This is a genomic window from Marinococcus halotolerans DSM 16375 (genome assembly GCF_000420725.1).
Classification (GTDB): Bacteria; Bacillota; Bacilli; order Bacillales; family Marinococcaceae; genus Marinococcus; species Marinococcus halotolerans.
In genome coordinates, this window is the sequence record NZ_ATVM01000002.1 from 57,672 (window position 1) to 246,960 (window position 189,289).

Below are 189,289 nucleotides of genomic sequence, written 5' to 3' on the forward strand. Positions count from 1 at the left end.
GGAATTATTATCAATCCACAGAAACACCGGAAAATGAAGAATTTGTTTCTTCCTTCAAAGAAACTTATGGTGAGGATCGGGTTATCGGAGATCCAATCGAAGCAGGTTACTTTATGGTTCATTTATGGGCAAAGGCTGTCGAAAAAGCAGGAACGACTGATGTGGATGCAGTAAAAGAAGCAGCTGATGGAATTACTTACGATGCTCCAGGAGGCACGGTGGAAATCGATGGGGAGAATCAACACGTAGCGAAAACTGTACGTATTGGTGAAGTTCAAAGTGATGGTCAGTTTGAAGAAGTGTGGAATTCTGGAGAACCTGTTGAACCAGATCCTTACTTGAAAGAATATGATTGGGCAGAAGGGATAAGTGAAGATTTAACGGATGAATAAAAAATAAGGAGGAACTATAGTGGAGGGAATTATAGCTCAAATTTTTAATGGTATTAGTTTAGGTTCCATTCTTTTATTAATAGCTCTCGGACTTGCAATTACGTTTGGTTTAATGAATGTCATAAATATGGCGCACGGCGAGCTGATCATGATAGGCGCTTATACTACTTATGTAGTTCAGACGATTTTTATTAATTATTTTCCGGAAGGACTTTTTGATTGGTATTTCTTATTTGCTATTCCGGCAGCTTTTATACTGGCTGCATTAATTGGGTTAGTGATGGAAGTTACAGTTATTCGTTTTTTGTATGGCCGTCCACTCGACAGCTTATTGGCTACTTTTGGTATCAGCCTTGTGCTACAGCAATTGGCACGGTCAATATTTGGGGCTCCCAACGTCGGGGTGCAAAGCCCGGAGCTGCTTTCTGGAGCAGTTGAAATTTTTTCGATGTCATTTCCGATTTCCCGGATATTTATTTTAATTCTGGTCGCTCTTTGTGTTGGCTTTATGTTTTATTACTTTTATAAAACCGGCAATGGCCGCCGTATACGGGCGGTAATGCAAAATCGTGATATGGCAGCAAGTCTTGGAATCTCAACCAGGAAAGTTGATGCAAGTACTTTTGCTATCGGAGCCGGATTTGCTGGAGTAGCAGGTATGGCTCTAACTCTTATTGGCCCTATTGGTCCTACACTTGGAACAGCTTATATCATTGATGCTTTCATGGTGGTTGTTGTAGGAGGAGTTGGCATGCTTCTCGGCACTGTAGCTGGGGCGTTGGGTATTGGAGTATTTAATACAATTTTCGAATACTTTACTGATGCTTCTATGGGGCGCGTGTTGATATTTGTTCTTATCATTCTCTTTTTACAATGGAAACCAAACGGTTTGTTTAGTATTAATACACGAAAATTGGATTAGTAAGCGGAGGGAGCGAGAAGAGTGGCAATATCTATTCTAAATAAATTGAGAACAAAAAAGGGGCTATTCTATTTATTAGCTCTACTGCTGGCTTTGTTGCCTTTAATGATGAGCAATTTTTATATTAATTTGCTGGGTCAATTTTTGGCATTTGCTATTTTGGTCATTGGGTTAGACCTGCTTTGGGGTTATACAGGAGTATTAAGTTTAGGTCACGGTATCTTTTTTGGTTTCGGAGCTTACGTTATGGCTATTTATGTGACTATTGAATCGTCTAATGGTGCAGTGCCAGATTTTATGCTTTGGAGCGGAATGTCAGAGCTTCCATGGATGTGGGTCATGCTTTCGAATCCATTTGCCGCTATTGCTTTAGCGATAATCGCTCCCATGATACTGGCATTTATCTTAGGTTTTTTCACATTTCGTAACCGTATTAAAGGCGTTTATTTCACGATTCTCACTCAGGCTTTAGTGCTTGTTACTGTAACCTTAATAGTTAGTCAGCAAAAATTCACCGGCGGGACAGATGGTTTAACTAATTTAAGCACTATTTTTGGATTTTCACTTTCTGATCCTCGCACTCAAACAGTAATTTATTTTATAACACTCGCTTTATTAGTTGGAATTTTCTTATTTTGCTACCGTTTAGTGAATAGCCGTTTTGGAAAAGTGCTTGTAGCTATTCGGGACGGGGAAAATAGATTGCGTTTTTCTGGATACAATACCTCCTATTATAAGATACTGGTATTTACAATATCAGCTGGTATAGCAGGGCTGGCTGGAATGATGTATGTATTGCAGATAGGCATAATATCACCTTCTATGATTGACATTATCCCTTCCATTGAAATGGCACTTTGGGTAGCACTTGGAGGCAGGGCTACTTTATTAGGACCGGTACTCGGAGCTATTTTAGTTAATACAGGAACTACATATTTCAGTGAAAATTACCCTGATTTATGGAATTACTTTATCGGTCTTGTATTCATTATAGTAATCGTATTTCTCCCTGGTGGTTTAATGTCCTTAGGTGAAAAAATTTCGAAAAAATGGAGGAATTTTAATGCAAAGCGAACAAATACAGGCACATTCCCAGAAAAAAATTCTTAACTGTAAAGATATTATCGTTAAATTTGGAGAATTCACTGCACTAAACAAGTTTTCTTTTCATATAGACCGAAAAGAAATACATTTTTTAATAGGACCGAATGGAGCAGGAAAAACTACTTTTTTAGACGTATTATGCGGTCTTACAAAAATAACTAAAGGAAAAGCAGTTTTCGATAATGACTATGACCTTAACGGAAAACCCGAATTTGAAATAGCAAGAATGGGAATTGGAAGAAAATTTCAGGCGCCGACTATATTTCCATATTTAACGGTGCAGGAGAACCTGGAGATAGCGATGAAACAAAATAAAAAGGTTTTTTCAATACTGAAAGCAAAAATGACAAAAAAGGAAAAAGAAAAACTCGACAAACAAATGGAAACGATCGGACTAACAAAACAAAAAACTTTAATTGCGGGGAATCTGTCGCATGGGCAGAAGCAATGGCTCGAAATCGGAATGGTCATGATGCAGGAACCTGAACTACTTCTTTTAGATGAGCCTATTGCTGGGATGACTGAAGAAGAGGAAGAAAAAACAGGAAAGTTACTGCAGGAGTTAAAGAAGCAATGCACGATAATCGTTGTTGAACATGACATGGACTTTGTAAGTAAGTATGCCGAAAGAGTTACAGTAATGCATGAGGGGGCCTTACTAAGCGAAGGTTCCATGGAGGAAGTGCAAAATAACGACAAAGTTAAAGAAGTCTATTTAGGCAGCAAGGGAGCTGTGTAATATTGCTACAATTGAAGGATGTAGAATCAGGCTACGATGAAAGCATGGTCTTACGGGATGTATCAATAAAAGTAAAGCAAAATCAAGTAATATGTATTTTAGGAAGAAATGGAGTAGGGAAGTCTACGCTTATTAAGACAATTATGGGCGTGTTGAAAGTTCAGGGTGGTACAATCGCTTTTGAGGATAAAGAGCTCACGAAAGCGAGTGCCACTATACGCTCTAAAGCTGGGATAGGTTATGTACCCCAGGGGAGAGAGATTTTCACTACTCTTACTGTTTACGAAAATCTATTACTTGGATTCGAGTCAAACCCTAATAAAAATAAAGAAATAATAAATAAAGTGTATAAATATTTTCCGGTTTTGCAAGAAATGAAAAACAGAAATGGGGGAGATTTAAGCGGTGGCCAGCAGCAGCAGTTAGCAATTGGACGGGCGTTAATTGCCGAACCGAAACTTCTTCTATTAGACGAGCCGGCGGAAGGTATACAACCAAATATTGTAGAGGATATTCAAAACGTAATTTTAGATTTAAAGAATGAAACGAAAACCTCTATGGTTTTGGTAGAGCAGGATCTGGGGTTTGCTAAGGCAGTTGGTGATTATTTTTATGTAATAGATCGTGGAACGGTGGTATTCGAGGGATCTGAACTAATAGACGAAAAAGTAGAAAAACATTTAAGCATTTAATATAAAAAACTAGAGTTAGCTTCAGACGAATGACATTTCATTCCGTCTGAAGTTTTTTATCATAAAAGCAGCAAAAAAGAGCACCGTTCAGTGCTCCTGTTAACCAATTTTTGTGTATGGATAAACGTCACGTATACGCCGGTAGTGGTATTCGCCTGCAGAATCAGAGGCCATCAGGCCGCGGAAAATATGCTCGGGTACGCCGCGGTAGTCATAGACGAGGCCGTCGGTGAATTCAATACGGAGAAGCTCACTGAAGGGATCGTAGCCGGCCTGTGCTAAATGGCTCGAATGAATGCGGTACATATCCATAGTTTTGGGCTCCTTTCGGAGGGTGATGAAGAAAACTCCCGGCTGCGGGCTTTGCTTACAGCGTTTTAATATCGGAGGATTCAAAATCATTCAGGCGGAACATGCAGTAGGCGAGGGTGAGAAATTCCGGAGTTGTCACGCAGGAATCCTGATTTTTATTGACATAGACTGACACCTTCCAGCCTGAGTTTTTAAACGTAATCGTAGCAACGGTTACTTTTTCGCACCGGACGATCAGCTGCTCGTGGCGGTTCTGGTAGATTTCAAGCTGTTCATTGTCAATGTGGCCCTTTACATGAAAACGAAAGTAAGGGAAAAATATTTGGTCGCGCAGCTCAATTTCATCTGCCCCGCTGCATGGCTGAAACATATAATGATAGCGGAGACGCCGGTGCATCTTACCTTTTTTCACACCCATGGCCATCCTTGTTTGGCCGTGAGTATCTTTAAACCGGTACGCGTCTCCGGTACGCATATGGTCTGTGTTAACGTCGATGGTTTTGGCGTCGGCACGCTCAAGCAGGCCGACCGTTTCCCCTCCGTGGTTGTAGACTGAAACTGAATTGTGGGAGGAAAAGAAAAGTATATCGTTAAAGATCCACTCCTGATTCTGCATAGATGCTGTCCCCCCTTTATGGTTCGCGCGGCATGCGCTAAACCACCCCGCTGTTTATCTATGTATGTGTACGCCTTCAAAAAGGGTATCGTTTCACTTATCGTTGTCATTATTTCCCGTTTTTGCCTTTAGGCAAACCCTGGGGAAAGAAGGAACGGCTGGAAAGCATCTAAAAAATTGTGCGATACTAAAGAAAAAGGAGGTCAAAAAATGAAGGCGGTAACCGAAGCATGGACCCGGGCATTAAAAGCACGGGAGGAGGACGCAGCCGTTCTCACGAACCCGGCTGATATTTACTATGCGAGTGGCTTTTACACAGACCCGCATGAACGGCTGTTGATGCTTATTCTTTTTCAGGAGGGAGAGCCGGTGCTTGTCTGTCCGGAAATGGAAAGGGCGCTGGTGGAAACAAGCGGATGGCACGGGAGCATTGTTACCTACACCGATAGTGAAGACCCGTGGGACATTGTGAAAAAAGCACTTCACACACAGATGCCGAACCCATTCCGGATTGCGGTGCAAAAAACCTATTTATCCGTTGCCCGGTTTGAAAGGCTGCAGCACATCTATCCGGGAGTCCGCTATACAGACTTTGAGCGGGTGATTGTGCAGAGTCGCCAGGTGAAATCGCCGGAGGAGCTGACGCAAATCCAGCACGCAGTCGATATTGCTGAACGGGCGCTTGAAATCGTCGCAGGCGGGCTCCAGGAAGGAGTGACCGAGCGGCAGGTTGTTCATCAGCTGGAAGAGGCGATGAAGCAGGAAGGAGCAGACGGGGCGGCTTTTGGTACAATCGTCCTGTTTGGAGAAAAAAGCGCTTATCCACACGGCGTGCCGTCAGAAGCACAGCTGCAAAAGGGCGACCTGATTCTGGTGGATCTCGGCGCACGGTACGGACGCTTCTGCTCGGATATGACGCGTACCTGGATATTTGGCGGAGCGGATAAAATTGCGCTGGAACGCCTCGAGCTCGTATCAGAAGCGAAAGCAGAAGCGATAAAGGCGTGCCGGGACGGCAGGCGCATCGGGGATGTGGACAAAGCCGCCCGGGACGTGCTGACAGAAGCCGGCTATGGTGATCATTTTATTACCCGTGTTGGTCATGGTCTCGGCATGGATGTGCACGAAGCACCGTCGATTCACGGCGGCAACAACAACCTGCTGGAAGCCGGGATGGTGCTCACCATTGAACCGGGCATTTATATTGAAGGCTGGGGCGGCATCCGCCTGGAGGACGATGTGGTTGTCAGCAGGCAGGGCGGGGAAATCATGAACCGTCTGGAAACGCTTTTAAGCAAATAGGAGCTGTCATACAAGAAGGGCCTGGACGCATATTGCGCCCAGGCCCTTTTCGTTGTTTACGTACGGCTGTACGTATCGATAAAAGCAGTCAGGGAACGGAATGTCTGCCGGGCGGCAGGCTTATCCATTTGAAACTGGTATTCGTGTTCAACCGGTGTTTCATCCTTGTCGTAAAAGATGTCCCGAACGGGCACGCGGCGGCTTAATAGGGCAGCGAGCCGGCGTCCCTGGGTGTCGAAGGAGTTTTTATTGCCGTCTGTAATAAATGTCGGGGCGAATTTTTCCGGCGGGCGCTGCAGCATCGATATTTCCGTAAGTGCCGGGGTGTCCTCCCAATTGTACGTGCCGATGTATGCCCATCCGATACGCTTGAACAGGAAGCGGTTGAACCACCCGAGCGGTGCGCCGGCGATCTGGCGAAGGTCATACGGACCGCAGAAGAGCAGCACGCCCTTAATATAAAGCGGATCAATATGCCGTCTTACCGGCACCCACGGGGAGTACCCCTCGTTCAGCTGGATGGCCGCATACTGGGAGACAATCTGTGCGCCGGCCGAGTCCCCGGCGAAAAAAATATTCGTCAGATCAATGCCGTAGTCCCCGGCGTGCCGTTTAATATAGCGGTACGCTTCATCGAGCTGGATTAATGGCGCCGGATAAGCGGCGGACGGGGCGAGTTCGTAATTAATGTTAATCACATTGTAGCCGGAGGCAGCCAGGTAGGTGGCGTATTTGGAAGCATCCTGCTTATCGCCTCCGACGTAAGCGCCGCCGTGCATCCAAAAAATGACCGGCGTTTTTTCTTCTTTTTTTGTCGTTAAAATAATATCGAGCCGTCCGTTACGGTATTGGGATTCGTAGTCAATATCCTGGTACTGGACCGTTTGTTCGGCTGCTTCGGCAAAGTCGGGAGCTTCAGTTTCAAGCCCACCCTTAAAGGCCTGTCTAACATACCAGGCGGCCGGTCGCGGTGAAAAGAACGCATAGGCAGCAGCTGCAGCGATCAGCCCGCAGGCGCCAAGGCCTGTCTGTTTGACTAGTTTGTGCATAAACATCTTCTCCTTGTATAAGTTTTGTAAACGTTAACTTCTACGTACGTTACTGTATTCCCTTCTCAGGAAAAATTTAGACATTTTATTATTCAAAAGAACGTTTGAATAAAAGAGTGAAAGTGGTATAATATAGTCAAAAGAAGGTTTGAATATAAAAGATAAAGAAACAGGGAGGAGAAACTATGTCACATGAAGGGCACAGCCATGATCACGGCACCACAAATCAAACGGCCCTGAAGTGGTCATTTATTTTAATTACCGTTTTTATGGTCGTCGAAGTAATCGGCGGCCTGTGGACGAACAGTCTGGCGCTGCTTTCTGACGCTGGGCATATGCTGAGTGATTCAGCGGCGCTCGGCCTCAGCTTTGCAGCTATATGGTATGGCAAGCGCAGCGCCAACTCATCGAAAACTTACGGCTACCGCCGGTTTGAGGTGCTGGCGGCGTTTATTAACGGTCTCGCGCTGATGGTGATTGCCGTGTATATTACGTATGAAGGCATTCAGCGTTTAATGGATCCGCCGTCTGTAATCAGTACGGGGATGCTCATCGTGGCCACCATCGGCCTGATCGTAAATATTGTTGTGGCCCGCATTCTTCACAGCGGGGACAATCATGATAATTTAAACGTCCGGAGTGCCTTTCTGCATGTGCTTGGCGACCTGCTCGGCTCGGTAGGCGCCATCGCAGCTGCGATTTTAATCATGCTGTTTGGCTGGAGCCTGGCTGACCCGATCGCCAGCATGATCGTTGCGGTGCTTGTTTTTATCAGTGGTCTGCGGGTGCTGCGGGATTCGGTGCACGTACTTATGGAAGGTGCGCCGGAAGGAATCGATACGAAGCAGATCAAAGAACAGCTGATGACCGTCGATCATGTCAAAGATGTTCACGACCTTCACGTCTGGTCGATTACGTCAGACTTCCCAGCTCTCAGCTGCCACCTGGTTGTTAAAGAAGATACGAGCCAGCAGGAGGCGCTGAAAAACGCCAATGAGCTGCTGCACAGGGAGTACGGCATCCACCATACGACTATCCAGATTGACATGGAGAACCGCGATATCTGCGAAGACACGATCTGTAACTAAAAAAGCCGCCCGGGTGAAGGGCGGCGGTGCATGACCCGGCCGTTACCGAACGGTCGGTTTCTTTTATTTAAAGGCACGCTTAAGCGCATGGATGATTGTAGTCCACGCCTCGAGTGCGGTTTCTTCATTGCCCATATGCGTAAATCCGTGGCTGGTCGCAGAAAATGGATAATGCTGCACCGGAACGCCGGCTTTTTCCAGGCGGTTCACGTACTGGGTTGCTTCTCTTGCGAGCGAATCGTATTCAGCGGTAATGACAAGCGCCGGGGGCAGGCCTTCGAGATGTTCGGCATACAACGGCGAGGCGTAAGGGTGACGGGCGTCCTGGGGTGTCTGCAGGTAGCTGTCGTTAAAAATCTGCGCAATGTACGGCGGGATGGCGGTCGAATACGCCGGTTTTTCATAGGGATCCGTCTGCAGGTCGAGTACGGGGTAGTCAAGAATCTGCAGCTTTGGGAGCCTGTGGCCGGTATCGCGCAGCATCATGCTCGCGGTGGCGGCAAGATTGCCTCCGGCGCTGTGGCCGCCGAGCACGTAGTTATCCATCTGCAGTGAAAGGCGTCCGGCTTGCGCGGTCAGCCATTCAACAATCTCAAACACCTCAAGCACCGGAGCCGGGAAGCGGGTCTTTGGTGCGAGGTGGTAGTCTACGTTTACCACCACACAAGCCGCTTCGGCGGCAATGTATCTGCACCAGCCCTGGTCTTCACCGGAGCTGCCCATCACAAATCCGCCTCCGTGCAGGTTGATATACACCGGAAGCTTTTTGGAAACGTCCGCGATCGGATAATAAATATGTACCGGCGTAGCTCCAGGGGTTGTTTCGACCAGGTAGGAGAAGGTGCTGACCGAATCCGCCGGCGGTGGGGTAATATACGACTGGGACTGCTGGCTGACACGTTTTTGAAAAGAGCGCAGCATTGCTGCCTGCGTAGACGTTTTCCATTTGGCCATAAGTAACTGCTTCCTTTCCTGAAAAGTATTAAAAATCATATTCCTGTTTTTAGGCAGAAATAAACAAGACACGCCTGCATAAGGCGTGCCCCGCTTTAAATTTCTTTTTCGCGCTGATATCCAAAGGCTTCAACAAGCAGCCAGATGCCGGTGAGGATGTGCATAAACATACCGACAACCGGGATATAGGCGACGACTGACGTAATGATGCCGAGAATGTTGCCGCTTTTCTTTTGCTTATCATAAATAGACGCAATAAGAGCGATAATATGGACGACAAGCATAATCTGCAGCGGCAGGTACCCTGTGCCGACAATAATGAGCCCGCCGATAATCGGGATACCGAGAAACAGTTCAATCCCGCCGGTGACCCATTTGAGTATCCGGGACGTTTCCATGAATGGTTGCCTCCTTTTGATGTGCGTATACCACTATACGTCCTTTCCCTGTAAAAGGTTTCGTTACGCATATAAACGCAAAAGGGCTGATTGCTATGGAGAATAAAAAATCAATGTTAAGATAAAAGAGTATATTATTATGTACCAATTTCCCCGTTTGATGCAGACGTGTGCTGCATTCTTCCGTATCAATTCCTGACGCGCTGTGAAGCAGCGTATGAGCTTTCCCTAATAAGACACCGTAAAACTATAAAACATAACGCATGCAAAGGCATGCGTCATGAAAGGAACGAAACATATTGGATTTTTTGGAAGCAAACGATGGAGTCGTTCTGCTTGTCGGTTTACTGCTGGTGGCCGGCATTGTTGTGGCTAAATTTTCGAACCGGCTCGGGCTGCCGGCTCTGGTGCTGTTTATTCTGATCGGCATGCTGATCGGAAGCGATGGCCTGGAAATCGTTTATTTTGATAATGCCGAAATAGCCCAGCTGGTCGGTATATTTGCCCTAGTGATTATCCTGTTTGAGGGCGGCCTGCAGACAAAATGGTCAACGGTGCGCCGGGTGGCGGTGCCGTCCATTTCGCTTGCGACCGCGGGCGTAGTGATCACCTCCTTGTGTGTTGGGGGCACGGCGTACCTGCTGCTCGACTTTACCTGGTATGAAGCGCTGCTTCTCGGGTCCATTGTCGGTTCCACTGACGCGGCAGCCGTGTTTGCTGCCCTGAAGGAGAGAAATATTAAAGCCAAGCTCGGGGCAACACTTGAAGCCGAGTCGGGAACGAACGACCCGATGGCCGTTTTTTTAACAATATCCTTTATTGAACTCCTTACAAATGCGGATGCCAACATCTGGATGCTCATTCCGTCATTTTTCTGGCAGATCGGCGCCGGTATTATTTTCGGTCTGCTGTTCGGCCGCTTCGCTTCGTTTGCGATTAACCATATCGGCCTTGAATCAAGTGGTCTGTACCCGATCTTTTCAGTAGCCTTTGCGCTTCTGGCCTACAGCGTGACGGCGGCCGTTGGAGCGAGCGGGTTTTTGGCAGTATACATAGCTGCGCTTGTAATCGGCAACTCGGAGCTGACGTTTCGCTACTCGATCTTTCAGTTTAATGAAGGCTTCGCCTGGATGAGTCAGATTCTGATGTTTATTATTCTTGGTCTGCTTGCTTTTCCGGGCCAGGTGTTTACGGCAGATGTGATGCTTGCCGGTATTGCGCTGTCCTTTGTCCTGATGTTTGTCGCACGGCCGCTTGCCGTCTTTATATCTACGGCATTTCTCGGCTATACGATAAAAGAACGGACGTTTTTATCCTGGGCAGGCCTGCGCGGAGCGGTGCCGATCGTCCTCGCAACGTTTCCGGTGGTTGCCGGTCTCGACAATGCCCAGCTGATTTTTAACCTCGTGTTTTTTATTGTGCTGACATCCGCGCTCATTCAGGGCTCGAGCATTTCCTACGTGGCGAAGCTTCTGCATCTGGTCGGGCCGAAAAAAGAAATACCGTACCACTCCATCGAGCTCGTCAGCATGGGCTCGGCCAACGCAGAAATGGTACAGTTTGAAGCGAGCGAGGAATCGGCGATTGTCGGTAAACAGCTGTATGAAATCAACTTTCCAAATGATGCAACTGTAAGCGCCATGGTGCGGAATAATGAACTCGTAACGCCGGGCGGAAATACCGAGATTCAGGAAGGGGACTTTCTGTACATTCTCGTTTCCAGACAGCAAAAGGACGATCTGCGGCGGCTGTTGAACCGCAAAAAGCACCCTGAGCCTAAGACGAGCCCTTAATAGATCGCTGCCTTCCAGATGGAGGGCAGCTTTTTTGTGAGGGAAGCGTTTGCACGAAATTTATTGATACAGCAAGCTTTCATTCGTTTTCATTCCTGCTGATTTGTATTAAGATAGAACACGTGCAGCTTCAGGAAAATAATGAAAGAACCGAGGCGAGACGGATGTCTATTATTGATATAATTACGCCGGTGTTTATGATGGCCGTGATGGTGGTCATCGGCCTTGTCACCTCTAAAATGATTGACGTTTCGGTGGAAACGCGCCGTTTTATCTCCTTTGTGGCTATTAATTTCGCGCTTCCGGCCGTGGTGGTATACAGTATTTTTCAGCTGGATTTCAACAGCTCCACCTGGGCGTCGTTTGCGATGATTTATGCATGTGCGCTCGGGCTCACATGGACCGGGATGGCTCTTGGCTATTCGATTGGGCGCTCGTTTCATTATACAGATATGGAGGCCCGCCAGCTTGCGATTGTATCGGGATGCGGCAATACCGGCTTTATCGGTATTCCGCTGATTACCATTTTGTTTGGCACCGAAGCAGGGTCGTATGCGGCGGTGTATGATGCCGGAACCATGACGAGCGTGTTCACGATTGGTATTCTGCTGTTGAAGCCGGGGCGTTTTTCGTTCCGGCAGCTGACGGCGATTTTAAATACGCCGTTTTTGACGCTTGTCTGTTCGGTGGGGCTGGCCTCCGCCGGTGTTATGCTTCCGATGATTTTTCTCGAAACGATAAATACCATTTCGGGACTGGCTGCCCCGCTTGCGATGATTCTGATCGGGCTTTTGATTCCGACGATCACGTCTGCGAACTGGAAAATGGTGAAAACCGGGTACAAGCGGTTTATGGGCACAGCCGTACTGGTGAAGGTGTTTACCGTCCCGACGGCGGCCTGCCTCCTGGTATGGCTGCTTCCGATTCCTGAGCTTCTCGGTAAAATTATTATCGTGCAGGCGTCGATGCCAACCTTTACGCTTGCTACCGTGTTATTTGAACGCTACATTCACGGCGGCTCCAAGCAGCTCGGTATCGTAGCGCTGATTGCAACAACGGTCATCAGCCTTCTGCTGCTGCCGCTTACCGTGTTTATCGCCCAGCAGGTGGCCTGATTAAATCTGAATAACGCACAAAAACACCGGAGCCGCTCCGGTGTTTTTGTATGAAGGCTATTCGTCTTTTTTAATGGCGCGACCCTGAAGGTCGTATTCGCGGTAGCCGGTGTTGGCTTTAAATAGTACCTTGTCGTAACGTCCGGATTCCGCTTCTTTGGAAACAAGCGTACCGATCCAGCCGCCAAGAAAGCCGAGCGGTACAGATACGATCGCCGGGTTGGTGAGCGGAAAGATTGCCTGGGCGGCAATGAATGCGCTGCCGTCAGGGTTCATGACGTTCGGGCTGATAATTACCAGGCCGACTGAGCTGATCAGACCAACTGCAATCGCGGTAATCGCTCCGTTTGTATTAAAGCGTCTCCAGTAAATCGTGTAAACGATAACCGGCAGGTTCGCACTGGCGGCTACACAGAAGGCGAGTGCCACGAGAAAGGCAACGTTTAAGTTCTGCGCGAAAATCGCAAGTGCAATGGAAAGCACAGCCACTGTCAGAGAAGCAGTACGGGCTGCGACTACCTCCTGACGCTCGGTCACCTTCCCTTTTTTAACAATCTGGCCGTACAGGTCGTGGGCAAAGGCACTGGCGCCGGAAAGAACGAGGCCTGCCACAACGGCGAGAATCGTCGCGAAGGCTACGGCACAGACAAAGGAGAACAGCAGATCGCCGCCGAGAGCCTGAGCGAGAAGCGGTGCAGCCATGTTTCCGGCCGGGTTGGCAGCGATAATGTCGGAGCGGCCGACAAAAATTGCAGCGCCAAAGCCTAAGCAGACAGTTAGAATATAAAAGATACCAACGATCCATGTAGCCGTAACAACGGAGCTCCGGGCCGTTTTTGCATCTTTAACAGTGAAAAAGCGCATCAGAATATGTGGAAGGCCGGCTGTACCAAGTACAAGTGCAATCATGAGGGACAAGGAGTCAAGCGGCAGTTTATCCTGCTGTCCCGGATTCAGGAAATTGGTTCCTGCGGGCGTCGCCTGGCCTGCTTCCCGGAACATGGCAATGACGTTAAAGTTAAACTGCCACAGCACCATGATGGAAATAATCAGTGTACCAATCATAAGTAGTACAGCTTTTGTGATCTGCACCCAGCTGGTGGCAGTCATGCCGCCAAACAGCACGTAGGTTGTCATCATAATACCTACCAGAATAACGGCCCAGATGTAAGGAATGCCAAACAGAAGTTGAATGAGAGCTCCTGCGCCGACGAGCTGGGCAATCATATAAAAAATAACGATGGTAATGGTACTGAAGGCTGCTGCCCCGCGGATTTTTTTCGCGTCGAAGCGGGCGTTCAGCATGTCAGCAAGCGTGTACTGGCCGAGGTTACGAAGCGGTTCAGCGACCACAAACATAACGACCAGGTAAGCTACTAAGTAACCGATGCTGAAAAGAAAACCGTCAAAGCCGTATAAGGCAATGGCGCCGGCGATCCCGAGAAAGGAAGCGGCCGATAAGTAGTCCCCTGAAATGGCGAGGCCGTTCTGCCAGCCGGTCAGTCCGCCGCCGGCCGTATAGAAGTCACTGGCCGAGCTGGTTTTTTTCGCTGAAAAGTACGTAATAACAAGGGTGAGACTGACGATTATTAGAAATAGTGTGATGACCGTTGCATTCATGAATGATCCCCCTTAGCTTTGCGTTCTTCTTCCTCGATGATAGCTTCGGCGTCTTTATCGAATTTAGCGGATTTACGTACGTAAAGAATACAGAGTGTCCAGGTCATGGCAAACTGTGCGAAGGCGAGAATCCATGCCCAGGTGATTGGCCCGATGGCCGAGTTGTTCAGCACGTCCGATGTAAGAATTAAAACCGGAAGAGCCAGGTAAAATAGCAGGAAGAACACCGTTAAGGGTGCGATAAATTTTTTCTTTTTTGACATGAGGTTTTTAAATGCAGGGTTTTCCACGGCTTCGGAATATTTCACCCCGCCGCCGGAGGTAAAGGTTTCGTTAGTTGCATCGGACTCTTTTTTGACAGCCATAGTTTATTCCTCCTTTTTCAAATAAAATTCAGTCAGCGTAAGTAAGATAAAAGTATCGACAGCAACGACATGCAGCAGAAAGGAAGGAGACAAATTAAACTTATAATATGAAAGCGCTTCCGTCAATCGGAAATGTCAGAAAAAATCCAAAATTGTTGCATAACAGTACCTTAGAAACTTAAATTAGTACAAAACTCCTAGTTAATAATTCCGGAGGTAAAAAATCTTTCATGAAAATAGGCTAAGACCGCGTTATTCGTTATAATAAATCATGAACGAAAGGACGGGGTTAATGTGTGGGAAAAACAGTTTGAGAGTGAAAAATGGATCAAACAGCAAATCGCCCAGTTGTACAACAGTGTGAACCAGGAGATGTATGATGTGGGGGTGAAAACGTTAAAGGTAGAGCTGTTACAGCACAAGTGTATTATTTTTGCGGAGCACAAAAGAGTGCCTGCGCTGCGGGCACTCGAACAGCGCAATGAGGCTTTGACCGGCCAGGTGGATGCGGCGTTGGTGGACGAATTTAAGAAACGCCTGCATCATCTGCTGATACAGGAGCTGGATCTGCCGGTACGTACTGTGCTGAAGGATTTTGATCCTGTATCGGGGGCAGCGGCGACCGTTATTTACTTGGAAGAAAAAACGCGTTAGATTATATGACATCTTTCCTTACAGGCAGCCTGGATATAAGTAAAATAAATACAAATAGTTAAGAAGAAGACCTGCTGTAGACCGGCAGCTCTTCTCTTTCCATCCAGACGGAAGCTTGATTCTTGTTAGACGAGGATGAAGAGGCCGGAGAAACGCAGGAGCAGACGCCTGTGCCTTTCTCCGGCTTTTTTTATAAAAGGAGCGAGATGCATGGACCATCTGCATGATATTATTCCGCAGCTTACTGCAGACGAAAAACAAATAATGGCGACGATTACGAATGTGGAAGGATCGGCGTACCGGAAGGAAGGCACAACCATGCTGCTAAAGGCAGATGGGGTTTCCGTCGGCATGCTGAGTTCCGGCTGTCTTGAAGGGGACCTCCATCACCGGATTGAAGACGTGCATGCTGAAGGTGCGCAGCTGGTTTCGTATGACATGCGGGGCTACGAAGAGCTTTCCTGGGGAGAAGGTACAGGCTGCAACGGAGTGATTGAAGTGCTGCTTGAACCGGTAAGGGAAGCACTGGCCGCCTCTATGCGCCGGATGCAAGAGGCCGTAAACCAGGGAGAAACAGTGCTGAGGTGGGCGACGACCACAGAGAGCGGGTGGTTCATCTGCGGCAGGGCACCGGATGGACAGACAGCGCAGCTGGCCGGGCAGGCAGCCACCATGAAGCGCGGAAGCGGCTGTTCTTCCATTTCAGACAGCCGGAATGAAAAGATATTTGTCCAGACGATCCGCCCGAGGCCAAGACTGTTTGTTTTCGGCGCCGGAGCGGATGCGCGTCCGCTCATACAAATGGCGGCGCGCTGCCGATACGACGTTACGGCTCTTGACTGGCGCCCGGCGGCCCTGGAAGCCGTAAAAAACGAGGTGCCGGAGGCCGGCAGGGTACTTGGATTTCCCCATGAATGGTGGGCAGAAACAGCTTTTCGCCCCGGAGACATGGCGGTGATTATGACTCATCATTTTGAAAGGGACAGGGAGGCGCTGACGCATCTTTTGCAGCAGCCAATGGCATATATCGGTGTACTCGGTTCAAAGACGAGAACGAAACGCCTGCTGCAGACAGAGACGCTGCCGGAGATGGTTACAACCCCGATTGGTTTGTCCATTGGAGCAGAAGGGCCTGAAGAAATTGCGGTAAGCGTGGTCAGCCAGCTGATAGCTCTTCAAAATACCGCAGCAACTAAAGAGGTGATGGCATGAAAACGGCAGTGATTTATTTAGCAGCAGGAAAAAGCTCCCGCATGGGCCACAATAAACTCGAAAAACCCTGGAGAAATACGACGCTCGGAAGCAGTGCGCTGCAGCAGGTGCTAAAGAGCAGCGCCGAGGAAGTTATTATCGTGACGAATCAGTCTGTATGGATAGATAACAGAATATTCGAACAAAACAAGCGGACGGTACGTCTGGCGGCCAGTCCGCAGGCAGTGAAAGGGCAGGCGTATTCCCTCCGTACTGGAGTGAACGAAGCGGTTCGTATCGGTGCGGAAGCGGTCCTCGTCGTACTTGCCGACCAGCCTGGCCTGACAGCAGAAACAATCGACCGGTTAATAGCCCAGGCCCGGACCCAGGCGTGCGATTTCGCAGGCATGTGGACCGGTCACCATTACCAGCCGCCTATGCTGTTTAAAGAACAGATGTTTGCTGCGCTGCAGATGGTGGAGGGCGACCGCGGGGCTGCTTCTATTCTGCGGACGGAGCACGCCTGGACAGGAAGCCCGTACACAGGCTTTCGGCAGGTCGAACAGCTGGACGTTGACACCGAGGAGGAGTACAGATGGATGCTGCACAGACAACAGTAACACCGGTGGTATGGATACCGGAAACGGTTCAGGAAGCCTTTGCTCTGTATCAGGAATTTCTCCCTGACGCGGAATGGATTGCCGGAGGTACATGGCGGCAGGTCGAACGGGAAAAGGGAAAAGCATTCGCCGGCAACGTGATTGTCCTTGAGCGTATCTTCGGACTTGCGTCTCTGCAGGAAGAAGAAAAGTACGTGCGCGTCGGTGCCTGTATGACACTCGAACAGTTAATACAGGAGGCGGTTATTTCCCGGGAAATACTGGGGGAGGCGATGCGGCGGATTGCTGCTCCGGCTGTGCGCACGCGAGGTACCATCGGCGGCAACATTATGTACGGACACGGAGACACCCTGCCGGCACTGATTGCGCTGCAGGCGGAGCTTGAAATCTGGAACGGGGAGTCATATGACCGTATTCCGGTGGAAGAAGCAGCTTCCTATGATGGGGTGTTTCTATTAACGGCTGTGCTGCTGCCAAAAACGCTGGAAGCCGGGCCGGAGGAAGTACATTTTTTTGAAAAAATCGGCCGCCGGGAAGCATTCACTGCCTCGCTCCTTGCCGTGAGCGGCTGCTTCTGCAGGCAGGGAGACGGAAGCGTGAGGGCGAGGCTTGCGTTAGTAGGCGGAAAAGATGCCCCGCTGCGGCTTCGTCAGGCAGAAGCATGTGTGGCAGAACCCGGGTGGACTCCGGAAGCGTTCTTTGAGGCGTTTGCAGCTGATTATCAGCCGGAAGACGAACCATTTTCTTCGGGAAACTACCGCCTGCAGGCGGCCGCCCACTTATTTTTGTCCCACCTGTGGCTCGACGATAAGGCAGAAAAGGGAGGCGTGCATAAAGCATGAAACAGCCAGAATATCAGCGCCGGCCGGACGCTGCACCGAAAGTGACCGGGGCCTTAAAATATTTAACCGACCGCTTTGAAGAAAATATGCTGATCGGGAAAGTACTTCGAAGCGAGTATCCGCATGCCCGTATTAAAAAAATCGATACGTCAGCGGCAGAAGCGCTTCCGGGCATTCATGCGGTGCTGACCCATCACGACGTACCCGGATTAAACCGCTTTGGCATCGTTACACCGGACCAGCCCGTGTTTTGTGAAGACAGAGTACGCTATACAGGGGATGCAGTAGCCGCAGTGGCAGCAGAATCAGCTGAAGCGGCGGATCAGGCGCTGGCCGCTGTAATAGTGGAATACGAGCCGCTGCCTGTGCTTGATTCGGTCGAGAAAGCACTGGATCCCGAAGCGGAGCTGTTGCACGAAGCCGGGAACATCCTGCATGAAGCTTATTATACACGCGGGAATCTGCAGGAGGGCTTTGCGGGATGCACCAGTATTGTCGAAGAAACGTATCAGCTCCCCCGTCAGATGCACGGCTACATGGAAACAGAAGGCGGGGTGGTGGTCCCGGAAAAAGACGGAGGCATTTCCGTATACATGGCCACCCAGCACGGATTCAAAGACCGTTTTCAGCTGTCGAGAATTCTGGACGCCCCGGAAGAGAAAATACGCATCATCTCGAGCCCGATTGGAGGCTCGTTTGGCGGCAAGGATGAGCTGAACCTGCAGCCGTACGGAGCGCTGCTGGCACTAAAAGCAGGCCTTCCGGTCCGTGTGCATAACACCCGGGAAGAGTCGGTGCGGGCAGGATTGAAGCGCCATCCGATGGCAATTACGATGCGGACGGGCGCTGATGAAAACGGGCGTGTCCTTGCACATGAAACGACGATTTATGCGGATACCGGGGCTTACGCGACGCTTGGCCCGGCGATTCTGGAATTTGCTGTCGAGCATGCGAGCGGGCTGTATCCGATCCCAAACATTGCGACTACCGGTGTTTCCGTCTTCACAAATAACGGAGTGGCCGGAGAGTTCCGTGGATTTGGTGGCAATCAGGTAACGTTTGCGCTTGAGGGGCAGATGGACCGGCTGGCTGAAAGGCTGGGAATGGAAGGAGCAGAGCTGCGCGCCAAAAATATGAGAAAGCCTTCAGATGCCGGGCCGCTCGGCCAGGAAATTGCTCCGACGGATGGTGGACGGATGATACTTGAAGACGTCACCGCCTGGCAGCAGCTGCCGCTGAGTAATGCGGGAGAAACTCCGTGGGTGAAAAACGGCCGGGGAGGCGCGGTCTCCATGCACGGAGGAGGTCTTGGCTACGGCCGGCTGGATCCCTCCGGCGGGCGGCTTGCCCTCACGAAGGAAGGAAAGCTTGAGGCCGCTTTTGGGTTTGAAGAATGCGGGCAGGGCATTGCAGCTGTAATTGAAACGGTGATGAAAGACACATTTTCCTGCCATGAAGAGGATATTGAAATTACGATCGGTGATACCAACAAAGTGCCGGTTTCTGGTTCAACCACCGCTTCACGCGGCACAGGTATGGTCTGGACAGCAGTGGAAAATATGAAGGACTCCTTTCGCAGACAGCTGCTGGCTGAAGCATCGAGAGTAACCGCGACGGCCGCAGCAGATTTATACCTGGGGGCAGGCGGTGTTCATAAAATAGGGACAGAGCCTTCGCTCTTTTTAAGCTACAAGGCGCTGGCGGAATATGTGCAGGAGGGCGATATTGAAACGCACACGGCATTTGATTTTCCGGTCACGCCGGATGAAATTGACTCGGGTCATTATTTGTATTCCTTCGGCGGTGTGAGTGCAGAGGTAGAGGTAAACCTGTTAACCGGCACCGTGCGGGTACTTGATTTGAAACAGTCTGTATCCGCCGGTCCTGTTATGTATCCGCAGGGGTACAGAGGACAGATTGAAGGCGGCGGCATTATGGCGCTCGGGTACACATTGATGGAGGACGCCGTAATGGACGAAGGGCGCTACCAGACGGAAAATTTCGATACGTACCTGATGCCGGGAGTAAAGGACCTTCCGGATAATGTGACGGTAAAGCCGCGTGAAGAAGTGATGGAAGGGGACATTCACGGACCAAGGGGCGTCGGGGAAATAGGGACAATTGCAGTGGCACCGGCGATTGCGGAAGCTATTTATCAGGCAATTGGAGCCCGTCCACATAAGCTTCCTGTTTCAAGAGAATGGGTACTACAACAGATTCAGCAAAGGGGGCTTCTGCCTTGGAACAAACCAGAAAAGATTCCCGGGGGATAGAACGCCGGCAGGGCAAATACGCGTGCACCTTCCATGTTAATGGAGAAGAGGTGAGTATCGAGGCTTCCCCCATGGACCGGGTCGTCGATCTTTTAAGAGACCGGATGCATGAAACAGGAACGAAGATTTCCTGTGGCATCGGCCGGTGCGGGGCATGTTCGATCTGGTTGGACGGCCGGCTCACAAGCTCGTGTCTGCTGCTTGCCTATCAGGTGGAAGGCAAGGAAGTAACAACGATCGAGGGCATAGGTACAGAAGAACGCTGCAGTATAGTACAGGAAGCATTTATGAACGAAGGAGGCTTTCAGTGCGGCTACTGTACGCCGGGCATGATCATGGCCACAGAGTCGCTGCTCAGGCATACGCCGGACCCGGATGATGAACAGATCCGGGAAGGGCTGTCCGGAAACATCTGCAGATGTACCGGCTACAGTGGTATTATCCGGGCGGTGAGGGCAGCCTCCGTCAATCTTCAGTAATCAGCAGGTCCGGGCATTCAGCCCGGGCTTTTTTGTTTCTGCAGAGACAGAAAAACCATACAAAAAGCCGGCGCTCTCAAGCATGCCGGCTTCCCCCTGTTATATGTCTATTTATGTTACTTTCCGGAGTGGTACGACGGTTTTGTACCTGCGTGATACGGTATCATACGCCTGCAGAAGTCTTCGCATCACTTCCACTTTCTTCTCCGAGTCGACGCCTTGATCCAGAATCGTACGGGATAACTCCATGAAGCTCTGATGCGGATCATCAGAAGATTCAAGCAATTCTACATAAAGCGTCTCATTTTTCTCCGACACTGTCATTCGCCCCCTTAACACTTTTTACACCATTGTCGAAAGGAAAAGTTCGTTACATCTACCGTACCACGATACAAATTTGGAAGAAATGCTAAATAAGTAACAATTCTAATTACAGATACTGTTCCTGAGAGAATTCCAGTTTGCTAAAAAGAACAGCAAACACATTACAAATTTGCAATTTGCAATAAAATACATGCTTTAAATGCTTTAGTATCAACACTTCACTGATTTAGAAGAAAATAGAAAGAGGTAACGATAAAAGCGGGGGCCGGGAGCCATGTCCCGCTTTCAAGAATAAAGACCTATCTTTTGTCGATCCGTATGAAAAGCATATGGACGTGTAGATAAAAGGTGAAAATACTGATATATAAGTGATTGTAATCTATCGTAATAAGGATATCGCTAGGAAAGCATTAAATATGCATTTAAAAGGACTATTTACCTGTTTTTACCTTCTTTTTTATCAGAAAAATCGATTGTTGTAGTTTATTTGTCCGCTTTTGACCGGGAAATAAGCAATTTAGTTAAATTGTGCAAAAAATTTACAAATATTAGTGCTTTAGAAGAGGGAGCTATAAAAGAATAACTCTGAAAGCAGATTCTTCAACGAAAGGATTCATATGAAAGGTATATACAGTTATAATTAGTAATTGAAACATATGAAAATATATAAAGAGTTAATTTCATCTTAACAGGTTTTTTCGCTTCCCAACCAGAATAACGCGTGCTAAAATAATTTTTGTGTGAAATTTTGGCGGGGAAGGGGGAGAAATAATGGAATACATCTCGATGGCTTCATTAGCCTGGTTTATGGGGTTTTTTCCACTGTTTGAAATTTATATTGCAGTACCTGTAGTGATGGGGGCAGGGTTTGACCCTGTATCAGCTGTGCTGTGGGCAGCCGTAGGAAACTTTATGGCGGTGCCGACCGTGACACTTTTTTACCGGCAGATGGAGAGAATCAGCTTTTTCTCCAACTGGATGGAAAAACTGGCTGCTAACCGGTTCCGGAGTAAAATAGAGCAGTACGGAGGCTGGGTTATCCTACTCCTGACGCCGATTGCGGGTGTATGGGCCATTTCTGTGATTGCTAAAGCCATCGGCATGTCAAAGCGGACATTGTTTCTCTCCACCGGTACGAGTATTCTAATTTACGGTATTGCTATTGCCGGATCAATGCAGCTTGGACTCGGCTGGTTTTAATATGTAACGGCAGAAAAAAGCCGGCAGCGCGCAATGATGCGGCTGCCGGCTTTTTTATAGTTAAATCATTTCTTCACGGCGGTGTTTGTTCCCGCGCCGGTTAATCTGCCAAATCCGGTACAGGTTGGTAACGACCACTTTTATAAGGGCGTACGCTGGTATCGCGAGAATGAGCCCAAGCAGGCCGAACATACTGCTTGCAAACAGCAGGACGAAAATGACGGTGACGGGGTGTACCTTCAGCACCCGTCCCATGACCTGTGGAGAGATCAGGTTGGATTCAAACTGCTGGATTACCACGACGCCGATAATAACCAACAGTGCGGTTACCGGGGACTGGAATAACCCGACCACTACGGCAGGTATAGTGCCGATGAACGGTCCGACGAACGGTACAAGATTCGTCAGCATGCAGATGATGCCGAGAATGAGCACGTAATCCAGACCGATAATCCAGAAAAGGATCATGGAAAGAATACCTACAATAAAGCTGACGGTAATTTGTCCCTGAATATAATTGGCAAGGGCGCGGTCCATGTCCTGTAAAATTTTGTGTACCTCCGGACGGTGGTCGCGGTCCACGAATTTCAGCATAAAACCAGGAAGCTTGTGGCCTTCGCGCAGAATATAGAAAAGCACAAAGGGAATAACAAACAGGATAACAAAGAAGCTGACAATGGCGCTGCCGATCGAAACAATCGTGGAGACAAGAGAATCGGTAATCGTGCTGGCCGAATTCTGGAGCTGGGAGCCAATGGAGTCCATGGAAATGTTATTTCCCTGCATAATCGGCTGTATAGCCGGATGGTTCTGGTTGTTCATGATAAAGGACTGTACCTGTTCAAAGTACCTTGGAATCTGATTGATCAGCTGATTAAACTGGCTGGCAATAATCGGACCGACCAGGTTTACAATCAGAACTATGATGCCAACAAGCACACCGTACAATAGCAGAATAGACAATGAACGGGGTATGTACTTGGAGAGAAGGGTCACAAACGGCCGGAACAAATAGCTTAAGATGCCCGAAATAATAATTGGTGCAGCAAGTGTTCCTACTAATACGAATAATGGCTGAAAAATATATTCTACCTGCCGGGCCATAAAAGCAATAGCTAAGACGACTAAAATGCCTAAACAGACACGAAACCATTTGTATTGATACATGTTTTACAATCACCACTCTTTTCTTAAATAGGGAATAGACGAAAATCAAGACGTTTGTACACGTTCCCTTCATTATACAGCCGGAAACGTAAAACTGGTTCATGATTTTTCAAAAACCTATGAAAACATAAAAAAACGCCCGTCCCGGAGGGGAACAGGCGCTGGAGGCTGTTTTACTGAGTGGCAGAAAGCTCTTTTAATTCTGGAGTGAGGACTTCTTCAGTATCGGGGTTAAAGAAGTGGCAGCGGTCCATGTTGAAGAAAAGATCAAGCTTATCACCGGCATGGATGCTGCTGTTCGCATCTACCCGGGCGATGACCTGCTTGCCGTTAACGCTCGTGTAAAGAATCGATTCGGCGCCGTTCATTTCAGAAACTTCGATATCAAGATTCAGTTTATTCTTCGAGGAAGTAGTTCCACCCATTACATGGTGGATGTCTTCCGGACGAATGCCGAAGGTTACTTTTTCATTTTCAAAGCCCTGATCGCGGAGAATTTGCATTTTGCTCTCCGGAATATCGAGCTTGTGTTCTCCAAGTTCAAGGGTCGTGCCGTTAATTTGTCCTTCCAGGAAGTTCATCGCAGGGGAACCAATGAAACCGCCTACAAAAACGTTCGCAGGGTGGTCGTATACTTCTTTAGGGGAGCCGACCTGCTGCACGACGCCGTCTTTCATAATAACGATACGGGTCGCCATCGTCATAGCCTCTGTCTGGTCGTGTGTTACATAAACAGTTGTACTGTTTAAGCGGCGGTGAAGCTTAATGATTTCTGTACGCATCTGCACACGCAGCTTCGCATCCAGGTTGGAAAGCGGCTCATCCATCAGGAAGACTTTAGGGTCACGGACAATGGCACGGCCAAGAGCAACACGCTGACGCTGACCACCGGAGAGTGCTTTTGGTTTACGGTCAAGGTAGTCTGTCAGTCCGAGAATATCGGCTGCGTTTTTCACACGCTGATCAATATCCTCTTTTTTGAACTTACGGAGCTTTAAGCCAAAGGCCATATTGTTGTATACGTTCATGTGCGGATACAGAGCGTAGTTCTGGAAAACCATCGCAATATCGCGGTCTTTTGGAGAGACATCGTTGACACGCTCATCTCCGATATATAAATCGCCACCCGTAATATCCTCGAGCCCGGCAATCATGCGGAGGGTAGTCGATTTCCCGCAACCGGAAGGGCCGACGAAAACGATAAATTCCTTATCCTCGACATCAAGATTAAAGTCATCTACTGCAGTAACGTCACCATCGTATGTTTTTGTAATGTGATTCATGCGGATACCAGCCATAATAAGTTCGCTCCTTTTGAAGAAGGTTTATGTGATCTGTTGTTTATATTAAAGAAAACGCTTTCAGATTAATATAGACAACCTGAACAAAGTTAACAAACGAAAGATTGTGCAACGTGAATAGAAAAGCGAAGGAGCCTTGGCCAACCGCGACAGGTACTTCCCAGACGTGCAGGGCAGCCTGCTGCCCGAAGTCGGCTGGAAAGTAACCCCGAGCGGTTAGGCTCCGAAGCTGGACAGAAAGAAAAGCGAAGGAAGCCGTTCAGAAAGAAAAGCGAAGGTTATTAAGGTTGTTCGACTAAAATCGCTACATCCTGTAGCAACGTCGAACTGACCCGCGTCGTGCGGGCCCGATGTTCGATTAAACCCGCTACGTCCTGTAGCAACATCGAACTGACCGGCCTCCTGCCAGCCTTAGCTACGCAAAAACCCGCCTTCGGAGTGAATGACCTGGCCGACGATCCAGTCCGACTCGTCCGACAGCAGAAAGGCGATTGCTTTGGCGGCGTCTTCCGGCTGTCCAATCCGGCCTTTACTGAATTTTTTTGACAGCTCTTTTTCCATGGCCGGGTCCATCCATCCAGTGTTGGTCGGGCCTGGGTTCACGGCGTTAACGTTGATATCATAAGGGGCGAGCTCGGCGGCCAGCGATTCGGTAAATGCCCGAACCGCTGCTTTCGTAGATACATAGGCGATTTCATTTACCATCGGTCCGAGATCCTGCCCGGAGGTCAAGTTTACAATTTTTCCGCTGATGCCAAAATCAATCCAACGCTGGGCGATCTTTGTGGTAAGCAGAAAAGGGGTACGCATATTAACGTAATAATGTTCATCAAGTGCTTCCCCGTTTAAACGTTCATAGCTGTCGTTGGCTGAATAGGCAGCGTTATTGACGAGCGCGGTCGGAAACAGCGGCAGTTCGTTCAGCTGATCGATGAGTTCATCCGCCGCGCCCGGATTTGAGAAATCGGCTTCGATATAATAAATTTCGATGCCTTGATTTTCGAGGTGGAGTTTAAATTCTGCGGCCCAGTCGATGTCAGAGCCCCAGGTAGTGAAAATAATATTCTCCCCACGCTCAGCAAGCAGACGGCATACGGCAGCACCGATTCCCTGGTCATGGCTTACTCCGGTTACTAGTGTTGTCATGGTATCGTCCTCCTTGAGCTTCTCTTCTTTTAAATATGAAGGAAAGGCGCCAACAAAGTAAACTAAAAACTAGTTTGCAGAAGAGGTTTTTTCTGCTAAAATAATAAAAAATGTTTGTGATCACAGATCACAAAGGAGCGAGTGCTGTGAATCAACCATCTTTGCACGTCTCAACGTTGCGTACAGAAGTATACAAGCTGCTGAAGCAGCAGATCATCCAGGGAGAGCGGCGGCCCGGGGAGAAGGTGACGATCCGGCAGATTGCCCAGGATTTCGGGGTGAGTACGATGCCGGTCCGGGAAGCGATTACGACGCTGAAAACAGAAGGGTTTCTGTTTGAAGAAAAGCGGAGTGTCTATGTGAGCCGCCTGTCTGCCAGTGAAGTCCGTGAGCTGTTTGCCATCCGTAATAAGCTCGAAGAACTGGCGGTGGCCTGGGCCTTTGAACAGATGAATGAAGAGAGTCTGCACAGGCTGAAGGAGCGAATCGCAGAGATGGACCGGTACGCTTTAGAACCGATGGAGTGGCGCAGACAGAATCGTTTGTTTCACCAGATCTGGTACGAGGCCTCCCGTTCCGAACCACTGGTAAAATCGCTTGAATACGTATGGAGCCGGATTGAAGCGTACATGAACATCTATACAAACATTGATTCAGACGTGCATTCGATCCATATGTCCCAAAAAGAACACAAGCAGATGCTTGCTCTGCTGCAGGAGAATAAACGCGAAGAACTGCTTCGGCTGAACGGAGAGCACGCAGAAAAAACGGCTGAAGCCATCATTCAGGCTATTTCCGAGGAGGATTCGATAAATGAATAGACAGGAAGCGTTTATGAATAAAAAACTGCGGCTTGAACCTACGATGAGCGGAAGTCTTTCGGGGTATACATTTGCAGTAAAAGACGTGTTCGCGATCCATGGCGAAAAAACATCTGCCGGGCACCCGGAATGGCTTCGAACGCACCCGGAAAACACGGCCACTGCACCGGCGATTGAACGACTGCTCCGAAGCGGGGCTGCGCTGGCTGGAACGACTATAAGTGATGAATTAATGTACAGCCTGCACGGTGATAACGTACATTACGGTATGCCGGTTAATCCGGCCGACCCGGAAGCAATACCGGGCGGTTCCTCGAGCGGCTCGGCTTCAGCGGCAGCGGCCGGCAGTGTCGATTTTGCCCTGGGCACCGATACAGGCGGATCGGTGCGCGTCCCCTCGTCCTACTGCGGCCTGTACGGCATACGCCCGACACACGGAGCCGTATCGCTTGAAGGCGTCGTTCCGCTCGCTCCAAGCTTTGATACCGTTGGATGGATGAGCAGAGACCCAGAGATTTTAAAGCAGGTAGGAGAGGCGCTGCTGCCGGCAGGAGAGGAAGCGGCGCCGTACCGGACGATCTGGTGGGAGGAGGAGTCGTGGGCCGATTATGCCGATGAACACAAGCAGACGCTTGGAAAAGTATTTTCCGCCGTGCAGGCGCAGGCAGAAACACTAAATGAAAACAGGCTGGCTGAAGATTCGCTCGCAGAATGGGCTGAAGTCTTCCGGCTGCATCAGGCGGTGGAAATTGGGGAAATGCACCGAGAATGGATCCGGGAGCACAACCCGTCGTTTGGGCCCGGTGTCCGGGACCGGTTTGCATTTGCTGCTGACACCCGGCGGGAGAACTACCCTCATATATTTGAAAAACGAAAGCAATTGCAGGACGAGGTGGAGCAAAGACTTGGAAGGGACACGGTGATGGTTATTCCGACTGTGCCCGGGCCGGCCCCGAAAATTCAAGCCGGAGAAGACGAGATCCAGGCGGTGCGGAAGCGTACGATGCAGCTGACCTGTATTGCGGGTATCGGCGGGCTGCCGCAGGTGACCATTCCAGTGGAAAGACCGGGGGAAGCCCCGATCTCAATTTCGATTATTGCAGGCCGGCACGATGACCGCCGGCTGCTGGCCTTTGTCCAGGATGTCGTCCGTCATCTTCAAAACAATGGTTTATAAAAGGAGCGATTGTCATGATTTCATTTGATCCGCACCATCACCCCTATGCGTCCTACCGCGCGCCAACGTACGGTAAAAAAGGCATGGTGGCCACCTCACAGCCGCTTGCTTCCCAGGTAGGTCTCGACATTTTAAAAAAAGGAGGCAATGCTGTGGATGCAGCCGTCGCTGTAGCAGCAAGCCTGACTGTACTCGAGCCGACATCCAACGGCATTGGCGGGGACGCTTTTGCACTCGTCTGGATGGACGGTGAGCTCCGCGGCCTGAATGCCAGCGGCTATGCTCCGGAGGAGCTTTCCATTGATGGGCTGTATAAGGACGGCTATGACGAGATGCCAAAACGGGGGCCGGTGCCAATTACCGTACCTGGTGCGCCGGCTGCATGGGCAGAACTGTCGCGTGCTTTCGGGAAGCTTCCATTTTCCGAATTGATCGCTCCGGCTGTGGCTTACGCTGAGGAAGGCTATCCGGTAGCTTCGACGCTCGCCACGCTGTGGGCATCTGCCTTTGAGACGCTGGAAAAAGAGCTCAATCCGACAGTGTTTGCCGACTGGAGCCGGGTGTTCGCTCCGGAAGGCCGCACACCGGCAGCAGGAGAGCTGTGGAGCTCCAGGGAGCACGCAGAGACGTTAAAAGAAATTGCTGACACAAAGGCGGAATCCTTTTACCGCGGGGACCTGGCGAAAAACATAGACGCCTACATGAAGGAGCAGGGCGGCTATCTGCGTTCCAAGGATCTGGCGCTGTACAAGCCGGAATGGGTAAAGCCGATCTCGGTGCATTACAAAGGCTATGACGTATGGGAGATTCCGCCGAACGGACAGGGAATTGTGGCTTTAATGGCGCTGAACATATTAAAGGGATACGATTTTCAGGAGCGCGACAGCATCAGCACGCTTCATCATCAGATGGAGGCGATGAAGCTTGCGTTTGTGGACGGGGAGAAATACGTCGCCCAGTCGGATGCCATGACCCGGAGCACTGAAGAGCTGCTCTCCGAGACTTACGGAGAGGCCCGGCGTGGTGAAATTGGAAACGAAGCGAAGGTGCCGGAAGCAGGGGACCCAAGCAGCGGAGGCACAGTGTATCTTGCCACTGCTGACGGGGAAGGCAATATGGTGTCGTTTATCCAAAGCAATTACATGGGCTTCGGCTCAGGAATGGTCGTGCCGGAGACCGGGATTGCCCTGCATAACCGGGCGCACAATTTTTCCATGGATGAAAAGCACGCCAATGGGCTGATGCCTGGAAAGCGGCCGTATCATACGATCATTCCCGGCTTTTTGACCAGGGGGAACGACCCTGTCGGACCGTTCGGGGTGATGGGGGAATTCATGCAGCCCCAGGGCCACATGCAGATGATTATGAATACCATTGATTTCGGTCTTCACCCGCAGGCCGCCCTGGATGCACCGCGGTGGCAGTGGAAGCGGGATACTCTGATTACGGTGGAGCCCGACTTCTCCAGGGCAGCCGCTCAGGCGCTGAGCCGGAAAGGACACACGGTAAAAATAGAAACAGAGTCTTCGAGCTTTGGCCGGGGACAGATTATATGGAGAGATCCGGAAACCGGAGTGCTCTGCGGGGGCAGTGAGTCCCGCACAGACGGCAACGTAGCTGCCTGGTAATAAAAAGAGAAGAGGTGGAAGTGATGCAGTGGAAAATTTTTCTGGCCTTCTTCCGGGTTGGCATTTTTGGCTACGGGGGAGGCCCGGCGTCGATTCCGCTTGTGCAAAAAGAAGTGGTGGAGCACTATAACTGGATGAGCGACGAGGAGTTCGGCGATACACTCGCGATTGCCAACACGCTGCCCGGGCCGATCGTCACCAAGCTTGCCGGCTATATCGGCTACAGCCGCGGCGGCGTTCTTGGGGCGCTGAACGGGGTGACGGCAATCATCGCCCCGACGGCATTGTTAATGATTTTGTTTTTCAGCATTTTATCCCAGTACCGGGACGCTTCGTGGGTGAGCGGACTTGCAAACGGAGTGCTGCCCGTAGTGACAGTGCTGATGGGGGTGCTGACCTGGGGATTTATTAAAAAATCCGGCGGCGACCTGGGCTGGACAAAGACGATTGCATTTATTATCGGAGCCGCTGTGGTGCTCGGCGTACTCGGCGTGCACCCCGCGATCGTCATTGCCGTGCTTCTGATTGCAGCACTGGTGCAGAAGGACCCCCCTAAACGAGAGGAGGACGCCTCCACGTGATTTACTTAGAGGTTTTTATGGCATTTTTTATACCGGGTATTCTCGGCTACGGCGGCGGCCCGGCCTCCATTCCGCTTATCCAGCACGAAGTCGTGAACCGGTATGAATGGATGAGCATGAGTGAATTCAGTGAAGTGCTTGCCATCAGCAACGCCCTGCCCGGGCCGATTGCCACAAAAATGGCCGGCTACATCGGATATGAAGTCGCCGGCTGGCCGGGGCTCGCTGCCGGTCTGTTTGCAACCGTCGCCCCGTCGTTAATTTTAATGATCGTACTTATGGGCTTTTTATACAAATACCGGCACTCCCCAAAGGTAAAACGGCTCACAGCCTACGTACGTCCGGTCATCGGGGTGCTGCTCGGCATATTAACGCTGCAGTTTTTTACCAACGCCTGGGAGGGCGCGGGCGGCTGGCAGACAGCTGGCATGCTCGTGGCAAGCTACCTGCTGCTTGAAAAAACGAAGCTGCATCCGGCGCTGGTCATTGTTCTTGCGATCATCTACGGCATTTTGTTTTTAGGATGACGGCTCTGGAGGAAGCACAGCCTGCATGGATAATAAAAACCCCTGAAAATAACTGTCTGTCCGGGTGATGCTCCATCCGGCCCGTTCAATGTGCGAACGGGTGGGACGGTCGAGATGGCAGCCGTCGCAAAAATGCTTCCATACCGGGGTTATACTTTGCTGAAGCCGGGCAGCCCCGGGTTGTGGCATCTGGACATGCTCGAGAAAATAAGCGGCAGCACCGGGTTTACATACCCGTTTTAATTCCTGCAGCACCTGGATTTGGTCCTCTACAGAACAGAGCACGATCGTACAGACAAGGCTGTCAAAGGTGTTGTCTTCAAAGGGCAGACGTTCAGCTGAAGCGCCGAGCGTGCGGATAGGAACCTGCGCGTGCAGCTGCGCTGGCAGAGACAGCAGACGCATTCGGTCATTTGGCTCGATGGCCGTTACCTTTGTGGCTGCCCGGTAGTAAGGGAAATTTGCGCCGGGGCCGGAGCCGATCTCGAGAACTTGGCCGGAAAGAGGTGGAATATGTTTTTGCCGGAGTGCATAAAGAAACTGTTTTTCCACGGGCTGCATGATCGGAGTATATAATAGAGGAAAGATGTTCATCGTACCGCCGCCAATCTTTGTTTTCTTATAGTATAACAAAACCACCCTCTGCCTGGCAGAAGGTGGTTTTCTGTATTTAAGAGGAGTGAAGGGAAGCATTCGGATGGGACACAATGCAGGTGACATTGCCATCGATCGTAAAGTCGGTCACGTGATTTGGTACGAGAAAATGGTCGCCCTTTTGGATTGGCGCACTGTCGGTCAGATTATCGACAGTGCCGCTGCCCTCAATGACGCTGCAGAGCAGAAACGGTGCTTCGCATGTGAACGAAGCGGTGCCGTGCACCTCCCATTTGTAGACGGAAAAGTAGTCTTCCTCCACAAAGGTAGTGACTTCTGCCTCGCCGTCGGACTCTACGGAAGGTTCCACCTTCGCATCCTCATGGGGGAAATGAGTCACGTCAAGGGCCTGCTGCAGATGAAGCTCCCGCTTGTTCCCTTCATTATCGGTCCGGTCGTAATCATAGACGCGGTAGGTGACGTCCGAGTTCTGCTGGGTTTCTAAAATGAGCACACTTTCGCCAATGGCGTGCATCGTACCGCTCGGCACGTAAACAAAATCACCGGGTTTTACCGGTACTCTTCGTAAAAAAGCGTCCCATTCGCCGGCAGCAATAAGCTCTGTAGCCTCTGACCGGCTGTCGGCGTTGTGCCCGAGGACGAGCTCTGCGTCTTCATCGCAGTCAATCACGTACCAGCATTCAGTCTTGCCGTATTCCCCATTTTCGTTCGCAGCGGCGTACTGGTTGTCCGGATGCACCTGTACCGAAAGATCCCTGGCTGCGTCGAGAATTTTTGTTAAAAGTGGAAAGCGGTCGCCTTTTAACGATCCGAACCACTCCCGTTTGTCCTGCCAGAGGTCCATGAGCGTTTTGCCTGCGTAGGAGCCGTTTGCTACGACGCTTGAGCCATTCTGGTGGGCGGCAAATACCCAGGCTTCCCCGGTTGATGCCGACGGGATATCGTAATGAAAATGAGTATGTAGTTTATTTCCACCCCAGATACGTTCCTGAAAGATTGGTTGAAAAAAGATAAATTGATCCATGTTCAGCCTCCGTTTATAGTGTGTCTCCTATTTAATATGACAAAGAGCAGAATGCTTTGCAATTCCTGCAAGAATGTTTATGAAAATCCGTACGTAAATTTTTCCGGCTTCAGCGGAAATACGACCGGCAGACCACCCTATTATAGGATATAGTAAAGGTATAGAAAACGGGAAGGAACAGGGCATGGTTGTAGTATCGCGAACTTCCATAAAGCATGTCTGCACTTTTTTATTGGCCAGCTCCGAATGTTACCGGCCGTGGTCCGTTCAAGATTCAGCCCGTTTGCGACTTCGTCTCAAGCCAGGCTGAATTTCGAGCCGTCCCAGCCGGTAATCAAACATTCTACGCTTTTCTTTTAAAAAATTTTCTTTTGACATTTTGCTGACACACAAACCACTTATAGTAATAAATGTAGAGGCCGCCACGGCTTATAACACTCCCGCGCCGCACCATGATCAACTTCTTAGAAAGCGGAGTGAAAGCCGGCTTCTGATACAGTTGCCACGTAAACGGCATCGAATCATCGTTTTCTTCCGCCCTGTATTTGCTGCATTGTCGAAAGGGAAAGTGTAACAAATAACTGGCACCTATGAAGAAAAGATGAGGATATGCAGCTTACTGGTTCCAGGACCTTAAATATGTTGACCCCCCTAGAACAACGATTGATCGTCCTGTAACTGCAGATGAAGCCGAAAAGCCATGTGGATACGATGGCCCTATGCAAACAATCCAATTGTGTTTTAGCTGGGTATTAATGCTCGGCTTAAGAGCTGCACTCACTCGGGTAGTGCACTCTTCATGGAATTACCCCCTAGATTCATATAGCTGTACGCCCTCGTTCCCCCGCGAGGGTCTTTTTTTTGTACCAGACCACAGGGAAACCCGTTTGTTCCTGGGCAACGTTGATTTATAATGAAAGTACATAGAGAAAGGAGAGAGCATCTATGAGCTCGATTCTTGTAATTGAAGACGAAACATCAATCAGTCAGGTGCTTCGGGCCTATCTGCAGAAGGCGGGCTTTGAAGTGACTCAAATATATGAAGGAAACGAAGCCGTGGAGACGTTCGACCGCGGAGCGTTTGATTTAGCCTTAATTGATGTCATGCTCCCGGGCCGGGACGGCTGGGCGGTGCTTGAACATATCCGGAACACGAGCGACTGCCCGTGTATAATGCTGACCGCCCTCGGGGACGTGGACTACCGTTTAAAAGGGTTCGACGGCGGGGCGGACGACTACATCCCAAAGCCGTTCGAAGGCGATGAAGTGGTGGCCCGTGTTCAGGCTGTGCTCCGGCGGAGCGGTAAAACTGTCTCTGCATCAGAAGAGGAACAGTACCTTAAACGGTTTGGAAGCCTGGTTATTGATGAAAAGGCCTACGCTGTAACGCTGAACGGTCTGCAGCTTGATCTGACACCGCGGGATCTGTCGCTGCTTATTTTTCTGAGCAATCACCCGAATCAGTTTTTTGACCGGGAGCAGTTAATTTCCCACGTGTGGGGCATCGATTACGAGGGTAGCGACCGGGCAGTGGACCTGGCCATCAAGCGGATCCGCCGGTCACTGAAAAACTGGCCGGTGGAAGAAGGAGAGATCAGGACGCTCCGGGGAGTGGGGTATCAGCTCAGTGTTAAAGAGGAATAAAGATAAAAAAGTTTCGCTGCTCCGTTACTGGACGACACGCTATTTTATTACGCTGTGCATCGGTTTAATTATCGTTGGCCTGATTTCATTTTTCTGGCTCCGTTCCTATAATCTTGAACGCGGACTGAACGTTACATCTTTTCTAGCGGATGAAATTTCGGATGATTTATCCGGCACAGAAGATAATTCGATTGGCTTAAACGCAGATCTTGCTTCATACGTGCGTGAGCGCCAGCAGGCATTTGATATTGAAACAGAGCCGCTTGTATACGTCGTGGATAATAATGGAAACATTGTATCCAATTCTTTATTCGGAAATTCGCTCTACCAGGATCCCGTCGTATTTCCGGATTCCTTTCTCGAGTCCGGACCGCAGACGGTTAAGGTGCAGCAGGGAAATCTGGAGCAGTACCTGGTTAAGTCACGTATACAGGGTGATGACGGGTCATTTGAAGGATGGGTGGTGATCGTCCAGCCGGCTGATTCACTGGTAAGAGTCGGCGGCCAGTACCAATTGGTCGGCATTCTGCTGGTGAGTTTGGCTGTACTGGGGTGGCTCACGATTTACATTTTATCCAAACGAATGCTCCGGCCGATCAAGCAAATTGCCGAAGCCTTTCAGCGTGTGAAGGAAGAAAAGTACGCCATTCATATTGATACCGAGGCGAAGGAGCGGGAGGTTGATGAGCTGGTTACCGGCTTTAATGATATGACCACAAGACTCGGACAGCTTGAAAGCATGCGGACCGAGCTGCTTGCCGGGGTCACCCACGAGTTAAAAACTCCGGTTACTTCTATCAGCGGGATGGTGCAGGCGGTCAAAGATGATGTAGTGACCGGCGATGAGGCGAAGGAATTTTTGAGCGTAACGCTGGCTGAAACAGGCAGAATGCGGAACATGATTGCGGATCTGCTTGAATTTAACACCTTCTCCTCCCAGGGCGTCCCGACAGACATGCAGCCATTGACGCTGGAGTCGCTGCTGAATGAGGTCATCCATCAATGGTCGATTTCTAATGATACGGACCGGCTGGATATTCAAAAGCTGTACGGTGAAAAAACGCACGCGGTTTATACCGACCCGATGCGCTTCCAGCAGATTATGGTAAACCTTTTGAATAATGCGAACCAGGCGATGAATAAGGAAGGGACGCTGATTATACGGTGTCGTGAAACAGAGAATCACATGGTGGCAATTGAAGTAATAGACAGCGGCATGGGTATTGACGAGGAGGAACAGCTGCTTGTATTTGAACGTTTCTACCGGGGAGAAAATAAAAAGTACAGCGTGCACGGCCTCGGTCTCGGCCTGCCGTTCAGTAAACTAATCGCCCAGGGGCTTGGTGGTGACCTGTATCTGCAGTCAAGCCGCCCGGAAGAAACAGTATTTGTATTTGAACTGCCGCAGGACGTGCCGGGCGAGGAGACCAATCGTGAAAAACAAACAGATGTAATGTAAAACCCTATGCCTGACTTCTTCCTGACATGTTTCACTTATAAGATGAAGTGAGAATTCACTCTATGTATAAAAAAGAGGTCGAACTGATGAAAAAATGGATGTATGCCATCATTACCGCCTGTATACTGTCGAGTGTGGTCCTGCCGGCCAATGTATCCGCGCAAAAAAGCGCTTCGGGCATAGAGCGGATGGGGACGGATATCCGGGAAAATGATTTAATGAAAAAGGCAGAGCGTTACGGTATCGTCACTCAAGATAAAGATGAACAGGCCTTAATTGATGAAGTGCTTCTGGCGGAATGGAAGAAAAAAGCAGCCGCTTACGGGGTGGACGTTACCGAAGAGGTGTCGCAGATGATGGCGGACGTGCGAATAAAAGAAATTATGCATGCCGCCAAAGTGCTTGGCGTTGATGCTTCAGGGAAAGATACCGAGGATATACTTGAAGAAATTTTAAACAACTATGCCGCTGAAGCTGAAGCAGAGGGACTGTATCCGTTTGAACAGGAGTTTTAAATGTAAAAAGCAGCGTTCTCCCAAAGGAGGACGCTGCTTTAATGCGGTTACGGAGTGTACGTCGGTTCAAACGTCGGCAGCTTTAACAAATTGTCTGTCGTTGACTGATCCGGATGGGTCCGAAGATAGGCAGGGGTGTTTGGATCTTCCGGGTGAACCGTGTCCACGCGGACTTTATCCCCGCCGTCTACACGGTAATAGTAATCCTTGCCTTCATCAATACTTGCGATCGCTTTTTCAATTGTTTCCTCGGTACCGTCCACCAGCTGTATATGCGTAATGTGCTCTTCCTTTTCCCGGCTGCCGCCTATATGAACGGCAGTAATTTGATAATCCATGAAAAGCCTCCTTTACTTATTCGTATACTATGCGTGTTTCCCGAAATATAAATTTTTAATCCGGGGTTTCTGTCTCAGAGCTTTGTTTACTAATGAAAAAAGACCAGGAGAGCTAGAAGCTCTCCTGGTCCTTAAAAAATATTTATGATAGCTGCCGGTTTTCCTGAAAATATGAATCAATTACTTCAAGTTCATCGTAAGGCACATGCTGATCGTTGATCACCTGATATCCGCCGAACCCAAGGCCGGTAATCACGATAAGGTCATCGTTCTCCGCAAGCGAGAGAGCCTTATGAATACCGTCCTCCCGGTGTTTTCTTTTATATATATTCTCTGCTTCGGGGTTATGAAAACCGGAAGCAACATCATCGACGATCCGCTGGCGGTTATACGGGCCGGGGTGATCGACAGAAACAATGATATGATCTGCTTTCCCGTCCACCGCTGCAGCCATTTTCGGGCGTTTGGCCGGATCCCGGAGACCGATTCCGGTAATCATGAGGATAAGCCTTTTATGCGGCAGGCTTTTAACTGTCTCCACGACAAGCTCCAGGGCGTCAGGCGTATGCGCGTAATCGAGGATAATCTGCTTTCCCGGATAATCGGAGACAATCTGAAAACGCCCTTCGGCCCCCTGAATACCTGGAAGAGAGCACAGAATTTCGGATACCGTGTAGCCGACAGCAAGACACGAACCCACCGCTGCCAGAGTGTTGGAGATATTATATTCACCAAATACCGGAGCTCTGGCTAAGTAGGAGCGTCCCTGTACAGTGAGCAGAAAGCTCGAGCCGCCTGCATCCGTACGGATGTTGCTCGCCATAATATCTGCGGAGCGGCGGATGCCGTATGTCCAGACCGGGCCGCCGAACATGTTTAAAATGTCCTGGGCCATGCCGTCATCATCAAGATTCACTACTGCCTGGCGCGACTGCTGAAATAATTTTAATTTTGCCCGTTTATAGTTTTCCATCGTTCCGTGAAACTCCATATGCTCAGATACGAGATTAGTGTGAACGCCCACCTCGAATTCGAGACCGTGCAGCCGTTTTAAATCGATAGCAATAGAAGTCGCCTCCATTGCTACTGTGCGTGTGCCTTCTTCATAAAATGAGGCAAAAATATCATGCAGGTCTGCCGCTTCCGGCGTAGTGGGGGTGGTGGGCTTAAACGGATGCTTATTATTTTGGGACCATACTCCAGCTGTTCCTATAATGCCCGCAGGCTCTCCTAAATTGTTCAGCATTGACCGTATATAAGCCGTAACGGTAGTTTTTCCATTAGTACCTGTTACGCCGAAAAGGTTCATTTTTTTGTGAATGTGGTGGTGCAGATGCGCCGCATAGTCAGCCATCGCTGTTTTGCTGTCCTCCACGAGAACGAATGTGACGGCTGGAAATGAAGCAGCATAGTGAGTGAGTGTATCGCGGTCGCTTCCTACGATGGTGGATGCGCCGTTATGGACAGCATCCGGAATAAACGTATGGCCATCGATATTTTTGCCCGGTATCGAGACAAAGCAGCCGTTTTCCTGGATTTTCCGGGAATCATAAGTGACATGAGTGATTGTCGATTCAGCTGGGCCGAAAACATCCTGAAAAGGCAGAGAAGTATTTTTTTCCCAGTTCCATTTCATCTATTTTTTTCTCTCCTTTCTGCTTGTAGTCACAACTACCGGGGCAGGAAGTATGTGTGATACCCCATTCCCTATCAAATGGATAATTAATCCTTGTTTCCTAAATACATGTTTTTTAAAAAGTGTATAAACTCCTAAAGAAAGGGCATACGTGCTACAATGCAGGCAGAATGATAGTGATAAGGAGAAAAAACATGAGAATATATACGATCGATGCTTTTACGAACGAGGTTTTTTACGGTAATCCGGCAGGCGTATGCCTGCTTGAAGAAACGGAGCAGAAGTCTGAGGCCTGGATGCAGCAGACAGCTGCAGAAATGAACCTTTCAGAGACTGCGTTTTTGGTTAAAAAGGGAGATGGCGAATACGGCATACGCTGGTTTACCCCGTCCGCTGAAGTGGATTTATGCGGTCATGCGACACTTGCCTCCGCGCACGTGCTGTGGGAAGAGAAGGAAGTGGCCGAAACGCAGAGGATTACGTTTCAAAGCGCGGGCGGGCCTTTGGCTGCTTTTCTAAAAGAAGGATCTATTTGGCTTGATTTTCCATCGGAGCCGCCGGAGCCTGCGCCTTTAAATGAAGAACTTCTAGAGGCGCTTGGAGTGGAGACGCCTGCCGTGGAGCAGAACCGGATGGACGTTGTTGTAGAGGTCGATTCCGAGGAGGCGCTTCGAAATATCGTACCGGATATGGAAGCATTAGCAGAGCATACAACACGCGGATGCATAGTTACGTCTTTATCGGAAGAGGAAGGAATCGACTTTGTGTCACGCTGCTTCTTTCCAGCCATTGGAGTGGATGAGGATCCGGTGACGGGCTCGGCGCACTGTGCCCTCGGCCCGTATTGGGCAAAACGGATGGCAAAGCAGCGCTTCACGGCCAAACAGGCGAGTAAACGAGAAGGGATTGTGGAGGTGGAAATGCACCGAAGCCGCTGTCACATCGGAGGACGTGCAGTAACTGTTATGAAGGGCGAGTGGCTGGCCTGATAGTGTCTAAAGAGAACCGAATCCAGAAATAAAAGCGGACGCCTGTTGACCGGGCGTCCGCTTTTATTTGGGCTTCGAAGATGATATGCCTTCCCATCGTTCAGCTTCCTCCATATGAATGCCAAACTGGTCGAGCGTGCGGTAGGCAATATGGTCGACAAGTTCATTGATATCCGCCGGCTGATTGTAAAAGGCAGGCATCGGAGGAGCAATGGTTACACCGAGCCTGGAAAGGGCGAGCATGTTTTCCAGGTGGATGGTGTTAAGAGGCGTTTCCCGCGTCATCAACAGCAGGTGCTTGCGCTCTTTTAAAACGACGTCCGCAGCGCGGGCAATAAGGTTATCCGCAAAGCCGTGACGGATGGAGGCGGTCGTTTTCATGCTGCACGGAGCGATAATCATGCCTTCGGTACGAAAGGAGCCGCTGGATATGCGGGCGGCCTGATCCTTCGAGGAATACGAAACGTCAGCCAGTGCCTCCACCTGGGAGGTGGTGTACGAAGTTTCAAGCGGAATAGTAGCCTTTGCCCAGGAGGATAAAATCAGATGGGTTTCGATGTCGGTAGATTTTAATATTTCGAGCAGACGAATGCCAAAAATGGCGCCCGTTGCGCCGGTTATACCAATAATTAATTTCAAAAAAGAACCTCCTTCATACAGGCCGTCGGAAGACCCTGTTCGCTCGTTTGATTGTATCATGAGTTAAAGTGGATACGCATGAAGAAGGTATTCGGGTCAGGAGCTGCAGCGTCTTTCGATTGCTTCCTTTAAACCATTAATGTCAGAAAATATACGTTTCATATGGAATAAATCACCTATTTTTAGTAATGATGCACAGAGAAAATAATAAATTTGTGTGATGATAAACAATGATCCGGTGCATGTATCTCCGATAAAATAAAATTAATCATTAAACGAATGAATAAATAAAGAAGTCATGAATTGTTCGTTTTTTATTTAGGAGGGAACTATTATGCAGGCACGGCAGGATCTGAGGCCAATTACTAATGAAAAAGAAAGAATCCTCGGCCCGAAAGCTTACGTGGCGATGTGGTGGGGTGATACCATCATGATCGGTACATTCATGCTCGGTTCGAGTCTGATTCCGCCGTTTGGCGACCTGAACCTTTACCAGGCAGGCGCGGCACTGCTTCTTGCCAATATTATGGCTGCTCTGTTGTTTTCATTAAATGGATATGTAGGGTGGAAGCACGGGATTCCGATGGTGGTCCAGCTTCGTTCGTCCTTTGGCCCGATCGGCTCAAGAATCCCCGCCCTTTTGCGCAGTATACCGGCTTTGTTCTGGTTCGGGATCCAGACGTGGCTCGGGGCGCAGGCGTTGAATCAGATTGCCTCGGGCTTTATAGGCTTTGAAAACGTATGGGTGTGGTTTTTCGGCTTTCAGGCGCTGCAGATTTTCCTTTCGGCTAAAGGCATTGAATCCATCAAATGGGTCGAAATTGTCGGCTCTGTAATTATAATGGGCGGTATCATCTACTTAATTTTCCTGTTCTTAACAACGTTTGGATTTGAAGTGCAGGCAGCCGCAAATGTGGACGGCTCCTGGGGCATTCCGCTCTGGCTGGCAATGACCGTTCTGGTGGGACAGTTTGCCGCTCTTTTAATCAACGTCTCGGACTACACAAGATACCTGCCGAAAAAGACAAAGACGTCCACCTATATTAATGCCCATCTTGTCGGCATGGTGCCGCCAAGCATTCTGCTTCCCTTTATCGGGATGCTCGGGGCGGCCGCGGTTGGCATCTGGAATCCGATTGATGTAATTTCCGAGTATATTCCTTCCACTGTCGCAAGCATCATTGTATTGGTTTTTATCGCTATTGCCCAGGTGACCACGAACTTAATGGCCAATATTATGCCCCCGGCGCTCGTGGCGATGGATCTGTTCAAAATTTCGTGGGCGAAGTCATGTATTATCATCGGCATACTCGCCACGTTCACATGCCCGTGGTGGCTGATGAACGCTGCTTATTTCACCACCTTTATTGCAATTGTCTCCGCCTTTTTAGGACCGGTGTTCGGCGTGATGATTGCAGACTTCTTTTTCGTGCATAAACGCAACTACAACGTGGCAGCGCTGTACGAAAAGAACAAGCTGTTTCAGGCTTTTAAAGGATGGAACCCGGCTGCCATCATTTCCATCGCTGTTGGTACTGGCATCTCCTTTATTAATATCGATGGCTCCTGGTTTATCGGCGGAGTGCCGGCGCTTTTACTTTATACTGTATTAATGAAATACTGGATCGCTGGGCACGAACCGTACGTTCAGGAAGGAATGAACCAGAGCTTCAGCGAAGAAGAGATCGGGGACGAAAAACCAGTTCCACAGTGGATAAAGGATTCGTAATACGAGGAAAAAGAACAGGCGACGGCCTGTTCTTTTTGTATTTAAATGCTTGTGTAAGTATAATTATACAATGAGAGGTGGTGAGCACATGAAAAAATATTTACAGGCAACCTATGATGTTAATTATGATACACAGAGCATTCAGCAGAAAGCGGCGGAATTGTTTTGTCCAGAAATGAACGAGAAAGAAAAAATAGAAGCTGCCTACCTATTTGTGCGTGATGAAGTCAGCCATTCGTGGGACATTCAGGGAGAAACGGTTACCCGGAGAGCCTCGGAGGCGTTGAAACACCGTGAGGGGATCTGCTGGTCCAAGTCGCACCTGCTGGCGGCACTTCTCCGCGCGGAAGGGATACCCTGCGGCTTCTGCTACCAGCGGTTAACGCTCTTTGTGGAACCGGCAGACGGCTACTGTATCCATGCGTTAAATGCCGTCTATCTTAACGAGGAAGACAGATGGGTGCGGCTGGACGCAAGAGGCAATAAACCAGGCATTGATGCTCAATTTTTTACCGATAAAGAGCAGCTGGCCTTTAGCGTGGAGAAAGCAAAGGATGAGCGGGACTACCCGGGGATATACGCGGACCCCCCGACAGAGCTTCTGGATGTTCTGGATCGTCACGAGGACCCGGTGTATATGTATCGGTATGCGCTTCCCGAGTCGTTGTCTGTTAAAATGAATTAAAGAGAAGCCAGTCCTGTAGAGACACAGGCTGGTTTTTTGTGCCGGGGGTTCCGTTCGGCGTGTATAGGGCTTATGATTTGTGGCATTCGGGTAAAATAAAAGTAGTTAAAGAAGCAGAAGCAGGAGGGGGAGTCTATGGATTACTGGTACTACAGACAGAACGAGGAAGAGCATGGCCCGCTGTCGAGTGCGCAGATGCGGGCGTTAATCGATGAAAAGCAAATTGGCGCTAAAACGCTGGTATGGTCGGAAGCCACCGGGGGTCGCTGGCTTTCGCTCAGCCGCACGATCCTCGCCGAAACGCTTATAGAAGAAGAGCATCCGGGCGACCAGGCGAGAAGTGCCTTTATCCGTGCTTCGACCCGGATTAATCAATATGTCGGGGAAGAAGGGTCGGCAGATTTTCATTTGAAAAATTTGTTTTCTGACGTGTTCAAGCGGCATACGAGAGAGGAAGCAGAGCTGGTGTTTATTTCCGGCACGTCTCTTACCACGCCAAACGAGCAGGAAATCCCACTTTCGTGGCCCAAGCCGTGGCTGTTTTCGCGCGTGCTTCTGGTGCTTGTGATAACATATTTGATTTTGTATGGATGCACGCTGTTTTTCGGCAACGTGCTGACTATCCCAGGCATGATCGCCATCGGTTCATTTGCTGCCCCTTTTGCGCTCGTTGTATTTTTTTACGAACTGAACGCTCCGAGAAATATCAGTATGCTGCGTGTGCTTCAGATGTTTTTCGTCGGCGGGGTGGCGTCGATTTTTGTCACGCTGATTTTGTATTCCTTTATCCCCATCGGTGAAATCGGGTTCTTCAGTGCTATCGTTATCGGCGTTGTTGAAGAAGTGGGAAAGCTGATTATTATCGCATACTTAATAAAGAAAACGCAGGTAAAATATATTCTGAACGGGCTCTTGATCGGTGCTGTTGTGGGGGCAGGCTTCGCTGCCTTTGAATCCGCCGGCTATGCGCTTAATTTCGGGCTGCAGTACGGAACCGGCGTAATGATCGATGTTATTTTCGAACGCGGCTGGCTGTCGATTGGCGGGCACGTGGTATGGGGCGCCATCATCGGTGCTGCTTTACTGCTCGTAAAGCGGGATGAACCGCTCCAGATAAAGCATTTGAGGGACCGGCAGTTTTTGAAAATCTTTATTATTCCGGTGCTGCTTCATGCAGTATGGGATATGCCGATTGCGTTGGTTCCTGACAGCCGTTTTGTGCAACTGATTTTGATCGCAGTGGCCTGGTATTTGATTTTGACGATGATCCAGGCAGGTCTTCGTCAGATAGCAGCCCTGCACACAAATGGAAAGAAGCCGGAACAGCCCGGAGAAGACGGACTCGAAGCCGATACGATGTCCCGGGGACAGACGATGTCACGAATGGGCCGGAAAGATAAAAAAGAATAAGGAGCGAACAGCGACATGCCGGAAGGACCAGAGATACGGCGGGAAGCCGATAAGGTGGAAAAAGCCCTGCAAAAAGGGCCGGTCATCGAGATGTACACAGCATTTGAACGATTAAAGGCTTACGAAAATCTGCTTTCAGGATCAGAGGTCAACGAGGTGGCAACAAAAGGGAAAGCGATGCTCATTCACTTGAGCAGCGGCTATACCATTTATTCCCACAATCAGCTGTACGGAAGATGGTATGTTAAAAACAGCTACACGTACCCGAAAACAAACCGCAAGCTTCGTCTGGCCCTGCACAATGAAAAGCAGTCTGCCCTGTTGTACAGCGCCTCGGATGTGGAAATTATGCCGACAGAAGAAATCGGGGACCACCCGTTTGTCTCAAAGGTCGGGCCGGATCCGCTCAGCGAGAAAGTAACAACGGAGATGATTGTGGAACGCGCTTTGGATAGGAGGTTTCGGAACCGGCGACTGACCTCCCTTTTGCTTGACCAGCACTTTATCGGCGGTATCGGTAATTACCTTCGCAGTGAAATACTGTTTGCCGCCGGCATATATCCGGAGAAGCGGCCGGCTGATTTAAGTGACGGGCAGGTCCACCAGGTGGCGGAAGCACTCCTTTTATTAATGAATCGTTCCTATAAATATAAAGGAGTAACGACCGATGAGACAGTGGTTGAGCGGGCGAAGGCAGAAGGAAAAACGTACAGCGAATACCGGCACTGGGTGTTTAATCGCGGCGGGCAGCCATGCCGGGTGGACGGGACGGAAATTATACGCTTCACTGCTGGTTCAAGGCGCTGCTACTACTGCCCGACCTGCCAGTCAGGATAAAAGCCAGAGCCGCCGTCACCTTCGTTTGAAAAAAAGGACAGCTCCCTGCATAATAAATATGTTATTAAACATAAGTATTTGCAGCAGTGATGGGGGATATGGTGGGGGAAAAGCAAACTAAACCGTTAAAGCTTGTAACATGGATTACCTTGTTAATTTCTACAGTGATGCTTATTGCGCTTTGCATTACCGGTATCATTGTCGCCGTGGATACGGCTGACGATGTCCGGGATCAGCAGGCGGAAAAAGCACTGAATATTGCCGAGGCTGTCAGCCGTTCACCGGAAGCAGCACAAGCGCTGCAGGCCGGCGAACAGGGAGGCAGCCTACAGGAATATACAAAAGAAGTGCAGGAAGCAACGAACATGGAATATGTGGTTGTTATGGATATGAACAGCGTGCGCTATACGCATCCCCGTGAGGACCGGATCGGTGAGCAGTTCGCGGGCGGTGATGAGGCGAAGGCGTTAAACGGCCGCACATACGTATCCACGGCTGAAGGGACGCTGGGTGTTTCCATGCGGGCGTTTGTACCGGTGATGAATGGCGGAGAGCAGATCGGTGTTACCTCAGTGGGCATTCTGACTGACAGCATTCAGGAAGACATCTGGGCAGATCAGCAGACGCTTGTTCTTGGCAGCGGTATCGGGCTGGCTGCCGGCGTGGTCGGTGCCTTCTGGCTCGCCCGCCGGATCAAAAAAACGATGCACGGACTCGAGCCGATTGAAATATCGCAGGTGCTTGAACAGCGTGAGGCAATTATGTCCTCCGTGCGGGAAGGGGTGCTTGCTGTCAACAGCAGCGGCACAGTGATTCTGGCCAACGACGCGGCCAGGGAGCTGTTTGCGGAAGCCGGTGCCGAAGAAGACCCGATGGGCAAGGATATATCTTATTTCTTTGCCGATTCTCTCCTGAAAAGAGTGCTGGAGACACAAGAGCAGGAGCTCGACCAGGTCCAGCAGCTGAACGACGTGGAAATTATCGTAAGCTGCATGCCGGTTGTTTCAAATACGACCCTGCTCGGAGCTGTGGCAACTTTTCGCAACAAAGACGAGCTGACACGGCTCGTCGAGCAGCTGTCCGGAGCCAGGACCTACGCAGAAACGCTCCGGGCCCAGTCCCATGAGTTTATGAACAAGCTTCACGTCATTTCGGCCATGATCCAGACGGAGTCGTATGAAGAGCTCGATGACTATGTGATGAGCATTTCAAGCAACTACCGCCAGGAGGTCGGATGGGTGACCGCGTATGTAAAAGACCCGGTGCTTGCCGGCTATTTAATGAATAAAATATCCAACCTGCAGGAAAACGGGATCGAAGTGGAGCTTTCCGGGAACGGAATGTGGCCGGCAATGGCCGATCCTGAATGGACCGACCATATGATCACGATTATCGGCAATCTGATCGATAATGCCCGTGACGCGATGAAGCATACGCCGTCTCCTCATTTATTTATGCATATTTACGAAGAGAACAGCTATCTCGGTTTTCAAATCGAAGATAACGGGCAGGGAATGGACGAGAAGACCCAGACAGAACTGTTTGCACGGGGGTATTCGACGAAGGGCGAGGGCCGTGGCTTTGGCATGTACAATACGAAGCGATCGCTCGAAACGCTCGAAGCAGAAGTGTTTATCGATTCCCAGCCGGGGGAAGGGACGGCCTTTGACGTGCAGATACCAATGGAGAAGGAGAACTGAAATGAGAGTATTAATGGTCGAAGATGACCCAATGGTAGCTAAATTTAACCGTATGTATGTCGAACGTGTTCCCGGGTTTGACGTAGCGGGGCATGCGGAAAACCTGACGAAGGCAAAAGAGATGCTTCAAGCAGAAGCGATTGATATCGTGCTTTTGGACGTGTATTTAAATAAAGAAAACGGCCTCGATCTTCTCGAGGAGCTGCGAAAAGAACAGATTCCGGTGGACGTGATTGCAATCACGTCGGCTAACGATACCTCTTCGCTGCAGCGGGCCAAACGGCTCGGCTGTACGGATTACCTGATTAAACCGTTTCATTTTGAACGTTTCCGGGAAGCGTTAATTAATGTCAAGGAATGGCAGAAGGCGTCCGGAACGAAAAAGGAATGGGGACAGGAGGATGTGGATCAGCTGTTTTTAGCCAACAAAGGCAACCAGGAGGAGCACGAGCTGCCTAAAGGCCTGACGACAGAAACCTTCCGGATTGTCGGCGAAGAGATACTGCAGCATGCGGGCAGTACCTTTACGACGCAGGGGCTCGCAGAAAGCACGGGGATATCGAGAGTGTCCGTGCGAAAGTACCTCGCTTTTTTAGAAGGAGAAGGGGTGCTTAAAATAACGATGAATTATGCGGGAAGCGGCAGGCCGCTGCAGCAGTACACGATGCCTCCGGAACAGGTGGAAATACTTAAAGACTGGATGGAAAAGTAAGGAAAACAGCTGGCAGTTTTGGTTATTTTGTTTACAAAAGTATGTGCTTACTTACAAAATGTATACAAAGAATCAAAACTTTATTATATTAGTCAGCAAGCGCTTTCAATAATCTGAAAAGTAAGAGGTGAGAAGGATGAAGAATACGGTTACTTCCGGCTGGAAATCATTATGGAATTCCCACCGGCAGACAAAGAAACTGCTGAATGTTTTTCAGACGGACCGGTCACCAACACGTCACAAGGAAGAAGAGATCCAGGACCCTTCTACTGCAGGCCGCAAGACCAGTCGCGGCGGAAATGATGGAGGAGGAAACGACGGAGGAGACAGTGGAGGGCAGGACCCCGCCTACAAACGTCCTCAGCTCGTAGGACTTATTTTAGGGCCATTATTATTTCTCATTACCATGTTATTTTTGGATCCTTCGGGACTCAGCTATGAAGGAAAAGCAGTACTTGCCACCACGCTTTGGATTGCCACCTGGTGGATAACAGAAGCGATCCCAATTCCGGCGACCTCACTTTTGCCGATTGTCCTTCTGCCGATTACCGGGGCACTGGACGGCGACACTGTCGTTTCTTCCTACGGTAACGATATTATCTTCTTGTTCTTAGGTGGTTTCTTTATTGCCTATGCAATGGAAAAATGGAACCTACATAAGAGAATTGCGCTGTTTATCATCGCGGTGATTGGTACAAGCACCAACCGGATTATTCTCGGCTTTATGGTTGCCACAGGCTTTTTATCCATGTGGGTATCCAATACAGCATCAACGATGATGATGCTTCCGATTGCGCTTGCGATTACGTATCAGGTATCGGAAGCCCTCAAGGAAGAAAAGGATTCCGAAAAAGAAGTAAAAAAATTCGAAAAAGCGCTTATTTTCGGTGTTGGTTACGCCGGAACGGTCGGCGGACTCGGTACACTGATCGGAACGCCGCCGCTCAGCATTCTGGCTGCACAGTCGGAGGAGCTGTTTGGGCAGCAGATTTCCTTTGCTCAGTGGATTATGTTCGGTGCGCCGATCGTAGCCGTTTTCTTATTGATCGTCTGGTTCTATCTGACCCGTTTTGTCTATAATATCGGCTTTTCGACTATTCCGGGCGGCCGGGACATGATTCAGGCCGAGAGAACAAAGCTGGGTGCGATGAAATACGAAGAAAAAATTGTTATGTCCGTATTCGTATTTGCCGCTGTGATGTGGATCACCCGTTCCTTCTTCTGGCAGGAAATAGTCGGAGTAACCGGTCTCAGTGATGGCGGTATTGCCATGATCGCCACCGTGCTGTTGTTTTTAGTGCCTGCCACGAAAAAGCAGGAGGATCCTCGGGTCCTGGTCTGGAAAGACTCCCGGGAAATTCCGTGGGGCATTCTGCTGTTGTTCGGGGGCGGTCTCGCGATTGCTGCCGGCTTTAGTAACACCGACCTTGCCGAATGGATCGGTAACAGCTTAACTATACTTGAAGGCGTAAATATCATTCTTGTGATTCTTGTGTCTGCTGCGCTCGTATTGTTCTTAACGGAAATTACGTCCAACACAGCGACAGGCACCATGATTATTCCACTGGTGGCCTCTTTGGCACTTGCGATTCAGGTTCACCCGTTCGCACTGATGGTGCCGTGTGCCATGGCTGCAAACTGTGCGTTTATGCTGCCGGTTGGTACACCGCCAAACGCCATTATTTTCGGGAGCGGGAAAATACGGATCATCGACATGGTGAAAAATGGTTTCTTCCTGAATATATTTGCGATAATACTAATTACGGCATTAGTCTACCTGGTTCTGCCAACGCTATGGGGCATCGATTTGACTACCGTACCCGACTCGTTCCGTAATAACTAAGGGGGATTCGTGATGAAAATTGTACAGGTAGAAGAGCAGGCGGTGCCGATCAAATCGGATATCCGTAACGCGTTTATTGATTTCAGTAAAATGAATGTCTCTGTCGTCGCGGTCAAAACCGATGTCATAAAAAACGGCAAACCGGTTGTAGGCTACGGGTTTAACTCCAACGGCCGGTATGCACCGAGTGGGCTTTTGCGCGAGCGGTTTATTCCGCGTCTGCTTGAAGCATCTGAGCAGGAAATGATGAGCGACGACGGCAGCAATCTGGATCCCTTTAAAATTTGGAGCATATTGATGACCGGTGAAAAGCCCGGCGGCCACGGGGAACGCTCTGTGGCTGTCGGGGTCATCGATATGGCGATATGGGATGCGGTGGCAAAAATTGAGGAAAAGCCGCTGTATCAGCTGCTTGCCGAAAGGTATAGCGAGGGAAGTGCAGACAGCAATGTTTTTGTATATGCCGCCGGGGGCTATTACCAGCCCGGAAAAGGAGTCGATGCACTTCAGCAGGAGATGCGTACGTATTTGGAGTCCGGCTATTCGGTGGTGAAGATGAAAATAGGGGGATCATCGATTGAGGAGGACATTCAGCGCATCGAAGCAGTCATTGAGGTGACCGGGGATCCGGGTAAGCTTGCGGTGGATGCAAACGGCCGCTTCGACCTGGATGAAGCGATTGCCTATGCGAAAGCGCTCGAACCTTATGGGTTGTTTTGGTACGAGGAGGCGGGCGACCCGCTTGATTACGCTCTGCAAAATACATTGAGTCGCTACTATTCCCATCCGATGGCCACTGGCGAAAATCTGTTTTCCATGCAGGATGCACGGAATTTAATCAGCTACGGCGGCATGCGGCCGGACCGGGACTACCTGCAGTTTGACTGTGCCCTCAGCTACGGTCTGGTGGAATATATGCGCACGCTTGATATGCTGGAAGCAAACGGCTGGTCAACAAGGAGATGCATTCCGCACGGCGGTCACCAGATGTCTCTCAATATTGCAGCCGGACTCGGTCTTGGCGGCAATGAATCCTATCCCGGCGTCTTTGAGCCATTCGGCGGATTTGCCGATGACTATCCGGTGGAAAATGGCTATGTGCAGCTGCCGGAGGTTCCCGGCATCGGCTTTGAAGCGAAAAACAATCTTTATACGCTGCTGCGCTCGGTGCTGCAGTAAAGGAAAGCCTGCATTCATCCTTTGATGAGTGCAGGCTGTTTCTATTATAGGAGCCGGTACAGGCTGGCGAGACCGAGCCCGCCCCCGATTCCGATCGTGGCCACGCCGAGTGGGAGATCGCCGTTTTGCATCAGCCGCATGAGCCTTGCTACAAGAATTGCCCCCGAAGCACCGTACGGATGCCCCTGAGCGATGGCGCCACCGGCTGTATTCAGCCGCTCAGGCGGAATGCCGAGCTGAAAGGCCGAGGCAAGCACCTGGGAGGCAAATGCTTCATTGCATTCCCATACGGAAATGTCCTGGACAGACAAGTGGTTCCGTGCAAGCAGCCGGCGTACAGCAGGAACCGGGCCAATTCCCGGCATAGTAGGATCGACGCCAACCGCGGCGGCATCGAGGATTTCAAGCGCAGGCACGAGTCCGTGCCGCTGGCAGGAGGAGCGGCTGGCCATCAGCGTGAGTGCCGCTCCGTCACTGATTCGGGAGGAGTTGGCGGCGGTGACTGTGCCGTTTTTCTCAAAAATAACGGGCGCACGGCGGATAATTTTGTTCATTTTTTCTGGAGAACGAATCTCAGCGTCTGCATGGACGGTACTCACCGGAATGATTTCCCGGGAAATATCCGTTTTTGCTGCTTCCTCCCACGAAAGCCTGTAGCTGCGTTCGGCAAAGGCGTCCTGATCTGCACGGGATATACTGTAGGCTTTCGCCACCGTTTCCGCAGCTTCTCCCATATCAGGATCTCCGATAAATTTGGGAGAAAAGCGGGCTCTTTCCTGCGTCGAGGAAACCGGGTAGGCTTCCGAGGCGAAAAAGGAGCGTTGCGGGGCCCGGCTTATGCTTTCGACCCCGCCGGCAAGAACGGTCTCCGCCGCCCCGGCCTGCAGGTGCCGAAATCCCTGATGCACAGCTTCAAGGCCGGAGCCGCACTGGCGGTCCACCGTTACACCAGGAACAGACCTGTCATAACCGGCTTCAAGCAGACTGAGCCGGGCAAGGTTACCGCCCGGACCAACCGCATTTCCCATAAATACTTCGTCAGCCGGTATCCGGTCGTTTATCCCGTGATGGAGCTGGAAATGCTTATACAGCGGCGTTGTCAGCTGTTCCGGCTCCAGCTTTGAAAACCTCCCGTTCACATGATGGATGGGGCTTCTTTTGGCGTCAATGATATAGACAGGTTCAGTCATCATTACCGTTCTCCTTTAATAAGGCTTCGTAATACTTCTGCGCGCGCAGCCGGTCGATTTTTCCGCTGCCTAGAACCGGCAGGCAGTTTGTCTGCAGGCATGCAGGCAGTTTATAAGCTGGCAGCCATTGGCGGCCATGTACATGCAGGTCGTGAGCAGTAACGCTTCCAGTATAAAGCGCAACGATTTTTTCTCCCTCGAAAGCATCAGGCACACCGAAAACAGCTGCCCGGTTAACATCCGGATGGCTCATGAGTATCTGTTCAATTTCTTCGGCATAAATATTTCGACCGCGGCTGACAATTTTTCCGCTCCGGCGGCCGGTAATATAAAGGAAGCCTTCTTCGTCGACAAAGCCAATATCTCCGGTGGCAACTGACCGCGGGTAGGATAAGGACTCGTCTTCAGCATACCCGCTGAATAAAAATGGGCTTGTGACGACTAATTCCCCGGATTCCGGGGGGGGACCGGCTTCCACCATGGGAAACAGGCGTCCGGTGCAGGAAGAGCTGACCTGTTCTGCGCGGTGGTTTAGGGCGCTGATAAAGCTGGTTTCCGCACTGCCGTAAAATTCATACAGCGCAGCCGAGGGAAAGCGGGCGAATATTTGTTGGTTATCAGCAGGAAACCATTTTTCTCCTCCCGTAATGATCAGTCTGACTGAGGAAGAGGGAGGAAAGGAGTGACTGAGAAGCCAGCGGAGCGTTGTAGGCACTGCGTACAATACGGTAATCTGCTGCCTGTCCACCATCCGAGCAAACACCCGCGGCGAGTGCCTTACAGGCAGAACCACGGTGTGGCCGTATTCGAGCATACGCAAGGCCCCGTATAAAAAAAGAGAGTGGGAAAGCTTTCCGGTGATCAGGACGCGTTCGTCCTCCTGAAATGGAAAAAGCTGCTCGTCCGCCTCAAAGCTTTTCAGCCAGGAACGGTGGCTTCGCAGACATACCTTTGGCGTTCCGGAGGAGCCTGACGTGCAGGCGCCGTAAAACAAATCGGTCTCTTCGCAGAACGCAGCAGGTGCAGACAGACAGGACTCCGCGCCGGTAACGGCTGCAAGTGCCAGGGAAGGCACCGGCAGCCCGTCGGCTTCATTGTCTGTGATAAAAAGGCCGGGCCTGGAAGAGGAAAGAAAAGAAGCTATCGCACCGCTTTCCAGCGTTTCATCCACTGGCACAGCAATGCCGCCTCCAGACACGATCGCAAAAAACATATACAGCTGCTCCAGTGGGTCCTGAAGCGCAAAGGCGATCTGCTTTTGAAAAAAGGGGCCGGCAGCTGCTTGCAGCTGACTCCGCCGGCGGTTAATGGTCTCATGCAGCTCCTGCCAGCTGATCGAACGAGCCGAGTATTCGACCGCCGTCTTTGCAGGATGAGAAGCGGCGTACCGGGCGATGGCCTGGCCGATCATGGAAATCCCCCCTTTTGGCGCTACAGCCTGATTTTGTGCTGCTTGTTCAGCCGGACTGCTACAAAGCCGGCAACGACTGCTTTAAAAATATCCCCCGGCAGAAAAGCGAGTGCCTGAATGGCGGCAGTGGTCCATGGTATGTTTATTAAAAACGACAAGTAGGTAACGCCGCCGGCATAAATGACAAGAATACCGCCGATAATATTAGCAAACAAGTACTTTGGAAACGATGGTTTCCTGAAAGAATGGGCGATCCAGCCAATGATAAACGCTCCGATCGGCCAGCTCAGAATGTAGCCGCCACTAGCGCCAAACAATACCCCGGCACCGCCCCGTCCACCGGAAAGCAGAGGCAGGCCTATCATTACGAGTACGACAAACAAGAGTATGCTGAGACCGCCGTATCTCGCTCCAAGCAGAGAGCCTGCAAGCATGACACCGAGTGTCTGCAGGGTGATCGGCACTGGACTGAATGGAAGCGGAATGGGCGGCACAATGCCTAAAGCTGCCATGATTGCTGCAAATAAAGCCGTATAAATAATTTTTTGTATACGCATCTATGTTCACCTCACTGATTTCTAAGGATAGAAAGAAATCAGCCATTTGTCAACTTGATTTTAAAAATGGTTTACGAAAAGTGGGCAATTTGTTAAATCAGTATAAAAAGTAAAAAACCCGGAAAGCCCGGGTTTTTTTATGCTGAAGTTGTCTTTTTCTGGCGGATGATTGGGACGAGGAAGGAAAGAAGAGCAACAATCAGCATACTGAGAGCAATCGGCCGGGTGAAAAAGACCGTTAAATCGTCGTTGGCAATGGTCATGGCCTGACGGAAGGATTCCTCCATCATCCCGCCGAGAATAAATGCCAGGATAAGCGGAGCTGCCGGGAAATTGTACAGCTTCATCAAATAGCCGATCACGCCAAAAGCAAGCAGTAAGTAAAGATCAAACGTGCTGAAGCTGATGGAGTACACCCCGATCATACTAAACATAATCACAAGCGAAATCAGCATCGGGCGCGGGATCAACAGCACTTTAGCAATGTACGGTATAAGCGGCAGGTTCAGGATCAGGAGGAACACGTTGCCAATATACATACTGATGATAACGCCCCAGAACAGATCAGGCTGCTCTTCGATTAACAGCGGTCCCGGCGGCACGTTCAGCACAAGCAGGGCACCGAGCAGGACGGCCGTCGTTCCGGAACCGGGAATACCGAGGCTGAGCAGGGGCACAAAGGCACCGCTCGTGGCGGCGTTGTTGGCCGTTTCCGGAGCGGAGATACCTTTAACCGCGCCCTTCCCGAATTCTTCCGGACGTTTGGCAATCTTTTTTTCCGTAATGTAGCCGATAAAAGAAGCGATCGTTGCACCGGCACCCGGGAGCACCCCGAGAATAAACCCCAGGAAGGACTGGCGGGTCATCGGGCCGCTCATATCTTTAAAGTCCTGTTTGGACAGCTTCAGGCTTCCGATATTGCCCTGGTTTTTAATTGTTTTTTTCCGGTTGACAATTAGGTTGCAGATTTCTGCGATCGCAAACAAACCGAGCGCGATTACGAGAAAATCAATGCCCTCAAGCAGATTTGAATTGTTAAATGTAAACCGCGTCGTCCCCGTCTGGCTGTCCATGCCGATGGTGACAAACATGAGGCCGAGTACTGCAGAAATAAGTGCTTTAATCGTCGAGCCGTCGGACAGACTGGCTATCGCGGTTAGCCCGAGCAGCATTAGGGCAAAATATTCAGGCGGACCAAACACAATGGCGACGCTTGCCAGAAGCGGAGCGAAAAGCATCAGCAGAACGACACTCACCGTACCGCCGGCAAAGGATGAAATAGCAGCAATGGCGAGCGCTTTTCCCGCCTGGCCGTTCTGGGCCATGGGGTAGCCGTCAAAAGCGGTCGCGACTGTGCCGGAAATGCCCGGGGCGTTCAAAAGAATCGAGGAGGTGGAGCCCCCGAAAACAGCTCCGTAATACACACCGGCCATAAGTACGAGAGCGACAGTCGGCTCCATGTTGTATGTCAGCGGGATCATGATAGCGATCGCGCTGATCGGCCCGAGCCCGGGCATCATTCCGATAAATGTTCCGGCGAAAACGCCGATCAGCACAAACAGCATTCCCTGTACACTAAATGCGACGCTGAGGCCGCTTAATATTCCATCAAATGTTCCCATGCGGTGAACCTCCTTTCTACAGCGGCAGAATGCCCGGAGGCAGACTTATATTTAATAACTGGGTAAAAACTAAATAAAGAGTTAGCGGGAAAACAATCGAGGTCACAGCGTTGACGATATGTTTCCGGTAGCCCATAAACAGGCTGCACAGAAAAATAAATATAGTGGAGGCTAAAATGAAACCAACAGGCTCTAAAAGAGTAATGTACAGCAGGATCATTACGCCTACACCGCCTAAGTAAAAAATATGCTGCCCGGCTTCCTTTCGTTTTTCCTGGTCTTCTTCGCTCTCGCCTTCCTTAATGAAGAATAAAAAGATGCTGAGTAAAATTAATAAAAAACCGGCGGCTTTTGGCATAGTGGAAGCAGTAAACATGCCTGTAGCAAAAGCGGGAATTTGAAAAGCCAGGTATAAATAAAAAATGGCAATGACGATGAGAATCATACTGATCATTTTATTTGCGGAACGAAACATACGTATCACCTCTTTCGGCTGCTTTTAATATAAGAGAGCCCTGGACGCAGAACGTTCAGAGCTCTTTCGGACGCTGTTACTCGCCGCCCCGGTCAATGCCTACTTCATCAAGCAGGTCCTGCATGGATTCTTCTTCTTCAGCCAAAAACTCTTCAAATTCTTCGCTGTCCATGTAGTTTTCTTCCCAGGCGTAGGACTGACGGGTTTCCTGCCAGTAGTCAGATTCACTGAGTTCCTTGAACGTTTCTTCATAATAAGCAATTTCGGCATCGCTCATATCCGGCGGCCCCAAGAAACCGCGCCAGTTGACGAACGTTTCTTCGATGCCCTGTTCCGTAGCGGTTGGGAATTCGCTGACCGTGTCACCTTCGAGCCGTTCTTCGGCTGTAATGCCGAGCACTTTAACATCGCCGGCTCTCACCTGCTCAACTGTCTCAGTGATGCCCGTTGAATAAACATCGGCCTGGCCGTTTAAGAGGTTTGTCAGGGCGCTGCCATCCTGGGCGGATACGTATTTGATGGTAGAAGGGTCGACGCCGGCGCCGGCTGCAATTTTGGCAAACTGCATATGGTCCATGCTGCCCGGGGAGGATTCGCCAACGACGGTAATGTCATCCGGATTTTCCTTCATGTCATCGAACAGGTCGTTCAAATCATCCCACTTAGAATCTTCCGTAACGGCGAACGCCCCGTAGTCGGCAATCATATTCGAAAGAGGAGTGAAATCTTCATAGCTGTATTCCGACTGTCCGTTCAGCGGCACGAGCAGAAGGGGAGGGGAGGCCACAAAGGAATACTCCGGGTTGCCTGCCTGGTTATGAATATAGGACCAGCCGTTTGCGCCTCCGCCGCCTTCCCGGTTGACTACGCCGATGCCCTGATCAACGATTTCTTCTTTTTCGAGGCCTTCAGCAGCTGAACGGGCCACTGTGTCCCAGCCGCCGCCAGCGCCGGCAGGTGCCACAATTTCAAGTGAGGAATCCGGCTCGTAGTTTTCTTCTTCGCCACCGCCGTCACCGCCGCCTGATGAGCTGTCCCCGCCTCCGCTTCCACAGGCGCTTAAAACGCTAAGCGAAAGTACTCCGGCACCAATCCAATATTTCGAATGTTTCATAATATGTAGCCCCCTTTTTTTATATTGATGTAAGCGTAACCAAAAAATGCTCAAATGTAACCGTTTACAATTTAAAATGTATATCTTTCGTTTATTGTATTTGTTTCATAAATGTCACGAACATAAATAAACCGGCTGCATGGTTTGGCTGCAGCCGGTGAAAGGTTTATTTTTTAAAATATCTGCGTTCAGGGCGGCCGACGATGCCATAGATGGGCCGGACCTCGATTTCGTTTGTGGATAACAAATATTTAAAATAGCGGTGCGCGGTGGTGCGGGAGGCGCCGAGGAAAAAGGCCATTTCATCGGCGGTTACTCCGTGCTCCGCCTGCTGGATATGGTCTTTAACCTGATCGAGCGTGAATGCATCAATGCCTTTGGGCAGATCTTTTTCTGCTTTGGTTTCTGCTGCGCCAGACGGGGCAGAAGAGGAAAAGTAACGATCAATCTCCTCCTGGCTGAGGTCCCCTTCAGGACGGGCTGCCTGCAGAGCCTGGAATTTTTTCAGCGATTCCTCAAGCCGTTTGGGAGAAGCAGGTTTAATAATATAATCGATCACACCCGAGCGGTAGGCCTTCTGCACATGCTCGAGATCGTTTGAAGCCGAAATAATAATAACGTACGCATCATGGCGGTCCAATATTTGCCCGAGGATGTCTGTGCCAAGCTGATCGGGCAGATAAATGTCGAGAAGTAGTACATCAACCGGCGTGTGCTCCATCGTCTCTAGCAGCTCCTTGGCGGTGCCGGCTGTGAATCTGCATGAAAATCCTTCAATTTGTTCAATCAGCTGTCGGTGAATATCTGCAATCCGAAAGTCGTCTTCGGCAATACCAACATGAATCATCAACTACCCCCTTGCGGCAACGTTTTGGGCAGGTAGACCGTAAAGTAGGCGCCCTGGTTTTCATTGTTGCCAAATTCAAGCATACCCTCTAGTTCGTTAATCGTTCTTTCAACGATCGAAAGCCCGTATCCTCTTGGCTGATCGCCGGATTTTGTAGAGGCCCCCTGGGAAGTAATATCTACCCCTTCCGGCAGCCCGGGCCCGTTATCGACCACTTCAAACATAATTTCCTCCTCCATTTCGGTGACAAAAAAAGTCACTTCCGGTGCCGGGCAGCCCACCGCGCTGTCGATGGCATTATCGATAAGGTTGCCTAAAATGGAGACAAGCTGAACCTTCTGAATGTGGTTTGGAAGAGTCCCCAGCCGGCTTTCGCTGTCAATGTGAAAAGCTGTCTTTTTCTCGGAAGCCCGGGCTGCTTTTCCGGTCAGAATCGCCTGCACGGTCGGGTCCTGAATCTGCTGGAAGACCACGGAGTGGGTTTTACGCTGCTGGGACGTTTCTTCTTCGACAAGCTGCACTGCCTCATCATATTTCCGGAGGTGAAGATACCCGGACAGCGCATACAGCTTATTCAAGTATTCATGGTTTTGCGAACGAAGGCTGTCCGAATAGCGCTGAATGTCAGAAAGCGTATTGGCCATCTGCATCATCTCCGTTTTGTCCCGGAACGAAGAAACAACTCCGACGAGCTGCCCGTCGATAGTGATCGGCTCCCGGTTAACGATGTAAGGAGCGCCGCGGAGCATTAATTCCTGATCGTATTCCGGCTGGCCGTGCTTCAGTACCTTTGGCATTTCCGAGTCCGGCAGCACGTGATGAATATTCTGCCCCTCGATTACCCCGTTAATGGCAAGCATGTTCCGCGCCGAGTCATTCATCATCGTGATCCGTCCGTCTGTGTCAATCGCAATAATGCCCTCCCGGATAGCGGTAAGTACACTTTCTTTTTCCTGGTACAGCTGGCCGATTTCATGAGGCTCGAGGCCGAACATGTCTTTTCGTATATTTCTTGAAACTGCCATACTGCCGATCACGCCCAGGGCGAGAAGGACGAGTGCGAGGACAAACAGAAGGCCAAAGCGTTCCCAGATGGCGGCGCGCACATCTTCAAGCAGAAAGCCGACGGAAACGATGCCGACAATGTCCCCGTCTTCATCGCGAACCGGAGCTTTGCCGCGAAGGGAGGGTCCTCGGGTGCCGGTGGCAGTGGATACGTAGGACTGCCCCTGCTCAAGCGCGCGGGCGTTGTCGCCGCCTACCATGGATTCGCCGATTTTCCATTCATCCGGGTGAGCATAGCGGATGCCCTCGGTATCTCCAAGGACTACAAATTCAGCGCCGGCCTGCTTACGGACCCGTTCAGCATAGGGCTGAAGCACAGAGCTTGGATCATCGGAGGCATACGCTCCCTGAACAACCGGGGAGCTCGCTATGTAGGTGGCTGTGCTTAATGCTTTATCTCCAAGCTCTTCTTCGATATCATTATATTCTAAATAAGCAAACACTCCGAAGGAGCTTATCGTAATAAAAGCGACAAGCCCGACGACGAGAAACATAATTTTTGTCTGCATCTTCATGTTCTTTCTTATAATGGGCTCCCTCCTTTCAGGAGAACGCTTTCAGAAAGTGCGTAACTATATCCTCCTATTTAAAAATACGGGTTGTTCAAAGAGTAGCATATCGAAGACAGAGCGGCAATTGCAGATAGGAGGGAGAAGATGGGTCATACCAGTATAAAAACATACGTCAGCTCGTTTGGAATACCGTCTGAACAAGTCTGCATCAGGGAGGGAGCAAAAGAGGAGTTAAAAGCTGACGACGTGGAAGTACGGATGCGTCTGTCTCCAATTAACCCCTCGGATCTCATTCCCATTCACGGCCGTTATGCCCACCGGGTGACGCTGCCGCTCGTGCCCGGCTACGAAGGTGTCGGGGTGATCGAACGGATCGGATCAGGAGTGAACAGGAGAGTGATAGGAAAGCGCGTGCTGCCGCTGCGGGGCGAGGGCACGTGGCAGACGCTGGTTCATGCGCCGGCAGCCTTAGCCGTTCCAGTGCCGGACAGCCTTTCCAATGAAACGGCTGCCCAGATGTATATTAACCCGGTGACGGCGTACATTCTTTTAACCGAAAAACTTAAAATTCCTTCCGGTGGAATGCTTGTCATCAACGCGGCTAATTCTGTAATGGGAAGGCTTCTGATTCAGCTGGCCTCCCGGATGAATATTCGCGTGGTGGGCCTTGTACGCCGAAAAGAGGTAATAAGCGAGCTGATGCAGCTCGGCGCAGAAAAAATAGTGGCAGCCGGGGATGGGGAAGAAGAGCACCGGCTGCAGGCTGCCCTGCTAGGGGAGAAGGCAGAAGCTGCCGTGGATATGGTCGGAGGAGGTGCAGGAGCAGCCCTTGCCCGGGCAGTTAAGCCGGGCAAAACGCTTTTAGCCCTCGGCCTGCTCTCGGGAAAGCCGCTCGACTGGCCATATATTACAGAAGTGCTGGGGGTGAAGGGAGAGATGTTTCATCTGAGGCACTGGAATGCCTCCGTTTCCAGCGCGCGCTTCCAGCAGGTATTTCGTACGCTGTTTCATATGGTGGAAAGCGGACAGCTCGTGGTTCCGCGTGCCGAGCATACGTATCCGTTCGGACAGGTGCAACAGGCGTTACGGGACTATGAAAGCGAAAAACTCAGCGGCGGCGGAAAAATAATGCTCGGCAGACCGTGACTGCCTGCTCTATACAAGAGCGGCTGTCCCGATTTATAATAAACATACTCAATCCAACAGAAACGGTGAGAACTTATGCGGGAATTTTCTTTTTATTCGACTCCCTTCGGTGTAAGCGGAGAAGAAGTACCATATGCAGCAATCGCGAAAGCTACAACAAGCAGGGAGCTCGTATCGGATCAGGAATCCGATGCCTTTTATTTTCGTTCGCTTGAAGCGGACGGTATTTTTTTGAACGAAGCCCAGATTGAAGCCGTACGCTTTGGCAGCGGGCCGCTGCTTGCGCTTGCAGGTGCCGGCTCGGGCAAAACGTCGGTGCTTGTCTGCCGGGCCGGCTATTTAATGGCGGTCCAGCAGGTGCCTGCAGAATCCGTTCTGCTGATTACCTTTACAAAAAAAGCAGCGGAGGAAATGAAAACGAGGGTAATGAACCTGCCGGGCGTCGGTGAAACAGCCAGCAATCTGCAGGTTCGTACGTTCCACGCCTTTTTCCTGCTTCTGCTCCGGCGCCACGGTATACGCCAGGAAATTGTTTCAAGCGAGCGGAAAAAGCAGCTGGCCGTTAAGCTTTTAATGAAGGATATGGGTCTTGAAGACGTCTATCAGCCGGAGGCCCTTTTATCCTTTCTGTCCTATCATAAGATGAACGACACCGCCGTCTCAGATCTTCCTGAAAAAGAAACGAGCCAGAAGCAGTTAAAACGTATCTGCCAGGCGTATGAAGAGTGGAAGCTCGAGCGCAATTATATTGATTTTGACGATATTTTAATGAAAGCCAAAGCATTAATGGACGAGGACCCGGCTTTTCTGCAGCAGCTGCAGGACCGGTTTGAGTACGTAATGGTTGATGAATTCCAGGATACCAACTACCTCCAGTACAGGCTGATACAGATGATTGTGGAAAAGCACCGCAATTTGTTTGTGGTGGGTGATGACGATCAGACAATTTATTCGTTTAACGGCGCCCGGCATGAATTCATTCTGGAGTTTGACCAGAAGTATCCGGAAGCACAGACGATTGTGCTCGACGTCAACTACCGTTCCCATAAAGCCATCGCCGGTCTTGGAAACGAAGTGGTGCGCCACAACAAACAGCGCAAAACGAAAACCCTGCAGGTGATGAATGCAGAGGCTTCGTCCCCGTTTTACTTTCGTGCTGCGTCCACTGACGAGGAAGCGGAGCAGGTGGTGGCAGATATGAAACGTGCTGTGGCAGAGGGAGAATGCGAGTGGCGTGATATGGCTGTGCTGCACCGGACGATCAGTGTCAGCCGTGCTATCTTTGAGCAGCTCACCGCCCAGGATGTGCCATTTGTGCACCATTCCCTCGGCAACCAGATGTTTTACGAGCAGTGGCCGGTAAAAGCCATGATGGACTACCTGCGGCTGAGCCTGAACCCGACGCTGGTGGAGGCGATGCCCGAGGTCGTGCCGACTTTATTTATCTCCCGGGAGCGCGGCATGCGGCATATTAAAGAGCAGGAAATATTTTCACCCCGCAGCGAACCGCTGCTTCATTTAACAGACATGCCGGGCATCCGCCCGTTTCAGCGTAAAAAAGTGGAGGAGCGTCAGAGCATGATTCAGAAGCTGAAGGAAAAACGCCCGGAAACAGCGATCCGCCAGATGAGGCGCCAGTTTTACGACGGCTATCTGGAGGCGGATGAGCAGCAGGTAAGCATGAAAAAGGAAACGTTAAAGGAAACTCTCGATGAACTCGAGTCCTCAGCCAAACGGTTTGAGAGCGTATCATCGTTTGTATACTTTGTCGACGACATGCTCCGCACGTTCCGCGAGATGAAGGAGCGCGAGAAGGACCCTGACGCGAACCACGTGTCGCTGATGACGATTCACCGGGCCAAAGGCATGGAGTTCCCAGTTGTCTACGTCATTGGTGCCTCGGAAACGATTATGCCGCACGACTCTGCGTTAAAGGCTGACCGGATGAAGGATCTTTTATACGGAGAAAAGGCAGAAAATAAGCAGACCCAGGCTCTGGAGGAAGAGCGCCGGCTCGCTTACGTGGCGATTACGCGTGCGAAGCAGAAGCTGTGTATCAGCTCGCCGGCGTTTTACCGCGGCAAGGAGGTTGAAGTATCACGCTTTCTGCTTGAAGCCTTTCCGGGAGAAACACATACCGGGGAAAAACAGGAAACGGAAACCATCGAGGCGCTCGTTTGTGAAGAAGCGATGTGCCCTGCCTGGATACGTCTGTCCGAAGCGCCTGAGGAAACCGAAAAAGAATGTCCAATGTGTAAAGGAAAAATGGTGCCCGGCACCAAACAGGTCATTAAAAAGTAACTTCCGCGGCCAGCTCAGCGAAATAGTTGAATAATCACGCGGTGCAGGCTACGATAAGTTGAGAGATACTAATGTTTCTAAGGGGGAGCTAGGAATGGCAGACGAATCAGTAACATTATATGCATGGATTAACGGAAAAAGAGTGGACGCCGACGAATATATGGAAAGAGAAAACCCGGCCGACCCGCAAAAAATTGTGGCCTACGTGCCGAAAACGACCACAGAGCAGGCAGCAGAAGCCATCGAAGCAGCCCGTGCTGCTTTTCCTGCTTGGAAGGAAGTACCGGTGGACGAGCGGATCGAACGGATGGAACGGGCGATTCAAACACTGAAGGACCGCACGCCGGAGCTGGCTGAAACGCTTGCGGAGGAACACGGCAAGCCGATTTATGACGCCCAGGGCGAAATGGCGGTCTCGATCATGTGGATGGAATACGCCTGCCAGACGGTCAAAGAAACAATTGCCGATCAGGTGGACGAAGGCGAGGGCGGTAAAACAATCGTCCGGCAGGAGCCGATAGGCGTGGTGTCCGCCATCAGCCCGTGGAACTATCCAATTGCGCTGTCTACCATCAAGATTGCTCCGGCGATTTTGACAGGAAATACAGTCGTTTCTAAGCCGAGCCCGTTTGCTCCGCACGCGGTCAGCCTGGTGGTGGAAATGATTGCGGGTGAATTTCCGGACGGAGTGCTGAATCTTGTCCACGGAGAAGCTGAGGTCGGCGTAGAGCTTACATCCAACAAGCACGTGGATAAAATTGCCTTTACCGGCGGTACGGAAACAGCGAAGAAAATTATGAAATCGGCGGCGGATACAATCAAGGACATGACGCTTGAGCTCGGCGGCAACGATGCCGCTGTAGTACTGCCGGACTTTGACGTAAACGATGAGCGGGCAATGCGCCGCATGGTGATATCCAATTTCCTGACCGCCGGCCAGATCTGCATGATTGCCAAACGTATCTATGTACCGCGTACCCTGTACAATGAGTTTGTGGAAAAGTATCAGGAAGCAGCCAATAAATGGGTGAAAATCGGCAGTCCGTTTGATGAGCAGGTCACGACCGGCCCGCTCAATAACAAGCAGCAGCTCGATTTTGTGAAAAACCTTGTGGACAACGCGGCAGAAAAAGGCGCCGATGTTATTCCGCTCGGCCACATTGTGGATAACGAGCTGTTTGAACAGGGGTACTTCCTGCAGCCGACCCTGGTGCTCGGCGCTGACCAGCAGGACGACATTGTGAAAGAAGAGCAGTTTGGACCGACCGTGCCTATTGTACCGTACGATACGGTGGATGAAGCGGTAGCAATGGCGAACGACAGTATTTACGGCCTCACAAGCTCGGTGTGGGGAGAAGAAAATCATGCCATCGAAGTGGCAGCCCGCATTGAAGCAGGCACGACGATGGTCAATACCGCCGCTGTGCAGGGGCTCGATGTCCGCTATCCATTCGGCGGAGTCAAGCAGTCCGGCATCGGCCGCGAATACGGAAAAGAAGGCCTTCTCGGCTACGTCACCCCTCACGTCATCAATGTACCGAAAATGCGGGATCTGCCGTATATTCCCGAATAAACGAAATCAAGCAGCTGTCCTGGAGGCCTCCAGGGCAGTTTTTTATGCTAAAGTTTAAGTAGAGCAAAAAGCTTTGAAAAGGAGTGATCCGATGCGAACCATACAGGTCGTGCCGTGGCAAAGGAAGTGGCAGGACTATTTTTATCACGAACAAAAGCTGTTGGAGCTTGAAGCCGGCGGTCCAGAAGATCATATTCATCATATAGGAAGCACGAGCGTCCCGGGACTTGCGGCAAAGCCAATCATTGATATCCTGATAGAAACGCCGGGGCTTTCTTTGTGGCCTGAAGACCGTCTGGAAGGGCTCGGGTATACGGGGAAAGGAGAGCACGGTATTAAGGGAAGGGCTTTTTATTATAAAGGGGAACATGTCCGCCGCTTTCACGTGCACGTGTTTGAAAAAGAAAGCGAAGGGAGCGGGCGTCACCTGGCCCTCCGCGATTACCTCCGCTTTTTTCCGGCAAAAGCGAAGGAATATGAACTCATTAAAATACAGGCGGCGACCCGGCATCCGCACAGCCCGTCAGAATATATGAACGAAAAGCATGCCGTCGTGCAAAAGCTCGAACAGGAGGCTCTCTGCTGGAAGCGAACAGAAGAAGAAAACTGACAAAACCGTCCACAGACATATACACAATGGGGATGGTTTTCAGCTGGACTCAGGAAGTGAAGAGATCAGCGGAAGTATTTATCCACAGGTTTTGGTACAACCTAAAACATTATCGCCTTATTTCAGCAGCATGAACGAGGAATTAAGGGGTAAAGACGTAAAAAATCGAAGCGGCTGCTTCGATTGAAGGTATTGCTGGCAAATAATTTACTAAATTGAAAAACCGGCTTGTGGACAATTTTTGAAATAGTTTGGATATTATCCACAGCCGGACGGAAAGCGGAGTTCGATTGAAAGATGCTACTGATATAAAGCGGTGTGAATTTTTCTCATCAATCGTCCGGTACGTACCGGGTGCTCGGCAAAAGCAACATAGCCGTCCGGGCGTATGAGCACAGCTGAAAACGTTGGCAGCTTCCATTTGACGGCAAGATCGCGGCGGTAATCAAATAGATGGTGGATATTTGGCTTCGAGGCCCGGAGTATGCCCTTGCGCTGAACAACAAGAATAAGAATGGAAGGGCCATACTGCCGGCGCATCTCCTGGATGCTTTCGTCGAGCTGACGGAGCTCCTGCTCGTCTTCGATATAAAACAGGCAGGTGAACTGCTCGATGTGCAGAAAATCCATTACATCTGCGTGTTCTCCTTCTTCGGTAAGAACACGTGCCGGCAATGCCCGGGAGCCGGCCGGAATCACTTCTCCCCGGTGCTGGAATTTCGCAAACGAAGCCCTGTTCTGATAGCTGATGTCAATATTGGCGAGGCGCTGGGTCAGCTTTTGCTGCAGCGAACTGCTTTTGCTCAGCATACTTACAGGGTTCGCCAGGAGGCGTGGAATAAGAGTATGGGAGCGGGTCATCACCTGCATCGCCGTATTTGTCATTCGGATAGTCCTGCGTCCGACCGCGTACCGTTCTTCTTCATACGTATCGAGCAGAGCAGGATCCGAATGGCCGCGCAGCACCCAAGCCAACTTCCAGCAGAGATTGACCGCGTCCTGCATGCCGAGGTTCATTCCCTGGCCGCCAAATGGGCTGTGCAGGTGGGCAGCATCCCCGGCAAGAAACAGCCGGTTGTCCCGGTAGGCATCAGCCTGGTGGTGGGACGTCCCGAACTGGGACAGCCAGGAAGCATGGGGGAAATGTACCGGCTGCTGGGTAATACGCCGCACACTTTTTTCAAGATCCTCAAGAGGGAGATCGTCCCGGTGTTCACGATTCTGTTCGGCATGGTCGATGGTAATTACCCGGTACGTTTCATCACGGAATGGAAAGAAGGCAGCTACGCCGCGCTCGGTAATAAATGTGGAAATATCGTTGGACAGCGGAAGTCCTTCCACCGTGACATCCCCTAGAAAGTAGATCGTTTCATGCTTGCCGCCCGGAAAGGAAACGTTCATGTTCTCACGGACTGTACTGTGAGGCCCGTCACATCCGATCACATAGGAAGCGCGGATTAATTCCTGCCCATTTTCGGTGGAGCATTCAACCTCCGCATAGTCCCTGTACTGGGTAATCCGTTCGCAGTGGGTGTTCCAGTCGATAAACTGGCCGACTTCCCGGAGCTGCTTCTTTAAAATATGCTCCGTATCCGACTGTGGCAGCATAAGCATGAAGGGAAACGGGGTATCGAGCGAAGCAAAGGAGGCTTTGGAAGGTCTTTTGCCTTCCGGCTGAACAGCCGCATCAGTAATTGGGAATCCTTCCTTTAAAAAGGGACGGAGCGCCCCGATCAGGTTGAGCATTTCAAGGGTGCGCGCCTGGATGCCGAACGCTTTGGAAAAGGGAGAAATAGAGCTTTTTCTGTCTAAAATCCGGACGCGGATGCCGAGTGCTCTTAATGTATTGGCAGCAGTCAAACCTACGGGGCCTGCCCCAACAATGCATACATCGGTATTCGTGGTTTTCATGGATTCATCACGCTCCCTTCGTATACTTGTAGTATACCCTGCCGAGGGCCGCCTCATGCACATGTTGCCGACGGGGAGCGAACTGTGTTTGAATATGGGAAACTACTGCTTTCAACTGGAATTGAACCGACTTCACTCTTAATGAAGGAAAGGAAGAGGTTAATGTCATTCACTCACGATTTAAAGGAAAAGCTGCATCCGGTATGGCAGCAGAACCATACGCACCCGTTTGTAGAAGAGCTTGGACGGGGAATCCTCGATAAGGAAAAATTTCGTTATTTCATGGTCCAGGATTATCTTTATCTCGTGCAATATGCGAAATTGTTTGCGGTTGGCGCTGTTAAAGCCGAAGACGTCGAAACAATGGGAGCTTTTGCGAAGGTGATGGATGTCACCATGAATGAAGAAATGAGCCTGCACCGCCAGTACGCCAAAAAGTTCGGGATCACCGAACAGGAGCTCGAACAGGCAGAACCCGCCCCGACTACACTTGCGTACACAAGGTATATGCTGCACGAAGGACAGAACGGGGGCCTCGCTGAGCTGCTTGCGGCTGTACTTCCGTGCATGTGGAGCTACGCAGAAATCGGGAGAAAGCTCAGCACGTGGCCGGGAGCACTGGAGCATGAGCTGTACGGTGAATGGGTGCAGATGTACAGCGATGACGAATTTCAGCAGCTCGCGGACTGGGGCATCAGCATGCTCGACCGCCTGGCAGAAAACAAACCCGACGCGGAAAAAAGAAGGATTGAAAATATATTTTTAACGACTACCCGATTTGAGTATTTGTTCTGGGACATGGCGTACCGGCTGGAAGGCTGGCCGCAGACATGACAAGGCCCCCGGCGGACCGGGGGCTTTGTCTTATATTTGAGGGGAAAGCGTAAATACGCCAAACCATTCGTTTTCATCGGTCCACCAGTCGTTGGTTTCCCAGGAGGACTGACGGGCCAGGTGTATAAATTCCTCCGGAGTGAACTTCCGGCTGTTTTCTGTATGGATAGTCTCGCCGGCACGCATTGTAAACGTTTCTCCGCCGATTGAGAACAGGGAAGGCTTTTCGGCGCGCAGGTGCATTTCGATTCGTCCGAGCCGTTCATTATAAAAAGCTTCATGTTCAAAATCGCCGGTGTTAATATCAGCGTCAAGCTCGCGGTTCAGGCGGTGAAGCAGATTCTTATTAAAGGAAGCGGTAATGCCTGCACTGTCGTTGTACGCCCGGTGCAGCACGACTGGGTCCTTCTTCAAATCGACGCCGACCACGAGGCTGTCCTCCGGCTTCATGTGAGAAGCGAGCTTCTTTAAAAATTCCGAAGCCTCCTTTGGATCCAGGTTTCCAATCGTGGAGCCGAGAAAAAAGACAGCTGCGGGCTGGTTTCTATCGCTGTTTAAAAAAGACATCGTTTTTGTATAGTCCGCACATACACCCGAGACCTGCATGGCAGGCACGGCTTCCTTCACACGGGCTGCGGTGTCGTGCAGGGCGCTGATTGAAATGTCGACGGGGGTATAGCTTACTGCTTCAGAGAGGAAAGGAAGAAGGCAGCGAATTTTATCAAAGCTGCCGCTTCCAAGCTCGATAAGGGAGGCACCCCCGAGACTTTCAGCAATTTCTTCCCCGTAGTCGGACAAAACAGATGCTTCGGTCCGGCTGACGTAATATTCCGGCAGCCGGGTGATTTCATTAAACAGCAGGCTTCCCCGTTCATCGTAGAAATGCTTGGGGGGGATGCTTTTCGGTTCAGCAGCCAGCCCGGTGCGGACGTCTTCAGCCAGGGAGGAGAGCGAAGGCTTTAAATCCAATACAGTATAATCAGCCATGGCTATTTCTGCACCCCGTCCTTGGCAAGCCGGAGCCCGCTGAACTGCCACCGTTTTTCCGGAGGGAAAAAGTTACGGTAGGTGGAGCGGATGTGCGACTGCGGAGTCGCGCATGAACCGCCGCGCAGCACCATCTGGTTACTCATAAATTTTGCATTGTATTCTCCCATGGCACCCTCCGGCGGGCGGTTGCCCGGATACGGGGAATAAGGACTGCGTGTCCATTCCCACACATCCCCGTACGCATTGGGAGTCGACTGGAGCGGCCTTGGGTGATAGCTTTCAGACTCAAGAAACGTTCCGTCTGCTTCGGAGCCGCGAAAAGCATATTCCCATTCCTGTTCAGTAGGGAGACGGGCTCCGGCCCAGCGGGCATAGGCATCTGCTTCGTAATAGCTTATATGGGCAATAGGTTCATGAAGGCGCACTTCTTTTAAGCCGTTCATCGTAAAGTAAAACCAGATACCGCCCTGCTTCTGCCAGTAAAGTGGTGCTTTCCAGTCCTGCTCCTGGACAATGCCCCAGCCTTCGGAAAGCCAAAGCTCAGGGTCTTCGTAGCCACCATCTTCAATAAAACGAATATATTCTTCATTGGTCACAGGCCTTGAGGCGATAGAGAAGGCGTGCAGATAAAATTTATGCTCCGGCCGTTCATTATCAAAGGAAAAGTGCAGATTATCTGTTCCAATAGTTGTCAGCTCGTCTTCATAGGCGTGCCATTTCAGCCCGGGTGTTTCTCCCTGTTCCTCAAAAGATTCATTTTCCAGATAGGCAGGGTTAAGTGGATTCATCGAAAAGTTGAATTTTGTGTCGGTGACTAACAGCTCCTGGTGCTGCTGCTCGTGCTGGAGGCCGGTTTCCATTAATTCAGCGATCTCTTCATTCCAGGGGCCTTCCTGGAGAAAGCGTTCCATGGCCGCTTCCACATGACGCCGGTATTCCATGGTGTCTTCGGTGGTCGGCCGGGAAATCAGACCCCGGTACTGCTTCGGAAAGGGCTTTCCCTGTGTTTCGTAATAGGAATTGTACAAGCCGTTGGAGAATTTTGAAAACTCTTCATAATGGTCAGCATACGGCTTGAGAATGAACTGCTCAAAAAACCAGGTCGTGTGGGCGAGGTGCCATTTCGCGGGACTGACGTCTGGATGTGCCTGAATCATAAAGTCTTCTGTGTACAACGGTGCGGTCAGTTTCATTGTCTGTTCACGCAGGGACGTAAAACGTTCAATAAAGTCAGCTTTTGCAGCGTTTGCCTTTGCCTGTACGATAGGAAATTCCTCCTCAGCTAAATAAAATGGTGCATAAGTATATGCACATGAAGGTTAAATACCCGCTTCAAAACAGGGCAAAACAACGCGGACGGGCAGTTTAGCGAAAAAAAGGATGCCGGCCACGGCACCCCTTCAGATTGATAATTTATTAAGCTTCTTTCTGAAGCTCTTTTCCAGTGTGGTGATATACAAGCTCTTCGCTGATTTCCCGCAGTCTTCTTTGATTGGCTGTGGAATAGGAATCACTTGAAGAGCTCGTAATTCCTTTTTTCGTAAAGTATTTGCCGGTTACCTGAGAGCCGCGGGCCCCTGACGCAAGCGATACTTCCAGGTCAGCACCTTCTTCGGGAGAGTCACCGAACATGCTGGTGAATTTGTTCAGCCCGCGGTAAAAGGCATTTTTGTTATTCAGACCGAATCCGGTGGAGATGTTGCCGGGATGGAGCGCGTTCACTTTAATATTTTCATGGCGGAGTCTCTGGGCCAGGTCATACGTATACAGCAGCAAAGACAGCTTTGCGAGCCCGTATTGCTTCAGGCCGTTATATTTCTGCTCGCCCTGCAGGTTCTGAAAGTTCATTTTTGATAAGGCGTGGGCAGCAGAAGAAACATTTACAACCCGCCCGTCAGAGCTCTTGCGAAGAAGAGGAAGCAAAAGTTCAGTCAGATAAAACACCCCGAGGTAATTCAGGGCAAAGGTGCGTTCAAGATGCTCCTCTGTCCAAACGCGGGAAGAGTAGACAGCACCGGCATTATTAACCAGGGCGTCAAGCTGGCCGTACTCTCTTGCTACATTTTCTGCGAGCATCTCGATCTCGTGAAGAAGGGAAAGGTCAGTCTGATAAAAATGAAGTTTCGCATTTCCGGTTTTCTGTTCCAGTTCGGTAATGAGCTCTTCGCATTTCCATTCCTTGCGTCCTACCAGCAATAAGGTATGCCCTTCAGCCGCCAGTTTTTCTGCAACGATTCTGCCGATGCCATTTGTAGCGCCGGTCAGCAGGATAGTTCTTTGATTTTCTGCATGGTTTTCCATCAATGAAGGCCTCCCTTAATCATCAAACGTAAAGGAGCAGCGCTTCCTGAAAAGAAGCGTCTGCTCCGCCGGTACTGTTATTGTCTAGCGCGTACCCAGTTGATCAAACCACCGCGAAGCATCATGTCAATTTGGCGCCTCGACATTTCATGGCGTACGGTGATGGTTTCATTTTTGTTTTTAATGGCGGCTTCAAACGTATTGTGGTTCTGGATATTTTCACGCAGATTCTCAAGCACAATGGTGTCACCGGTATCGATTTTCATATAATCTTCAGCATCCTCAAATGTGATTGGGAGTACGCCAAAGTTTACCAGGTTCTGCCAGTGTATGCGGGCAAAGTCCTGGACGAGTGCCACACGCAGGCCGAGATAGCGGGGTGCAAGGGCCGCGTGCTCACGGCTTGAGCCCTGGCCGTAGTTGGATCCGCCGACAATAGCGTGTCCGGTATCATCTTTAATTTCCATTGCCCGGTTGTAATAATCTTCATCGGTAATTTCAAATGAAAACTTGCTGATTTCCGGGAGGTTACTGCGGTAAGGAAGCACGCGTGCTCCGCCGGCAAGAATCTCGTCTGTGGAGAAGTTGTCGCCAAGCTTCAGCAGTACCGGTACTTCGATGCGGTCCGGCAGCTCTTCCATTTCCGGAAGGGTAGCAATGTTCGGGCCTTTTTCGATTTTTATATTTTTCGCTTCTTCGTAAGGAAGCGGCTCCTGCAGCAGGCGGAAGTCAACGGTTGGCTCGTCCGGTTCGCCTACCTTCGGATAATCCATATCAAGGGTCCGCGGATCGGTAATTTCACCGTAAAGTGCGGAAGCAGCAGCTATTTCAGGGCTGCAAAGAAAGACGCGGTCTTCCTTCGTTCCGGAGCGTCCCGGGAAGTTCCGCGGGGTCGTCCGCAGGCTGTTTTTGTGGGTGGCCGGAGCCTGTCCCATGCCGATACAGCCGTTACAGCCTGCCTGGTGCAGCCGGCCGCCGGCGCTTAAAAGATTGGCAATATGGCCGTTGGACACGAGGTCTGTGAGCATTTGCCGTGAAGATGGATTAATATCAAAGCTTACATTTTCGTGCACATTTTTTCCCTTGACTATTTCAGAAGCAATTGCAAAATCCCGGTAGCCAGGGTTTGCGGATGAACCAATATACGCCTGGAAAATAGGTTCTCCGGCAATTTCCCGGACGGGTACGACGTTGCCGGGACTCGACGGTTTGGCAATCAGCGGCTCAAGAGAGGACAGATCGATTTCTTCATCGATGTCATACTGGGCGCCGCGGTCAGCTTTTAGCTCCTGCCATTCGTCCTCACGGTTCTGGCTTGCCATGAAACGCTTCACTTCCTCGTCTGATGGAAAGACGCTTGCGGTGGCACCGAGCTCGGCGCCCATGTTCGCAATGACGTGACGATCCATAGCGCTCAGGTCTTCAAGGCCGGGGCCGTAGTATTCAATGACTTTGTTGGCGCCGGCTTTTACGTCATGGCGGCGGAGCAGCTCAAGAATAACGTCCTTGGCGCTCACCCAGTCAGGAAGCTTGCCGGTAAGCTTTACTCCCCATACCTGAGGCATTTTGACAAAAAACGGCTCTCCTGCTATTGCCATAGTTACTTCGATGCCGCCTGCCCCCATGGCAAGCATCCCCATACAACCGTTGGCACATGTATGAGAGTCCGATCCGAGCAGGGTCCGGCCGGGACGGGCGAGGCGCTGCATGTGTACCGGGTGGCTTACACCGTTACCCGGGCGGCTGAAATACATGCCAAAGCGTTTTGCCGCTGTTTGAAGAAACAGGTGGTCATCCGGGTTTTTGTTGTCCTCCTGGATAATATTATGGTCTACGTATTGGGCGGAAGCTTCTGTCTGAGCCCGTTCAACCCCCATGGCTTCAAGCTCAAGCATCACCATTGTTCCTGTTGCGTCCTGGGTGAGTGTCTGGTCGATTTTCATTCCAATTTCTTCGCCTGGAGTCATTTCTCCGGAGACGAGGTGTTCTTCGATTAGTTTCTGTGCGACGTTTCGTGCCATAAATGGTGTCCTCCTTCGTCAGAATTCCAATTGTGTTAATTCTTTCTGAATGAAAACATGCTCTCTATGCTTATACCTGTTAAGAAAAACTTGTAAACAAGAAATCTATCTTTTCGTGTAATTTTTAATGTGTGGTATTATTAAGAAGAATGAAACCATTCCGGGGACACCTGCGTATAAACAACTGTATAAAAGAACATTTGAAGATTTAAAAAAGGAGAGAAGGCCATGGGTAAAAGAATCATGTTGTTTCTGTTAACGAACATGATGGTATTGTTAACAATTGTTATCGTGTTTTCGATACTGAGTTTGTTTGGTGTTAACCTGGGTGCTTACAACTACGGTGCCGGGACATTGAATCTGGTGCCGCTGTTAATTATCAGTGCCGTTATCGGCTTTGCCGGCGCATTTATTTCACTGGCGATGTCGAGATTTATAGCGAAAAAAGCAATGAACGTTAAAGTGATTGACCCGGAGAACCCGGGAAGTCAGGCTGAGAAAATGGTAGTGGAAAAGGTTCACCGTCTCTGCCGGCGCGCAGGGCTGACTCATATGCCGGAGGTCGGGATCTACCAGTCTGCTGAAGTGAACGCGTTTGCCACGGGACCAACCAAAAAACGGTCGCTTGTTTCCGTTTCCACCGGGCTGCTTCAATCGATGGACGATGATGCCGTAGAAGGTGTTATTGCCCATGAGGTGGCGCACGTAGCCAACGGTGATATGGTCACCATGACCCTTCTTCAGGGTATCGTGAACACATTTGTGGTGTTCCTGGCACGCGTCGTAGCCTTTGCGGTATCGAGGTTTGTAAACGAAAATCTGCGGCCGATCATTCACTTTCTGGCGATTATCGTGTTTCAAATTCTCTTTTCGATTCTTGGAAGCATAGTTGTCGCCGCCTACTCCCGTTACCGTGAGTACCACGCTGACCGCGGCGGGGCGGATCTTGCCGGAAGAGACAAAATGGCTCACGCTCTCCGTTCCCTGCAAAATTATGTGGACCGGGTGGATACGGAACAGTCTTCCATGCAGACGCTGAAAATCAACAACAAGCCGTCGGCGGCTGCGATGCTCTTTTCCTCGCACCCGCCGCTTGAAGACCGGATCCGCCGCTTAGAACAAAGCTGAATATAAGCACCTGCCCCGGATGCGCTTCCTGCATCCGGGTTTTTTGTGCCGGGCTTAGGTGAAGAGAACCAAATATTGCCCGGGAAATATAAAATTGACACAAAAACGTAAATGATATCGTTCGAATTTGGCTTTATATCATGATATAAAGAGTAGAGTGATTTATTTATTGAAAGGAGAAGTCCTATGAAATATCGAATTTTTGGCCTTCTCGCGGTTATATTTTTCATTGCTTCCCCCTATCAGGCGGCCGCAGCGCCCGTGCTGGAATCCTCGAGTCCGGAAAATGGAGATTCTCTGCTGGAAGTGCCCGAGCGGGTGGAGCTCAACTTTGATACAGAGATTGACCGTGTAGAAGATATGTATCTGCTTGTAGAGACCGGTGATGAAATTGATATAGAAGAACCATCGATCAGCGAGGACGGAACGACAGTCTCTGCAGAGATCGAAAGTATTCTGGAAAATGGAAATTATATATTAAATTATACCGTAACCGATACGGAAGGGGAGTCTGAGCAGCAGGGCATTAATTTCAGTATTAACAGCAACACCTCCCTGGAAGAAAGACAGGAGAACCTGGAAGAACGGACCGGTGAAAGTGCTCTTACGGAAGCGGAGCAGGAAGAAGAGCGGGAAGCAGAAGAAGCAGGAGCGAATATTCCTGGCATGGTGTTAATGGGAACGCTCGGTCTGACGGTTGTTTCCGCATTTACGATTATTTTATGGAAAAACAGAGAGCGTAAAAAATAACGGCGGACAGCTTCGACACCCTTCGAAGCTGTTTTTTTGTTTATAGATAGAGAAATTTTAATGGCTTCAGTCGTTCTCGCTTGGCAGGGGAGCGCGGTTGTCCGCTATAATGGATGGGGAGAGAGGACGGAGATACAGATGAGAGAGCAGCAGACAGGCATTGCAGCAGGAGTGGCAGCTTATGTACTATGGGGATTTCTTCCGCTTTACTGGAAACTTTTCAACGAGGTCCCGGCGATCGATGTGCTCGCCCACCGGGTGATCTGGTCGTTTTTGTTCATGGCTGTACTTATTGTACTGATCGGGCGTTCTAAAGGAGTGTGGAATGAAATAACACATGCTTTTCATTCCGTGAAAACGACGGCGGCCATCACCGGGGCCGCTTTATTGATTACGATCAACTGGTTCACCTTTATCTTTGCGGTGAACGGCGACCATGTGATCCAGGCGAGTCTTGGCTACTATATTAACCCGCTTGTGAATGTAGCTCTGGCAACAGTGTTTTTAAAAGAGCGGCTGGCACGCATGGAAATAGCCGCAGTGGCGCTTGCCTTTATCGGAGTATTCGTGCTGACGATTTCCTATGGCCAGTTTCCGTGGGCTTCGGTTATCCTGGCGTTATCCTTTGGGTGCTATGGTATTATTAAAAAAACTGTAGCCCTCGGCGCATGGGCAGGGCTGACCCTGGAGTCGTTTCTGGCAGCACCATTCGCCCTGATTTTTTTAATGTTCTTTTCGGGGGAAACGGCTTCCACCTATGATTCCGGCACATGGACGCTGCTCTTTGGGGCAGGCGCAGTCACAGCTGTTCCATTACTGTTGTTTGCCTCGGGCGCGCGGAAGATCAGCTATTCGCTGCTTGGATTTCTACAGTATATTGCGCCTACGATTATGCTTGCACTGGGTGTTTTTTTATTTAGGGAACCTTTTTCCATCCAGCAGTTTACGGCGTTCTTGATAGTTTGGGCGGGACTTACATTGTTTACTGTTTCCCGGACGCGTATTCACATGCAGAGAAAGAAAACAGAAGCAGCTATAAATAATTGAAGCAAAGGAGTGAAAGCATGGACGAGCGATATTCAAGACAGCAGCTGTTTTCGCCGATTGGTGAAGCGGGCCAGAAAAAGTTAAACGAAAGCTCTGTGACGATTGTTGGTGCAGGAGCGCTCGGAGCTTCAGCCGCAGAAATGCTTGTGCGTGCTGGTATTGGTACGGTGACGATCGCAGACCGTGATTACGTGGAGTACAGCAACCTGCAGCGCCAGCAGCTGTATACAGAAAAGGATGCCGCAGAGCAGATGCCTAAAGCGGCAGCAGCAGAAAAGCGGCTGCGTGAAATTAACTCCGGGGTTCATGTGCATGGGGAAGTGGTGGATGTGGATTTTACCTGGATCGAAGCAAAGGCTGCAGAGACAGATCTTATCATTGACGGCACGGATAATTTTGATACCCGGCTGCTCATTAACGAGGCCGCGAGAAAATACGGTAAGCCCTGGGTTTACGGGGCGTGCGTTGGGAGCATTGGCATGGTTCACCCGTTTCTGCCGGGAGAGCGCCCCTGCTTCCGCTGCGTATGGAAAAAGATCCCTTCACAGGGACAGACATGCGATACAGTAGGAGTGATCGCTCCGGCGGTGCAGTCAGTAGCGGCAAAGCAAACGGCTGCAGCTTTAAAAATACTGGTAGGGGACGGAGAAAGCCTCCCGGTAGCCCTGGATTATTTTGATCTTTGGAACCAGCAGCAGTTTTCCATCGGGCTGCAGAGCAGTAAGGACCCGGGATGCGAGTCATGCGGTGAAAAAGCGACGTACCCGGCATTAACATATGAGCATTCAAATAAAACGAGCGTACTATGTGGCAGAGACACGGTACAGATCCGGCCGGGGAAAAGCAGACAGCTGAACTTCGAGCGGCTGGAGCGTGATTGGGAAAGCCGGAACTGGAGGGTGCGCAAAAACCCTTATTTGTTGTCGGTACAGACCGGAACGCGGCGCATTGTTTTATTCCAGGACGGCCGGGCACTCATTCACGGTACGAGCGACGTGCAGGAAGCCAAGCGGTGGTACGCCCAGCTGCTCGGGTAGCCTGAGAAAATCCATCGACGGGAGATGAGGCACATTATGAACTGGAAACCTTTCGTGGCGGCAGGAGCCGGGGTTTTTCTTCTTCAGGGCTGCAGCGGCGGTTCGCAGGCAGAGCAGAACGAAGAGCAGGCCGAGCTGACGGTTTCAGCAGCGGCCAGCCTTCAGGATGCCTTGACAGAGGTACAGAAGAGCTTCGCCAAGGAGTATCCCGATATTTCACTGGCCTTTAACTACGGAGGCTCCGGTACACTGAAGCAGCAGATTGAGCGCGGCGGCCCGGCAGACGTCTTCTTGTCAGCCTCCGCGTCGCACTATAACGATCTTGAAGAGGAAAATAAAATGGTGGAGGCAGAGAACCCTGCCTTTGCAGAAAACGCACTGGTGGCGGTCGTGCCTGAAGCCAGTGAGGCAGAAAAGCTGCAGAGCGTGCTTGGCGGGAGCGGGCGGATAGCGGTGGCGACACCGGAAGCAGCCCCCGCCGGAAGGTATACCCGGGAAGCCCTTACTTCCATGCAGGAGTGGGAGAGTGTACAGGAGCGGATGGTTTTTGCTAAAGATGTGCGGCACGCGTTAACACTTGTCGAAAGAGGCAACGCTGCGGTCGGGTTTGTATACGCTTCAGACGCACGCGAAGCTGACGTCCGGGTTCTTGAAGAAATTGATCCTTCCCTTTACTCTTCCATTCATTATTACGGCGGAGCCGTGGCGGGAAGCGGGAATGAAGAAGAAAGCCGGGAATTTATGGAATATCTGCAAAGCAGCGAAGCCCAGGACATTTTGCGCTCGTATGGCTTTTCAGATCCGGAATAAAAGGAGCGTGCGTGCCTGATGTTTTGGTTTCCAATACAATTGTCTCTGCTGACAGCAAGTATTGCAGCTGTCCTTGTTTTCATTGCCGGCGCGATGCTTGGAAGAGTTTTTGCGGCCAGAAATTTCCGGGGGAAACTGGCAGCGGAAACGTGCCTGATGCTTCCGCTCGTGCTGCCGCCTTCGGTAACCGGCTTTTTGCTTATTGTCGTTTTTGGCACAAACAGCTGGATCGGCAGCGTATATGAAAAAGTGTTTCAAAATTCGATTATCTTTACGCCGGTCGCGGCCGTTGTGGCCGCAGCGGTCGTGGCTTTTCCGTTGATGTTTCAGTCGGCAAAAACTGGCTACGGTTCCATCGATTCCAATATTGAATCCGCTGCAAGAGTTGACGGAGCGGGGGAATGGCGTGTGTTTGTAAATATCGCGGTACCTCTCGCCGGCCGGGCGCTCATGACAGGGTTTGTACTCAGTTTTACAAGAGCGCTTGGGGAATTTGGGGCTACGCTGATGTTTGCCGGAAACATTCCGGGCGTTACACAAACGATGCCGACGGCCATCTACGTGGCCATTGAGTCGAATCAAATGAACCTTGCGTATACGTACGTCGGCATCAGTATATTTATTTCCTTTCTGCTGCTCGGTTTAACTTACCTTCTAAACCGGGAAGATTAAATATTAATCACCTGCTTCCCGGTGAAAGTCACCGCTTTTGCCTCCGGTTTTTTCAAGCAGGTATGTCGGGCCGATCACCATCCCCTTATCGAGCGCTTTGCACATATCATACACAGTCAAAGCAGCGGCAGATGCTGCGGTTAATGCTTCCATTTCCACCCCTGTGCTTCCCTTCGTTTTAACAAAGGCTTCAATAAACAGTTCATAGGTGTCTTCTGTTTTCCAGTAAAAGCTGATGTCTACATTACTTAAAGGGAGCGGATGGCACATTGGTATGAGGGTGGATGTTTGTTTGGCACCGGTAATTCCTGCAATTTGGGCGACGGCGAGCACATCGCCTTTTTTAATATCCCCCTGCGTCACTGCACGGTAAACTTCTTCGGGAACGCGGATGCTTGAACCGGCCAGAGCGCTTCTGCTCGTCACCGGCTTGTCGGAAACGTCCACCATTCTGGCCCGGCCCTGTTCGTTAAAATGCGTAAATTCTGACATGGTAAAAGTCCCTCCTGATATAGTATTGACCGATTATAGCACGGATACATACATTCAAATATAACAAAGGAGCATCAATATGGTTGAAAAACGTACGCCCGTCCCTGTAAAAGAAGCAATTGAGCGAGTAATGGAGCATATTCAAGAAGGTGGCATAGAGGAGGTCTCCATCCAGGCATCCTATGGCCGCCGGCTGGCAGAAACGATTACAGCCGCCCACCCGGTTCCGCCGTTTGACCGTTCCCCCTATGACGGATTTGCCATCCGTTCGGCGGACTCCCGCGGAGCTTCCCGGGAGCAGCCGGTGACCTTTCAGGTAGTTGAGGAAATCGGCGCCGGATTTGTGTCAAAAAAAGACCTCGCCCCTTTTCAGGCGGTCCGCATTATGACCGGGGCAAAAATTCCGGAGCAGTGCGATGCCGTGGTGATGCTCGAGCTTGCCCAGGAGGATCATGACGGCACATACCCGCTCATGACGATCAAACGAGAATTCGAACAGCATCAGAACATCTCCTTTGAAGGGGAGGATACAGAGGCAGGAGCCGAGCTCGTTCCGGCGGGCACGTGGATTGACCCCGGCGTTACGGCCCTGTTTGCGACATTTGGCTACGCCACGGTCAAAGTGGCCAAAAAGCCGGTCGTCGGTGTATTTGCGACAGGTACGGAGCTGCTTGACGTTTCCGATGAACTCGAGCCGGGCAAAATACGAAACAGCAATGCCTACATGATGATTGCCCAGCTGCAGCGGGCCGGGGCCGAGCCTGTATACTACGGCAAACTGAAGGACGAACTCGATGCCTGCTACGGGGCGGTGCGCCAGGCGGCTGAGGAAACGGACATGGTTATTACGACCGGAGGGGTGTCGGTCGGGGATTACGATCTGCTCCCGGATGTTTACGAACGTCTCGGTACGGACGTATTCTTTAATAAAGTAGCGATGCGCCCCGGCAGCGTAACGACCGTTGCCAGCTGGGAAGGTACGCTGCTGTTTGGCCTTTCAGGGAATCCGTCTGCCTGCTATATGGGCTTTGAGCTTTTCGTGCGGCCAGCGATTCAGGCCGTTATGCATTCGCCGAATCCGCACCATACGATGGTAAAGGCAGAACTCGCAGCGGATTTCTCCAAGCCGAACCCGTTCACCCGTTTTGTCCGCGGCAGCTGCCGCGCAGAAGGCGACCGGTTATATGCAGAGCCGGGCGGGTTTAATAAGTCGAGTGCGGTGACTTCCCTCGCCGGTGCCAATGCGTGTATCGTTCTCCCAGGGGGAAGCCGCGGGTACCAGCGGGGGGACGTGGTCGACGTGATGCTGCTTGAAGATAACGAAGGCCAGAAAGAGCCGCTCGCATGACAATTCCGGTGCTTCAGGTAACTGGGTTTAAAGAAAGCGGAAAAACGACCCTGCTTAAACGCTGGACAGCGCTTGGGAAAGCAAATGGCTGGAAAGTGGGCGTATTAAAGCATCACGGCCACCAGAATGAACCGCTTCAGCCGGAGGGAGTCGACAGCCTGGAGCTGAAGGAGGCAGGGGCTGTGGTTTCGGGCGTGGAAGGCGCCGGAGTTTTTCAGTTTCTTGCAGATATGGAGGAGCCGGATCTTTCCACGCTGCTGAATATTTATCAACAGCTGCCGCTTGATGTTATTCTTATAGAAGGATACAAAAAAGCACCGTACCCAAAAGTACTTTTGCTTCGAAGCACAGATGATAAAGCATCCCTTGAGGATCTCGATAACATTCAAACAGCGTTTGGCCCTGGAGAAGAAGTAAATCATTTTCAGGATACTGATAATGCAGATGCATGGTTTGAACAATATATGAGGAGTATACTATGAAGAAACGATTTTTCGTGACATCAGAACCGCTGTCTGTAGAAGAGCTTGCTGCTGAGGTTACGCGTCCGGAAGCAGGAGCTGTTGTCCAGTTTATCGGCACGGTCCGGGAATTTACCAAAGGCCGGCGGACGGTCTACCTGGAATACGAAGCGTACCATTCAATGGCAGAAAAGCAACTCGAGGCGATCGGCCGGGAAGTGAAGGAGCGGTGGCCGGATGCTGAATCAGCCGTGGGCCACCGCACCGGTGAACTGCAGATATCGGACGCGGCAGTCATCATCGCTGTTTCAACACCGCACCGAAAAGACGCCTATGAAGCGAATGAATATATTATTGAGCGCATCAAACAGATTGTGCCAATCTGGAAAAAGGAACACTGGGAAGACGGCGAGCACTGGGTAGGAGATCAGCTTGAACAAACGCGGTACCCGGACGGGGCCCCAGGAGGTGGAAATAAGTGATTAATGTGTTATGCTTTGCCCACATGAAAGATATCTTTGGCGGCGAGAAGCTTACCATCAACAGCGGCGGCATAGCTACTGTGGAGGATGTGCTTGAACATTTGAAAACAGCGTATGATGCTGATATCAGCGGCATTATGACCGCTGTTAATGAAGAATTTGCTGAAGAAAGCACGCCGGTCGGCCAGGGGGACACCGTGGCCCTGATCCCGCCGGTCAGCGGAGGGTAATACTGTGGCGGATGGAATTATTCTTACCGGAGGCATGTCGGAGCGGTTTGGTTCTCCGAAGGCCTTTGCCGTCTGGAAAGAAAGCTACTTTTATGAACGGGCTGTCCAGGCTCTTGAGACTGAAGTGAAAACCATCTGGCTGATTTCTCATCCGTCATTTGCCGGGAGAATAAAAGCCGGGGCCCATGTGAGGGTCAGGGAAGATCTGCCGCCTTATAAAGAAAAGGGACCGCTGGCCGGCCTCTACACCGGCCTTTCTTACACGAAGGAAAAATGGATATTTATGCTTCCGGTGGATATGCCGCTTATTACTGCCGAAGAGGTGCGTTTTCTGGCTTCTTATATTACGCCGGAAACAGATGCGGTCATCCCGGAGGCCGGAGGAAGACTGGCTCCGGCATGCGGATGGTTCCGCGCGGATCTGCTTTCAAGGGCAGAAGCCCAGCTTGAATCCGGGGATTACCGCATGAAAAAATTATTCAGCGGTAAGGAAAGAGTCATAAATGTCAATCAGGCGTACTGGCGCCCCGAAGCATTTGAAAATATTAATACTGTCCAGCAGCTTGAGGAGTTAAATAGAAAGGTAAACTAGAGAGGGGGAACACGATGACCAATGTAACTGACCAGTTAAACCGTCCCCTTCGTGACCTGCGTATTTCCGTGATAGATCAATGCAACTTCCGGTGCACCTACTGCATGCCCGCAGAAATTTTCGGCCCGGATTTTGAGTTTATGGGCCAGGACGAGCGGCTCTCCTTTGACGAAATCGTCCGGGTATCGCGCCTGTTTGCCGGTCTTGGGGTGGAAAAACTCCGTTTGACCGGCGGGGAACCGCTGCTTCGTAAAAATATGCCCGAGCTGATCCGCCGCCTGACGGAAATCGAAGGCATCAAGGATATTGCTTTGACGACAAACGGTGTAATGCTGCCTGCGCAGGCAGAAAAATTAAAGGCTGCCGGACTGCAGCGGGTGAATATCAGTCTCGACGCACTCGATGATGAAGTGTTCGCAAGCATTAACGGCAGAAAAACCGGCTCGAAGCCTGTGTTAAAAGGCATTGAAGCAGCAAAAAAAGCAGGCCTTACCGTAAAGGTGAATACCGTAGTCAAAAAAGGAATGAACGAGGAACAGATTCTTCCGATGGCTATGTATTTTAAGCAGCGCGGCGTCAATCTGCGCTTTATCGAGTTTATGGACGTGGGCAGCACCAATGGCTGGAATTTCGGCTCAGTGGTGACGAAAAAAGATATTATCGAAAAGATTCACCAGACATTTCCAATTGAGCCCGTGGATCCGGGATATTACGGGGAAGTGGCTGACCGTTACCGTTATAAGGACGGCAGCGGCGAAGTCGGCGTCATTTCGTCTGTCACGGAGTCGTTTTGCTCTACATGCACACGGGCCAGGATATCTGCAGACGGCAAGCTGTTTACGTGCCTGTTTGCCACCGAAGGGTACGATTTACGGAATCAGCTCCGTTCCGAGGACTCGGATGAAACGATCTTTAACAATATTGCCGGTATATGGGGCAGACGGACCGACCGTTACTCGGAAGAGCGGACCGAAGAAACAGCGCGTAACCGTAAGCGGATTGAAATGTCCTATATTGGGGGATAATAGAAACAAAAGAAGGAAGCCTGAAAAGGGCTTCTTTTTTTAAATAGAAAAAATAAAGGAGGGGACTACTATGGCAACAGAAGAACATAAAGAGCAGGCAGAGAAAAAGATTCAATGTGCTGTTATTACTGTGAGCGATACGAGAACGGAAGAAACGGATAAAAGCGGCCGCCGTATCCATGAGCTGCTCGAATCCCACGGCCACGAGGTTTGTTTTTATTCGATAGTTACAGATGAAGAGGCATCGATCACCAATTGTTTGAATGAAGCGCTCATTCACCCGCAGACAGAAGCGGTGCTGATTAACGGCGGGACAGGGATTGCCGACCGGGATATTACCATTGAAACTATAGAGCCCAGGTTTGATAAAGCAATTGTCGGGTTTGGCGAGTTATTCCGCTATCTGAGTTACGTGGAAGATATCGGCTCTTCGGCGATTTTATCAAGAGCTGCGGCTGGGATCATCGACCATAAGCCGGTGTTTACGATGCCGGGGTCCTCCGGCGCTGTGAAGCTTGCGATGGAAAAGCTGATTGTTCCTGAACTCCCTCACGTGGTGTGGGAGGCTACAAAGCAGCGGGACTTGTAAGAGAAATGAAAAAAAGGGGTGTTTGTGTATGAAAGAACCAAGTTTAGAGGAAATCCGGGCTTCGGAAAAAGAATATCACCGCCAGTACTATAAGCAGCATGACTTATTTGAAAAGGGCACCTGGATGAAAAAGCCGGCCTCCCGTATTATCAATGCCCTGGAACGAATTCGAAAAGGGGGAGACATCCGGCTGCTTGACCTTGGCTGCGGCATCGGCCGTAACAGTATTCCGGCTGCCAGGCAGTTTCAGGAAGAGGGCTGTGAAGTCACATGCGTGGATTTTTTAGACGAAGCCATCACCCAGTTAACGGATTATGCCGGGGAATACGGCGTGGAGCAGGAAATTAAACCGGTCAAGCAGGCAATAGAAGAATACACTCCGGAAAAGTCGTATTTTGACGGGATTATAGCAGTTTCAAGCATCGAACACGTGCCCGACGAAAAAACCTTCTGGAATTTAATCGATAACCTCCAGAAGGGCACAGCTGAGGGCGGGGTGCATGCGTTTTTGATAAACACTGGTATTGAGGAAACAGATACAGAAACAAACGAGCAGCTTCCGGCAAAAATGGAAGTGAATTTCGATACCGAAGACATTATTCAAAAGCTTTCCCGTCGATACAAAGACTGGACGGTGCATAAGCTTGAAAGTGAGGCCCAATCGTTTACGACGTACCGTGAAGACCGGAAAGTGCGTATCAACTCAAACATGCTTTTGCTTGAAGCAGTAAAGGAACGGGCCTGAGGGCTCGTTCTTTTTTTATGTATACATGAAAAGCTTAACAAAAAGAAAAACAGGGAAAGCAAAAATAAACTTTTTGTATACCGGTGTATCAAGTTGAAGGGGGAATCCTGATGGCGGACAATGTGTTTATGCTTGTTTCCTGTATCTTTTTTATGCTGCTTGTGGCTTTTATTTCCTATCTGAAAACAAGAAATCGTATTAGTAACTCCGATGGCTATTTTCTCGCAGGGCGAAGCTTAACCGGCGGATTTATTGCGGGATCGCTTCTGCTCACTAATTTGTCTGCTGAACAGCTGATTGGTTTAAACGGCCAGGCCTACGGGGCGAATATGTCCAACATGGCCTGGGAGGTGACGGCGGCCTTTTCCGTGATTATTCTGGCGCTGCTGCTGCTTCCAAGGTATTTGAGCGGGGCGTTCAGCACCCTTCCTGAATTTCTGGGAGAGCGTTTTGATCAGGGAGTCCGGAGGTATGTGGTGGTGTTGTTTATGCTGGGGTATGTATTCGTTACGATACCTTCGGTGTTGTATTCGGGGGCTCTGGCCGTTTTGCAGCTGTTTAATATTCCGGATCTCTTTGGCATTACCTATGAGCAGTCTGTATGGGCAATGGTCTGGACGGTCGGGCTGATCGGGGCAGCATATGCAATTTTTGGCGGCCTGCGTGCAGTGGCAGTATCTGATACGTTAAACGGCATCGGGCTGTTGATCGTCGGGCTTATCGTTCCAATCCTCGGATTCATCGAGCTCGGAGGTGGAAATTTGCTGCAGGGCATGGAAACGATTGCTGTGAATGAACCCGAAAAGCTGAATGCTGTGGGCTCCAGCGAGGATGCAGTGCCGATTGGTACCGTTTTCTCCGGAATGATAATGATGAATTTGTTTTATTGGGCGACAAACCAGTATGTTATTCAAAGGACGCTGGGAGCGAAGAATCTGGCCGAAGGGCAGAAGGGTGTATTGTTTTCAGGATTTTACAAAATGCTTGTGCCGCTTTTTATGATGGTCCCCGGCGTGATTGCCTATCACCTGTACGGAGATGGATTAAGAAGTATTGATCTTGCTTATCCGGAACTGATTAATAATCTGCTGCCGGGTTTTCTGGGCGGGTTTTTTCTTGCTGTATTGATGGGGGCGGTGTTATCAAGCTTTAATTCGCTTTTAAACAGTGCTTCTACCATGTTTGCGCTCGACGTGTATAAAGCAAATGCACGCAAAGAAATTTCCGATCGGCATTTGATTACGGTCAGTAAATGGTTTGGAAGTGTTCTCGCTCTTATTTCTTTTTTTATTGCCCCTATGCTGATGTTTGCTCCTGAAGGTCTGTGGACTATTATCCGGGAATTCACCGGATTTTTTAACATTCCTATTATTACGATCGTTTTGTTTGGAGTGTTCACGAATCGGGTGCCTCCACTTGCGGCTAAGATCGTAATTATTTTTCACGTGGTCTCCTACTATATTGCGCTTTGGGGGCTGCCCCAGTTTGCAGGTGTCGAAATACCGGTCAATTTTATTTATGTCTCGTTCATTCTCTTTTTAATAGAAGCAGGCATTATGGTATTTCTTGGTTGGCGCAGGCCAATGGAGGCACTAGACCAGCGGATCGAGCCGAAAGTTTCCATGCTGCCATGGAAGCATGCTTTAAGCATTTCCTGCGTACTGGTAGGAGGAGTTGCTTTTTTATTCGTCCTGTTTTCCCGGGCAGGTCTTGCGTATGCAGATGGAGTAGTTTCCCCGTGGTTTTGGCCGCTCGTGGCACTGATTGCCGGCGTGACCGCTTTGCTTGCAATCTTTTCCTACCGCCGCTGGAACGAAAAATATACGAATTACCTTCTTCAGTATAAGTCGGAAACAAAAGACAGCCCGCAGGCTCATATGGAACCAAAAAACAAGATGTGATTGTGTCCGGATACGCCTGGTAGTTTTCTCCTGAAACCGCCTTTCGCAGGTTGAAAATTGGCAAACGTTAGGATAAGATAATAAAGGTTCTAACCAACAGGCGCATAGAAGTGAACGTTTTATGACATATTTGTGTTTAAAAATCGTCAATTTTGAAATTTTACCGGAGAAAAAATGACGAGAGGCATAAAAATTTGCTACGATAATGGTGCGCTCTGCATATGAACGGAATGAACCGTGGCTGATGGAGAGAGGGGTTATTCATCACAGAAGTCGGTAATAAAAAGGAAGGAGCGTGAAGCGCTTGAAAAACTTAGTTTCCTGGTTCAAACGACTGTTTATGGTACCAGGGTTGTTTGCTTTGCTGCTCGTCGCCAGCGGCTGCAGCGGTATTACAGTTTTGGATCCTAAAGGGCCGGTGGCCAGAACCCAGCAGGAACTCATCATTTTTTCTATCACACTGATGTCCGTCATTGTCATTGTTGTTTTTGTGTTATTTTTCTATATGATTATCCGGTTTAGGGAACGCCCGAACTGGACAGACAAGGATTATGACCCTCACCAGCACGGAAACACCACGCTCGAGATTATCTGGACGGTTATTCCATTCATTATTGTAGCAGCTCTTTCAGTACCTACAGTGACTTCCCTTTATGCATTGGAGAAGCCGCCTGAAGAAACGAGTGATCAGGAGCCGCTGGTAATACATGCCGATACCTCCAACTGGAAATGGTATTTCAGTTATCCGGAGCAAAACATTGAAACGGTTAACTACCTACACATACCGGAGAATCGCCCAATCGAATTTAAGCTGGCATCTGCTGATTCGATGACCGCGCTTTGGATACCGGCCCTTGGCGGCCAGAAGTACAACATGGCCGGCATGCAGAATACACTGTATCTGCAGGCGGACGAAGAAGGTGAATTTTCAGGCCGTAATGCAAACTATAACGGATCCGGGTTTGCTGAGCATACGTTCACCGTTACTTCTGAAAGTGAAGAAGAATTTAATCAGTGGGTAAGCAATGTTCAAAGCAATGCCCCTGAATTGACTGAAGAACGATTTAATGAATACCTTGAACCCGGGCTTGCACAGGAAGCTGAATATTCCAGCACGCATTTAGAGTATGTAGACTTCGGGATGAATTCAGGTAGAAGCTATATCACTGATCTTTACAGTGGCAACCTTGGGGAACAGCTTCACCTTGAAGGCGGCAAAGGCGGCCCCTGGGAGCAGGAGTAATTGAAGCTATTTACAAAAACAGAAAGCAGGTGACATTCTTTGTGGGATTTTATATGGAATGACTTTCTTGTCACCGGAGAACCTATTATATATGGGGCAATGGCCTCCATTGTTCTCGCTACAGTAGGAATTGTGTTTGTCCTGACGTATTTCAAACTGTGGAAATGGCTGTGGGACGAATATTTGACAACGGTGGACCACAAGAAAATTGGTATTATGTACATTATAGCTGCGCTTGCTATGCTTTTCCGCGGCGGGGTCGATGCCCTGATGATGAGAACGCAGCTTGCACTTCCCAATATGAACTTTCTAAATTCTGTGCACTATAATGAAATTTTCACCACGCACGGAACAGTTATGATTCTTTTCATGGCAATGCCGTTTATTATTGGTCTGATGAACGTTGCGGTGCCGCTTCAAATAGGTGCCCGGGACGTAGCCTTTCCATTTTTAAACGCCTTCAGCTTCTGGACATTTTTCTTCGGCGCGATGCTGTTTAACATTTCCTTTGTAATCGGCGGTTCCCCGAGCGCCGGGTGGACCAGCTATGTGCCGATGGCCGGGCCGGAGCTTAGTCCGGAGATTAACCAGAACTATTATTTGTTGGCACTGCAGCTATCCGGTATCGGTACGCTTGCCACAGGAATTAACTTTCTCGTTACGATCCTGCGGATGCGTGCGCCGGGTATGACCCTGATGAAGATGCCTATCTTCACGTGGTCTGCATTGATTACATCCATTATCATCATTTTTGCCTTTCCAATTTTAACAATTGCTTTGGCTCTGATGACGCTCGACCGTATTTTTAGCACCCACTTCTTTACATTGGCCGGTGAAGGCATGCCGATGATGTGGGCCAACCTTTTCTGGCTCTGGGGTCACCCGGAAGTATATATTGTTATCCTTCCTGCATTCGGGGTTTTCTCAGAAGTTATTTCAACGTTTGCCAGAAAGCAGCTGTTTGGTTACAAAGCGATGGTTTACGCCATGTGTGTTATTGCAGGGCTGAGCTTTATCGTATGGGTCCACCACTTCTTTACGATGGGGGCCGGAGCAGGAGTGAACTCTCTATTCTCCATCACAACAATGCTTATTGCGGTACCTACAGGGATTAAGATATTCAACTGGCTTGGAACGATGTATAAGGGCAGGATTAGGTTTAATGTGCCAATGCTGTGGGCACTCGCCTTTATACCGAACTTTACCATCGGCGGTGTTACCGGGGTTATGCTTGGCATGGCTTCCGCAGACTATCAGTATCACAACACGTACTTCCTGATTGCCCACTTCCACTATGTGCTGATTGCCGGGACGTTGTTTGGAATGTTTGCAGGGCTTACGTACTGGTATCCGAAAATGTTCGGCCATAAGATGAACGAAAAATTAGGGAAAATCAGCTTTTGGTTTACGGTTATCGGGTTTAATATTACGTTTCTTCCGCAGTTCTTCCTTGGTCTTATGGGAATGCCGCGCCGGACGTATACGATTGAACCAGAATGGATGCCGCTTAACCTGCTGTCTACTACCGGCGCGTTTATTCTCGCTGCAGGGTTTGTAATATTCACGTTTAACATTTATTACAGCGCCCGTTACGAGCCTCGGGAAAAAACAGGCGACGCCTGGGACGGACGTTCACTCGAATGGGCTACAACAACTCCTGTACCGCACTATAATTTCGCTACCATCCCATATGTGAACAGCCATGAAGCATACTGGGACATGAAGGAAACGGGCGCGACCACCTATGATGAGTCGAAGCTGGAGCCGATTCACATGCCGAGCTACAAAGGGCTGCCTATTATCATGTCAGCCATTATGTTTGTGGCAAGCTTCGGGCTTGTCTGGCACTGGTTCTGGCTCGCAATTCCAGGACTCCTCGGAATTATTATCTGCATGGTTATCCGCTCCTTCGACTTTGATGAAGGGTATCACGTCCCTATTGATGAAATTAAACGTACTGAGGAGCAGGCAAGGGGGCGTAAAGAATGAGTGAACACGCAGAATTAAAAACGGGACCGTTAGAATACCGAAGAGAAGACGGTCCCTTAACCATTCTCGGCTTCTGGATTTTCCTCGCAGCCGAGGTGGTGCTTTTCTCCACGCTTTTTGCAACATATGCTGTGCTTTTCGGCCGCTACGGAGACGCAACTCCGGCACATGAACTGTTCGAAATGCCGATGGCGCTTACGATGACCTTTCTGCTCTTAGTAAGTAGTTTTACGTGTGGAATAGCCGTGCATATGATGAGAAAAGAATCGTTGAAGGGCCTTGTGATATGGCTGATCATTACTTTGGCACTCGGTCTTGGTTTTCTGGGTTTTGAGATTTACGAGTTTGTGCACTACGTGCATGAAGGAGCCACAATTCAGTCGAGTGCCTTCTGGTCAGCGTTCTTTACCCTGACTGGTACACACGGCCTCCACGTGACGCTTGGTGTCTTTTGGTGTACAGCGATTATTATTCAGCTAATCCGCTTTGGTTTAACGCCTGTAATTGCCAGAAAAACGTTTGTCATCGGTCTGTATTGGCACTTTTTGGACGTTGTATGGATTTTTATCTTTACAGCTGTCTATCTGATAGGGATGGTGGTTTAAATGAGTGAACACACAGAACACAGTGAGTCAGGCATCCCCGTCAAACACGTAATTGGCTTTATTGCTTCAATTGTTTTGACACTGGTGGCGGCTTATACCACTGTAATGTCCGGACTTCCGGTGCCATGGATTATTGCAATTATTATGATACTTGCAGTTATCCAGGCGGTCCTTCAGCTCGTCATGTTCATGCACATTGCCGAGAAAAACCCTATACCGCAGTATGGAAATATCCTGTTTGGATTTTTTATTGCAGCGGTAGTTATCGCAGGTTCCATCTGGGTCATGTCTTTTGGCATGCACGACATGGATATGAATGGCGGATCCGGCGGCGGATCCGGAGAAGAACATTCCGAGCATTAATTAAAAAAGCCTGTCCCGAATTATAGGGACAGGCTTTTTTGTGCTTAAAAACGACATGAAAGCGTTTAGTGTACGACGCTTCCGCCAGAGATCTTTACGGCTTCTCCGATAATATTGGAGGCAGCATCGGTTAACAGGTAGGCGATAGTATTGGCCACTTCCCCCGGCTGGGTCATCCGTCTGGAAGGAAGGCTGTCGGCGGATATCTGCATTTGTTCTTCGAGGGTTCTGCCGGTTTCTTCAGCCTTAGTCTGCATGAGCTGTTCCACCATTTCCGTCTGTACATAGCCGGGGCAGACAGCGTTAACCCGGATGCCATGCTCGATGGCTTCAAGCGCCAGAGACTGGGTGAAGCCGGTGATCGCAAACTTTGAAGCAGCATAAGCACTGTTGCCCGGCGTGCCACGGAGGCCGGAGAGAGAAGAAACATTCACAATTGCTCCCTTCTGCTGCTCCTGCATGCGTTTATAAACGAGCTGGGTTAAAAGCACCGTAGATGTATAATTTACGTCCATCATCTCCTGAAGATCCGCTTCTTCGAGCTCCTCAACGAATTTTCGTTTCAGTACGCCTGCCGAATTCACCAGAAGCGTCACCGGCCCGTGAGCCCCTTCAGCTGCTGTCACAAGCTCACTGCGCGCCGAAGCATCTTTGATGTCTGCTGGATAGACGAACACACGGGCCTGCGGCCTTGCCTCGAGTATCAGTTGTTTGGTTTCTTCGAGCTTGTCTTTATTTCGGCCGGTCACTGTCACATCAGCACCCATGCAGGAGAGCGTCACGGCTGTTTGTCTTCCAATACCCCGGGTGCTTCCGGTCACAAGGGCGTGTTCATTTTGTAGTGCGTTTTCGGCAAATGGCATCATTATGTATTCCTCCAAGTTTAAAGTAATTGGTTTCTATTTACCCGTAGGGAAAAGAATACAAACGAATCGGAACATAAGGGAAGATTATATCGGAAAAATTCGGGGTACATAGAGAAGCAGCTACTATAAAAAGAGGTGAAACTATGAAAGCAGTATTTTTAAACGGATCGTTAAAGGATTCTTCTCATACGTCGAACACAGATGCATTGGCAGATGAAGTTATGCAGATCTGGGAAGAGGAAGGTGTACAGGTAGAGAAAATTCGTCTGGCGGATTACAATATTCCATACGGAGTCGCAGATGATCTCGGGGAAGGAGATGACTGGCCGGCCATCCAGGCGAAGATTGAGGAAGCAGAAATGGTGCTGCTCGGCACGCCAGTATGGCTCGGGGAAAAAAGCAGTATGATTACCAAAGCAATCGAACGGCTGAACGGCTCAGCCAGCCATACAAACGAAAAAGGACAGGGCATTTATTATGATAAAGTAGCCGGAGTAGTAGCCACAGGCAATGAAGACGGGGCGAAACACGCCATTCAGTCCATTGTATTTGGCCTTTCCCATTTAGGCTTCACACTGCCGCCGCGTCCGAACTGCTACTGGGTCGGAGAAGCCGGGCCGGGGCCTTCGTTTATTGAAGCAGAAGGTATTAAAAGCGAGTTTGTTCAAAAGCATATTCCTAAGCTGGCGTACAACATGCTTCATGTAGGCACCATTTTAAAAGAAAATCCGATTCCGACAAAAGGCAATACGTAACGAATAAAAGCATACAAAAAAAGCAGCCAATCGGCTGCTTTTTTTAGTAAGAACGGCTTACCAGCTTGCTTTTTTAACGCCTGGTACCTGACCTTTGTGGGCCAAGTCACGGAAAGCGATACGGGACATGCCGAATTTACGCATATAGCCGTGTGGACGACCGGAAATCGAACATCTATTGTGAAGGCGTGTTGGAGAAGCGTCACGAGGAAGCTTCTGCAGTGCCTCATAATCGCCTTTTTCTTTTAACTCACGGCGGAGTTCAGCGTATTTCGCTACCGTTTCTTCGCGCTTACGCTCTTTTGCGAGTTTAGATTGTTTAGCCAAAGTTCTCACTCCTTTTCATAATATTCGTGGCATTCATATTTTTAAGCACATACTTCATCATAACAGCTGCCCTGGTATGTGTAAAGGCTTCTTCTTATTGTTTCCGATGTTTATCATCCGCCGGAAACGGTAATGAATTATTTAGTAACAACGTTTAAACGAAGGGAGTTTCTTACATGGAAATAAAACATTATGATAACAGATTCACTGCCGAGCAGGATGGCAAGGTTATTGGTGACATTTCATTTTTTGAAGAAGGCGAACAAAGCATTGTCATCGATAGTACCAAAGTAATCGATGAAGAGCAAGGAAAAGGCGTTGGAAAAGAATTAGTCCGCAATGTGGTGGAAAAAGCAAAAGCGGAAAACAAAACGATCGTTCCCCGCTGCCCTTATGCGGAAGAAAAAATCAAAGAAAATGACGATTTCAAGCAAGTGCTTGAAACGCAGTAACAAAAGCAATGCCTCCTGAAATGGGAGGCATTTTTTATATGCTTGCTTATTCCTGTATAACTCGTTGATACCAGGCGGCTCCGGCCTTTATCTCTTCTGTAGTAAGCTGATGGCCTTCATGCTCCCAGTACAGTTCTACAAAAGCCCCTGCTTCTTCAAAAAGGCGATAAAGGGTTTCTGCCTCTTCAGGGAGGCAGATGGGATCATTTGTGCCAGCGCCGATAAAAATGCTGCTGCCGGAGAGGGACGGAAGAGGCACGTCCCGCCTTGGCACCATCGGATGATGCAAAAACGCCCGGGTGACTGAGCGCGCATAATGAAAAAGCAGACTCGCTCCCATGGTGGCCCCGTTGGAGTAACCGAAAACGAGGACTTGGTGCAGATCAAAATTATAACGGCCGGCGCTTTCTTCGAGAAATTGATGAAGCTGCTGGGTACGGAAAATCAAATCCTTTTCATCAATAGATCCGTCGGAGAGTCTGGCGAAATAGCGGTGCATACCGTCTTCCACAACGTTGCCGCGGACGCTTAAGATGTTAGCTCCCGGGTCAATCAGTCTTCCTGCTTCGAGGAAATCCTTTTCGGTGCCCCCGGAGCCGTGCAGGATTAACATAGTCGGGCCAGTGCTGCTGCCTGATTGAAATATATGCTTCATCAAACCTCTCCTCCGTCCCGTAGTTAATTAATCAAGCGGCTTTAAACGTGCTTCGATGTCTGAGCGCTGAGGTTCTAAAAAAGGCGGCAGGGCAAGGCTTTCCCCCAGGCGTTCAAACGGCTCATCTCCTTCAAATCCCGGACCATCGGTAGCCAGTTCAAAAAGAATGCCATTTGGTTCGCGGAAGTACAGCGATTGAAAATAATAGCGTTCTACAAATCCGGAGTTTGGCAGCCGGGCATTTTTAATGCGTTCAATCCATTGCTGCAGCTCGTCTGCATCTTCCACCCGGAAGGCTACATGGTGCACGGCCCCGCGTCCCTGGCGTTCAGCCGGCAGGTCACTGCGGGTTTCTATATGAATTTCGGCGCCGGAGCCGCCTTTTCCTGTTTCAAATACACGAATATCCGGCAGATCGCTATTATTTGGGTGAGGATAGGAATGAATTTCGGAAAAACCCATGATATCCTTCAGCACGGCGGCCGTTGGTTCTGCCGTTTTAACGGTTAAACGGACCGGGCCGAGACCGGTGGCGCCATTTTCCGGGGAGGCGTTTGAATGTTCCCACGGTACGCCGGCCTCCACCCCCTGGTCATGTTCATCAGACACAAATTGCATCCGGTGGCCCTCGGGGTCTTCAAACGGCAGGACGAGCCGTCCCGCCTGCTTTTGAATATCATCGTGCTGGACAGAATACTCTTCAAATCGTTGTTTCCAGTATTTGAGGGCGTCGTCTCCAGGCACGCGCAGAGAAACGTTTGTAATGCTGTTGGTGCCACGCTTGTTGGAGGCAGCCATTGGGATTTCAAAAAACGTAACTTCAGTGCCGGGGTTGCCACGCTCGTCTCCGTAGAATAAATGATAGACAGAGGTGTCGTCCTGATTGACTGTTTTTTTAACGAGCCGCATGCCGAGGACGTTCGTATAGAAATCCACATTACGGCGGGCGTTCGCTGTTAATGAAGAGACGTGGTGCATACCTTTTAGCTGCATGATGATTCCTCCTGTCGGGTTGTTTTCTGTAGTTTGCGGAGCAGCCGGAGCAGCTCCCGTTTTTCTGCATCTGTCAGACCGTCAAACTGAGCGGCCTGAAATTTTTCCTGTCCAGGAGCGACGGCATCCAGAACATCCCGTCCTTTCGGGGTAAGGGAGATATGCTTTTCCTTCCATGTCTGTCTGCGTGCCACAAGTCCTTCTTCCTCGAGCTTTTTCAGAAGATAAGTGACGCTTCCCTTAGTGACAAACAGCTTGCCTGCAAGCCCCTTTTGAGTAATCGGCTGGTGAGCGTGCACCTGGGCAAGAATGTCGAACTGCGACGGGCTGAGTCCCACCTGTTTTAAATGAGCGGCCGAGCGACTGAGGTTCTGTTCATATACACGGGAAAGCCGGAACCAGAGCAGCAGGCCTAATCGGGTTTTATTCATACGCATTGACTCCTTTATGATTGTTATCAGTTTAACTTTAAACTGAGGAAAAGTAAAGAAAATTGCTTTTGCCGGCATTAAACATGAAGAGGAGGGGGAAGAAGAACATTAGAATAACGAAGAGGAGGCAAAAGGATGAGAGAGGCATCACTTGTGATAGATCAGAAAGCAGAGCTTGGGGAAGGTCCAAGCTGGGACGCCGGGCGCGGTGTTTTATACTGGGTGGACATTGATGGATTTAAATTAATGGAATATCATCCTTCTTCAGGACGACACTATGAGCGTAAGCTCGATCAGCACGTATGTGCTGCGGTCCCGAGAGAAAAGGGGGGAATGATGCTTGCACTTAGGGATGGCTTCTATTCCTATGATCTCGTCTCCGGGGAGAAAGAGGCAATTATAGATCCGGAGCCGGATAAGCCGGGAAATCGCTTTAATGACGGGAAGTGTGATCCGTCCGGCCGCTTTTGGGCTGGAACGATGGCGGTCGAGCGTGGCACAGGGGAAGCTGCTTTATACCGCCTGAATAAAGATATGAGTCTCGATACAATTTTTGACAGCGTCACTATATCAAACGGTCTGGCATGGACAGAAGATGGAAGTATGATGTATTACATCGACACCCCGACCAAAAAAGTCATGGCGTACGATTTAAATGCTGCTACGGGGGAAATTACAGGCAAACGAACAGCGATTACCTTTCAGGAAGGTTCCCCGGACGGGATGTGCATGGATCAGGAAGGCATGCTTTGGATCGCGCTGCACCGTCTGGGAAAGGTTGAACGCTGGAACCCGGAGACGAGCGAGCGTCTGGAAACGGTGACTGTTCCGGCACAGAGAACAACCTCCTGTGCGTTTGGCGGCGAAGATTTAAAAGACCTGTACATTACTACAGCGAGAGGAGAGCTTTCTGAAGAGGAGCTCCGGGAAGAACCGCATGCAGGCGGCCTCTTCCATATCCGTACCGACGTACCGGGCATGCCAACCTACTCGTTTGGAGGCTGAAAAAGAAGGGAGAGAATATGTATTCAAAAGGAGCTCCGGAAGAATTGTATTTAAAAACGTTAAGTCTTGAGCCGGATAATCAGGAGACACCTATTCCGTTTATTGGAAACGAACACGTGCTTTCTTCGCTTTTTTACCGGCGCAATCACTTTCCATACCCCCAGGAACCATCGGCAGGTTTTACGATTGACGGGCTCGTGGACAGCCCGGGATTTATGTCGATCGAATATATTCAGGCCCTGCCCTCACGAACAGTAGAGACAGTGCTTGAGTGTGCTGGTAACAAAAGAAGCTTATTTGAGCCTAAAGCCTTTGGTGAGCCATGGGGCCGGGGAGCCATCAGCCAGGGGAAATGGAAGGGAGTGCCGTTGAAAACACTGCTCGAAAGAGCCGGGTGGGAGCAGGAGACCGCTGTGGAAATTATCACTGCCGCAGGGGACGAGGGAGAGCGCCCCGACAAAAAGGACGTCTATGCCTACACCCGGAGTCTTCCGGTAGAAAAAGCGATGGATCCGGATACTATCATCGCCTACGAATACAACGACCGCCCGCTTTCTTTTAAACACGGAGCGCCGCTTCGGTTAATCGTACCGGGATGGTACGCAATGGCTTCCATGAAATGGATTGAGCGGATTACAGTAAGTAAAGAAACGTTTGAAGGTCCCTTTCAGATGATTGACTATGTTTATTATCCGCACAAAAACAGCCGGAAGGACGCCTTTCCGGTAACGACCATGAATGTAAACAGCATTATCCAGTCTCCGGCTGATATGGAGATTAAAAAAGAAGGGACGCAGATAATAGAGGGCATTGCCTGGTCGGGCGAGGCTGTTATCGAGCAGGTCGAAGTAAGTACAGATGGCGGCCAGACATGGGCCAGTACGCAGCTTGAGCCTCAAAGCGATACGCCGTACACATGGACAAAATGGTTCTATGAGTGGCAGGAGGCTGTGGCCGGAGAATATACAATAATGGCCAGGGCCTGTGATGCCAAAGGCCGCCAGCAGCCTATGCAGGCCTTTTGGAATCAAAAGGGCTACGGCTACAATGCGGTTGAAATGATTCAGGTTAAGCTAAAGTAAAAAAGAGGCTTCGAACCCAGTTGTTTGGATTCGAAGCCTTTTTGACGTTAAGAAGAGGTGTAGGCGCCTCCGTTGATATGAATTGTCTGGCCGGTCATGTAGGAGGCTTCGTCGGAAGCAAGCATTACATAGGGCCAGGCGTGTTCTGATGGCTGGCCGGGGCGGTTCATCAGCGTGTCCTGTCCGAAATCCTCTACGCCGTCTTCGTTAAAGGAGGACGGAATAAGCGGCGTCCATACAGGCCCTGGAGCGACGCTGTTCACTCGGATGCCCTTCGAAGCCAGGCTCTGGGCAATGCTTCGCATAAAGGCGGTGATTGCCCCTTTTGTCGCGGAGTAATCCATAAGAATTGGGTTGCCCCGGAAGGCGTTGATCGAAGAGGTGGAAATGATCGAATCGCCTTCGGACAAATATTCCATAGCTGCTTTTGTTAAATAAAACTGCGAGAAAAAGTTGGTCCGGAAAACATCCTCAAATTCGTCAGATGGAATATCTTCGACGTTTTCGTGGACGTGCTGGATGGCTGCATTGTTAACTAAAATGTTTAATCCGCCAAACTCTTCTGCCGTCTGTTTTACGAGATCGATACAATGGGATTCCTCTTTAATATCTCCCGGAAGCAGCAGGCACCTGCCTCCTTCCGCTTCCACCATGCGCTTTGTTTCTTCAGCATCGTCATGCTCGTCAAGGTAGGACAGGGCGACATTGGCTCCCTCTTTGGCATAAAGAAGAGCAACCGAGCGTCCGATACCGCTGTCGCCGCCGGTGATAAGCGCGGCTTTTCCTTTTAGTTTCCCGGTGCCCTGATAATCGGTGGGATGAGCCGGAAGCGGCTCCATCTTCGATTCAATGCCCGGCTGTTTGTCCTGGCGCTGTCTTGGCGTACTTCCGTTCTGCATATCTCTAGGATCCATGTGTAACATCCTTTCTCAAATTGAAATCATGTGTACATTGTTATTTATACCATCAGGATGCATATTACAAACGTACAATAGAGGAGAAAGCGGCAGAAAACGGCATAAAAAAAAGAAACCGCCGGGTGCGGTTCCTTAGGAAGAAGGCGGCTGACAACCGAGAAGCCGGCCGGCAAGCTGGTCAATGACCATATCGTCCATAGGGGGATTATGAAGCCCGGCGCGGACATCACGGTAATGACGCTGCAACGGGCTGGAAGCGGAAAGGCTTCTGGCACCTGCAACGCGCATGGCCAGGTCCACTACCTCTACGGCTTCGTTTACGATGCTTGTTTTGGCTGCACCTAATTCACCCTTCATCTGCTGCCTCGCTTCGGCACTGGAGTCATCCCACTTTAACGCAACGGAATGCAGAAAGTGTCTGCTTTGCAGTAGTTTAAGCTCCATCCGGCCCAGTTTTTCCCGGACGTTCGGAAGCTCCGAGATCGTTCCATTAATGCTGTTTGGAGAGTAGGAAGCAGCAAAGCGGGCGGCTTCATCAGCCGCGGCCTGTGCGATTCCGAGGTAACAGGCGGGAATGTGCAGAAGCCATCCGGCTGCCGGTTTATTGCCGGGAACGATATATTGGGCCAGGTGGTTATCTGGCACCCAGACATTTTCAAGCACCACGTCATGGCTGCCGGTCGCGCGCATAGCAATCGAATCCCACGTGTCGACAATGGATATGCCTGCAGCTTCTTTTGGCACAACAAAGTAGGCCGTAGCATCTTCTTTTGGAATATGGGCCGTGACGATATAGTAATCAAGCACGGGCGACATGGTAGCGAATGTTTTTCGGCCGTTCAGCACCCATCCGCTGTTTTGGATCTCGGCGATAGTCCCCGGAGTGCCGCCGCGCGTTGGACTCCCGGTCGCCGCTTCGGTCGCTATATTGTTCAATACAGCCCCGTTTTCAACCACATCTTTCATGACCCGGCCGTACAGGTTTTCCTCCCAGGGCCGTGTTTCGTTTAAATTTTTAACGATACCGACATGCCATCCAATAGCAAGCGATGTGGAACCGTCGTAGCGGGCGATAAGCTCCTGGGCTTCCACAAGTTCAAGCAGGCCGGCATCAATACCGCCAAAAGAAGCCGGGGCCGTTAAGGCCGGGTAGCCAATACTTTTCAGTGCATCAATATTTTCGGTTGGAAAGGTACCGTTTTGGTCATGTTCCTCCGCGCGCCCCGCGAATTTACGAGATGTGTCTTCGAGCTGCCGCAGCCGCTCAGCTTTTGTAGAAAGGGTCGTCATAGTCATACTGGTACCTCCAAAATGGTGGGATTTTATTTGAATAAGGGTGCCGGGCTTTTGTATGCATGTATATGAAATCATATTCCCTCTGCGGAAGCAAAAAAACAGCTTACATAAGGAAAATAAAGGATAATGAGGCTTGTTTGCGGTGGCATAAGGCTTAAAGAAAGAAAAAGTACGTAAGAAAACCTGACGTCATTTTATTATTTTGCCGAAAAAAACAGTTAAGTCGCGATATAGACGGTGATATCATTATATAATGAGTATAGTTAATATAATCACAAATTATCGCGAATTATGGTTAATTCTATGAAATTAGTGTATTTGTTATTTTTCGATTAATTCTGCATAATGCAAAAGTTCCATAATTTTCAGCATACATAAACAGGAAGGGGTCCCATCGTGGATAATCAAAAACCAAGAGTAGGCTTTGTGTTTTACGGAGCCTTGGTAATACTACTTATTATGGCGGTTGTCGGAGTCGCAGTCCCGGAATCGTTTTTTAATGCCACTTCCGCAGTGCAGACGTTCGTCTCGAACCGTTTTGGGTGGTATTATCTTTTAATTGTATCGGCATTTGTTCTTTTATGTATTTACTTTATTTTCAGCAGGTATGGAAATATCCGTCTCGGAAGGCCGGAGGACCGGCCGGAATACAGCTATCCCACCTGGTTTGCCATGCTGTTTAGTGCCGGCATGGGCGTCGGGCTTGTATTCTGGAGCGGGGCGGAAACGGTTTCGCACTATGCAACGAATGCCCCGGAAGCAGAGGTCGGCACGGACCAGGCACTCGTCGATTCCATGCGCTACATGTTTTTGCACTGGGGCATTCACCCATGGGCGATTTACGGTATTACGGCCATCTGTTTTGCGTATTTCACCTTCCGGCGCGGTGCTCCCGGCATGGTAAGCGCCATGCTCAGTCCGATTATGAACGAAAAAGGCATCGGCGGAAAAGTAGTGGACATCATCGCCCTGGTTGCAACGGTATCAGGTATTGCGACCACCCTTGGTATTGGAGCGGCGCAGGTGTCCGGCGGTATGGCTTATTTGTTTGATACACCAAACAATTATACGGTGCAGCTGATTGTGATCATCGTTATTACTGTTTTGTTTTTAATCTCAGCGTATACCGGCTTAAATAAAGGAATCAAATTCCTGAGTAATGCGAACATATACTTAACAATCGCCTTATTTATCTTAATGCTTTTTGTCGGGCCAACATTATTTTCCATGAACTTGTTCACAAATACGATCGGGACGTATCTGCAGTCGCTTCCGAGTATGAGCTTCCGGATCGCACCAACGTCCGACAGCGCAAGGGAATGGATTAATGCGTGGACTATCTTCTACTGGGCCTGGTGGATCTCCTGGTCGCCATTTGTTGGCATATTTATTGCCCGTGTTTCAAGAGGGAGGACATTGAAGGAATTTACCATCGGCGTCATTCTGGTGCCGTCGATCGTCAGCTTTATCTGGTTCTCCCTGTTTGGCGGTGCGACGTTAAACGTCCAGAGCACGGGTCTTGCAGACGTGTCCTCGCTGGCTGCGGAGGAAGCCATCTTTGGCGTATTTGATCAATACCCGCTCAGCGCTGTGTTGTCTGTTATTACACTCCTTTTAATCGTCTCATTCTTTATCACGTCCGCCGATTCTGCGACGTTTGTGCTTGGCATGCAGACATCGAACGGGGCGTTAAATCCATCGGCAGTCGTAAAATTCATCTGGGGTATTATGCTCTCGGCCACCGCGGCCGTACTGCTTTATTCCGGAGGGATAGATGCTTTGCAGAACGTGATGATTATATCGGCGCTCCCGTTTTCCATCGTGATGATATTAATGGTCTATTCCCTGTTTAAAGCACTCCGGGAAGAAACAGATATTGAAACGAAGGATAAAAGTAAAAATACAGATAAACCGGATAAAGCTTCTTAAAAAGAGTGTCAGGGCCCCCATTTTTCATGGGGGCTCTTTTTGGTAAAAATTGGAACTGTTTAAGACCAGCACTTAGTACCTTCTTATATACTTTTCCAGTAACGAAGGAAAGTTGTTTAGAAAATTGAATTTTTTGGATATAATCATGTGTGGAGGTGAAAAAGTGAAAAAGAAATTACTATTAAGCACTATTTTTGCAATTATGGCTACAATCTTTATTTTCGCTTCACCGAACACCACTAAGGCATCTATGCTTGAAATGGAAGCACAGGGACCGGAAGTAACGGCGCTTCAGCAGGATTTAATACAGATGGGCTACTTACATACGAATGCGACCGGCTATTACGGCACAGCAACCTCACAGGCAGTACAGCAGTTTCAAACTGATTTTGGTTTAATCGTGGACGGTGCGGCGGGTCCGCAGACAACCAGCCGCATAGATGAAGTTACATCAGTGGCTAAGGCGGTCTACGGGGAAGCCCGCGGGGAATCATTTGAAGGGCAGATAGGGGTGGCAGCGGTTATTTTAAATCGTCTTGAATCTGCTGAATTTCCCAATAACGTAAACGGCGTCATTCAACAGCAGAATGCTTTTACCGCAGTAGCTGACGGCCAGTACAGTATGACACCGGACCAGACAGCGTATGAAGCGGTCAAGCAGGCATGGAATGGCTATGACCCGTCCCGTGGTTCGATGTATTATTACAACCCGGAGGATGTAACCTCTGACTGGATCTGGACCCGGACGCCGAATTTATCCATTGGCCAGCACGTTTTTGCAAGCTGATAATGAAAAGCGAGGAACCTGCCGGGGGCAGGTTCTTTTTTCGTGCCTGGATAAATATGATACGATAAATGATCATAAGTATGGATTTGGAAGGTGCCAGGAGGAAAAGAATGAAAGACATAACAGAAGCAGGACCGTCAGAAGCAGCCCTGATTAACGCCATTATGTATGAAGCGTTCTGGGAGTACCGGGACGAATCGCCTCCGTCAGGAGCTATTCAGGAAACCACAGAGGCGATTCAGGCCGAAATGGAGCAGGGAGAACGAGCCGCCGTCTGGTGGATGAACGGGGAAGCGGCCGCGATGATCCGCTTCCGGCCAGAGGAGAATTATATGTACTTCCACCGTCTTTCGGTTCGTCCGTCCTACCGCGGTCACGGGGCTGCCGCAGCACTTGTCCGCTGGGTAGAGGAAGCTGCAGCAGAAGAACAGTTTGAAGGAGTTTATTGTAAAGTACGGGCGTCGACGCCGCAAAACGTCCGTATGTATCAGCGGATGGGCTACGAAACGGTAAGGGAGTATACTGCAGAAAAAGAAGGGCTGCCGCCATTTGGCGTCGTAGTTATGGCCAAGCTGCTGTAACGAATGAAAGACGGAGCGCTAAGACCTCCATCAAGGAATACAAAACAGGGACTGCCCCGGAAAAGGACAGTCCCTGTTTTTTGCTGTTATTTTAAAGCAAACTTTTCGTTTAGACAGCTGAGCGTTCGACTTCTCCCTTACGAAGAATAACGCGTGGATAAGGAAATTCTTCCTCCTGGCCGGCGAACGGGTAATGAACGTATTCGACACAAATTGTGCGTTCATACTCCGCGATCATCCTGCACTCTTTTCCATCAAAATACAAAAGTTCGTCTTTATCAAATATTTTTACGTCTTTTTCCTGTTCCACTTCCAAACCTCCTTACCCCTCTCTATATAGAGTAATCAATTTTAGAGCAGGTAGCAAGGTAATAAAAGGAAACAGAACAAATTCAGCGTCAAATTTCCGGAGAAATTACAATGGATAAGGGCGGTCCTGCGCCTGTACGCTGATCCACTGCTCGGTCGTAAATTCATCTAAAACCCATTCGCCGTTAAAGCGTCCGATGCCGGATTGCTTCTCGCCGCCAAATGGCAGGTGGGCTTCATCGTTTACGGACTGGTCATTTACGTGAACCATGCCGGAATTAATACGGCGAGCTGCCTGCATGCCCCGGTAACGATCCTGCGTGAAGACCGAGCCGCTCAGGCCGTAAGGAGAATCGTTGGCAATGCGGATGGCTTCGTCCTCGCTCGATGCCCGGAGTAATGTTGCGACAGGGCCGAAGACTTCATCCTTTGCTGCCGGCATGTCGTTAGTTACTTCGGAAAGAACGACGGGCGGTATAACCTGGCCGTTAATTTCAAACTCTGTCTGAAGTTTACCTCCGGCATCAATCGTGCCCTGAACCAGTTTTTCTATATTTTTGACCTGTTCTTCATTAATGATCGGGCCGACAATGACGTTTTCGTCAGAAGGGTCACCAGCTTTTAGCGTTTTCGCCACGCGGGTGAATTCTTCGACAAATTCATCGTAAATGTCATCGTGAATAATCACGCGGTTCAATGCGAGACAAATCTGTCCCTGGTGAAGGAAGGAACCGAACACTGCTGCTTTGGCAGCCTTTTTCACCTCGGCGTCCTGAAGAACAACCATGGCATTGTTGCCGCCAAGCTCAAGTGCGGTTTCTTTTAAGTTCTGCGCCGCGAGCTCGGCAATGTGCGTGCCGACTTCGGTGGATCCGGTGAACGATAACAGAGCCGGAACTTCATGAGTAACGAACGCATCGCCAATTTCAGAGCCGCGTCCGGCTGTGACGTGAATTACGCCTGCCGGAAACCCGGCTTCTTCAAACAAGGCTGCAATCAGCAGTCCGGATGTAGCCGGTGTGTCGGATGCCGGTTTAACTACGACAGTATTACCTGTTGCCACTGCCGGCGCAATTGTTCTCATTGCGAGGTGGAACGGGAAGTTCCATGGGCCGATAACTCCAATAACTCCTTTGCCCGAACGGAAGGTGTAGTTTTCTTTGCCGGGCGTATTCGAAGGAGCGGTCGTTCCGTGAACCCGGTTAGGAAATGAAGTGGATTCAAAAACAATGTTAGAAGCTGTATTGAATTCTGTTTCCGCCTTCAGTCGGCTGCTTCCGGATTCCTTGATCAGCCATTCCACGATGGTCTCCTTCTGGTTCTGCATGACATCATACAGACGATGGAGATACTGCTGTTTTTCAGCGGGGCTGTGGGCGTCCCACGTTTTTTGATAGTCATTGGCCGACTGATACGCGCGGTCAAGATCATTGGCGTCTGCAGAAGCAATTGTTCCCAGTGATTCGCCGTTATAAGGATTAGTATTTTCGATTGTTTTGCTGGATGAGCCGCTCACCCAGGAGCCGTTAATATACTGCTTTGTAAAATCGGTATGCATAGCAACCATCCTTTCGTAATTACCGGTTAGGATCCGGTAGCAATGTATAATATACCTCGCGCTGTATTTTTTCAAACATTTAAGATCAGAAAAGGTCAATACTATTTAAGAATAATTAAAAATATATAGAAAGCCGGCGTAGAAATCTGAGATGATAGCGGAGCTGGAGGAAAAAGATCCATATAAAGGGGGGAGCTGCTGTGAAACCATCCACTGCCTATTTATTTGCAGTCGCCGGCGCTTCGTTTTGGGGATTTACAGGATTGTTCGTACAGAACATGTACCGGTACAATATCGAGCCCGATCAGGTAGTAGCTCTGCGTATGGCCGGCTCGGCTCTGATCTTATTTCTGGCTGTAGCCCTGATCCGGCCGTATCTTCTAAAGGTCCGTTGGTATGATCTTCCGCACTTTATCGGGCTCGGCGTCGGCAGCATAGCTCTTTTTAACTGGTGTTATTTCACTGTTATGAACGAAGCCTCGCTTTCCATTGCCGTCGTGCTCCTCTACACCAGCCCGGTGTTTGTAGCGCTCATTTCAAGATTTGTGTTTAAAGAAAAAATAACAATGAATAAGCTGGCAGCTATTTTGCTTACGATCGCCGGCTGCGCGCTGGTGGCGGGTCTTCTTCCCGGAGGCGCGGGCGGAATGTCACTGTCGATTCTTATGATCGGCCTGCTTTCCGGTTTATGCTGTGGCCTGTACAGTATTCTCGGCAAATTTGTGACACCGAAATATCATTCCATTACAATCACTGCCTACACCATGCTCGCCGGAGGGGTGGTAATGGTCCCTTTCAGCGGCCTTTTGGCAAATGAAGAAGCCATCCAGGAGCCGATGATGTGGATGTACGGTCTTGGCGGAATTCTTCTTTCCACGATTGCTGCGTATATTCTGTTTACAATCGGGCTGAAATATATTGAGTCCGGCAAAGCGGCGATTTTATCCACCGTGGAGCCGATGGTGGCCATTGTGATCGGCGTATTCGCTTTTGGGGACAGGCTGAGCAGCTGGCAGGGGCTTGGCATCGTTCTTATTTTTTCGGCGGTCGTTCTATCCATTTATTCAAGACCGGGAAAGTTCCGGAAAAAGCGCGGGAACAGACGGAAGAGACCGCAAAACGAGTGGGAGAAGAAGCCTGGCGGAGACGTTTAAACTGAAGACTGCAGGGAACAAATGTAAAAAAGGAGGCATTAAAATGGATGTATTAGTCATAGGAGCGAACGGGCATACGGGACGTCTGCTGGTTGAACAGCTCGCAGCCCATCCGGAGCATACTCCGCATGCTATGGTACGTGCAGTCTCCCAGGCCGATGAGCTTAAAAAACTGGGGGCGTCATCCACGATTCTTGCAGACCTTGAAGAAAACCCGGCGTCCGCTTTAAAGGGCATGGACGCGGTTATGTTTGCTGCCGGCTCGGGATCTTCAACCGGACCCGAAAAAACGGTGAGCGTAGATCAGCAGGGAGCGAAGAAAACGATTGATGCAGCAAGAGTCCAGGACGTGCAGCACTACGTTATGCTCAGCGGTATCGGTGTTGACAACCCGCAGGGGTCTATTAAGCATTACGCAGAAGCAAAGCTGAATGCAGACAAGCATCTGCAGAGCAGCGGGCTGCCGTACACGATTGTCCGTCCGGGAAGGCTTACGTTTGATAAAGGTACAGGGAAAATCGAGCTTGCAGAAAAGCTCTCCAGCCCTGAACAAAGAGATATTTCCAGAGAGGACGTTGCCCGCACGATGATCGCCGCCCTCGACATTGAAAACGCCAGGGGGCAGACGGTCGAACTGCTTGCAGGAGAGATGGATATTCACGAGGCCTGGAAGGCTTTATAAAAATAGATCCCGCCGGTACGGATGCCGGCGGGATCTATTTTCTGCTTAAGAAGAAAAATCGATTTCCTCAGGAGTATCTCCTTTAGAATTCATCAGGCGGATAGAGTCCGGCTGGATTTCGAGGACAATATATTCTGGGTTGTCAGGGGAGCCGAGCCAGGATTGTACGCTGTCTGTCCAAACCTTTTCTTTCGTTTCCTGATCATGACGGATTACTGCTTTGCCGGAAATTTCAACAAACGCGTCTCCGTATCCTTCACCATCGTAGCCAAGCAGAATGTGAACGTTGGAATTCTTTTCGATTTCTTCCGCCTTGTGGGTTTTGCTGCTCGTTGGTGTAAGAAGAGTAAAATTTTCATTGTAGAATGTCATGTAACGGGAATGGGGCTTGTTGCCCTCAATCGTCGCAAGGACGCCTACTTTGTTGCTGTCAATAATATCTAGTGCGTATCTTTGTGCTTCTTTTTTATCCATGGATAATCCTTCCTTTCGTAATGAAACTAATTATCATTATTCCTGCCGTTACGTACTTTTAAACATGGGTTCAAAGCCGGAAAAATAGGATTTTTTATAATCAATATGAATTGTATGAAAAGAATGAATATTGTTAATATAAAAAAATCGGGCGTTTGTTTTATAAGGAGAGCGGTAATAGGTAAGTGTATTTTGCTAGCGAAATACGAATTTAAACCTATAGGAGGAATCATTGTGTTTAAGAGAATTGATAAACTGCAGATCGACCTCCCAACGCCCAGTAATCCAGACGCTAACTCAGCCAACGTCGTACAGGAGCTTTTAGGTGGAAAATTCGGTGAAATGTCAACGCTCAATAACTATTTATTCCAGTCGTTTAATTTTCGCAGCAAAAAGCAGCTACGCCCCTTTTACGATTTAGTCGCAAGCATTACAGCCGAGGAACTCGGACACGTAGAGCTGGTTGCCAATACAATAAATTTATGCCTGCAGGGTTCCACAAGCCAAAGTGGCCAGGACCCGGCCAACCCGGACAGTACACCGCTCAGTGAAGCCATGGATTCAAGAAATCCGCAAAGCTTCATTTTTGCCGGACAGAATTCTGTACCGAAGGATTCGATGGGAGCACCGTGGACAGGGGACAACGTCTTTACAAGCGGTAACCTCGTCAACGACCTGCTTCATAACTTTTACCTCGAATGCGGAGCAAGAACGCATAAGATGCGGGTTTATCAAATGACCGACAATGAAACCGCCCGTGAACTGTGCGGCTATCTGCTTGTGCGCGGCGGCGTGCACGTAGTAGCCTATGCTAAAGCGCTGGAGAAATTAACAGGCGTAGATGTAACAAAAATGCTTCCGGTACCGGACCTTGATAACAGTAAGTATGATCATGCCCAGAAATATGAAGCGAAGGGAGCGCACCGTAAGCTCTATCGTTTCAGCGATAACGATTACACCATGCTTGACCGGATCTGGAACGGACCGACACCGGTCGGGCCGCCGGGCGAACTCGAGGTAGTCAGCGACATGCCGACACCGGAGGGCGGGGAAATTCCGAACCTCGACCACATTCCGGAGGAATTCGCGCCGGGATTTGACGAGCAGCAGTTCCGGGAAATGTCGAAAAAATTGAACTACGAAGCAGGACTTTAAATACCGGATTGCGAAACAAGCAAGCACCGCCAGCTGGCGGTGCTTTTGGTTTGAATAAACATACAGCCGCAGAAAGAAAGGAAGCAGCAGATGAAAATACCAGTAATTATGGATATGGACCCGGGACACGACGACGTAATTGCATTATTTCTTGCAGCCGGCCACCCGGACATGGAGATCCGGGCTGTGACGACTGTTTCAGGCAATGCTGATATAGGAAAAACAACAAGAAATGCGTTAGTGGCCGCTGATACTGCAGGCCTGAACAGAGTGCCGGTGGCAGAAGGGGCAGCAAGACCCCTGATCCGCATGCCGGAGCACGCTCCTTCTATTCACGGTGAGTCCGGCCTTGACGGACCAGAGCTTCCAGTGCCGACACATACGGTGGAGGAAAGACATGCGGTGGATGTGATGGAAGAGATACTGCTTCAGTCAGAGGAAGAGATTACCGTTATTGCCACTGGCCCGTTAACGAATCTTGCGATGTTATGCCGGAAGAACCCGAAGGCGGCTGGCCGCATCCGCCACCTGTCGATTATGGGCGGCGGAACGTTTGGCAATTGGACGCCTGCGGCAGAGTTTAATATTTATGCAGATGCAGAAGCAGCAGAAATCGTTTTTGCGAGCGGCATCCCAATCACGATGTGCGGCCTCGATGTTACTCATCAGGCGTTATCTTCCGAGGCTGTAGTGGAACGGATTAAAGAGATACCGACAATGGCAGCCCAGTTTACGTATGAACTGCTTGATCACTTCCAGCGTGCCTATGAGGAGCGTTTTCAGCTGGCACTTCCTCCGGTCCACGATCCCTGCGCAGTAGCGGTGTGCCTGCAGCCGTCCCTGTTTACATTTGAATCGGCCGAGGTAAAGGTGGAAACAGCAGGAAAGCATACGTACGGGGAAACAGTTATTGATGCTTCCGTGGCAGAAGGATCGGTGCAGGTTGCAGTAGAAATCAATAATGATAAATTTTGGGATTTAATCGTACAATCGCTTAAAAATCTGCCATAATGGAAATAGAAAAGTAAGCGTTATAATTATAGAGACAAGGGAGCAGGAGGGACGAATATGGGTTTTTCTGTAGAAATGAACTGGGAAATCATTACGAATAAGCAGGCCGAGCGCCTCGATGAAAAAAATTTCCGGCTGATCAAAGATAATTATCAAATGTTTCCGCTCGATCACCCGCTTCCCATTCACACCTTTGCTGAAAAAGTGCCGTTTGGCAAGGCGGTTATACACCGGGTGGAGTGGGAATCCCACCGCACCACAATTGAATACGAGCTTGTGTCCTTAACCTCGGTCAACTAAGCAGATAAATAGTGAACCCCCGGCGCAGCAGGCACCGGGGGTTTGATTTATACATAATCCATATTGTGTGTGTCGCCGTGCATGCTGCGGATTTCATCCGGATTGGCAACGACGGTCGGCTGATAGTCAATTAAGATGGCTGAGCGCTCTCCGGGCCCGTCCTCCGGGCCTTTGCGTACGGAGCCGACGTAATGAGTGACCAGTGGATCATACACCCCGTAGGACTCAAGCGGGCGGGTCATGTAAAAGGAGTCGGTGATTTTTTCCTTGTCAACATCCTCCGGCATCTGTCCTCGGACCTCCGGAACAGAGATGACGTTCCGGGCGCCCTCGATGTTGCGCCGGCGGATCAGGTGGGCAAATGTAAACGGCTCGCCGTCCTGATGCAGCGTGTTTGGCGAAGAAAAAGCCTCGTCTTTTTCCGATTCCACGTGAAGCTTCACAAAGTGGACGCCTGCATGAAAAGGCATCAGCGCATCTTCGCGCGTCCAGAATGTCTGGCGGAAATTAAAGGCAATCAGTGCTTCGAGCAGCCGGTTGTTCCTGATGTGTTCAGGGATTGCGGGGAAGCGGCGGCTTGCATCGGGATATTCCGGATTGAACGACCCCTGGAAATAATCGTAGTAGCTTTTGCCGTTTTTAACCGTTTCCGGCAGCCATTCGATCCGGTGGGTGCCCGGGAAAATGACGGCGCGGCCGTACTGCCGGTAGCGATTCAGATCCGGGGCATAGTCGTCGGCCGGAAGGTCATCAAAGGCGGCGGTGAGAGCAGCAAGGTCTGCGTCGCTGTAGCTGTCATGCAGTATATCGGCTAAATCGTAGTATTCGTATCCATGCTGTTTTAAAGGCTTCATTTGTCTATTTCTCCTCCCGAATGATGGTTTCTTCGAGTGGAAGCGTCCTTCCATTGTTTTCACAAATGCTAGTGTATCACGCCCGGCCGAAGTTGAGTATATGAAAGCCTGGCTTCGTCTTTCGTTTTTGTGACAAATTCATTATAATTAAAGAACAAATGTTCTTGAATTCAAAAGAAATCAGCGAAGAGAGGAATTTCTTTATGCCAGTTATACTAGCGGAGAAGCCGTCCCAGGCAAAAGCTTATGCGGCCGCATTTCAAATACAGGAGAAAAAGGACGGCTATATGCGGCTGAAGCCGTGCAGCCTGTTTCCGGAAGGGGCGGTGCTCACCTGGGGATTTGGTCATCTGCTCGAGCTCCGGGCCCCGGCCGATTACGAATCATCCTGGAAGAAATGGTCGCTCGATACCCTCCCGATGCTTCCCGCCCATTTCCGATTCAAGCCTAATCCAAAGGCATTCAAGCAGCTGAAGGTCGTCAAGCAGATGCTGCAGGAAGCTGACAGCATTATTATTGCGACCGACTGCGACCGGGAAGGTGAAAACATCGCCCGTAGCGTTATCGACTATACGAAAACGTCCCATAAACCAACCCGGCGCCTTTGGATCAACAGCCTCGAAAAGGATGAAGTGTATAAAGGGTTCGAGCAGCTCCGGGAAGGAGCGGACTATCTTCCTCTTTATGAGGAGGCACGCGCCCGCCAGTTTTCCGACTGGATTGTCGGGATGAATGCGAGCCGTCTGTATACGCTGCTGTTAAAGCAGAAGGGCATCAATGAAGTGTTCAGCGTCGGCAGGGTCCAGACGCCGACACTCAAGCTTATTTACGACCGGCAGAAGGAAATTGAGGCGTTTGAGCCCGAGCCTTACTGGGAGCTTGAAGGAACCTTCCGAGCGGAAGCAGGAGAGTATAAAGGAAAGTATAAAAAGCGCTTCGGCTCAAAGGAAGAGGTGCTCCGGATTTGGAAGGAGCACGGACTGAAAAAGGATACCGAAGGCACGGTCAGGAGCGTAAAAAAAGAAGAGAAACAGGAAAAGCCCCCGCTTCTTCATTCGCTGTCGAGTCTGCAGACGACGATGAACAAGAAGTATAAAATGAGTCCGTCGGCCGTGCTGAAAACGGTGCAGAGCCTGTATGACGAACCATTAAAAGCTGTTTCCTATCCGAGAACGGACACCCGCCACATCACATCAGGGGAATTTAACTACTTAAAAGGAAATCTGTCCCGGATGCAGGAGTGCATGAACGCCTCCTTCGAGCCGGCATCCACCACTCCCTCGAAGCGGTTTGTAGACGGAAGCAAAGTTCAGGAGCACCATGCGATCATTCCGACTAAAAAAGTGCTGAGCCAGACTCAGTTTGAAAAGCTGAACAGGGCCCAGCAGCAGGTGTACAAAGAAGTCATGAATAGCGTGCTCGCGATGTTTCACCGGAACTATGTGTATGAAGAAACGACGGTGGAAACGAACGTCCATGGGCTTATTTTTGAAAGTAAAGGCCGGGTGGACCGGCAGCTGGGCTGGAAGGAGCTCTTTCCGGCGCCCAGGAAGAAGAAAGACCAGGAGGACAACACTCTTCCTCCACTAGCCGAAAAAGAGCAGGTTAAGGCATACGTCCAGGCGGCTGAAAAAGAAACCCAGCCGCCCAAGCCTTACACCGAAGGACAGCTGATCAACATGATGAAGTCCTGTGGCAAATGGATCGAGGATGATGAAACGTCTAAAAAAGTATTGCAGGAAACGGAAGGCCTCGGTACTGAAGCGACACGCAGCACCATTATTCAGACGCTGCAAAAGCAGGAATATATCCGAATTCAAAAGAATATTGTGGATGTGACCGCCAAAGGCCGGGCACTGTGCGAAGTAGTGGAGGGAACGCTTTTGTCCAAGCCGCTGCTCACCGCGAAATGGGAAGCCTTTTTAAAGCAGATTGGCAGCGGGGAAGCGGATAAGGAAGCTTTTTTAAAGCAGACAGAGGCTTTTACGAAAAAACTGGTTGAAGAAGCGCCCGCAGGTATAACGAATATGCAGACAAATCCCGACCAGGTCGCCTCCTCCAAAAAACAGCCGCAGCGCGCAGAGCCAATTGCCCTCTGTCCGGTATGCCAAAAGGGGCAGATGATGGAGCGGAAGTCCTTCTACGGCTGTAGTGAATATGCGAATGGCTGCAAATTCACCGTGCCGAAAACGTTATTGAAGAAAAGAATTACCCAGGCGCAGGTTAAAAAGCTGTGTGAAAAAGGGGAAACCCAGGTGATCAAAGGGTTTAAAGGCAAAAAGCCGTTTGACGCCAAATTAAAACGAAAAGAAAATGGCGTGGAATTTGTGTTTCCGGCTAAAGACAATGCCTCCTCGTAGACAATATCCAGAAATTTGATATACTGATACCCAGAATGTTTTCTAGGGTTCCGCGGCAGAGCCGGTCTGGTCCGAGAGAAAACCCGCAGACGAATAGTTTGCGCCACGGAGGGATAAAAACCCGGGAGATCTTCGCTGCGAAGACTTCCCGGGTTTTTTCGCGGTTGAAAGCTGTAATAAATATTTCCGGGAAATAATTAAGAAAGCGCCGGCAAGGAGGGGCTGTAATGGGATGGATCAACGTCGTTGTGGCAGCAGCATTTGAAATTCTCTGGGTCATCGGTTTGAAGCATGCATCATCTGGATGGGAATGGGCCGGTACGCTGGTGGCTATCGTGCTGAGCTTTTTCTTTTTAATCCGGGCGGGAGAACACCTTCCGGTAGGTACATCATATGTAGCCTTTGTCGGCATCGGAACGATCGGAACGACGGTTCTCGATATGATCTTTTTCGGCCAGCCATTCGAATGGATCAAGCTGGTCTTTATTTTCATGCTGATTGCCGGAATCGCGGGGCTTCATACAGCCTCCGGCCGGGCAAAAGTAAATGAAGGGAGCGGTGGTCAGTGATGACGTGGCTGTATTTGATCGGTGCGGGTATTTTTGAGATGATTGGTGTTTCGATGATTAACGAATGGATTCAAAAGCGGGTCGTCTGGCCGCTGCTTTTGATTGCAGCCGGGTTTGGAGCAAGCTTTTTTCTTCTTTCCCTTGCGATGCAGACTCTCCCGATGGGAACTGCCTACGCCGTCTGGACAGGGATAGGGGCCACGGGCAGCGCGCTGTTCGGGATGCTTTGGTACAAAGAGCCGGCAAACACGGGGAGGCTTATCAGTATCGCGTTAATCCTTGCTTCTGTGGTGGGCCTGAAGCTGATAGCGCCATAAAACGTTCAAAAACAAAAGCCGTTATGGCTTGAGCGAAGGCTTTATTTTGATTATAGTTACAATCAGGTGAAACATTTGGAGCAGTAAAGCAATGAAAGATGAAAGGAGGAAAACATATGGATCTTCAGAGTATTTTATACGAAGCACATTCCGGCTCATGGGCGTTTTTGATCATTTTCTTTTTGATCAGCTATCTGTTTCCAAAACAAAAAGTGACCATGATGATTGAACGGCTGTTTGTAGTTATCATGATTCTTTCTGGTGCAGGCATGGTGGCGCTGTACGGATTTCCGCTCCTGTCCATTATAAAAGGGGTGTTGGCCCTGATATTTATCGGCGTGATGGAAATGATGTTTGTCCGTCGGCGGGCAGGCAGAAAACACGCCATGTTTTGGATTATATGGATCATTTTATTCGCAATTATCCTATCCATCGGCTACGATGTAATTGGGTAATAAAGAGAGCATGCTGTTTTTGCAGCATGCTTTTTTATATGAGGGCATTTTTGGGTATAGAAAAGATACACCAAAGCGCCCGAAGGCCGGTATTTTTTAAACGACAATTACATGTACCATGCAAGTAATACATAAAAAAGCCATAGGAACAGTGGTGGCAGGAGAAAGGAGGAGGCGGGGATTGTTTGAAGGGAACGCGAATGTCGATTCATTTATATTATTAGGAGCACTTCTGCTTATTTTAGGTGTCGTCGTGACAAAATTTTCGACACGTCTCGGCGTGCCTTCGCTTATTTTGTTTATAATTCTAGGTATGCTGATGGGAAATGATGGTTTTGGCATTATCGACTTTGAAAATGTCCAGCTTGCCCAAACCGTTGGGATTATAGCCCTGATTATTATTCTGTTTGAAGGGGGGACCCAGACGAGGTGGCGTGACATTAAACCAGTAGTGGGGCCCTCCGTAACGCTCGCCACGTTTGGCGTTTTGTTTACAGCTGCTTTAATGGGGCTCGTGGCAAAGCAGCTGCTCGATCTGAGCTGGCTCGAAGCAATGCTTCTCGGGGCTACAGTCGGTTCGACAGACGCTGCCGCAGTCTTTGCCGCCTTGAAGGGGCGGAGCATTGATAAAAAAATGGGGTCCACCCTCGAAGCGGAATCGGGAAGCAACGACCCGATGGCCGTGTTTTTAACGCTCTTCTTTATTGAATTAATATTGGCAGATTCGCCGAACGTATGGCTTTTATCCGGTGCTTTTTTCTGGCAGATGGGCGTTGGTTTTGCGATGGGCGGCCTGTTCGGATGGGCAGCCTCCTGGACCATTAACCGTATTAATCTAGATTCGAGTGGGCTCTACCCTCTGTTTGCGATCGCTTTTGCGCTGTTAACCTACAGTGTGACTTCCAGCATGAGCGCGAGCGGGTTTTTGGCAGTGTACGTAGCGGCGCTTTTGATAGGAAACTCTGATTTGATTTACCGTCAGCCGATTTACCGGTTTAATGAAGGAATGGCGTGGATGTCTCAAATAAGCATGTTTATTATCCTCGGTCTGCTTGCATTCCCGAGAGATATTTTGACATGGTCAAACATTTCCATGGGGCTCGCTTTGTCAGCAGTGTTAATGTTTGTGGCACGGCCTCTTGCGACATTTTTGTCTACTTCATTTTTCGGATACAAGCCGAAGCAGAACGTATTTTTATCCTGGGCGGGCCTGCGAGGGGCAGTACCAATCATCCTGGCTACATACCCGATCGTTGCCGGTGTGGAATCGGGCAGCCAGATTTTTAACGTCGTCTTCTTTATTGTGCTGACGTCCGCGCTGATCCAGGGGGCAACCATAGCTCCATTAGCGAAGTGGCTTCACCTGTCCGGCCCGCTCCGGGAAACACCGACTCATTCCCTGGAGATTGTCTCCCTCGGAAAAGCGAATGCAGAAATTATGGAATTTCAAACGAATGAAGCGACGCCGATTGTCGGCCAGACGCTTCAAAGTGTTGAATTTCCGGCATCCGCGCTGATCAGCGCGATTGTCCGGGACGATGAGCTGGTCACTCCGGTTGGGGAGACAGTAATCCAGGCCGGTGATTATTTATATATTCTTGTCTCACGCAAAGAGAAGCGTATTTTAAAGCAGATGCTTCGGCACGATTACTAACAGAAAGCGGTCGGCGTTAAGATGCGTTAAATTTGAGAAAAGAAGGAAGGGCTCGGCATGGGTGTGCTGATCAATGTATTGATCCCAATCATTTTAATATTTACGATTGGCTATTTGCTGCAGAAAAGACAGGCAGTGGATATTCGGCCGGTTTCGGCTGTCGCTCTTTATGTATTGACGCCTGCGCTTGTTTTCCGGACTTTCTATGAAAGGGAGCTAAACAGCGATATGCTGTCGATGGCTCTGTTTTCCGTGGTGTTTTTAGCGGTCATGACCGGATTGATCAAATTGGTGTCTTATGTGCGTAAATGGCCGAAGGCTAACGAAACCGGCATGATGCTCTCTACTGTATTTATGAATGCGGGGAACTACGGTGCTCCCTTAATTGCTTTTGCGTTCGGTGATACAGCCTTTGCCTACTCCATCGTTTTTATGGTTATTCAGACGATGCTGATGAATACTGTAGGCGTCTATATTGCAAACAGTGCCAATATGGATGCGGCCGACGCGTTTCGAACGGTACTGCGGATGCCGGTATTTTATGCGCTGCTCGCAGGCATCGTCTTTCAGCTGACCGGAATACCGGTCGGGGCGACCTATTATGAAGCCCTTGATATGCTCGCGAGCGCTGCGATTCCGGTAGTTATGATTATCCTCGGCATGCAGCTTGCACGGATATCCGTGAAAAGCATGGATTGGAAGCTTGTGAGTGCAGGCACGTTTTTACGGCTGGTATTTGCACCGGCTCTTGCCTACGTGATCGCTCTGCTGCTGCAGACCGGTGAAACGTTAACGACCGTGCTGGTTGTTTCAACAGCGATGCCGAGTGCAGCAACCATGGCAATGATTTCCGTACAGTTTGATTCCAATCCCCAGCTTGTTTCAAGTATTACACTGGTGACGACTATTTTAAGCGTCCCCTCCCTGTGGGTGGTGCTGTCGATTTTCCAGGCCTGAAAAGCTCCGGGGTGAATTGACGGAAGAAGAGTACCGCGTTAAGATGGAAGTAATATCAAACCACTAGGGGTGCCTGTTGGCTGAGACAGCGTAAAGCTGATCCCTTTGAACCTGATCTGGATTATACCAGCGTAGGGAAGTGGGGAAGAGATGCTGATACGACTATCTCCCCCCGCTTTCTAACGAAGGCGGGGTTTTTTGTGGGAAAATATTATATTTGCTGGGGGTGCCTGCTGAGGCTGAGACCGGAGAACTGTCCGGAACCCTTTGAACCTGATCTGGAGATCCAGCGGAGGGAAGCAGCCATGTTGAACCTTTTAACGGGCAGCCTCCTTCCTTCTGGAAGGAGGTTTTTTTATGGATAATAAACCAAAGCCGTGCATTCACGCCGTATCGCCGCCAAATATAACGGCGGCAGCATGGTGGAACAAAACGAGAGAGCTGACAGGGATCGTTGATTACGTGCATGTACGGGCGCCTGAATGGACAAGGCGTGAAAAAGAAACGGCCATTGAATGGGCGTTAAACGAAGGGATCGCCCCGAAGCAGCTGATCATAAATGATGAACCGGAGCTTGCTGCTGCATACGGGCTGGCCGGTGCTCACCTGCCGGAGCGTCGTACGGTCTATCCGGCGTCTGCAGGCTGGGGGCAGTCCGTTCACTCTGTGGAAGCGGCGGAAAAAAGCGAACAGCAGGGAGCGTCATGGCTGTATTTCGGTCATGTATTTGCCTCAGGCAGTAAGCCCGGAAAGCCACCGCGCGGAGCACGGGCGTTGAAGGCTGTGGCGGAAAGCGTCCGTATTCCCGTAATCGCCATAGGAGGAATTGATGCTGACAAAGCAGTGGAGTGTATGAACTGCGGAGCGTCCGGGGTGGCAGCCATTGCATATTTTTACGCGGCTGCAGAACCCGGAAAAGCAGCCGGGGAGCTCAGAGCCCGGTTAAGGAGTGATAACAATGAAGGCTGATACAGAAGTTCTTATTGTAGGCGCAGGCGTGCAGGGATGCTCGCTTGCCTATCAGTTAAGCAAACGCGGCCGCCGTGTAATGGTAATCGAGAAAGACTCTATTGCCGCCGGAGCGTCAAAAGCGGCTGCCGGCATGCTCGGAGCGCAGTCCGAGTGGGAGGGCTCTGACCTTTTTCAGGAATTCGCCCTGGAAAGCCGGGCGCTGTTTGAAGAGATGGTGCCCGAAGTGGAAGCGCTCAGTGGAATGGATGTCTCCTACGTGAACAACGGAATGCTGAAGCCTGTATGGGATAAGGCGGGAGAAGATAAATACCGGCGAGCTGCAGGGCGCGGCTACGGGGCGGAGTGGCTTTCGACACATGAAGCACTGCGCAGGGAGCCGGCGCTTTCCGAAAATATCCGGGGTGCCTGGTCGATTCCAAAAGACGGACAGCTCCGTGCCTTTGAATGGACAGCGGCCCTTGCCAAGGCAGCAAAGGCCTGCGGGGCAATTATACGGGAAAACACTTCAGTGAACCTTCTTTTAGAAGCTGACGGCCGGATCTGTGGCGTGAAAACAAATGAAGGAATGATTGAAGCAAAAGAAGTGGTTTTTACCGGGGGGAGCGCCGGAGCGGAGCTGTTGGATGAAAAGGATTTTACGCTCTATCCGGTGAAAGGGGAGTGCTTGTCCGTACGCATGCCCCGTGGAAATTTGAGACACACCCTGCACACGCCGCAGGTGTATATTGTCCCGAAAAAGGACGGGGAAATCTTTATCGGTGCCACAGAAAAGCCCGGGGACTCGAGTACAGGAGTCAGTGTAGCCTCGATGCAGGAGCTGATGAAAGCAGCTGTTCATTTAGTGCCGGGTCTGAAGCATGCAAGCATTGAAAGATTTTGGAGCGGCGTCCGGCCGCAGACAGGAGACGGGCTGCCATATATGGGACAGACCAGCCGGGGCCTGTGGGTAATGACCGGTCATTACAGAAACGGTATTCTGCTTTCAGCACTGAGCGGACAATGGATGGCTGCCCGGATTGAAGGAGAAAGCGTCCGCGAAGACTGGAAGCACTTATTTGCGGTAGACCCTCAAATACGAAAGGGAGGAGTTATTCATGCAGATCACGCTTAATGGTCAATTACAGAATATTGAGAACAGCAAAACTGTAGCCGATTTACTGGAAGAGCTTCAGATCGCCCACAAAAAAACGGTGGTGGAACGCAACGGCACTATTGTAATTGAAGAATTTCACGAGCGGGAAGGTTTAATGGACGGGGACAGAATCGAAATCATTCATTTTGTAGGAGGCGGATGAACAAATGCTTAACATTGGCAATATGACGTTCGAATCGAATTTATTTCTCGGCACCGGAAAATATAAGGACGCTAAGACCCAGCTGCAGGCTGTAGAAGCATCGGAAACGGAGGTACTGACCTTCGCCGTTCGGAGAATGAACCTGTTTGACAGCAGCCAGCCAGATCCATTTGAACAGATGGATGTGTCCAGGTACCGGCTGCTCCCAAATACAGCGGGGGCCAAAACGGCGGAAGAGGCTGTGCGGACAGCGAAACTGGCTGAGGCAGCGAACATGTGCGACATGATTAAAGTAGAAGTGATCGGCTGTGACAAAACGCTTCTGCCGGATCCGGTGGAAACGCTCCGGGCCTCGGAGGAGCTGCTGAATGAAGGGTTTACCGTCCTTGCGTATACGTCCGATGACGTTGTGCTTGCTAGAAAGCTTCAGGAGCTTGGGGTTCATGCAGTGATGCCCGGGGCCTCCCCTATAGGCACGGGGCTTGGCATCATTAACCCGTACAACCTGTCCCATATTATTGAACAGGCGGAGGTTCCGGTGATTGTAGATGCCGGCATTGGGAGCCCGAAGGATGCTGCTTACGCAATGGAGCTCGGCGCTGATGGCATCCTGTTAAATACAGCTGTTTCAGGAGCGGGCGATCCTGTAAAAATGGCAGAAGCGATGAAACTGGCAGTGAGGGCTGGCGCGCTTGGCGCAGAAGCAGGGCGCATTGATAAAAAATTCTATGCCCAGGCAAGCAGCCCTTTAGGAGGCCTCAGCATTTGAATACGGAAGAACGTTTTTCCCGGCAGCGGTTATTTCACGGAATCGGCCGGAGCGGTCAGGAAAGGCTGCAGGAGGCTCATGTCATAGTGGTAGGGGCCGGCGCGCTTGGGAGTTTAACAGCCGAAACCCTTGTACGCGCGGGGATTGGGAAATTAACGCTAATCGACCGGGATTATGTGGAAGAAAGCAACCTGCAGCGCCAGCAGCTTTACACGGAAGCAGACGCAGCGGCCTGGACGCCAAAAGCAGAAGCGGCGAAAAAGCGGCTGCTCGATATCCGGAGTGATGCTTCTATTGAAATTATTGTCGGAGAAGCAGATCCGGCCGTGCTTGAAAATTGTCTGCCCGCAGATCTTATTATTGATGGGCTGGATAATATGGAGACGAGGCTGATGATTAATGATACAGCGTTGAAGCACAGGCTCCCCTGGATCTACGGAGCCTGTGTAGGCGCGTACGGACTGAGCTACACAGTAAGGCCGGGACAGGGACCATGTCTTCGCTGCCTGATGAAGGGTATTCCGATGGAAGGTGAAACGTGTGACACGGTGGGAATTATTGCCCCGGCGGTCCAATTCGTAAGCGCCACTCAGGTGACCGAAGCGATGAAGCTGCTTACTCATTCCTTTGAACAGCTCCGCGGAACGCTGTGGTCGTTTGATGTATGGTCGAACGAGACTTCTTCTATTCATGTAGACTCGCTGCAGGAGGAGAATTGTCCCTCCTGCGGGGCATCGCCAGCGTATCCGGCGCTCGCATGGAGTGGAAGAAGCAAGGCGGAGACGTTGTGCGGCAGGGACGCCGTACAGGTGAAGCCTCTTCCTGATATGCAGGTGTCACTGGAGCAGACGGCGAATGTTCATAAGCAGCACGTCTCCAAAGCGAATCAGCATCTGCTGGTGTTAAATATTGAAGACAAGCGGCTGGTGCTCTTTAAAGACGGAAGAGCCATCATTCACGGGGTTTCCGGGGAAGTGGAAGCAAGGTCGTTGTACCAGAGATATATTGGAGGATAAATATTCCTTGTTTCGTTTTACGGGCGGAGTGGTAATGTTCCTTGCAAGGAGGGGGAACTATTGCCTACCGCTCGTATTTTTTCATCTGTAGAAGAAGCACAGAAGGCTGTAGATAAATTAAAAATGCAGGGTGTTCAAAGAGAACAGATTTACGCTTTGGCTCTTGAGGCGGAAAAAGCGACTGCGAAAGAACTAAAAGTAAGTGATACAGAAGCAGACGCTACAAGTCCGGTGGAGTTTGTGAAACAGCTTTTCCGCAACGGGGCCTCCGATATTTATGAACGATTAACAAAGCTGGGCTATGGCGATAAAGAAGCGCGTGAACTGAGCGAACAGCTGGAGGAACATAATATATTAATTGTGGTGGATGAAGATCCGGAAAAATTCTCTTTTGAAAAGTGAATCTTTTCCGGATTTTATTCAGTCTTGGAGCGCCGGGAGGAGGCGGGGCAGTTCGGTTAATATTCACTCTCGTTTTTCGATGTCCAGCTACGGAGCCTAACCGCTCGGGATTACTTTCCAGCCGGTTTCGGGCAGCAGGCTGCCCTGTACGTCTGGGAAGTACCTGTCGCGGTTGAGCAAGGCTCCTCCGCTTTTCGATGTCCAGCTCTGGAAGCCAACGGCGGCGTGTCCCTTCAGATCTTTGGTAAAGAGAAAAGGCCTCTTTATCCAAAGCTCTTCTAGGGCCCGCACCGTTGAACAGGCTTCCTCCGCTTTTCGATGTCCAGCTTCGGGTGTTACCAGCTTAATCCATTCGTGATTTCAGATCGTTTGCGACTTCGTCTCAAGCCGACTGAAACCGACGAGCCGTTTAGCGGCCCGCACGAGGCGGGTCAGTTCGATGTTGCTACAGGATGTAGCGATTTTAATCGAACATCATTTAAATAACACCCTTCGCTTTTCTATGAATTTTATGTAATTTTTATGAATTATGGCTGTGACAGCTGCAATGATTAGTTAGTATGATAGAATAACGGTGGTATATAGACAAATAGTTGCGTTAATATAAGGAGAGTGGTATTGTTTCGATGGGAATTCTACTCGGATGTACATATACGACGGCAACTTGCACTCTACGAGGTAGGAATTACCTTATAGATACCCATAGAATTATGCTTGTTTGAATTATTAGATTGTATTAAATGATGTGGAGGTAACTGACGTGAAAATTATTGTTGCAGGTGGAGATGGATTTTGTGGTTGGCCGACCGCGCTTTACTTATCAAAGCAGGGTCATGACGTTTCAATTATCGACAGTATGGTACGCAGGAAAATTGATGATGAGCTTCATTCTAACTCGATTACCCCGATTGCAAGCCTTGAAGACCGGGTAGCGAAGTGGAAAGAGCTGACAGGAAAAGAAATACGTACATACGAAGGGGATCTTCAGCATTACGATTTCCTGCAGCAGGTTATGGAGCAGGAAAAACCGGAAGCGTTCGTTCACTTTGCTGAACAGCGTTCTGCTCCTTATTCGATGATAGACCGCGAGCATGCAGTCTACACCCAGGTTAATAACGTAGTAGGGAATTTGAACGTGCTTTATGCTATTAAAGAAATGGCGCCGGACTGCCATCTGATTAAGCTTGGCACAATGGGAGAATACGGCACGCCGAATATTCCAATTGAAGAAGGTTACCTGGAAGTGGAACACAAGGGCCGCAAAGACCGCCTTCCGTTTCCAAAACAGCCGGGGTCGTTCTATCATTTATCAAAAGTGCATGACAGCCATAACATTATGTTTGCCTGCCGTGTATGGGGCATCCGCGCGACAGACTTAAACCAGGGCATCGTCTACGGCCTGGATACGAATGAAACCAATATGGATCCAGTGCTTACCAACCGCCTGGACTACGACGGTGTCTTTGGGACAGCGCTGAATCGTTTTATCATTCAGTCTGCCATCGGCCGGAATTTAACAGTTTACGGAAAAGGCGGTCAGACCCGCGGCTTCCTGAACCTTGAAGATACAGTCCGCTGTGTGGAAATTGCAGCAGAAAAGCCGGCTGAACCTGGAGAATTCCGTGTGTTCAACCAGTTTACTGAAGACTTCTCTGTACTCGAACTCGCAGAACGGGTGAAAAAGGTAGCGGAAGAAGAAGGCTACCACATTAATGTGGATCATCTCGAGAATCCACGGGTGGAGCTTGAAGAGCATTTCCTTGAAGCAGTAAACACCAACCTTCTGGACTTGGGACTGGAGCCGCACTTTTTAACTGACGATGTTATCCGCCATATCTTAAAAGCGGTAATTGAGCATAAAGAGCGGGTAATTGAAGAGAACGTATTGCCGGGTGTGAGTTGGAAATAAAAACGGGGAGTTGTCTTCTATGAAGATAATGATCATCACCGAGACTTTTCTGCCTTCTACAGATGGAATCGTTACACGATTAACAGCCTGCATCCGCTGGCTGCATCGTGATGGTCATGAAGTACAGATTGTAGCCCCGGATCTGGGTGTGTATGAATTTGATGGAGCAGAAGTGAAAGGGGTGCCTGCGCGCGCCCTCCCTTTTTATCGTTCAAAGAAGTTCGCTCTCCCGAACCGGGTAGTCAAAAAGTATATACAGGATTTCGGGCCTGATGTCGTGCACGTCGTAAACCCGGCGGTTGTAGGCTATTCGGGTGTGAACTATGCGAAAAAGCTTGGCGTGCCGCTGGTTGCCTCCTACCATACCAACCTGACCCAGTATATGTCCTACTATAATCTGGGCATGCTGAAATGGCTGATGTGGTGGTACGTGCGGCGCCTGCATAACAAAGCAGACATTAATCTCTGCACCTCGCAGACCGTGCAGACAGAACTCCAGGAAAAAAGGTTTGAACGCATGCATTTGTGGAAACGGGGAGTAGATACCGAACAATTCCACCCCAGACACCACAGCAGAAAAATGCGGGAGCGGCTTTCCGGTGGAAAAAGTGACAGAACGCTGCTGCTTTATGTAGGAAGACTTGCGGCTGAAAAAGAGATCGAAAAAATCCGTGATGTCCTTGAGGCTTCGGACAAGTTTTGCCTGGCCATTGTAGGAGACGGGCCCCACCGCGAGGAGCTGGAAAAGCATTTCGAAGGCACAGATACCGTGTTTACAGGATTTATGCACGGGAATGAGCTGGCGTCTACGTTTGCCTCCTCCGACGTATTTGTTTTTCCTTCCACAACGGAAACGCTGGGGCTTGTGATCATGGAAGCAATGGCCTCCGGCCTCCCCCTGGTGGCGGCAGAAAGCGGGCCGACAAAGGAACAGCTGACATCAGAACGTAATGGCCTTTTGTATGACCCGCATGCTCAAGATGACTTTAAAAATACTGTCTGCCGTTTTGAAGATGAAACCCTCCGTAAACGTCTGGCCGACCAGGCCTTTACGGATGTTGCTGAATTCGGATGGGAAGCGGCGGCAGAGCAAATCCGGGATCTATACAAAGAAGCGGCCGGCGTGAAGAATTCAAAAACGGCGGAACATGATGACACAGTTTCAGAAGAACGCCGGTAAGCGGAGATTTCATCAAGAACAGAGGGGTTCTATGGGTAAGAATCAAAAGCGGCGTGGTCCTCTTCAAGCGCTTCAGTTTAGTGTGATTGGTGTAACGAACGCTGTAGTCGATATAGGAGCGTTAAACCTGCTTCTATTTCTTTTTCCAAGTGAAGAACGGATGACTTTAACGCTTTTTAATACGATTGCTTACGCGCTGGCGGTAACAAACAGCTACATCTGGAACGTGTTTATTACGTTCCGGGATTCCGCGAAAGGAAGCACCCGCCAGCGGCTAGTCTTTATTATTCAGGGGCTGATCAGCCTTGGTATTAATAACGCCGTATTTTTAGGATTTAATGCTTTATTTCAGGCACTTGGAGTACCGACATGGATCCGCCAGAACCTGGCTAAGGGACTGGCAATGCTGGCTTCGTTCACGGCGAGTTTCTTTATGATGAAATACTTTGTGTTTAAAGACTTTAACCGCCGGTATCCAAACCGTGAACAATCCTCACGGGAAGAAAACCAGTAGAAGAACATCTCAGAGCCGCTGCTGCAGCGGAGCGGGGTGTTCTTTTATTATCCAAAAGAATACTCATGGTATACTGGAAAAAAGGAGGAAACAAATTGGAACCTATTCACTTATACTTATCGAGGTATCAGGAGCATATAGACTATCTGCGCCAGACGGGACAGGAAACCCCGTCCTTTCGGGAGCTGCGGGAAAATGAAATTCCCCGCCTGCTTCAGGTGTCGGATTCCTACGTACAGATGGCGTCTGCGGACGGAGAGGGAGGCCGGAAGGCATACAAACTTTTGGCTTCTGTACAGTTAACCGATGGCACCGGCTGGAACATGAGCGGCGAGTTTGTTCCTTCGGAAAATGACTGGTTCCCGGACGAGCAGCCATTAACGCATCAAACGTCCTATTGCGGTTTTTGCCAGGGCACGCTCGGCTTTTTTAAAAACGATGACATGACCCCTTTTGACTGTATGCTGCCGCTGCCGGAAAAAAAGTGGCTGTTTGAAAAAATGCTGGAGCAGCACGCAGCTTCTATTTATCCGAACCAGTCATAAAGCGTAAAGGAGGAGGCAAATTTGAAAGTAGTAATCGCACCGGATTCATTCAAGGAAAGCATGACAGCCATGGAGGCTGCCAGGGCAATTGAAAAGGGCTTCCGCCAGGGGATTGGAAACGCTGGCGATCTCGTTACAGAGCTGATTCCCATGGCCGATGGCGGCGAAGGAACCACGCAGTCGCTCCAGGATGGTCTTGGCGGGGAAGTTCATACGATGGATGCGGTCGGTCCGGATGGAAGTACCGTAAAGGCTGAATTTGTTTACATCCAGAAGTCCCGCACAGCGGTTATCGAAATGGCGGAAGCCTCAGGGATCGGCCTGGTGGCCAAAGAAAGCAGGGACCCGCTAACGGCTACGTCCTACGGTACAGGACAGATGATTTTGAAAGCGCTTGATGAAGGAGCAGAACGAATCATTTTAGGGCTTGGCGGCAGTGCCACGAATGACGGCGGGGCCGGGATGGCTGCAGCGTTAGGCGTTCGCTTCCTGGACCGGAGCGGAAATGAACTTGGTCCTGGCGGAGGGGCGCTGAAGCATCTGCACCGCATCAATACGGACGGGCTCGACAAAAGAATTCACAAAGTCACCGTGCGTGCGGCCTGTGACGTTACGAATCCGCTCACGGGAACGCAAGGAGCGAGTGCTGTCTATGGTCCTCAGAAGGGGGCAGGTCCGGGAGCTGTGCAGGAGCTGGACGAAGCGCTGCTTGTTTTTGGGGAAGTGATCGAACGGGATCTACATAAACCGGTGCTCCTGGAAAAAGGAGCTGGGGCAGCGGGAGGCCTGGGGGCCGGGGCGATTGCTTTTTTAAATGCTGCGCTTGAGCCGGGCATAGACATTGTGCTTGAAGAGAGCCGCTTCGCTGAAAGAAGCGCCGGGGCATCGCTTGTAATTACTGGTGAAGGAAAAATTGACGCGCAGACTGTATTTGGGAAAACACCGGTCGGAGTAGCAAAGGCCTCCCCGGAGGGGAGCACGGTCGTTGCGGTTGCCGGCCAGCTCGGTGAAGGCTATGAAAAGGTCTATGAAGCAGGTATTGATGCTGCTTTCAGTATGGTGCCGGGCATCGTTTCCCTGGAGAAGGCAATGCAGGAAAGCACCCAATATATCGAAAACTGGGCCCGGAGTCTCGGCGGCCTGTGGAAAACATAAAAAATCCGCTGCTTCTTTTTGAGAGGCAGCGGATTTTTTATGTCCTTTATAAAATCGGGGATAAAAGGTGGGAGACTGCTTCCTTGATACGAATCCAGAGCGGGCGCTGCCGGTACGCCTCGAGGGTGAGCTCGGAGGAATGTGTATTCATATCATACAGGAAGGTATCGGTCAGCTGTTTTGTCGTATCCGAATGATAGATAAAAGCGTTCACTTCGAAATTAAGCCGGAAGCTGCGCACATCGATATTGGCTGTGCCCACCGAGCTGATTTCATTGTCGACCATGATCGTTTTGGCATGAATAAAGCCATTGTTGTAAATATAAACCCGGGCGCCGGCACGAAGAACAATGCCCACATGAGAATAGGTGGCCCAGTACACGAAGGGATGATCGGGCATGCTTGGGATCATGATGCGGACGTCGACACCGGATAAAGAGGCGATCCGGATAGCATCCATCAGGCTTTCATCCGGAATAAAATAGGGAGTTTGAATGTAAACTGAATGCTTGGCGGAGTTAATCATTTTTATATATCCGTTTTTAATCTGCTCCCATTCGGAATCCGGGCCGCTCGACACAATTTGCATGCTGCATCCTCCGGGCTCTGCGAGGGTTGGAAAATAGCGTTCTTCGTAATGGACGGGATTTCTGGAATTGGCCTGGTTCCAGTCGAGAATAAACCGGGTCTGCGCTGTTTTGACGGACTGGCCTTCCAGACGCAGGTGCGTATCCCGCCAGTACCCGAACTTTTTGCTGAGCCCAAGGTATTCATCACCGATATTAAAGCCGCCGACATAGGAAGTTTTTCCGTCTATCACAACAATTTTCCGGTGGTTGCGGTAATTGAGGCGTAAATTAATAATCGGCAGGCGCTTCGGAAAGAAGACCGCCACTTCCCCGCCGGCAGCTTCAAGCCCCTGGAGTGCTTTTTTACGCATCTTCCTCGAGCCCATATCATCGTAGAGCAGCCGGACGACCACACCCTCTTCTGCCTTTTTCCTGAGTGCTTCAATAACCCGTCGTCCGAGGTTATCACTTCGAAGAATGTAGTACTGCAGATGGATGTGATCCTGGGCCTTCTCGATATCCTTAATCAGGTTATCGAACTTTTCGTGGCCGTCCGTATACACGCGAACGTCGTTTTCCTTTGTCAGCACCGACCCATCGTTTGCAAGCTGCATGTAAATCAGGTCCCGGTGCTTGGAAGAAACAGAATCCGAAAATTGAAAGGTGCCGTTACGCAGTGTGTGCATCTGTTCCTGAATCAGTTCTTCAATTCCGATCTTTTCGATATCTGCCCAGTCAAACAACCGTTTTCTCGTCATGTTCTGCCCGAAAATTAAGTAAAGCACAAATCCTAAAAAAGGGATGAAAAACAGTACCATAATCCAGGCCCAGATGGCCGTGGCGTTCCGTTTTTCAATAAAGATAATGACAAAGGCGAAAAATAAATTAAAAATCGATAATATTGCTAAGAAAATGGATAATATCTCGAAGCCCATCTGCTTTCCCCATTCTTCCTCTATGTTAAAACGGAGGACCTTGTTAAATTTATAAACATCTGCGTATCCGGCAGTAGTATTATTTTAACAAAATTAAAGCCGCTGCAAAGCAGAAAACCTATAATTTTGAGAAAAACAGGGAGGAGCGGCATGCTGCATCGTTTTCAATTCGTCAGTAAGTAGGATAAAATACGAAGAGATGCCAGAAGATACAACTATTTGAACGCGGGACAGGGGGAGAAGAATGAAAAACGAAGTAGTCGGTATTGATGCAGGAGGTACGCTGATTAAAATTGCTTACCGTGTGAACGATGAGTGGGAGCTGCAGAAGATACCTCTAACCGACATGGAAAAGGTGCAGACATGGATTGAAGACCGGGTCGACAATCCAGTTATTCATATTACGGGAGGGAAGGCGGAAACGCTGCGAAAATCTCTGCCCTGGCCTGCAGAGCCTATCAGTGAATTTGAAGCTACCTGTAAGGGAGTTTCATACCTGCGGAAACGTTTTAATGAAGACGAGACCTACGGAGATACGTATATTATTACAAACGTCGGGACCGGCACCTCGATACATTTTGCCGGCCCAAAAGAATACGAACGCGTCGGCGGCAGCGGGATGGGAGGGGGCACGCTTATCGGTCTCTCCTATCTTCTCACTGGTATAGAGACGTATGAAGAGATATTGCGGCTTGGAAAAGAAGGGGACGGACGGTCGCTGAACGTTAAGGTAAAGGATATTTATACTGATGAAGAGCCTCCGATTTCTGGAGACCTTACAGCCAGCAATTTCGGAAATATTATGAATATGAAAAACAATGAATATGAAAATAAAGACTACATTGCTGCTGTTGTACGCATGATTGGCGAGACGATTACGACGATGAGTGTGCAGATGGCCGACCGGCTGAACACCGATTCCATAGTGTATATTGGATCCACCTTTGATAAGCACGACCATTTAAAAGAAATTATTGGCGGCTATACGAAGCTCCGCGGAAAAGAGCCATGCTTTCTTCCCTACGGAGAATTCAGCGGAGCGGTAGGCGCCTATATGCATGAAGAGCCGTATTTTGCCGAAAAGAAAGCTGAAAGAAAAGGATGAGTGAAATGAGCGAAATGGAACCATCTACACACAGAGAGCTGTTCGAACAGGCGGTAAATAAGCTTGAAAATATTAGTACGCTGCTGCAGCCGGAAGTGCCGATGCTCGGAGAACTGCACTTAACTACCCGCCAGGAAGCACTGTTTTTTATAAATCTGCGGCATGAGGGTCTGACATTAACAGAGATGGCTCAACGGCTGCGCATTTCAAAAAGTGCGGTAAGCCAGGCGATGAAGCGTCTTGAAGAAGAAGATCTTCTTTATCGTGCTGCCAATAAAGAAAACAAAAGAGAAACCCAGCTTGTATACGGGGCGAAGGGCCGGAAGCTGAAAGAAGAATTGACAAATTTCCAACATTATATCGTCGATCAGTATATCGCCAAAATACCGCTTGAAGAGTTAAAGCAGGCAAATCAGGTTATACACCGGCTTGAGGAAGAAATCAATAACGCCTATAAAAAATAAAAGAAGCAGGCCGCCCATGCATCTTCATTGACGGAAGCCATCCAGTCGTTTAAGGTTGTTTGTGTAGTTAAGTTACTTAACAGTTTAGACGCTGAACCATCGAAATATACATACCAATGGAGGAACGATGCATGAAAATTACCCGCACATCTATCCGGCGGCCGAAACTGACGATTGTCGGCATGATTTTATTTATCATGATGGGTTTCGTATCGCTGACGAATCTGCCTCTGCAGCTGTTTCCGGAGATTGAACCACCGGTCGCTGCCGTAGCGACCAACTATGAGGGCGCCGGCCCGGAGGAAATTGAAAGCAGTGTCACCGAACCGATGGAAGAGCAGCTTTCCACCATCGAAGGACTCGACCGCATGACCTCACAGTCAGAGGAAGGCACGAGCCTTGTATTGCTTGAGCTATCATGGAGCACTTCGGTGGAGGATGTACAGCAGGAAATCAACAACGCTATGAATAATGCCAATCTGCCGGATGATGCGGGAGATCCTTCCTTTATCGAGTTTGATCCGGATGCTCAGGGCATGATTCAAATGGCTGCATTTTCCGAAGGGAACGATCTGGCTGAGACCCAGAGCCAGGTAGAGGATATCGTGACCGAGCTTGAACGGACCGAGGGAGTAGCAAGCGTTGATACAAGCGGCGGTCTGGATGAACAATTCGAAATTTCACTGGACCAGGAATCGCTTGAAGACAATAATGTGACGCAGTCCGACGTCACAAACGCTGTACAGGCAAATAATATTACACAGCCGGGAGGCACGATTACCTCCGGGGAGCGCACATTAACGACCCGCACAGTCAATGAACTGAACGGGGTTGAAGATTTGCAGGAAGTGGCGGTCGGCCAGGATGAATCCGGCGATACGGTTACTGTCGGTGATGTCGGGGAAGTAGAACGAACGACTGAGGAACAGACAGCCTACACCGAAGTGAACCAGGAGCCCGGCATTCAAATGACGGTGCTGAAGGAATCAGGCGCCAACACAGCTCAGGTCTCCACGGACTTTAACGAAACACTGGACGATCTGCTCGAAGAAGATCAGTATAATGATCTTGACACTACGATAATTTACGATGAAGGGGACTACGTCCAGCAGTCTATTAACAGCGTAGCACTTGCGTTAATTGCCGGCGGCGTTTTCGCCATGGTTGTTCTTTTCTTCTTCTTAAGAAACCTGACGACGCCGCTCATTATTGGTATTGCGATACCGTTTTCGGTAATCGTGACATTTGCTTTTCTATACTTTACCGATGTGAGCTTAAACTTAATGACGATGGGCGGCCTGGCCCTTGGTATCGGGATGCTTGTCGATAACGCGATAGTGGTCATTGAAAACATATACAGGCACCTATCGATGAAAAAGCTCCCTAAACGGGCGGCTCTCGATGGGACGAAGGAAGTGGCCGGAGCGATTACAGCTTCAACCCTGACGACGGTCGCTGTCTTCCTGCCAATCGTCTTTATTTCCGGCATTGTCGGAGAGATTTTCCAGGCCTTTGCCCTATCGGTAGCCTTCAGTCTGCTTGCTTCCCTGCTTGTAGCTGTCACGGTAGTGCCGATGATTGCAAGCCGTGTGCTGAAGCCACTGCCGGAAGACAGGGAATCAAAACGCGAAAAATCAAGGCCGATGAGATTTCTGGACCGCTCGATTCGCTGGGTCCTCGGTCACCGTGCAGTCGCTCTGCTGCTGACGCTTCTTCTGCTGCTTGGCGGAGCCGGTGGTATTGCCCAGACAGGGATTAACTTTATCCCGACGACAGACCAGGGCTTTTTCACGATTGATGTTGAAAAAGAAAACGGCACAAATCTGGAAACGACTGGAGAAACGGTAGACGAAATTGAAAGTGTGCTTGAGGACCAGGGTGAGATTGCAAGCTATATGGCGGTGGTCGGCTCGGGCGGCAGCGGAGTAGCAGCCGGAGGCGGCGGAAGCTCGGGATCCAATGAAGCCTCCATTACAGTGACGATGGAGGATTTGGAAGACCGGGATATATCGACAGAGGAAATGATTGAAGAAATTGACTCCGACGTGGAAAATACTGACGAACAGGCAGATATTTCGTTATCTTCGTCTGCAGCCATTGGCGGGGGAGAAGCAAATTCCGTGGAATTTACGCTCTCAAATGAAAATGAAGAACGGCTCGCTGAAGATGCAGACGCCGTGCAGTCGGAGCTTGAAAGTGAAAATACCATACGAAATGTAGAAACGTCAGATGAAGAGACTGCTCCGGAAATCCAGGTGCAGATTAATGAAGACGAGGCGCAGGATAATGGCCTGACGCCGGCTGAAATCGCCCAGACGGTGAACAGTACGACAAGCGGAGAAGTGGCGTCGACGATTCAGACGGATAACGAAGGGCCGCTGAACGTGAACGTGCAGTATGCAGAGGATTCCCTTGAAAATCAGGAAGATCTCGAAAGCCTGCAGCTCGCTACTCCCGAAGGAGAATACGTCAGCTTAAGCGACGTGGCTGATATTGAAGAAGGAGAGGGTCCGGCGGTCATTAACCGGCTTGACCAGGAACGGAGTACTGAATTTACAGTCACCTATGGCACCGGTACGAGCCTGAATGAAACCTCTACGTTAATTGAAGACACGGTCGACGACGTAGATACCGGAGCGGCGACGACATTGAACTTCTCCGGCGAACAGGAGCTTCTCGATGACAGCATTCAAAGTCTCGTGTTTGCCTTCCTTCTGGCGGTAGTGTTCATTTATCTTGTCATGGCCGGCCAGTTTGAATCCTTCAAATATCCATTTGTGGTAATGTTCAGCGTGCCCCTGGTGATCATCGGTGTGATGCTTGCTTTATTTGCAACCCAGACACCGCTCAGTATCACTGTATTCATCGGCCTAATTGTACTTGCCGGTATTGTTGTCAACAATGCGATCGTTCTTGTTGATTATACGAATCAGCTTGCAGAACGTGGCATGCCGGTAAGAGAAGCAGTCATTGAATCTGTGAAAAAACGGTCACGGCCTATACTGATGACAGCCTTTACGACCATTCTTGGCGTACTGCCGCTTGCCCTCGGATTCGGGGAAGGATCAGAAATCCAGCAGCCAATGGGTATTGCGGTCATCGGTGGTCTCATCAGCAGTACGTTCCTGACGCTGTTTATCATTCCGACGCTCTACACTCTGTTTACCAAGGAAACAAGAAGCATGAATAAAAAATTCGCTATGCCGGACGGAGGCTACATGTACGGCTGGGAAGTAGAGGAAAGACGTAAGGAACGGGAAAAGAGAGAGCAGGAAGAACAAAACGGGGAAGAACGGAAAAACAATGAAGACCAGCAGGAAAATGAAAATACAGAAGAAAGTAATAAACCGGAGAATGTAGAAAATAAAAACCGGGAAGATATGTCCCGCGATGATATTCTGTATCTTCTCGAACGCATCGTCGGCAAATCAGAAAAAGAGGAAGGAAATCGTTCTTCCAAGGATCCGGACAAAAATAAAAAATCCGGCGATGATGAAAAAAATTGACATTAGGACTGTACGTCACGTACGATTAAGAAAAATAGTAAGGAATCCGCTAGGGGCGCCTGCGCTGAGACAAGAACGATTCTTGGTCCCTTCGAACCTGATCTGGGTAGTACCAGCGTAGGGAAGTGGAGCTTCGTTTTATACAATACGTACGTATACGCCAAAGCTCACTCTCTACTTCAGGGAGTGAGCTTTTTTAATCTAAAGCTGGATTCCTTTCAAAGGAGGATACAACGAATGCCACAAGTACCTAAAGTATTAACTATTGCTGGAACAGATCCCACCGGCGGGGCCGGGATCCAGGCTGATCTGAAGGCATTTCAGGAATGCGAAGCTTATGGAATGTCTGCTATTACGAGTGTGCTCGCACAAAATACAACCGGGGTCCAGCAGGTGGAGCATATGAGCACCAACCTGCTTCAGGCCCAGCTGGACTCCGTATTTGACGACATTATGCCGGATGCGGTCAAAACCGGGATGATAGCAACTCCGAATATGATCCGCACAACGGTAAACATGCTGAAAAAATACGATCTGCCGGTGGTTATTGACCCGGTAATGGTGGCCACAAGCGGAGATTCTCTTTCTGAGAAGGAGACGCTTGAGGTAATGAAAAATGAATTTCTCCCTCTGGCCGCGGTTGTCACGCCGAATATGGCAGAGGCAGCAAGCCTGACGGACTCACAGGTTCAGTCCCTGGAGGAGATGGAAGCAGCTGCAAAAACAATCGTTGATAAATTAGGAGCCCGGGCAGCACTTGTAAAAGGCGGCCATATGAAAGAAGACGCGGTCGATATTTTGTACGTCGATGGGGAAATTCATTACTTCCGTTCACCGCGCACGGATACAAAGCACACGCACGGCACTGGCTGTACACTATCAGCTGCGATCGCCGCAAAGCTTGCGCGAGGAAAGTCCATTTATTTAGCAGTGCAGGAAAGCAAGGAATATATTACCAATGCGATTGCACACCCCCTTGAGATCGGTAAGGGTAATGGACCGGTCAATCACTGGGGAGTGCGCGTTCCACTCGATCAACTACTAAAATAAAGAAATGAGGGATCGGCATGAAAGCAAAGGAAGTTATAGGCCTGCTGGAGCAAGTACGAAAAACACGGCCGCTGATTCATAATATTACGAACACCGTCGTAACAAATTTCACCGCCAATGGACTGCTTTCTATGGGCGCCTCCCCGGTAATGGCAAACGCACCGGAGGAAGCAGCGGAAATGGCTAAAGCGGCGAATGCGCTTGTACTAAATATCGGCACGCTGAACCGGGAACAGGTGAAGGCGATGCGGCTCGCCGGCAAAGCAGCTAATGAAAAAGGCATCCCCGTCATTCTGGATCCTGTAGGGGCAGGCGCAACGGCTTACCGGACGGAAACGGCACTTGCTCTTCTCGAAGAGCTGGATGTGGCGCTGATCCGGGCAAATGCAGGAGAAATGGCAGCGCTGCTCGGTGAAAGCGGGAACGTACAGGGCGTGGACGCTTCGGGAGAAGCAGATAACCCGATGCTCGCTAAAGAAGCCGCAAGAAAGTTTGAAGCAATTGCAGCGGTGACCGGAGTGGAAGACGCAGTCGCTCATCAGGGCGAAGTATTTATCGTGCAGAACGGCCATACACTGCTGACAAAAGTAACCGGCACTGGCTGCCTTCTCAGCTCGATCGCAGCCTCCTTTTTAACCGTTCAGCATTCGGCCGGGGCAGTGGCAGCCGCGCTTGCCTATTACGGCGCAGCGGCAGAAATTGCAGGCAGCTTAACGACAAGGGAAGGCCCGGGCTCCTTTCAAATTGAATTATTGAACGCCCTCCATGCAACGCAGGAAATGGACCTGCGCCACTATATCCGCGTCAAACAGGAATCATAGGGGGCTGAAACCATGGATAAAGAGATGCTGAAGCTGTATTTTATTATGGGAAGCAACAATACAGGCGGAAGAAATCCGGAGCAGGTATTGCAGGAAGCTCTTCAGGGCGGCATTACGTGCTTCCAGTTCCGCGAAAAAGGCCAGGGGGCACTGCCTGAAGAGGAAAAGTGGCGGCTTGGCCGGAAAATGAAGGCTCAATGTGCTGCTTTTCATGTTCCGTTTATTGTGAATGACGACGTGGATATGGCGATCCGGCTCGAAGCAGACGGGATTCATATCGGGCAGGAGGACGATCCGGCTTCGAAAGTCAAGGAACGCTGCCCTTCCCGCATGGTGATCGGGGTATCAGTGCGCACTATTGAAGAAGCACACCGGGCGGCTGCAGACGGGGCGGATTACCTGGGCGTGGGTCCGATGTTTGCGACTGATACTAAAGAAGATGCCAAAGCTCCGGTCGGGCTTGAAGGCATCCGCCGGCTCCGGGCAGAAGGCATCGCCCTTCCGATTGTAGGGATTGGCGGCATTGACGCCTCCAACGCTGCTGATATTTTGGAGGCCGGGGCAGACGGGGTGTCGCTGATCTCTGCCATCAGTCTGGCAGACGCGCCGGAGAAGGCTGCAAGAAAGCTTCGCAGCCGTTTGGACGGACCGGCAGAAAAGCAGGGAAAATAGAAGAACCGGCGGGGAGCCTGGAAATGGTCCCGCCGGTTCTTTGTGTTATATATGCTTCTGCAGGGTTTGTACGACATGCTTTAAAGTTTCTTTTTCTCCTACATTTCCCGGAAATATTACATACGGAATCCCCGGGAAACGGCTTTTAGCATCTGTCTGCCAGACGGGCACACCGGGAGCAATCTGCCCGAGTACTTCTGCTTTTTTAACGAGCAGCCCCTTCGTGCCGACATCGCTCGATGTAATACCGCCTTTTGCAACGACAAACGCCGGCTGATAAGCAGCTTTTTTCACAAAGTTTGTTACTGCATCAGAAATTTTTACAGATAACGCCAGCTCTTCTTCTTTTCGGTTTTCCCCTAAGTCAATGCGCTCCCGGGAAGTGTAGACACACACCGTCGTTCCCTGCCCGGTGGAGTTATCGACGATCTGCTGGACACGGTGAATTTCTTTTTGAAATGCCTCCTCATCCATCACCGCAGGGCAATAAAATTCCACAAATGAAATATCGGTCAGCTGCTTCAAAACTTCGAGCTGTTCCGTCGATTTTTGCACATGGGAGCCGATAATAATCAAACCGCCATTGTCACTTTGATGCTCGAAGAGGCTGCCCGCCTCTAAATATGGTTTGCGGGTGATGCCGCCAATTTCTTTAGTAAATGTCGCCGCCGTCCGGAATAGAAAGTTTTTATGGTTTTGCACGGTCCGAAAGAGGGCCGTGCAGAAGACTTTTACATCTGTTTCACTGACAGCGTTGACGATAATCTTTTGAAAGGACGATGCCTGTTCTAGTTTAGCTTCGATTGCTTCAAAGTCGAGAGCCCGGAGCTCCTCGATAGAAATGGAAATAGCGTCTTCCTTTTTAAACCGGCCATTTGTTTTTTCTTCTACATATTCCCCTAAGTGGCTTGAAGCAAATCCGAACATCCGGTCGCTGGCAAATTCCGTCTCCGCCACGGGTATAAAGGCTTCTCCCTGCTGAATGTAGTGCACGTCGAAAGCGGTCCGCCGGTTTCCCTGTTCAAAAAAGGGAAGAAGAATTTCTCCGTCCACGGTCTGGCCTGACCGGGCTTCCAGTGTATCTTTTAAAACCTCTGTTTCGAGCGGGTAGTGCCCCCGCAGGGTAGAATCCCCCCGGCTGATCAGCAGAAACGGCTGATTTTTTTCTTCAGCCACGCGGGCTATTCGCTCTGCGATCTCGGTATGAACCTTCGTTGTTTCGGCTTCAGAGAAGGAACGTGAATTTGTGAGAATGAATACAAGCTGCCGCGCGTCTTCAAAAGCCTCCCGGATCGTCTCCTCCGCCCAGTCTGTATAAACCGGTACGCCGTGAACCGTCTGCACACCAGTTGGATCATCGTCGAGGGAAATGATTTTATGAGGTATGTTTTGGGCTGCTTCCTTAAAAAAAGCATCTACTTTTTTTTCATCATAAGCGGGCAGAGAGTTAATATAATCATTAATCTGGGTCATTCGTCTTTCCCTCCTTTTGGCACCGAATAGTTCGCAAGCATTTCGTAATGCTGGAGCACGCCACTGTGATCGTCGGATTTTTTGCCGTGTGCGACCATGGACTCGTACATTTCAGCCACGTCCGACGAAAGCGGCAGGGGAACCCCGAGTGATTTCCCGGTCTGAAGGACGTTGGACAGATCCTTTAAATTAATGTCAATCCGTCCGCCTGCAGTAAAGTCCCGTTCGAGAATTTTCGGGATTTTTGCATCAAGCACACTGCTGCCGGCGAGGCCGTTGCGGATAGCCTCGTACACTTTATCAATGTCCGCTCCTGCTTTGGAAGCAAGTAGAACGGCTTCTGACATGGCGGCCATCGTGACATTTACTAATATTTGATTGGCAAGCTTCGTGGTGGAGCCGGCGCCCACTTCACCGACGTGTGTAACATCTGTACCAACAGCACGGAGCACTGGATAGACAGTGGCAAAGGCGTGCTCATCCCCGCCCACCATAATGGAAAGCGTCCCGTCTATCGCTTTGGGCTCCCCGCCGCTCACCGGCGCATCCAGAAAGGCTGCTTCTTTTTCCTGAAGCATCTCTGCCCAGCGCCTGGAATCTACGGGGGATACAGAGCTCATATCAACCACGACTGCTCCTTTTTTCACGACCGGCAGAATACCATTTATTACTTCATCGAGTATAGCTGTTGTAGGAAGCATGGTAATAATAATGTCACTGCCTTCGGCTGCTTCCCTGGCGGAATCAACGGCTTCTCCTCCCGCTTTTGCTACCCGCTGTCCGGCCTCGGGGTGGATGTCAAACCCCTTCAGTGTAAATCCGGCCTTCAGAAGATTCTCAGCCATTGGCGCTCCCATAATACCTAAACCAATTTGTCCAATATTCATATGGTTCCACTCCTTCAGTTTATTAAATAGGGAAAGCGTTTTTTATTACAAATGATAAGGTTTACAATGAAATTATTGTACACAAATTTATATTTATTGTATACATTAATAGGTAAGTTGTTTTAATTTCTATTAGGTAGGTATAATGAGAATAAGAAATGAAAACAGAAGATTGCACCGGAAGGGGTGGGGGAACAATGAAGCAACAGCATTCGGCTTCAGATACGGCATATGAAAAAATTCGGGATGCCATATTTGAGGAAAAATATGAACGCGGGGAAAAATTAACGGAAGTGAAGCTTGCAGACGAACTTGGGGTCAGCCGGACCCCTGTAAGAGACGCGATGCGCAAGCTCGAAGAGGAGGGCTTAATTAAAGATAAGCGGGTGATCAACCCGACGATTAAGGATTTAATGAATACGTTTGATGTGCGGATGCTGCTCGAAGGGTTTGCTGTCCGCCAGGCTGCCCGTTACATGGGGCCTGACCGGGTGAAAGATCTGCAGAGGTGTATAGAAGCTGCGAAGCAGGGCACAACGGAAGAAATTATGGAGGCCAATAAAGAATTCCACGATATTATCGTCAGGGCGAGCAATAACGACGTACTAATCGACACGATTGAACGAATGCAGTCAGTTATTTTTTTGTTCCGGAGAACAGTAGTTTATCACCAAAGGCCCCGTCTGATTGAGGAGCATGAGGCCATACTTAAAGCGATTCGAAATCACGAGGAGGAGAAGGCAGAAGCGTTGATGAAAAGTCATTTAAAGAAGGATCTGGATTTTTCCATCCATTCCTGGTGAAAGCCGGCTAAATACATCCGCAGCCCCTTTTCCGGAAAGAAAAATAACCCCCATGCAGACAGGCGTGATAAAATCCCGTCTATATGGAGGTTTCTGGAAAGAAGCTTTCTTATTTGTTAAACGAGACTGGAATGACCCGTTGTTCCCAATTGCTTTTTTCGGCGAGCTCCAGCAAACGTATAACTCTGCTCGCTTCAATGGCGGTCACCGGATTTTTACCATCCTCCTGGATGGCCTGGGCGATCTTTTCATAATAGGACTCATACGATCCCTGATGGGTAGGGATTTTCTCCGTCCCCCCGTAGGCATCGGTAAACGTCCCGTAGTAAGCTTCATCCTCCACAGCCCATCCCCGGTCCCCGGGCGATGTCCCATTAATCAACATTTCCTCCTGGGGATCAAAGCCGTATTTCACAAAGCTGCCTTTTGTTCCGTGCACAATATACCGGGGAACCTCCCCGACGGCAAGAAAGCTGGATTGTAAAATAACCCGCTGGTTTGGATAGCCAAGAATCGCGTGAAAATAATCGGTATTATTCGTTTTCGGGCGCTGCATTTCGAGGTCAGCGAAAATGGTTTCCGGCATACCGAACAGTTCAAGCGCCTGATCAATGAAATGGGCACCTAAGTCAAACCAGCTGCCCGAGCCTGGCAGGTCCTGTTCGCGCCAGAGCCCCTCCACCTCCGGGGCATAGTCGTTCCACGCAGCCTGAAAGGTATGAACGTCGCCAAGCGCCCCTGCTTCCATCAAAGAACGGATCGTTAAAAAATCACCGTCCCAGCGGCGGTTGTGATATACGCTCAAAACGACATCGTTTGCTTCGGCGAGCTCTGTCAGCTCTACGGCTTCCTCATATGTAGGGACAAATGGTTTTTCCAGCACCACGTGCTTGCCGTTTTCAATTGCAGCTTTGGCTAAAGGGTAATGGGTGGTGTTTGGACTCGTAATGACAACAAGATCAATATCCTCACGCCGGCAGGCTTCCTCTGCTTCATCGGTAACTTCAACACCCGGAAGCCGCTCATGTACTTTTTCCGCACTCGAGGATGAAACGAGACGGATATTAAAGTGATCGCTTTTTTCGATAATAGGTGTATGAAACACAGAGCCTGAAAAACCAAAAGCGATAATAGCAGTATTGATCGGCTGCATGGCTGACGACCTCCTCAAAAGTTATTAATAAACGTTTCCCCTCTGTCCGTAAAAGGAAACGTCACCACCATAGAAAAAAGCGGCAGTCGTCCTGCCGCTTTAAAGTATCATGCCTATTTCCATTTCGGCTGGTCAAAAAATTTCGGGCGATATTTTGCGATAACAAACAGAATAATAACGGTAATAATGGTTTGCGGAATTAAATATGAAGCGTTGTAGAGTGCCGAATACACCACAACAGGTGTCCCCTCCGGTGCGTAGCTGCCAAACCAGATGACGCCCGAGACAAAGTGGTCGATATAGCGAAGCAGTGCCCCAAAAACAATGCCGATAAGCATTAAGAGGTAAGGGATCCGCTCCCGGAAGACAGCATGGGTTGTGAAAATGGCAGCAAATCCGAGCACTGTATAGGCGATCGGGTATTCAAGTACGAGCTGCACGGGATGGACGATGGTCGCTCCCTGCAGAAGCTGGAGCATTCCTGCCAGAAACCCTGTAGCAAGTCCCGCTTTCCATCCACGGCGAAAAGCCATTAGAAAAATAGGAACCATAATAAAAGAAATCGAACCGCCGGCGAGCCACGGTCCGCCGAATTCAAGAAATCCTAAAATAAAAGAGAGAGCAGCCATGAATGCTGTTTCTATCATAATTGCTAAACGTTTACCCCTCTCCAACGATGAACACCTCCCTGGAATTTGCCGATACTATCTTAGCATAATGGGCAAAAGAAAGAAACGCCAAGGGCAAAGGTTTGTCTGATATAATATGACAAGAAGGAAGAAACAGGGAGAGGATTACATGGAGACATCGACAGATATGCTGAGGGAATATTTAAAGGGCAGCGGAGCTGCCTGTACGGTGACCCTGCTGTTATTTATATTCTATACAATTATCCTGGGGGAGGTACAGCTTTTTCCCAATCTGGCCTTTCTTTTAGCAGTATGCACGTACCTTGGTTCGATCGTTGGGGTACTGCTGCTTAAGCTCGTGGAGCCGTATCAGTATCATATTCTGTATCCAGTTCTGGGTACGTTTTTTTTCGGTTTTCTTGGCATTTTTTACGGCGTATCGATCATCTACGCCTACCAGCTCGACGGCTTTTTTGTCGTGGTGACGATGGCGTCCTCTATGTCATTTTTTATTTCCCAGTTCGTGCAGGCACAGACGATTGCCTGGATCATGGCAGGCTCCGGTCCGTTTTTTTTAGCGGTCATCATGTTTTCGAATCAATTAGCCCGTTCGCTCGGGCAGTGAAGGAGGAAAAACAGTGAATTATCACGACAGACAGTTTGCAGGCATAGAAAACAGCACAGGCGGAGAGGTATCAGGCCAGACCGTTTTTCATTACGAACAGGACGGGTCAGTGCTTCGGGCCCACTATTCTGGAGGCGAGGTCGTTTCCGGTGTTTTAATTGGAAAAGTATATGCCAATGGCGAGCTGGAATTCCGGTACAATCACATAAACGAGGACTGGAGCATTCGCGGCGGCAAGTGTTACTCGGTTCCGGAAGTGCTGGAAGACGGAAGGATCCGCCTGCATGAACAGTGGCAGTGGCAGGATGAAAGCAGCGAGAAGGGAACATCCATCGTAGAAGAATTGAAAAGCGATATGGTTTAAAATTCCGGCACCGGAGGAAAAGTATGTTCGACTACGCATCATACAAAGGAGACTTTCAACATGGAACATACTTCTATTGCCGGCACAAACCTGAGCCCGTCACGGATAGGACTGGGCACGTGGGCGATTGGCGGCACGCAGTGGGGTGGCACAGATGAAAAGCAGTCGATTGAAACGATACACGCAGCTCTTGATAAAGGCATTACCCTTGTGGATACTGCTCCTGCTTACGGGTTCGGAGAATCAGAAAAAATTGTCGGGAAGGCATTAAAGCAGGATAACAAGCGGCAAAACGTCGTGCTGTCGAGCAAGTGCGGCATGAACTGGAACGAGGACGGTGTCTTCCGGGACGGTACAGCAGCCCGCATCCGCCGGGAAATTGATGATTCCCTGCAGCGGCTGCAGACAGACCATATCGATATTTATCATGTACACTGGCCGGATCCTAAAGCAGATATGGCCGAAACGGCAGGGGCTATGAAAGAAATACTCGATGCAGGAAAAATTCGTGCGATAGCGGTCAGTAATTTCACTGTGGAAGAGCTCGAAGAATTTAAAAAAACGGCACCGGTTCATGTTATCCAGCCGCCGTATAACGTTTTTGAACGGGGCATTGAAAAAGACATTCTTCCATATGCGGAAAAACAGGACATTTCCACGCTTTTGTATGGATCACTGTGCCGCGGATTATTAAGCGGCAAGATGTCGGAAAACACGACATTTGAAGGTGACGATCTCCGCAACGGGGACCCGAAGTTTCAGGCAGATCGTTTTCCGCAGTACATTGCGGCGGTAAATGAACTCGATCAATACGTGCAAAATAAATATGACAAGCGAGTAATCCATCTGGCTGTCCGCTGGGTGCTGGACCAGCCTGGAACAAGTACAGCCCTGTGGGGAGGCCGCCGTCCGGACCAGATGAACGGCATTGAGGAAATTATGAACTGGCAGCTTGACCAGACGGATATGAAAGCCGTGAACGAAATTGTAAATAAGCATGTAAAAGACCCGGTAGGGCCTGAATTTATGGCTCCTCCAACCCGGTAAAGAAAAAATGCTGCGCCTGGGCGCGGCATTTTTTATGAAATAAAGGATGATGGAGAGAAGTCAGCGAAGGGTTATACATACAGAAAAAATTCTGCATGCGGCAGATGTGCTTTACAGTATTTGAGCCTGTTTGTTTAATCGTGTCAACATTGATACTGTCGTATTTATATTTTCCTTTAATTGTGTTTGTACAGGAAATCCCATAAAATAAAGATGTAAGCGAATACTAAAAAATGAACGGTCCATATTTCATCAAGAAATCATTTCATTATTGTCATCAATATATTTGGACCTGAAAAGGGGGAAACACAATGAGTGCATCAACAGAAAATGCACCGCAGAAAAAAAGCATCCGTTCAAGGGTTCAAAAGTTTGGCAGCTTTTTAAGCAGCATGATCATGCCCAATATCGGTGCTTTTATTGCATGGGGACTTATTACGGCATTATTTATCGAATCGGGGTGGGTGCCAAACGAAACTTTAGCAGCACTGGTAGACCCGATGATCATTTATCTGCTTCCGCTGTTAATTGGTTATACGGGCGGGAAAATTGTCCATGACGTGCGCGGCGGGGTCGTCGGCGCGGTTGCCACCATTGGTGTTATTGCAGGCGCCGACATTCCGATGTTCCTCGGAGCCATGGCGATGGGTCCTCTTGGTGGTATTGCCATTAAAGGATTCGACAAGCTGGTTGAAGGGAAAATCCGCCAGGGCTTTGAAATGCTCGTGAACAACTTTTCTGCAGGGATTATCGGCTTCTTCCTTGCTATCTTTGGCCTTCTGGCCATCGGGCCGATTGTGGAAGCGTTAACGAATATTCTGAGCGGTGCCGTGGATTTTCTTGTTAACACAGGTCTTCTGCCGTTAACGAGTATTATCATTGAACCGGCGAAGGTGCTATTTTTAAACAACGCTATCAACCACGGGGTTCTTAGTCCAATTGCAGCAGAACAGGTGGCCTCTGCAGGAAAATCGATTTTGTACCTGCTTGAGCCAAACCCGGGTCCCGGTGTAGGGATTCTGCTTGCATTTGCGATATTTGGCACAGGGATTTCAAAGGCTTCAGCCCCAGGCGCTATGGTTATCCAATTCCTGGGCGGTATTCATGAAATTTACTTCCCGTACGTATTGTCGAAGCCTCTCACTATTCTTGCAGCTATTGCAGGCGGCATGACCGGGGTATTCACGTTCTCCCTGTTCAACGTCGGCCTCACAAGCGTTCCGTCACCAGGAAGTATTTTCCCGGTGCTTGGCCTTGCAGCCCCTGGAGATTTCTTAGGAGTCTTACTGGGCGTCGTGCTTTCAGCAGCTGTATCATTCATTATCGCTTCCCTGATTTTGAAGTTCAGCTCCAATGAAGGAGAAACTCTTGAAGAATCTACAGCGAAGATGGAAAGCATGAAAGGCAAGAAAAGCTCTGCAGCTTCTGCGCTTCATTCCAATGCAGGTACAGCTGAAGCTGAAGCTGAAGCAGGCAGCGGTGCTTATTTGGATAAAGACGTTAACAAAATTGTCTTTGCCTGCGACGCCGGTATGGGCTCAAGTGCCATGGGGGCCTCGGTCATGAAGGACAAAGTGAAAAAGGCCGGGCTTGATATCAGCGTGACAAACACGTCGATCTCGAATATTCCGGACGACGCTGACCTGATCATTACGCACAAGGATTTAACCGAACGGGCGCGGCAGAAACGGCCGGATGCTGAACATGTGTCGGTGGAAAACTTCCTCGGAAGCGACAAGTACGACGAAGTGGTTGAAGATCTGAAGCAGAAAAAAGGCGTGGAAGAAAGTTCTTCAGCTGGCACAGCGGCAGCAGCAAAGGCGTCGGTTAACAAAATCATCTTTGCCTGCGACGCCGGTATGGGCTCGAGCGCCATGGGAGCATCGGTCATGAAGGACAAAGTGAAAAAGGCCGGGCTTGATATCAGCGTGACAAACACGTCGATCTCGAATATCCCGGACGACGCTGACCTGATCATTACGCACAAGGATTTAACCGAACGGGCGCGGCAGAAACGGCCGGACGCTGAACACGTGTCGGTGGAAAACTTCCTCGGAAGCGACAAGTACGACGAAGTGGTTGAAGATCTAAAAACAAGAGAATAAGGGGGAAACCGATGGAATACCTCACAGGCCGGGAACGTGAATTACTGCTGCATCTTCTGCATCATCAGGAGCTAAAGCCAGTGGCTGAAATAGCTGAAGAGATGAATGTAAGCTCCCGGACTATCCATCGGGACCTTGATAAGCTGGAGGACTGGCTTGCCGGCGAACAGGTTGAACTCGAAAGACGGACAGGAAGCGGTGTGCGGCTTAAGGGAGCGGAGGAGGATTTCGAAGAAATCAGACTCCGCCTCCAGCGTCCTGCCGTTATTGAATATACGCCGGATGAACGCCGTACTCTGCTGATCTGTCTCATTCTGGAGTCAGACGGGCCCGTGAAATTAACGGCGCTTGGCGCAGAATTAAAAGTGACTATAGCAACGATCAGCCAGGATTTGGATAAACTCAAAGACTGGCTTGAGCTATTTTCACTCACGCTTGTGAGACGCAGGGGCTACGGGGTGGAAGTGCAGGGGCCGGAATCAGCTAAACGCCGGGCGATGAGCAGTCTGATTGCAGAAAATGTGGAAGAAAAGGAACTGCTCAGCTCGATCCGCCACCACATTTATGAGCGAAATGTGCAGACCGAACAGGGCCGCGTAGCTGAACGTTTACTTGATATGGTGGGAGAAAACCACTGGTCGACGGTGGAGCAGGTGCTGGCGAACATGCAGGATCAGCTTCCGCAGAATTTTGCCGACAGTGCCTATATAGGCCTGATTGTCCATTTAACCCTGGCGATTGAGCGTATCTCTGTCGGAGAAAGCATTGATATTAATGCGGACTACATGGAGAACCTGCGTGAAACGAAGGAATTTGCGATTGCAGAAGCTATTATTCAAAAGCTTGAGCGTGTACTTGAGCTTTCTATTCCAGAAGCAGAAATCGGCTATATTACGATGCATCTGCGGGGGGCCAAGCTCCGGGCGCCTGTGGAAAACCAGCTGGAGGTAGAGCACCTGCCGGTGGCTATAAAAGCAAAAGCATTAATTCAGGAAATGGAAAGATTAACGGGAGAGCCACTTGAGAAGAACCATTCCCTGTACGAAGGACTTGTGGCTCATCTCGAGCCGGCACTGTACCGGCTTAGTGAAAACATGAGAATCCACAACCCCCTGATGGAATCTATTAAAGAAAATTATGCTGATTTGTTTACGCAGCTTCGGCAGGCAGCAGATACCGTATTTACGGAGAGCTATCTCCCGGATGCCGAGGTTGGTTTTCTGGTCCTTCATTTCGGAACGGCAATAGAGCATGAAGAAGCTGCCGCTCCCCTGCATGCGCTTGTCGTATGCTCGAGCGGCATCGGCTCCTCGAAGCTGCTTGAAAGCCGGCTGCGAAAAGAAGTGCCCGTGCTCGGGGATCTCGAAAATGTCAGTCTGCTCGATCTCGAAGAAATGAATATGGATGGCTATGATTTAATTATCTCTACGATCCCTCTGGATCCTCAGCCGCTTCCGCATTTAGTTGTTCATCCTTTTTTAAATGAAGAAGATACGGGAGCAGTCCTTCGGGCAGCGGACTCCATCTACCGTCAGCAGAGCAGAGCCGGGGTGTCAGTGAATCGGAAGGAAGCACATGAAACGACGCTCAGTTTATATGAAATACAGCTTTGCGTAGATTTAACCGTACAGATGTATCACCGCTTTTATATGAGAAAAGTGACGGCTGGGCAGAATGCGGAACAGGCGGTTTACTGGATCATGGACGAGATAAAGAAAGAAAATATCGTTCAGGACGCCGGAAGTATCGCAGAGGAAATCTGGGAAAAGCAGGCGAAGGGGTTTGCGATTCCGGGCACCAATGTGGCGTTGTTTCATACGCGAAGCGCTCTGGTGAATGAACCGTCCCTGACGCTGTGGGAGCTCGAAGCACCACAGGCACTGACAGCCATGGACGGCAAAACGACGGACGTTGACCGTATCTTGGTCATGCTTGCACCGCAGCAGGAACGAAAAGAAGTGTTTGAGCTGATGAGTACGATCAGTGAAGAGATGCTGATGAATGCCGATCGGCTGAAGGTCCTCAGGAGTGGGGAAGAAAATGACATTCAAAAGCATATTGATGAAGTTTTTCGGGAATGGTTGAAACGGAAAATAAATTAAGGAGAAGGAGAGAAATCATATGACTAAACCAGTACTGCAGAAAGAAAATGTAAAATTGAACGTATCGCTCGGAGGAAAAGAAGAAGCCATCCGTGAGGCAGGAGGCGTTCTTGTTGATAATGGATACGTGCAGCAGAACTATATTGACAGCATGCTCGAGCGCGAAAAAGTAACATCGACTTTTATGGGAAACGGCGTTGCGATTCCGCACGGCACGGAGGATTCGCGTGAATGGGTGGACCATTCCGGATTGTCAGTGGTACAGGTGCCGGATGGAGTCGACTTTGACGGCAATGAAGTGAGAATTTTGATTGGTATCGCCGGCAAAGGTGATGAACATCTGAACATTTTATCGAAGATTGCAATTGTGTGTTCCGACGAAGATAATATCGAAAAAATGGTTCAGGCTTCCTCAAAGGAAGAGCTGCTTGATGTAATCGGAGAGGTTGAACTCTCATGATCGCGGTACAGATAGGCGCTGGTAACATCGGCCGTGGATTTATCGGACAGGTGCTGTCTGATGCCGGTTACGAGCTGTATTTTGCCGATGTCAATGATTCCTTGATCGAGCAGCTGAAGGACAAGGGCGAATACGTAGTAGAGCTCGCCGAAGACGGAGCCTCTGCTCAGACAATTTCAGGCGTCCAGGCTTTTCACAGTGCGAAAGAGGAAGAGGCTCTTGTACAGAAGCTGGCGGAAGCCGATTTGATTACCACGGCCGTTGGACCGGCAGTGTTAAAGCATGTAGCTCCCGTTATTGCGAAAGCATTACAGCAAAAAGCTGCTGAAGGAAACGCCAGTCCGGTCAATATTATCGCCTGCGAGAATATGGTGGCCGGAACAGCGGAATTGAAGAAATACGTCTGGGAACAGCTGACGGACGATGAAAAAACGAAAGCCGATGAGTTTGCCGGCTTTGCCAATGCCGCTGTGGATCGCATTGTGCCGAATCAGCCTGAAGGTCAGGGATTGAAGGTAGTCGTTGAACCATTTTTAGAATGGGCGGTGGAAGAACCTTCACTGAAAGGAAAAACGCCTGATATACCGGCTGTGACTTACGTGGGCGACCTCACTCCGTATATTGAACGTAAGCTGTTTACGGTAAATACCGGCCATGCAGCGCTTGCGTATGTCGGCTTCTTGTACGGGCGTGAAACGACGAAAGAAGCGATGGATCATCCGGAGGTGTCAGGAGCCTTTGAAGCGGCGATTCGGGAAACTGGCCGCCTGCTGCAAATTAAGCATGGGTTCGGTGAAAAAGAGCAGAACGAATACCAGGCAAAAATCAAAGGGCGATTTTCAAATGAATATCTTTCCGATCCGGTGACCCGGGTAGGCCGAGGGCCGATCCGGAAGCTTGGGCCGAAGGATCGTTTAGTCCGTCCGGCAGTGGAGCTGCAGGAAGCCGGGGAGCGTCCGGAAGCACTGGCCTTTGTTATCGCCGCCGCGCTTCAGTTTAACGTAACTGAAGACGGAGAGGCTGTTGAGCTTCAGAATACAATCGACCGGGAAGGATACAAAGGAGCTTTAAGTCATTACGCTGAGCTTCCTGTTCATCACCCGCTGATTGAGTTGGTTGCCGGATATCTTCCGGAACAATAACAGTAAACAAAGAAGCAGAAGTGCCCAGCTGGGTGCTTCTGCTTCTTTAGTTTATATGGGCGACTCTCCTCCAGAGCCTGCGCCGTTGTTCAGGTTTCCTGCGCTTTTCCTGTCAGCAGGAGGCGGAGGTCGTTTTCGCTCAGCGTGTTCAGGCTGGTCTGTTCGTCGGTGATGACCTGGTCATACAGGTGGCGTTTTTCCTCCTGCATGTGCTGGATTTTTTCTTCGATGGTTTCATGAGTGATAAGACGGATTACCTGCACTGTTCTGGTCTGGCCGAGACGGTGGGCGCGGTCGGCTGCCTGCATCTCCACCGCCGGATTCCACCATAGGTCATATAAAACTACGGTATCTGCCCCGGTAAGGTTGAGGCCGGTTCCGCCGGCACGCAGGGAAATCAGGAAGACATCCGGACCTTCTTCTTCGTTGAAGGCTTCAGCAAGGCGCACCCGTTCCTCTCCCGGAGTGCTTCCATCAAGATAATAGTAATCGATGCCTTCTTCAGCCAGACGGCTTTTGATAAGAGCAAGCATAGAGGTGAATTGGGAAAAAATAAGGATCCGCTGGCCGCCTGCTGCAGCTTCGTGAAGAATGCGTACGAGTTCTTCAAGCTTTCCCGAGGAGCTTTGGTAATCGGGCTCCACGAGTGAGGGGTGGCAGCAGATCTGTCGCAGACGGGTCAACAGGGAAAGAAGATGCATACGGTTGGCGTCTGCTCCTTCTTCAAGCAGGGTATCCGCTTCCTGCTGCACGTTTCGCAGCGTTTTTTTGTATATGTCCGCCTGGCTGGTTAACAGATCGCAGTAAGTCGTCGTTTCCACCTTTTCAGGCAGCTCCTGGAGCACTTCTTTTTTCGTGCGCCTCATAATAAAGGGAGAGGCTCTGTCTCTCACCTCTTCGGGACTCCAGGAAGAAAACAGTTTTTTGTTTGGAAACAGCCCGGGCATTACGACGCTGAATATCGCCCGCAGCTCATCAAGTCTGTTTTCCACCGGGGTTCCACTCAGGGCAAAGCAGTATTGGCCCCGAAGCTGCTTCACGGCTTTTGCCGTTTTGGATTCGGCGTTTTTGACCGCCTGGGCCTCGTCGAGCAGAATGCCGCGGAAAAACGTTTCTCCGTACCACTCAACGTCCCGGCGAATCAAAGGGTAGGAGGTAATGAAAATATCGCTCTGCTGCTGAATCTGCTGCTCCCGTTCTTTTTTGCTGCCGGAAACGACAGTCACTCTTAAGGATGGAAAAAAGCGTTTGGTTTCTTTTTTCCAGTTATATAAAAGCGAGGAGGGAGCGATGATTACAAACGGTTCTCCTTCCGGTTTTTCCCTGCACTCTGTCGCAATAAAGCCCAGCGCCTGCAGCGTTTTTCCAAGCCCCATATCGTCTGCCAGAATACCGCCAAAGCGGTAAGCGGCGAGCTGCTTCATCCACTGAATTCCTTCACGCTGATACGTCCGCAGCTTTACACCGAGCGGCTCGGCAAGCGCTGTATATTTTTCAGCAGCACGCCGGATGTTTTCAAGCATGTCATCAACATCAAGGGTCGTCTGCCAGCGGCGGGTGCCGGAGAGGTGTTTGTCCAGATTGAACGCCTGATGGGCCGGATAGCGCACTGAATCACCTTCTGCAGCCTGGTCCGGCTTTGGCATCTGCTGTAAGGCGCGGGCAAGGCGCTGCAGCAGGTCATCATCGAGAGGCACATACCGGTCGTCTTCTGTTTTATAGAATTCCTGTCCTTCCTGGAGCGCCTTCCAGATCCCGGGTGTTTCTAAAGCGCTGGTTACAGACGAGGTAAGCGACAGCTCCATCCATCCCTCATCGGCATGAATGTCGGAAAATAACGACAGGCTGTCCCCGGGGATAAGCATGTTTTCAACTTCCCCGCTCATGAAGATATCCATATACGGCCGCAGGGCTGCCAGCTCCTTTGATAAAAAACCAATAATATTTTTCGGGGAAGAGAGGACGAACCGGTCATGTTCCTGAAGGAACCCTTTTTGCTTCAGCCGTTGGAGCTGCAGATTTTCCTGCTGCCGGTCTCTTGGCATTAAATAGGACTCTTCGATAGACGAAACAGTATCCGCACGAAACGCACTGTACTCTTTAACTCCGTAACGGTAGATTAGCTCTCCGGTAATTTTCCCCCCGTGATCCTTTGAAAGATACAGGGCTGTCTGCAGCGGCTCGGTGTAGAGATTTTCCTGCAGATTTCCGTCCATTTCCAGGCAGTGGTGGTTCACTAACGGAGCGCCCCAGTTTAAAAAGGTATCGAGAAACTCCTGGCGGGAAAAAACAAGGCGCTGTCCTTGTGCCTGCATGAGCATTCGCTGGGCGAAAGCTGCGGTGCGCGCCAGTGTTTTTTCCGGGGAGTACAGCTGGCCGTCCCACAGACAGTATCTGCTGTCGCTGATAAAAAACGGCCCTTGCTGTTGCGGACTGGAAAAAATCAGCGTATCCGACTTCTGTTCATGATGTAGAAAAAACGAATACGGCCAATTTTCAGTTACGTGCCAGGGCCTTTCGCCATATGTATCTGTAATATAGGCATTCGGGCAGGCGCCTAGCAGGCCGAAAAGCTTTTCGACCGCATAAGGCGGTATCGCGATTTCCTTTTTTGATCCGCTTCTTGCTATCCACTGCTCCTGAAAGGAAGCCCCCCATTCCGCGTCCCGGAGCACGGAAGCAAGCAAATGAAGAACATGAAGATCTTCTTCGGAAAAGTAGTGGGAAACAGGATCAAATGTTAAAGAAGGAGCCAGACGGAAGGGAGAATCGCTTTTCATTGCTTCAATAAACTGATAAATGTTTTTCACGGCGTATCGCTGATTTTCCCCAATATTCACCTGGACGACTGGGAATAAAACGTCGGGTCTCCGGTTATCGAGGGGAAAAGAGATTAAAAAGTCAGCATGTATCTGTGTGCCCACATCCTCCACCCGTGACTGAAAGGGTGAAAAATGCTCCAGGAACTGGTCTTTCACTGTATCGGTGCCGGCCGGCACTGCAGAGCCGGGCGAAGCAGGCGGGCCGGTGAAGGCAGGAGCTTCGAGCAGCAGGGCAATGAGATGGCGGCAGGGAGCAGACGAGGAATGATAAAAACGATCGCAGGAACAGTACATTTCCTGAATGGTGTGGCTCGTGTCAATGGCCATAAAGACGTCTTCCGGAAAAGGAGTATCCTTTACGACTGCTTCAATCTGCCGGGTCTGCATAAGGGTTTCTTCTGTCATATGGGCAATTTTATATAAATCATACAGTCGTTTTCCTTCTAAGTATGTAGTTTCATCGGTCATCTGGCGGATAGCGTCCGGGGCAAATAAAGCCAATCTTCATCCTCCTTGCAACGCTGGAAATACTATCTTCCGTACGTTTTTCCTTGCCCGTATTTTAGCATATTACTACCTGAAAAAGGGAATAAAAGTACATACAATCACGCCTGCAGCAGGTATAATGTAAAGAAAGAGATCGTCGGAAGGGGAGGTTCTTATGGATATCAGGGAGCTGATTCATGAAGCAAAACAGGAGGCTTGGGCGTTTTTTGCCCATACAGATCCCGCGCATGACTATTGGCATACCGAGCGGGTCGCGGCACTTGCAGGAGATATTGCCGAAAAAGAAGGGGCAGACCCTGATATATGTATCCTGGCAGCCTGGCTTCATGACATAGGGGATGAAAAGCTTCTCGGAGAAGGAGAAGACGGAGAAGAAAAAATCATGCGCTGGCTGGAGCATAACGGGGCTGGGGAAGAATTAAAGCAGCATGTTATGCAGATTGTTTCTTCTATTTCCTTTAGGCATCATAAGGAACGGGCCCCGGAGACCCTTGAGGGAAAAGTAGTTCAGGATGCGGACCGCCTGGATGCTCTCGGTGCTATTGGAATTGCCCGGACTTTTGCATATACCGGACACATCCATCAGCCGCTTCACGACCCCCGCCCAGAGTACCGGAACGAGCGGAACAGCGCCATTCAGCACTTTTTTGATAAACTGCTGAGACTCAAAGGGATGATGAACACGGATACAGGTCTTGCCATTGCTACGAAACGCCAGCGGTTTATGGTCAGTTATCTGGAGGAATTTTACAGCGAATGGGAAAGAAAGGCATAAAATTAGGGCTGGCCGATTTAACGGCCAGCCCTTTTTATATTTATCAGGACGGTGCGTTTGTAACGTATTCCAAAATTTCTTCCGGACGTTCAAAACGAAGTGTAGGGGAAGTGTTTTCCGGGTGAACAGCGCCCCAGCCGGCTAAACCAAAAGCAGTGCCCGCTTTTTCAGCACTTTCACTGTCATGCTGCGTGTCGCCAATATAGATAGTATTGGAAGCCTCCGCTCCGCTTGTTTCCATGAAGGCCCGGAGCGGCTCCGGAGAAGGCTTATGATGAGTAGTGTCGTCGGCACTGATAATGTAAGAAGCAAACTGCTGGAGCCCGAATGGTTTCATTTCATGCTCAAAGGCCTCGCGTGTCTTAGAGGTGACGATACCAACCTGATAGCCCTGGATATTCAGGCCCTCGAGCAGCTCCTGGATGCCGGGGAAAATATCAATTAAAAACCGGTTGTCCTCGAGATACTCCGCCCATTTTTCCTGGACCGTCCGGCGTTCATCTGCCTGCAGGCCCAACCGGTTTAAGACGTCCACCTCCGGCATGCCAAGCAGCGGACGCAGATTTTCGTTTTCAATAACTTCCCCCGTGGTTTCCTCCACAGCACGCCTCAGTGATTTAATAATGGCGTCCTCTGTATTAATAAGCGTTCCATCTACATCAAAAACAAAAGTACCGTACATATTGACTCCTCCTAATAAATATCTCGCTACTTGGTTTTCCCGAGTTTTCCTGTTTTCAATCAATGGAAAAAGCCTGGTGTGAAAGAGCGCTTACAGAAAAACTTTTATGTAATCTATTGAAAAATTATTATGATATGCTACACTTTGTTGGTTCGTGACGTTGGCTTTCATACAGATGAAAGCCTGAAAAAAGAAAGCATGTGAGGCGCGCAACAGGCCGGAATGCCCGCATGCACCAAGGATAAAGAGTCTGAAAAAAAGAGAGGAGAAAAAAGTTTGAATTTTTCACAACTGAAAATGGAGTGGCTCGGAAACATTAAAGGGGACGTGCTGGCAGGGATTGTCGTTGCACTCGCTTTAATACCGGAGGCAATCGCCTTTTCAATTATTGCCGGCGTAGACCCACAGGTTGGGCTTTATGCTTCTTTCAGCATGGCGGTAATGATTGCAATTGTAGGCGGAAGGCCCGGGATGATCTCAGCAGCAACGGGGGCTATGGCTCTTTTGATGGTTTCATTGGTTGCTGATCATGGCCTGCAGTATTTGCTTGCGACCACCATATTAACTGGAATCATTCAGCTTCTGATTGGTTTTAGTGGACTGGCCCGCTGGATGAAATTTATTCCAAGGTCGGTGATGGTAGGATTTGTGAATGCTCTCGCTATCTTAATTTTCCTTGCCCAGATAGAGCATTTCCGGGGAAATGGCTTTTGGCCGTTTGTTTTGGCTGGTATTACCCTTGTCATTATTTACTTGTTTCCAAAGCTTACCGGGGCCGTGCCTTCAACGCTTGTAGCTATCATTATTGTGAGTATGGTGGCAGTCTTTGGAGGTATTAATGCCAGTACAGTAGGAGACATGGGAACACTTCCAAGTTCATTTCCTGTGTTTCTTCTTCCAGATATACCTCTGACGTTTGAAACACTGATGATCATTCTGCCATACGCCCTGTCATTATCTGTGGTTGGCTTATTGGAATCACTGCTGACTGCGACCATCGTAGACGATATGACAGATACAGAAAGTAACAAGAACCAGGAAGCTCGTGGACAGGGGATTTCCAACGTCGTTACTGGCTTCTTCGGCGGTATGGCCTCCTGTGCGATGATCGGCCAGTCAGTAATTAACGTAAAATCAGGCGGCAGCGGCAGACTTTCTGCTTTTGTAGCGGGTGTAGTTCTGTTGTTTCTGATACTCGTTCTTCAGGGGCTTGTTGTTCAGATTCCAATGGCAGCACTTGCCGGCGTTATGATTATGGTGTCGATCAGCACCTTCGACTGGGGATCGCTTCCAATGCTTGCGAAAGCACCTAAAACGGACTCTATTGTTATGATCATTGTGGTTGCCACAGTTGTTTATACGCATAATCTTGCGATCGGCGTGGGGGCCGGTGTTATTTTGAGTGCTATCTTCTTCGCAGCTAAAATTTCAAAGGTTCATGTGAGTAAAACCGTTAGGGATGAAACGACACGGGTGTATCACGTGGACGGCCCATTGTTTTTCGCTTCAGTAACTGACTTTGTGAAGAGCTTTGATTACAAAGAGAATTTCGATAGAGTGGAAATTGATCTATCACGGACCCACCTGTGGGATGACTCTGCGGTCGAAGCGATTGAAAAAGTCAGACTGAAGTTTAAACAGGAAGGCACCAAGGTACACTTTACGGGCATTAACGAGGAAAGCTCGGAATTAATGCGCAAGCTTGAAGGAATGTCTTCCGGTCATTAATAAATAAGTTAAGGATATAGAACTGTTAATGGAGAGGGGAATGTCTGTGTACCAGAAAGTGTTACTCGCAGCAGATGGATCCGATCATGCCCGCCGTGCTTCAGGGCATGCGGTAAAGCTATTAAGAAATGTGCCGGATGGAAAGCTGGATGTCATTTATATTATTGATAAAGATCAATCCAAATCGGACGTGCTGCATTACGGAAACAAAGAAATTATTCAGATGAAGCGCCGGGAACAGCTTGAAGATCTCGAAAACGACCTGAAGGAAGCGGGTATTTCTTATGAGGTTCATATCGAGCACGGGGAGCCGGGACCGACCATTGTCTCCTTTGCGAACAGCGGAGCGTATGACTGCCTTGTGATTGGGAGCCGGGGGCTTAACCAGCTGCAGACGATGGTACTTGGCAGCGTCAGCCACAAAGTGGTGAAGCGTGTGCAATGTCCGGTGCTTGTCGTAAAATAAAACCGTCTGCTGTGGCAAAAGCCGCAGCAGACGGTTTTTTTATTGCATGTTTTTAATGCGGCTCTGCCTTTCGTTTCGTGGAAGATAGCACATAGTCATATACGGCCTGAGCGACTCCGTGATCATCATTATGACTCGTTTCTTCATCCGCAAGCAGCTTTACATCCTGTTCGGAGTTTTCCATCGCGATGGCAGTGTCGGCGTAGCGGAACATGGATACGTCGTTAAAGTTGTCACCGATCGCAAACGTGACCGCATCCTCCCAGCCTGCCTGTATACGCAGGTGATGGAGACCGGCCCCTTTTTCAGTATTTGGATGCATAAACTCCAGGTTGTCCCGGCCTGAAGACGTAATGGAAACGTCCTGGCGGATTTTCCACGCGCTCCGGACGGCAGCAAGCTTATCCTCAAGCGGGGAAAGCATCAAAAATTTATAAACGTGTACATCTTCGGCCTCAATGTCTTCGAGTGAGCGGAGCTGGTGCATATGGAAGCGTCCGGTATTGTACTCTTCTTTACGTTTAAAATCTGCCATGCGGTCTTCATAGTCGTCTTCTTCTTTTACGAGCTCATGAGCATCCTCCATAAAATACTGCCAGCCCTTTGGCATATAAAACATGCCTTTATTTGTGTAAACGTGAAAATAGACGCCAAAGTCTTCAAGCGACTGCACGACGCGGAGCGCTGTTTCCTTTTCCATGACGTTTTCGTATACAATGGAGCGGCCCTGGTTTACGATGGCCCCGTTCAGCGAAACGATGCCATCAGCTTTAACTCCGGCGTCTTCAAGCAGATGTTCAACGTCTTCAATCCCTCTGCCGGTTGCAATGACAAGCTTGTGTCCTTCAGTCCTTAACCGGTTTAACGCCTTAGCGTTCTGTTCAGATATATATTTTTTTGAATGGAGAAGAGTACCGTCCATATCAATTGCTACTACATTCATTCCAGTCACCTCTTATGTAACGCCCTTGGCGTCCGAATTATACATTCAGAATAACACGAAATTCCAAACGGAAGTTAATAATAGTTGACGAACTGGCCGGAAGAAGCTATACTCCTTAATTGGAAGATAATTTGACAAACAAAAAAGACTCGTATAATCGAACGGACTGGGTTCGATGTTTCTACCGGGAGCCGATTTTCCCGACTACGTGTCTCTGTGTGATCCTTCACGCAGGGGCACTTTTTTATGGTTAAAAATCATATACGGGAAGCTAAAGGAGAATGAAATCATGCTAAAAAAATTATTTCAGCTGGAGGACCATCAGACGACGGTAAAAAAAGAATGGACGGCGGGGTTAACGTCTTTCTTTACTATTGCTTATATATTAATCATCAATCCGGCTATTCTATCTGATACAGGAATGCCGTACGAATTCGCCCTCCTGGCTACAGCGCTCGTGACAGCTGTTGGGTGTCTGCTTATCGGGCTGTGGGGCAATGCCCCGATCATTTTGACACCGGGCATGGGAGTGAATGCCTTTTTCGCGTACACGCTCGTGATTGGAATGGGCTGGACGTGGCAGCAGGGACTTGCGATTGTCCTTCTTTCGGGGGTGCTGTTTTTAATAACAGCGTTAACGCCGCTTGCAGGAAAGCTGGCAAAAGCGGTGCCACTGTCGCTCAAGCAGGGCATTACAGTCGGTATCGGGGTGTTTTTAACCTTTATCGGCCTACAGAAGGGCGGACTCGTGCAGGGGGACGAGGAAACCTTTGTAGCCCTCGGTAACCTGGCAGAGCCGGCTGCGATGCTGACGCTTTTTGGCCTGGTGATCATGCTGATGCTTGTCGTCCGTAAAGTGAAGGGGGCTTTTCTCATCGGCATTGCGGTCATCTCGCTTGCCGCAGGCCTGTTTGGAATCAGCAGCGGCAGCGCAGGAGAAAAGGTGGCAGCCACCGGTGATTACGCCTCAGTATTCACTGCAGCTGACTTTTCTGCGTGGTCGTCTATTCCGTTTTGGACGGCGGTATTTTCTCTGACTATGATTATCGTGTTTGAAAGCATGGGGCTCTTACACGGACTGCTGGAGCGAAAAGAAAAGTTTGGCCGTTCCTATCAGGCAGCAGCAGTCACGGCGTTTGGCAGTGGTTTTCTCGGCACATCACCGACAATTCCGGCCGCAGAAAGCGCTGCAGGAGTGGCAGAAGGAGGAAAGACAGGGCTCACGGCGGTTGTAACCGGCCTGCTGTTTTTGGTGGCGCTCCTGTTCACGCCGCTCTTAGGATTTATTCCTGAAAGTGCAATTGCTCCTGTTCTGATTATTGTTGGAGGGATGATGGTGCAGGAAATCCGTCATATTTCCTTTGATGATGCCTCCGAATGGTTCCCGGCCTATTTGGTTATCGGGATCATTCCGCTCACGTATTCCATTGCCGACGGCATAGCCTTTGGCTTTATAGCCTACCCGCTTCTGAAGATGGCACTTGGAAGCCCCCGGGCCGTTTCGCCGGTAATGTACGCTATTTCATTTCTTTTTTTCCTTCATTATGTATTTACCTACATGGTGTAACCCCCGCCTTTCGGGCGGGATTTTTTTTATTGGCAGAAGTGATAAAAACGCTTACGATAGATGAAGAAGATGCATACACCATAGAATTACATACATTTTTTCGAGGAGAAGAGATCCAATACGGGGTGCGTTGCGTAAGCTGAGTACATATCTCTTTTCCCACGCATTTTGAAAAAAGGAGAAGGCCTATGTCGAAGTTATCGGATAACGATTTATATGAGCGCATACGAGAGCGTGACAGAGAAGCGCTCGAACTACTGTATGATCGTTACGAACGGCTGCTTTATTCATTCGCCTACAGAATGACTAAAGACCAGCAAATAGCCGAAGAGATCATGCAGGATGTTTTTATGAAAATATGGCAGGGGAAGGGAAGTGCCGTCTATCAGAAAGATAAAGGGTCGCTTTCGTCCTGGCTGCTTACAATTACACGCAACGCCTCGATTGATGCCATCCGCCGGAGAAAACCGGAAGTGGAATGGGACCCGAGGGATTCGAAAGAGGAAACGACAGGGGTGGAAGAGCAGGTGGAGCTGAAAGAAAGCAACGAAGAGCTCGAGCAGGCAATCGCGCTTCTTTCAGAGGAACAACAAAAAATTGTCCGCCTGTTTTATTTTCAGGGGCTGTCCCAGCGTAAGATTGCAGAGTCCTGTGATATACCGCTTGGTACTGTAAAGGGCCGCATCAGGCTCGCCCTAAAAAAATTAAAAGAGCACCTCTCCAGGGAACGGAGGGTTGATTATGGCGAATAATAAACAAGACTGGTTGTTTGATTATATAAATGGTCTTTTGACCACAGAACAGGAGCGGGAGTTTGAAGCCTGGCTCGAAACGGATGAAGAAACGAGGCAGGAGCTTGAGGAAATGCAGGCGATCATGGGAGAGCTGCCCCGGCACATCGAATCGCAGGACCCGCCGGCCGGGATGAAAAACCGGGTCATGGACCATGTCGTGGGAAGAGAGCCGGAAGAAAAAATCACGACGGCAAAACCAAAAAGAAAATGGAGCGCTGTGGCAGGCGCATTGGCCGCTGTACTGCTTGCTTCCATAGGCACCAACGTCTATCTTGGCACACAGTGGCAGCAGGCAGCAGAAGAACGCGAAGAACTCGCGGGAGACCTTGGAGAGATGCAGACAGCTCTTTCCGAGCTTGAAGATTCTTCACAGGAAACGGGCGAAGTAATTGCTTCACAGGAGTTTGCCGCTACAGAAAATTCCCAGGGAAGCGGAAGGGTTACGCTTCTTAATACAGAGCAGCAGGGAGAAATGGCTGTGCACGTAGAAGGCCTCGAAAATCTTGATAATAGTGAAGTCTATCAGGTGTGGATGGTTGGTGACGGCAACCAGATGGTTCCGGCCGGATCATTTACAACTAATGAAGATGGAAGCGGTTCGCTTGTGTTTCCTTCGGATGCAGTGAATGAAGATTGGAATGCCGTAGCTATTACGAGAGAACCGGAGCCGGACAACGAAGCACCTGAGGGAGAAGTGGTGCTTGAAGCTCCGTTTTCTTAAAGACCGAAAAAGACCGGAAATTTTTTCTGGTCTTTTTTTACATCACAAATTGCTTTTATGCCAGTGGTTCTGGAAGATTGAATCACAGGAAAATTCACGAAATGTTCACAAAATATGATCCATCCATGTATTTGTTTCGTTAGCTGAATGAAACCAAATATAAGGGGGATTCATTCATGTACATCAACTGGAAACGCACCGCCATTGCCCTGCCGTTATCTGCCGCCGTCATTATTCCGGCAGCACCGGGAATTGCTTCTGCCGACAGCCACGACGGTCACGATGATATGGAAATGTCAGAGGAAATGATGACTTCGGTAGCGACACCGGCCGGAGACCTCCGGGCCCAGCTCGATCACTATCTTTCAGAACACGCCTATCTGGCAGTAACGACGATGCAGAAAGGGGCGGACGGAGCAGATGATTTTGAAGAATCCGCCGCTGCATTAGAAGCAAATACAAAGGATCTTTCAAGCACTATCACGTCCGTTTACGGGGAAGAAGCGGGTACACAGTTTGAAGAAATGTGGAGCGAACACATTGGCTACTTTGTGGATTATGTGGAAGCAACAGGAGCGGAGGACGAAGAAGCAAAACAGGAAGCGCTCGACAATCTTGGAAACTATCAGACAGAGTTTTCAGAGTTTCTTGACAGCGCTACTGAAGGCGGACTTGAAGCCGACGCAGCTGCAGAAGGTCTCGGGATGCACGTGGATCAGCTGATCGGCGCTTTTGACAGCTACGTTGCAGGCGATTATGAACAAGCCTACAGCATGTCAAGTGATGCCATTGAGCACATGTATGGTGTGAGCGAAGGCTTATCAGGCGCAATTGCCGCCCAGTTCCCGGAGGAGTATGACAACACCACACCGGACACCCCGGCGGTTGATCTTCGTTCGGACCTGAATTTCCTGCTTTCAGAACACGCAGCACTCGCTGTAACGACGATGCAGAAGGGCGCCGCCGGAGCGGAAGACTTTGGAGCGGCTGCAGGGATTCTGAACCAGAATACGCAGGAGCTCTCTGATACGATTGCTTCCGTTTACGGGGAGGAAGCCGGAGAACAGTTTGAAGAAATGTGGAGCGAACACATCGGCTACTTTGTCGATTATGTGGAAGCAGCAGGAGCAGAGGACGAGGAAGCAAAGCAGGAAGCGCTCGACAACCTCGGAAACTACCAGACAGAGTTTTCTGAATTCCTGGCAGGGGCTACCGAAGGCGAACTGGAGGCAGAAGGACTGTCTGAAGGTCTCGGGATGCACGTGGATCAGCTGGTCGGTGCTTTTGACAGCTATACAATGGGCGAGTACGACAGTGCCTATGAAGATACACGCGAAGCTTACGGCCATATGTTCGGCGTGAGTGAAGGTCTTTCCGGCGCGATTGTGGCACAGTATCCGGAGAATTTTGAAGAAAGCTCTTCTGATGAAGCCATGCCGGAAGAAATGCCTCAAACCGGCCTTGGCGGCTCAGAGCAGAACGTGAGTCCGTGGGGGATTGCTGCCGGCAGCATGGCGCTCATTCTGGCTGGAATTGCTGTAACGAAACGCCGCCGCGAAGAAGCGTAGCATTTATTTTCAAACAGGCTGTCCTGCAGAGGGCAGTCTTTTTGTGCGCAGGGGGCAAAAATGGTATGCATGAGATACTAATAAAAGGGAAAAGAAACAATGCATGGAATGTGCGCAAGGGAAGGGAGAAAGTGAAGCAGATGAATTGGAAAATAATCGCAGCAGCAGGGTCGATGCTTACAATTGCAGGATGCTCCGGAGGTTCAGGAGGAGACGGGGCATCGTGGGAGGAAGAGGAGTGGCAGGATATTGAGGAAGAAGCTGCTGGAACTACTGTGGAATTACATATGTGGGGCGGGGACCAGGGGACCAATGAATACATAGATGAATGGGTGGCTCCGCGCCTGGAGGAACAGTATGACATTACGCTGAACCGGAATCCGATTGAAACAGAAGACGCGCTGCAAAATCTTTATTCTGAAAAAGAGGCGGGAACCGAAGACGGGACAATGGATATCATCTGGCTGAATGGGGAGAATTTCCGTAATGCAAAGGAAAACAAGCTTTTATACGGCTCCTTTGCAGATGCACTCCCAAACGTTGAAAATCATATTGATATGGAGGCCGATACAAACGCATACGATTTCGGTACGCCGGTTGAAGGAATGGAAGTCCCATGGGGATCGGTGCAGTTTACCTTCATGTATGATACTGAAAAGGTGGATACGCCGCCGGACAGTATTGAAGAGCTTGCTGCCTGGGTGAAGGACAACCCGGGAGAGTTCACGTATCCGGAAGCGACCGACTTTACCGGGAATGCGTTTTTGCGCCATTTTATTTATAATAACGTCGAAGCCGAAGAAGTTATTGAACAGGGCTATGATGAAGAATGGATTGATGAACAAACAGGCAGTATGTGGAAGACCCTGCGGGAGATGGAACCGGATTTATGGAGAGACGGCAAGACGTATCCATCGACGCTCAGCCAGCTGGACCGGCTGTACCGGGACGGCGAAGTATCTATGACCATGGGCTACAATGAAGCGAGAGCGGAAAGCCTGATCCAGGACGGCACGTTTCCGGAAACAACGGACACGTTTGTATTTGACAACAATTCGATAGGAAACACCCATTATTTGTCCATTCCTTTTAACAGCACAAACGTACCGGGAGCGATGGCTGCGATCAATTACTTAGTGTCGCCGGAAGCTCAGCTGCAAAAACAGGCGCCGTCAATGTGGGGAGACAGCACCGTTCTTGATCTTGATACGCTCTCTGAAAAGAGGCGCCGGGAATTTATTGAACAGGACCGCGGGGAGTCCGTGCTGGATACCGAAGTGCTAAACAATGCTTATCAGCCGGAAATGGATGCGGGCTATGTAGAATGGACCGAGGACCGGTGGGAAAATGAAATTGTTCAAAAGTAAAAGCATGGTAGTTATGCTTTTGCCGGCGCTTCTTGTTACGGCTGGTCTTTCATTTTACGCGGTCGCAGTACTTTGGATGCGGCTGGGCGCAGAAGAGAGTCCGTTAGCTGTCCTTAATGACATAGCTTCTCTGCCTTCTTTTTGGGAAAGCCTCAGCTTCAGTCTTGGAGTGACGACTCTCTCCACCCTGCTTTCTCTGGGGATCGGGGTGGCGGCCTCTAAACTGCTGTTTGGAAAAAAGCGAAGCGCCGGCGCCGGTGCGCTGTTCTGGATTCCGATGGCAGTGCCCCATTTTGTGGGAGCGTATCTGGTCATCTGGTTTTTTTCACAGAGCGGGTGGACGGCCTCTCTCACACAGCAGCTGGGATGGATCGATAATAGAACAGATTTCCCAATTCTCACAAATGACACTAGCGGCATCGGCATCGTTTTATCCTACGTATGGAAAGAAGTGCCTTTTGTTGTGCTGATGACAGCGCCGGTCTACCTGGAAATGAATAATTCGGTAAAGCATGCGGTGGCAACGCTTGGCGGCGGATTCCTCCGTCAATTTAAAGACGCGGAATGGCCTTATTTAAAAGCAGTAACCCTGGAAACGGGCGTAATCCTGTTTGCGTTTGTATTCGGCGCCTTTGAAGTGCCGGGGCTGGTGGGGGCGACCCGTCCGGAAATGATTGGTGTAACCATTTTTGAGTGGTACAGCGGCGGAAACTGGGAGGAGCGGCCTTATGCTTACGCAGTATCGGCCTGGATCGGTGTGGTATTCATCACTCTCAGCGCACTTCTGATGTGGTATACCCGCCGGCTGCGCATCCGGATATGGAGGGGGGAGTAGCATGAAAAGAAAAGCAGCGGCAGCCGCTTTTGCGCTTTGCTTTGCAGTCCCTTTACTGGCGCTCATCATACAGAGCTTCGCAGCAAAATGGCCATTTGGGGAGATTTGGCCGCTGGCGTGGACGCTCGACGGCTGGAGATTGCCGTTTGGCGACCCGCTGCTTGCAGAGGCCTGGGGACGGACGATTCTTATTGCTTTATGTGTGGCGGCTCTAAACCTCGTGATTGGCATTCCGGCAGCTAAAGCGCTTGTTGTCCGGGAGTTCCGGGGAAAGGAGCTGATAGATGCCATGCTTTTAATTCCCGTGCTTCTTCCTGTTACCGCTCTTGCTGTCGGTCTGCACATTTTTGCTCTTCAGAGCGGTACAGCAAATACATGGTACGGGGTCGCTTTTTTTCATCTGCTCCCGACACTTCCGTACACGATTCGCATCATTCGTGCGGGCTATGAGCGGATAGGAAGAGGCCAGTATGAACAATCACGAAGCCTGGGCGGCGGGGCGGCCGCCAGATTTTTGCTGATTGAGCTTCCCCAGATGACTGCTTCTGTGCGTACAGCTGTCTTTTTTGCAGTTGTTATTTCTGTCAGTCAGTTTGCCCTGACTGTTATTATAGGAGGAGGAACGGTTACGACGATGGCGGTATTGTATTATCCGTATACAAACAGTGCGGCACCGTCAGCCGTCAGCGCCTTTTCATTAATGACAGCCGCGCTTCCAGCGGCAGCCGCGCTTGCTGCTGATGGAGTGCTGAGAGTTAGTACGAAAATTTTAAAATCGTGGTAGGAGCAGGGAGATATGTCATACGTTTCAATTCAAAAAGGAAGCAAGATCTATCAGGAAAACCAGGTGCTCCGGAATATAAACCTCGAGCTGAAAGAGGGGGAAAACCGGAGCCTGGTCGGGAAATCCGGCACAGGGAAATCGACGCTGTTACGCTGCATCGCCGGTATTGATTCGTTTTCAAGCGGTACGGTGATGATTGACGGGACAAATGTAAATGAAAGGCCGGCAGAGAAACGTCCTGTCGTTTTAATGTTCCAGCAGCCGCTGCTTTTTCCGCATTTAACGATTCTGCAGAACGTTACGTACGGCTTGAAGATGAAACGAACACCTAAAAAAGAACGAATGAAAGCCGGGAGACAGCTGCTTGAAAAAATGGAGATAGCAGGGCTTGAAGCACTGTATCCGTATCAATGCTCCGGAGGCCAGCAGCAGCGTGCAGCTCTTGCACGGGCAATAGCTGCAACACCAAAAGTACTGCTGCTTGATGAGCCGTTTTCGAGCCTGGACAGTTCCTTGCGTAAAACGATGCGCCGCTGGGTAAAAGCAGTACTTGAGCAGGAAAACATCACTTCAATGTTTGTCACGCACGACCGGGACGAGGCGTTTGACATGGGAGAGAGCGTCAGTGTGATGGCCGGCGGAGAAGTTATAGAAACGGGAAATCGGGACAAACTCATGCGGGCGCCGGAGCGGAAAGAGACTGCTTCACTGCTCGCAGATGGATGGTGGTTTCCGGAGAAGGGCTTTGTCCCGGCTGAAGCTTTGCGGGTAACAAAGGAAGCAGAGAAAAATTATTCCGCAGCTGAGGCAGGGCCTGTGAAAAAACAGTACGGCCTGTGGATTCAGACATTTTATGAAGTCGGGGGTGCCCAGTCTGTGACACTGGCTGTGAATGAACCATTTCACGGAAGAACATTTATAACCCCGGCTTGAAAAAGGAGACAGCGTATGAGCATTAAAAGTATTATAAAATATGTTGTCTTTCTGACAGCTGTTGTGACAATTGCCTGGCTGAACGCCGAAGTGTTCCGTTTCTCGCCGCAGGCGGTAAGGGATGAAATTCTAATACTCGGTGCATGGGCTCCTGCTATTTACATTGCCGCCTGTATGCTCCGGCCGCTTATTTTATTTCCAGCTTCGATCATGTCGCTTGCCGGCGGTCTCGCCTTCGGTCCGGCTCCAGGCGTGATGTACATTTTAATTGGCGGAACCAGCGGGGCTATACTCGCATACGGAGTCGGACGCCTGCTTGGGAAAGAATTGTTTCAGAAAAAAATTAAAGGGCGGATGGAAATCTGGCGCAGGAAGCTCGAAGCGGAAGGCTTTCGGGCAACGCTTTTGATGCGGCTGCTGCCCGTGTTGAATTTTGATCTTGTGAGCTATGTGTGCGGGTTGTCCAGGGTGAGTCTGTACTCCTATACTGCAGCTACCGTTATTGGACTGCTGCCGGGAGCGATAGGCTACAGCTTTTTAGGGTCAGGGCTGTTAACCGGGGAGTGGAGGTATATAGTGGGAGCAATCAGCGTTTTTGCAGCTCTTTTGATCGTAGTTGTCATTTTACGGAAAAAAGGGTATGAAAAGAATATAAACAACGTAAATGGGGAACTGCAATGATTGATACACACGCCCGGAAATGGGCAGACCCTGTCATAGATAAAACAGCCGACTGGTTTCTGAACCGGCGTTGGACAGCCAATCAGGTAACGGTTCTTGCATTTGGAATCGGTGTGCTTACCGGACCGCTTATTTATTTTGATGCCGCGTGGGCAGCCTTTATCTGCCTCTGGATTTCAGGGTTTTTAGATACCGTGGATGGGGCCATGGCGAGAAAAACCAGGCCTTCTGCGTTTGGGACAGTTCTTGATATTACGTTTGACCGCCTCGTGGAAGCGAGTGTTCTGCTCGGCCTTGCCTTCCGGTATCCGGATTTGATGTGGCTGCTGCTTTTATTAAGTGTCTCCATATTGTTTTCGATTACCGTGTTTTTAACAGTAGGAAATATGTCAGAACAAAGCGGGGTCAAATCGTTTTACTACCAGGCGGGACTCGCCGAACGAACCGAAGGATTTATTTTGTTTTCCCTCATGATGCTTTTTCCGGCTTTTTTACTGTATTCCACTGCTTTATTTTTATTTGTCGAAACATTTACCGGCCTGCAGAGGCTGCTGGAAGCAAAACGATTACTAAAGGAGCAGGATGAAAATGCCGCAGATTGATTACGATTTAATAGTTCTTGGGGGCGGATCCGGCGGACTGACCGTTGCCTCAGGAGCAGCGCAGTTTGGCATGAAAACCGCCCTGGTCGATGACCGCGAAAATCTCGGAGGCGAATGTCTGCATGCCGGGTGTATACCGTCGAAAGCATTTGTGACTGTAGGAAGAGAAGTCCAGAACGCGCGAAGGGCTGCAGCAGAGTTCGGCCTGCAGATGGATGGAAACGCAGATTTTGAACAGGTGAAAAAAAGAGTGCGGGATGCTGTAGCTGACGTGCAGGAGCTTGATGACGTAAGCGAATTTGAAGCGCTCGGTATCGATGTGTACATGCGGCGCGGAGAGTTTATGGATCCGCATCATTTGTATCTTGAGGATGGAAGCGTCATTGGCGGAAAAAGAATCGTGATCGCCACCGGCTCGAGTCCGAACGTGCCTCCAATTGAAAACCTGGAGCTTCTGCCTTACTACACGAACGAAACGATTTTCGAGGCGGAGAAGCTGCCGGAAAAACTGGTGTGTGTTGGAAGCGGCCCGGTAGGTATGGAACTTGCCCAGACGCTCGCACGAATCGGTTCTTCCGTGACTGCGGTAGACTCGGGGGATCGTATTTTTTCGAAAGAAGAAAAGGAAATTGCTGAACGGGCGCAGAAAGAATTAGAAAAGGAAATCCATTTCATCCCCAACAGCCGGGTGGTACGGCTCGAAAAAGAAAATGGGCGGGTATATGCTGTCACAGAAGGAGAAAGCGAACAGAAAATCGAAGCGGACGCTCTTTTGCTTGCGGCAGGGCGTGTGCCGAACACCAATAACATAGGATTAGAAAAAGCAGGTGTGAGGGTAAAGAAAGATAAGAGCATTGATATCTCGAATACCATGCAGACGTCTGTGCCGCATATCTACGCCGTCGGGGACGCCAGCGGAGGCTATATGTTTACGCACGCGGCCGGTATGGAAGGCCAGACCGTGGTCTCCAACGCTGTTTTCGGGCTGCGCCGGAAAATTAATTATAATGCGCTTCCCTGGGCGTATTACACCGAGCCGGAAATTTTTCATCTGGGTGTCACCGAGGAAGAAGCTAAACAGCTTGAAGGCGTAGATGCCCGTATTTATCGTATTGAAGGAAAGCAGGTGGACCGTTTTCTGGCTGAAGGCGACCCGGTTCCTTTAGTGAAAATTATTACCGACCAGAAAGGAAATATTATCGGAGCCCATGCTGTTGGACGCCATGCGGCTGATTGGATGCAGCAGGTTACCGCAGCAAAAACGTGGAAGAAGAAGCTGCGGTCCTTTTCGAGTGTAGTGTATCCGTATCCGGCCCACGGGGACATCGTAAAAAAAGCAGCGGATGAATACTGGCGGGAAGCTTTGTTTAACAGTCCCGTCAACAAGGTACTTAAAAAGTATGTAGCATGGTTTAGGTAATTGAAGAGACAGAGGAGGAAATACAGTGACTAAACGAGTAATATTCGTCGGAGCAGGCCACACCAATCTTTCCGTGATAAAAGAATGGAAGAAAAAGAAAAAAGACGTAGAGTGGATTCTTATTTCTCCTGGACAGTACCAGTATTATTCAGGTATGTATTCAGGCTATATGGAAGGACGCTACGCCATCGAAGACATCCGTGTTCCGCTTCGGTCATTCTGTAACGCAAACGGCGGTACATTTGTTTCAGCCAAGGTCACTTCCATTGATCCGAGACAGAATATTGTACTCACCAACGCAGGCAAAGTCATGCATTTTGACTATTTGTCCGTAGATATCGGCGCCCAGCCAAAAGGGCTCGAAATTCCCCATGTGCAAAAGCACGCGGAAGTCTTAAAAGCTAATGAAAGCTTCTCCGAAGCGGTGGAAAGCGTCCGGACAAGCCATCACCCGGTTATTGTCGGCGGCGGTTATGCTGGTGTGGAGATGGCGTTTACCACGCAGGCATGGAGAAGGAAAAACAAGCTCCAGTCTCCGGTGAAAATTATTTCCGGTAGTAAACTTCTTCCGGAAGACACTGAAGAAACGCGGCAGCAGGTGTACGATCTTCTTGATAAAAGAGGGATTGAATATTTTGAGAACGAAGAAGTGCACCAGGTGACAGACCGGACGGTGGAAACTGATTCGCTGTCCTTCCCGTATGAAGACCTTCTGTGGATGACCGGACCGAAAGCACCAGCCTGGTTTGAAGCCTCCCGGCTGCCGGTCGACAGCGAAGGCTATCTGCTCGTAAACGAACACCTGCAGTCAGTAGAATATCCGCAAATATTCGGAGTGGGAGACTGCGTCACCATTGCCGGGCATGAAGACATTCCGAAAAACGGAATATCAGCTGTCAAAGAAGCACCTGTACTTCTTGAAAACATTAAGCGTTCCCTGAAAGGCAAAAAACTGACCAAGTATTCACCGCAAAAAAATTATATGGCAATTCTAAATCTTGGACGCAAGCAGGGGCTGATGATTTACGGCAACAAAACCCGTGCAGGCAAAGCGCCGTTTAAAATCAAGCACCGGATTGATAAAAAATTCATCAAAGAACTACAACCATCAAGAAAAGCGTAGATGCCCGGTCAGCCGCGACAGGCACTTCCCGGCCGCGCAGAGCAGCCTGCTGCTCGTAGTCGGACGGAAAGTGACCCGAGCGGCTGGGCATCGAAGCTGGACATCAAGAAAAGCGTAAGAAGCCGGGTAGTGGCGCGGGATCTGGAAGCTCTTTTGCCAAGTGGCTCTTTCACTTGGAAAGAAGAGCTGAAGAGACCTGCCGCCACTGGCTTCTGGAGCTGGACAGGTAAAAAGCGGAAATACCCGATGAGGGCATGAAAATCCTTTATATAACGTAAAAAACGGACTGCCCGGGGGAAAGGCAGTCCGTTTTGCTATTTTCCTACGTTGTCTGGCTGGAAACGAAATAGGAATTCTCATGGAAGGAAATATCAGGATATTTGTCTTTTGCCATGTTTAACTGGAAGTCATTTTCAAACAGGGCAACCAACCGGTCGTTCCGGTCGAGAGCCAAATTCTTTTGTTTTCTGGTGAAGGTATTCATTGCTTCCGCTGGACCGTCCACCCACCTGGCTACCGACAATGGAAGGTTTTCCATTTTAATGTGGGCGTTGTATTCATTATTCAGCCGGTGCTCGAGTACTTCAAACTGAAGCACGCCGACCACGCCGACAATCTGCTGCTCCGGTACCCGCTGATACGTTTTAAACAACTGGATGGCGCCTTCCTCGGTTAATTGCTGCAGTCCTTTTTCAAATGATTTGTGCTTCATCGCATCTTTAACAGAGATGGCAGCGAAGTGTTCAGGAGAAAAATGGGGCATTTCCTCAAAAGAAAATGTGTCTGCTTCTGCAAGCGTGTCACCAATCCGGAAGGTGCCCGGATCATACAGACCGATAATATCGCCGGCGTATGCTTCCTGAACGATACTGCGGTCTTTGGCAAGAAACTGCGTTGGCTGGTGCAGCTTCATGTTCTTGCCGATACGGACATGGTTGACCTGCATACCTGGAGAATATTTGCCCGAAGTAATTCTCATAAAGGCGATACGGTCCCGGTGTTTTGGATTCATGTTCGCCTGGATCTTGAAAATAAAGCCGGAAAAATTGTCACTGAGCGGGGAAACAAAGCCCTGGTCACTTTTCCTTCCGACAGGAGCCGGGGCCCATTCCATGAAATACTCGAGGAAATTCTGTACCCCGAAGTTTGAAACAGCGCTGCCGAAAAAGACAGGCGTGAGCTCTCCGCTTTTAATGCGTTCTTCATCGTACGCATCTCCGGCTACATCAAGAAGCTCAATTTCCTCCTGGAAGGCAGCCAGAAGCTGCGGATCGATACGTTCCTTCAGCTTAGGATCATCGGTGCCGTTTACGTAAACGACTTCCGTCTGGGAAGGAGAGTCCGGGTTGAACCATTCTACTTTCTTGGCATGGCGGTCGTAGATGCCGTGAAAGTCCTGTCCCATACCAATCGGCCAGTTAACCGGGTACGAACGGATACCTAAAATGTCTTCCATTTCTTCCATCAGCTCGAACGGATCCCGTCCCTGGCGGTCCAGCTTGTTAATAAATGTGAAAATGGGAATGCCTCTCATGCTGCAGACTTTAAACAGCTTTTTGGTTTGTGCCTCGACCCCTTTGGCTGCGTCAATAAGCATGGTTGCTGAATCGGCTGCGGTCAGCGTACGGTACGTATCTTCACTGAAGTCTTCGTGGCCCGGGGTGTCGAGAATATTGATTCGGTGTCCCTGATAATTGAATTCCATCACAGAACTTGTGACAGATATCCCGCGCTGCTTTTCGATTTCCATCCAGTCACTCGTAGCATGACGCTGGTTTTTCTTTCCTTTAACGCTTCCCGCTTCGCGGATAGCGCCTCCAAAATACAGGAGCTTTTCCGTTAAGGTCGTTTTCCCGGCGTCCGGGTGCGAAATAATGGCAAACGTCTTTCGCGATTCAATTTCGTTTTTCCATGTAGCCATTCGTTATATCCATCCTTAGTTTAAATTTGCTGATAATCTGTCCGCGTTCGTAAGCACTCTTCCTATCTTAATAGATAATCTTAGTTTTCGGCAACAACAAGGAGGGTAGAGTCCAATAGTAATTATTTTGATAAGGAAAATTTTAGATTTAATTAATGTAAAATATAGGACAATAGCCGCAAAAATTTGTAAAATTCCTTTGAATTGTTTATTTTCAAGAAATTAATGGTAAAATTTTAATATAACGTTATCATTAATATATTTAGCTATCTATCATTTATAAGAGGTGAATGACATGAGATTTAAAAGAACAGCCGTCGTCGGTGCTCTGTCAGCAACACTTATTTTCCCATTAACCGCTCTCGGGCAGGATACATACGTTGTAGAGTCCGGAGACACTTTAAATACGATTGCCAATGAGCACGGAGTAAGTGTAGAAGCGCTCATGGAAGAAAACAGTGACATTCAGAACCCTAACGTGATCAGTGTAGGCCAGAGCATTGCTATACCAGGAAGCGAAAGCAGCTCTTCAGAAAGCAGTTCAGCTGAAACTTCAGATGCCGTATCTTCTCAAAGTGAGTCAGAATTTGAACAGGAAGTGGTCCGTCTGACGAACGAAGTGCGGGCAGAAAATGGACTTGAGCCGGTGGAAGCGGACAGTTCTCTGCAAAGCGTAGCAGACGCAAAGTCTCAGGATATGATTGAAAATGATTATTTTGCCCATGAGAGCCCGACATACGGCAGCCCTTTTGAAATGATGCAGGAATTCGGCGTTAGCTATGATGGTGCCGGGGAAAACATTGCAGCCGGACAGGACACTCCGCAGGATGTTGTAGATGCATGGATGGACTCACCGGGACACCGTGATAACATCTTAAACCCGGATTTCACACACATCGCCATTGGCTATGAAGAAGGCGGAGAATACGGGCAATACTGGACGCAGATGTTTTTGGAAAAATAAAGAGTTAGGAGCGGCTGCCTTCCGGCAGTCGCTTTTTTTGTGTTTGAATCATAACAAAAAGCAGGCTTTTCCTGCATGAAAAGTACCTGCTTTTTATTGAACCCACGCCTCAGCCCAGTGCTGTATTGCATTAATGACTGGCTCGAGATCCTTCCCCTTTTTCGTCAGCTGGTATTGAACACGGACAGGCTTTTCCGGAAAAACACTGCGTTCGACAATTCCCTTTTCTTCAAGCTCTCTCAGCCGCTCTGTGATCAGACGGTCACTCATATCCGGAATTTCTCTTTTTATATCCTTGAAGCGGAGCGGTCCCTGAAGGAGGACAAGGATCAACAGGCCCGTCCATTTTTTTCCGAGCAGTTCCGCAGCAAATTCATATTTCGGGCAGATGGAAGTCTTCTGCATAATAGTTCACCTCTTTATGAATATAGTACCACAAAATCATTGTTTCGTAGAGGAGGGGCTGGGGTATAGCTTGAAGGGTGAGTTGACAGTAAGAATGTTTTCATGTACTTTCGAAAAGTAAGTAACTTTATAAATATAAGTGATAGGGGTGTTGTTAATGAGTAAAGTATTGGTACCATTTTATAGTTCCTATGGACATATACACGAAATGGCAAAAGCAGTGGCAAAAGGCGCAGAAGAAACAGGCGCAGAAGTAAGGGTCGTAAGAATTCCCGAATCACAAATGGCCAAGGAAGGCATGTCCACGCAGGAGGCCTACGTCGAGGCACAAAATAAACAGGCGGACATTCCTGAAGCTACAACAGATGATCTCGTATGGGCTGACGGCGTTGTATGGGGTATTCCTACACGCTTTGGCAACATGCCGGCGCAGGTGAAGCAGTTTATGGACGCAGCTGGAGGCCTTTGGGCCAACGGTTCACTTGAAGGCAAGGTAGCAGGCATTTTTACAAGCACGAACACAGCTCACGGCGGCCAGGAAACGACCATTATTACATCAGTCGTTCCACTTCTTCATTTTGGATTCATTTTTGTCGGTCTTCCTTATGGAGAAAATCCGGAAATGGCTGAACGTGACTTTGTTGGCGGAACACCGTACGGTGCTTCTACGCTTGCCGGTCCGGATGGTACACGGATGCCAAGTGAAGGCGAATTGACAATGGGCGGCCGTTTAGGTGCCCGCGTGGCAAAAGTGGCAGAAAAGCTTAGCAACTAATAGAAAGCAAAAAAGCGTCCGCACGTGCGGGCGCTTTTTTTATATGCCTGGCTTTAGTTACTGCCGTAAAGCTCCGAAGGGTCCGTCGCTTCGATAGGCTGGTTGATTTCACGGTGTCCGTAAAAGTCTGTGACAACTTCGCCGTCAATGAGAATCTGCGTCTGACCGTATCCAAACTGGTCCATCAACACCGCCAGCTGTTCTACAAAAGCGAGTTCGAGAGTGCTGCCGACTGTAGTGGCGTCAAGGACGGAGGGCTCAAAGGAAACATAGGCGGTGTTGTCTTTAAATTCGACAAACTGTACTTCGGTTTCCACTGGAAGCGGACCTGTGGCATCCTCTGTTTCAGGGCCGTCGAGCCAGGCCTGAACAGCTTCAAACGGCAGGTCGTTTTCAGACGCTGCTTCCAGGCTTCGGGTTTCAGAAATTGTTTCCATTAAATCACCGTCGAGATAGTAAACAGTCACTTCTTCTGTTACAGCCTCTTCTTCTTCAGAAGACGATGCGCTTTTTGCTTCCGCATTAGCATCTTCGGAATCTTCAGCAGACTCTTCGGTGACTTCTTCGCTGTTGGCTGTGTCCTCAGAAGCATTTTCTTCTGTCGCGTTATCTTCAGGTGAGGCATTTTCTGATGAAGCCTCTTCGCTGGAGGTATCTGAGGAATCTACGCTTTCCTCTTCATTTTCTGTGGCGTTTTCTTCTGTAGAGGAGCTATCTTCAGCGGAAGCGTCGGATTCTGCCTCTTTATCAGCTTCGGAAGCTGTTTCTTCGTCTGCCTGCTCTTTATTTTCTTCGCTTTCTTCTTCCTCTTCTTCTCCGTTGGCTTCAACAGAAGCCGTCTCGGATGTGTTTTCATTGTTTTCCGCGTTTTCATTGTTTGCGGTGCCGCAGGCGCTGAGAGTAATAATGGCTGTGGCAGCAACTGCTAAAAATGAGAATCTTTTCATGGAATCCCCCCAGGTCGAATATTAAATTTAGTTTACAAATAATACAATGTTGTTACATAATTATACCATGTTTCAAAATAAAGAAAGGTTCAAATCCCTCAAATGAACATAAACAGGACTTTACTAATGTTAAACCAGAGCGTGAAAGCGGCGGGGGGTTTTTCAGAAAAAACTGAGGAAATGCTATAATAGTGCGAAGTATTTTGCTAATATCTTATGAGGTATCAGCAGAAGAATTAAATTTTAAATATACATAAAAAGAAAATGGGTGGAAACGTAATCCCTTTTTCCACTTTCTATTAATAAAATTACCGGTGTAACTAATAAAGACAGGGAACGTCTACATTAAGGAAGTGTTCATCATGCATGATGAGTTTGAAAGGCTATATGAACAATATCATCACTCCCTTTTCCAATATTTATTTTATATGGTCCGAGATCGTGAAACGGCAGAGGAACTAGTCCAGGAAGTGTACATTAAAGTGCTGCACTCCTTTGAAACATTTGAAGGCAAAAGCAGTGAAAAAACCTGGCTCTATTCTATCGCCAGACACGTCGGCATAGACTGGATCCGCAAGCAAAACAGAAAAAAGCGGAAATGGCTGGGAGTGCTGGGTCCTTTATCAAAAGAGGAAATGCGGGACCCGGCGCCTCTTCCAGACGAGATTCTCACTGCGAAAGACGATGTGCGTGAAATTTATGAATGCATGAAAGCATGCTCCCCGGACCAGCGGCAGGTGCTTATGCTGCGTTATGTGGAATCGCTCTCGATCAAAGAAGCAGCCGAAGTGCTCGGATGGTCGGAAAGTAAGGTGAAAACGACACAGCACCGGGCCGTGAAAAAAATACAGGACTTAATGGAAAACAGGGAAAATTTAGAAGAAAGGAGGGCAGGAGATTGAAGAAGCATAATCGTTCCAGGGAACGGATTGAACATTCATTAAAGCAAATGCCCCGGGTGCAGGATAAACGGTCCAAAAATGAAATCTATCATAATATTCAGGACCAGCTGGACTCAAAAAAAAGATACCGCACGCACCGGCGTTGGCCGGCTCCTGTTTTTACCTCGGCGGCAGTTCTCCTACTCGCGATACTTATCGTTCCGGGAATATGGTGGACTTCGAATCAGACGGCTTCCCCTTCTCAGGAGGAAAACGCTGAAGACGAGAATGAGACCGGAGATTCAGCGTCCACCGAACGGCAGGAAACGGAAAATACAGCTGAAAACGATACAGACAGCACAGAAGCTGAAGAACCTGAGCCGGCAGAGAACGGCGCCGAAGAAGAAAGCCCGCCGGAAATTCGGGAAGATACGGAAGAGAGCGGAGAAGAGCCGGAAGGGTATGTAGCCGCGCTTACCCAGGAAGAAGGAAGAGACAGTGTGAACGCGGTGACAATCCCCTTTGAAAGTGTACAGGGATCAGTGATTGTCCCTTTAACATTTGTAGCAGAAACGAATCTGAAAGAGCTTTTAAACTTTATTACTGAAGAAGTAGATGGAAATGAATTCGGGCTCGGTCCTGCTATGACTGAAAAGGTGTCCTGGGAAAATGCAGAGAATGGCAGTCTCGAAGCAGCAGTCTCTTCCGAAACGACGGCTGCGGAGGCCGGCCGGATTGAGCGCGGCATTGAAGAGCTTGCCCGTTATTTAGGGGAAGAAGGTATAGAAGTATCAAATATACCTGATGAAAGCAGTGGAAGCGAAGAAGAAATAGATGTCCGGGATATTGATGAAAATCGGGGCTATTATTTATATGATGTAAATGACGCCTCTTATTTAGTGACCGGTGAAGGAGCCGGTGTTTCTACTACGAATGAAAACGGGAGTCTGCTTTCATTCGAGGAAACGTTGGTGAGGATGAATGAAGGCCCTGAAATTTCTGAAGTGAGAGCCCCGATCCCCGGCTCCCTTACTGTAGGGAATGTGGAAGGTGAAGATGAATCTGTAACTATCACCCTGGCTGGCTCTCTCGAAGATACGTCTGTGGAGGTGCAGCAGGCGATGATTGATGCGGTGGGACTGGCAGCAGCTGATTTTGGATATGAATCGATAAAGTTTATCTCTGAAAACAGTGACTCACTTGGAGAAGTGCCGCTCAACCAAAGATGGGAAGTTCCTGCAGCTCCTAACACGATCGAGTGGAGAGCGGGCTGATTGAAAATTTATTAGAGGGTGTAGGAAATTCCCAATTATTTCATGTATAATGACAATGTACATTTTGAAAATACATTGGAGGCCGCTTAACTCATGGAATATGATGCCAATATTAAAAACAGACTCCGCCGTGTCGAAGGGCAGGTGCGGGGTGTTCTTCGGATGATGGAAGAAGGACAGGACTGCCGGGACACTGTAGGGCAGATGTCAGCTGCGCGTTCTGCGATGGACCGTGCGATCGGCGTAATTGTCAGTGAAAATCTGGAACAATGCATGCGCGAACAGATGGAACGAGGGGAAGACACCAATGAATCTGTCCAGGAAGCTATCAATCTGCTCGTAAAAAGCAGATGAATGAAAAAGAGGCCACTTCTGCGGGAAGGGCCTCTTTTCTATCCGGAAAGCGGTTATTATATAGAGATGGATATGCGTCTCCTGGGGCATTTCCGCTTTTCTTGATGTCTAGCTTCAATGCCCAGCCTCTCGGGATTACTTTCCGTCCGACTTCGAGCAGCAGGCTACTCTGCGCGGCCGGGAAGTACCCTTCGCGGCTCCCGGGGCATTTCCGCTTTTATTTGTCCAACTCCAGAAGCCAGTGACGGCAGGTCTCTTCAGCTCTTCTTTCCAAGTGAAAGAGCCACTTGTCAAAAGAGCTTCCAGATCCCGCGTCACTGTTCGGCTTCTTTCGCTTTTCTTGATGTCCAGCTACGCCCCGCAGTCGCTTATTCCGTTGGCTGCCCTGGCTTCCTTGACTCTGGCCAAGTCCAGCCAGGGGCCAGACCAGCCGTAGGTTCACAGGAAGTGGATCATTTCGACGTCGCCACAGGATGTGGCGTACTTAGTCGAAAATCCTACTAATGCCGCGGGGCTTCGCTTTTCTTTTTGTCCAGCTCCAGAAGCCAGTGACGGCAGGTCTCTTCAGCTCTTCTTTCCAAGTGAAAGAACCACTTGGCAAAAGAGCTTCCAGATCCCTCGTCACTATTCGGCTTCTTTCGCTTTTCTTTTTACATCAACGCTGTGATGACGAGCTGGATGACCCGGAGAAGCACGGCGCCGACAATGACGTAGGCAGCAATCAGGGCGATTCGTCTTCCGGCTTTCTGGGCAGTCACCGCGCGTACTTTCCGTCGCGGTCTGCGGATGTCGGAAGAAGGTCCGAATCCCTGAGAGAAATAAAAGGGAACTACGTTTTTTAAAAACAAAGGGATCAGCCCGAATCCGGCAACGAATCCAAATACGTGCGCCCATATATTGACTCCGGAATTCAGGAAAGTGAATATCATGCCTATCACAAGAAGAACCACAACTATCTGGGCACTGGAAGGGTCAATGAGGTGCCGGCGGTTCATCATAATAAATACATAAGCACCAAACAGTCCGTAAATAGCTCCGGAGGCTCCGAGGTGCGACAGGTAAAGTGAACCAAAAAAGAGTGTGGCAATATTTCCAATGACCCCCGCTGTTAAATAAAATGTCAGAAATTTGAGTCGGCCGAGCATGAATTCAAGCGGCGGTCCGAAAAGCAGCAGGGCAAAGGAGTTAAAAAGCACGTGCCCAAAAGACGTATGTAAAAACACTGGGGTAAGAAGGCGCCAGTACTCCCCGCTTTGAATAGCGAAGTTATTGCCGACCATTAAGTAATACACAACTTCCCCGAACGGAATCAGGCCGTTCGTCAATTCCGAAAGATTCACCCAGAAAAACAATAGCAGGTGGATCGCTAATATAATGGAAATTACAGGATAGCGTCTTATAAACGTAGAAAAAGTCTCGTGGCGGATAAACAAGTGGGTTAGTCCCCTTTCTGGTGACGGGTACACTAAAGTGTAGAAGTTTGTACGATCAGTGTAGCATGAATAATTAAAGGAATACACGAAAAGCGTTGCGGGAAGGGAGTAAGTAATGATTAAAGGGATTGGCATTGATATTATTGAATTAGAGCGGATCGAGCGATCTTTAGAGCAGAAAAGATTTTTGCCGCGGATTTTAAACGAAGATGAATTACAGGCCTGCGAGTATTTTTCCGGAAAACGGCTGGTAGAATTCACAGCAGGAAGGTTTGCTGCTAAAGAAGCGTTTGTAAAGGCAGCAGGCACCGGCATTTCTTCACAGACAGGCTTTCATGATATTACAGTGAGCAATGGAGAGCGGGGGGAGCCACTGCTCCGCTGTGCAGGCTACGAGGCTTATATTATTCATGTTTCCATCAGTCACTCCCGGGACAGTGCTGTGGCTCAGGTTATTATTGAAGAAAGGGGCGGCAAATAGGATGCAGATCGTAACAAGCAAAGAGATGCAGCAGCTCGATCAATACACCATCGAAACACTTGGAATGAAAGAAGAGCTGCTAATGGAAAACGCGGGACGGGCAGCGGCGGATGACATCCATGATTTGTATCCAGAAGCGCATACGGCTGTTATCTTTGCAGGAAAGGGAAACAACGGGGGTGATGGTTTTGTGATCGGCAGAACCCTCTCCTCCCTTGGGTGGAATGTTTATGTGTATCTGCTGGCAGAAGAGGAGGCTCTTTCCGGAGGAGCGCTGTACCACAAAGACTTGTACTGTGCCTGCGGGCTTTCGCTGAAGGCGGGCGCCGGGGTCCCTTCCCCGGACGCTCCCGGGAAAGGGGTCATTTATATTGATGCCATGCTCGGTACCGGGATTCACGGAGAACTGAAGGAGCCTTTTTATTCTGCCGCAAAGTGGCTGAACAGCATGAAAGCACCGGTGGTAGCTGTAGATATTCCCACCGGCGTACCGGCGAACGAGGAAGAACTTCCCGGTATGGCCGTGAAGGCTGATGCCACGGTAATTCTTGAAGCTCCTACATTGAGCACGTACCTGTATCCGGCGAGGCACTATTACGGTGAAGTTCGGATTGTACCGATCGGCGTGCCTGAGGTTTCGTGGAAAGCTCTGGATCAGAAAAGACAGACATGGGATTTAACCGACGCAGCCAAAAGTCTGCCGGAACGGACGCAGGAGTCGCACAAGGGGGATAATGGCAAAGGCCTGCTGATAGCAGGTGCCTACAATATGCCGGGCGCCCCGGCCATCGCGTCAAACGCCTGCCTGCATGCGGGGATTGGGCTTCTGACCACAAGCGTACCGGAGTCTGCATTGGGTGCCGTCGCTTCTCATGTGCTTGAAGCAACCTACTTCCCACTGCCTGAAACAAAGGACGGACAGGTCGCCGATTTACAGGAAACGCCGTTCCCATGGGACGGGATGGACGGTGTCGCGGCCGGCTCCGGGCTTGGACGGACAGAAAGTACGAGAGTACTAACGAAGCGGCTGCTGACAGAGACACAAACGCCGCTTGTGCTGGATGCCGACGGACTTTATTTTCTCCCGGAGCTGGAGACGGAAATGACCAACAGGGAGCACCCGTTGATTCTGACCCCGCATCCCGGTGAAATGGGCCGTCTGACAGGCCGTTCCCCAAAGGAGATCAACGCAGAGCGGTTTACGGTTTCACGCGAATATGCGCGCAAATTCGGCTGCTATCTTGTGCTGAAAGGGCCAAATACGATCATTACTACTCCTGAAGGCCGGCAGTATGTGAGCACTAGTGGAAGCAGCGCCCTTGCCAAAGGAGGGTCCGGGGATGCACTGACCGGTATTGTACTTGCCATGATGCTTCAGGCCCCGACTGTGGAAGAGGGAGTTTGTAATGCCGTCTATACGCACGGTTTGGCTGCAGAGATTGCGATAAAAGAAGGAATATCGGATTATTCGTTTACTGCATCCAATTTGATCGATTATCTGCCGAAAGCCCTGGCTTTCATTCAGACACAAAAGAAATGACAGAAAAGAGGAGTCCTCATGGCATTTTCCAACGAATCCTACCGGGATACGTGGGTGGAGATCAACACAGAAAATATTAAATATAACATCCGTGAAGTGCGGAAGCTTCATGCAGAGGACGTGGCTGTAATGGCCGTAGTTAAAGCGGACGGGTACGGGCACGGGGCAGCCGCAACTGCTGTGGCAGCAGCGGAGGCGGGAGCATCGTATTTTGGGGTGGCGCTGCTTGAAGAAGCGCTCGAACTGCGGGAAGCCGGCATAAAGCTGCCCATCCTTGTGCTTGGCAGAACCCGGCCGCAGGACGCCCCGGTGGCAGCCCGTCACGGTATCCGCCTCACGGTCTTTCAGGAAGAATGGCTAAAAGAAGCTTCCCGGTATACAGCCGGAGAACCGCTTTTAATTCATATGAAAGTAGACACCGGGATGGGGCGGCTGGGATTGATAAACGACGAAGAAATCACTTCCTTTCTGGCCGCTTTAACCCGGGCTCCCTCTATAGAAATGGAAGGGATGTACACGCATTTCGCTACTGCTGATGAACTGGAGACTGCTTATTTTGAACAGCAGTATGCCCGTTTTTCCCAGGTTGTTGCTCTGGTACAGCAGATGGGGAGCTTCCCGCGGCTGATTCATTGCGGTAACAGTGCAGCAGCTATGCGTTTTCCGGAGCGCTGCTATAACATGGTCCGCTTCGGTATTTCGATGTATGGATTGACCCCTGCAGCAGATATTACCGGGCATCTTCCATTTACACTGAAGGAGGCATTCACGCTTCACAGCCGCCTGACCCAGGTGAAGGAAGTGCCGCCGGGCACGAGCATCAGCTACGGAGCAACGTACACTTCTACAGAAAATGAATGGATCGGTACTGTGCCTATTGGTTATGCAGATGGCTGGCTGAGAGCGCACGCTGAAAATCATGGAGAAGTATTGGCAGGAGGCTGCCGGGTCCCTATTGTAGGAAGGATCTGCATGGACCAGATGATGGTGCGGCTGCCGCATGAGTTCCCGGTGGATACGGTAGTGACACTGATTGGCAGCCAGAAAGAGGAAACGATCAGCGTCACGGAAGTAGCGGGCCGCCTTGGAACAATTACATACGAAGTTCCCTGCACTATCAGTAAACGCGTGCCCCGGGTATATACTCCTGAAAACAGGTTTAACCCCTGATTTTATTAAAAACGCGCTTTGCAAACAGCATATAGAAATGCTATGATGAATTAAGTAATTATTAAGGGATGGGAATCTAAAAGGGTCAACCTGGAGGTGTGTGGAGTGCATCAGAAAAGCACTAAGCAGATTAAGGTCAGCCTGCCTGACTATCTTCTTGACGAACTTGATGGAATGATTGAAGAGGGGCAGCAGAGTGCAAACCGCAACGAATTTATTCATCAAGCCACAGAGATGTATTTAAAAGAACGCCAACGTCTGGAGTTTCAAGAGGCGATGAAGCAAGGCTACGAAGAAATGAGCAGTATTAATTTAAATATTGCTGCTGAATCATTTCAGGCAGAAACAGAAGTGGATCATTCTTTGAATCGCCGATTGCTTAGCGGAATCTGAAACACTCGAAATTATATTTCTTCTTTTAAAGAAACAAAAATGAATAAAGAAGCTGCTTGCCTGTCTGTGAAAGGCGGGCAGCTTTTTTATTGTAAAAAATTTTATTCGGAAACATATATGATTGCAGCCATAATTGTTTGCGCTAAAGTACTATACATGGAATAATACTAAATAGAGTATGATAGTGTACAGGTGTGTCATTAACAAATAATATACAATACAAAGTATGCACCAGTCCGGGTATTAATACATGAAAATTATTCCCGCCCGTAAACGGAAATGGACAGACTAGATGGAGGAATTCACGATGCATTCATCTGTAGTGCAGGCTATCAATGACCATCAGGAACAGCTGGTTTCCAAATGGAAAGAAGAGATGGCCCGGGTTCAGGAAGAATATTTTGAAAACTCCCTTCCTGATGATTTAGTATTCACAAACAACGAAGAATTTATTGATGTGCTGTACAGCTCAGTCCGTTTAGAGCGGTCGGAGGCCGAAGGCAAAATTAAGCATTTTGCGGAAAGACTTATCCAGACCGACTGGCCGCTGAGCTATTTTACGCAGGGGATGCAGGTGTTTCGGCGTATCGTCACTGCCTACATTGTTCCATATATTAATAATGCAGAAAGAGACAGCGTGCGCTTGATTGTAGAAGTGGAAGAATGGGTGGATGCGATCGTGAATCAGCTGGTTGATGATTATTCCGATTCGTGGATAAAGACACTCGAGCTTCAGCAGATGGCTCTGAATGAACTTTCTGCTCCTCTTATTCCTGTCTTTGAAAAAGTCAGTGTCATGCCATTAATTGGAGCGATTGATACCGAGCGGGCAAAGCTTATTATGGAGAATTTGCTCGACGGAATTATTCAGCATCGTTCCCAGGTGGTTTTGATTGATATAACCGGCGTGCCGGTAGTGGATACGATGGTGGCAAACCATATTATTCAGGCCTCTAAAGCGGTGAGGCTGGTAGGGGCGGAGTGCATTCTGGTCGGTATCCGCCCGGAAATTGCCCAGACAATTGTGAATCTGGGCATTGATCTGAGTACCTTCCCGACGAAGAGCAGCCTGCGCAAGGGTATTGAATCAGCGCTTGAGCTGACGCAGCGCAAAATGGTTCAGATAGAGAATGGAGCAGAATGGAGGGCATAAGTCGATGCGGATTCCAATCTTAAAACTAAGTCATTATTTATTAATTTCAGTGCAAGTAGATCTAGATGATCAAACAGCTCTTCAGTTTCAGGAAGATCTGCTGAGCAAAATTCACGAAGAGGGCTCTACAGGCGTAGTGATTGATTTAACCTCCGTGGATATGATTGATTCATTTATCGCTAAAGTGCTGGGCGACGTCGTTGAAATGTCCAATTTAATGGGAGCAAAAGTTGTTCTGACGGGTATTCAGCCGGCAGTGGCGATCACCCTGATAGATATGGGCATTATGCTTGAAGAAGTACCAACAGCGCTAGATCTTGAGCAGGGACTTGAGAAACTTCAACAGGAATTGGAGGGGTAAGCATGAGTATCCAATCCAGTGTTGAAGTGCAGACCGAATGGGGAATCGTATCAGCCAGGCAGGCCGGTCGGAATTTAGCTAAGGAAATAGGGTTTGGCGGTGTGGATCAGGCGCGGATAACGACAGCTATTTCAGAGCTGGCAAGAAACATCTACCTGTACGCTGAAAAAGGGGAAATCGTTATCGAAGCGGTGGAAGAGACCCGGGGGACCCAGAAAAAGAAGGGCATAAAGATTACGGCCAAGGACCGTGGCCCCGGCATTAAGAACATAAGAGAAGTAATGGAAGACGGATATACTACTTCGGGTGGTTTAGGAGCCGGACTTCCAGGAGTGAGAAGACTGATGGATGATTTTGACGTTGACTCCGTGATGGAAGAGGGTACAACGATAACGGCAATCAAATGGCTCCGTTAAGGAGGAAAAACGTTGGCTGAGTCGAAAGAATTGTTACATGATCAATACGCGAATATTTTACGGGCGTATTTAGAAGAGCAGAGCGAACAGGGTTTGTATTACGCCCAGCAGTTCAGTAAGAGAGTGCTTGAGGAACAAATTTCTCCGGAAGAAGTGGTCAGCCTTCATCTCGAAGTGCTCGAAGAGTTCTTTCCGGACCTCCCTAAAGGAGCGCATGAATCATTTGAGCTTCTTCTCGAGGTAATGATGGGCTACGGCCTGGCTTACCGGGAACACCAGAGTCTTCGTGATAAAACAAAGGAATTGGAAGCGGAAATTAACGTAGCTGCGAATATGCAGCAGACGTTTCTTCCGGATGAAATTCCGCACATAAATGGCTTGGATGTAGGTGTTCTAAGTGTTCCGGCTTCGAAAATGAGCGGTGATTATTACCATTTTGTTAAAGACGACCACGACTGTGTCGGGCTTGCGATCGCAGATATTATTGGTAAAGGGATACCGGCGGCTTTATGTATGTCAATGATCAAGTACACAATGGACAGTTATCCGGAGCAGCGCCTTCAGCCCGGGGCTTTACTTGAAAATGTAAACCGGGTGGTAGAGCAGAACATTGCTTCAAACATGTTTATTACGATGATGTACGGCTCGTATGATTCGCGCTCCCATCAGTTTAACTATGCAGGAGCGGGGCATGAACCTGGTTTCTACTATAAGGCAGCTGAAGATACGTTTGAAGAGCTTCATGCCAAGGGCATCGTTCTCGGCATTAAGCGAAACACCAACTATAAGGAATATCAGCTCACGGTGGACCCGGGAGATTTTGTTGTGCTCTTATCAGACGGAGTTACCGAATGCCGGACCGACGACGGCTTTATTGAGCGCGAGGCTATTACACGCCTCATTCGTACGTATCAGCATCTGCCTGCCCAGGAGATTGTGAATCACGTATTCTATGAACTGGAAAGGGCCCAGGGCTTTCAGCTTCGTGACGACTTTACATTGATTATACTGCGCAGAAATGTTTAACCAGATTGTAATGTGGGAAAGATGACAAGGATGCACATTTAAAAAATCGTGATTTATATATAGCAGCATGGTTATGAGGAGGTTTACTGAATGAATTTATCGACAGAAGTGATAGAGAAATCGGATAAAAAGAAAATTTTGAAAGTTGCTGGTGAAGTGGATGCTTATACGGCGCCGGAGCTGAAAGCAAACCTGAATCCGCTGACAGAACAAGAAGGCGCGGAAGTGGTAGTGGATCTGACAGAGGTGAGCTATATCGACAGCACCGGCCTTGGTATATTTATCGGTGCTTTGAAGTCAGCTGAAAATCATGATGCCACGCTGCGTCTGACAGGATTGAATGATCGGGTGAAGCGCTTGTTTACTATTACCGGACTTGATGAAGTAATCACTATTGATGATGAAAATACAGAGGAGGCCAAATAATGGAACGCCAGTCAGATTATTTGGAAATGACCCTTCCGGCCAAGCCTCAATATGTTGGAATCGCCCGGCTGACAGTTTCAGGACTCGCAAACCGCCTCGGTTTTTCTTACGATGACATTGAGGATATCAAGATTGCGATAGCGGAAGCATGCACAAATGTAGTAAACCATGCGTACGAAGAAACCGGCAATATGCACCTGTCCTGTAATGTGTTCGAAGACCGGGTGGAAATGGTCGTAGCAGACACAGGTCAAAGCTTTGTTCTTGAAGAACTGGATCAAAACCTCGGCCCCGTGGACAGCAGGAAGCCGATCGATGAACTGAAAGAGGGGGGACTTGGACTGTTCCTCATAGACACATTGATGGATAAAGTAGAAATCAGCGGCGAAAATGGAGTGGCTATTTCTATGACAAAGTTTCTGCAAAGAGACGAGGTGGAAAATAATGTCGACGGAGTCTCAACCGAAACAAACGCGCAAGAACAAAAATAATGGCACGAGTGAAGAAGTTTATGAATGGATCCGCCAGTTCCAGGAAGACCCGACGGAAGAGATTCAAACCAAGCTTGTACAGCATTATGAACCACTTGTGCAGTCTTTATCGAGGAAGTTCTCCCGGGGACAGGATCACGATGATGACCTTTATCAGGTAGGTATGATTGGGCTTTTGGCAGCCCTGCGCCGTTTTGACGACTCTTTTAACAGGAGTTTTGAATCGTTTGCGGTACCGACGATTGTAGGGGAAATTAAACGGTTTATCCGTGATAAAACGTGGAGCGTACATGTGCCGCGGCGTATTAAGGAACTCGGTCCGAGAATCAAAAAAGCTGTGGAAGAGCTGACAACCCGTCTGCAGCGTTCTCCTTATGTGGATGAGATTGCCGAGTACCTTGAAGTAAGTGAAGAAGAAGTGCTCGAAACCATGGAAATGGGCAAAAGCTATCAAGCGTTGTCTGTGGACCGTTCCATAGAGGCAGATCAGGAAGGCAGTGCTGTCACACTGCTGGACCTTGTCGGCGCCAATGAAGAAGGATATGAAAAAACAGACCAACAGCTGCTGCTTCAAAAAGCTTTTGCCGTTTTAACGGACAGAGAAAAAGAAATACTGCGATGCACGTATTTCGAAAACTTAAGTCAAAAAGAAACGGGAGAGCAGCTGGGTATTTCCCAGATGCACGTTTCAAGGCTGCAGCGAAGGGCTCTGCAGAAGCTGCGTGAATCTATAAGGGTGGAGCCTTCGGAGTGCCTGTAATGAAGGACTCCATTTCGAATACACAAGTGAATACCTCGGTCTTTCAAAAGACAAAGCCGGGGAACCGCGTTTGCGGGGACAGCTATCTTGTAGTCGAAACAGAGGACTTTTTTCTCTGCTCTGTAACGGACGGTCTGGGGAGTGGTGAAGGTGCCAGGCAGTCCGCAGAGATAGCGATGAATATTATCCGGGCTCACAAGCATGAGTCTATTCCCATGCTGTTGGAGCGCTGTAACCGGGCGCTTGTTTCTGAGCGGGGAGTGGTGCTTGCGATCATTAAAGTCTGCTATCAGGAGCAGGAGCTGACTTATGGGAGCATTGGCAATATTACCTGCTATATCAGTGCGGATAATGAAGAAATTTTTCGACCGATCCCAACAAAGGGATATCTTTCGGGAAGAAAGTTTCAATACCGGCTCGAGTACGTTCCTTTCGATAAAGGAATCTCTTTTGTTCTTCACTCGGACGGCATGACTGTATCCTCTGAAGACCAACGTGCTTTGCCGCATATGCGTTCGGTAGAGGAATACAAAAACAGGCTTGCTGAAAAAGCTGAAAATGAAAACGACGATGTCACTTTAATGGTTGGCGCGTTAGGTTAAACCTCTTTCATCACTCCCGGTGGTGAGAGGTTTTTTTGTGTATAAGGAGCGAAAGCAGATCAGGCGTTTTGATGTTATGATGAATTTGCCCCCTGCATAAGCAGGTGTGCGTTATAATATAATAAATGTAGTTTTCAATGGCGTGTACGCTCGACAGGAGGAAATATAAATGGAAAAAGAGATGAACAGTGTTACGTCCCAAATAGCTTCCAATCTTCAAATAAAGGAAAATCATGTCAAAAACATTATACATATGATTGAAGAGGGCAATACGGTCCCTTTTATTGCCCGTTACCGTAAAGAGCAGACCGGTGCTTCGGACGAAATGGTGATCCGGGATGTCCAGCAGGCCTGGAATTACGCAAATCAATTGGCAGAGCGCAAGGAGGAAGTACTGCGCCTGATTGATAAACAGGAAAAATTAACGCCGGAATTAAGACAATCCATCAATGGAGCCGTGCAGCTTCAGGAAGTAGAAGATCTGTACCGTCCGTATAAACAGAAACGAAGAACGAAGGCGACGGCAGCGAAAGAAAAAGGGCTTGAGCCGTTAGCGGAATGGCTCATGTCGCAGCCGAAAGAAGGCACGCCGGAAGAACAGGCGCAGGCGTTTGTAAACGAAGAAGCCGGAGTGGCAGACGTCGCAGCGGCACTTGAAGGTGCCAGGCACATTATCTCTGAACAGATTGCCGATGATGCCGGTATCCGCCACAGTGTACGCGAACTCAGCTACAAGCAGGGCAGGCTTCAGTCCGCGGCTAAAGATGAAACCAAAGATGAACGCGGCATTTACAGCATGTACTACGACCATGAAGAAGCGTTGGCGAAGGCCCCGTCGCACCGCGTGTTAGCCATGAACCGCGGAGAAAGTGAAGGAGTACTGAAAATTTCCCTTCAGGCACCAGAAGACAGAATTCTTTCGACTATAGAAAAGAAAGTGGTGAAGCGTTTCGGCTCGCCTGCTGTGCCGCAGTTGAACGAAGCGATCGAAGACAGCTACAAACGGTTAATTGGTCCGGCAGTCGAGCGGGAGCTTCGGAAAGTCAAAACAGAAGAAGCGGAAACGCAGGCGATTTCAGTCTTCTCCGAAAACCTTCGAAACCTCCTGCTTCAGCCCCCAATGAAGGGGAAAACGGTACTTGGCGTAGACCCGGCATACCGCACCGGCTGTAAATTGTCGGTTGTAGATGGCAACGGAAGGCTGCTTGAGGTGGGGGTGATCTATCCGGTCCCGCCTAGAAATAAAGTGACCGAAGCGAAAAAAGAGGTGTTTTCTTTAATTGAAAAGTACAATATACAGGTTATAGCTATCGGTAACGGTACGGCTTCGAGGGAAACAGAAGAGTTTATCGCCGGGGTCGTAGATGAAGCGGAAGAAGACGTTTCGTATATTATTGTAAACGAAGCTGGGGCGAGTGTGTATTCCGCTTCGGAGGTTGCCCGGGAAGAATTTCCGGATCTTCAGGTTGAAGAACGAAGTGCAGCTTCCATTGCAAGAAGACTCCAGGATCCGCTGGCGGAGCTTGTGAAAATAGACCCTAAATCTATTGGGGTAGGGCAGTATCAGCATGACGTCTCGCAGGCGAGGCTGAATGAGTCACTGACATTTGTCGTAGAGACAGCGGTAAACCAGGTGGGGGTAGACGTGAACAGCGCTTCGAGCAGTCTGCTTCAATATGTGGCCGGTCTTTCTAAAGCGGTGGCAAACAATGTGATAAAGCAAAGAGAAGCGCTTGAAGGCTTTACCAGTCGTAAAGAGCTGCAGAAGGTACCGAGACTCGGAGCGAAAACGTATGAGCAGGCAGCAGGCTTTTTGCGGGTGCCCGAGTCTTCGAACCCATTCGACCGTACGGCCATTCACCCGGAAAGCTATCAGACCGCAGAGCGTCTGCTGAGTCACCTGGAGCTTGAAGCGGCACAGGCCGGCACAAAAGAAATGAAGGAAGCCCTGGAAAACCAGGAGGTGCATCAGCTTGCCGAAGCTCTTGAAGTAGGCGTTCCGACACTGCAGGACATTATAGAGGATTTGAAAAGACCGAACCGGGATCCTCGTGATACATTTTCGAAGCCTCTCCTGAAAAAAGGCATCATGACTCTTGATGACCTGGAAAAAGGCATGGAGCTTCAGGGCACAGTCCGCAATGTTGTGGATTTTGGGGCCTTTATTGATGTAGGGGTCAAAGAAGACGGTCTCGTGCACATATCCAAGCTCGCCAATCGTTTTATCAAGCATCCGATGGAGGTAGTTTCAGTAGGAGAGATAGTTACGGTATGGGTGGAAGATATTGATCAAAAACGGGGACGGGTAGCCCTGACGATGGTAAACTAAATAGAAAATGAAAAAACAGAGGGCGTCCATACCTTCTGTTTTTTAAGGGAGGAAAAAATGACGGATGAAGAATTAACTGCTTTGACGCAGCAGATATCAATGGAAAAATTTCAAAAAGCGTTTAAACATCGTGCCTCGTTTAATCAAAGACTGCGGACCACCGGAGGAAGATACGTGCTTTCTACAGGGAACATCGAAGTGAACCCAAAGTCGATGAACGATTACGGGCGTCTGGAAGTCATTGATATTATAAAGCATGAATTGTGCCATTATCATTTACATTTGGAAGGGAAAGGGTACAAACATCAAGACGGTGAATTTCAGGAGCTGCTGAAGCAGGTAGGAGGTACCATGCATTGCAGTTCTTTGGAACGATACCGTGTAACACAGAAAAAACGTTATCAGTATGCCTGTGAAAGCTGTCAAATATCTTTTAAAAGAACGAGGAAACTGGACACACGAAGATATGTCTGTGCAGCCTGCAGAGGAACGTTGAAAAAAATATAGAAAAACCTTGACCAGTGTTTTTTCGGTGTGATACATTATAAAAGTCGCTTGAGAGAGGGTGCTTCAAAAAACGGCGAAAAAAGCTATAAATTCCCTTTTAAAAGCGTATTGACATTACATAATAGATCTTGTAGAATTTTCTTTGTCTCAAAAAAGAAATACTTACATTCCGCAGTAGCTCAGTGGTAGAGCAATCGGCTGTTAACCGATTGGTCGCAGGTTCGAATCCTGCCTGCGGAGCCATTGGAGAAGTACCCAAGTGGCTGAAGGGACTCCCCTGCTAAGGGAGTAGGTCGTGTAAACGGCGCGAGGGTTCAAATCCCTCCTTCTCCGCCATTTCCTATGGCCCGTTGGTCAAGTGGTTAAGACACCGCCCTTTCACGGCGGTAACACGGGTTCGAATCCCGTACGGGTCACCAACATGGAGGATTAGCTCAGCTGGGAGAGCACCTGCCTTACAAGCAGGGGGTCGGCAGTTCGATCCTGTCATCCTCCACCATTTTCATTATATAGTTGAGGGCCTGTGGTGTAGCGGTTAACATGCCTGCCTGTCACGCAGGAGATCGCGGGTTCAAATCCCGTCAGGCCCGCCATTTTTTACTCAATATATTGGGCCATAGCCAAGCGGTAAGGCATCGGGTTTTGGTCCCGTGATGCGCTGGTTCGAATCCAGCTGGCCCAGCCAACAACACGCGGGTGTGGCGGAATCGGCAGACGCGCTAGATTTAGGATCTAGTGTCCTTGTGACGTGGGGGTTCAAGTCCCTTCACCCGCACCATTATATATTTATCGGTACGCGGTCGTGGCGGAATCGGCAGACGCGCTAGGTTGAGGGCCTAGTGGGAGTTTATCCCGTGGAGGTTCAAGTCCTCTCGACCGCACCATAATATGCGCCTGTAGCTCAGTTGGATAGAGCGTCTGACTACGGATCAGAAGGCCAGGGGTTCAAGTCCTCTCAGGCGCACCATTTACTTATATTTTTCAGCAGCATCTGCGGGAAGTAGCTCAGCTTGGTAGAGCACTTGGTTTGGGACCAAGGGGTCGCAGGTTCGAATCCTGTCTTCCCGACCATTTATTTGCGGGTGTAGTTTAGTGGTAAAACCTCAGCCTTCCAAGCTGATGTCGTGGGTTCGATTCCCATCACCCGCTCCATTATTACAAAAAAATATATTTCTTCAAGTTATTTTTTTGTGCCTGTGGGCCTGTAGCTCAGTTGGTCAGAGCGCACGCCTGATAAGCGTGAGGTCGGTGGTTCAAGTCCACTCAGGCCCACCATTATTTCCATTGACATTTAGTTGATCAAAGGTTATAATTTACGTGTCACTTTAAAAGGTGTTGACAGTTTAAATGCACCATGTTAAATTGTTTAAGTTGCTTTTTTGAGCGGCAGATCGTTCTTTGAAAAGGAAAGACAAGCCAGAGCCCCAAAGAAAAGAATCAAATTTAGGGCATCAACTGATGCCACAGCATCAA

At 49.6% G+C, this 189,289-nt stretch carries 187 protein-coding genes, 12 tRNA genes and 5 riboswitches (1 of these 204 running past the window's edge); of the genes, 146 read left to right on the top strand and 53 right to left on the bottom strand.

The window, feature by feature from the left end; genetic code table 11:
• The 5 genes in view from urtA to urtE are tightly spaced (at most 21 nt apart) and all read left to right on the top strand, a layout consistent with a single transcriptional unit that may run on beyond the window.
• Positions 1 to 392, top strand: the end of a protein-coding gene (gene urtA, locus G548_RS0101715; RefSeq protein ID WP_022792424.1) for an urea ABC transporter substrate-binding protein. It extends 910 nt beyond the left edge of the window; 392 of the gene's 1,302 nt are visible here — the last part of the coding sequence; its start codon lies beyond the left edge, outside the window; the stop codon is at positions 390 to 392.
• A 19-nt stretch (positions 393 to 411) separates the two neighbouring features.
• A complete protein-coding gene (gene urtB / locus G548_RS0101720) occupies positions 412 to 1,314 on the top strand; it encodes an urea ABC transporter permease subunit UrtB (protein ID WP_022792425.1) in 903 nt (300 codons plus the stop codon).
• Between the two features lie 21 nt (positions 1,315 to 1,335).
• On the top strand, positions 1,336 to 2,424 hold the full coding sequence (gene urtC / locus G548_RS17060) for an urea ABC transporter permease subunit UrtC (RefSeq protein WP_022792426.1): 1,089 nt from the start codon (positions 1,336 to 1,338) through the stop codon (positions 2,422 to 2,424).
• Positions 2,378 to 3,157: an urea ABC transporter ATP-binding protein UrtD gene (gene urtD, locus G548_RS0101730; RefSeq protein ID WP_022792427.1), complete on the top strand. Its 780-nt coding sequence runs from the start codon at positions 2,378 to 2,380 to the stop codon at positions 3,155 to 3,157. Before urtC ends, urtD begins: the two co-directional genes overlap by 47 nt.
• A gap of 2 nt (positions 3,158 to 3,159) precedes the next feature.
• Positions 3,160 to 3,849: an urea ABC transporter ATP-binding subunit UrtE gene (gene urtE / locus G548_RS0101735; protein WP_022792428.1), complete on the top strand. Its 690-nt coding sequence runs from the start codon at positions 3,160 to 3,162 to the stop codon at positions 3,847 to 3,849.
• A gap of 99 nt (positions 3,850 to 3,948) precedes the next feature.
• On the opposite strand, the gene G548_RS0101740 is transcribed toward urtE, so the two are convergent.
• Positions 3,949 to 4,161 carry a KTSC domain-containing protein gene (locus G548_RS0101740; protein WP_022792429.1) on the bottom strand — a complete coding sequence of 71 codons (213 nt, stop codon included), beginning with the start codon at positions 4,159 to 4,161 and terminating at the stop codon, positions 3,949 to 3,951.
• A 55-nt stretch (positions 4,162 to 4,216) separates the two neighbouring features.
• On the bottom strand, positions 4,217 to 4,777 hold the full coding sequence (locus G548_RS0101745) for a hypothetical protein (protein ID WP_022792430.1): 561 nt from the start codon (positions 4,775 to 4,777) through the stop codon (positions 4,217 to 4,219).
• Between the two features lie 210 nt (positions 4,778 to 4,987).
• On the opposite strand from G548_RS0101745, the gene G548_RS0101750 reads away from it, so the two are divergent.
• Entirely contained in the window at positions 4,988 to 6,079 is a 1,092-nt protein-coding gene (locus G548_RS0101750; RefSeq protein ID WP_022792431.1) for a M24 family metallopeptidase, read from the top strand.
• A 56-nt stretch (positions 6,080 to 6,135) separates the two neighbouring features.
• Here the strand turns inward: G548_RS0101750 and G548_RS17065 are convergent, their stop codons facing one another.
• Entirely contained in the window at positions 6,136 to 7,128 is a 993-nt protein-coding gene (locus G548_RS17065) for an alpha/beta hydrolase (RefSeq protein WP_022792432.1), read from the bottom strand.
• A 185-nt stretch (positions 7,129 to 7,313) separates the two neighbouring features.
• Between G548_RS17065 and G548_RS0101760 the strand changes: the two genes are divergently transcribed.
• A complete protein-coding gene (locus G548_RS0101760; protein ID WP_022792433.1) occupies positions 7,314 to 8,216 on the top strand; it encodes a cation diffusion facilitator family transporter in 903 nt (300 codons plus the stop codon).
• A gap of 63 nt (positions 8,217 to 8,279) precedes the next feature.
• Here G548_RS0101760 and G548_RS0101765 read toward each other — a convergent pair whose 3' ends face one another.
• Positions 8,280 to 9,170: an alpha/beta hydrolase gene (locus G548_RS0101765; RefSeq protein ID WP_022792434.1), complete on the bottom strand. Its 891-nt coding sequence runs from the start codon at positions 9,168 to 9,170 to the stop codon at positions 8,280 to 8,282.
• Positions 9,171 to 9,265: 95 nt separating this feature from the next.
• Entirely contained in the window at positions 9,266 to 9,568 is a 303-nt protein-coding gene (locus tag G548_RS0101770) for a membrane protein (RefSeq protein ID WP_022792435.1), read from the bottom strand.
• A gap of 299 nt (positions 9,569 to 9,867) precedes the next feature.
• On the opposite strand from G548_RS0101770, the gene G548_RS0101775 reads away from it, so the two are divergent.
• Positions 9,868 to 11,361, top strand: a complete 1,494-nt coding sequence (locus G548_RS0101775; RefSeq protein ID WP_022792436.1) for a potassium/proton antiporter — start codon at positions 9,868 to 9,870, stop codon at positions 11,359 to 11,361.
• 122 nt (positions 11,362 to 11,483) lie between these two features.
• Entirely contained in the window at positions 11,484 to 12,476 is a 993-nt protein-coding gene (locus tag G548_RS0101780; protein WP_022792437.1) for an AEC family transporter, read from the top strand.
• Positions 12,477 to 12,533: 57 nt separating this feature from the next.
• Here G548_RS0101780 and G548_RS0101785 read toward each other — a convergent pair whose 3' ends face one another.
• Positions 12,534 to 14,096 carry a solute symporter family protein gene (locus tag G548_RS0101785; RefSeq protein ID WP_022792438.1) on the bottom strand — a complete coding sequence of 521 codons (1,563 nt, stop codon included), beginning with the start codon at positions 14,094 to 14,096 and terminating at the stop codon, positions 12,534 to 12,536.
• Positions 14,093 to 14,461 (bottom strand): DUF485 domain-containing protein, encoded by a 369-nt coding sequence (locus G548_RS0101790; protein WP_022792439.1) that lies wholly within the window; start codon positions 14,459 to 14,461, stop codon positions 14,093 to 14,095. Before G548_RS0101790 ends, G548_RS0101785 begins: the two co-directional genes overlap by 4 nt.
• A gap of 294 nt (positions 14,462 to 14,755) precedes the next feature.
• Here G548_RS0101790 and G548_RS0101795 point away from each other — a divergent pair, with 294 nt between their 5' ends.
• From G548_RS0101795 to G548_RS0101825, 6 genes are all read left to right on the top strand, one after another.
• Positions 14,756 to 15,115, top strand: coding sequence for a Na-translocating system protein MpsC family protein (locus G548_RS0101795; RefSeq protein WP_022792440.1), 360 nt, complete (start codon positions 14,756 to 14,758; stop codon positions 15,113 to 15,115).
• Positions 15,116 to 15,325: 210 nt separating this feature from the next.
• Positions 15,326 to 16,327 (top strand): XdhC family protein, encoded by a 1,002-nt coding sequence (locus G548_RS0101805; RefSeq protein WP_022792441.1) that lies wholly within the window; start codon positions 15,326 to 15,328, stop codon positions 16,325 to 16,327.
• Positions 16,324 to 16,926 (top strand): nucleotidyltransferase family protein, encoded by a 603-nt coding sequence (locus G548_RS0101810; RefSeq protein WP_022792442.1) that lies wholly within the window; start codon positions 16,324 to 16,326, stop codon positions 16,924 to 16,926. Before G548_RS0101805 ends, G548_RS0101810 begins: the two co-directional genes overlap by 4 nt.
• Positions 16,902 to 17,768 carry an FAD binding domain-containing protein gene (locus tag G548_RS0101815; protein ID WP_022792443.1) on the top strand — a complete coding sequence of 289 codons (867 nt, stop codon included), beginning with the start codon at positions 16,902 to 16,904 and terminating at the stop codon, positions 17,766 to 17,768. The genes G548_RS0101810 and G548_RS0101815 overlap by 25 nt, the downstream gene beginning before the upstream one ends.
• The gene (gene pucD / locus G548_RS0101820) at positions 17,765 to 20,041 is read left to right on the top strand and encodes a xanthine dehydrogenase subunit D (protein WP_022792444.1); all 2,277 of its coding nucleotides are present in this window, start codon (positions 17,765 to 17,767) and stop codon (positions 20,039 to 20,041) included. The genes G548_RS0101815 and pucD overlap by 4 nt, the downstream gene beginning before the upstream one ends.
• Positions 20,038 to 20,520: a (2Fe-2S)-binding protein gene (locus tag G548_RS0101825; protein ID WP_027847134.1), complete on the top strand. Its 483-nt coding sequence runs from the start codon at positions 20,038 to 20,040 to the stop codon at positions 20,518 to 20,520. The genes pucD and G548_RS0101825 overlap by 4 nt, the downstream gene beginning before the upstream one ends.
• Positions 20,521 to 20,631: 111 nt before the next feature.
• Here G548_RS0101825 and G548_RS0101835 read toward each other — a convergent pair whose 3' ends face one another.
• A complete protein-coding gene (locus tag G548_RS0101835) occupies positions 20,632 to 20,838 on the bottom strand; it encodes a hypothetical protein (protein ID WP_022792446.1) in 207 nt (68 codons plus the stop codon).
• 777 nt (positions 20,839 to 21,615) lie between these two features.
• Between G548_RS0101835 and G548_RS0101840 the strand changes: the two genes are divergently transcribed.
• Positions 21,616 to 22,044 (top strand): small multi-drug export protein, encoded by a 429-nt coding sequence (locus G548_RS0101840; protein WP_022792447.1) that lies wholly within the window; start codon positions 21,616 to 21,618, stop codon positions 22,042 to 22,044.
• A 60-nt stretch (positions 22,045 to 22,104) separates the two neighbouring features.
• Here the strand turns inward: G548_RS0101840 and G548_RS0101845 are convergent, their stop codons facing one another.
• From G548_RS0101845 to G548_RS0101860, 3 genes are all read right to left on the bottom strand, one after another.
• Positions 22,105 to 23,211, bottom strand: coding sequence for an AI-2E family transporter (locus G548_RS0101845; RefSeq protein WP_022792448.1), 1,107 nt, complete (start codon positions 23,209 to 23,211; stop codon positions 22,105 to 22,107).
• A 173-nt stretch (positions 23,212 to 23,384) separates the two neighbouring features.
• On the bottom strand, positions 23,385 to 24,509 hold the full coding sequence (locus G548_RS0101850) for an ABC transporter ATP-binding protein (RefSeq protein WP_022792449.1): 1,125 nt from the start codon (positions 24,507 to 24,509) through the stop codon (positions 23,385 to 23,387).
• 414 nt (positions 24,510 to 24,923) lie between these two features.
• Complete coding sequence (locus G548_RS0101860; protein ID WP_022792451.1) at positions 24,924 to 25,658, bottom strand: SDR family oxidoreductase; 735 nt, start codon at positions 25,656 to 25,658, stop codon at positions 24,924 to 24,926.
• A gap of 146 nt (positions 25,659 to 25,804) precedes the next feature.
• On the opposite strand from G548_RS0101860, the gene G548_RS0101865 reads away from it, so the two are divergent.
• The 5 genes from G548_RS0101865 to G548_RS0101885 are packed head-to-tail and all read left to right on the top strand — an operon-like array spanning position 25,805 to position 30,392.
• Positions 25,805 to 26,479, top strand: coding sequence for a GntR family transcriptional regulator (locus G548_RS0101865; protein WP_169435224.1), 675 nt, complete (start codon positions 25,805 to 25,807; stop codon positions 26,477 to 26,479).
• Positions 26,472 to 27,656 carry an amidase gene (locus G548_RS0101870; RefSeq protein ID WP_022792453.1) on the top strand — a complete coding sequence of 395 codons (1,185 nt, stop codon included), beginning with the start codon at positions 26,472 to 26,474 and terminating at the stop codon, positions 27,654 to 27,656. Before G548_RS0101865 ends, G548_RS0101870 begins: the two co-directional genes overlap by 8 nt.
• Positions 27,657 to 27,670: 14 nt before the next feature.
• The gene (locus tag G548_RS0101875; protein WP_022792454.1) at positions 27,671 to 29,284 is read left to right on the top strand and encodes a gamma-glutamyltransferase family protein; all 1,614 of its coding nucleotides are present in this window, start codon (positions 27,671 to 27,673) and stop codon (positions 29,282 to 29,284) included.
• Between the two features lie 23 nt (positions 29,285 to 29,307).
• A complete protein-coding gene (locus G548_RS0101880; protein WP_022792455.1) occupies positions 29,308 to 29,865 on the top strand; it encodes a chromate transporter in 558 nt (185 codons plus the stop codon).
• The gene (locus G548_RS0101885) at positions 29,862 to 30,392 is read left to right on the top strand and encodes a chromate transporter (RefSeq protein WP_022792456.1); all 531 of its coding nucleotides are present in this window, start codon (positions 29,862 to 29,864) and stop codon (positions 30,390 to 30,392) included. Before G548_RS0101880 ends, G548_RS0101885 begins: the two co-directional genes overlap by 4 nt.
• On the opposite strand, the gene G548_RS0101890 is transcribed toward G548_RS0101885, so the two are convergent.
• Entirely contained in the window at positions 30,384 to 31,025 is a 642-nt protein-coding gene (locus tag G548_RS0101890) for a class I SAM-dependent methyltransferase (RefSeq protein ID WP_022792457.1), read from the bottom strand. The two genes, G548_RS0101885 and G548_RS0101890, sit on opposite strands and share 9 nt — an antisense overlap.
• A gap of 37 nt (positions 31,026 to 31,062) precedes the next feature.
• Positions 31,063 to 32,031, bottom strand: a complete 969-nt coding sequence (gene manA, locus G548_RS0101895) for a mannose-6-phosphate isomerase, class I (RefSeq protein ID WP_022792458.1) — start codon at positions 32,029 to 32,031, stop codon at positions 31,063 to 31,065.
• Between the two features lie 945 nt (positions 32,032 to 32,976).
• Here manA and G548_RS0101905 point away from each other — a divergent pair.
• The 3 genes from G548_RS0101905 (at position 32,977) to G548_RS0101915 (ending at position 35,649) form a co-directional block, all read left to right on the top strand.
• Complete coding sequence (locus G548_RS0101905) at positions 32,977 to 33,675, top strand: response regulator transcription factor (RefSeq protein ID WP_022792460.1); 699 nt, start codon at positions 32,977 to 32,979, stop codon at positions 33,673 to 33,675.
• On the top strand, positions 33,659 to 35,134 hold the full coding sequence (locus tag G548_RS0101910) for a HAMP domain-containing sensor histidine kinase (protein ID WP_022792461.1): 1,476 nt from the start codon (positions 33,659 to 33,661) through the stop codon (positions 35,132 to 35,134). The genes G548_RS0101905 and G548_RS0101910 overlap by 17 nt, the downstream gene beginning before the upstream one ends.
• A gap of 86 nt (positions 35,135 to 35,220) precedes the next feature.
• Entirely contained in the window at positions 35,221 to 35,649 is a 429-nt protein-coding gene (locus tag G548_RS0101915) for a hypothetical protein (protein ID WP_022792462.1), read from the top strand.
• A 47-nt stretch (positions 35,650 to 35,696) separates the two neighbouring features.
• Here the strand turns inward: G548_RS0101915 and G548_RS0101920 are convergent, their stop codons facing one another.
• Entirely contained in the window at positions 35,697 to 35,987 is a 291-nt protein-coding gene (locus tag G548_RS0101920; RefSeq protein WP_022792463.1) for a DUF3892 domain-containing protein, read from the bottom strand.
• A gap of 142 nt (positions 35,988 to 36,129) precedes the next feature.
• Positions 36,130 to 37,623, bottom strand: coding sequence for a UDP-N-acetylmuramoyl-L-alanyl-D-glutamate--2,6-diaminopimelate ligase (locus G548_RS0101925; RefSeq protein ID WP_022792464.1), 1,494 nt, complete (start codon positions 37,621 to 37,623; stop codon positions 36,130 to 36,132).
• A gap of 194 nt (positions 37,624 to 37,817) precedes the next feature.
• On the opposite strand from G548_RS0101925, the gene G548_RS0101930 reads away from it, so the two are divergent.
• Positions 37,818 to 38,612 (top strand): PhzF family phenazine biosynthesis protein, encoded by a 795-nt coding sequence (locus G548_RS0101930; protein ID WP_022792465.1) that lies wholly within the window; start codon positions 37,818 to 37,820, stop codon positions 38,610 to 38,612.
• 63 nt (positions 38,613 to 38,675) lie between these two features.
• Here the strand turns inward: G548_RS0101930 and G548_RS0101935 are convergent, their stop codons facing one another.
• A complete protein-coding gene (locus tag G548_RS0101935) occupies positions 38,676 to 39,251 on the bottom strand; it encodes a UbiX family flavin prenyltransferase (protein ID WP_022792466.1) in 576 nt (191 codons plus the stop codon).
• A 334-nt stretch (positions 39,252 to 39,585) separates the two neighbouring features.
• On the opposite strand from G548_RS0101935, the gene G548_RS17070 reads away from it, so the two are divergent.
• The 8 genes from G548_RS17070 to G548_RS0101975 all read left to right on the top strand — a co-directional run bounded on the left by G548_RS17070 (position 39,586) and on the right by G548_RS0101975 (position 49,346).
• Positions 39,586 to 40,980: an NCS1 family transporter gene (locus tag G548_RS17070; RefSeq protein ID WP_022792467.1), complete on the top strand. Its 1,395-nt coding sequence runs from the start codon at positions 39,586 to 39,588 to the stop codon at positions 40,978 to 40,980.
• Positions 40,981 to 41,068: 88 nt separating this feature from the next.
• Positions 41,069 to 41,665, top strand: a complete 597-nt coding sequence (locus tag G548_RS0101945; RefSeq protein ID WP_022792468.1) for a transglutaminase-like domain-containing protein — start codon at positions 41,069 to 41,071, stop codon at positions 41,663 to 41,665.
• Between the two features lie 135 nt (positions 41,666 to 41,800).
• Complete coding sequence (locus G548_RS17075) at positions 41,801 to 43,075, top strand: PrsW family glutamic-type intramembrane protease (protein ID WP_022792469.1); 1,275 nt, start codon at positions 41,801 to 41,803, stop codon at positions 43,073 to 43,075.
• Positions 43,076 to 43,090: 15 nt separating this feature from the next.
• The gene (gene nei / locus G548_RS0101955) at positions 43,091 to 43,912 is read left to right on the top strand and encodes an endonuclease VIII (protein WP_022792470.1); all 822 of its coding nucleotides are present in this window, start codon (positions 43,091 to 43,093) and stop codon (positions 43,910 to 43,912) included.
• Positions 43,913 to 44,013: 101 nt separating this feature from the next.
• Entirely contained in the window at positions 44,014 to 45,612 is a 1,599-nt protein-coding gene (gene dcuS, locus G548_RS0101960) for a DcuS/MalK family sensor histidine kinase (RefSeq protein WP_425411512.1), read from the top strand.
• Between the two features lies 1 nt (position 45,613).
• Positions 45,614 to 46,324 (top strand): response regulator, encoded by a 711-nt coding sequence (locus G548_RS0101965; protein WP_022792472.1) that lies wholly within the window; start codon positions 45,614 to 45,616, stop codon positions 46,322 to 46,324.
• Between the two features lie 136 nt (positions 46,325 to 46,460).
• Positions 46,461 to 48,167, top strand: a complete 1,707-nt coding sequence (locus G548_RS0101970) for an SLC13 family permease (protein ID WP_022792473.1) — start codon at positions 46,461 to 46,463, stop codon at positions 48,165 to 48,167.
• A gap of 12 nt (positions 48,168 to 48,179) precedes the next feature.
• Complete coding sequence (locus G548_RS0101975) at positions 48,180 to 49,346, top strand: mandelate racemase/muconate lactonizing enzyme family protein (RefSeq protein ID WP_022792474.1); 1,167 nt, start codon at positions 48,180 to 48,182, stop codon at positions 49,344 to 49,346.
• 44 nt (positions 49,347 to 49,390) lie between these two features.
• Here G548_RS0101975 and G548_RS0101980 read toward each other — a convergent pair whose 3' ends face one another.
• From G548_RS0101980 to G548_RS0102015, 8 genes are all read right to left on the bottom strand, one after another.
• Complete coding sequence (locus G548_RS0101980; protein WP_022792475.1) at positions 49,391 to 50,539, bottom strand: thiolase family protein; 1,149 nt, start codon at positions 50,537 to 50,539, stop codon at positions 49,391 to 49,393.
• Complete coding sequence (locus G548_RS18680; RefSeq protein ID WP_022792476.1) at positions 50,529 to 51,947, bottom strand: AMP-binding protein; 1,419 nt, start codon at positions 51,945 to 51,947, stop codon at positions 50,529 to 50,531. Before G548_RS18680 ends, G548_RS0101980 begins: the two co-directional genes overlap by 11 nt.
• Before the next feature lie 20 nt (positions 51,948 to 51,967).
• The gene (locus G548_RS0101990) at positions 51,968 to 52,504 is read right to left on the bottom strand and encodes a biotin transporter BioY (protein ID WP_022792477.1); all 537 of its coding nucleotides are present in this window, start codon (positions 52,502 to 52,504) and stop codon (positions 51,968 to 51,970) included.
• 137 nt (positions 52,505 to 52,641) lie between these two features.
• Positions 52,642 to 54,126 (bottom strand): tripartite tricarboxylate transporter permease, encoded by a 1,485-nt coding sequence (locus G548_RS0101995; RefSeq protein ID WP_022792478.1) that lies wholly within the window; start codon positions 54,124 to 54,126, stop codon positions 52,642 to 52,644.
• 16 nt (positions 54,127 to 54,142) lie between these two features.
• Entirely contained in the window at positions 54,143 to 54,601 is a 459-nt protein-coding gene (locus tag G548_RS0102000) for a tripartite tricarboxylate transporter TctB family protein (protein ID WP_022792479.1), read from the bottom strand.
• Positions 54,602 to 54,677: 76 nt separating this feature from the next.
• A complete protein-coding gene (locus tag G548_RS0102005) occupies positions 54,678 to 55,715 on the bottom strand; it encodes a tripartite tricarboxylate transporter substrate binding protein (protein WP_022792480.1) in 1,038 nt (345 codons plus the stop codon).
• A gap of 166 nt (positions 55,716 to 55,881) precedes the next feature.
• Complete coding sequence (locus G548_RS0102010) at positions 55,882 to 56,562, bottom strand: response regulator (RefSeq protein ID WP_022792481.1); 681 nt, start codon at positions 56,560 to 56,562, stop codon at positions 55,882 to 55,884.
• On the bottom strand, positions 56,562 to 58,136 hold the full coding sequence (locus G548_RS0102015) for an ATP-binding protein (RefSeq protein WP_169435225.1): 1,575 nt from the start codon (positions 58,134 to 58,136) through the stop codon (positions 56,562 to 56,564). The genes G548_RS0102010 and G548_RS0102015 overlap by 1 nt, the downstream gene beginning before the upstream one ends.
• Positions 58,137 to 58,283: 147 nt before the next feature.
• Between G548_RS0102015 and G548_RS0102020 the strand changes: the two genes are divergently transcribed.
• From G548_RS0102020 to G548_RS0102035, 4 genes are all read left to right on the top strand, one after another.
• Positions 58,284 to 59,285 (top strand): zinc-dependent alcohol dehydrogenase family protein, encoded by a 1,002-nt coding sequence (locus tag G548_RS0102020; protein ID WP_022792483.1) that lies wholly within the window; start codon positions 58,284 to 58,286, stop codon positions 59,283 to 59,285.
• Between the two features lie 75 nt (positions 59,286 to 59,360).
• Positions 59,361 to 61,586 (top strand): ATP-dependent helicase, encoded by a 2,226-nt coding sequence (locus G548_RS0102025; RefSeq protein WP_022792484.1) that lies wholly within the window; start codon positions 59,361 to 59,363, stop codon positions 61,584 to 61,586.
• A gap of 94 nt (positions 61,587 to 61,680) precedes the next feature.
• Complete coding sequence (locus tag G548_RS0102030; protein WP_022792485.1) at positions 61,681 to 63,159, top strand: aldehyde dehydrogenase family protein; 1,479 nt, start codon at positions 61,681 to 61,683, stop codon at positions 63,157 to 63,159.
• Between the two features lie 91 nt (positions 63,160 to 63,250).
• On the top strand, positions 63,251 to 63,769 hold the full coding sequence (locus G548_RS0102035; RefSeq protein ID WP_040880519.1) for a GrpB family protein: 519 nt from the start codon (positions 63,251 to 63,253) through the stop codon (positions 63,767 to 63,769).
• Between the two features lie 300 nt (positions 63,770 to 64,069).
• Here G548_RS0102035 and G548_RS0102040 read toward each other — a convergent pair whose 3' ends face one another.
• Complete coding sequence (locus G548_RS0102040; protein ID WP_022792486.1) at positions 64,070 to 65,680, bottom strand: FAD-dependent monooxygenase; 1,611 nt, start codon at positions 65,678 to 65,680, stop codon at positions 64,070 to 64,072.
• Between the two features lie 162 nt (positions 65,681 to 65,842).
• Here G548_RS0102040 and tenA point away from each other — a divergent pair, with 162 nt between their 5' ends.
• Positions 65,843 to 66,514, top strand: a complete 672-nt coding sequence (gene tenA / locus G548_RS0102045) for a thiaminase II (RefSeq protein WP_022792487.1) — start codon at positions 65,843 to 65,845, stop codon at positions 66,512 to 66,514.
• A 30-nt stretch (positions 66,515 to 66,544) separates the two neighbouring features.
• On the opposite strand, the gene egtD is transcribed toward tenA, so the two are convergent.
• The 4 genes from egtD to G548_RS0102065 all read right to left on the bottom strand — a co-directional run bounded on the left by egtD (position 66,545) and on the right by G548_RS0102065 (position 71,826).
• Positions 66,545 to 67,501: an L-histidine N(alpha)-methyltransferase gene (egtD, locus tag G548_RS0102050; protein ID WP_022792488.1), complete on the bottom strand. Its 957-nt coding sequence runs from the start codon at positions 67,499 to 67,501 to the stop codon at positions 66,545 to 66,547.
• Between the two features lie 2 nt (positions 67,502 to 67,503).
• The gene (gene egtB, locus G548_RS0102055; RefSeq protein ID WP_040880522.1) at positions 67,504 to 68,769 is read right to left on the bottom strand and encodes an ergothioneine biosynthesis protein EgtB; all 1,266 of its coding nucleotides are present in this window, start codon (positions 68,767 to 68,769) and stop codon (positions 67,504 to 67,506) included.
• 151 nt (positions 68,770 to 68,920) lie between these two features.
• Positions 68,921 to 69,805, bottom strand: a complete 885-nt coding sequence (locus G548_RS0102060) for an SDR family NAD(P)-dependent oxidoreductase (protein WP_022792490.1) — start codon at positions 69,803 to 69,805, stop codon at positions 68,921 to 68,923.
• Positions 69,806 to 69,882: 77 nt separating this feature from the next.
• Positions 69,883 to 71,826: an aconitate hydratase gene (locus tag G548_RS0102065; protein ID WP_022792491.1), complete on the bottom strand. Its 1,944-nt coding sequence runs from the start codon at positions 71,824 to 71,826 to the stop codon at positions 69,883 to 69,885.
• A 228-nt stretch (positions 71,827 to 72,054) separates the two neighbouring features.
• Between G548_RS0102065 and htpX the strand changes: the two genes are divergently transcribed.
• The 6 genes from htpX to modB all read left to right on the top strand — a co-directional run bounded on the left by htpX (position 72,055) and on the right by modB (position 77,270).
• Entirely contained in the window at positions 72,055 to 72,954 is a 900-nt protein-coding gene (htpX, locus tag G548_RS0102070) for a protease HtpX (RefSeq protein ID WP_022792492.1), read from the top strand.
• Between the two features lie 186 nt (positions 72,955 to 73,140).
• Positions 73,141 to 73,704, top strand: a complete 564-nt coding sequence (locus G548_RS0102075; RefSeq protein ID WP_022792493.1) for a copper resistance CopC family protein — start codon at positions 73,141 to 73,143, stop codon at positions 73,702 to 73,704.
• Between the two features lie 60 nt (positions 73,705 to 73,764).
• Positions 73,765 to 74,751, top strand: a complete 987-nt coding sequence (rarD, locus tag G548_RS0102080) for an EamA family transporter RarD (protein WP_342664626.1) — start codon at positions 73,765 to 73,767, stop codon at positions 74,749 to 74,751.
• 17 nt (positions 74,752 to 74,768) lie between these two features.
• Positions 74,769 to 75,788, top strand: a complete 1,020-nt coding sequence (locus tag G548_RS0102085; RefSeq protein ID WP_022792495.1) for a ThiF family adenylyltransferase — start codon at positions 74,769 to 74,771, stop codon at positions 75,786 to 75,788.
• Between the two features lie 36 nt (positions 75,789 to 75,824).
• On the top strand, positions 75,825 to 76,598 hold the full coding sequence (gene modA, locus G548_RS0102090; RefSeq protein ID WP_022792496.1) for a molybdate ABC transporter substrate-binding protein: 774 nt from the start codon (positions 75,825 to 75,827) through the stop codon (positions 76,596 to 76,598).
• Positions 76,599 to 76,616: 18 nt separating this feature from the next.
• On the top strand, positions 76,617 to 77,270 hold the full coding sequence (gene modB, locus G548_RS0102095; protein ID WP_022792497.1) for a molybdate ABC transporter permease subunit: 654 nt from the start codon (positions 76,617 to 76,619) through the stop codon (positions 77,268 to 77,270).
• A 3-nt stretch (positions 77,271 to 77,273) separates the two neighbouring features.
• Here the strand turns inward: modB and moaC are convergent, their stop codons facing one another.
• The gene (gene moaC, locus G548_RS0102100) at positions 77,274 to 77,762 is read right to left on the bottom strand and encodes a cyclic pyranopterin monophosphate synthase MoaC (RefSeq protein ID WP_022792498.1); all 489 of its coding nucleotides are present in this window, start codon (positions 77,760 to 77,762) and stop codon (positions 77,274 to 77,276) included.
• 79 nt (positions 77,763 to 77,841) lie between these two features.
• Here moaC and G548_RS0102105 point away from each other — a divergent pair, with 79 nt between their 5' ends.
• The 13 genes from G548_RS0102105 (at position 77,842) to qoxD (ending at position 89,335) form a co-directional block, all read left to right on the top strand.
• Entirely contained in the window at positions 77,842 to 79,110 is a 1,269-nt protein-coding gene (locus G548_RS0102105) for a molybdopterin molybdotransferase MoeA (protein WP_022792499.1), read from the top strand.
• Positions 79,107 to 79,592 carry a molybdopterin-guanine dinucleotide biosynthesis protein B gene (gene mobB / locus G548_RS17085; RefSeq protein ID WP_022792500.1) on the top strand — a complete coding sequence of 162 codons (486 nt, stop codon included), beginning with the start codon at positions 79,107 to 79,109 and terminating at the stop codon, positions 79,590 to 79,592. Before G548_RS0102105 ends, mobB begins: the two co-directional genes overlap by 4 nt.
• On the top strand, positions 79,589 to 80,053 hold the full coding sequence (locus G548_RS0102115) for a molybdenum cofactor biosynthesis protein MoaE (RefSeq protein ID WP_022792501.1): 465 nt from the start codon (positions 79,589 to 79,591) through the stop codon (positions 80,051 to 80,053). Before mobB ends, G548_RS0102115 begins: the two co-directional genes overlap by 4 nt.
• On the top strand, positions 80,050 to 80,283 hold the full coding sequence (locus G548_RS0102120; protein ID WP_022792502.1) for a MoaD/ThiS family protein: 234 nt from the start codon (positions 80,050 to 80,052) through the stop codon (positions 80,281 to 80,283). Before G548_RS0102115 ends, G548_RS0102120 begins: the two co-directional genes overlap by 4 nt.
• Positions 80,284 to 80,287: 4 nt before the next feature.
• On the top strand, positions 80,288 to 80,875 hold the full coding sequence (locus G548_RS17090) for a molybdenum cofactor guanylyltransferase (RefSeq protein ID WP_022792503.1): 588 nt from the start codon (positions 80,288 to 80,290) through the stop codon (positions 80,873 to 80,875).
• A gap of 14 nt (positions 80,876 to 80,889) precedes the next feature.
• A complete protein-coding gene (moaA, locus tag G548_RS0102130; RefSeq protein ID WP_022792504.1) occupies positions 80,890 to 81,900 on the top strand; it encodes a GTP 3',8-cyclase MoaA in 1,011 nt (336 codons plus the stop codon).
• A gap of 70 nt (positions 81,901 to 81,970) precedes the next feature.
• Positions 81,971 to 82,489, top strand: a complete 519-nt coding sequence (locus G548_RS0102135) for a MogA/MoaB family molybdenum cofactor biosynthesis protein (protein ID WP_022792505.1) — start codon at positions 81,971 to 81,973, stop codon at positions 82,487 to 82,489.
• Positions 82,490 to 82,517: 28 nt separating this feature from the next.
• Positions 82,518 to 83,234 carry a class I SAM-dependent methyltransferase gene (locus tag G548_RS17095; RefSeq protein WP_022792506.1) on the top strand — a complete coding sequence of 239 codons (717 nt, stop codon included), beginning with the start codon at positions 82,518 to 82,520 and terminating at the stop codon, positions 83,232 to 83,234.
• A 110-nt stretch (positions 83,235 to 83,344) separates the two neighbouring features.
• Positions 83,345 to 85,135 (top strand): solute:sodium symporter family transporter, encoded by a 1,791-nt coding sequence (locus G548_RS0102145; RefSeq protein ID WP_022792507.1) that lies wholly within the window; start codon positions 83,345 to 83,347, stop codon positions 85,133 to 85,135.
• A gap of 340 nt (positions 85,136 to 85,475) precedes the next feature.
• Positions 85,476 to 86,378, top strand: a complete 903-nt coding sequence (gene qoxA / locus G548_RS0102150; protein WP_051143826.1) for a cytochrome aa3 quinol oxidase subunit II — start codon at positions 85,476 to 85,478, stop codon at positions 86,376 to 86,378.
• Positions 86,379 to 86,417: 39 nt separating this feature from the next.
• Positions 86,418 to 88,367: a cytochrome aa3 quinol oxidase subunit I gene (gene qoxB, locus G548_RS0102155; RefSeq protein ID WP_022792509.1), complete on the top strand. Its 1,950-nt coding sequence runs from the start codon at positions 86,418 to 86,420 to the stop codon at positions 88,365 to 88,367.
• On the top strand, positions 88,364 to 88,972 hold the full coding sequence (gene qoxC, locus G548_RS0102160; RefSeq protein ID WP_022792510.1) for a cytochrome aa3 quinol oxidase subunit III: 609 nt from the start codon (positions 88,364 to 88,366) through the stop codon (positions 88,970 to 88,972). Before qoxB ends, qoxC begins: the two co-directional genes overlap by 4 nt.
• On the top strand, positions 88,973 to 89,335 hold the full coding sequence (qoxD, locus tag G548_RS0102165; protein ID WP_027847148.1) for a cytochrome aa3 quinol oxidase subunit IV: 363 nt from the start codon (positions 88,973 to 88,975) through the stop codon (positions 89,333 to 89,335).
• 65 nt (positions 89,336 to 89,400) lie between these two features.
• On the opposite strand, the gene G548_RS0102170 is transcribed toward qoxD, so the two are convergent.
• On the bottom strand, positions 89,401 to 90,201 hold the full coding sequence (locus G548_RS0102170; protein WP_022792511.1) for an SDR family NAD(P)-dependent oxidoreductase: 801 nt from the start codon (positions 90,199 to 90,201) through the stop codon (positions 89,401 to 89,403).
• Between the two features lie 143 nt (positions 90,202 to 90,344).
• Between G548_RS0102170 and G548_RS0102175 the strand changes: the two genes are divergently transcribed.
• Entirely contained in the window at positions 90,345 to 90,956 is a 612-nt protein-coding gene (locus G548_RS0102175) for a flavodoxin family protein (protein WP_022792512.1), read from the top strand.
• Positions 90,957 to 91,013: 57 nt separating this feature from the next.
• On the opposite strand, the gene rpsN is transcribed toward G548_RS0102175, so the two are convergent.
• Positions 91,014 to 91,283, bottom strand: a complete 270-nt coding sequence (gene rpsN, locus G548_RS0102180; protein ID WP_022792513.1) for a 30S ribosomal protein S14 — start codon at positions 91,281 to 91,283, stop codon at positions 91,014 to 91,016.
• A 176-nt stretch (positions 91,284 to 91,459) separates the two neighbouring features.
• Here rpsN and G548_RS0102185 point away from each other — a divergent pair, with 176 nt between their 5' ends.
• Positions 91,460 to 91,735 (top strand): GNAT family N-acetyltransferase, encoded by a 276-nt coding sequence (locus G548_RS0102185; RefSeq protein ID WP_022792514.1) that lies wholly within the window; start codon positions 91,460 to 91,462, stop codon positions 91,733 to 91,735.
• Between the two features lie 46 nt (positions 91,736 to 91,781).
• Here the strand turns inward: G548_RS0102185 and G548_RS0102190 are convergent, their stop codons facing one another.
• Genes G548_RS0102190 through G548_RS0102200 form a run of 3 tightly spaced genes read right to left on the bottom strand, consistent with a single transcriptional unit; the run spans position 91,782 to position 93,814 of the window.
• Complete coding sequence (locus tag G548_RS0102190) at positions 91,782 to 92,390, bottom strand: alpha/beta hydrolase (protein ID WP_022792515.1); 609 nt, start codon at positions 92,388 to 92,390, stop codon at positions 91,782 to 91,784.
• A gap of 27 nt (positions 92,391 to 92,417) precedes the next feature.
• On the bottom strand, positions 92,418 to 93,383 hold the full coding sequence (locus tag G548_RS0102195; RefSeq protein ID WP_022792516.1) for a ring-cleaving dioxygenase: 966 nt from the start codon (positions 93,381 to 93,383) through the stop codon (positions 92,418 to 92,420).
• Positions 93,374 to 93,814 (bottom strand): MarR family winged helix-turn-helix transcriptional regulator, encoded by a 441-nt coding sequence (locus G548_RS0102200; protein ID WP_022792517.1) that lies wholly within the window; start codon positions 93,812 to 93,814, stop codon positions 93,374 to 93,376. Before G548_RS0102200 ends, G548_RS0102195 begins: the two co-directional genes overlap by 10 nt.
• A gap of 135 nt (positions 93,815 to 93,949) precedes the next feature.
• Here G548_RS0102200 and G548_RS0102205 point away from each other — a divergent pair, with 135 nt between their 5' ends.
• The gene (locus tag G548_RS0102205; protein ID WP_022792518.1) at positions 93,950 to 94,819 is read left to right on the top strand and encodes an SMP-30/gluconolactonase/LRE family protein; all 870 of its coding nucleotides are present in this window, start codon (positions 93,950 to 93,952) and stop codon (positions 94,817 to 94,819) included.
• A 17-nt stretch (positions 94,820 to 94,836) separates the two neighbouring features.
• Positions 94,837 to 95,901, top strand: a complete 1,065-nt coding sequence (locus G548_RS0102210) for a sulfite oxidase (RefSeq protein ID WP_022792519.1) — start codon at positions 94,837 to 94,839, stop codon at positions 95,899 to 95,901.
• Positions 95,902 to 95,948: 47 nt separating this feature from the next.
• Here the strand turns inward: G548_RS0102210 and G548_RS0102215 are convergent, their stop codons facing one another.
• Both G548_RS0102215 and G548_RS0102220 read right to left on the bottom strand, forming a co-directional pair.
• A complete protein-coding gene (locus G548_RS0102215; RefSeq protein ID WP_022792520.1) occupies positions 95,949 to 96,815 on the bottom strand; it encodes an SDR family oxidoreductase in 867 nt (288 codons plus the stop codon).
• A 135-nt stretch (positions 96,816 to 96,950) separates the two neighbouring features.
• Positions 96,951 to 98,114: an acyl-CoA dehydrogenase family protein gene (locus G548_RS0102220; RefSeq protein ID WP_022792521.1), complete on the bottom strand. Its 1,164-nt coding sequence runs from the start codon at positions 98,112 to 98,114 to the stop codon at positions 96,951 to 96,953.
• A gap of 396 nt (positions 98,115 to 98,510) precedes the next feature.
• Between G548_RS0102220 and G548_RS17100 the strand changes: the two genes are divergently transcribed.
• The 3 genes from G548_RS17100 (at position 98,511) to G548_RS0102235 (ending at position 101,411) form a co-directional block, all read left to right on the top strand.
• The gene (locus G548_RS17100; protein WP_022792522.1) at positions 98,511 to 100,043 is read left to right on the top strand and encodes a BCCT family transporter; all 1,533 of its coding nucleotides are present in this window, start codon (positions 98,511 to 98,513) and stop codon (positions 100,041 to 100,043) included.
• A gap of 163 nt (positions 100,044 to 100,206) precedes the next feature.
• Complete coding sequence (locus G548_RS0102230) at positions 100,207 to 100,830, top strand: cell wall hydrolase (RefSeq protein WP_022792523.1); 624 nt, start codon at positions 100,207 to 100,209, stop codon at positions 100,828 to 100,830.
• Between the two features lie 110 nt (positions 100,831 to 100,940).
• On the top strand, positions 100,941 to 101,411 hold the full coding sequence (locus G548_RS0102235; RefSeq protein ID WP_022792524.1) for a GNAT family N-acetyltransferase: 471 nt from the start codon (positions 100,941 to 100,943) through the stop codon (positions 101,409 to 101,411).
• Between the two features lie 109 nt (positions 101,412 to 101,520).
• Here the strand turns inward: G548_RS0102235 and G548_RS0102240 are convergent, their stop codons facing one another.
• Together G548_RS0102240 and G548_RS0102245 are read right to left on the bottom strand one after the other, a co-directional pair.
• Positions 101,521 to 101,721: a hypothetical protein gene (locus tag G548_RS0102240; RefSeq protein WP_022792525.1), complete on the bottom strand. Its 201-nt coding sequence runs from the start codon at positions 101,719 to 101,721 to the stop codon at positions 101,521 to 101,523.
• A 105-nt stretch (positions 101,722 to 101,826) separates the two neighbouring features.
• On the bottom strand, positions 101,827 to 103,278 hold the full coding sequence (locus tag G548_RS0102245) for an aldehyde dehydrogenase family protein (protein ID WP_022792526.1): 1,452 nt from the start codon (positions 103,276 to 103,278) through the stop codon (positions 101,827 to 101,829).
• 200 nt (positions 103,279 to 103,478) lie between these two features.
• On the opposite strand from G548_RS0102245, the gene G548_RS17105 reads away from it, so the two are divergent.
• Together G548_RS17105 and G548_RS0102255 are read left to right on the top strand one after the other, a co-directional pair.
• Positions 103,479 to 104,432 carry a DMT family transporter gene (locus G548_RS17105; protein WP_022792527.1) on the top strand — a complete coding sequence of 318 codons (954 nt, stop codon included), beginning with the start codon at positions 103,479 to 103,481 and terminating at the stop codon, positions 104,430 to 104,432.
• Between the two features lie 43 nt (positions 104,433 to 104,475).
• Positions 104,476 to 105,114 carry an SDR family oxidoreductase gene (locus G548_RS0102255; RefSeq protein ID WP_022792528.1) on the top strand — a complete coding sequence of 213 codons (639 nt, stop codon included), beginning with the start codon at positions 104,476 to 104,478 and terminating at the stop codon, positions 105,112 to 105,114.
• Between the two features lie 45 nt (positions 105,115 to 105,159).
• Here the strand turns inward: G548_RS0102255 and G548_RS0102260 are convergent, their stop codons facing one another.
• Positions 105,160 to 105,588 (bottom strand): pyridoxamine 5'-phosphate oxidase family protein, encoded by a 429-nt coding sequence (locus G548_RS0102260; protein WP_022792529.1) that lies wholly within the window; start codon positions 105,586 to 105,588, stop codon positions 105,160 to 105,162.
• A 234-nt stretch (positions 105,589 to 105,822) separates the two neighbouring features.
• On the opposite strand from G548_RS0102260, the gene G548_RS0102265 reads away from it, so the two are divergent.
• The 3 genes from G548_RS0102265 to G548_RS0102275 all read left to right on the top strand — a co-directional run bounded on the left by G548_RS0102265 (position 105,823) and on the right by G548_RS0102275 (position 108,054).
• Positions 105,823 to 106,743 (top strand): manganese catalase family protein, encoded by a 921-nt coding sequence (locus G548_RS0102265; protein ID WP_022792530.1) that lies wholly within the window; start codon positions 105,823 to 105,825, stop codon positions 106,741 to 106,743.
• A gap of 90 nt (positions 106,744 to 106,833) precedes the next feature.
• The gene (locus tag G548_RS0102270; protein ID WP_022792531.1) at positions 106,834 to 107,754 is read left to right on the top strand and encodes a nucleoside hydrolase; all 921 of its coding nucleotides are present in this window, start codon (positions 106,834 to 106,836) and stop codon (positions 107,752 to 107,754) included.
• Between the two features lie 57 nt (positions 107,755 to 107,811).
• Positions 107,812 to 108,054: a DUF2584 family protein gene (locus G548_RS0102275; protein ID WP_022792532.1), complete on the top strand. Its 243-nt coding sequence runs from the start codon at positions 107,812 to 107,814 to the stop codon at positions 108,052 to 108,054.
• A 47-nt stretch (positions 108,055 to 108,101) separates the two neighbouring features.
• Here the strand turns inward: G548_RS0102275 and G548_RS17115 are convergent, their stop codons facing one another.
• Entirely contained in the window at positions 108,102 to 108,908 is an 807-nt protein-coding gene (locus tag G548_RS17115; protein ID WP_022792533.1) for a 2OG-Fe dioxygenase family protein, read from the bottom strand.
• Positions 108,909 to 109,111: 203 nt separating this feature from the next.
• Here G548_RS17115 and G548_RS17120 point away from each other — a divergent pair, with 203 nt between their 5' ends.
• The 17 genes from G548_RS17120 (at position 109,112) to G548_RS0102370 (ending at position 124,977) form a co-directional block, all read left to right on the top strand.
• Positions 109,112 to 111,268, top strand: a complete 2,157-nt coding sequence (locus G548_RS17120) for a type IA DNA topoisomerase (protein WP_022792534.1) — start codon at positions 109,112 to 109,114, stop codon at positions 111,266 to 111,268.
• A gap of 31 nt (positions 111,269 to 111,299) precedes the next feature.
• Positions 111,300 to 111,398, top strand: a riboswitch (guanidine-I (ykkC/yxkD leader).
• Positions 111,399 to 111,495: 97 nt separating this feature from the next.
• The gene (locus G548_RS17125) at positions 111,496 to 111,837 is read left to right on the top strand and encodes a DMT family transporter (RefSeq protein WP_022792535.1); all 342 of its coding nucleotides are present in this window, start codon (positions 111,496 to 111,498) and stop codon (positions 111,835 to 111,837) included.
• Positions 111,837 to 112,154, top strand: a complete 318-nt coding sequence (locus tag G548_RS0102295) for a DMT family transporter (RefSeq protein ID WP_022792536.1) — start codon at positions 111,837 to 111,839, stop codon at positions 112,152 to 112,154. The genes G548_RS17125 and G548_RS0102295 overlap by 1 nt, the downstream gene beginning before the upstream one ends.
• Before the next feature lie 116 nt (positions 112,155 to 112,270).
• Positions 112,271 to 112,609 carry a DUF1516 family protein gene (locus tag G548_RS0102300; RefSeq protein WP_022792537.1) on the top strand — a complete coding sequence of 113 codons (339 nt, stop codon included), beginning with the start codon at positions 112,271 to 112,273 and terminating at the stop codon, positions 112,607 to 112,609.
• A 181-nt stretch (positions 112,610 to 112,790) separates the two neighbouring features.
• Complete coding sequence (locus G548_RS0102305; protein ID WP_022792538.1) at positions 112,791 to 114,263, top strand: potassium/proton antiporter; 1,473 nt, start codon at positions 112,791 to 112,793, stop codon at positions 114,261 to 114,263.
• Between the two features lie 57 nt (positions 114,264 to 114,320).
• Positions 114,321 to 115,220 (top strand): AEC family transporter, encoded by a 900-nt coding sequence (locus tag G548_RS0102310; RefSeq protein WP_022792539.1) that lies wholly within the window; start codon positions 114,321 to 114,323, stop codon positions 115,218 to 115,220.
• Positions 115,221 to 115,275: 55 nt separating this feature from the next.
• Positions 115,276 to 115,375: riboswitch (TPP riboswitch) on the top strand.
• Between the two features lie 57 nt (positions 115,376 to 115,432).
• A riboswitch (TPP riboswitch) is annotated at positions 115,433 to 115,535 on the top strand.
• 42 nt (positions 115,536 to 115,577) lie between these two features.
• Positions 115,578 to 116,189: a thiamine phosphate synthase gene (locus G548_RS17130; protein WP_022792540.1), complete on the top strand. Its 612-nt coding sequence runs from the start codon at positions 115,578 to 115,580 to the stop codon at positions 116,187 to 116,189.
• Entirely contained in the window at positions 116,179 to 117,303 is a 1,125-nt protein-coding gene (gene thiO, locus G548_RS17135) for a glycine oxidase ThiO (RefSeq protein ID WP_022792541.1), read from the top strand. Before G548_RS17130 ends, thiO begins: the two co-directional genes overlap by 11 nt.
• Positions 117,287 to 117,487 (top strand): sulfur carrier protein ThiS, encoded by a 201-nt coding sequence (thiS, locus tag G548_RS0102325; RefSeq protein ID WP_022792542.1) that lies wholly within the window; start codon positions 117,287 to 117,289, stop codon positions 117,485 to 117,487. The genes thiO and thiS overlap by 17 nt, the downstream gene beginning before the upstream one ends.
• Positions 117,488 to 117,491: 4 nt before the next feature.
• Positions 117,492 to 118,256, top strand: coding sequence for a thiazole synthase (locus G548_RS0102330; RefSeq protein WP_022792543.1), 765 nt, complete (start codon positions 117,492 to 117,494; stop codon positions 118,254 to 118,256).
• Positions 118,253 to 119,272 carry a ThiF family adenylyltransferase gene (locus G548_RS0102335; RefSeq protein ID WP_022792544.1) on the top strand — a complete coding sequence of 340 codons (1,020 nt, stop codon included), beginning with the start codon at positions 118,253 to 118,255 and terminating at the stop codon, positions 119,270 to 119,272. Before G548_RS0102330 ends, G548_RS0102335 begins: the two co-directional genes overlap by 4 nt.
• 60 nt (positions 119,273 to 119,332) lie before the next feature.
• Positions 119,333 to 119,674, top strand: a complete 342-nt coding sequence (locus tag G548_RS0102340) for a general stress protein (protein WP_022792545.1) — start codon at positions 119,333 to 119,335, stop codon at positions 119,672 to 119,674.
• A 760-nt stretch (positions 119,675 to 120,434) separates the two neighbouring features.
• Entirely contained in the window at positions 120,435 to 121,583 is a 1,149-nt protein-coding gene (locus tag G548_RS0102350; RefSeq protein WP_022792547.1) for an NAD-dependent epimerase/dehydratase family protein, read from the top strand.
• Between the two features lie 19 nt (positions 121,584 to 121,602).
• Complete coding sequence (locus G548_RS17140) at positions 121,603 to 122,763, top strand: glycosyltransferase family 4 protein (RefSeq protein ID WP_022792548.1); 1,161 nt, start codon at positions 121,603 to 121,605, stop codon at positions 122,761 to 122,763.
• A 31-nt stretch (positions 122,764 to 122,794) separates the two neighbouring features.
• On the top strand, positions 122,795 to 123,277 hold the full coding sequence (locus G548_RS17145; protein WP_022792549.1) for a GtrA family protein: 483 nt from the start codon (positions 122,795 to 122,797) through the stop codon (positions 123,275 to 123,277).
• A gap of 95 nt (positions 123,278 to 123,372) precedes the next feature.
• Entirely contained in the window at positions 123,373 to 123,822 is a 450-nt protein-coding gene (locus G548_RS0102365; RefSeq protein WP_022792550.1) for a hypothetical protein, read from the top strand.
• Positions 123,823 to 123,843: 21 nt separating this feature from the next.
• Positions 123,844 to 124,977, top strand: coding sequence for a glycerate kinase (locus G548_RS0102370; RefSeq protein WP_022792551.1), 1,134 nt, complete (start codon positions 123,844 to 123,846; stop codon positions 124,975 to 124,977).
• A 46-nt stretch (positions 124,978 to 125,023) separates the two neighbouring features.
• Here the strand turns inward: G548_RS0102370 and cls are convergent, their stop codons facing one another.
• A complete protein-coding gene (gene cls, locus G548_RS0102375; protein WP_022792552.1) occupies positions 125,024 to 126,481 on the bottom strand; it encodes a cardiolipin synthase in 1,458 nt (485 codons plus the stop codon).
• Positions 126,482 to 126,725: 244 nt separating this feature from the next.
• On the opposite strand from cls, the gene coaW reads away from it, so the two are divergent.
• The 6 genes from coaW to thiE all read left to right on the top strand — a co-directional run bounded on the left by coaW (position 126,726) and on the right by thiE (position 134,099).
• Positions 126,726 to 127,586 (top strand): type II pantothenate kinase, encoded by an 861-nt coding sequence (gene coaW / locus G548_RS0102380; protein WP_022792553.1) that lies wholly within the window; start codon positions 126,726 to 126,728, stop codon positions 127,584 to 127,586.
• A 5-nt stretch (positions 127,587 to 127,591) separates the two neighbouring features.
• Positions 127,592 to 128,050 (top strand): MarR family winged helix-turn-helix transcriptional regulator, encoded by a 459-nt coding sequence (locus tag G548_RS0102385; protein WP_022792554.1) that lies wholly within the window; start codon positions 127,592 to 127,594, stop codon positions 128,048 to 128,050.
• Between the two features lie 131 nt (positions 128,051 to 128,181).
• Positions 128,182 to 131,556, top strand: a complete 3,375-nt coding sequence (locus G548_RS17150) for an efflux RND transporter permease subunit (RefSeq protein WP_022792555.1) — start codon at positions 128,182 to 128,184, stop codon at positions 131,554 to 131,556.
• Positions 131,557 to 131,597: 41 nt separating this feature from the next.
• Positions 131,598 to 131,697: riboswitch (TPP riboswitch) on the top strand.
• Positions 131,698 to 131,793: 96 nt separating this feature from the next.
• Entirely contained in the window at positions 131,794 to 132,606 is an 813-nt protein-coding gene (gene thiD / locus G548_RS0102395) for a bifunctional hydroxymethylpyrimidine kinase/phosphomethylpyrimidine kinase (RefSeq protein WP_022792556.1), read from the top strand.
• 17 nt (positions 132,607 to 132,623) lie between these two features.
• Complete coding sequence (thiM, locus tag G548_RS0102400) at positions 132,624 to 133,427, top strand: hydroxyethylthiazole kinase (protein WP_022792557.1); 804 nt, start codon at positions 132,624 to 132,626, stop codon at positions 133,425 to 133,427.
• Positions 133,428 to 133,439: 12 nt separating this feature from the next.
• On the top strand, positions 133,440 to 134,099 hold the full coding sequence (thiE, locus tag G548_RS17155; RefSeq protein WP_022792558.1) for a thiamine phosphate synthase: 660 nt from the start codon (positions 133,440 to 133,442) through the stop codon (positions 134,097 to 134,099).
• Between the two features lie 45 nt (positions 134,100 to 134,144).
• On the opposite strand, the gene G548_RS0102410 is transcribed toward thiE, so the two are convergent.
• Positions 134,145 to 135,572 carry a four-carbon acid sugar kinase family protein gene (locus tag G548_RS0102410; protein ID WP_022792559.1) on the bottom strand — a complete coding sequence of 476 codons (1,428 nt, stop codon included), beginning with the start codon at positions 135,570 to 135,572 and terminating at the stop codon, positions 134,145 to 134,147.
• Positions 135,569 to 136,477 carry an NAD(P)-binding domain-containing protein gene (locus G548_RS0102415; protein ID WP_281163391.1) on the bottom strand — a complete coding sequence of 303 codons (909 nt, stop codon included), beginning with the start codon at positions 136,475 to 136,477 and terminating at the stop codon, positions 135,569 to 135,571. The genes G548_RS0102410 and G548_RS0102415 overlap by 4 nt, the downstream gene beginning before the upstream one ends.
• Positions 136,478 to 136,656: 179 nt before the next feature.
• On the opposite strand from G548_RS0102415, the gene G548_RS0102420 reads away from it, so the two are divergent.
• Positions 136,657 to 137,262 (top strand): GntR family transcriptional regulator, encoded by a 606-nt coding sequence (locus tag G548_RS0102420; protein ID WP_022792561.1) that lies wholly within the window; start codon positions 136,657 to 136,659, stop codon positions 137,260 to 137,262.
• 109 nt (positions 137,263 to 137,371) lie between these two features.
• On the opposite strand, the gene G548_RS0102425 is transcribed toward G548_RS0102420, so the two are convergent.
• A complete protein-coding gene (locus G548_RS0102425) occupies positions 137,372 to 138,415 on the bottom strand; it encodes an oxidoreductase (protein WP_022792562.1) in 1,044 nt (347 codons plus the stop codon).
• 113 nt (positions 138,416 to 138,528) lie between these two features.
• Positions 138,529 to 139,089, bottom strand: a complete 561-nt coding sequence (thiT, locus tag G548_RS0102430; RefSeq protein ID WP_022792563.1) for an energy-coupled thiamine transporter ThiT — start codon at positions 139,087 to 139,089, stop codon at positions 138,529 to 138,531.
• A 124-nt stretch (positions 139,090 to 139,213) separates the two neighbouring features.
• On the opposite strand from thiT, the gene G548_RS0102435 reads away from it, so the two are divergent.
• From G548_RS0102435 to G548_RS0102465, 7 genes are all read left to right on the top strand, one after another.
• Positions 139,214 to 139,669 carry a hypothetical protein gene (locus G548_RS0102435; protein ID WP_022792564.1) on the top strand — a complete coding sequence of 152 codons (456 nt, stop codon included), beginning with the start codon at positions 139,214 to 139,216 and terminating at the stop codon, positions 139,667 to 139,669.
• 13 nt (positions 139,670 to 139,682) lie between these two features.
• A complete protein-coding gene (locus G548_RS0102440) occupies positions 139,683 to 140,033 on the top strand; it encodes an avidin-fold protein (RefSeq protein WP_022792565.1) in 351 nt (116 codons plus the stop codon).
• A 60-nt stretch (positions 140,034 to 140,093) separates the two neighbouring features.
• Complete coding sequence (locus G548_RS0102445) at positions 140,094 to 141,080, top strand: aldo/keto reductase (protein WP_022792566.1); 987 nt, start codon at positions 140,094 to 140,096, stop codon at positions 141,078 to 141,080.
• A gap of 311 nt (positions 141,081 to 141,391) precedes the next feature.
• Entirely contained in the window at positions 141,392 to 143,185 is a 1,794-nt protein-coding gene (locus G548_RS0102450; RefSeq protein WP_022792567.1) for a PTS mannitol transporter subunit IIBC, read from the top strand.
• Between the two features lie 11 nt (positions 143,186 to 143,196).
• Positions 143,197 to 145,287 carry a BglG family transcription antiterminator gene (locus G548_RS0102455; protein WP_022792568.1) on the top strand — a complete coding sequence of 697 codons (2,091 nt, stop codon included), beginning with the start codon at positions 143,197 to 143,199 and terminating at the stop codon, positions 145,285 to 145,287.
• A gap of 19 nt (positions 145,288 to 145,306) precedes the next feature.
• Complete coding sequence (locus G548_RS0102460) at positions 145,307 to 145,747, top strand: PTS mannitol transporter subunit IIA (protein WP_022792569.1); 441 nt, start codon at positions 145,307 to 145,309, stop codon at positions 145,745 to 145,747.
• On the top strand, positions 145,744 to 146,889 hold the full coding sequence (locus tag G548_RS0102465) for a mannitol-1-phosphate 5-dehydrogenase (RefSeq protein WP_022792570.1): 1,146 nt from the start codon (positions 145,744 to 145,746) through the stop codon (positions 146,887 to 146,889). Before G548_RS0102460 ends, G548_RS0102465 begins: the two co-directional genes overlap by 4 nt.
• Positions 146,890 to 146,978: 89 nt before the next feature.
• On the opposite strand, the gene G548_RS0102470 is transcribed toward G548_RS0102465, so the two are convergent.
• On the bottom strand, positions 146,979 to 150,212 hold the full coding sequence (locus G548_RS0102470; protein WP_022792571.1) for a DEAD/DEAH box helicase: 3,234 nt from the start codon (positions 150,210 to 150,212) through the stop codon (positions 146,979 to 146,981).
• A 160-nt stretch (positions 150,213 to 150,372) separates the two neighbouring features.
• Here G548_RS0102470 and G548_RS0102475 point away from each other — a divergent pair, with 160 nt between their 5' ends.
• Positions 150,373 to 150,993, top strand: a complete 621-nt coding sequence (locus G548_RS0102475) for an HD domain-containing protein (protein ID WP_022792572.1) — start codon at positions 150,373 to 150,375, stop codon at positions 150,991 to 150,993.
• A gap of 43 nt (positions 150,994 to 151,036) precedes the next feature.
• On the opposite strand, the gene G548_RS0102480 is transcribed toward G548_RS0102475, so the two are convergent.
• Complete coding sequence (locus G548_RS0102480; RefSeq protein ID WP_022792573.1) at positions 151,037 to 151,675, bottom strand: HAD family hydrolase; 639 nt, start codon at positions 151,673 to 151,675, stop codon at positions 151,037 to 151,039.
• A 276-nt stretch (positions 151,676 to 151,951) separates the two neighbouring features.
• Here G548_RS0102480 and G548_RS0102485 point away from each other — a divergent pair, with 276 nt between their 5' ends.
• Together G548_RS0102485 and G548_RS0102490 are read left to right on the top strand one after the other, a co-directional pair.
• The gene (locus tag G548_RS0102485) at positions 151,952 to 153,403 is read left to right on the top strand and encodes a SulP family inorganic anion transporter (RefSeq protein WP_022792574.1); all 1,452 of its coding nucleotides are present in this window, start codon (positions 151,952 to 151,954) and stop codon (positions 153,401 to 153,403) included.
• A 40-nt stretch (positions 153,404 to 153,443) separates the two neighbouring features.
• Positions 153,444 to 153,869 (top strand): universal stress protein, encoded by a 426-nt coding sequence (locus tag G548_RS0102490; protein ID WP_022792575.1) that lies wholly within the window; start codon positions 153,444 to 153,446, stop codon positions 153,867 to 153,869.
• A gap of 52 nt (positions 153,870 to 153,921) precedes the next feature.
• Here the strand turns inward: G548_RS0102490 and G548_RS0102495 are convergent, their stop codons facing one another.
• Positions 153,922 to 154,812 (bottom strand): Cof-type HAD-IIB family hydrolase, encoded by an 891-nt coding sequence (locus G548_RS0102495; protein WP_022792576.1) that lies wholly within the window; start codon positions 154,810 to 154,812, stop codon positions 153,922 to 153,924.
• A gap of 129 nt (positions 154,813 to 154,941) precedes the next feature.
• A riboswitch (purine riboswitch) is annotated at positions 154,942 to 155,039 on the top strand.
• 62 nt (positions 155,040 to 155,101) lie between these two features.
• On the opposite strand from G548_RS0102495, the gene G548_RS0102500 reads away from it, so the two are divergent.
• The 12 genes from G548_RS0102500 (at position 155,102) to G548_RS0102555 (ending at position 167,207) form a co-directional block, all read left to right on the top strand.
• Positions 155,102 to 156,379: an NCS2 family permease gene (locus tag G548_RS0102500; protein ID WP_027847154.1), complete on the top strand. Its 1,278-nt coding sequence runs from the start codon at positions 155,102 to 155,104 to the stop codon at positions 156,377 to 156,379.
• Between the two features lie 188 nt (positions 156,380 to 156,567).
• Positions 156,568 to 157,131: an RNA polymerase sigma factor gene (locus tag G548_RS0102505; RefSeq protein WP_022792578.1), complete on the top strand. Its 564-nt coding sequence runs from the start codon at positions 156,568 to 156,570 to the stop codon at positions 157,129 to 157,131.
• Positions 157,121 to 157,894 carry an anti-sigma factor gene (locus G548_RS0102510; protein ID WP_022792579.1) on the top strand — a complete coding sequence of 258 codons (774 nt, stop codon included), beginning with the start codon at positions 157,121 to 157,123 and terminating at the stop codon, positions 157,892 to 157,894. The genes G548_RS0102505 and G548_RS0102510 overlap by 11 nt, the downstream gene beginning before the upstream one ends.
• Before the next feature lie 176 nt (positions 157,895 to 158,070).
• Positions 158,071 to 159,462: a hypothetical protein gene (locus G548_RS0102515; protein ID WP_022792580.1), complete on the top strand. Its 1,392-nt coding sequence runs from the start codon at positions 158,071 to 158,073 to the stop codon at positions 159,460 to 159,462.
• Positions 159,463 to 159,527: 65 nt separating this feature from the next.
• On the top strand, positions 159,528 to 160,829 hold the full coding sequence (locus G548_RS0102520) for an ABC transporter substrate-binding protein (RefSeq protein ID WP_022792581.1): 1,302 nt from the start codon (positions 159,528 to 159,530) through the stop codon (positions 160,827 to 160,829).
• Positions 160,810 to 161,664, top strand: coding sequence for an ABC transporter permease subunit (locus G548_RS17160; protein ID WP_022792582.1), 855 nt, complete (start codon positions 160,810 to 160,812; stop codon positions 161,662 to 161,664). Before G548_RS0102520 ends, G548_RS17160 begins: the two co-directional genes overlap by 20 nt.
• A gap of 1 nt (position 161,665) precedes the next feature.
• Positions 161,666 to 162,448, top strand: coding sequence for an ABC transporter permease (locus G548_RS0102530; protein ID WP_022792583.1), 783 nt, complete (start codon positions 161,666 to 161,668; stop codon positions 162,446 to 162,448).
• 12 nt (positions 162,449 to 162,460) lie between these two features.
• Entirely contained in the window at positions 162,461 to 163,381 is a 921-nt protein-coding gene (locus G548_RS17165; protein WP_022792584.1) for an ABC transporter ATP-binding protein, read from the top strand.
• 15 nt (positions 163,382 to 163,396) lie between these two features.
• Positions 163,397 to 164,062: a TVP38/TMEM64 family protein gene (locus tag G548_RS17170; RefSeq protein ID WP_022792585.1), complete on the top strand. Its 666-nt coding sequence runs from the start codon at positions 163,397 to 163,399 to the stop codon at positions 164,060 to 164,062.
• Positions 164,059 to 164,664 (top strand): CDP-alcohol phosphatidyltransferase family protein, encoded by a 606-nt coding sequence (locus G548_RS0102545; RefSeq protein WP_022792586.1) that lies wholly within the window; start codon positions 164,059 to 164,061, stop codon positions 164,662 to 164,664. Before G548_RS17170 ends, G548_RS0102545 begins: the two co-directional genes overlap by 4 nt.
• Positions 164,651 to 166,084 carry a dihydrolipoyl dehydrogenase family protein gene (locus G548_RS0102550; protein ID WP_022792587.1) on the top strand — a complete coding sequence of 478 codons (1,434 nt, stop codon included), beginning with the start codon at positions 164,651 to 164,653 and terminating at the stop codon, positions 166,082 to 166,084. The genes G548_RS0102545 and G548_RS0102550 overlap by 14 nt, the downstream gene beginning before the upstream one ends.
• A 25-nt stretch (positions 166,085 to 166,109) precedes the next feature.
• Positions 166,110 to 167,207 (top strand): NAD(P)/FAD-dependent oxidoreductase, encoded by a 1,098-nt coding sequence (locus tag G548_RS0102555; RefSeq protein WP_022792588.1) that lies wholly within the window; start codon positions 166,110 to 166,112, stop codon positions 167,205 to 167,207.
• 322 nt (positions 167,208 to 167,529) lie between these two features.
• Here G548_RS0102555 and G548_RS0102565 read toward each other — a convergent pair whose 3' ends face one another.
• Positions 167,530 to 169,128: a peptide chain release factor 3 gene (locus tag G548_RS0102565; RefSeq protein WP_022792590.1), complete on the bottom strand. Its 1,599-nt coding sequence runs from the start codon at positions 169,126 to 169,128 to the stop codon at positions 167,530 to 167,532.
• A gap of 295 nt (positions 169,129 to 169,423) precedes the next feature.
• On the opposite strand from G548_RS0102565, the gene G548_RS0102570 reads away from it, so the two are divergent.
• Entirely contained in the window at positions 169,424 to 170,092 is a 669-nt protein-coding gene (locus G548_RS0102570; protein ID WP_022792591.1) for a CAP domain-containing protein, read from the top strand.
• A gap of 93 nt (positions 170,093 to 170,185) precedes the next feature.
• Here G548_RS0102570 and G548_RS0102575 read toward each other — a convergent pair whose 3' ends face one another.
• Positions 170,186 to 170,497 (bottom strand): winged helix-turn-helix transcriptional regulator, encoded by a 312-nt coding sequence (locus G548_RS0102575; RefSeq protein ID WP_022792592.1) that lies wholly within the window; start codon positions 170,495 to 170,497, stop codon positions 170,186 to 170,188.
• Positions 170,498 to 170,654: 157 nt separating this feature from the next.
• Here G548_RS0102575 and wrbA point away from each other — a divergent pair, with 157 nt between their 5' ends.
• Entirely contained in the window at positions 170,655 to 171,272 is a 618-nt protein-coding gene (gene wrbA, locus G548_RS0102580) for an NAD(P)H:quinone oxidoreductase (RefSeq protein WP_022792593.1), read from the top strand.
• A gap of 53 nt (positions 171,273 to 171,325) precedes the next feature.
• Here wrbA and G548_RS0102585 read toward each other — a convergent pair whose 3' ends face one another.
• The gene (locus G548_RS0102585; RefSeq protein WP_022792594.1) at positions 171,326 to 172,219 is read right to left on the bottom strand and encodes a GerMN domain-containing protein; all 894 of its coding nucleotides are present in this window, start codon (positions 172,217 to 172,219) and stop codon (positions 171,326 to 171,328) included.
• Between the two features lie 362 nt (positions 172,220 to 172,581).
• Between G548_RS0102585 and G548_RS0102590 the strand changes: the two genes are divergently transcribed.
• The 3 genes from G548_RS0102590 to G548_RS0102600 all read left to right on the top strand — a co-directional run bounded on the left by G548_RS0102590 (position 172,582) and on the right by G548_RS0102600 (position 174,728).
• Complete coding sequence (locus G548_RS0102590; protein WP_022792595.1) at positions 172,582 to 173,121, top strand: RNA polymerase sigma factor SigX; 540 nt, start codon at positions 172,582 to 172,584, stop codon at positions 173,119 to 173,121.
• A complete protein-coding gene (locus tag G548_RS0102595) occupies positions 173,118 to 174,374 on the top strand; it encodes a hypothetical protein (protein ID WP_022792596.1) in 1,257 nt (418 codons plus the stop codon). The genes G548_RS0102590 and G548_RS0102595 overlap by 4 nt, the downstream gene beginning before the upstream one ends.
• 93 nt (positions 174,375 to 174,467) lie before the next feature.
• A complete protein-coding gene (locus tag G548_RS0102600; protein WP_022792597.1) occupies positions 174,468 to 174,728 on the top strand; it encodes a metal-sensitive transcriptional regulator in 261 nt (86 codons plus the stop codon).
• Positions 174,729 to 175,378: 650 nt separating this feature from the next.
• Here the strand turns inward: G548_RS0102600 and G548_RS0102605 are convergent.
• Positions 175,379 to 176,161 carry a rhomboid family intramembrane serine protease gene (locus tag G548_RS0102605; RefSeq protein ID WP_022792598.1) on the bottom strand — a complete coding sequence of 261 codons (783 nt, stop codon included), beginning with the start codon at positions 176,159 to 176,161 and terminating at the stop codon, positions 175,379 to 175,381.
• Positions 176,162 to 176,276: 115 nt separating this feature from the next.
• Between G548_RS0102605 and acpS the strand changes: the two genes are divergently transcribed.
• From acpS to G548_RS0102735, 26 genes are all read left to right on the top strand, one after another.
• Positions 176,277 to 176,642: a holo-ACP synthase gene (acpS, locus tag G548_RS0102610; protein ID WP_022792599.1), complete on the top strand. Its 366-nt coding sequence runs from the start codon at positions 176,277 to 176,279 to the stop codon at positions 176,640 to 176,642.
• A gap of 1 nt (position 176,643) precedes the next feature.
• Positions 176,644 to 178,182, top strand: coding sequence for a bifunctional ADP-dependent NAD(P)H-hydrate dehydratase/NAD(P)H-hydrate epimerase (locus G548_RS17175; protein ID WP_022792600.1), 1,539 nt, complete (start codon positions 176,644 to 176,646; stop codon positions 178,180 to 178,182).
• An 18-nt stretch (positions 178,183 to 178,200) separates the two neighbouring features.
• Positions 178,201 to 179,352, top strand: a complete 1,152-nt coding sequence (gene alr, locus G548_RS0102620) for an alanine racemase (RefSeq protein ID WP_022792601.1) — start codon at positions 178,201 to 178,203, stop codon at positions 179,350 to 179,352.
• Between the two features lie 105 nt (positions 179,353 to 179,457).
• The gene (locus tag G548_RS0102625) at positions 179,458 to 179,745 is read left to right on the top strand and encodes a CopG family ribbon-helix-helix protein (RefSeq protein ID WP_022792602.1); all 288 of its coding nucleotides are present in this window, start codon (positions 179,458 to 179,460) and stop codon (positions 179,743 to 179,745) included.
• 307 nt (positions 179,746 to 180,052) lie between these two features.
• Positions 180,053 to 180,898, top strand: coding sequence for an STAS domain-containing protein (locus tag G548_RS0102630; protein WP_022792603.1), 846 nt, complete (start codon positions 180,053 to 180,055; stop codon positions 180,896 to 180,898).
• A gap of 4 nt (positions 180,899 to 180,902) precedes the next feature.
• Positions 180,903 to 181,259: an STAS domain-containing protein gene (locus G548_RS0102635; RefSeq protein ID WP_022792604.1), complete on the top strand. Its 357-nt coding sequence runs from the start codon at positions 180,903 to 180,905 to the stop codon at positions 181,257 to 181,259.
• A gap of 2 nt (positions 181,260 to 181,261) precedes the next feature.
• Positions 181,262 to 181,675, top strand: a complete 414-nt coding sequence (locus G548_RS0102640) for an anti-sigma regulatory factor (protein ID WP_022792605.1) — start codon at positions 181,262 to 181,264, stop codon at positions 181,673 to 181,675.
• 12 nt (positions 181,676 to 181,687) lie between these two features.
• Positions 181,688 to 182,701, top strand: coding sequence for a PP2C family protein-serine/threonine phosphatase (locus tag G548_RS0102645; RefSeq protein ID WP_022792606.1), 1,014 nt, complete (start codon positions 181,688 to 181,690; stop codon positions 182,699 to 182,701).
• A gap of 90 nt (positions 182,702 to 182,791) precedes the next feature.
• Positions 182,792 to 183,127, top strand: a complete 336-nt coding sequence (locus tag G548_RS0102650; protein WP_022792607.1) for an STAS domain-containing protein — start codon at positions 182,792 to 182,794, stop codon at positions 183,125 to 183,127.
• A complete protein-coding gene (gene rsbW, locus G548_RS0102655; RefSeq protein WP_022792608.1) occupies positions 183,127 to 183,618 on the top strand; it encodes an anti-sigma B factor RsbW in 492 nt (163 codons plus the stop codon). The genes G548_RS0102650 and rsbW overlap by 1 nt, the downstream gene beginning before the upstream one ends.
• Positions 183,572 to 184,378 carry an RNA polymerase sigma factor SigB gene (gene sigB, locus G548_RS0102660; RefSeq protein ID WP_022792609.1) on the top strand — a complete coding sequence of 269 codons (807 nt, stop codon included), beginning with the start codon at positions 183,572 to 183,574 and terminating at the stop codon, positions 184,376 to 184,378. The genes rsbW and sigB overlap by 47 nt, the downstream gene beginning before the upstream one ends.
• A complete protein-coding gene (locus G548_RS0102665; RefSeq protein WP_022792610.1) occupies positions 184,378 to 184,980 on the top strand; it encodes a PP2C family serine/threonine-protein phosphatase in 603 nt (200 codons plus the stop codon). The genes sigB and G548_RS0102665 overlap by 1 nt, the downstream gene beginning before the upstream one ends.
• A 169-nt stretch (positions 184,981 to 185,149) precedes the next feature.
• The gene (locus G548_RS0102670; RefSeq protein ID WP_022792611.1) at positions 185,150 to 187,309 is read left to right on the top strand and encodes a Tex family protein; all 2,160 of its coding nucleotides are present in this window, start codon (positions 185,150 to 185,152) and stop codon (positions 187,307 to 187,309) included.
• Between the two features lie 57 nt (positions 187,310 to 187,366).
• A complete protein-coding gene (locus G548_RS0102675) occupies positions 187,367 to 187,816 on the top strand; it encodes a SprT family protein (protein WP_022792612.1) in 450 nt (149 codons plus the stop codon).
• A 168-nt stretch (positions 187,817 to 187,984) separates the two neighbouring features.
• A tRNA-Asn gene (locus G548_RS0102680) sits at positions 187,985 to 188,059 on the top strand.
• A gap of 2 nt (positions 188,060 to 188,061) precedes the next feature.
• A tRNA-Ser gene (locus G548_RS0102685) sits at positions 188,062 to 188,152 on the top strand.
• An 8-nt stretch (positions 188,153 to 188,160) separates the two neighbouring features.
• Positions 188,161 to 188,235 (top strand) — tRNA-Glu (locus tag G548_RS0102690).
• Positions 188,236 to 188,239: 4 nt separating this feature from the next.
• Positions 188,240 to 188,315: transfer RNA gene (locus tag G548_RS0102695), tRNA-Val, on the top strand.
• Positions 188,316 to 188,333: 18 nt separating this feature from the next.
• Positions 188,334 to 188,409: transfer RNA gene (locus G548_RS0102700), tRNA-Asp, on the top strand.
• 17 nt (positions 188,410 to 188,426) lie between these two features.
• Positions 188,427 to 188,501 (top strand) — tRNA-Gln (locus tag G548_RS0102705).
• Positions 188,502 to 188,508: 7 nt separating this feature from the next.
• Positions 188,509 to 188,594 (top strand) — tRNA-Leu (locus G548_RS0102710).
• 18 nt (positions 188,595 to 188,612) lie between these two features.
• Positions 188,613 to 188,700: transfer RNA gene (locus G548_RS0102715), tRNA-Leu, on the top strand.
• 6 nt (positions 188,701 to 188,706) lie between these two features.
• Positions 188,707 to 188,783: transfer RNA gene (locus G548_RS0102720), tRNA-Arg, on the top strand.
• 27 nt (positions 188,784 to 188,810) lie between these two features.
• A tRNA-Pro gene (locus G548_RS0102725) sits at positions 188,811 to 188,887 on the top strand.
• Positions 188,888 to 188,894: 7 nt separating this feature from the next.
• A tRNA-Gly gene (locus tag G548_RS0102730) sits at positions 188,895 to 188,968 on the top strand.
• Positions 188,969 to 189,014: 46 nt separating this feature from the next.
• Positions 189,015 to 189,091 (top strand) — tRNA-Ile (locus G548_RS0102735).
• The last annotated feature ends 198 nt before the right edge of the window (positions 189,092 to 189,289 follow it).

Excerpts from the sequence above, each read along its gene's own strand:
- urtD (WP_022792427.1), top strand. The coding sequence starts at position 2,378 with ATGCAAAGCGAACAAATACAGGCACATTCCCAGAAAAAAATTCTTAAC.
- G548_RS0101740 (WP_022792429.1), bottom strand. The coding sequence starts at position 4,161 with ATGGATATGTACCGCATTCATTCGAGCCATTTAGCACAGGCCGGCTAC.
- G548_RS0101745 (WP_022792430.1), bottom strand. The coding sequence starts at position 4,777 with ATGCAGAATCAGGAGTGGATCTTTAACGATATACTTTTCTTTTCCTCC.
- G548_RS0101750 (WP_022792431.1), top strand. The coding sequence starts at position 4,988 with ATGAAGGCGGTAACCGAAGCATGGACCCGGGCATTAAAAGCACGGGAG.
- G548_RS17065 (WP_022792432.1), bottom strand. The coding sequence starts at position 7,128 with ATGCACAAACTAGTCAAACAGACAGGCCTTGGCGCCTGCGGGCTGATC.
- G548_RS0101760 (WP_022792433.1), top strand. The coding sequence starts at position 7,314 with ATGTCACATGAAGGGCACAGCCATGATCACGGCACCACAAATCAAACG.
- G548_RS0101765 (WP_022792434.1), bottom strand. The coding sequence starts at position 9,170 with ATGGCCAAATGGAAAACGTCTACGCAGGCAGCAATGCTGCGCTCTTTT.
- G548_RS0101770 (WP_022792435.1), bottom strand. The coding sequence starts at position 9,568 with ATGGAAACGTCCCGGATACTCAAATGGGTCACCGGCGGGATTGAACTG.
- G548_RS0101785 (WP_022792438.1), bottom strand. The coding sequence starts at position 14,096 with ATGAATGCAACGGTCATCACACTATTTCTAATAATCGTCAGTCTCACC.
- G548_RS0101790 (WP_022792439.1), bottom strand. The coding sequence starts at position 14,461 with ATGGCTGTCAAAAAAGAGTCCGATGCAACTAACGAAACCTTTACCTCC.
- G548_RS0101805 (WP_022792441.1), top strand. The coding sequence starts at position 15,326 with ATGGACCATCTGCATGATATTATTCCGCAGCTTACTGCAGACGAAAAA.
- G548_RS0101810 (WP_022792442.1), top strand. The coding sequence starts at position 16,324 with ATGAAAACGGCAGTGATTTATTTAGCAGCAGGAAAAAGCTCCCGCATG.
- G548_RS0101815 (WP_022792443.1), top strand. The coding sequence starts at position 16,902 with ATGGATGCTGCACAGACAACAGTAACACCGGTGGTATGGATACCGGAA.
- pucD (WP_022792444.1), top strand. The coding sequence starts at position 17,765 with ATGAAACAGCCAGAATATCAGCGCCGGCCGGACGCTGCACCGAAAGTG.
- G548_RS0101840 (WP_022792447.1), top strand. The coding sequence starts at position 21,616 with ATGGAATACATCTCGATGGCTTCATTAGCCTGGTTTATGGGGTTTTTT.
- G548_RS0101845 (WP_022792448.1), bottom strand. The coding sequence starts at position 23,211 with ATGTATCAATACAAATGGTTTCGTGTCTGTTTAGGCATTTTAGTCGTC.
- G548_RS0101850 (WP_022792449.1), bottom strand. The coding sequence starts at position 24,509 with ATGGCTGGTATCCGCATGAATCACATTACAAAAACATACGATGGTGAC.
- G548_RS0101860 (WP_022792451.1), bottom strand. The coding sequence starts at position 25,658 with ATGACAACACTAGTAACCGGAGTAAGCCATGACCAGGGAATCGGTGCT.
- G548_RS0101870 (WP_022792453.1), top strand. The coding sequence starts at position 26,472 with ATGAATAGACAGGAAGCGTTTATGAATAAAAAACTGCGGCTTGAACCT.
- G548_RS0101875 (WP_022792454.1), top strand. The coding sequence starts at position 27,671 with ATGATTTCATTTGATCCGCACCATCACCCCTATGCGTCCTACCGCGCG.
- G548_RS0101880 (WP_022792455.1), top strand. The coding sequence starts at position 29,308 with ATGCAGTGGAAAATTTTTCTGGCCTTCTTCCGGGTTGGCATTTTTGGC.
- manA (WP_022792458.1), bottom strand. The coding sequence starts at position 32,031 with ATGGATCAATTTATCTTTTTTCAACCAATCTTTCAGGAACGTATCTGG.
- G548_RS0101905 (WP_022792460.1), top strand. The coding sequence starts at position 32,977 with ATGAGCTCGATTCTTGTAATTGAAGACGAAACATCAATCAGTCAGGTG.
- G548_RS0101915 (WP_022792462.1), top strand. The coding sequence starts at position 35,221 with ATGAAAAAATGGATGTATGCCATCATTACCGCCTGTATACTGTCGAGT.
- G548_RS0101920 (WP_022792463.1), bottom strand. The coding sequence starts at position 35,987 with ATGGATTATCAAATTACTGCCGTTCATATAGGCGGCAGCCGGGAAAAG.
- G548_RS0101925 (WP_022792464.1), bottom strand. The coding sequence starts at position 37,623 with ATGAAATGGAACTGGGAAAAAAATACTTCTCTGCCTTTTCAGGATGTT.
- G548_RS0101930 (WP_022792465.1), top strand. The coding sequence starts at position 37,818 with ATGAGAATATATACGATCGATGCTTTTACGAACGAGGTTTTTTACGGT.
- G548_RS17070 (WP_022792467.1), top strand. The coding sequence starts at position 39,586 with ATGCAGGCACGGCAGGATCTGAGGCCAATTACTAATGAAAAAGAAAGA.
- G548_RS0101945 (WP_022792468.1), top strand. The coding sequence starts at position 41,069 with ATGAAAAAATATTTACAGGCAACCTATGATGTTAATTATGATACACAG.
- G548_RS17075 (WP_022792469.1), top strand. The coding sequence starts at position 41,801 with ATGGATTACTGGTACTACAGACAGAACGAGGAAGAGCATGGCCCGCTG.
- nei (WP_022792470.1), top strand. The coding sequence starts at position 43,091 with ATGCCGGAAGGACCAGAGATACGGCGGGAAGCCGATAAGGTGGAAAAA.
- G548_RS0101965 (WP_022792472.1), top strand. The coding sequence starts at position 45,614 with ATGAGAGTATTAATGGTCGAAGATGACCCAATGGTAGCTAAATTTAAC.
- G548_RS0101970 (WP_022792473.1), top strand. The coding sequence starts at position 46,461 with ATGAAGAATACGGTTACTTCCGGCTGGAAATCATTATGGAATTCCCAC.
- G548_RS0101975 (WP_022792474.1), top strand. The coding sequence starts at position 48,180 with ATGAAAATTGTACAGGTAGAAGAGCAGGCGGTGCCGATCAAATCGGAT.
- G548_RS0101980 (WP_022792475.1), bottom strand. The coding sequence starts at position 50,539 with ATGATGACTGAACCTGTCTATATCATTGACGCCAAAAGAAGCCCCATC.
- G548_RS18680 (WP_022792476.1), bottom strand. The coding sequence starts at position 51,947 with ATGATCGGCCAGGCCATCGCCCGGTACGCCGCTTCTCATCCTGCAAAG.
- G548_RS0101990 (WP_022792477.1), bottom strand. The coding sequence starts at position 52,504 with ATGCGTATACAAAAAATTATTTATACGGCTTTATTTGCAGCAATCATG.
- G548_RS0101995 (WP_022792478.1), bottom strand. The coding sequence starts at position 54,126 with ATGGGAACATTTGATGGAATATTAAGCGGCCTCAGCGTCGCATTTAGT.
- G548_RS0102000 (WP_022792479.1), bottom strand. The coding sequence starts at position 54,601 with ATGTTTCGTTCCGCAAATAAAATGATCAGTATGATTCTCATCGTCATT.
- G548_RS0102005 (WP_022792480.1), bottom strand. The coding sequence starts at position 55,715 with ATGAAACATTCGAAATATTGGATTGGTGCCGGAGTACTTTCGCTTAGC.
- G548_RS0102010 (WP_022792481.1), bottom strand. The coding sequence starts at position 56,562 with ATGATTCATGTTGGTATTGCCGAAGACGACTTTCGGATTGCAGATATT.
- G548_RS0102015 (WP_169435225.1), bottom strand. The coding sequence starts at position 58,136 with ATGCAGACAAAAATTATGTTTCTCGTCGTCGGGCTTGTCGCTTTTATT.
- G548_RS0102020 (WP_022792483.1), top strand. The coding sequence starts at position 58,284 with ATGGGTCATACCAGTATAAAAACATACGTCAGCTCGTTTGGAATACCG.
- G548_RS0102025 (WP_022792484.1), top strand. The coding sequence starts at position 59,361 with ATGCGGGAATTTTCTTTTTATTCGACTCCCTTCGGTGTAAGCGGAGAA.
- G548_RS0102030 (WP_022792485.1), top strand. The coding sequence starts at position 61,681 with ATGGCAGACGAATCAGTAACATTATATGCATGGATTAACGGAAAAAGA.
- G548_RS0102035 (WP_040880519.1), top strand. The coding sequence starts at position 63,251 with ATGCGAACCATACAGGTCGTGCCGTGGCAAAGGAAGTGGCAGGACTAT.
- G548_RS0102040 (WP_022792486.1), bottom strand. The coding sequence starts at position 65,680 with ATGAAAACCACGAATACCGATGTATGCATTGTTGGGGCAGGCCCCGTA.
- tenA (WP_022792487.1), top strand. The coding sequence starts at position 65,843 with ATGTCATTCACTCACGATTTAAAGGAAAAGCTGCATCCGGTATGGCAG.
- egtD (WP_022792488.1), bottom strand. The coding sequence starts at position 67,501 with ATGGCTGATTATACTGTATTGGATTTAAAGCCTTCGCTCTCCTCCCTG.
- G548_RS0102060 (WP_022792490.1), bottom strand. The coding sequence starts at position 69,805 with ATGGAAAACCATGCAGAAAATCAAAGAACTATCCTGCTGACCGGCGCT.
- G548_RS0102065 (WP_022792491.1), bottom strand. The coding sequence starts at position 71,826 with ATGGCACGAAACGTCGCACAGAAACTAATCGAAGAACACCTCGTCTCC.
- htpX (WP_022792492.1), top strand. The coding sequence starts at position 72,055 with ATGGGTAAAAGAATCATGTTGTTTCTGTTAACGAACATGATGGTATTG.
- G548_RS0102075 (WP_022792493.1), top strand. The coding sequence starts at position 73,141 with ATGAAATATCGAATTTTTGGCCTTCTCGCGGTTATATTTTTCATTGCT.
- rarD (WP_342664626.1), top strand. The coding sequence starts at position 73,765 with ATGGCTTCAGTCGTTCTCGCTTGGCAGGGGAGCGCGGTTGTCCGCTAT.
- G548_RS0102085 (WP_022792495.1), top strand. The coding sequence starts at position 74,769 with ATGGACGAGCGATATTCAAGACAGCAGCTGTTTTCGCCGATTGGTGAA.
- modA (WP_022792496.1), top strand. The coding sequence starts at position 75,825 with ATGAACTGGAAACCTTTCGTGGCGGCAGGAGCCGGGGTTTTTCTTCTT.
- modB (WP_022792497.1), top strand. The coding sequence starts at position 76,617 with ATGTTTTGGTTTCCAATACAATTGTCTCTGCTGACAGCAAGTATTGCA.
- moaC (WP_022792498.1), bottom strand. The coding sequence starts at position 77,762 with ATGTCAGAATTTACGCATTTTAACGAACAGGGCCGGGCCAGAATGGTG.
- G548_RS0102105 (WP_022792499.1), top strand. The coding sequence starts at position 77,842 with ATGGTTGAAAAACGTACGCCCGTCCCTGTAAAAGAAGCAATTGAGCGA.
- mobB (WP_022792500.1), top strand. The coding sequence starts at position 79,107 with ATGACAATTCCGGTGCTTCAGGTAACTGGGTTTAAAGAAAGCGGAAAA.
- G548_RS0102115 (WP_022792501.1), top strand. The coding sequence starts at position 79,589 with ATGAAGAAACGATTTTTCGTGACATCAGAACCGCTGTCTGTAGAAGAG.
- moaA (WP_022792504.1), top strand. The coding sequence starts at position 80,890 with ATGACCAATGTAACTGACCAGTTAAACCGTCCCCTTCGTGACCTGCGT.
- G548_RS0102135 (WP_022792505.1), top strand. The coding sequence starts at position 81,971 with ATGGCAACAGAAGAACATAAAGAGCAGGCAGAGAAAAAGATTCAATGT.
- G548_RS17095 (WP_022792506.1), top strand. The coding sequence starts at position 82,518 with ATGAAAGAACCAAGTTTAGAGGAAATCCGGGCTTCGGAAAAAGAATAT.
- G548_RS0102145 (WP_022792507.1), top strand. The coding sequence starts at position 83,345 with ATGGCGGACAATGTGTTTATGCTTGTTTCCTGTATCTTTTTTATGCTG.
- qoxA (WP_051143826.1), top strand. The coding sequence starts at position 85,476 with ATGGTACCAGGGTTGTTTGCTTTGCTGCTCGTCGCCAGCGGCTGCAGC.
- qoxC (WP_022792510.1), top strand. The coding sequence starts at position 88,364 with ATGAGTGAACACGCAGAATTAAAAACGGGACCGTTAGAATACCGAAGA.
- qoxD (WP_027847148.1), top strand. The coding sequence starts at position 88,973 with ATGAGTGAACACACAGAACACAGTGAGTCAGGCATCCCCGTCAAACAC.
- G548_RS0102170 (WP_022792511.1), bottom strand. The coding sequence starts at position 90,201 with ATGATGCCATTTGCCGAAAACGCACTACAAAATGAACACGCCCTTGTG.
- G548_RS0102175 (WP_022792512.1), top strand. The coding sequence starts at position 90,345 with ATGAAAGCAGTATTTTTAAACGGATCGTTAAAGGATTCTTCTCATACG.
- G548_RS0102185 (WP_022792514.1), top strand. The coding sequence starts at position 91,460 with ATGGAAATAAAACATTATGATAACAGATTCACTGCCGAGCAGGATGGC.
- G548_RS0102190 (WP_022792515.1), bottom strand. The coding sequence starts at position 92,390 with ATGAAGCATATATTTCAATCAGGCAGCAGCACTGGCCCGACTATGTTA.
- G548_RS0102195 (WP_022792516.1), bottom strand. The coding sequence starts at position 93,383 with ATGCAGCTAAAAGGTATGCACCACGTCTCTTCATTAACAGCGAACGCC.
- G548_RS0102200 (WP_022792517.1), bottom strand. The coding sequence starts at position 93,814 with ATGAATAAAACCCGATTAGGCCTGCTGCTCTGGTTCCGGCTTTCCCGT.
- G548_RS0102205 (WP_022792518.1), top strand. The coding sequence starts at position 93,950 with ATGAGAGAGGCATCACTTGTGATAGATCAGAAAGCAGAGCTTGGGGAA.
- G548_RS0102210 (WP_022792519.1), top strand. The coding sequence starts at position 94,837 with ATGTATTCAAAAGGAGCTCCGGAAGAATTGTATTTAAAAACGTTAAGT.
- G548_RS0102215 (WP_022792520.1), bottom strand. The coding sequence starts at position 96,815 with ATGGATCCTAGAGATATGCAGAACGGAAGTACGCCAAGACAGCGCCAG.
- G548_RS0102220 (WP_022792521.1), bottom strand. The coding sequence starts at position 98,114 with ATGACTATGACGACCCTTTCTACAAAAGCTGAGCGGCTGCGGCAGCTC.
- G548_RS0102235 (WP_022792524.1), top strand. The coding sequence starts at position 100,941 with ATGAAAGACATAACAGAAGCAGGACCGTCAGAAGCAGCCCTGATTAAC.
- G548_RS0102245 (WP_022792526.1), bottom strand. The coding sequence starts at position 103,278 with ATGCATACCGATTTTACAAAGCAGTATATTAACGGCTCCTGGGTGAGC.
- G548_RS0102255 (WP_022792528.1), top strand. The coding sequence starts at position 104,476 with ATGGATGTATTAGTCATAGGAGCGAACGGGCATACGGGACGTCTGCTG.
- G548_RS0102260 (WP_022792529.1), bottom strand. The coding sequence starts at position 105,588 with ATGGATAAAAAAGAAGCACAAAGATACGCACTAGATATTATTGACAGC.
- G548_RS0102270 (WP_022792531.1), top strand. The coding sequence starts at position 106,834 with ATGAAAATACCAGTAATTATGGATATGGACCCGGGACACGACGACGTA.
- G548_RS0102275 (WP_022792532.1), top strand. The coding sequence starts at position 107,812 with ATGGGTTTTTCTGTAGAAATGAACTGGGAAATCATTACGAATAAGCAG.
- G548_RS17115 (WP_022792533.1), bottom strand. The coding sequence starts at position 108,908 with ATGAAGCCTTTAAAACAGCATGGATACGAATACTACGATTTAGCCGAT.
- G548_RS17120 (WP_022792534.1), top strand. The coding sequence starts at position 109,112 with ATGCCAGTTATACTAGCGGAGAAGCCGTCCCAGGCAAAAGCTTATGCG.
- G548_RS17125 (WP_022792535.1), top strand. The coding sequence starts at position 111,496 with ATGGGATGGATCAACGTCGTTGTGGCAGCAGCATTTGAAATTCTCTGG.
- G548_RS0102295 (WP_022792536.1), top strand. The coding sequence starts at position 111,837 with ATGACGTGGCTGTATTTGATCGGTGCGGGTATTTTTGAGATGATTGGT.
- G548_RS0102300 (WP_022792537.1), top strand. The coding sequence starts at position 112,271 with ATGGATCTTCAGAGTATTTTATACGAAGCACATTCCGGCTCATGGGCG.
- G548_RS0102310 (WP_022792539.1), top strand. The coding sequence starts at position 114,321 with ATGGGTGTGCTGATCAATGTATTGATCCCAATCATTTTAATATTTACG.
- G548_RS17130 (WP_022792540.1), top strand. The coding sequence starts at position 115,578 with ATGGATAATAAACCAAAGCCGTGCATTCACGCCGTATCGCCGCCAAAT.
- thiO (WP_022792541.1), top strand. The coding sequence starts at position 116,179 with ATGAAGGCTGATACAGAAGTTCTTATTGTAGGCGCAGGCGTGCAGGGA.
- thiS (WP_022792542.1), top strand. The coding sequence starts at position 117,287 with ATGCAGATCACGCTTAATGGTCAATTACAGAATATTGAGAACAGCAAA.
- G548_RS0102330 (WP_022792543.1), top strand. The coding sequence starts at position 117,492 with ATGCTTAACATTGGCAATATGACGTTCGAATCGAATTTATTTCTCGGC.
- G548_RS17140 (WP_022792548.1), top strand. The coding sequence starts at position 121,603 with ATGAAGATAATGATCATCACCGAGACTTTTCTGCCTTCTACAGATGGA.
- G548_RS17145 (WP_022792549.1), top strand. The coding sequence starts at position 122,795 with ATGGGTAAGAATCAAAAGCGGCGTGGTCCTCTTCAAGCGCTTCAGTTT.
- cls (WP_022792552.1), bottom strand. The coding sequence starts at position 126,481 with ATGGGCTTCGAGATATTATCCATTTTCTTAGCAATATTATCGATTTTT.
- coaW (WP_022792553.1), top strand. The coding sequence starts at position 126,726 with ATGAAAAACGAAGTAGTCGGTATTGATGCAGGAGGTACGCTGATTAAA.
- G548_RS0102385 (WP_022792554.1), top strand. The coding sequence starts at position 127,592 with ATGAGCGAAATGGAACCATCTACACACAGAGAGCTGTTCGAACAGGCG.
- G548_RS17150 (WP_022792555.1), top strand. The coding sequence starts at position 128,182 with ATGAAAATTACCCGCACATCTATCCGGCGGCCGAAACTGACGATTGTC.
- thiD (WP_022792556.1), top strand. The coding sequence starts at position 131,794 with ATGCCACAAGTACCTAAAGTATTAACTATTGCTGGAACAGATCCCACC.
- thiM (WP_022792557.1), top strand. The coding sequence starts at position 132,624 with ATGAAAGCAAAGGAAGTTATAGGCCTGCTGGAGCAAGTACGAAAAACA.
- thiE (WP_022792558.1), top strand. The coding sequence starts at position 133,440 with ATGGATAAAGAGATGCTGAAGCTGTATTTTATTATGGGAAGCAACAAT.
- G548_RS0102410 (WP_022792559.1), bottom strand. The coding sequence starts at position 135,572 with ATGACCCAGATTAATGATTATATTAACTCTCTGCCCGCTTATGATGAA.
- G548_RS0102420 (WP_022792561.1), top strand. The coding sequence starts at position 136,657 with ATGAAGCAACAGCATTCGGCTTCAGATACGGCATATGAAAAAATTCGG.
- G548_RS0102425 (WP_022792562.1), bottom strand. The coding sequence starts at position 138,415 with ATGCAGCCGATCAATACTGCTATTATCGCTTTTGGTTTTTCAGGCTCT.
- G548_RS0102435 (WP_022792564.1), top strand. The coding sequence starts at position 139,214 with ATGGAGACATCGACAGATATGCTGAGGGAATATTTAAAGGGCAGCGGA.
- G548_RS0102445 (WP_022792566.1), top strand. The coding sequence starts at position 140,094 with ATGGAACATACTTCTATTGCCGGCACAAACCTGAGCCCGTCACGGATA.
- G548_RS0102450 (WP_022792567.1), top strand. The coding sequence starts at position 141,392 with ATGAGTGCATCAACAGAAAATGCACCGCAGAAAAAAAGCATCCGTTCA.
- G548_RS0102455 (WP_022792568.1), top strand. The coding sequence starts at position 143,197 with ATGGAATACCTCACAGGCCGGGAACGTGAATTACTGCTGCATCTTCTG.
- G548_RS0102460 (WP_022792569.1), top strand. The coding sequence starts at position 145,307 with ATGACTAAACCAGTACTGCAGAAAGAAAATGTAAAATTGAACGTATCG.
- G548_RS0102465 (WP_022792570.1), top strand. The coding sequence starts at position 145,744 with ATGATCGCGGTACAGATAGGCGCTGGTAACATCGGCCGTGGATTTATC.
- G548_RS0102475 (WP_022792572.1), top strand. The coding sequence starts at position 150,373 with ATGGATATCAGGGAGCTGATTCATGAAGCAAAACAGGAGGCTTGGGCG.
- G548_RS0102480 (WP_022792573.1), bottom strand. The coding sequence starts at position 151,675 with ATGTACGGTACTTTTGTTTTTGATGTAGATGGAACGCTTATTAATACA.
- G548_RS0102490 (WP_022792575.1), top strand. The coding sequence starts at position 153,444 with ATGTCTGTGTACCAGAAAGTGTTACTCGCAGCAGATGGATCCGATCAT.
- G548_RS0102495 (WP_022792576.1), bottom strand. The coding sequence starts at position 154,812 with ATGAATGTAGTAGCAATTGATATGGACGGTACTCTTCTCCATTCAAAA.
- G548_RS0102500 (WP_027847154.1), top strand. The coding sequence starts at position 155,102 with ATGCTAAAAAAATTATTTCAGCTGGAGGACCATCAGACGACGGTAAAA.
- G548_RS0102505 (WP_022792578.1), top strand. The coding sequence starts at position 156,568 with ATGTCGAAGTTATCGGATAACGATTTATATGAGCGCATACGAGAGCGT.
- G548_RS0102510 (WP_022792579.1), top strand. The coding sequence starts at position 157,121 with ATGGCGAATAATAAACAAGACTGGTTGTTTGATTATATAAATGGTCTT.
- G548_RS0102515 (WP_022792580.1), top strand. The coding sequence starts at position 158,071 with ATGTACATCAACTGGAAACGCACCGCCATTGCCCTGCCGTTATCTGCC.
- G548_RS0102520 (WP_022792581.1), top strand. The coding sequence starts at position 159,528 with ATGCATGAGATACTAATAAAAGGGAAAAGAAACAATGCATGGAATGTG.
- G548_RS17160 (WP_022792582.1), top strand. The coding sequence starts at position 160,810 with ATGAAATTGTTCAAAAGTAAAAGCATGGTAGTTATGCTTTTGCCGGCG.
- G548_RS0102530 (WP_022792583.1), top strand. The coding sequence starts at position 161,666 with ATGAAAAGAAAAGCAGCGGCAGCCGCTTTTGCGCTTTGCTTTGCAGTC.
- G548_RS17165 (WP_022792584.1), top strand. The coding sequence starts at position 162,461 with ATGTCATACGTTTCAATTCAAAAAGGAAGCAAGATCTATCAGGAAAAC.
- G548_RS17170 (WP_022792585.1), top strand. The coding sequence starts at position 163,397 with ATGAGCATTAAAAGTATTATAAAATATGTTGTCTTTCTGACAGCTGTT.
- G548_RS0102545 (WP_022792586.1), top strand. The coding sequence starts at position 164,059 with ATGATTGATACACACGCCCGGAAATGGGCAGACCCTGTCATAGATAAA.
- G548_RS0102550 (WP_022792587.1), top strand. The coding sequence starts at position 164,651 with ATGCCGCAGATTGATTACGATTTAATAGTTCTTGGGGGCGGATCCGGC.
- G548_RS0102565 (WP_022792590.1), bottom strand. The coding sequence starts at position 169,128 with ATGGCTACATGGAAAAACGAAATTGAATCGCGAAAGACGTTTGCCATT.
- G548_RS0102570 (WP_022792591.1), top strand. The coding sequence starts at position 169,424 with ATGAGATTTAAAAGAACAGCCGTCGTCGGTGCTCTGTCAGCAACACTT.
- G548_RS0102575 (WP_022792592.1), bottom strand. The coding sequence starts at position 170,497 with ATGCAGAAGACTTCCATCTGCCCGAAATATGAATTTGCTGCGGAACTG.
- wrbA (WP_022792593.1), top strand. The coding sequence starts at position 170,655 with ATGAGTAAAGTATTGGTACCATTTTATAGTTCCTATGGACATATACAC.
- G548_RS0102585 (WP_022792594.1), bottom strand. The coding sequence starts at position 172,219 with ATGAAAAGATTCTCATTTTTAGCAGTTGCTGCCACAGCCATTATTACT.
- G548_RS0102590 (WP_022792595.1), top strand. The coding sequence starts at position 172,582 with ATGCATGATGAGTTTGAAAGGCTATATGAACAATATCATCACTCCCTT.
- G548_RS0102600 (WP_022792597.1), top strand. The coding sequence starts at position 174,468 with ATGGAATATGATGCCAATATTAAAAACAGACTCCGCCGTGTCGAAGGG.
- acpS (WP_022792599.1), top strand. The coding sequence starts at position 176,277 with ATGATTAAAGGGATTGGCATTGATATTATTGAATTAGAGCGGATCGAG.
- G548_RS17175 (WP_022792600.1), top strand. The coding sequence starts at position 176,644 with ATGCAGATCGTAACAAGCAAAGAGATGCAGCAGCTCGATCAATACACC.
- alr (WP_022792601.1), top strand. The coding sequence starts at position 178,201 with ATGGCATTTTCCAACGAATCCTACCGGGATACGTGGGTGGAGATCAAC.
- G548_RS0102630 (WP_022792603.1), top strand. The coding sequence starts at position 180,053 with ATGCATTCATCTGTAGTGCAGGCTATCAATGACCATCAGGAACAGCTG.
- G548_RS0102635 (WP_022792604.1), top strand. The coding sequence starts at position 180,903 with ATGCGGATTCCAATCTTAAAACTAAGTCATTATTTATTAATTTCAGTG.
- G548_RS0102640 (WP_022792605.1), top strand. The coding sequence starts at position 181,262 with ATGAGTATCCAATCCAGTGTTGAAGTGCAGACCGAATGGGGAATCGTA.
- G548_RS0102650 (WP_022792607.1), top strand. The coding sequence starts at position 182,792 with ATGAATTTATCGACAGAAGTGATAGAGAAATCGGATAAAAAGAAAATT.
- rsbW (WP_022792608.1), top strand. The coding sequence starts at position 183,127 with ATGGAACGCCAGTCAGATTATTTGGAAATGACCCTTCCGGCCAAGCCT.
- sigB (WP_022792609.1), top strand. The coding sequence starts at position 183,572 with ATGTCGACGGAGTCTCAACCGAAACAAACGCGCAAGAACAAAAATAAT.
- G548_RS0102665 (WP_022792610.1), top strand. The coding sequence starts at position 184,378 with ATGAAGGACTCCATTTCGAATACACAAGTGAATACCTCGGTCTTTCAA.
- G548_RS0102670 (WP_022792611.1), top strand. The coding sequence starts at position 185,150 with ATGGAAAAAGAGATGAACAGTGTTACGTCCCAAATAGCTTCCAATCTT.
- G548_RS0102675 (WP_022792612.1), top strand. The coding sequence starts at position 187,367 with ATGACGGATGAAGAATTAACTGCTTTGACGCAGCAGATATCAATGGAA.